Origin of the sequence: Hyphomicrobium sp. CS1BSMeth3, assembly GCF_900117415.1 — a bacterium.
Classification (GTDB): Bacteria; Pseudomonadota; Alphaproteobacteria; order Rhizobiales; family Hyphomicrobiaceae.
The window spans coordinates 282,164-505,951 of record NZ_FPEI01000003.1 but is presented as its reverse complement, the minus strand read 5'-3'; the positions used below and the strand labels follow the sequence as shown (position 1 = coordinate 505,951).

General features: G+C 64.7%; 204 protein-coding genes, 1 tRNA gene and 3 pseudogenes (2 of these 208 only partly in view). 111 read left to right on the top strand and 97 right to left on the bottom strand.

All coding sequences use genetic code 11. The features are described 5' to 3' along the window. Both CS1BSM3_RS03960 and CS1BSM3_RS03955 read left to right on the top strand, forming a co-directional pair. Nucleotides 1-98 carry the end of a hypothetical protein gene (locus CS1BSM3_RS03960; protein WP_072385652.1) on the top strand. The gene continues 145 nt to the left of window position 1, outside the view, so 98 of the gene's 243 nt are visible here — the last part of the coding sequence; its start codon lies off the left edge, out of view; its stop codon occupies nt 96-98. Nucleotides 99-206: 108 nt separating this feature from the next. Next, complete coding sequence (locus CS1BSM3_RS03955) at nt 207-1,811, top strand: acyl-CoA carboxylase subunit beta (RefSeq protein ID WP_072385651.1); 1,605 nt, start codon at nt 207-209, stop codon at nt 1,809-1,811. A 141-nt stretch (nt 1,812-1,952) separates the two neighbouring features. Here the strand turns inward: CS1BSM3_RS03955 and CS1BSM3_RS03950 are convergent, their stop codons facing one another. Next, entirely contained in the window at nt 1,953-4,205 is a 2,253-nt protein-coding gene (locus tag CS1BSM3_RS03950; protein ID WP_072385650.1) for a N,N-dimethylformamidase beta subunit family domain-containing protein, read from the bottom strand. 259 nt (nt 4,206-4,464) lie between these two features. Here CS1BSM3_RS03950 and CS1BSM3_RS03945 point away from each other — a divergent pair, with 259 nt between their 5' ends. Further along, nucleotides 4,465-5,586 (top strand): TRAP transporter substrate-binding protein, encoded by a 1,122-nt coding sequence (locus CS1BSM3_RS03945; protein ID WP_244540413.1) that lies wholly within the window; start codon nt 4,465-4,467, stop codon nt 5,584-5,586. Nucleotides 5,587-5,679: 93 nt separating this feature from the next. Here the strand turns inward: CS1BSM3_RS03945 and CS1BSM3_RS03940 are convergent, their stop codons facing one another. From CS1BSM3_RS03940 to CS1BSM3_RS03920, 5 genes are all read right to left on the bottom strand, one after another. After that, nucleotides 5,680-5,889 (bottom strand): hypothetical protein, encoded by a 210-nt coding sequence (locus CS1BSM3_RS03940; RefSeq protein ID WP_072385648.1) that lies wholly within the window; start codon nt 5,887-5,889, stop codon nt 5,680-5,682. 24 nt (nt 5,890-5,913) lie between these two features. Beyond that, nucleotides 5,914-7,524 carry a TRAP transporter large permease subunit gene (locus CS1BSM3_RS03935; RefSeq protein ID WP_072385647.1) on the bottom strand — a complete coding sequence of 537 codons (1,611 nt, stop codon included), beginning with the start codon at nt 7,522-7,524 and terminating at the stop codon, nt 5,914-5,916. Nucleotides 7,525-7,562: 38 nt separating this feature from the next. Continuing rightward, nucleotides 7,563-8,111, bottom strand: a complete 549-nt coding sequence (locus CS1BSM3_RS03930; protein ID WP_072385646.1) for a TRAP transporter small permease subunit — start codon at nt 8,109-8,111, stop codon at nt 7,563-7,565. Between the two features lie 217 nt (nt 8,112-8,328). Beyond that, the gene (gene gph / locus CS1BSM3_RS03925; RefSeq protein ID WP_072385645.1) at nt 8,329-9,024 is read right to left on the bottom strand and encodes a phosphoglycolate phosphatase; all 696 of its coding nucleotides are present in this window, start codon (nt 9,022-9,024) and stop codon (nt 8,329-8,331) included. Then, nucleotides 9,021-10,220 carry a phosphoglycerate kinase gene (locus CS1BSM3_RS03920; RefSeq protein WP_072385644.1) on the bottom strand — a complete coding sequence of 400 codons (1,200 nt, stop codon included), beginning with the start codon at nt 10,218-10,220 and terminating at the stop codon, nt 9,021-9,023. The genes gph and CS1BSM3_RS03920 overlap by 4 nt, the downstream gene beginning before the upstream one ends. A gap of 240 nt (nt 10,221-10,460) precedes the next feature. On the opposite strand from CS1BSM3_RS03920, the gene map reads away from it, so the two are divergent. Both map and radC read left to right on the top strand, forming a co-directional pair. Next, entirely contained in the window at nt 10,461-11,288 is an 828-nt protein-coding gene (gene map, locus CS1BSM3_RS03915) for a type I methionyl aminopeptidase (RefSeq protein WP_072385643.1), read from the top strand. 32 nt (nt 11,289-11,320) lie between these two features. Then, nucleotides 11,321-12,091 (top strand): RadC family protein, encoded by a 771-nt coding sequence (radC, locus tag CS1BSM3_RS03910; RefSeq protein ID WP_083528212.1) that lies wholly within the window; start codon nt 11,321-11,323, stop codon nt 12,089-12,091. Here the strand turns inward: radC and CS1BSM3_RS03905 are convergent. Next, the gene (locus tag CS1BSM3_RS03905; RefSeq protein WP_072385642.1) at nt 12,084-13,349 is read right to left on the bottom strand and encodes an MFS transporter; all 1,266 of its coding nucleotides are present in this window, start codon (nt 13,347-13,349) and stop codon (nt 12,084-12,086) included. The genes radC and CS1BSM3_RS03905 overlap by 8 nt on opposite strands. A gap of 143 nt (nt 13,350-13,492) precedes the next feature. Between CS1BSM3_RS03905 and CS1BSM3_RS03900 the strand changes: the two genes are divergently transcribed. Next, nucleotides 13,493-14,212: an ArsR/SmtB family transcription factor gene (locus tag CS1BSM3_RS03900; protein WP_072385641.1), complete on the top strand. Its 720-nt coding sequence runs from the start codon at nt 13,493-13,495 to the stop codon at nt 14,210-14,212. Here CS1BSM3_RS03900 and CS1BSM3_RS03895 read toward each other — a convergent pair. The 12 genes from CS1BSM3_RS03895 to CS1BSM3_RS03840 all read right to left on the bottom strand — a co-directional run bounded on the left by CS1BSM3_RS03895 (nt 14,209) and on the right by CS1BSM3_RS03840 (nt 26,836). Further along, on the bottom strand, nt 14,209-16,104 hold the full coding sequence (locus tag CS1BSM3_RS03895) for an SGNH/GDSL hydrolase family protein (RefSeq protein ID WP_072385640.1): 1,896 nt from the start codon (nt 16,102-16,104) through the stop codon (nt 14,209-14,211). The two genes, CS1BSM3_RS03900 and CS1BSM3_RS03895, sit on opposite strands and share 4 nt — an antisense overlap. A gap of 54 nt (nt 16,105-16,158) precedes the next feature. Beyond that, nucleotides 16,159-16,992 carry a squalene/phytoene synthase family protein gene (locus tag CS1BSM3_RS03890; protein WP_072385639.1) on the bottom strand — a complete coding sequence of 278 codons (834 nt, stop codon included), beginning with the start codon at nt 16,990-16,992 and terminating at the stop codon, nt 16,159-16,161. Nucleotides 16,993-16,995: 3 nt separating this feature from the next. Then, nucleotides 16,996-17,598: a hypothetical protein gene (locus tag CS1BSM3_RS03885; RefSeq protein WP_072385638.1), complete on the bottom strand. Its 603-nt coding sequence runs from the start codon at nt 17,596-17,598 to the stop codon at nt 16,996-16,998. A 77-nt stretch (nt 17,599-17,675) separates the two neighbouring features. Then, the gene (locus tag CS1BSM3_RS03880) at nt 17,676-18,053 is read right to left on the bottom strand and encodes an Mth938-like domain-containing protein (RefSeq protein ID WP_072385637.1); all 378 of its coding nucleotides are present in this window, start codon (nt 18,051-18,053) and stop codon (nt 17,676-17,678) included. A gap of 33 nt (nt 18,054-18,086) precedes the next feature. Beyond that, nucleotides 18,087-19,049: a protein translocase subunit SecF gene (gene secF, locus CS1BSM3_RS03875; RefSeq protein ID WP_072385636.1), complete on the bottom strand. Its 963-nt coding sequence runs from the start codon at nt 19,047-19,049 to the stop codon at nt 18,087-18,089. Nucleotides 19,050-19,082: 33 nt separating this feature from the next. Then, the gene (secD, locus tag CS1BSM3_RS03870) at nt 19,083-20,708 is read right to left on the bottom strand and encodes a protein translocase subunit SecD (protein WP_072385635.1); all 1,626 of its coding nucleotides are present in this window, start codon (nt 20,706-20,708) and stop codon (nt 19,083-19,085) included. 52 nt (nt 20,709-20,760) lie between these two features. Further along, the gene (yajC, locus tag CS1BSM3_RS03865) at nt 20,761-21,084 is read right to left on the bottom strand and encodes a preprotein translocase subunit YajC (RefSeq protein ID WP_072385634.1); all 324 of its coding nucleotides are present in this window, start codon (nt 21,082-21,084) and stop codon (nt 20,761-20,763) included. A 169-nt stretch (nt 21,085-21,253) separates the two neighbouring features. Next, the gene (locus CS1BSM3_RS03860) at nt 21,254-22,315 is read right to left on the bottom strand and encodes an SDR family oxidoreductase (protein ID WP_072385633.1); all 1,062 of its coding nucleotides are present in this window, start codon (nt 22,313-22,315) and stop codon (nt 21,254-21,256) included. Between the two features lie 12 nt (nt 22,316-22,327). Next, the gene (purB, locus tag CS1BSM3_RS03855; RefSeq protein WP_072385632.1) at nt 22,328-23,635 is read right to left on the bottom strand and encodes an adenylosuccinate lyase; all 1,308 of its coding nucleotides are present in this window, start codon (nt 23,633-23,635) and stop codon (nt 22,328-22,330) included. A 110-nt stretch (nt 23,636-23,745) separates the two neighbouring features. Then, nucleotides 23,746-24,681 carry a 3,5-dioxohexanoate:acetyl-CoA acetone transferase gene (locus CS1BSM3_RS03850; protein WP_072385631.1) on the bottom strand — a complete coding sequence of 312 codons (936 nt, stop codon included), beginning with the start codon at nt 24,679-24,681 and terminating at the stop codon, nt 23,746-23,748. 39 nt (nt 24,682-24,720) lie between these two features. Further along, nucleotides 24,721-25,902: a M20 aminoacylase family protein gene (locus CS1BSM3_RS03845; protein WP_072385630.1), complete on the bottom strand. Its 1,182-nt coding sequence runs from the start codon at nt 25,900-25,902 to the stop codon at nt 24,721-24,723. 79 nt (nt 25,903-25,981) lie between these two features. Then, entirely contained in the window at nt 25,982-26,836 is an 855-nt protein-coding gene (locus CS1BSM3_RS03840) for an ion transporter (protein WP_072385629.1), read from the bottom strand. A gap of 164 nt (nt 26,837-27,000) precedes the next feature. Here CS1BSM3_RS03840 and CS1BSM3_RS03835 point away from each other — a divergent pair, with 164 nt between their 5' ends. From CS1BSM3_RS03835 to CS1BSM3_RS03810, 6 genes are all read left to right on the top strand, one after another. After that, nucleotides 27,001-27,813, top strand: a complete 813-nt coding sequence (locus tag CS1BSM3_RS03835) for a ComF family protein (protein ID WP_072385628.1) — start codon at nt 27,001-27,003, stop codon at nt 27,811-27,813. Nucleotides 27,814-27,940: 127 nt separating this feature from the next. After that, a complete protein-coding gene (gene grxC / locus CS1BSM3_RS03830) occupies nt 27,941-28,198 on the top strand; it encodes a glutaredoxin 3 (RefSeq protein WP_072385627.1) in 258 nt (85 codons plus the stop codon). A gap of 41 nt (nt 28,199-28,239) precedes the next feature. Beyond that, a complete protein-coding gene (gene pgeF, locus CS1BSM3_RS03825; RefSeq protein ID WP_072385626.1) occupies nt 28,240-29,013 on the top strand; it encodes a peptidoglycan editing factor PgeF in 774 nt (257 codons plus the stop codon). A 251-nt stretch (nt 29,014-29,264) separates the two neighbouring features. Continuing rightward, nucleotides 29,265-30,266, top strand: a complete 1,002-nt coding sequence (locus tag CS1BSM3_RS03820; protein ID WP_072385625.1) for a hypothetical protein — start codon at nt 29,265-29,267, stop codon at nt 30,264-30,266. A gap of 156 nt (nt 30,267-30,422) precedes the next feature. After that, nucleotides 30,423-31,700 carry a histidinol dehydrogenase gene (hisD, locus tag CS1BSM3_RS03815; RefSeq protein WP_072385624.1) on the top strand — a complete coding sequence of 426 codons (1,278 nt, stop codon included), beginning with the start codon at nt 30,423-30,425 and terminating at the stop codon, nt 31,698-31,700. Nucleotides 31,701-31,921: 221 nt separating this feature from the next. Then, nucleotides 31,922-32,308, top strand: a complete 387-nt coding sequence (locus CS1BSM3_RS03810; protein ID WP_072385623.1) for a DUF930 domain-containing protein — start codon at nt 31,922-31,924, stop codon at nt 32,306-32,308. 12 nt (nt 32,309-32,320) lie between these two features. Here the strand turns inward: CS1BSM3_RS03810 and CS1BSM3_RS03805 are convergent, their stop codons facing one another. Beyond that, entirely contained in the window at nt 32,321-33,928 is a 1,608-nt protein-coding gene (locus CS1BSM3_RS03805) for a carboxyl transferase domain-containing protein (RefSeq protein WP_072385622.1), read from the bottom strand. A 295-nt stretch (nt 33,929-34,223) separates the two neighbouring features. On the opposite strand from CS1BSM3_RS03805, the gene CS1BSM3_RS03800 reads away from it, so the two are divergent. From CS1BSM3_RS03800 to CS1BSM3_RS03785, 4 genes are all read left to right on the top strand, one after another. After that, nucleotides 34,224-34,700 carry a helix-turn-helix domain-containing protein gene (locus tag CS1BSM3_RS03800; RefSeq protein ID WP_072385621.1) on the top strand — a complete coding sequence of 159 codons (477 nt, stop codon included), beginning with the start codon at nt 34,224-34,226 and terminating at the stop codon, nt 34,698-34,700. A gap of 76 nt (nt 34,701-34,776) precedes the next feature. Next, nucleotides 34,777-36,540, top strand: coding sequence for an acyl-CoA dehydrogenase family protein (locus CS1BSM3_RS03795; RefSeq protein WP_072385620.1), 1,764 nt, complete (start codon nt 34,777-34,779; stop codon nt 36,538-36,540). Between the two features lie 154 nt (nt 36,541-36,694). Continuing rightward, nucleotides 36,695-37,597 (top strand): DMT family transporter, encoded by a 903-nt coding sequence (locus tag CS1BSM3_RS03790; protein ID WP_072385619.1) that lies wholly within the window; start codon nt 36,695-36,697, stop codon nt 37,595-37,597. Nucleotides 37,598-37,678: 81 nt separating this feature from the next. Then, nucleotides 37,679-37,888 (top strand): hypothetical protein, encoded by a 210-nt coding sequence (locus tag CS1BSM3_RS03785; protein WP_143149060.1) that lies wholly within the window; start codon nt 37,679-37,681, stop codon nt 37,886-37,888. A gap of 90 nt (nt 37,889-37,978) precedes the next feature. Here CS1BSM3_RS03785 and CS1BSM3_RS03780 read toward each other — a convergent pair whose 3' ends face one another. After that, nucleotides 37,979-38,488 carry a superoxide dismutase family protein gene (locus CS1BSM3_RS03780; protein WP_072385617.1) on the bottom strand — a complete coding sequence of 170 codons (510 nt, stop codon included), beginning with the start codon at nt 38,486-38,488 and terminating at the stop codon, nt 37,979-37,981. A gap of 122 nt (nt 38,489-38,610) precedes the next feature. Here CS1BSM3_RS03780 and CS1BSM3_RS03775 point away from each other — a divergent pair, with 122 nt between their 5' ends. Beyond that, on the top strand, nt 38,611-38,811 hold the full coding sequence (locus CS1BSM3_RS03775; protein WP_072385616.1) for a DUF3008 family protein: 201 nt from the start codon (nt 38,611-38,613) through the stop codon (nt 38,809-38,811). Between the two features lie 11 nt (nt 38,812-38,822). On the opposite strand, the gene CS1BSM3_RS03770 is transcribed toward CS1BSM3_RS03775, so the two are convergent. Both CS1BSM3_RS03770 and CS1BSM3_RS27850 read right to left on the bottom strand, forming a co-directional pair. Beyond that, nucleotides 38,823-39,914 (bottom strand): mandelate racemase/muconate lactonizing enzyme family protein, encoded by a 1,092-nt coding sequence (locus CS1BSM3_RS03770; protein WP_072385615.1) that lies wholly within the window; start codon nt 39,912-39,914, stop codon nt 38,823-38,825. 68 nt (nt 39,915-39,982) lie between these two features. Then, nucleotides 39,983-40,129 carry an iron-containing alcohol dehydrogenase gene (locus tag CS1BSM3_RS27850; RefSeq protein ID WP_143149059.1) on the bottom strand — a complete coding sequence of 49 codons (147 nt, stop codon included), beginning with the start codon at nt 40,127-40,129 and terminating at the stop codon, nt 39,983-39,985. Nucleotides 40,130-40,657: 528 nt separating this feature from the next. Between CS1BSM3_RS27850 and exbB the strand changes: the two genes are divergently transcribed. After that, the gene (gene exbB, locus CS1BSM3_RS03765; RefSeq protein ID WP_244540412.1) at nt 40,658-41,653 is read left to right on the top strand and encodes a tonB-system energizer ExbB; all 996 of its coding nucleotides are present in this window, start codon (nt 40,658-40,660) and stop codon (nt 41,651-41,653) included. 5 nt (nt 41,654-41,658) lie between these two features. Beyond that, nucleotides 41,659-42,144: a TonB system transport protein ExbD gene (gene exbD, locus CS1BSM3_RS03760; protein WP_072385614.1), complete on the top strand. Its 486-nt coding sequence runs from the start codon at nt 41,659-41,661 to the stop codon at nt 42,142-42,144. Nucleotides 42,145-42,172: 28 nt separating this feature from the next. Here exbD and thrS read toward each other — a convergent pair whose 3' ends face one another. Both thrS and CS1BSM3_RS03750 read right to left on the bottom strand, forming a co-directional pair. Beyond that, complete coding sequence (gene thrS, locus CS1BSM3_RS03755) at nt 42,173-44,137, bottom strand: threonine--tRNA ligase (protein WP_072385613.1); 1,965 nt, start codon at nt 44,135-44,137, stop codon at nt 42,173-42,175. Between the two features lie 89 nt (nt 44,138-44,226). After that, nucleotides 44,227-44,730 carry an SRPBCC family protein gene (locus CS1BSM3_RS03750; protein ID WP_072385612.1) on the bottom strand — a complete coding sequence of 168 codons (504 nt, stop codon included), beginning with the start codon at nt 44,728-44,730 and terminating at the stop codon, nt 44,227-44,229. Nucleotides 44,731-44,881: 151 nt separating this feature from the next. Between CS1BSM3_RS03750 and CS1BSM3_RS03745 the strand changes: the two genes are divergently transcribed. The 7 genes from CS1BSM3_RS03745 to CS1BSM3_RS03715 all read left to right on the top strand — a co-directional run bounded on the left by CS1BSM3_RS03745 (nt 44,882) and on the right by CS1BSM3_RS03715 (nt 54,798). Beyond that, nucleotides 44,882-45,115 (top strand): DUF2093 domain-containing protein, encoded by a 234-nt coding sequence (locus tag CS1BSM3_RS03745; RefSeq protein WP_072385611.1) that lies wholly within the window; start codon nt 44,882-44,884, stop codon nt 45,113-45,115. A gap of 233 nt (nt 45,116-45,348) precedes the next feature. Next, entirely contained in the window at nt 45,349-47,136 is a 1,788-nt protein-coding gene (locus CS1BSM3_RS03740; RefSeq protein ID WP_072385610.1) for a tetratricopeptide repeat protein, read from the top strand. After that, complete coding sequence (locus CS1BSM3_RS03735) at nt 47,137-48,015, top strand: 4-(cytidine 5'-diphospho)-2-C-methyl-D-erythritol kinase (protein WP_072385609.1); 879 nt, start codon at nt 47,137-47,139, stop codon at nt 48,013-48,015. A gap of 216 nt (nt 48,016-48,231) precedes the next feature. Continuing rightward, on the top strand, nt 48,232-49,791 hold the full coding sequence (locus CS1BSM3_RS03730; RefSeq protein WP_072385608.1) for a vWA domain-containing protein: 1,560 nt from the start codon (nt 48,232-48,234) through the stop codon (nt 49,789-49,791). A gap of 413 nt (nt 49,792-50,204) precedes the next feature. Continuing rightward, a complete protein-coding gene (locus CS1BSM3_RS03725) occupies nt 50,205-51,965 on the top strand; it encodes an ABC transporter ATP-binding protein (protein WP_072385607.1) in 1,761 nt (586 codons plus the stop codon). A gap of 686 nt (nt 51,966-52,651) precedes the next feature. Then, entirely contained in the window at nt 52,652-54,073 is a 1,422-nt protein-coding gene (locus CS1BSM3_RS03720) for a type II and III secretion system protein family protein (RefSeq protein ID WP_174263619.1), read from the top strand. 35 nt (nt 54,074-54,108) lie between these two features. Continuing rightward, nucleotides 54,109-54,798, top strand: coding sequence for a CpaD family pilus assembly protein (locus CS1BSM3_RS03715; protein WP_072385605.1), 690 nt, complete (start codon nt 54,109-54,111; stop codon nt 54,796-54,798). 14 nt (nt 54,799-54,812) lie between these two features. Here the strand turns inward: CS1BSM3_RS03715 and CS1BSM3_RS03710 are convergent, their stop codons facing one another. The 3 genes from CS1BSM3_RS03710 to CS1BSM3_RS03700 all read right to left on the bottom strand — a co-directional run bounded on the left by CS1BSM3_RS03710 (nt 54,813) and on the right by CS1BSM3_RS03700 (nt 56,661). Further along, on the bottom strand, nt 54,813-55,100 hold the full coding sequence (locus CS1BSM3_RS03710; RefSeq protein WP_210188743.1) for a GNAT family N-acetyltransferase: 288 nt from the start codon (nt 55,098-55,100) through the stop codon (nt 54,813-54,815). A 126-nt stretch (nt 55,101-55,226) separates the two neighbouring features. Beyond that, nucleotides 55,227-55,829, bottom strand: a complete 603-nt coding sequence (wrbA, locus tag CS1BSM3_RS03705; RefSeq protein WP_072385603.1) for an NAD(P)H:quinone oxidoreductase — start codon at nt 55,827-55,829, stop codon at nt 55,227-55,229. A 127-nt stretch (nt 55,830-55,956) separates the two neighbouring features. After that, entirely contained in the window at nt 55,957-56,661 is a 705-nt protein-coding gene (locus CS1BSM3_RS03700; protein ID WP_072385602.1) for a pirin family protein, read from the bottom strand. A gap of 127 nt (nt 56,662-56,788) precedes the next feature. Here CS1BSM3_RS03700 and CS1BSM3_RS03695 point away from each other — a divergent pair, with 127 nt between their 5' ends. The 7 genes from CS1BSM3_RS03695 to modC all read left to right on the top strand — a co-directional run bounded on the left by CS1BSM3_RS03695 (nt 56,789) and on the right by modC (nt 62,811). Next, nucleotides 56,789-57,703, top strand: a complete 915-nt coding sequence (locus tag CS1BSM3_RS03695; RefSeq protein WP_072385601.1) for a LysR family transcriptional regulator — start codon at nt 56,789-56,791, stop codon at nt 57,701-57,703. Between the two features lie 79 nt (nt 57,704-57,782). After that, the gene (locus CS1BSM3_RS03690; protein ID WP_072385600.1) at nt 57,783-58,358 is read left to right on the top strand and encodes a nitroreductase family protein; all 576 of its coding nucleotides are present in this window, start codon (nt 57,783-57,785) and stop codon (nt 58,356-58,358) included. Nucleotides 58,359-58,396: 38 nt separating this feature from the next. Next, a complete protein-coding gene (locus CS1BSM3_RS03685) occupies nt 58,397-59,527 on the top strand; it encodes a cysteine desulfurase family protein (protein ID WP_072385599.1) in 1,131 nt (376 codons plus the stop codon). Nucleotides 59,528-59,727: 200 nt separating this feature from the next. After that, a complete protein-coding gene (locus tag CS1BSM3_RS03680; RefSeq protein ID WP_072385598.1) occupies nt 59,728-60,087 on the top strand; it encodes a winged helix-turn-helix domain-containing protein in 360 nt (119 codons plus the stop codon). 147 nt (nt 60,088-60,234) lie between these two features. After that, on the top strand, nt 60,235-61,005 hold the full coding sequence (gene modA, locus CS1BSM3_RS03675) for a molybdate ABC transporter substrate-binding protein (protein WP_072385597.1): 771 nt from the start codon (nt 60,235-60,237) through the stop codon (nt 61,003-61,005). Nucleotides 61,006-61,018: 13 nt separating this feature from the next. Then, a complete protein-coding gene (gene modB, locus CS1BSM3_RS03670) occupies nt 61,019-61,708 on the top strand; it encodes a molybdate ABC transporter permease subunit (protein ID WP_072385596.1) in 690 nt (229 codons plus the stop codon). Further along, the gene (modC, locus tag CS1BSM3_RS03665; protein WP_072385595.1) at nt 61,705-62,811 is read left to right on the top strand and encodes a molybdenum ABC transporter ATP-binding protein; all 1,107 of its coding nucleotides are present in this window, start codon (nt 61,705-61,707) and stop codon (nt 62,809-62,811) included. Before modB ends, modC begins: the two co-directional genes overlap by 4 nt. Before the next feature lie 21 nt (nt 62,812-62,832). On the opposite strand, the gene CS1BSM3_RS03660 is transcribed toward modC, so the two are convergent. Both CS1BSM3_RS03660 and CS1BSM3_RS03655 read right to left on the bottom strand, forming a co-directional pair. Continuing rightward, nucleotides 62,833-63,291: a RidA family protein gene (locus tag CS1BSM3_RS03660; RefSeq protein WP_072385594.1), complete on the bottom strand. Its 459-nt coding sequence runs from the start codon at nt 63,289-63,291 to the stop codon at nt 62,833-62,835. Between the two features lie 12 nt (nt 63,292-63,303). After that, nucleotides 63,304-64,479 carry an amidohydrolase/deacetylase family metallohydrolase gene (locus CS1BSM3_RS03655; RefSeq protein WP_072385593.1) on the bottom strand — a complete coding sequence of 392 codons (1,176 nt, stop codon included), beginning with the start codon at nt 64,477-64,479 and terminating at the stop codon, nt 63,304-63,306. A gap of 390 nt (nt 64,480-64,869) precedes the next feature. Here CS1BSM3_RS03655 and mraY point away from each other — a divergent pair, with 390 nt between their 5' ends. The 17 genes from mraY to rimK all read left to right on the top strand — a co-directional run bounded on the left by mraY (nt 64,870) and on the right by rimK (nt 86,576). Next, entirely contained in the window at nt 64,870-65,952 is a 1,083-nt protein-coding gene (gene mraY, locus CS1BSM3_RS03650; protein WP_072385592.1) for a phospho-N-acetylmuramoyl-pentapeptide-transferase, read from the top strand. A 24-nt stretch (nt 65,953-65,976) separates the two neighbouring features. Then, nucleotides 65,977-66,870, top strand: coding sequence for an NHL repeat-containing protein (locus CS1BSM3_RS03645; protein WP_072385591.1), 894 nt, complete (start codon nt 65,977-65,979; stop codon nt 66,868-66,870). A 45-nt stretch (nt 66,871-66,915) separates the two neighbouring features. Next, nucleotides 66,916-68,322, top strand: a complete 1,407-nt coding sequence (gene murD, locus CS1BSM3_RS03640) for a UDP-N-acetylmuramoyl-L-alanine--D-glutamate ligase (protein WP_072385737.1) — start codon at nt 66,916-66,918, stop codon at nt 68,320-68,322. Beyond that, nucleotides 68,319-69,491: an FtsW/RodA/SpoVE family cell cycle protein gene (locus CS1BSM3_RS03635; RefSeq protein WP_072385590.1), complete on the top strand. Its 1,173-nt coding sequence runs from the start codon at nt 68,319-68,321 to the stop codon at nt 69,489-69,491. Before murD ends, CS1BSM3_RS03635 begins: the two co-directional genes overlap by 4 nt. A 187-nt stretch (nt 69,492-69,678) precedes the next feature. After that, nucleotides 69,679-70,794, top strand: a complete 1,116-nt coding sequence (gene murG, locus CS1BSM3_RS03630) for an undecaprenyldiphospho-muramoylpentapeptide beta-N-acetylglucosaminyltransferase (RefSeq protein ID WP_348532892.1) — start codon at nt 69,679-69,681, stop codon at nt 70,792-70,794. A 48-nt stretch (nt 70,795-70,842) separates the two neighbouring features. Next, on the top strand, nt 70,843-72,279 hold the full coding sequence (gene murC, locus CS1BSM3_RS03625; protein WP_072385589.1) for a UDP-N-acetylmuramate--L-alanine ligase: 1,437 nt from the start codon (nt 70,843-70,845) through the stop codon (nt 72,277-72,279). Then, the gene (gene murB / locus CS1BSM3_RS03620) at nt 72,216-73,241 is read left to right on the top strand and encodes a UDP-N-acetylmuramate dehydrogenase (protein ID WP_083528206.1); all 1,026 of its coding nucleotides are present in this window, start codon (nt 72,216-72,218) and stop codon (nt 73,239-73,241) included. The genes murC and murB overlap by 64 nt, the downstream gene beginning before the upstream one ends. Continuing rightward, a complete protein-coding gene (locus CS1BSM3_RS03615; RefSeq protein WP_072385588.1) occupies nt 73,238-74,179 on the top strand; it encodes a D-alanine--D-alanine ligase in 942 nt (313 codons plus the stop codon). Before murB ends, CS1BSM3_RS03615 begins: the two co-directional genes overlap by 4 nt. A 377-nt stretch (nt 74,180-74,556) precedes the next feature. Further along, nucleotides 74,557-75,531 carry a cell division protein FtsQ/DivIB gene (locus CS1BSM3_RS03610; protein WP_072385587.1) on the top strand — a complete coding sequence of 325 codons (975 nt, stop codon included), beginning with the start codon at nt 74,557-74,559 and terminating at the stop codon, nt 75,529-75,531. A 12-nt stretch (nt 75,532-75,543) separates the two neighbouring features. Further along, a complete protein-coding gene (ftsA, locus tag CS1BSM3_RS03605; protein WP_072385586.1) occupies nt 75,544-76,854 on the top strand; it encodes a cell division protein FtsA in 1,311 nt (436 codons plus the stop codon). A 46-nt stretch (nt 76,855-76,900) separates the two neighbouring features. After that, on the top strand, nt 76,901-78,361 hold the full coding sequence (gene ftsZ, locus CS1BSM3_RS03600) for a cell division protein FtsZ (protein ID WP_072385585.1): 1,461 nt from the start codon (nt 76,901-76,903) through the stop codon (nt 78,359-78,361). Nucleotides 78,362-78,803: 442 nt separating this feature from the next. Then, a complete protein-coding gene (gene lpxC / locus CS1BSM3_RS03595) occupies nt 78,804-79,766 on the top strand; it encodes a UDP-3-O-acyl-N-acetylglucosamine deacetylase (RefSeq protein ID WP_072385584.1) in 963 nt (320 codons plus the stop codon). A gap of 216 nt (nt 79,767-79,982) precedes the next feature. Beyond that, nucleotides 79,983-81,008, top strand: coding sequence for an outer membrane protein assembly factor BamD (locus tag CS1BSM3_RS03590; protein ID WP_072385583.1), 1,026 nt, complete (start codon nt 79,983-79,985; stop codon nt 81,006-81,008). 71 nt (nt 81,009-81,079) lie between these two features. Beyond that, complete coding sequence (gene ligA / locus CS1BSM3_RS03585; protein WP_072385582.1) at nt 81,080-83,455, top strand: NAD-dependent DNA ligase LigA; 2,376 nt, start codon at nt 81,080-81,082, stop codon at nt 83,453-83,455. Between the two features lie 164 nt (nt 83,456-83,619). Next, nucleotides 83,620-85,146: an MFS transporter gene (locus tag CS1BSM3_RS03580; RefSeq protein ID WP_072385581.1), complete on the top strand. Its 1,527-nt coding sequence runs from the start codon at nt 83,620-83,622 to the stop codon at nt 85,144-85,146. A 139-nt stretch (nt 85,147-85,285) separates the two neighbouring features. Then, on the top strand, nt 85,286-85,486 hold the full coding sequence (locus CS1BSM3_RS03575; protein ID WP_143149057.1) for a hypothetical protein: 201 nt from the start codon (nt 85,286-85,288) through the stop codon (nt 85,484-85,486). A 184-nt stretch (nt 85,487-85,670) separates the two neighbouring features. Further along, nucleotides 85,671-86,576, top strand: a complete 906-nt coding sequence (rimK, locus tag CS1BSM3_RS03570; protein ID WP_072385734.1) for a 30S ribosomal protein S6--L-glutamate ligase — start codon at nt 85,671-85,673, stop codon at nt 86,574-86,576. A 13-nt stretch (nt 86,577-86,589) separates the two neighbouring features. Here rimK and CS1BSM3_RS03565 read toward each other — a convergent pair whose 3' ends face one another. From CS1BSM3_RS03565 to CS1BSM3_RS03535, 7 genes are all read right to left on the bottom strand, one after another. Then, the gene (locus tag CS1BSM3_RS03565; protein WP_072385579.1) at nt 86,590-87,399 is read right to left on the bottom strand and encodes an MBL fold metallo-hydrolase; all 810 of its coding nucleotides are present in this window, start codon (nt 87,397-87,399) and stop codon (nt 86,590-86,592) included. Beyond that, nucleotides 87,396-88,193 carry a TatD family hydrolase gene (locus CS1BSM3_RS03560; protein ID WP_072385578.1) on the bottom strand — a complete coding sequence of 266 codons (798 nt, stop codon included), beginning with the start codon at nt 88,191-88,193 and terminating at the stop codon, nt 87,396-87,398. Before CS1BSM3_RS03560 ends, CS1BSM3_RS03565 begins: the two co-directional genes overlap by 4 nt. Nucleotides 88,194-88,364: 171 nt before the next feature. Then, a complete protein-coding gene (metG, locus tag CS1BSM3_RS03555; protein ID WP_072385577.1) occupies nt 88,365-89,957 on the bottom strand; it encodes a methionine--tRNA ligase in 1,593 nt (530 codons plus the stop codon). Between the two features lie 89 nt (nt 89,958-90,046). Then, on the bottom strand, nt 90,047-91,153 hold the full coding sequence (locus CS1BSM3_RS03550; RefSeq protein WP_072385733.1) for a DNA polymerase III subunit delta': 1,107 nt from the start codon (nt 91,151-91,153) through the stop codon (nt 90,047-90,049). 20 nt (nt 91,154-91,173) lie between these two features. Then, nucleotides 91,174-91,833, bottom strand: a complete 660-nt coding sequence (tmk, locus tag CS1BSM3_RS03545; RefSeq protein WP_072385732.1) for a dTMP kinase — start codon at nt 91,831-91,833, stop codon at nt 91,174-91,176. A 52-nt stretch (nt 91,834-91,885) separates the two neighbouring features. Further along, nucleotides 91,886-93,097, bottom strand: a complete 1,212-nt coding sequence (locus CS1BSM3_RS03540) for a D-alanyl-D-alanine carboxypeptidase family protein (protein WP_072385576.1) — start codon at nt 93,095-93,097, stop codon at nt 91,886-91,888. 107 nt (nt 93,098-93,204) lie between these two features. After that, nucleotides 93,205-94,401: a pyridoxal-phosphate-dependent aminotransferase family protein gene (locus CS1BSM3_RS03535; RefSeq protein ID WP_072385575.1), complete on the bottom strand. Its 1,197-nt coding sequence runs from the start codon at nt 94,399-94,401 to the stop codon at nt 93,205-93,207. A 167-nt stretch (nt 94,402-94,568) separates the two neighbouring features. Between CS1BSM3_RS03535 and CS1BSM3_RS03530 the strand changes: the two genes are divergently transcribed. Beyond that, a complete protein-coding gene (locus CS1BSM3_RS03530; protein WP_072385574.1) occupies nt 94,569-97,550 on the top strand; it encodes an FAD-binding and (Fe-S)-binding domain-containing protein in 2,982 nt (993 codons plus the stop codon). After that, entirely contained in the window at nt 97,547-98,878 is a 1,332-nt protein-coding gene (locus tag CS1BSM3_RS03525; protein WP_072385573.1) for an amidase, read from the top strand. Before CS1BSM3_RS03530 ends, CS1BSM3_RS03525 begins: the two co-directional genes overlap by 4 nt. Here the strand turns inward: CS1BSM3_RS03525 and CS1BSM3_RS03520 are convergent. After that, a complete protein-coding gene (locus tag CS1BSM3_RS03520; RefSeq protein WP_072385572.1) occupies nt 98,868-99,647 on the bottom strand; it encodes a methyltransferase domain-containing protein in 780 nt (259 codons plus the stop codon). The genes CS1BSM3_RS03525 and CS1BSM3_RS03520 overlap by 11 nt on opposite strands. 313 nt (nt 99,648-99,960) lie before the next feature. On the opposite strand from CS1BSM3_RS03520, the gene rph reads away from it, so the two are divergent. Together rph and CS1BSM3_RS03510 are read left to right on the top strand one after the other, a co-directional pair. After that, complete coding sequence (gene rph, locus CS1BSM3_RS03515; RefSeq protein WP_072385571.1) at nt 99,961-100,674, top strand: ribonuclease PH; 714 nt, start codon at nt 99,961-99,963, stop codon at nt 100,672-100,674. Nucleotides 100,675-100,715: 41 nt separating this feature from the next. Further along, on the top strand, nt 100,716-101,021 hold the full coding sequence (locus CS1BSM3_RS03510; RefSeq protein ID WP_072385570.1) for a putative quinol monooxygenase: 306 nt from the start codon (nt 100,716-100,718) through the stop codon (nt 101,019-101,021). Between the two features lie 9 nt (nt 101,022-101,030). Here CS1BSM3_RS03510 and CS1BSM3_RS03505 read toward each other — a convergent pair whose 3' ends face one another. Next, on the bottom strand, nt 101,031-101,876 hold the full coding sequence (locus CS1BSM3_RS03505) for a polysaccharide lyase (RefSeq protein WP_072385569.1): 846 nt from the start codon (nt 101,874-101,876) through the stop codon (nt 101,031-101,033). A gap of 353 nt (nt 101,877-102,229) precedes the next feature. Between CS1BSM3_RS03505 and thiS the strand changes: the two genes are divergently transcribed. The 7 genes from thiS to truA all read left to right on the top strand — a co-directional run bounded on the left by thiS (nt 102,230) and on the right by truA (nt 108,128). Continuing rightward, nucleotides 102,230-102,427, top strand: coding sequence for a sulfur carrier protein ThiS (gene thiS / locus CS1BSM3_RS03500; protein WP_210188742.1), 198 nt, complete (start codon nt 102,230-102,232; stop codon nt 102,425-102,427). Between the two features lie 11 nt (nt 102,428-102,438). Further along, nucleotides 102,439-103,266 (top strand): thiazole synthase, encoded by an 828-nt coding sequence (locus CS1BSM3_RS03495; protein WP_072385731.1) that lies wholly within the window; start codon nt 102,439-102,441, stop codon nt 103,264-103,266. An 11-nt stretch (nt 103,267-103,277) separates the two neighbouring features. Next, complete coding sequence (locus tag CS1BSM3_RS03490; RefSeq protein ID WP_072385567.1) at nt 103,278-103,895, top strand: thiamine phosphate synthase; 618 nt, start codon at nt 103,278-103,280, stop codon at nt 103,893-103,895. A gap of 119 nt (nt 103,896-104,014) precedes the next feature. Next, complete coding sequence (locus tag CS1BSM3_RS03485) at nt 104,015-104,974, top strand: CHAD domain-containing protein (protein ID WP_072385566.1); 960 nt, start codon at nt 104,015-104,017, stop codon at nt 104,972-104,974. A gap of 249 nt (nt 104,975-105,223) precedes the next feature. Further along, the gene (locus CS1BSM3_RS03480; RefSeq protein ID WP_072385565.1) at nt 105,224-106,444 is read left to right on the top strand and encodes an MFS transporter; all 1,221 of its coding nucleotides are present in this window, start codon (nt 105,224-105,226) and stop codon (nt 106,442-106,444) included. A gap of 123 nt (nt 106,445-106,567) precedes the next feature. After that, nucleotides 106,568-107,344 carry an SDR family NAD(P)-dependent oxidoreductase gene (locus CS1BSM3_RS03475; RefSeq protein ID WP_072385564.1) on the top strand — a complete coding sequence of 259 codons (777 nt, stop codon included), beginning with the start codon at nt 106,568-106,570 and terminating at the stop codon, nt 107,342-107,344. Between the two features lie 13 nt (nt 107,345-107,357). Beyond that, nucleotides 107,358-108,128 (top strand): tRNA pseudouridine(38-40) synthase TruA, encoded by a 771-nt coding sequence (truA, locus tag CS1BSM3_RS03470; RefSeq protein ID WP_072385563.1) that lies wholly within the window; start codon nt 107,358-107,360, stop codon nt 108,126-108,128. Between the two features lie 130 nt (nt 108,129-108,258). Here the strand turns inward: truA and pcaB are convergent, their stop codons facing one another. Further along, entirely contained in the window at nt 108,259-109,596 is a 1,338-nt protein-coding gene (gene pcaB, locus CS1BSM3_RS03465; protein WP_072385562.1) for a 3-carboxy-cis,cis-muconate cycloisomerase, read from the bottom strand. A 48-nt stretch (nt 109,597-109,644) separates the two neighbouring features. Further along, complete coding sequence (locus tag CS1BSM3_RS03460; protein WP_072385561.1) at nt 109,645-110,532, bottom strand: NAD(P)-dependent oxidoreductase; 888 nt, start codon at nt 110,530-110,532, stop codon at nt 109,645-109,647. A 402-nt stretch (nt 110,533-110,934) separates the two neighbouring features. Here CS1BSM3_RS03460 and CS1BSM3_RS03455 point away from each other — a divergent pair, with 402 nt between their 5' ends. After that, a complete protein-coding gene (locus tag CS1BSM3_RS03455) occupies nt 110,935-112,986 on the top strand; it encodes an elongation factor G (RefSeq protein ID WP_072385560.1) in 2,052 nt (683 codons plus the stop codon). A gap of 295 nt (nt 112,987-113,281) precedes the next feature. Here CS1BSM3_RS03455 and CS1BSM3_RS03450 read toward each other — a convergent pair whose 3' ends face one another. The 3 genes from CS1BSM3_RS03450 to zapE form a co-directional block, all read right to left on the bottom strand. After that, complete coding sequence (locus CS1BSM3_RS03450) at nt 113,282-114,148, bottom strand: hypothetical protein (protein WP_072385559.1); 867 nt, start codon at nt 114,146-114,148, stop codon at nt 113,282-113,284. Then, nucleotides 114,145-116,709 carry a Lon protease family protein gene (locus CS1BSM3_RS03445; protein ID WP_083528202.1) on the bottom strand — a complete coding sequence of 855 codons (2,565 nt, stop codon included), beginning with the start codon at nt 116,707-116,709 and terminating at the stop codon, nt 114,145-114,147. Before CS1BSM3_RS03445 ends, CS1BSM3_RS03450 begins: the two co-directional genes overlap by 4 nt. A 110-nt stretch (nt 116,710-116,819) precedes the next feature. After that, nucleotides 116,820-117,974 (bottom strand): cell division protein ZapE, encoded by a 1,155-nt coding sequence (gene zapE, locus CS1BSM3_RS03440; RefSeq protein ID WP_072385558.1) that lies wholly within the window; start codon nt 117,972-117,974, stop codon nt 116,820-116,822. Nucleotides 117,975-118,363: 389 nt separating this feature from the next. On the opposite strand from zapE, the gene CS1BSM3_RS03435 reads away from it, so the two are divergent. From CS1BSM3_RS03435 to CS1BSM3_RS03415, 5 genes are read left to right on the top strand one after another with little or no spacing between them, the layout of a single operon-like run. Next, nucleotides 118,364-119,188, top strand: coding sequence for an ABC transporter ATP-binding protein (locus tag CS1BSM3_RS03435; protein WP_072385557.1), 825 nt, complete (start codon nt 118,364-118,366; stop codon nt 119,186-119,188). Next, nucleotides 119,185-119,898 (top strand): ABC transporter ATP-binding protein, encoded by a 714-nt coding sequence (locus tag CS1BSM3_RS03430; protein WP_072385556.1) that lies wholly within the window; start codon nt 119,185-119,187, stop codon nt 119,896-119,898. Before CS1BSM3_RS03435 ends, CS1BSM3_RS03430 begins: the two co-directional genes overlap by 4 nt. 27 nt (nt 119,899-119,925) lie before the next feature. Continuing rightward, on the top strand, nt 119,926-120,831 hold the full coding sequence (locus CS1BSM3_RS03425; protein WP_072385555.1) for a branched-chain amino acid ABC transporter permease: 906 nt from the start codon (nt 119,926-119,928) through the stop codon (nt 120,829-120,831). Between the two features lie 2 nt (nt 120,832-120,833). Beyond that, nucleotides 120,834-121,895, top strand: a complete 1,062-nt coding sequence (locus CS1BSM3_RS03420; RefSeq protein ID WP_210188740.1) for a branched-chain amino acid ABC transporter permease — start codon at nt 120,834-120,836, stop codon at nt 121,893-121,895. Between the two features lie 59 nt (nt 121,896-121,954). After that, nucleotides 121,955-123,184, top strand: coding sequence for an ABC transporter substrate-binding protein (locus CS1BSM3_RS03415; RefSeq protein WP_072385554.1), 1,230 nt, complete (start codon nt 121,955-121,957; stop codon nt 123,182-123,184). A gap of 45 nt (nt 123,185-123,229) precedes the next feature. Here CS1BSM3_RS03415 and ppk2 read toward each other — a convergent pair whose 3' ends face one another. From ppk2 to CS1BSM3_RS03385, 6 genes are all read right to left on the bottom strand, one after another. Then, a complete protein-coding gene (gene ppk2, locus CS1BSM3_RS03410; RefSeq protein WP_072385553.1) occupies nt 123,230-124,135 on the bottom strand; it encodes a polyphosphate kinase 2 in 906 nt (301 codons plus the stop codon). 20 nt (nt 124,136-124,155) lie between these two features. Further along, nucleotides 124,156-124,935, bottom strand: coding sequence for an alpha/beta fold hydrolase (locus CS1BSM3_RS03405; protein WP_072385552.1), 780 nt, complete (start codon nt 124,933-124,935; stop codon nt 124,156-124,158). Between the two features lie 169 nt (nt 124,936-125,104). Then, the gene (locus CS1BSM3_RS03400; RefSeq protein ID WP_072385551.1) at nt 125,105-125,824 is read right to left on the bottom strand and encodes an ABC transporter ATP-binding protein; all 720 of its coding nucleotides are present in this window, start codon (nt 125,822-125,824) and stop codon (nt 125,105-125,107) included. Next, a complete protein-coding gene (locus CS1BSM3_RS03395) occupies nt 125,821-126,579 on the bottom strand; it encodes an ABC transporter ATP-binding protein (RefSeq protein WP_072385550.1) in 759 nt (252 codons plus the stop codon). Before CS1BSM3_RS03395 ends, CS1BSM3_RS03400 begins: the two co-directional genes overlap by 4 nt. After that, a complete protein-coding gene (locus tag CS1BSM3_RS03390) occupies nt 126,576-127,646 on the bottom strand; it encodes a branched-chain amino acid ABC transporter permease (protein ID WP_072385549.1) in 1,071 nt (356 codons plus the stop codon). The genes CS1BSM3_RS03395 and CS1BSM3_RS03390 overlap by 4 nt, the downstream gene beginning before the upstream one ends. 15 nt (nt 127,647-127,661) lie before the next feature. After that, nucleotides 127,662-128,531, bottom strand: a complete 870-nt coding sequence (locus CS1BSM3_RS03385; protein WP_072385548.1) for a branched-chain amino acid ABC transporter permease — start codon at nt 128,529-128,531, stop codon at nt 127,662-127,664. A 439-nt stretch (nt 128,532-128,970) separates the two neighbouring features. On the opposite strand from CS1BSM3_RS03385, the gene acs reads away from it, so the two are divergent. Next, nucleotides 128,971-130,923 carry an acetate--CoA ligase gene (acs, locus tag CS1BSM3_RS03380; protein WP_072385547.1) on the top strand — a complete coding sequence of 651 codons (1,953 nt, stop codon included), beginning with the start codon at nt 128,971-128,973 and terminating at the stop codon, nt 130,921-130,923. Nucleotides 130,924-131,007: 84 nt separating this feature from the next. Here the strand turns inward: acs and CS1BSM3_RS03375 are convergent, their stop codons facing one another. Then, nucleotides 131,008-132,234 (bottom strand): ABC transporter substrate-binding protein, encoded by a 1,227-nt coding sequence (locus tag CS1BSM3_RS03375; RefSeq protein ID WP_072385546.1) that lies wholly within the window; start codon nt 132,232-132,234, stop codon nt 131,008-131,010. Nucleotides 132,235-132,688: 454 nt separating this feature from the next. Beyond that, nucleotides 132,689-132,764: transfer RNA gene (locus CS1BSM3_RS03370), tRNA-Ala, on the bottom strand. A 591-nt stretch (nt 132,765-133,355) separates the two neighbouring features. Between CS1BSM3_RS03370 and CS1BSM3_RS03365 the strand changes: the two genes are divergently transcribed. Beyond that, on the top strand, nt 133,356-133,682 hold the full coding sequence (locus CS1BSM3_RS03365) for an HU family DNA-binding protein (protein WP_072385545.1): 327 nt from the start codon (nt 133,356-133,358) through the stop codon (nt 133,680-133,682). 56 nt (nt 133,683-133,738) lie between these two features. Here CS1BSM3_RS03365 and CS1BSM3_RS03360 read toward each other — a convergent pair whose 3' ends face one another. Then, nucleotides 133,739-135,391 carry a DEAD/DEAH box helicase gene (locus tag CS1BSM3_RS03360; RefSeq protein ID WP_072385544.1) on the bottom strand — a complete coding sequence of 551 codons (1,653 nt, stop codon included), beginning with the start codon at nt 135,389-135,391 and terminating at the stop codon, nt 133,739-133,741. A 464-nt stretch (nt 135,392-135,855) separates the two neighbouring features. Here CS1BSM3_RS03360 and CS1BSM3_RS03355 point away from each other — a divergent pair, with 464 nt between their 5' ends. Together CS1BSM3_RS03355 and CS1BSM3_RS03350 are read left to right on the top strand one after the other, a co-directional pair. Next, nucleotides 135,856-136,137 (top strand): DUF6460 domain-containing protein, encoded by a 282-nt coding sequence (locus CS1BSM3_RS03355; RefSeq protein WP_072385543.1) that lies wholly within the window; start codon nt 135,856-135,858, stop codon nt 136,135-136,137. Between the two features lie 69 nt (nt 136,138-136,206). Beyond that, the gene (locus CS1BSM3_RS03350; protein ID WP_072385542.1) at nt 136,207-137,556 is read left to right on the top strand and encodes an MATE family efflux transporter; all 1,350 of its coding nucleotides are present in this window, start codon (nt 136,207-136,209) and stop codon (nt 137,554-137,556) included. Nucleotides 137,557-137,559: 3 nt separating this feature from the next. On the opposite strand, the gene CS1BSM3_RS03345 is transcribed toward CS1BSM3_RS03350, so the two are convergent. Further along, a complete protein-coding gene (locus CS1BSM3_RS03345; protein WP_072385541.1) occupies nt 137,560-138,657 on the bottom strand; it encodes a quinone-dependent dihydroorotate dehydrogenase in 1,098 nt (365 codons plus the stop codon). After that, entirely contained in the window at nt 138,657-139,013 is a 357-nt protein-coding gene (locus tag CS1BSM3_RS03340) for a DUF952 domain-containing protein (protein WP_072385540.1), read from the bottom strand. The genes CS1BSM3_RS03345 and CS1BSM3_RS03340 overlap by 1 nt, the downstream gene beginning before the upstream one ends. Before the next feature lie 167 nt (nt 139,014-139,180). Here CS1BSM3_RS03340 and CS1BSM3_RS03335 point away from each other — a divergent pair, with 167 nt between their 5' ends. Further along, on the top strand, nt 139,181-139,843 hold the full coding sequence (locus CS1BSM3_RS03335) for a S24 family peptidase (protein WP_083528201.1): 663 nt from the start codon (nt 139,181-139,183) through the stop codon (nt 139,841-139,843). Between the two features lie 14 nt (nt 139,844-139,857). On the opposite strand, the gene CS1BSM3_RS03330 is transcribed toward CS1BSM3_RS03335, so the two are convergent. The 3 genes from CS1BSM3_RS03330 to CS1BSM3_RS03320 form a co-directional block, all read right to left on the bottom strand. Next, a complete protein-coding gene (locus tag CS1BSM3_RS03330) occupies nt 139,858-140,208 on the bottom strand; it encodes a Lin0512 family protein (RefSeq protein ID WP_072385539.1) in 351 nt (116 codons plus the stop codon). A gap of 15 nt (nt 140,209-140,223) precedes the next feature. Further along, nucleotides 140,224-140,562 (bottom strand): Lin0512 family protein, encoded by a 339-nt coding sequence (locus CS1BSM3_RS03325; protein WP_072385538.1) that lies wholly within the window; start codon nt 140,560-140,562, stop codon nt 140,224-140,226. A gap of 108 nt (nt 140,563-140,670) precedes the next feature. After that, complete coding sequence (locus CS1BSM3_RS03320) at nt 140,671-141,882, bottom strand: FAD-dependent monooxygenase (RefSeq protein WP_072385537.1); 1,212 nt, start codon at nt 141,880-141,882, stop codon at nt 140,671-140,673. 229 nt (nt 141,883-142,111) lie between these two features. Between CS1BSM3_RS03320 and hemA the strand changes: the two genes are divergently transcribed. From hemA to speD, 7 genes are all read left to right on the top strand, one after another. Further along, entirely contained in the window at nt 142,112-143,338 is a 1,227-nt protein-coding gene (gene hemA, locus CS1BSM3_RS03315) for a 5-aminolevulinate synthase (RefSeq protein ID WP_072385536.1), read from the top strand. Between the two features lie 111 nt (nt 143,339-143,449). Continuing rightward, nucleotides 143,450-144,502: a MaoC family dehydratase gene (locus CS1BSM3_RS03310; protein WP_072385535.1), complete on the top strand. Its 1,053-nt coding sequence runs from the start codon at nt 143,450-143,452 to the stop codon at nt 144,500-144,502. 159 nt (nt 144,503-144,661) lie between these two features. After that, nucleotides 144,662-145,201, top strand: a complete 540-nt coding sequence (locus CS1BSM3_RS03305) for a hypothetical protein (RefSeq protein WP_143149056.1) — start codon at nt 144,662-144,664, stop codon at nt 145,199-145,201. Between the two features lie 40 nt (nt 145,202-145,241). Further along, nucleotides 145,242-145,940 (top strand): glutathione S-transferase family protein, encoded by a 699-nt coding sequence (locus CS1BSM3_RS03300; protein ID WP_072385533.1) that lies wholly within the window; start codon nt 145,242-145,244, stop codon nt 145,938-145,940. A gap of 226 nt (nt 145,941-146,166) precedes the next feature. Further along, nucleotides 146,167-148,176 (top strand): DNA topoisomerase IV subunit B, encoded by a 2,010-nt coding sequence (gene parE, locus CS1BSM3_RS03295; RefSeq protein WP_072385532.1) that lies wholly within the window; start codon nt 146,167-146,169, stop codon nt 148,174-148,176. A 107-nt stretch (nt 148,177-148,283) separates the two neighbouring features. Further along, nucleotides 148,284-150,569 (top strand): AsmA family protein, encoded by a 2,286-nt coding sequence (locus CS1BSM3_RS03290; RefSeq protein WP_174263617.1) that lies wholly within the window; start codon nt 148,284-148,286, stop codon nt 150,567-150,569. A gap of 228 nt (nt 150,570-150,797) precedes the next feature. Then, nucleotides 150,798-151,370: an adenosylmethionine decarboxylase gene (speD, locus tag CS1BSM3_RS03285; RefSeq protein WP_072385530.1), complete on the top strand. Its 573-nt coding sequence runs from the start codon at nt 150,798-150,800 to the stop codon at nt 151,368-151,370. Nucleotides 151,371-151,528: 158 nt separating this feature from the next. On the opposite strand, the gene CS1BSM3_RS03280 is transcribed toward speD, so the two are convergent. The 3 genes from CS1BSM3_RS03280 to CS1BSM3_RS03270 form a co-directional block, all read right to left on the bottom strand. Beyond that, a complete protein-coding gene (locus CS1BSM3_RS03280) occupies nt 151,529-152,104 on the bottom strand; it encodes a DUF1993 domain-containing protein (RefSeq protein ID WP_072385727.1) in 576 nt (191 codons plus the stop codon). 163 nt (nt 152,105-152,267) lie between these two features. Further along, entirely contained in the window at nt 152,268-153,740 is a 1,473-nt protein-coding gene (locus CS1BSM3_RS03275) for a DUF3754 domain-containing protein (RefSeq protein ID WP_072385529.1), read from the bottom strand. A 236-nt stretch (nt 153,741-153,976) separates the two neighbouring features. Continuing rightward, nucleotides 153,977-156,940, bottom strand: a complete 2,964-nt coding sequence (locus tag CS1BSM3_RS03270) for an Rne/Rng family ribonuclease (RefSeq protein ID WP_072385528.1) — start codon at nt 156,938-156,940, stop codon at nt 153,977-153,979. Nucleotides 156,941-157,998: 1,058 nt separating this feature from the next. Between CS1BSM3_RS03270 and CS1BSM3_RS03265 the strand changes: the two genes are divergently transcribed. Further along, on the top strand, nt 157,999-159,165 hold the full coding sequence (locus tag CS1BSM3_RS03265) for an N-acetylmuramoyl-L-alanine amidase (protein ID WP_174263616.1): 1,167 nt from the start codon (nt 157,999-158,001) through the stop codon (nt 159,163-159,165). Between the two features lie 179 nt (nt 159,166-159,344). Here CS1BSM3_RS03265 and CS1BSM3_RS03260 read toward each other — a convergent pair whose 3' ends face one another. The 10 genes from CS1BSM3_RS03260 to CS1BSM3_RS03215 all read right to left on the bottom strand — a co-directional run bounded on the left by CS1BSM3_RS03260 (nt 159,345) and on the right by CS1BSM3_RS03215 (nt 168,690). Next, entirely contained in the window at nt 159,345-160,643 is a 1,299-nt protein-coding gene (locus CS1BSM3_RS03260) for an MFS transporter (RefSeq protein ID WP_143149055.1), read from the bottom strand. A gap of 145 nt (nt 160,644-160,788) precedes the next feature. After that, nucleotides 160,789-162,096 carry a TRAP transporter large permease gene (locus CS1BSM3_RS03255; RefSeq protein ID WP_072385526.1) on the bottom strand — a complete coding sequence of 436 codons (1,308 nt, stop codon included), beginning with the start codon at nt 162,094-162,096 and terminating at the stop codon, nt 160,789-160,791. Continuing rightward, entirely contained in the window at nt 162,083-162,739 is a 657-nt protein-coding gene (locus tag CS1BSM3_RS03250; protein WP_210188739.1) for a TRAP transporter small permease subunit, read from the bottom strand. Before CS1BSM3_RS03250 ends, CS1BSM3_RS03255 begins: the two co-directional genes overlap by 14 nt. Before the next feature lie 119 nt (nt 162,740-162,858). Then, nucleotides 162,859-163,902 carry a TRAP transporter substrate-binding protein DctP gene (gene dctP / locus CS1BSM3_RS03245; RefSeq protein WP_072385525.1) on the bottom strand — a complete coding sequence of 348 codons (1,044 nt, stop codon included), beginning with the start codon at nt 163,900-163,902 and terminating at the stop codon, nt 162,859-162,861. A gap of 114 nt (nt 163,903-164,016) precedes the next feature. Next, entirely contained in the window at nt 164,017-165,027 is a 1,011-nt protein-coding gene (locus tag CS1BSM3_RS03240; protein WP_072385524.1) for an Ldh family oxidoreductase, read from the bottom strand. Between the two features lie 8 nt (nt 165,028-165,035). Next, nucleotides 165,036-165,341, bottom strand: a complete 306-nt coding sequence (locus CS1BSM3_RS03235) for a YciI family protein (protein WP_072385523.1) — start codon at nt 165,339-165,341, stop codon at nt 165,036-165,038. Between the two features lie 17 nt (nt 165,342-165,358). Next, entirely contained in the window at nt 165,359-166,531 is a 1,173-nt protein-coding gene (locus CS1BSM3_RS03230; RefSeq protein ID WP_072385522.1) for an enolase C-terminal domain-like protein, read from the bottom strand. Continuing rightward, the gene (locus CS1BSM3_RS03225; protein ID WP_072385521.1) at nt 166,528-167,094 is read right to left on the bottom strand and encodes a GNAT family N-acetyltransferase; all 567 of its coding nucleotides are present in this window, start codon (nt 167,092-167,094) and stop codon (nt 166,528-166,530) included. Before CS1BSM3_RS03225 ends, CS1BSM3_RS03230 begins: the two co-directional genes overlap by 4 nt. Before the next feature lie 84 nt (nt 167,095-167,178). Then, nucleotides 167,179-168,381, bottom strand: coding sequence for a UxaA family hydrolase (locus CS1BSM3_RS03220; RefSeq protein WP_072385520.1), 1,203 nt, complete (start codon nt 168,379-168,381; stop codon nt 167,179-167,181). Nucleotides 168,382-168,393: 12 nt separating this feature from the next. Further along, nucleotides 168,394-168,690: a UxaA family hydrolase gene (locus tag CS1BSM3_RS03215; RefSeq protein ID WP_244540411.1), complete on the bottom strand. Its 297-nt coding sequence runs from the start codon at nt 168,688-168,690 to the stop codon at nt 168,394-168,396. A gap of 113 nt (nt 168,691-168,803) precedes the next feature. On the opposite strand from CS1BSM3_RS03215, the gene CS1BSM3_RS03210 reads away from it, so the two are divergent. The 7 genes from CS1BSM3_RS03210 to phnA all read left to right on the top strand — a co-directional run bounded on the left by CS1BSM3_RS03210 (nt 168,804) and on the right by phnA (nt 175,194). After that, nucleotides 168,804-169,535 (top strand): GntR family transcriptional regulator, encoded by a 732-nt coding sequence (locus CS1BSM3_RS03210; RefSeq protein WP_072385518.1) that lies wholly within the window; start codon nt 168,804-168,806, stop codon nt 169,533-169,535. A gap of 151 nt (nt 169,536-169,686) precedes the next feature. After that, complete coding sequence (locus tag CS1BSM3_RS03205; RefSeq protein WP_072385517.1) at nt 169,687-170,487, top strand: enoyl-CoA hydratase/isomerase family protein; 801 nt, start codon at nt 169,687-169,689, stop codon at nt 170,485-170,487. A 20-nt stretch (nt 170,488-170,507) separates the two neighbouring features. Continuing rightward, complete coding sequence (locus CS1BSM3_RS03200) at nt 170,508-171,449, top strand: hydroxymethylglutaryl-CoA lyase (protein ID WP_072385516.1); 942 nt, start codon at nt 170,508-170,510, stop codon at nt 171,447-171,449. Nucleotides 171,450-171,466: 17 nt separating this feature from the next. Then, nucleotides 171,467-172,648, top strand: a complete 1,182-nt coding sequence (locus tag CS1BSM3_RS03195; RefSeq protein ID WP_072385515.1) for an acyl-CoA dehydrogenase family protein — start codon at nt 171,467-171,469, stop codon at nt 172,646-172,648. 24 nt (nt 172,649-172,672) lie between these two features. Next, nucleotides 172,673-173,596 (top strand): ketopantoate reductase family protein, encoded by a 924-nt coding sequence (locus CS1BSM3_RS03190; RefSeq protein WP_072385514.1) that lies wholly within the window; start codon nt 172,673-172,675, stop codon nt 173,594-173,596. A 30-nt stretch (nt 173,597-173,626) separates the two neighbouring features. Beyond that, on the top strand, nt 173,627-173,944 hold the full coding sequence (locus CS1BSM3_RS03185; RefSeq protein WP_072385513.1) for a hypothetical protein: 318 nt from the start codon (nt 173,627-173,629) through the stop codon (nt 173,942-173,944). Between the two features lie 17 nt (nt 173,945-173,961). Then, the gene (gene phnA / locus CS1BSM3_RS03180; RefSeq protein WP_244540410.1) at nt 173,962-175,194 is read left to right on the top strand and encodes a phosphonoacetate hydrolase; all 1,233 of its coding nucleotides are present in this window, start codon (nt 173,962-173,964) and stop codon (nt 175,192-175,194) included. A 32-nt stretch (nt 175,195-175,226) separates the two neighbouring features. On the opposite strand, the gene tenA is transcribed toward phnA, so the two are convergent. Continuing rightward, on the bottom strand, nt 175,227-175,889 hold the full coding sequence (tenA, locus tag CS1BSM3_RS03175) for a thiaminase II (protein WP_244540409.1): 663 nt from the start codon (nt 175,887-175,889) through the stop codon (nt 175,227-175,229). A 196-nt stretch (nt 175,890-176,085) separates the two neighbouring features. Between tenA and CS1BSM3_RS03170 the strand changes: the two genes are divergently transcribed. Next, nucleotides 176,086-177,123 (top strand): DUF1236 domain-containing protein, encoded by a 1,038-nt coding sequence (locus CS1BSM3_RS03170; protein WP_072385510.1) that lies wholly within the window; start codon nt 176,086-176,088, stop codon nt 177,121-177,123. A gap of 93 nt (nt 177,124-177,216) precedes the next feature. Here the strand turns inward: CS1BSM3_RS03170 and CS1BSM3_RS03165 are convergent, their stop codons facing one another. The 7 genes from CS1BSM3_RS03165 to CS1BSM3_RS03135 all read right to left on the bottom strand — a co-directional run bounded on the left by CS1BSM3_RS03165 (nt 177,217) and on the right by CS1BSM3_RS03135 (nt 182,158). Further along, entirely contained in the window at nt 177,217-177,975 is a 759-nt protein-coding gene (locus CS1BSM3_RS03165; protein WP_174263615.1) for an outer membrane protein, read from the bottom strand. A gap of 385 nt (nt 177,976-178,360) precedes the next feature. Beyond that, nucleotides 178,361-179,143, bottom strand: coding sequence for a 3-hydroxybutyrate dehydrogenase (locus CS1BSM3_RS03160; RefSeq protein WP_072385508.1), 783 nt, complete (start codon nt 179,141-179,143; stop codon nt 178,361-178,363). Nucleotides 179,144-179,471: 328 nt separating this feature from the next. After that, nucleotides 179,472-180,146, bottom strand: coding sequence for a carbonic anhydrase (locus CS1BSM3_RS03155; RefSeq protein ID WP_244540408.1), 675 nt, complete (start codon nt 180,144-180,146; stop codon nt 179,472-179,474). Between the two features lie 279 nt (nt 180,147-180,425). After that, nucleotides 180,426-180,863, bottom strand: a complete 438-nt coding sequence (locus CS1BSM3_RS03150) for a group III truncated hemoglobin (RefSeq protein ID WP_072385506.1) — start codon at nt 180,861-180,863, stop codon at nt 180,426-180,428. 30 nt (nt 180,864-180,893) lie between these two features. Then, nucleotides 180,894-181,349 (bottom strand): hypothetical protein, encoded by a 456-nt coding sequence (locus CS1BSM3_RS03145; RefSeq protein ID WP_083528195.1) that lies wholly within the window; start codon nt 181,347-181,349, stop codon nt 180,894-180,896. Continuing rightward, nucleotides 181,346-181,693, bottom strand: a complete 348-nt coding sequence (fdxA, locus tag CS1BSM3_RS03140; protein ID WP_072385505.1) for a ferredoxin FdxA — start codon at nt 181,691-181,693, stop codon at nt 181,346-181,348. The genes CS1BSM3_RS03145 and fdxA overlap by 4 nt, the downstream gene beginning before the upstream one ends. Before the next feature lie 9 nt (nt 181,694-181,702). Further along, nucleotides 181,703-182,158 (bottom strand): hypothetical protein, encoded by a 456-nt coding sequence (locus CS1BSM3_RS03135; protein WP_072385504.1) that lies wholly within the window; start codon nt 182,156-182,158, stop codon nt 181,703-181,705. A 103-nt stretch (nt 182,159-182,261) separates the two neighbouring features. Between CS1BSM3_RS03135 and CS1BSM3_RS03130 the strand changes: the two genes are divergently transcribed. Then, the gene (locus CS1BSM3_RS03130; RefSeq protein WP_072385503.1) at nt 182,262-182,708 is read left to right on the top strand and encodes an Rrf2 family transcriptional regulator; all 447 of its coding nucleotides are present in this window, start codon (nt 182,262-182,264) and stop codon (nt 182,706-182,708) included. Nucleotides 182,709-182,733: 25 nt separating this feature from the next. Here CS1BSM3_RS03130 and CS1BSM3_RS03125 read toward each other — a convergent pair whose 3' ends face one another. Beyond that, nucleotides 182,734-183,597, bottom strand: coding sequence for a LysR family transcriptional regulator (locus CS1BSM3_RS03125; protein WP_072385502.1), 864 nt, complete (start codon nt 183,595-183,597; stop codon nt 182,734-182,736). 182 nt (nt 183,598-183,779) lie between these two features. On the opposite strand from CS1BSM3_RS03125, the gene ctaD reads away from it, so the two are divergent. Further along, nucleotides 183,780-185,387 (top strand): cytochrome c oxidase subunit I, encoded by a 1,608-nt coding sequence (gene ctaD / locus CS1BSM3_RS03120; RefSeq protein WP_072385501.1) that lies wholly within the window; start codon nt 183,780-183,782, stop codon nt 185,385-185,387. A 72-nt stretch (nt 185,388-185,459) separates the two neighbouring features. After that, nucleotides 185,460-186,056, top strand: a complete 597-nt coding sequence (locus CS1BSM3_RS03115; protein WP_174263614.1) for a Tim44/TimA family putative adaptor protein — start codon at nt 185,460-185,462, stop codon at nt 186,054-186,056. A 44-nt stretch (nt 186,057-186,100) separates the two neighbouring features. On the opposite strand, the gene CS1BSM3_RS03110 is transcribed toward CS1BSM3_RS03115, so the two are convergent. The 5 genes from CS1BSM3_RS03110 to CS1BSM3_RS03090 all read right to left on the bottom strand — a co-directional run bounded on the left by CS1BSM3_RS03110 (nt 186,101) and on the right by CS1BSM3_RS03090 (nt 190,999). Beyond that, nucleotides 186,101-186,535 carry a PAS domain S-box protein gene (locus CS1BSM3_RS03110; RefSeq protein WP_072385499.1) on the bottom strand — a complete coding sequence of 145 codons (435 nt, stop codon included), beginning with the start codon at nt 186,533-186,535 and terminating at the stop codon, nt 186,101-186,103. A 185-nt stretch (nt 186,536-186,720) separates the two neighbouring features. After that, on the bottom strand, nt 186,721-187,134 hold the full coding sequence (locus CS1BSM3_RS03105; RefSeq protein WP_174263613.1) for a cupin domain-containing protein: 414 nt from the start codon (nt 187,132-187,134) through the stop codon (nt 186,721-186,723). A 135-nt stretch (nt 187,135-187,269) separates the two neighbouring features. After that, nucleotides 187,270-188,268 carry an MBL fold metallo-hydrolase gene (locus tag CS1BSM3_RS03100; protein WP_072385497.1) on the bottom strand — a complete coding sequence of 333 codons (999 nt, stop codon included), beginning with the start codon at nt 188,266-188,268 and terminating at the stop codon, nt 187,270-187,272. 219 nt (nt 188,269-188,487) lie between these two features. Next, entirely contained in the window at nt 188,488-190,038 is a 1,551-nt protein-coding gene (locus CS1BSM3_RS03095; RefSeq protein ID WP_072385496.1) for a winged helix-turn-helix domain-containing tetratricopeptide repeat protein, read from the bottom strand. Nucleotides 190,039-190,255: 217 nt separating this feature from the next. After that, the gene (locus CS1BSM3_RS03090) at nt 190,256-190,999 is read right to left on the bottom strand and encodes an SDR family oxidoreductase (protein WP_174263612.1); all 744 of its coding nucleotides are present in this window, start codon (nt 190,997-190,999) and stop codon (nt 190,256-190,258) included. 100 nt (nt 191,000-191,099) lie between these two features. Here CS1BSM3_RS03090 and CS1BSM3_RS03085 point away from each other — a divergent pair, with 100 nt between their 5' ends. After that, entirely contained in the window at nt 191,100-192,014 is a 915-nt protein-coding gene (locus CS1BSM3_RS03085) for an AraC family transcriptional regulator (RefSeq protein WP_072385494.1), read from the top strand. 61 nt (nt 192,015-192,075) lie between these two features. Here the strand turns inward: CS1BSM3_RS03085 and CS1BSM3_RS03080 are convergent, their stop codons facing one another. From CS1BSM3_RS03080 to CS1BSM3_RS03065, 4 genes and pseudogenes are all read right to left on the bottom strand, one after another. Continuing rightward, nucleotides 192,076-192,309 carry a hypothetical protein gene (locus tag CS1BSM3_RS03080; protein ID WP_072385493.1) on the bottom strand — a complete coding sequence of 78 codons (234 nt, stop codon included), beginning with the start codon at nt 192,307-192,309 and terminating at the stop codon, nt 192,076-192,078. Continuing rightward, nucleotides 192,302-192,586 carry a hypothetical protein gene (locus CS1BSM3_RS03075; RefSeq protein WP_072385492.1) on the bottom strand — a complete coding sequence of 95 codons (285 nt, stop codon included), beginning with the start codon at nt 192,584-192,586 and terminating at the stop codon, nt 192,302-192,304. Before CS1BSM3_RS03075 ends, CS1BSM3_RS03080 begins: the two co-directional genes overlap by 8 nt. A 71-nt stretch (nt 192,587-192,657) precedes the next feature. Beyond that, nucleotides 192,658-193,239 (bottom strand): annotated as a pseudogene (locus tag CS1BSM3_RS03070) (UdgX family uracil-DNA binding protein); the annotation flags it as partial. 235 nt (nt 193,240-193,474) lie between these two features. Next, nucleotides 193,475-193,840 (bottom strand): iron chaperone, encoded by a 366-nt coding sequence (locus tag CS1BSM3_RS03065; RefSeq protein ID WP_072385490.1) that lies wholly within the window; start codon nt 193,838-193,840, stop codon nt 193,475-193,477. Nucleotides 193,841-194,073: 233 nt separating this feature from the next. Here CS1BSM3_RS03065 and CS1BSM3_RS03060 point away from each other — a divergent pair, with 233 nt between their 5' ends. After that, the gene (locus CS1BSM3_RS03060; protein WP_072385489.1) at nt 194,074-194,721 is read left to right on the top strand and encodes a glutathione S-transferase family protein; all 648 of its coding nucleotides are present in this window, start codon (nt 194,074-194,076) and stop codon (nt 194,719-194,721) included. A 114-nt stretch (nt 194,722-194,835) separates the two neighbouring features. On the opposite strand, the gene CS1BSM3_RS03055 is transcribed toward CS1BSM3_RS03060, so the two are convergent. After that, nucleotides 194,836-195,297: an Lrp/AsnC family transcriptional regulator gene (locus CS1BSM3_RS03055; RefSeq protein WP_072385723.1), complete on the bottom strand. Its 462-nt coding sequence runs from the start codon at nt 195,295-195,297 to the stop codon at nt 194,836-194,838. A 178-nt stretch (nt 195,298-195,475) separates the two neighbouring features. Between CS1BSM3_RS03055 and CS1BSM3_RS03050 the strand changes: the two genes are divergently transcribed. Genes CS1BSM3_RS03050 through lpdA form a run of 5 tightly spaced genes read left to right on the top strand, consistent with a single transcriptional unit; the run spans nt 195,476 to nt 200,776 of the window. Continuing rightward, nucleotides 195,476-195,727 (top strand): hypothetical protein, encoded by a 252-nt coding sequence (locus CS1BSM3_RS03050; RefSeq protein WP_072385488.1) that lies wholly within the window; start codon nt 195,476-195,478, stop codon nt 195,725-195,727. A 51-nt stretch (nt 195,728-195,778) separates the two neighbouring features. Continuing rightward, entirely contained in the window at nt 195,779-197,011 is a 1,233-nt protein-coding gene (locus CS1BSM3_RS03045; RefSeq protein ID WP_072385487.1) for a 3-methyl-2-oxobutanoate dehydrogenase (2-methylpropanoyl-transferring) subunit alpha, read from the top strand. A gap of 16 nt (nt 197,012-197,027) precedes the next feature. Next, entirely contained in the window at nt 197,028-198,041 is a 1,014-nt protein-coding gene (locus CS1BSM3_RS03040; protein ID WP_072385486.1) for an alpha-ketoacid dehydrogenase subunit beta, read from the top strand. Between the two features lie 2 nt (nt 198,042-198,043). After that, a complete protein-coding gene (locus CS1BSM3_RS03035; RefSeq protein WP_072385485.1) occupies nt 198,044-199,381 on the top strand; it encodes a dihydrolipoamide acetyltransferase family protein in 1,338 nt (445 codons plus the stop codon). Further along, entirely contained in the window at nt 199,382-200,776 is a 1,395-nt protein-coding gene (gene lpdA / locus CS1BSM3_RS03030; RefSeq protein WP_072385484.1) for a dihydrolipoyl dehydrogenase, read from the top strand. 43 nt (nt 200,777-200,819) lie between these two features. Here the strand turns inward: lpdA and CS1BSM3_RS03025 are convergent, their stop codons facing one another. Next, a complete protein-coding gene (locus tag CS1BSM3_RS03025; protein ID WP_280174721.1) occupies nt 200,820-202,520 on the bottom strand; it encodes a thiamine pyrophosphate-requiring protein in 1,701 nt (566 codons plus the stop codon). A 166-nt stretch (nt 202,521-202,686) separates the two neighbouring features. Between CS1BSM3_RS03025 and CS1BSM3_RS28185 the strand changes: the two genes are divergently transcribed. After that, on the top strand, nt 202,687-202,833 hold the full coding sequence (locus CS1BSM3_RS28185; protein WP_174263611.1) for a hypothetical protein: 147 nt from the start codon (nt 202,687-202,689) through the stop codon (nt 202,831-202,833). Nucleotides 202,834-203,329: 496 nt separating this feature from the next. On the opposite strand, the gene CS1BSM3_RS28180 is transcribed toward CS1BSM3_RS28185, so the two are convergent. The 4 genes and pseudogenes from CS1BSM3_RS28180 to CS1BSM3_RS03010 form a co-directional block, all read right to left on the bottom strand. Beyond that, entirely contained in the window at nt 203,330-203,473 is a 144-nt protein-coding gene (locus CS1BSM3_RS28180) for a hypothetical protein (protein WP_174263610.1), read from the bottom strand. Between the two features lie 483 nt (nt 203,474-203,956). Next, nucleotides 203,957-204,119: pseudogene (locus tag CS1BSM3_RS27845) on the bottom strand (IS3 family transposase); the annotation flags it as partial. Nucleotides 204,120-204,207: 88 nt separating this feature from the next. Then, nucleotides 204,208-204,411: pseudogene (locus CS1BSM3_RS03015) on the bottom strand (IS481 family transposase); the annotation flags it as partial. A gap of 54 nt (nt 204,412-204,465) precedes the next feature. Further along, the gene (locus CS1BSM3_RS03010) at nt 204,466-204,693 is read right to left on the bottom strand and encodes a hypothetical protein (protein WP_072385481.1); all 228 of its coding nucleotides are present in this window, start codon (nt 204,691-204,693) and stop codon (nt 204,466-204,468) included. A 485-nt stretch (nt 204,694-205,178) separates the two neighbouring features. Between CS1BSM3_RS03010 and CS1BSM3_RS03005 the strand changes: the two genes are divergently transcribed. The 9 genes from CS1BSM3_RS03005 to CS1BSM3_RS02950 all read left to right on the top strand — a co-directional run bounded on the left by CS1BSM3_RS03005 (nt 205,179) and on the right by CS1BSM3_RS02950 (nt 215,581). Next, nucleotides 205,179-205,667, top strand: a complete 489-nt coding sequence (locus tag CS1BSM3_RS03005) for a hypothetical protein (protein WP_072385480.1) — start codon at nt 205,179-205,181, stop codon at nt 205,665-205,667. 171 nt (nt 205,668-205,838) lie between these two features. Then, nucleotides 205,839-206,477: a methyltransferase family protein gene (locus CS1BSM3_RS03000; RefSeq protein WP_072385479.1), complete on the top strand. Its 639-nt coding sequence runs from the start codon at nt 205,839-205,841 to the stop codon at nt 206,475-206,477. Between the two features lie 765 nt (nt 206,478-207,242). Next, a complete protein-coding gene (locus CS1BSM3_RS02985) occupies nt 207,243-208,511 on the top strand; it encodes an efflux RND transporter periplasmic adaptor subunit (protein ID WP_072385476.1) in 1,269 nt (422 codons plus the stop codon). Nucleotides 208,512-208,526: 15 nt separating this feature from the next. Further along, nucleotides 208,527-211,760 (top strand): efflux RND transporter permease subunit, encoded by a 3,234-nt coding sequence (locus CS1BSM3_RS02980; protein ID WP_072385475.1) that lies wholly within the window; start codon nt 208,527-208,529, stop codon nt 211,758-211,760. A gap of 138 nt (nt 211,761-211,898) precedes the next feature. Continuing rightward, the gene (locus CS1BSM3_RS02975; RefSeq protein ID WP_072385474.1) at nt 211,899-212,333 is read left to right on the top strand and encodes a hypothetical protein; all 435 of its coding nucleotides are present in this window, start codon (nt 211,899-211,901) and stop codon (nt 212,331-212,333) included. 500 nt (nt 212,334-212,833) lie between these two features. Continuing rightward, a complete protein-coding gene (locus CS1BSM3_RS02965) occupies nt 212,834-213,088 on the top strand; it encodes a hypothetical protein (RefSeq protein WP_072385472.1) in 255 nt (84 codons plus the stop codon). Nucleotides 213,089-213,156: 68 nt separating this feature from the next. Next, the gene (locus CS1BSM3_RS27840; RefSeq protein WP_143149054.1) at nt 213,157-213,531 is read left to right on the top strand and encodes a hypothetical protein; all 375 of its coding nucleotides are present in this window, start codon (nt 213,157-213,159) and stop codon (nt 213,529-213,531) included. 192 nt (nt 213,532-213,723) lie between these two features. After that, nucleotides 213,724-214,605 carry a cation diffusion facilitator family transporter gene (locus CS1BSM3_RS02955; protein WP_072385470.1) on the top strand — a complete coding sequence of 294 codons (882 nt, stop codon included), beginning with the start codon at nt 213,724-213,726 and terminating at the stop codon, nt 214,603-214,605. Between the two features lie 172 nt (nt 214,606-214,777). Beyond that, the gene (locus tag CS1BSM3_RS02950; protein WP_072385721.1) at nt 214,778-215,581 is read left to right on the top strand and encodes a hypothetical protein; all 804 of its coding nucleotides are present in this window, start codon (nt 214,778-214,780) and stop codon (nt 215,579-215,581) included. A gap of 87 nt (nt 215,582-215,668) precedes the next feature. Here the strand turns inward: CS1BSM3_RS02950 and CS1BSM3_RS27675 are convergent, their stop codons facing one another. Together CS1BSM3_RS27675 and CS1BSM3_RS02940 are read right to left on the bottom strand one after the other, a co-directional pair. Then, on the bottom strand, nt 215,669-217,108 hold the full coding sequence (locus CS1BSM3_RS27675) for an ATP-binding protein (protein ID WP_083528191.1): 1,440 nt from the start codon (nt 217,106-217,108) through the stop codon (nt 215,669-215,671). Next, nucleotides 217,105-217,827: a response regulator gene (locus tag CS1BSM3_RS02940; RefSeq protein WP_072385469.1), complete on the bottom strand. Its 723-nt coding sequence runs from the start codon at nt 217,825-217,827 to the stop codon at nt 217,105-217,107. The genes CS1BSM3_RS27675 and CS1BSM3_RS02940 overlap by 4 nt, the downstream gene beginning before the upstream one ends. Before the next feature lie 1,082 nt (nt 217,828-218,909). On the opposite strand from CS1BSM3_RS02940, the gene CS1BSM3_RS02930 reads away from it, so the two are divergent. The 3 genes in view from CS1BSM3_RS02930 to CS1BSM3_RS02920 are tightly spaced (at most 7 nt apart) and all read left to right on the top strand, a layout consistent with a single transcriptional unit that may run on beyond the window. Further along, nucleotides 218,910-220,205 (top strand): TolC family protein, encoded by a 1,296-nt coding sequence (locus CS1BSM3_RS02930; protein WP_083528190.1) that lies wholly within the window; start codon nt 218,910-218,912, stop codon nt 220,203-220,205. Next, nucleotides 220,206-221,207, top strand: a complete 1,002-nt coding sequence (locus tag CS1BSM3_RS02925; RefSeq protein ID WP_072385466.1) for an efflux RND transporter periplasmic adaptor subunit — start codon at nt 220,206-220,208, stop codon at nt 221,205-221,207. It begins immediately after the preceding gene. A gap of 7 nt (nt 221,208-221,214) precedes the next feature. Further along, on the top strand, nt 221,215-223,788 hold the 5' portion of the coding sequence (locus CS1BSM3_RS02920; protein ID WP_072385465.1) for an efflux RND transporter permease subunit. The gene runs 660 nt beyond the window's last position; 2,574 of the gene's 3,234 nt are visible here — the first part of the coding sequence; it begins with the start codon at nt 221,215-221,217; its stop codon lies off the right edge, out of view.

The window sequence follows — 223,788 nt, the reverse complement described above, 5'->3', positions numbered from 1 at the left end:
TTGCCGGGCACTGGACATACGAACCCGCGCGGCATCGGGCGCTGCTCGCCGTCTACCATCATGAGAAGGCGGCTTTTCACCGGGATTTCCAAGCCTGAAGCGGTCGGCACGTAGACCCTGCGTCCCGATTGTCGCTGGCCCCTGGCGGATGGCCTCGCTAATCTCGCTTGCCCGGCCGGAGAAGCTGCGGCAGGGGAGTGAGGCGAATGCCCAATGACGACGCTGGCGGCGCACCACCGCCGCAGGGATGGCAGAGCGAGCTCGATGAGCTCCGTCTGCGTGATCACTATGCCAAGGAGATGGGCGGCACCGAGAAGGTGGACCGCCAGCATCGCGAAGGGCGACTCACGATTCGCGAGCGCGTCGGCCGTCTCGTCGATCCGGGATCATTCAGTGAGGTCGGAACGCTGACCGGGCGTGCCGAGTACGACGCTGCCGGCAATCTTGTCGGCATGACGCCATCGAACCGCGTCACGGGCCGCGCCAAAATCGATGGCCGCCCCGTCATTGTCAGCGGCGACGACTTCACAGTGCGCGGCGGCTCCGCGGACGCCACGATCCCCGAGAAGACCGTGATCGGCGAGCGCATGGCCAATGAGCTTCGCTTGCCCATCATCCGCATCATCGAAGGCTCGGGCGGTGGTGGGTCGGTCAAGACGATCGAGACGACGGGGCGCGCGAACCTGCCGGGCGGCCTCGGCGGCTCGTCCATGCGCTACAAGTATCTCGCCGACAACCTCGGGCTCGTGCCGGTCGTGGCGCTCGGCCTCGGCTCGGTCGCGGGCCTTGGCGCGGCGCAGGTCTCGGCGAGCCACTATTCGCTGATGACGAAGAAAACCTCGGCAATGTTCGTCGCGGGGCCGCCCGTGGTCGCGCGCATCGGCGACAAGCAGGCGCTCTCGAAGCAGGAGCTTGGCGGCTGGGAGATCCAGTGCGCCGCGGGGGCCGTCGACGATGCCGTGGACAGCGAGGAGGAGGCGTTCGAGCGTGCGCGCCGCTTCCTCTCCTATCTGCCGTCGTCCTGCTACGAGGTCGCTCCGCGCGGGCCTCGCGTCGATCCGCCAGGCCGGCGCGAGGACTGGCTCTTCAGGGCCATTCCGCGCGATCGCAACCAGCCCTACAAGATGCGCCCGATCATCGAGGCGCTCGTGGACCGCGGCTCGTTCTTCGAGATGGGGCGGCACTTCGGCCGGCCGGTGATCACGGGGTTCGCGCGGCTCGACGGCCTGCCCGTCGGCATCATGGCCGGCGATCCTTTCCACGTCAGCGGCGCGTGGACGGCGGATGCCTGCAGCAAGGTCATCCGCTTCGTCGATCTTGCCGAGACCTTCCACATGCCGATCGTGCATCTCGTGGACTGCCCCGGCTTCATGATCGGCGTGGAAGCCGAGCGCGCGGCGACCATCCGCCTCGGCGTGCGCGCCATGGCGGCGATCAACCAGACGACCGTGCCCTGGTGCTCGATCATCATCCGCAATGTGTTCGGCGTCGCAGGCGCTGCACACGTGCCGGCCGGGCGCTTCTCCATGCGCTATGCGTGGCTTTCCGCGTGGTGGGGCTCACTGCCGCTCGAAGGCGGCATCGAGGCGGCCTATCGCGCGGAGATCGATGCGGCGGAGGATCCCAAGGCCAAGCTCGCCGAGATCGAGGTGAGGCTCAATGCGCTGCGCTCGCCCTTCCGCACAGCCGAGACCTTCGCCGTCGAGGAGATCATCGATCCGCGCGACACGCGCCGCCTGCTCTGCGACTTCGCCAATCTCGCAGAGCCCTTGCGCACGCCAGGGCCGCGCACCTTCGGCATGCGGCCTTGATCTTTCTTGCTCCAACATGTCCCTCCCCCCTTGTGGGGGAGGTTAGGAGGGGGGAATTGCAGAACGTTAGCGGTGGGATGCCCCCCACCCCTAACCCCTCCCCACCAGGGGGAGGGGAATAGAGCTGCAGGCGGCCCGCCCTCACACATCCGGCATCGGGAATTTCGCGTTCGGGTCGAGGAAGCGATCGAGCACATTGCGGATGAGGCGGGAGACGTTGTTGTTGCCCTTGTTGTGCAGCAACGACCCGCAGAAGGTGATCGACCCCGTCGAGAAAACCGCGCCGTTGTTCGGCGTCTCGAAGAATGTGAGATCGGCGCGGATCAGCTCGGTTGCCGGCTTGCCGGCCCAGGTCGTGATGTGCGTGAGCTGCTCCTCGGGCACCAGTACCCACGGCGCCTCAGGCTCGTGACCTTCCGATGAAGCGAGCACCACCGCGTGCGACGGTGTGCCGAGGCGCTTGTCGGCACGATCGAGCTCGAAGCCCGCCGCGCCGCGCCCCGACAACCCGAAGCCGCCGATCAGCTCGTCTGTCCCGATCCCATCCAGGATCCACGCTGCACGTGAGGTGCGCGCATCTGGAAGCTGGCGATAGTGCGAGCCGACGAAGTTGCCCTGCGCCGTGAAGCCGACACCTGCAAGCCGCTGCGGCGGACGTCCATTGCGGCGCCACAGACCGCCGTACTCGCCGTCGAAGGCGTTGTAGTACTCGCCCGCCTCAGCGGCCCATGCGCGGATGCCGCCTTCACCGCGACGGATCTCGATTGCCGCCGGCGCCTCCGCGTGGCGCGCGACCTTCCAATAGAAGCCGTTTCCGCCGAGGTACATGAAGCGGCCGCCGCCGTCGCGGTACGCTTCGAGCGCGTCGAGCATCGCGCCGGTGTGGTACTCGGGATGGCTCGCGGTCGTGACGGCGCGATAGGGCTTGAGCAACTCGACACCTTCGGCATCGAGCTCCGCGTCCGTGATGATGTCGTAGGCAATGCCCTGCTGCTCGAGCCACGCAATGAGGTGCGTGTCCGCCGGGTAGTGCCTCAGACCTGACGCCCGGATCGCGGGATCGGGATAGGTGATGTAGCCGACGCGCACATTCAGCATCGGCCGCAGCCACGAGGCATGGCAGATGCCGCTGCCGTCCGTGTGGAAGTTATAGGTCGAGAGGCCGTACTCGCGGTGCTCGCCCGGATTGTAGGGATAGGCGCCCCATTCCTTTGCCTGGGCCTTCCACGTGCCGAGCCACGTCGCATTGCCGGCCTCGGGCCGCGCGTGATTGTGATAGACCGTGTAGGTGTAGGTCGAGATCAGCAGCGCGAGATCGGCGCTCTTCTTGCCCTTGGGCGGCACCACGAAGAACGGGACGTTCTCTTCGCCGCCTTCGCGCACCAGCCGCACGGCATAGGCGCCGGAGCGCGTACCGGCCGGCACCGTCCACTTGAAGTCGCTCGCCCAGCCGCAGTCCGAGATGTCGTCCTCATGGAAATGGATGGCGCCGTACTGCTCGGGCGCATGGCGAAAGCACATCTCGCGCCCTGTCCAGTTCGAGCCCGTCATGGCGCGCGCAGGGAGATTGACGAGCTGGCCGTGGTGTCCGCCAGGCCCCGCATCGACGAAGCGGATGGATGACATCTCCTTCGAGAAATCCCAGCTCGCGATCACACCGGTCGCCGCTGGATCCGCTGACAGCTTCTCGACAGTGGCCGCATCGGCGGCCGTTGCCGCGATCACGGGGCGCTCGATCTTGCCATTGAAGTGCCCCTTTACCGGCGTGCCGCCAAGGGCGCCGATGATCCAGGGCATGCCCGCAGCCGGGAGGCCCGCCGCGCCGGCTTCGAGCTTAGTGTTCGCTGTGCGCGCGGCACCGACCGGCCGTCCGCCTTCGAGGCGCACCTGTCCGGCCGTGAGCGTCGACGTCGCCGCGTCGTAGACGGCAAACACACGATACCAGTGGCGCTCCTCGAGCGGGACGCGGGTCTTGATGCGCGTTGCGCCGAGCATGGCCTCGACGCTGCCGTCCTCGCCGATAGCCAGCGCAATGCCGCGCCGGACGGCCGGATCGAAGACCGAGAGCACGCCCTGGCGGCGCCCGATGCCTGGACGGGTCGGCCAGATGGTCGCGACGAGGCTCAGGCTGCCGCGCGTGCCGAGGTCGATGCTTTGCTCGACAATGCCATGGGAGCCGGCATGGACAGGCTGGAAGCGCCCCTTGTAGTTGCCGGCGAAGTCCGCCTCAATTGCCTCCTCGACGAGGCCGGGTCCTGCCGGATTGGCATCGGCCGAGATCACGCGCACGAGCCGCGCCGTGTAGGGCGCATCGTCCATGCTCGAGACCTTGAACTCGATGGTCTCACCCGGCCGGACGGACATCCGGTCGGCATAGGCGGCGAGTGGCAGCATCGTGATCTTCCCCGATTGAAGGCATTCCGAACCCTGAATGGGGAAACCGATAAAGGGCGAAGTCAAGGAGTTCGCGCCGCAGGTCTCTGCGTCGGCATCGCAATCCTCAGGAAGTTGCCGAACTTTTGGGCGCCACCTAAGTCCAGATTGCAAAAAGCCACCTGACTCCCCAATACTTGCCATGGACGCTGCCCATATTGCGTGGGTGGCACGGATTTGATCCGCATACGTCCGCATAAGTCCAGGGAGAAACACATAAATGTCTGACGCACCAAAGACGATGAAAAGGCGCCAGTTCCTCAAAGGGGCTGCCGTCGCTGGCGCTGCCGCGGGGACGTCCACGCTTGCGGCGCCAGCCATCGCCCAGTCTCGTATCGAATGGAAGATGGTCACCACGTGGCCGAAGAACTTCCCCGGCCAGGGCACGGGCGCCGTGCGCTTTGCGAACTCGGTCGAAGCCGCGACAGAGGGCCGGCTCAAGATCAACGTGTTTGCTGCGGGCGAGCTCGTGCCGCCCTTCGAGAGCTTCGACGCTGTCACGCGCGGCGCCGCGGACTTGATGCACGCCACACCCTACTACTGGCCGAACAAGAGCAAGGCGCTCATGTTCTACTCCACCGTGCCGTTCGGTCTGACGACCGGCGAGCAGGAAGCGTGGATGCAGTACGGCGGCGGCCAGGAGCTCTGGGACAAGGTGCTCGACCCGTTCGGCCTCAAGGGTTTTCACGCCGGCTCGACAGGCGTGCAGATGGGCGGCTGGTTCAACAAGGAGATCACCGGCCCCGGCAGCGTCAACGGCATGAAGATGCGTATCCCGGGTCTCGGCGGTGAAGCGCTGAAGAAGCTCGGCATGACGGTCGTCAATCTGCCGGGCGGTGAAATCTTCGCCGCGCTCCAGTCGGGTGCCATTGACGCCACCGAGTGGGTCGGCCCGTGGAACGACCTGACGTTCGGCTTCTACAAGGTCGCGAAGTACTACTACTGGCCCGGCATGCACGAGCCCGGCACGCAGATCGAAGTGACGATCGACAAGAAGAAGCTGACGTCGCTCCCGAAGGACGTTCGCGCCATCCTCGAGGCCTGCATCTACCAGGAGAACCTCAAGTTCACGGCCGAGTTCAACGCCCGCAACGGCGCGTCGCTGCAGACACTCGTGCAGACGCACAACGTCCAGCTCAAGCGCTTCCCGAACGACTTCCTGCAGGCCTATGGCGAGAAGTGCGGTGAGGTCATCCAGGAGCTGCGTGATGGCGGCGACGCGGTGACGAAGGAAGTGATCGAGTCCTTCCTCAAGGCCCGCCGCGAGCAGGCGAGCTGGAACCGCATTGCCGAGCAGGGCTTCATGAACGCCCGCCTGCTCGACTACAAGTTCCCGAGCTGAGCAAGAGCCGGATTCGGCTTAGCCAAAAGACAAGCGGCCCGCGGTTTCGACCGCCGGGCCGCTTTCGTTTTCAGGGGGCGTCCTGCGGCGCCCTCAATCCGTGACGCCTGATCCCCAGATGGTGAACGTGAGGCCGATCAGCAGCGACAGAATGCTGACGAGCATCATGCCTTCGATGACGGCGACGCTGCGGATCCTGCCGGGGCGCGTCTTGCGGTCGATAAGGAGATACATGGCGATCAGACTCAGCACCCAGACCACGAGGAAGGCGCCGCCGAGTTCCAGTTCGAGAATATTGGACATGTCCGCGTATCTGCCTGATGAAACCTACTTGCGCTTCGTGAAGCCCATGGGATCGTCGTCATCGATGGGGATGCCATCCTTGTCGAACTTGGGCTTGGTACCCTGCCGCTTGGTGAAGCCCATGGGGTCGTCGTCTTCGATGGGAATCCCATCCTCGTTGAACTTCGTCTTGCCGCCTTGAATTGGGCCTTTCGTGCTGCCCTGCTGGCCTCCGGCGGGCGCCGTCACGGCGGGCTTGGAGGCCTGGAACAGCGCCTTTGGCAGCCAGGTAGCCGTCGGCGGGAAGGCCCAGACGATACCGAGCACGAAGAGCTGCATCGTGACGTAGGGGATGGCGCCGAGCCAGATCGTCGCCGTCGACATGCTCGGCGGCGCAATCGAGCGCAGATAGAACAGCGTGAAACCGAAGGGCGGCGTCAGGAAGCTCGTCTGCAAGTTGATCGCGATCATGACGCCGAGCCAGACCGGATCGAGGCCGAGGATGATCAGCGGCGGCCCGCAGATCGGCAGCATGATCAGGATGATCTCGAAGGTGTCGAGGAAGAAGCCGAGGACGAACATGACCGCCATGACGGCGAGCATGGCGCCGAACGGCCCGCCGGGCACGTTCTTCAGGGCCTCCTCGACCATGTGCTCGCCGCCGAGGCCGCGGAACACGAGCGAGAACATGGATGCCGCGAGCACGATCGTGAAGATGATCGAGGTCGTCACCATCGTGTTGCGCGCTGCGTAGTAGATCATCTCGAACGACAGCTTGCGGTTCAGGCCCGCGAGGATGATCGCGCCGATTGCGCCCACGGATGCCGATTCCGTCGGTGTCGCGAAGCCGAGCAGGATGCTTCCGAGCACGGCGACGATCAGCAGGAGCGGTGGCACCAGCGCCGAGAAGACCCGCCGAGGAAGTCCCCTCCTCTGCTCGTCGGTCATCTGCAAGGCCGGCACGGTCTCGGGCTGGAAGATCGCCTTGTACGTGATCCACACGAGGTAGATCGCCACCATGATGAACCCCGGCACCAGCGCGCCCGCGAAAAGATCGCCGACGGAGATCGGGTCAGGCGTGAAGTTGCCCTTTTTGAGCTGCGCGGCCTGGTTCACGCCGGCGAGGATGTCGCCGATGAAGATGAGCACGGTCGACGGCGGAATGAGCTGCGCCATGGTGGACGAGGCGCAGATGGTTCCCGCGATAAGCCGCTTGTCGTAGCCCGCGCGCATCATGGCCGGGAGGCTGATGAGGCCCATGGTCACGACGGTTGCGCCGACGACGCCCGTCGAGGCGGCGAGCATGGCGCCCACCAGGATCACCGAGAACGCGAGGCCGCCACGCAGCTTGCCGAAGAGCTGGCCCATGGTGGTCAAAAGGGCTTCGGCGATGCCCGATCGTTCGAGCACCAGCCCCATGAATATGAACAAGGGCACGGCGACGAGCACCTCGTTCAACATGCTGCCCAGGTAGCGCGATGGCAGGCCGGCGAGGAACGAGTAGTCGAAGGTGCCGAACTGGTGGCCGATGAAGGCGAAGATCAGCGAGATGCCGGCCAGCGTGATTGCGATGGGATAGCCGATCAACAGCGTCCCGAGCACCGAGAGGAAGAGGAGAATGGAGAGAACGTCGCCGATATTCAGGTGGCTCAGCATGGGCAGGCTTCAATCCGATATCGTGAACGCAAGAGGGGTTACTCGCCGAGGCCGGAGACGGCGCGCGGCGGCGCCAGGTGACCCTGCCCGTTGAGGACGAGAATGCATCGACCGCAGATGGCGAGCCCTTGCAGGAACATGAGACCGGAAAAGGCCAGGATGATCGTCTTCATGACGTAGAGGCCGGGCATGCCGCCAACCTGGGAGGAGGTCTCGTAGAGCGCCCAGGAGTGCGTCACGTAGGGCCAGGCGAAGTAGGTCAGCAGGATGACCCAGGGAAAGAGAAACACCAGCGTCGAAAAGAGATCGAGCCAAGCCTGTTTCCTTGGGCTGGCCCGAGCGTAGAGGATGTCGACACGGACGTGCTTGTTGGCCATCAGCGTGTAGCCGGCGCCGAGCATGAAGGCTGCGGCGTGCGTCCACACGTAAAGCTCCTGCATCCAGACATAGCCGGTCTGGAGCGCATAGCGAATGAAGACGACGGTAGCGCAGATAATGACCGTCGCGAGCGTGAGCCAGGCGACGGTGCGGCCAACATAGTCATTTACGGCTTCGGCAAACCGCACGAAGCCGGCCAGCGCTCCCATCAGGGCTTCCCTCCCAAGTGTTTCTTGTCTGGATCGCTTTAGCGCTGTCTAGCAGCATATTATTGCGCGGAAAACCGCAAATATTGGGCACAATCGGCCGCAGGCTAGTGTCCCGATTCCGAAGTTCGCCTGACCTCGATGCTGGCGTCCCGTCGCTACCCCGCCGCGAGATCCGGCGAATTTCTCGATCATCACACTAGGCGGCCTGCCCCTCAGATCATGGTGATTTTACTGTAAGTTCGAGGTGCAGCAGCAGGTCAGGCATTCGGTCGATCACGAGATCGGCGCCAAGCTCGCCAACGGGGCCGTGGGGGTAGCCGTAGCTCACCGCGATGACCGGGCAGCCCGCCGCGCGCGCAGATCCGACGTCGGAGCGACTGTCGCCGATCAGCAGAGCCTCTTCAGGGCGTGCATCAAGGCCCGCCAGCACGGCGAGAAGCATGTCGGGGGCCGGCTTGCGGGGGAGGTCGTCGCGGGCGCCGATGACCGCCGAGAAGAAGCGCCTGATACCGAGGGCTTCGAGGGCGATATCGGTGATCGGCGCGGCCTTGTTCGTGCATAGGCCGAGGGGGAGAGCGTGGTCTGTCAGGGCGGTCAGCGTCTCCATGACGCCGGGATAGAGGCCGTTCCCCTTCTTCGAGACCTCGGCATAGACCTCGTAGAACGCGGCGAGCGTCGCCTTGAACGTTGTGTCGTCGATCTCCCTATTGCGGCTCGCCAGAGCACGCTTGAGCGCAACGGCTGCCCCGCCGCCCACAAAACCCTGAACCTCGCTCAGCGGGAACGGCGCGAGGCCGATCCCGTCCACGGCCGCGTTGAGCGCGCTCCTGATTTCGGGCGCGCTGTCGACCAGCGTGCCATCGAGATCGAAGACGATCGCCTTCGGCGCGAACTTCCTTATAGCGGCGCTCATCGGGCGAGGGCCGCCACACCTGGCAGCTCGCGGCCCTCAAGCCATTCGAGGAAAGCGCCGCCGGCTGTCGAGACGTAGGTGAAATCGTCGGTGACGCCGGCCGCATTGAGGGCCGCGACCGTATCGCCACCGCCCGCTACGGATACGAGCTTGCCGGCCTTGGTCATGGCGGCCGCCTGCCGCGCGAGCGCGAAAGTGCCCTCGCCGAACGGGGCAATCTCGAACGCCCCGAGCGGACCGTTCCAGAGCAGCGTGCGACATCCGTCGATAACTTTGGAAAGACGCGCGATGGACTTCGGCCCGACATCGAGGACCATTTGATCCGCCGGGATCGCCGTTACATCGACGACGCGGCTCGCCGCGCCAGCCTTGAATTCGGCCGCGACCACGCCATCGACCGGCAGCACGATCGTGCAGCCCTTGGCGGCCGCAGCGTCCATGATCTCGCGCGCCGTTCCGATCAGATCCGGCTCGGCGAGCGACTTTCCGATGGCGTGTCCCTGCGCCAGCAGGAAGGTATTGGCCATGCCGCCGCCGATGATCAGGTGGTCGACCTTGGCCATGAGGTTGGTGAGAACGGGGATCTTGGTCGAGACTTTGGCGCCGCCGACCACCGCTGCTGTCGGACGCTTGGGATGCTCGAGCGCCGTCCTCAATGCGTTGATCTCCTCCATGAGGAGCGGGCCGGCGTAGGAGGGCAGCAGGCGCGTGATGGCGTCGGTCGAGGCATGGGCGCGGTGGGCGCAGGAGAAGGCATCGCCGACGAAGATGTCACCGAGCTTTGCCAGCTCCGCTGCGAGCTCGGGGTCGTTCTTTTCCTCGCCCTTGTGGAAGCGCAGGTTCTCGAGCACCAGGATGCCGCCATTGGCGAGGCCGGCGACCGCCTTCGCGGCCACCTCGCCGACGCAGTCCTCGGCGAAGGCCACAGGTCGGCCCAGAGCGGCGCCAAGAGCTTCGGCCACCGGCTTCAAGGACATCTCGGGCACCCGCGCGCCCTTGGGGCGCCCGAAATGCGAGAGGACGATCACCTTGGCCCCGCGGTCGGCGAGGTCCGCAAGCCCAGGCACGAGTCGCGTCAGCCGGGTCGCGTCCGTGACACGCCCGTCGGCAACCGGCACGTTGAGGTCCGCCCTGACGAGCACCCGCTTGCCGGCCACATCGAGCCCCGCCGTCGTTTTCAGTTTGTCGAGTTGCATGGTTACTCTGTCCGCGCTCGTCCTGATTTTCCTCCCCTCCCGCTCGGCGGGGAGTGGGTTTGGCGACCGCATGCCATGCCGGGCCGCGTTTACGCAACCGCTACGCACGGCTGATAGCCTCAGCACGCGGATTGCACGACGGCCACGATCGATTACATTGAGTGGCAAATGGTGCGGGTTTCAGTTCTTGCCCGGCCAACGGGCTCGTTTCCGCCGCGAAAGCCAGTTACAGGTCTCAGAATGTCCAATCTCGAATACGCGCGCGCTCAGTCGCGGCGCGACGGCCAGATCCCCCTCCACGGGCCCGAGGCGTTCGCCGGCATGCGCCAGGCGGGGCAGCTCGCGGCCGCAGCCCTCGACATGCTCACGGCCTTCGTGAAGCCGGGCGTGACGACGGAGCGTCTCGACGATCTCGCCTTCGAGTTCGCGATGGATCACAGGGCGATCCCGGCGCCGCTCAATTACCGGGGTTTCACCAAATCCATCTGTACGTCGGTCAATCATGTCGTCTGCCACGGCATTCCGGGGCCGAAGCCGCTGCGCGAAGGCGACATCCTCAATATCGACGTGACGCTGATCGTCGATGGCTGGCACGGCGACACGAGCCGCATGTACGGCGTCGGCGAGATCTCGCGCAAGGCCGAGCGGCTGATCGAGGTGACCTACGAGGCGCTCATGCGAGGCGTCGCCGCGGTAAAGCCCGGCCATACGACCGGCCACATCGGTGCGGCCATTCAGGCTTATGCGGAAGGCGAGCGCTGCAGCGTCGTGCGCGATTTCTGCGGCCATGGCCTCGGCCGCCTCTTCCACGACCGGCCCAACATCCTCCACTACGGCACCAAGGGCGAGGGGCCCGTGCTGAAGCCTGGAATGCTCTTCACCATCGAGCCGATGATCAACCTCGGCAAGTCCACGGTGAAGATCCTCCCCGACGGCTGGACGGCCGTCACGCGCGACCGCGAGCTCTCGGCCCAGTTCGAGCACACGGTCGGCGTTACCGAGGAAGGCTGCGAGGTCTTCACCTACTCGCCTGCGGGCCTCCACTGTCCGCCCTACAAGGTCGACTGACGCGGGCGCGATCGGCGAGAGGGGGCTCACCGATGGCACGCCGCAGCAAGACAACCCCACCTGCTGTTTCGGCTGAGGAAGGCAATGAGGGGCAATCCCAGGGCGTGCTCTGGGAGGCCGCAGTTACAGCGACACCGCATCATGTCGGCCATCGCAAGCGCTTGCGCGACCGCTTCCGTAAGGGCGGGGCCGATGCGCTGCCGGACTATGAGCTGATCGAGATGATCCTCTTTCGCGCGTTGCCGCAGGGGGATACCAAGCCGCTCGCCAAGGCGCTGCTCGCCCGGTTCGGATCATTTCCCGAGGTGATCAACGCGTCCGAGGCGCGCTTGCGTGAGGTAGCCGGCGTCGGCGAGCGCGTGGTCGACGAGCTGAAGCTCGTCCGTGCTGCGGCACTGCGGCTCATGCAAAGCCAGATCACCGGCCGAACGGTCCTCGGCTCGTGGCAGGCCGTGCTCGACTACCTCAGGGCCGCTCAGGGCTTTGACGAGAAAGAGCTGTTCCGCATCCTCTTTCTCGACAAGCGCAACCAGTTGGTCGCCGACGAGGTCCAGCAGACCGGCACGGTCGATCACACGCCCGTCTACATCCGCGAGGTCGTCAAGCGGGCGCTCGAGCTTTCGGCCTCTGCGCTCATTCTTGTGCACAATCACCCCTCGGGCGATCCGACGCCTTCCGCGGCGGACATCGACATGACGCGGCAGATTGTCGATGCGGCGCGTCCGCTCGGCGTGCAGGTGCACGACCACATCATCGTCGGGCGCAGCGGCTACTTCAGCATGAAGGGCAAGCGGATTATCTAGGCTTGCGTCCCGCGAGCATGGCGAGGATCGCGAGGCCCTGGAATACTGCGGCCGCGATGAACACCCATGGCGCCGCCCCCGCGTTCGCTCCCTCGATCGGTGGCGTCAGCTCGCGGATGAGGCCGAACGCTGCCGGCGCGAACGCGTAGGTCGCCTGTCCGATGGCAACCATGAGCGCCACCACGCGAAGGACTTCCTCCTTTACGAACTCGACCTGGGCGATCAGCGGCGGCAGCGACGTCGCATTGCCGAAGCCGATGCCGAACAGGGCGATCCCGGTCAGCAGCAGCGCGACATTCGTGCCGCCCGCCGCGAGAAAGGCGAGCGATCCAGCGAGCTGCATCCCATAGCCGAGACAGGAGATCACGCGACGATCGGCACCGATGGGCATGAGCCAGCCGAGCAGCGTGCGTCCGGCCACCGCCATCACGGTCACGAATGCCATGGCAAAGCCGGCGCGCTGGGCGCCGAAAGCCGGCAGCAGCAGCGAGAAGAGGTGCGTGATCAGGCCGAGCTGCGCGAACAGTCCGAGCGCCATGCCTGCGGTCAGCGTCAGGAACGTTCGGTCCCGCCAGAGCAGCGCACCCGGCAGCGGGCGGGCGTGCTGAGAGGTGACGTTGACCGGGGCTTTGCCCACTGCGTCACCGTCGGGTGCGAGGCCCATTTGGTCCGGCGTGCGCGCAAACAGCGTTGCCGAGATCACGCCTACGGTCACCACTGCCGTCAGCCCGATGGCGGCTGCAGCAAGAGGGAAGCCGAGAAAGCTGATCGCCGCCACCCACAGCGGTGAGAAGAGGATGCCGCCAACACTGCCGCCGTTGTAGGCCATGCCGAGGGCTGCCGGTCGCGCGCGCACGAACCACGGGGCGATGATGGCGTTGATGGCGGCTGCGCTGGAGGCGCTCCAGCCGGCGCCGCTGACAGCGGCCGCAATGAAGAGCTGCCATGGCTCGGCCGCCAGCGCCCAGCCGATCAGCCCGAGCGACAGTGCGAGCACGCCGATCTGCGTGAAGCGCGCGAGACCGAACCTCGCGTGCAGCGACGGGAGCCGAGCCGCGAGCGCCGCGCCAACCAGATAGTGCAGCGTGATCGCCGCGGAGATCAGTCCGAGCGGCCATCCGCGCGTCTCATGCAGGACGCCGAGGAAGACCGGCGGCCCATAGAATCCGAGGCCCCAGCCGAACACGGCGAGCACGAAGGCGCCGGCCGTTACCCACCAGCCGAAAAACGTGCCACGGGAGGCGGAGGAAGAGGACATTGCCGGGTGCCCACGCTCATGATGCTTTTGATGCTTTTCGGCCCGCACTTTGCCCCCGCGCAGGTTCCGTTGCTACGATCGTGATCGAACCATCCGGGATTTGTCCCGCGCGAGAGTATGCGCGGCAACAAGGAGGAGGCACCATGCCCAGTACAGCCAAGCTCGCATCCGTTGCGGCTCTCCTCGGCGATCCGGCGCGTGCCGCCATGCTGCAGGCCATGATGGATGGGCGCGCACTTACGGCCACCGAGCTTGCCGGTGCCGCAGGTATCACGCCGCAGACGGCGAGCAGCCATCTCGCGCGGCTGACCGGCGCCGGCCTGCTCGCCATGGAGAAACAGGGGCGCCATCGCTATCATCGCCTCGCCACCCCCGCGATGGCGCGCCTTCTCGAAAGTCTGATGCACGTCGCGGCGGAGACCGAGCCGCCGCGCCGCGCTGTCGTTACTGGCCCACGCGACGTCGCACTCAGGGCCGCGCGCACCTGCTACGATCATCTCGCCGGACGCCTCGGCGTGGCGATCGCGGACGCGCTTGTTGCGGCAGGGCACATCGAACTGGACAGCGAGGCCGGCATCGTTACCCCATCGGGTCTCGCGTTGTTCGAGCATATCGGCATCGATGTCGCTCATGTTGCGACGATCGGAGACGAGAAGCGGCGTCGCATTCTCTGTCGCCCATGCCTCGACTGGAGCGAGCGCCGGCCGCACATTGCCGGCAAACTCGGCGCGGCCCTTTGCCGGCTCAGCATCGATCGTGGCTGGGTGCGCCGCGTGGAGGGATCAAGAGCCCTCGTGATCACGCCGAAGGGACAGCGCGCCTTTCGCGAGACGCTCGGCGTGCAGCCCGACTACTCGAACTAGTTCGACTGTGCGGCATACTTGGCCAGCACGCGCCGTGCCTCGACCACGACCGCATCGGCCATGGCGGCCTGGCCCTCGGCCGTCGGATGGAAGGCGCCCGAGTAGATGCTGGCCAGCAGGAGCTGGAATGAGGTGAAGCCCTGCAGCTTCAGGACCTTCTGGATGAGCGACTCGCTCACGTGGAAGTTCCCTGTCATGAAGGCGTCATTGGGCGTGCGGAACCAGCGCTGGCGCGGCACATAGGCCTGCCAGTCCGCGGGATTGAATGGCTCCCACCTGCGCCCCGTCCAGCGCGGCAGGCGAAGATCGTCGGCGATGCTGAAGGCGTGCTCCGTGTAGCCGGCGCAGATGCCGCGCCCGCGGAACTGCTCACGGTGGCTCGAGACGTAGGTCCAGCCATTCTGCTTGCTCGTGTCCTCCATGACGGCATCGAGCCGTTCGCCGGCGGCCATGGATTCGCGGGCCCGGTTCTCGCTCAGCACGAAATCCGGCGTGACTGTCATGCCGGCGCGCCCGTCGGGACAGATCTGGCGGCCGTCCGGGAGCAGCGCGAGGCTCGGATAGGCGACCAGCATAACGCGATCGGCTTCGGCCCAGGGCACGTGCAGCAGGCCGTGAACGGCGCGCTTCAAGGACAGCAGGCGCGCCTCGAGACCGTCGAGCAGATCGGAGGCCGCGAGGAAGCCGTGCACTTGTCCGAACCAGCCGCCGAGGCTTCTGAGCGAGGACTGGTCAGAGAGCACGGCGTTGGCGAGCAGGCGCGCGAAACCGATGTCGTTGCCGCCGACGGAGACGAGGACGAGATCGATCTTGCGGGCTTCCTCACTGTCGCAGCGGCGCATGACGAGGCCACCCTTCAGCTCGGGAATGCGCCCGCGCATGTGATACGCCTCGGGAAGCTCGACCTCCTGGGCGCGATTGGGGCCGCACTGGGCCTGCGCAATAGCGGAAAGCTGCGATAGATCGGGCGGGTTCGGCACCCACTCATGGCCTTTGTAGCGGCGGAAGAGCCCATCCACGATCTCCGCGCCCGAGCACGCATAGCCGATGAACGTCACCGCGCGGTGCGGATCCTCGATTGCCAACTGCAGGGCCGCGCGAAGCTGGTGCGAATAGAGCGAGCGGTGGCAGGCCTGGTCGATCCAGCGCGCATTGTTCTTGATGAAGGCGGAATCGCCGATCGAGCGCCACGGGCCGACGCGGGCCGGGTAGCCCGCAAGCGGCTCGCCTCCGAAGCCCACACTGCCGTAGTCGGCGCGCCGTTCGCGCGAGAAGCGCACAGGCACATCCGGGTTGCCTTCGCCCGAGGCGAAGCTGTCACCCATGGCGACAACGAGCAGGTCGTTGACCTTGGCATTCGTCGCGGCGATCTCGCGGCCGCCGATCTCGACGGTGACGCGTGCGCCTGCCGGATAGGGAACGGAGAGCGTGACAGGCTCATCGCAGCGCGCCGTGACCGAGCCGCCGAGGCCGCCGCGCGCGAGCGGCGCCGTCAGCCACGTGCAATCGATGCGATCGGCATCTGGCACGTCGCGCAGCGTCAGGAGCACGCGATGTGCGCGAGGATGCAGGTAGTCGGTGGCATTCCGGCAGCCATAGCGGTTGCGCTCGGTCGACCAGCAGAGATGGTCCATCATCCCCGCAGCCCATCCATCTCCCGGATGGCGCCGCGCCAGGGCCCGCTCGGCGGCGAGCACCGGCGTAGTGCGCTCGGCTTCTCCAAGATCCTGGTAGGTCGCGCGATGGACCTCGGTGTCGGAGGGGCGCGTGAACAGCCGGAAGGGGTTCTCGACGCGCCAGGTGATGCGCGGCTCGGCGATTGCCGCGCCCGTGTGGAGAGTGAGCAGGGCGAGGACTGCGCCGAGCGCGCCGAGCACGACGCGCGGCACCATGCCCCGACCCATCCGCGTGCTCAGGTACCGGCGTGATCCCATGGCCTCACCAGATCAAAGACGTCCGCGCGCGTGCGCCCACGTGATGCGGAGCAGGCGGCCGATCCGCGTTTGCTCGGCCGGCTCCGCGCCGCGATGCTTCGACCATGCTTCTAAGGCCTGCAAGTTGGGCCTAACCATGGCCAGGGGCAGGAAGGGCAGGCGCTGCAACCGTGACATCTTCGCGAGTTGCGGTCTGATATCTGCTAGAGCCGCCCGCGCGAGGTCGCTCAGGGACCCGATTGCTGCCATGAGTTGCGGATTGTCGCGAGCGCCGTGCACGAGGTCTTCGTCGGCCAGCAAAGTCCGGGGTATCGGAAGGCGGGCAGCGCCCTCGGCAGGGAAGTGCAAGAGCGCGCGTGAGAGGCCATAGGCCAGGCCGGCGGCGCGCGTGATATGCCACATGTCCCCGCTTTCAGGGACACCGCTTATGCGTGCTGCCAGCCGGAAGAGCCCGCCTTCGCCGGCTGCCATATGGTTGCGCAGTGCATCCTCGTCCGCGGGCCGGTCGCCATGCAGCGCATCGGCGTGCGAGTTGATCACGGCCTCGATGATCTCGGCCGGCAAGGCGTGACGTGCGATCGCCGCGCGCATGGCCATGGCGACCGGATGGCCCGCTGCGGCATTGCCGTCCGATTTGGCAAGGGCGTCGCGCCACCATTGCAGGCGGATCTCTCCGGCGAGCGCCTCGCGCACCTGCGTTGGGATGTTGTCGAGCTCCGCCGCGAAGGCCGCGAGTGCAATGAGATCGTAGCGCAGGGCCTCGGGGGCCAGTGTCGCGGCGAAGTAGCGGTCCGGCTCGCGTGCGACGGCGCCATCCCTCAGCGCAGCGAGCGGCACCTCGACCATGGCTTAAAAAAGGTGCGCGGCGGCGACCATGAGGACGGTCACCGGGATCGCCAGCAGCAGATTGGCACGCGCATAAAGTGCAACTTTGGCCCGCGCCGCAGCCTTGGCCTCGGCATTGGCGGCCTTCTCGCCGAGCACGATCTGCAGGTTCGGCCAGATGATCATGTGCACGAAGACCCACATGGCGACAGCACCGGCGGCGGCGCCCCACAGCAGCAGAGCTTTGGTCATGGACATGTGGAACTGCGCGCCGAACACCCAAGGGGACAGAAGATAGCCCGTCGGCAACAGCAGCAGCGCGCCGGAGAGCAGCACCAGGTGCGACGTGTGGCGGAAGATCGTCGCGACGTGCGGCACCACGAGGCGAAAGAGCGTGGCGCGCCCGTGGTCGTCGGCTGCGACCACCGCCGGATGCTGCACGAAATTGACGAACCAGATCATGCCGACCCAGATGATCGCCGCGACGACGTGGATCGCGCGGAGCACGAATGAGGTAAAGCCGAGCGCATCGACGCGCTCCACGGCGATCCCCACCGCGATGGCCGCGAGTGCGAGCACGATGCCGGCAAGAAGCGCGTTGCGGGCACTCGAGAGCAGAGCGTTCATGAGCAGCTCCTGGCAGTCAGCAGCCAGATAGAACACGATTCAAGGGCAGTACGGAAGCGTGGGCGGGAGAGGCGGCCTCATTCGACGGCGATCAGAGCGGCCCCGACCGGCCGGCCTTCTGCGAGCAGGACATTATACGTCCGGCAGGCCGCGCCCGTATCCATGGGCTCGATGCGGATGCCGGCCTCGCGCAATCCCGCACGCAGGGCCACTGACGGCATCAGAAATTCGCGCCCCGTGCCGAGCAGCAGCAACTCGATGCCTGCCGGCTCTGCGAGCAGCAGCGCGAAATCGTCGAGCGTGAGACCTTCCGCACTCGTCGGCGTCCAGCCGAGGATTGCTTCGCCGAGACAGAGGAGGGAGCCGCGATGGCTCATGCCGGCAAAGCGAAATCCGCCGTTGCCGTAGGCCTCGATCGGCGCCCGGCCAGGATATCGGGGTGGCGCGGTCTGCATGAGCCGCACTCCTGCCGCTTGGGCCGGCGGAGGCTAGCTGCGCGCGCTTGCAGCAGCTTTCTCCGACCCGGTGACGGTCTCACTCTTGATGCCGAAGATCTCGAGGATCGGCGCGGCGATGTAGATCGACGAGTAGGTGCCGATCAGGACGCCCATGAGCATGGCGAGCGTGAAGTACCGCAGCACCGAGCCGCCGAAAATGAACAGCGACATCAAGACGACGATCGTCGTGAAGCCTGTCAAAATCGTGCGCGAGAGCGTTTCGTTGATGGACAGATTGAGAAGCTCGCGAAGCTCCATGCGCTTGTACCGGCGCAAGTTCTCGCGAATGCGGTCCGAGATCACGACCGTGTCGTTGACCGAGTAGCCGAGAATGGTGAGCAGCGCGGCCACAATGCCCAGATCGAACTCGAGCTGGAACAGCGAGAATATGCCGACGACGACGAGCACGTCGTGCACGAGTGCGATGATGGTCCCCACGGCGAACTGCCATTCGAATCGGAACCACACATACGCGATGATCGCGAGAATGGCGCACACCACGGCGATAAAGCCCGTCCGACGAAGCTCGGCTGAGACAGCGGGGCCCACGACCTCGACGCGGCGCTGCACGTAGTCGTCGCCAAGGGCGCCGAGCACCTTTTTCATGGCGGCCTGCTGCTCTTCCTCGCCGCCCGGCTGCTGCTCCAGGCGGATCAGCACGTCATTCGATGCGCCGAATGCCTGGATCTGGACATCACCGACGCCGAGGCCGCTGAGCTGATTGCGCATGGACTGGATATTCGCCGGGGCGCCGGACTTCGTCTGCACCTCGAGCATGGTGCCGCCCTTGAAGTCCACGCCGTAATTGAGGCCCATCGTGAAGAGGAGGATCACGCAGGCGACCATGGTCGCCACGGAGGTCCAGAAGCAGGCCTGCCAATGGCGCATGAAATCGATCCGCGTATTGTGCGGAAAGAAGTCGAAGCCTTTGAATTTCGGTATCAGGCGCATCATGGCAGAGCCTTTCGAGCGATCGACGGCGCGCGACTAGATCGGGACTTCGATGCGGCCGGACTTGGCGCGCTCGCTGCGCAGCCACAGCGCGGCCAGAAGGCGCGTCACCGTGATCGCCGTGAAGATGGACGTGAAGATGCCGATCGTAAGCGTCACGGCAAACCCTCGGATCGGTCCCGAACCCAGCCAGAACATGATGATCGCCGCAGCGAATGTCGTGAGCTGGCTGTCGAGAATGGTCGTACTCGCCCGGGTGAAGCCCGAATCTATCGCGCTCACCGCGGATTTGCCGGCGCGTATTTCCTCGCGGATGCGCTCGTAGATGATCACGTTGGCGTCGACGGCCATGCCGACGGTGAGCACCAGGCCGGCGATACCCGGCAAGGTCAATGTCGTGCCCACGGCGGACATCAGCGCGACGACCATGATGCCGTTCACGACCAGGGCCAGGGCGGCGAATATGCCGAAGGTGCCGTAGGCGAAGGTCACCAAGAGAATGGTGGTCAGGCCGCCGACGATCGACGCCATTTTGCCGGCAGCGATCGAATCTGCGCCGAGCGATGGGCCGACGGTGCGCTCTTCAGCGATGGTCAGCTTGACGGGCAACGCGCCCGACCTGAGCTGAACGGCCAGCGTATTGGCGCTTTCGACTGTGAAGCTCCCGGAAATCTGGCCGGAGCCGCCGAGAATGGGCTCGCGGATCACGGGTGCCGAAAGCACCTTGTCGTCGAGCACGATCGCGAATGGCCGGCCCACATTGTCCTGCGTGAAGCGGGCGAACCGGCGCGCCCCCGCCTGGTCGAAGCGGAAGGAGATGATCGGCTCGTTCGTGCGCTGGTCGAACGCGGGCTGGGCATCGACGAGGTTCTCACCCGGGACGACCGGGGTCTCGCGCAGGAGGTACGCGGCGCCCTGCTCGTCGCCGCGCTCGCTGCCGGGATAGATGCGGTACCCAGGCGGAATGCGCCCCTGCCGCGCCTCTTCGGCGGTCATTGTCGGGTGCACTTCGTGAAAGGACAGCTTGGCGGTCTGGCCGAGCAGATCCTTCAGAACCTTCGTATCCGTGAGGCCGGGGTACTGAACGAGAATGCGGTCGGCGCCCTGGCGAACCACAGTCGATTCCGACGTGCCCAAGGCATTGATGCGCCGGTTGACAGTCTCGATGGCTGCGCCGGCGGCGTGGACGACGCGCTGCTGCAGGCCCGGCGGGGTTGGCGCCAGAAGAATGGTGCCGCCTTCGCCCTTCGTGATCGCGAGATCCTCGCCGCTGGTGCCGAGCACGGCGCTGCCGAGCGGCTGGATGAGCTTGCGCAGCTCGCGCACGGCCGCGTCCGCTTCCTCGGGCTTGGCGAGGCGTACCTGTACCTGATTGTTCACGATGCCGACGCCGGTCGGGAAGATCTTGGCATCGCGGAGCGTACGGCGGGCATCATCGCGGAGCGTCTGCAGCCACTCGCGCCTCAGCTCCTCGGTATCCATGGCGAGCAGCAGATGTGCGCCGCCCTGCAGGTCGAGGCCAAGCGGCATCTGCTTCGTCGGCAGGAACCGCGGCCAGGATGCGAGCTGCTCCTTGGTGAACAGGTTAGGCAAGGCGAACAGGATGCTCACAAGACAGGTGAGCAGAACCGCGATCATCTTGAGGCGCGAAAAATGCAGCATCTCGTTCCCGGACCTCTAATTGAAGGCGCGGCGGGCCGTCGCGGGGAGCATGTCAGCCCGCTTTGGCGACCTCGCCCTTGACCCGCACCTCGGCGACCGTGCCGCGCATGAGGCGGACGCGGGTGTTCTCGGCGATCTCGACCTCGATCTCGGCCTCGCCCTCTTTCACGCGCGTTACCTTGCCAATGATGCCGCCGCCCGTCACTACCACGTCCCCGCGACGGATGTTCGCGACCATATCCCGGTGCTGCTTCACACGCTGCTGCTGCGGGCGCAGGAGCAGGAAGTAGAAGATGACGAACATCAGCAGGATCGGCAGCAACTGAATCATGAAGTCGCTGCCGCCGGCTTGAGCGTAGACCAGAGAAGTGGACATGCGCGCTATTCCCAGGGGTCGTGATGGCTGAACGGGGGCGAGGATAGGCTTCCGTCGGTCGCGCCCGCTTCCATCGACCGTCCGCCGTGATTTCGGGCCGGACTATAGTGTTCCCGCCCTCGTTTGCAACCAAATCCGCCGCGAAAGTGCCGCAGCAACCGGGGGTAGATCAGGGCAGCAGGCGCGCCTCGCGATAGCGCTGCAGATGGGCCAGGATGCGAGCTTCCGTGTCGATCGTATCGTGGAAGCCGGCGAGCCGGCTCTTCGTCATGCTCGAGACGACATCATGCTCGAGACCCCAGAGAAAATCCCCGAAGTTCCAGGTGACCACCGCCTCCATGGGCTGCGCGACGAGGTTGTGGTGTTTGACGATCGTTTCCCAGAGCGGGCCCTTGTCGGCCATCCACCGACCGAGGTTCAACGGGCGCGGACTGCCGCATTCGAGGCCATAGAGCCGCGCGATTTTCGGCCAGAGCCGCGACCAGCGGAATAGGGCGCCATCCGTCACATTGAAAGGCTCGTTGCGGGCTGCGGACGCGGTTGCCATCCATTTCATGCCGCGGGCGAGCTGTGTCGCGTCCGTCGCCTCCATGAGCGCGTCGTAGCAGGCGGGCTTGCCGGGAAAATCGAGCGGCAGGCCAAGTTCGGCGCAGATGCCCGCCCAGGCGCCAATAAGCGGGACGAGATTGCGCGGCCGCTCGGGGGCGAAGTCATAGAGGAAACCGGGCCGCGACGCAGACCACGTCCAGCGCTTGCCTTCGGCGCGCCCGCTCAGCAGGTCCTGCTGATCGTAGTAGAAGTTCGGCGGCATGTGCCGCGGGTCATCCTCATGGGCGGGCAGGCGCATGGCGCCGAGGTGCATGCCGTACCACTTGGTGCCTTCCACGAGATGCACGTGCTGGAGGCCCGGGCAGGCAGCTTCGGCCCCGTCGAGCAGGTTCTGCAACATGGCGCGATTGCCGGCCACGTCCTCGACGCCGACGCTCGCGTCCGAGAATTGCGCGCGGGCGGTGTAGAAGAGGTGCGTCGCCTGCGGTGTGCGCGCCAGGGCGAGGCGCGTGCTCGCGGCATCGGTGAGATCGCAGGCGATGTAGGTCAGGCGCTCGCGCTTCAGAGCGGGCGGGCGGCGGCAGAGGCCGACGACTTCCCAGGCCGGATCGGCGAGCAGAACTTCGACGAGGCGCTTCGCGGCGGCGCCCGTAGCGCCGGCAATGACAGCCACATGCTGCACTGTGCCCGCTCCCTATGCCGCGCCGAACACGCGCTTGAAGATCGTGTCGACGTGCTTGAGGTGGTAGGCGTCATCGAACATGGCTTCGAGGTCGGCAGCCTTGAGAAGCGCCGTGACGTCCTTGTCGGCCTTGAGGCTCGCGAGGAAATCGGCGCCCGTTTCCCAGGTCTTCATGGCATTGCGCTGGACGAGCGCATAGGCATCCTCGCGCGAGGCACCGGCCTGCGTGAGCGCCAGCAGCACGCGCTGCGAATTGTGCAGGCCGCCGAGCTTGTCGAGGTTCTTGCGCATGTTCTCGGGGTAGACGACGAGCTTCTCGACGACGCCGGCGAGGCGGTTCAGCGCGAAGTCGAGTGTGATGGTCGCATCGGGGCCGATGAAGCGCTCGACGGAGGAGTGCGAGATGTCGCGCTCGTGCCAGAGCGCCACGTTCTCGAGTGCCGGGGTCGCGAACGAGCGCACCATGCGGGCGAGGCCCGTCAGGTTCTCGGTCAGCACAGGATTGCGCTTGTGCGGCATGGCCGAGGAGCCCTTCTGCCCCGGCGAGAAGTATTCCTCGGCCTCGAGCACCTCCGTGCGCTGGAGATGGCGGATCTCGGTCGCCAGCCGCTCGATGGAGGATGCGATCACCGCGAGCGTCGCGAAGTACATGGCGTGGCGGTCGCGCGGGATGACCTGCGTCGAGACGGGCTCGGGCGTCAGGCCCATGGACTTCGCGACGTACGCCTCGATCGAAGGATCGATGTTGGCGAACGTGCCGACGGCGCCCGAGAGCGCGCAGGTCGCGATCTCCTTGCGCGCCGCGACGAGGCGTTCACGCCCGCGCGCGAACTCGGCATAGGCAATGGCGAGTTTCACCCCGAAGGTCGTCGGTTCGGCATGAATGCCGTGGCTGCGGCCGATGGTGATCGTGCTCTTGTGCTCCAGGGCGCGCTTCTTGAGCGCCGCCAGAACGCGGTCCATGTCAGCGAGCAGGATGTCGCTCGCCCGCACGAGCTGCACATTGAGGCAGGTGTCCAGCACGTCCGACGAGGTCATGCCCTGGTGGACGAAGCGCGCATCCGGTCCGACGTGCTCGGCGAGGTGCGTGAGGAAGGCGATAACGTCGTGCTTCGTGACCGCCTCGATCTCGTCGATGCGGGCGACGTCGAACTTGGCCTTGCTGCCCTTGTCCCAGATGACCTTGGCGGCCTCCCTGGGCACGATGCCGAGCTCGGCCATGGCGGTAGCCGCGTGCGCCTCGATCTCGAACCAGATTCGAAAGCGGGTCTCGGGCTCCCAGATCGCCCTCATCTCGGGGCGGGAGTAGCGCGGGATCATCGGCGGCCTCTGGATTTGTCTGTTACGGCGCAGACTTAGCAGAAGCGCCGACCGCCATCAATGCGGCCGGCGCGTCATGTCGTTGAGAACGGTTAGGAGCTTGTCGGGGCTCAGAAATCGACCTTGTCGCCGCCCTTGAGGCTCAGGATCTCGCGGGCTTCGTCGGCCGACGCGATCTCGAGGCCGAGCCCTTCGATGATCTGGCGCACCTTCGTGACCTGCTCGGCATTGGACTTGGCGAGCTTGCCGGGGCCGATCCAGAGGCTGTCCTCCATACCGACGCGCACGTTGCCGCCCATGGCCGCGGCCATGGCGGCAGTGGGGAGCTGATTGCGGCCGGCACCGAGCACACTCCAGCGGTACTGGTCACCGAAAAGGCGGTCGGCCGTCCGCTTCATCATGACCACGTCCTCGTAGTGCGGGCCGATGCCGCCGAGGATGCCGAAGACCGACTGGATGAAGAATGGCGGCTTGATGATGCCGCGGTCGGCGAAGTGGCGCAGCGTGTACAGATGGCCGATGTCGTAGCACTCGACCTCGAAGCGCGAGCCGTTCGCCGCGCAGGTCGTCAGGATGTACTCGATATCGGCGAACGTGTTCTTGAAGAAGCCGGCGCGCGAACCTTCGAGATAGGGCTTCTCCCAGTCGTACTTGAACTCTTTCTGACGCTCGAGCATCGGGTACAGGCCGAAGTTCATCGTCCCCATGTTGAGCGAGGCGACCTCGGGCTTGAAGGTTGCGGCCGGGCGCACGCGCTCCTCGATGGTCATGGTCATGGCGCCGCCGGTGGTGATGTTCACCACGCAGTTCGAGCGCTGCTTGATCACCTTCAGGAACGGCGCGAACGCCTCGGTCGACTGGTCGGGCCGGCCGTCCTTCGGATCGCGCGCGTGCAGATGCACGACGGCGGCGCCGGCCTCTGCCGCGCCGATCGCCGCGTCCGCGATCTCCTCCGCCGTGATGGGTAGGTGCGGCGACATGGAGGGCGTGTGAATGGAGCCGGTGACGGCACAGGTGATGATGACTTTGCGGGATGCCTTGGCCATGGGAGCGTTTCCGATCTCGTTTCTTGAAATATTGACGTCTCAGCCGGCGCCGAGGCGGCCGAGCTTGGCTTCGACGAGGCGCGCATAGAGCGCCGAGCCGAGCGGCAGGATCTCGTCATTGAACTGGTAGGCAGGATTGTGCACGGGCACGCTCGTCGGTGTGCCGAGCCCGCCATTGCCGATATTGATGTAGGCGCCCTTGCACTTCTCGAGCATGAAGGAGAAGTCCTCGGATGCCATGATGAGCCCGCGATTGCGCTCGACGTCGGCGGCACCGACCAGCTCCACCGCGCGATCGGCCACGAAGGCGGTTTCCTTCTCGTCATTGACGAGCGGCGCGAACTTCACGTCGAAGTTCACTTCCGCAGTCGCGCCGAAGGCTGCAGCCGTATTGGCGGCCGTGCGCTTCATGGCCTTCTCGACCTGCGCCATGATCTCGTTGGAGAACGTGCGTACCGTGCCGCGGATGGTCGCGGTCTGCGGAATGACGTTGTAGGCGTCGCCGGAATGGATGGCCGTGCAGCTCACGACGGCGGTCGCGGTCGGCGTGACATTGCGCGAGACGATCGCCTGCAGGGACGTGACGATGTGGCTCGCGACCAGCACCGGATCGACGGACTCCTCAGGCCGCGCGCCGTGCGAGCCGCGCCCGGTGATGTCGATGTCGAAGAAGGCGCCGCCCGCCATCATCGCGCCGGGGCGGATCGCGAACTTGCCGACTTCGAGCCCTGGCGTGTTGTGCATTCCGAAGACACTGTCGCAGGGAAAGCGGTCGAACAGCTTGTCCTCGAGCATGGCGAGCGCGCCGCCGATGCCCTCCTCGGCCGGCTGGAAAATGAAGTAGACCGTGCCGTCGAAGTTTTTCGTCTCGGCGAGGTAGCGCGCGGCGCCGAGCAGCATGGTCGTGTGGCCGTCGTGACCACAGGCGTGCATCACGCCGGGTTTCGTGGATTTGTAGGGAACGTCCGCGATCTCGTCGATCGGCAGCGCATCCATATCGCAGCGAAGGCCGATCGTCGGCCCGTTGCCCGTCTGCAGGACGCCGACAACGCCCGTCTTGCCCACATTCCGATGCACCGTGACGCCGAACTCGCCGAGCTTCTTGGCGACGAAATCGCTCGTGCGGTGCTCGTCGAAGCCGAGCTCGGGATGGGCGTGCAGATCGCGCCGCCAGGCGGTGAGGTCTTTGTGATAGGCCTTGATCTTCTCGGGGATCTGCATTGCTCAGGCTCGCTCCTCGGGATCGCAATGCGCGTACTCTAAGCCCTTGCCGCGCGATGGCAAGGGCGCCCGGCAGGCGCTATCCGCCGGGCTTTACCATGCTCTTCAGTGACGAGATTTCCGCCCTGAGCGAGCGGATCTCCTGCACGAGCATGTCGTGCTGATGCGTTTGCTGCCGGGCGTCGGCATGGAGTGTCACGGCATCCTTGTGCAGCATCTCCGTGTCCTCCTTCGCGGCCTCCTCCATAGCGTTGACAATGATCGCGATGAACAGATTGAGCACCGCGAAGGTCACCATCAGGATGAAGGGAATGAAGAAGAGCCACGCATAGGGGTACACCTTCATGATCGGGCGCACGGCACCATCGGCCCAGTTCTCGAGCGTCATGATCTGGAAGAGCGTGAAGAGTGAGCGCCCGAGGTTCCCGAACAGCTCGTCGAAGTCGCTGCCGAAGAGTTTCGTCGCCATCACGGCGGCGATGTAGAAGAGGATCGCCAGGAGCGCCATGACGGCACCGAGCGAGGGAATGGCGCGCAGCAGTCCCTCCACCACGCGCCGCATGGCCGGCACGACCGAGATGATGCGCATCGCGCGCAGAATGCGCAGCGCGCGCATGACCGAGAGCCCGCCGCCCATGGGCAGCAGGGCGATGCCGACGATCGTGAAATCGAAGACGTTCCAGGGATCCCGGAAGTAGCTGAGCCGGTAGGCGATCAGCTTCGCCGAGATCTCCAGGACGAAGATCACCAGGGCCACATTGTCGATGATCGCGAGGAATGGGCCGATCCGCTCCTGGACCATCGGGATGGTCTCGAGGCCGAGGCCGATCGCGTTGATCACGATGACGAGGATGATGAAGTTCTGGAACCAGCCGGCTTCGACGACACGCTTGAGCCAGGACGACTCGCTGGCGGGATTTTCGATCGACGTCATGGCCACCCCCCTGACGCTGTTGGGAAATTGCGGCGCAACATCTTCTCGAATAGTGCCTTTGGCAAGGCCGCCGCGTGCTGCGATGTGCGAAGGCGTGATCTGCTGCGCAATTTCGGGCTCTTCGGGCTATCATCGCCCGGCCTGGAGAGGGCGGCGGGGCAGTCATGACAGACGTCAACGATATCGGCTCAGCAGATGCCGACCGGCGCGAGGGGGCGCTCGACGCGATCCGGCGTCGCCTCGGTGCGGCGTTCGGGGCTGTCGGCAACACCCTGGCACCTTCGCTCTGCCTCGCCTGTCACAATCGCACGGCGGCACACGATGCGCTCTGCTCGGGCTGCTGGCAGCAAGTGACCTTCATCACGCCGCCGCTGTGCCACCGGCTGGGCTTGCCCCTGTCGTTCGGCGGCGATGGCCCGCAGATTTCGGCAGCAGCGGCAGCCGATCCCCCGCCCTACGACCGGGCTCGTGCCGCTGCCGTCTTCGATGGTGTCATCCGCGAGCTCATTCACGGCTTCAAGTATGCCGACCGGCACGAGGTGCGCCGCCTGCTGGCACGTTGGATGAGTGGCGCCGGCACCGAGCTTCTCGCAGACGCGCACCTCATTGTTCCCGTGCCCATGACGCGCTGGCGCCTCATGCGGCGTCAGTTCAACCAGGCAGCCCTGCTGGCGCGTGAGATCTCGCGGCTGAGCGGTGTCCCGTTCGATCCATTCGCTCTTACCAAGACCAAAAGCACGCCGACGCAGGTCGGCTCGAGCGCGTCCCAGCGGGCGGCAAACGTGGCAGGAGCTTTTGCGGTGAGCCGCGCCGCGCGCGACCGCGTGGCCGGCCGCAATGTCATCGTTATCGACGACGTCATCACCACGGGGGCCACGGTCGGTGCGTGCGCCCGTGCGCTCCGAGCTGCCGGCGCCGCGCGCATCGATGTGCTGGCAGCGGCCATGGTCGCCGACCCGCGCCGGGTCGATCTCTGAGCGACTTCAAGGGGTGAGCTTTGCATCCGGCGTCATGCTGTACAGCGTTGAGCGTCGCTCCCGCTCTATGTGGCGGCGCACTACATTCGTGCTGTTACTCGCCTGATTCTCGGGAGTTCTCCTGCTCATGCCCAAGGTGGTCATCTATACAAGGGACTGGTGCGGATACTGCGATGCCGCCCGCCGGCTGCTCACGTCCAAGAACGTGCCCTTCGAGGAGATCAATCTCACCGGCAAGCCTGCTGAGCGTGAGGAGCTGGTCGAGATGGCCGGCGGGCAGACGACCGTGCCGCAGATCTTCATCGGCGATACACACGTCGGCGGTTGCGACGATCTCTATGCTCTGGATCATGCCGGGAGGCTCGACCCGTTGCTCGCGGACTGATATCCGATTGCGGAGCGGATGATCTGACCATCGGGACGACAATGCTTCAGCCGATCCAATCGGAAGCGCTCGGGGCGCGCGGCCGTATCGCGCATGGCTTCTTCGGCCGGCAGGGCGGCGTGTCGGAGGGCATTTACGCGGCACTGAACTGCGGGCTCGGGTCGAAGGATGCGCGCGATATGGTCGGCGAGAACCGCCGCCGTGTAGCCCAGCATCTCGGTGTCGCTCCTGCTCACCTGCTCACCGCCCATCAGCATCACAGTGCCGATGCCGTCGTGGTTACCGAGCCCTGGACTTTCGACACCATGCCCAAGGCCGATGCCTTGGTTACCGCGACGCCGGGCATAGCCCTGGGCGCGCTCGCGGCCGATTGCGCCCCGGTCCTCTTCGCCGATGCGGAAGCGGGCGTCGTCGCTGCAGCGCACGCGGGCTGGAAGGGCGCGCTCCACGGCGTGCTCGAATCGGCTGTCGCGACCATGGAGAGGCTTGGCGCTCGCCGCGCGCGGATTGCAGCGGTGCTCGGCCCCTGCATTGGCCCGACGGCCTACGAGGTCGGCCCCGAGTTCGAGGCCAATTTCATCGCGCAATCATCGGAGTATAAGCGCTTTTTCGAGAGACCATCAGCGGGCGCACGACCATACTTCGATCTGCCCGCGTTTGTGCTGCATCGCCTTGGGGCCATGGGCCTTGGTGCTGTCGAGAGCCAAACACGTTGCACGTATGGTCATTCCGATGATTTCTTTAGCTACCGCCGCACCACGCATCGCCGCGAGCCTGACTACGGACGCCAAATATCCGCCATCGTACTGCTCTAGTTTTTCCACAGTTTCCCCATCAACTGCCGACTAAGTCGTGAGTCAGAAACAGGAAACCTCGAGCCGCCATCTGGACGGGTCGGGAGCCAGCAGCTACAGGATTCGCAAAAGGGTACCGAGTCGAGGGTGAACCTCGAGGCCGCCAAGTCCGTAAGTCGGTCACCGGGTGTCAGCGGGATCATATTTAAGGGGGCGTCACTGTGACCAAATCCGACGCTGAGAGGACACTGCGGAGCCGAGCGCGCTTCGCGATGCCGGCCGCCATTACCATCTTCGCTCTGGCACTCGCCGGATGCGAGTCGAGCGGATCGTCACTCTTCAGCAGCCTGTCGTCCTCGCCGGAGACGACAGCGCCCGAGCCGGCGAAACCGGTGGCGCAGCAGGCGCCGCTCGCGCGTATCGCCCTGGCGCCGGTCATCGGCGCGCCCGATGCGGTGTCGCGTCAGATTGCCGACCAGGTCGTGCACTCTGCGGAGCGCCAGCGCATTTCGCTGATCAACGATCGCGACGCGAAGGGCGACTTCACGCTGCGCGGCTACATCGTCGCGTCCAAGGATCGTTCGCAGACCAAGGTCTCGTACATCTGGGACCTCACCGATCCGACGGGCAAACGCGTCCATCGCGTCACCGGCGAAGAGATGGCACCAGCGGGCGCGGGCAAGGATCCGTGGGCTGCCGTGACCGGCGCCCTGACGCAGAGCATCGCCGACAAGACGGCGACGCAACTCGCGACATGGGTCGCAGCCAACCGTCCTGCCAGTACCGGCGCGGCGCCGATCGCCAGCCAGCCGGCACCGGCGCCCGTTGCAGCAGTTGCGCCGCCGGCCGCGCCCGCGCCGGAGCAGGCAACGGCTCGCACGACGACCGCCAGCCTTCCTTCATCGGGTGATGTGGCGGCGGTCGTGCCGACCGTCTCCGGTGCGCCCGGCGATGGCAACAGTGCGCTCTCGAGCGCGCTCCAGCGCGAGCTTTCGCGTCAGGGCGTGACGATGGCCAACCGGCCGGGTGCATCTTACCGTATCGAGGGCAAGGTGGCGCTGACCGGCGCGCAGTCCGGTAAGCAGTCGATCCAGATCGATTGGCTGGTGCGCGATCCGCAAGGCCGCTCGCTCGGCACGGTCTCGCAGAAGAATGAGATCCCCGAAGGCTCGCTCGACGGCTCATGGGGAAGCACTGCCGATGCTGCGGCCGGTGCCGCTGCTCAGGGTATCATCAAGCTGTTGCCGCAAGGCTCGGCGCGCGCCGTCAACTGAGCCGCGCCTATCCGACCTGCACAGGTCTGGTTTGGAAAGCATCCCGGCCCTCGCGCCGGGATGTTTCGTTTCGCGTGGCGGTCTGCACATCTTGACCGGTCACGGTGGGCCACCTAGCGTCCCGTTGAAGCATCGCAAAACATCTGGGAGGATGCCGTGGCTCGCCACTATCTGAAACGCGCTGCACTGCAGGCTGGGCCGCGTGCGGCCGAAGTCGAGAGCACTGTGCGCCGCATGATCGCCGACGTCGCCGAGAACCGCGACGAGGCCGTGCGTCGCTACGCGCGCGATCTCGACAAGTGGACCGGCGAGTTCCGCGTGCCGCAATCGCGCATCGACGAGGTGACGCGCGCGCTGCCGACGACCTTCAAGGAGGACTTCGCCTACTGCCACAAGCAGGTGACCGAGTTCGCGAAGCGGCAGAAGGAAAGTCTTCAGGCCTTCGAGGTCGAGCTGCGGCCCGGCGTGCTGCTCGGCCAGAAGCTCATCCCGATATCGACGGCCGGCTGCTACATTCCGGGCGGCAAGTATCCGCTCATCTCGGCGGCGATCATGAGCGTTGGCACGGCGAAGGTCGCCGGCGTCGGCCGCATCGTTGCTGCAGCGCCGCCGCGCGGGCCCGATGGCATCTATCCGCAGACACTTTATGCGCTTCACCACTCCGGCGCCGACGAGATCTATTGCGTCGGCGGCGTGCAGGCCATGGCGTCCATGGCCTATGGCTGCTTGGGCATGCCGCGCGTCGACATGATCACCGGCCCCGGCAATCCTTTTGTCGCTGAAGCCAAGCGTCAGCTCTTCGGCATGGTCGGCATCGACCTCCCCGCTGGCCCGACCGAGATCCTCGTCATTGCCGATGACACGGCAGATCCCGCTCTCGTCGCCACCGACCTGCTCGGGCAGGCCGAGCACGGGCCGGACAGTCCTGCATGGTTCGTCACGCCATCTGAGAAGATGGGCCGCGCCGTGCTTGCGGAGATCGAGCTGCAGCTCAAGACGCTGCCGACCCGCGAGGTGGCCTCGCGCTCGTGGGCGGACTGGGGCGAGATCGTCGTCGTCGACAGCGATGACGAGGCGATCGCCGTCTCGGACGAGTACGCGCCGGAGCACCTCGAGATCCAGACGGGTCGCGACGACTACTATCTCGAGAAGCTGAAGAACTACGGCTCACTCTTCATCGGCGAGGAGTCGACCGTCGCGTACGGCGACAAGGGTATCGGCACGAACCACACGCTGCCGACGGCAGGCGCTGCGCGCTACACGGGCGGCCTCTGGGTCGGCAAGTTCATCAAGACCGTTACGTACCAGCGCCTGACGCGCCGTGCGTCGCTCGAGGCGGCGCCGATCATGGCCCGCGTCTGCCATGAGGAGGGCATGCTCGCGCACGAGATCACCGCAACCGTGCGCGCGAAGAGGTTTGCTGGGGCGAACTAGACCGTTCCCTCTCCCTGCATACGATATGCGGGGGAAGGGCATCGCTCATTCGGGGGCGACGCGGAACGCGCGATCGATCGCTGCGCGCGTGGTCAGGACGCAGATGCTCGATGCTGCGGTGTGCAGCCGGCGTGTCGGAGCAACGCTTGCGCACGCGGCAGCCTGCAGAGCGCTTCGGCAATCCGCGTGCTTGTTGACGATCGGGGATAGGGGGACGAGGCATGAGTAGAAGGTTCATGATAGCCGTTGGCCTCAGCTTTCTCCTCACGCCCGCGGCGTCGGCCGCACCGCTCGAGGACACGCTGGCCAAGATGTCGCCGGAGTTTCGCGCCCATCAAGTCTGCATACTGCGGGGGCTGACGGCCGTGCGGCAGGAGCCCGCGCTGCGGAAGGCCGATCGGATGAAGACCTCCATTTTCCGCCCGGCCGTGGTGGAAGGCACCAAGCTCACAGCCAGCGGAGGCGCCGTGAGGGCGGCCGGACATTGGTATGCGCTGAGCTTTACCTGCGACTTGTCCGGCGATTGGAAGAAGGCAACGTCCTTCTCGTTCGTGCTCGGCCGCGAGATTCCGCAGGGTGATTGGGAGCGGCTCGGGCTTTGGCGCTGATCGCAGCTCCCGCTACATCCTGAAGACGCCGAACTTGGTCTCGGCAATGGGACGCTCGAAGCAGACGGCAAGCGCGAGCCCGAGCACGCGGCGCGTTTCGGAAGGCGTGATGATGCCGTCGTCCCAAAGGCGCGCAGTGCCGTAATACGGATGGCCCTCGCGCTCGTACGCATCGAGCACAGGTTGCTTGAACGCGTCTTCCTCCGCCTTGGACCACGTCTTGCCTTCAGCCTCGATGTTGTCGCGGCGCACGGTCGCAAGCACGCTCGCGGCTTGCTGTCCGCCCATGACCGAGACCCGCGCATTGGGCCACGTGAAGAGGAAGCGCGGTCCGTACGCGCGCCCGCACATGGCGTAGTTGCCGGCGCCGTAGCTGCCGCCGATTATGAGCGTGATCTTGGGCACGTCGGCGTTGGCGACCGCCATGACCATCTTGGCGCCGTGGCGTGCGATACCGCCGGCTTCAGCGTCGCGCCCGACCATGAAGCCGGTGATGTTCTGGAGAAAGAGCAGCGGCGTCTTGCGCTGGCAGGCCAGCTCGATGAAGTGGGCGGCCTTCTGTGCCGTCTCGGAGTAGAGAATGCCGTTGTTGGCGAGGATCGCGACGGGCTGTCCCTCGATATGCGCAAAGCCCGTCACCAGCGTCGTCGCGTAGTTCTTCTTGAACTCATGCAGCTCCGAGCCGTCGACGATGCGCGCGATCACCTCGCGTGTATCGTACTGAGTCATGAGCGAAGAAGGCACGACACCATCGAGCTCGGCGGGGTCATAGGCTGGCGGAACGGGCGTCTGTGTTGGAACGATCGCGCGCTCGCGTGCAGGAAGCGTTTCGATGATGCTGCGCGCGATCTCGAGCGCATGGCGGTCGTTGAGCGCGTAGTGATCCGCAACACCCGAGAGCCGTGTGTGCACATCGGCGCCGCCGAGATCTTCGGCCGAGACGTCCTCGCCGGTTGCGGCCTTTACCAACGGAGGTCCGCCAAGGAAGATCGTGCCCTGGCGGCGCACGATGATGGTTTCGTCGGACATGGCCGGTACATAGGCACCGCCTGCCGTGCACGAGCCCATGACGACGGCGATCTGCGGAATGCCATCCGCCGACATGCGCGCCTGGTTGAAGAAGATGCGGCCGAAGTGATCGCGGTCCGGAAAGACCTCCGTCCAGTGCGGCAGGTTCGCGCCGCCGGAGTCGACGAGATAGATGCAGGGAAGATGGTTCTCCCACGCGATCTCTTGTGCGCGGACGTGTTTCTTCACCGTGAGAGGATAGTAGGTGCCGCCCTTTATGGTGGCGTCGTTGCACACGATCATGCACGGGCGACCGGCAATGCGGCCGATGCCGGTGATCACGCCGGCACCGTGGATGTCACCGCCGTACATGTCGTAGGCGGCGAGCTGGGAGAGCTCGAGAAAGGGCGAGCCGGGATCGATCAGGCCGAGCACGCGGTCGCGCGGCAAGAGTTTTCCGCGCGCGAGATGGCGCTCCCGGAGCCGCTCGGGACCGCCCATGGCCACCTCGCGCCGCTTCTCTGCGAGGTCGGCGACGAGCGCCGACATGGCGGCGCGGTTCGCGGCGAAATCCTCCGATGCGGAATTGATCGTTGTTTTTATTTGCGCCATCTGCCCCTCTGACATCCCTCGGCGAGCGTTATCGGTCGTCGAATTGCCGCAACGCCGTCATAAGTACGGGGCCTGCCCCCACGTCGGCAAGGCTCGCGTCCCACCCGTTTAGGAATTCGGTCCTGAAAGCTCCAGATCATTCACAGGAAGCCACATTTCCTTCATTGTTAGCCATATAACCGCACCGCATCATGTGGTTGACGAAGTGCAAGGCCACACCTAGGAATTGCGCACATCCGTGTCGGTCAGATGCGGTCGCGTGGGGTTGAACAAGAGATTGCATTAGGGGGATGTCATGGTTGACCCGGCGGACGACGGCGAAGCGCTGGAGCGGGGCACGCGCCGGCCAAATCCGATCGATGTCCATGTCGGCAATCGCGTGCGGCTCCAGCGGATGCTGATCGGGATCAGCCAGGAGAAGCTCGGCGAGCGGCTCGGTCTGACCTTCCAGCAGGTGCAGAAGTACGAGAAGGGCATCAACCGCATCGGTGCGAGCCGCTTGTTCGAGCTCTCGCGCGTGCTCGGCGTGCCCGTGCAGTTCTTCTACGAGGATGCGCCGGTCGCCAGCTCGCAGCCGAGCTCGGCGCCAGGCTTCGCCGAGCGCTCGTCCGACAGCCATGTCTTCGAGTTCCTCAGCAGCCGTGAAGGCCTCGAGCTCAATCGGGCGTTTTCGCGCATCACCGATCCGAAGGTGCGCAAGTCCGTGCTCGATCTCGTGCGCTCGCTCGCAGACGAAGCCGCCGGAGGCGGGTACCAGGCGCCGACCGACTGAGGACGATTGGATTGGGATCGGCGGCGGTGCCGGTGCGGAAGCACCGCGCATCGCCTTTTCATTTGTGGAGCGCACCATGGCACTCACGACCTCGCCGACCGTCACCGGAGCGATCGCGCCCGATACGACAGGGCTCAATTTCTTCCGCGCCGATCCCTCGCTCATGGATCTGCTGCGCATTCACTTGCCGCAGGACATGCTCGCGCACATCGAGCCGCATCTCGATCGCCTCGGCGCGCTGGCGGGCGATCATCTCGACAATTGCGCGCGTCTTGCCGACCGCCATCCGCCGATCCTTCATGCGCGCGATCGTTTCGGCAATGACGTGCAGCACATCGAGTATCACCCCGCCTATCGTGAGCTCGAGCGCGTCGGGTTCGGCGAGTTCGGCATTCATGCCATGTCGCACAGGAAGGGCATCCTCGGCTGGGCCGGCACTTATCCGGCGGCGGCCAAACACGCCTTCACCTATCTCTTCAATCAGGCCGAGTTCGGCATGGGCTGTCCGCTCAACGTGACGGACGGCGCGGCCATGCTGCTCTCGCGCTATGGCGACGAGGCACTCAAGGCCAAGTATCTCGACCGTCTCACCGAGACGGACATGAGCCGCCTCACGCAGGGCGCGCAGTTCATGACCGAGAAGGAAGGCGGCTCGGATGTCGGCAGCCTGACGACGATCGCGAAGCCCGAGGGCGATCACTGGCGTCTCTATGGCGACAAGTGGTTCTGCTCGAACGCCGACGCGGAAATTGCCATGCTGCTCGCGCGGCCCGAGGGTGCCGTCGGTGGCACGCGCGGCGTCGGGCTCTTTCTCATGCCGCGCCGTCTCGATGATGGCACGGCCAACAGCTACCGGATCGTGCGGCTCAAGGACAAGCTCGGCACGCGCTCCATGGCCTCGGGCGAAATCAAGCTCGAAGGTGCGGTGGCCTATGCTGTCGGCCGGCTCGACCGCGGCTTCGTGCAGATGGCCGAGATGGTCAACTGGTCGCGGCTCTCGAATGGCGTGAAGTCGACGGCGCTCATGCGGCGCGCCCTTCACGATGCGCTGACCGTCGCGCACGGCCGGCGCGCGTTCGGGCGGCGCATCATCGAGCTGCCGCTCGCGCGCCGTCAGCTCCTGAAGCTGATCCTGCCCCTCGAGCAGGCGCTTTCCATGTGCTTCATCACGGCGGATGCGCTTGATCGTGCCGAGCTCGGCGGCAGCCAGGAAGCGGCAGCGCTCGTGCGGATGCTGACGCCCGTGCTCAAGTACCGCTCGACGCGCGATGCCCGAAAGATGACGGGCGATGCCCTCGAGTTCCGCGGCGGCATTGGCTATGTCGAGGAGTTCGCCTGCGCGCGCCTGCTGCGTGACGCCCATCTCGGCTCGATCTGGGAGGGGACCGGCAACATCGTGGCGCTCGATGCGCTGACGCGCGCTGTCGGCCGTCACAGCGCCGAGGCCGCGCTCGCCGCCGATCTCGCGGCGCGCCTCGATGAGAGCGGTGCCGTGCCCGTCGCCTTCCGCGACCGTCTGCGCCGCAATGTCGATGCGGCGATCGGCTTCGCGCAGCGCGTCGCCCGTGATGCCGGCAATGAAGCGGATGCGCGCCGGGCGACGAGTGCGCTCTATCATGTGGCGAGCGCGGTCTACCTCGCCTGGGAGGCGGACCGCATCCATCAGCACCGCGGCGATGCGCGTCGTCTGCTGCTCGCGCGCCTCGTGCTCGATCATCGCCTCGCGGCGCGCGATCCCTTCGCGCTCGATGCCGGCCGCGGCGAGGATCGGATCGCCGATCTCCTGCTCGGGGAAACACCGGCACCCATGCGCGAGATCGCGGAGCTCGTCGCCGCCTGAGCGGCCGCTGACGGGCCCGGCAGATTCGCAACGCCGGCAAAGTTTGCTGCGGATGCGTTCATGGCGCATCGCTTTGCGGCAGGTGTGCCTGTATAAGCGGCAGACCTCTGCGTCGCTGCTTCTTCACACAGTCTCCGAGACCGTCCTCTCCCCAATGTCTGCCCAGCCCCAACCCGGTCCCGGTGCGGAGGCGCGCGCCGTAGCCGCCGCCGCGTTCGGCTCGTCGCTCGTCGGGACCGTGCCGTACTTCGCCATCGGCCTCTACCAAGCAGGCATGGACGTCGCGGTGGTGCTGTTCTGGCGCTACTGGATTGCGCTCGCCGTGCTGATCCCCCTCGCCTGGTGGACGAGCCCCGGCCTTCGCACCGAATGGATGACGGCCGGGCGCGGCCTGTTCCTCAATGGCATCACGCTCGGCCTCGCGCAGACCTATACGTACTTCCGCGCTGTGCAGACCGTGCCGTCGAGCGTCGTCGTCACCGTTTTCTTCGTCTATCCGATGATCACGCTGGCGTTCGATCGATATCTCTATGCGCTTCAGATTCGCTGGCAGTCGGTGGTCGCCGTCGCACTCATTTTCGTCGGCGCCCTGCTGGCCGGCTGGCCGAGCTTCGGCCTGGGAGACGCCGACCCCATTGGCCTGCTTTGCGTCATCGCAACACCCGTCATATTCAGCATCTACATTGCCATTGCCTACCGCTACACGCGGCAGGCATCGCCATTCGCGGGTGCCAGTGCGATCTATCTCGGACTCGGCTGCGGATACGGTCTTGTTGTCGCGCTCTTCGGGATGAAAGCCATCCCGGCTCTCGGCAATGTACCAAGTCTGCTGGCCATCGGGCTTGTCGGCGGGGCAATCCAGATCGCCTCGTTCGCCTATGCCCTGCCGCGACTCAGTGCCGGCCGCTACTCGATCATCGTCAGTCTGGAACTGGTGACGGTCGTGCTGATCGGTGTTCTGCTGCTCGGTGAGCAATTGACGCCCGTGCAGTTTGCCGGCATCGGCCTTGTCGCAATCGGGATTATTGCCGATCGCCTCGTGCGCGCGAAACGATGAAATTGCCGCTCCCCGGCGGAACCTTCCTCGGGCAACATCGTTGGGTCGGACATGGACGTGCCCGCTCGCGAGGAGGTGCTCATGGCACCGTACACGACGCCAGCTTTGTATGAAGTGCAGTCTGCGGGTGAAGTGGGCCCGGAACTTGCCGACCTGCCGTTCTATATGGACGAGGTGGGGGACGACTGCTTTGGATCGTCCGCGCCGACCTATGCCGAGCTGCCGTGCTACGTCCCGCTCGACGATGAGAGCGATGCTTTCGGCCCGTTCAGCGACGGTGATGGACTGTAAGCCTCACGCTTCCGACGCTGCGACTCCGTAACACCGGACGAGATTGAAGTGTCGAGCGCAGATTGTGTGCGCTCGACACTTCCGTCTTGCCTATTTGATGACGCCGCAGGCCTGACGGTCACCGGCATCGCCGGCCGGCTGGCTCTTGTAGTCGTCGGCCTTGCCGTGGATCATCAGCGCCCTGCCGCGAATGGCATTGTCGCCGCCGTCCAGGCGGACAAAGGTGTTGAAGACCTGCGCTCTCAGCGTGCCATCCGCGCCCACGTACTGGTTGGGCATATCGCCGGCGTGCGGGCCTTTGGGATCATTGAAGCCGTGCGAGGCTTTCGTCGGGTTGAAATGGCCGCCGGCCGACATGTGACCGCCCGCGTGCTCGCACGAACCCGTCTCGTGAACATGGAAGGCGACCCACTGGCTCGGGGGAAGGCCGCTCACGTCGATCTCGATGAGGACGCCTTTGTCGGTGCCTGTCAGCTTGGCCGTGCCGCTTTCCTTGCCGGCCTTGCTGATGAATGTGGCCGTGGCGGTCTTGGATTCCTGGGCAACGGCTGCCGTCGCGACGAGTGCGATTGCGGCAGCGCAGGCGAGAAACGGCTTCATGATGCTGAACCTCCCGAATGCTGATGTTTTGGCGAACCGTCACGCAGCTCAATTGTTCCCCTGAGCGAACGAATCGCTCGGGCCGCGCGTTGCGCGAGCATCAACAGTAGCGGAGAACGGCCATGCCAGCCAAATCGAAGGCGCAGCAGAAGGCCGCCGGTGCGGCGCTGGCGGCAAAGCGCGGCGAGATCAAGAAGAGCTATCTCAGAGGTGCTTCGCGTCAGATGGAGAAGTCCATGAGCGAGGCGGAGCTCAAAAAAATGGCAAAGACCAAGCGCAAGGGAAAGCCCGAGCGCGTGGCGAGGAAGTCGGCCTCGAAGTAGAAAATTGCGCGCTAGCTTGCGGCATGCTTGCCGAGACCGGCCCAGTCGAAGTTGATGCCGTGACCGGGCCGATCGGGGGCAATCGCGTTGCCGTCACGAAGCGGAAGCGGCTCGGCAATGTACCGGTCGAGCCCGAAGCCGTGGATCTCGAGGAAGCTGCGATTGGGGCAGGCCGCGAGCAGGTGCACGGACACATCGTGCGCGCCGTGCGAGGTCACGGGAAGGTTATAGGCCTCGGCGAGGTGCGCGACCTTCATGAAGACGGTGATGCCGCCGCAGTTGGTGACGTCCGGCTCCGGGAAGCTGACGCCGCCGGCCGCTATCAGCGCCTTGAACTCATAGAGTGAGCGCAGGTTCTCGCCGGTCGCGATGGGGACGCCGCCGTGCGCGACGACGCGTGCATGTCCGGCGACGTCATCGGGAATGATCGGCTCCTCGAGCCAGACGAGGCCGTAGGGTTCGAACGCGCGGGCGCGGCGGATGGCTTCGTCGGCCGTCCAGGCCATGTTGGCGTCCGCCATGAGCGGGAAGCCGTCGCCGAGGTAGCCGCGCAGGCCCTTGATGCGCTCGACGTCCTCCGACATGCGCGTGCGCCCCGCCTTCATCTTGATGGCGCGGAAGCCTTTGGCGAGGTTGGCATCGTGCTCCTTGATGAGATCGTCGACCGAGAGATGGAGATCGATGCCGCCGGCATAGCAGGGCACAGCCGGATCATGGCCGCCGAGCAGGCGCCACAGCGGCAGGTTCGCGCGGCGCGCATTGAGGTCCCAGAGCGCCATGTCGAACGCGGACTGGGCCAGAACGCTCGGGCCGCCGCGTCCGCCGTAGTGCAAGCCCCACCACACTTTCTGCCAGAGCCGCTCGATGCGATCGGCATCCTCGCGACCGACGATCTCCGGAATATCGTGCGCGAGCAGGCGTGCGACGGCGCCACCGTTGTGGCCGGTAGTGTACGTGTATCCGATACCCTCCGCGCCATCGGCGTCGCGCACGCGCACCGTCATCAGCTCGAAGGAGGTCATGGTGCCGTGCGTCGAATCCGAGAGCGGCACCGGCAGCGGGACGCGATAGAACCCGGCTTCGATCTTCTCGATGGCGGCCATAGGCGTTTCTCTCCCGTGATTTTTCTTCTCCTTCTCCCCGTTCTTACGGGGAGAAGGGAATTTGATGGCTATTCCCAGCAGTCCTCGAAGAGCTTGGCGTCGTCGGCAGCCGTCGGCGGGCGCAGGTTGGAAGGCGTCGAGTGATCGGCCGCGGGCAATATCTTGCTGGCGCCGAAGTCGAACTCGACGGGCACGATGTCGCTGATGAGGGCCATGCATCTCTCCAGATCGCGGACAGCGCATACTGTCATGATCCGGGAGCGTCGCAAGCGGACGCGCGCCTAGCCCGCGGATGCCCGGCACATGATCGGGGGATCATGTCATGCCCGGGACATCCGCGGGGGCAGCCGGTGATGCCCGGCGGCGCTGGTGCAATCTCCTGCAAGGGAGGCAAGGGACCCTGCGGAGACGGTGCGCCGCGCCAAAGCGGGCACAAGGCCGGCGTTCTTGTAGGAGCCGCCACCCCCCGATGGCGGCCCTATGGCAGATCCGGCTGCGTTTCCACCCCATCGGGCAGCGGATCCGCGTGCTGCCGGGACCCGGCAAGCGCGGATCGAGGGAAACAAATCTATACCACAACAGTCAAGTATAATCGTGGAAGGCGGCTATGCGTCCGCCGATGCTGGAATTGCGTGGCTCTGCGGCAAACTAAAACTAGACTACGAGAGTAATGAATTGTAGCAACGCTCGGGCGCGCGGATGAAGCGCCGCCGCTTGCTGCACGAAGAGGATCTCCGGTGAGAATGGCCGTTTCCAGCCTTCAAGGCATCGTAGCGGATGCGATGCTCGTAGTCCGTCCGCTACGGCGCGCACTTTCAATGTGCCTCGTGCTGGCGATGATGCTCTGGGCCGGAGCGGCCGTATCCCAGGTGGGAGTGCCATCGCCGTCTGCCAGCGACGCTGTGACATCGGTGCCTGCGGCTCCAGCCACACCCGCTGCGCCCACAGCACCCGCCGCAGCCCAAGCTGAGCTGCCTCCGCTCGCGACGAATGAAGGGCGTCCGCCGGCGCCCGCGGCCATCGAGCGGTCCAACTTGCCGCACGACCTCTCGCCATGGGGCATGTTCATGGCGGCCGACATCGTCGTGAAGACGGTGATGATCGGTCTCGCGCTGGCGTCGCTGGCGGTGTGGACCGTCTGGCTCGCCAAGCTTTTGGAATTGATCACGGCGCGCGCCGGTCTGCGTCGCGGCCTCAGGGCGCTGGAAGCCGAGCCGTCGCTCGATGCCGCCGCCATGCATCTCACGCGCCGAACGGCGGTAGCGCGGGGCATGGTCGGGCTTGCGCGGGCGGAGATCGAGCTCTCCGAGGACGTGCTGGGCGGCGCTGGCCTGAAAGAGCGCGTCGCTTCCCGCCTCTCCGGGCTCGATGCGGCGCTCACACGACGTATGCGGCGCGGCATGAGCCTGCTCGCGACGGTCGGCGCGACGGCGCCCTTTGTCGGCCTTTTCGGCACGGTCTGGGGTATCATGAACAGCTTCATCGGTATCTCGAAGTCGCAGACGACGAGCCTCGCCGTGGTCGCGCCGGGCATCGCCGAGGCGTTGCTCGCGACGGGCATCGGCCTCGTTGCCGCGATCCCTGCCGTGATCCTCTACAACCAGTTGAGCCGCTCCATTGCCATCTATCGCGCCCTCGTGCGCGAGACGAGTGATGAGGTGGAGCGGCTGGTCTCGCGTGACATCGACCGCCGGTTGGCGAACTGGCCGCCGGCAGCGGCTCTGGCCAAGCGGGGCTAGGCGCCATGGCCGGTGGCATTCGCGAGCGCGACGACGAAGAAGACACCGAGGTGTACGAGATCAATGTCACGCCGTTCATCGACGTGATCCTCGTGCTGCTCATCGTCTTCATGGTGGCGGCGCCGCTCTCGACGGTCGACATCGCCGTGCAGCTCCCGGCCGCGACGGCGAAGCCGCAGCCGCGCCCGGAAAAGCCCATCTACGTCACGATCAAGTCGAATCTCGAGATCGCCGTCGGCGAGGATACGGTCGCAAAGCCGCTCTTTCTGACGGCCATCACGCGTGTGACCGAGGGCAATCGCGATACGCGCCTGTTCCTCCGCGCGGACAAGACCGTGCCCTATGGCGAGCTGATCGGCGTGCTCGATCAGCTCCGCGCCGCCGGCTATCTCAAGGTCGGGCTCGTGGCACTAGAGGCTGTGCGGCCCGCGGGCTTCGGTGCGCAGGAAACACCGGCGCCCGCTTCTCCTGCTCCGGCCGGCAGCCAATAGACGGCCGGCCGAGCCGATATCGGGAGCGTTACGCGCTCGCAGTACGGGCACGCTTGAGATCCGGCGCTTCGCCTTCATCCACGAGCAGGGCCTTCGCCTCGGCCAGCGTCAGCGTCTTGCTCTCGTTGCTGCCGAGCCGGCGCATGGCGACCTTGCCTTCCTCGGCCTCGCGCTTGCCGACGACGAGGATGACAGGGGCCTTGGCGAGCGAGTGCTCGCGCACCTTGTAGTTGATCTTCTCGTTGCGAAGATCGGTCTCGACACGCAGGCCCGCGCGGCGCAGTTCTGCCGCAACCTTCAGCGCGTACTCGTCCGCATCCGAGACGATCGTCGCGACCACGGCCTGCACGGGGGCGAGCCATAGCGGGAAATGGCCCGCGGTATTCTCCGTGAGAATGCCCATGAAGCGCTCGAGCGAGCCGAACATGGCCCGATGGATCATCACGGGCGTGCGCTTCTCGCTGTTGGCGTCGATGTAGAACGCGCCGAAGCGGGCCGGCAGGTTGAAGTCGACCTGGGTGGTGCCGCACTGCCAGGTGCGGCCGATCGCATCGCGCAGGTGATACTCGAACTTGGGCCCATAGAATGCGCCTTCGCCCTCGGCGATCGAGGTCTTGATGCGCCCGTTCGAGTCGCGCTTGATCTGATCGAGTACACCCTTCATGGCTGTCTCGGCCTTGTCCCACAGCTCGTCGGCGCCGACGCGCTTATCGGGCCGTGTCGCGAGCTTGATGTGGACGTCTTCGAAGTCGAAGTCGCCGTAGATGGACAGCATGAACTGGTTGATGTCGAGGCACTGCTCGGCGATCTGGTCCTCCGAGCAGAAGATGTGCGCATCATCCTGCGTGAAGGCGCGCACGCGCATGAGGCCGTGCAGCGCGCCCGACGGCTCGTAGCGATGCACGCAGCCGAACTCCGCGATCTTGATCGGCAGCTCGCGATAGCTCTTGAGCCCGTGCTTGAAGATCTGCACGTGACCGGGACAGTTCATGGGTTTCAGCGCGAAAACCCGCTCGTCCTCGGTCTCGGTGACGAACATGTTCGCGTGGTAGGTCTCCCAGTGGCCGGAAGTCTCCCACAGTGAGCGCTCGAGAAGCTGCGGCGAGTTCACCTCGACGTAGCCTTCCGCGACCTGCCGGCGGCGCATGTAGGCAATGAGACCCTGGAAGAGCGTCCAGCCCTTAGGATGCCAGAATACGGTGCCGGGCGCGTCGTCCTGGAAATGGAAGAGATCCATCTCGCGGCCGAGCTTGCGGTGGTCGCGTTTCTCCGCTTCCTCGATCTGCTTGAGGTACTCGGCGAGCTCCTTCTCCTCGGCGAAGGCGACACCATAGATGCGCTGGAGCTGCGGCCCCTTGGCATCGCCGCGCCAGTAGCTCCCCGAGAAGCGTGTGAGCTTGAAGGCCTTGCCGACCTGGCCGGTGGAGGTCATGTGCGGGCCGCGGCAAAGATCGAGCCAGTCGCCCTGGCTGTAGATCTTGACGTCCTCGCCCTCGGGGATCGCGTCCACGAGCTCGATCTTGAAGAGCTCGCCCTTGGCGCGGAAGTAGTCCTTGGCCTTGTCGCGGCTCCACACGTCCTTCTTGAAGGCTGAGTTGCGCGCGATGATCTCGTGCATCTTCTTCTCGATGAGCGGGAGATCCTCGGGCTTGAAGGGCTCCTCTTTCGCGAAGTCGTAGAAGAAGCCGTTCTCGATCACCGGGCCGATGGTGACCTGCGTGCCGGGCCAGATGTCCTGCACGGCTTCGGCGAGCACGTGCGCGGCGTCGTGCCGGATCAGCTCCAAGGCTTCCGGGTCGGTGCGCGCAATGAAGCGGATCTCGGCATCGCCGCTGATCGGATCGGCGGCGTCGCTCAAGGCTCCGTTGAGGACCATGGCGACCGTACGCTTCGCCAGCGACGGGGCGATCGACTTCGCCACATCGATGCCGGTGGTGCCGGCGGGGACTTTGCGCTTGGCGCCGTCCGGAAATGTCAGGGTGATCTCGGCCATGGCGTCCTTCTCCTCTCACTCGCTGCCAACCACGCAGGTAAGACGGATGTCTTGCGGAGGGGGCTTGTGGCAGGTTGCACGGGCGGGTGTCAAGGCGGGCTGCCGGCCTCCCGCTGCTCGGTGAAGGCCGCCAGGTTTTCGAGCGTCGATCTCATGCCGATGTCGTGATCTTCCTTGCGGATACCCTCGGGGACGTTCTCGCAAATGATCGTGACCTCGGTGCCTTCGGGGACCGGAGACAGCCGCCACGTCATGGTCATGGGGCCGGCGAATGCGGGATCGTCCGAGGCGAACTCGAAGCGCTGCACTATGCGCTCGTTCTGCGAGAGCTCGAGAAATTGGCCTCTGATGACATCGGCATGAGCAGAAGTCTTGCCCGGCACCGAATGCGCCTCACTCTCGTAGAAGAGTGTCATGTGGTAGGCGCCGCCTGCCCGAGGCTCGAAGGCATGAACCTCGCCTTTCATGCCCTTAGGCGGAAGCCACGACACCAGGGCGTCGGGATCCACGAGCGCCCGATAGATGGTCTGCGGCGACGCCTTGACGATCCTGGCGGCCCGGTCGGTCCTCCCCTTGGCTGTCATATTCATCATGCTAACGGTCCTGCGCAGATTTGAAGCCATGGAGCGCAGCAGCGCGGTACAAGAGCGCTGGCGCCGGCAGGGCCGGCCATGTAACGTACCGGCACCGAAGAGCGGGTGGAACCCGCGCTATCGGCGAGAGAGAAAGGCCGCGATCCACGCGATGAATCGTTTTGAACGTTTGTTCGGTTTCCGGGGCGAGGCCAAGGTGAAATATCTGGATGGTGAATTCCAGGTGATCTCGCCTGGGGACTATGTCCTCTGCGCGGTGACCGGGGAGCCGATCCCGCTTGCCGAGCTGCGCTATTGGAGTGTCGAGCTGCAGGAGCCTTATGCTACGGCCGAGGCTTCCCTCCGCCGCCATCTCGAGACGCACAGGCCGAGCAGCGCGCGGTGAAGTGTAGTTTGGGCCCTGTACGTGCCCTCGTGACTGTGGTGAGCGGTGGGCCCGGTAGCTGCGCCGATCGGTCCCATGAACCTAGAATTGAGTTGATTTCAGCCGCGATCGGCTGGCCAAGATGGTGCCGCAGTTGTTAGGCTAGTTGCCCGAGCCGGGCCCGAGCTGATGGACTGGGCTGTTTCAGGCGTGCGTGTTCGGTACGCAGAATGCGCAGCCTGTGGAGAGACAAGATGCTTTTCGCGCGCGCCGCGCTCATTGCCGCCCTCGTGGCGTGCCCGCTTTGCACAAGTGCCGACGCCCGCGGTGACGAGCGCCAGACCGAGGTCAGGCCGTCATTCGGAGGCTATCTCGCGGGCCGCGTCGCGCGCGGCCAGCACGATACGGAAGCGGCGGCGCACTTCTTCAAGCGGGCGCTGTCGCGGGACCCCACGAACGAGATCCTGCTCGAGCAATCGCTCATCATGGATCTGACCGAGGGGCAGATCGCGGAATCGGTCGATTTGGCGCAGCGCCTGCTCGCGGCTCACCCGACGCACCGGGTTGCCGGCCTTGTGCTCGGCGTCGATGCGGCTAAGCGATCGGACTTCGTGAACGCCAGCGATAAATTCAAGCGGGCGGCAGTGAGCCTCGTCGGCGAGGTCACGAGCACGCTCGCGGGGGCCTGGACACGATACGCCGAGGGTGACGTCGACGGCGCGCTCGCCCAGCTCGATGGCCTCAAGCAGGCCGATTGGGCGCAGTACTATCTGCGCTTTCACAAGGCGCTCATCAGCGATCTCGCCGGGCGTAATCAGGAGGCGGGCCGCCTCTACGAGCGCGCATTCCGCAGCGAGCAGCGGCTCGTACGCCTGACGCTCGCCTATGCGCAGCACGCCGCTGCACGCGGCGATCGCAAGCTCGCCCGCTCGATCATTGCCGAGCATACGCGCCGCACGACCGGAAATGTCCATCCCTACATCACGGCGCTGAGCGAGAGCCTCGACCGGAACGACAAGGTGCCCCTGCTCGTCACGAACCCGAGCGAGGGTTTGGCCGAGGTCTTCTTCGGCCTCGGAGAGGCGCTCTCGAGCGAGGGCGGCATCGGGTTCGGCACCGTCTACCTGCAACTGGCGCTCCACCTCGAGCCGTCGTCGCCGTTCGCGCTTGCCGCGCTGGCGTCGGTCTACGAGACGACGAAGCGCTATGAGAGCGCGATCCGGACGTACGAGCGCATTCCCGAGGGGACGCCGATCCAGAACTCCATCCGGGTCAGGAAGGCGCTTCTTCTCAATCAGCTCGACCGTCTCGATGAGTCCCGGGCACTGCTCGAGCGCATGGCGGACGAGGACGAGACGGATATCCGCGCGCTCGATGCGCTCGGCAACATCATGCGTTCGCGCAAGCGCTACGATGAGGCCATCACCTACTACGATCGCGTCATGGACCGGATCGGCACGCCGCAGAAGCAGCACTGGGCGCTCTTCTTCGCGCGCGGCACGGCCTACGAGCGCTCCAAGAACTGGCCCAAGGCAGAATCTGACCTGCAGCGCGCGTTGAAGCTCTCGCCGGATCAGCCTTCCGTGCTCAACTATCTCGGCTATTCCTGGGTCGACCAGAACAAGAACCTGAAGCAGGGCATGGAGCACATCCGCAAGGCTGTGCGGCTGCGTCCGGATGACGGCCATATCGTCGACAGCCTCGGTTGGGCTCACTATCGGCTCGGCAACTACCGGGATGCCGTGCGCTATCTCGAGCGGGCCGTCGAGCTGATGCCGCAGGATCCGATCCTCAACGATCACCTGGGCGACGCCTACTGGCGCGTGGGCCGGCGGAAAGAGGCCCGCTATCAGTGGGGCCAGGTGCTGACGCTCAACCCCGAGCCCGAGGACGTCGACAAGATCAGGTCGAAGCTGGCCGAGGGGCTGCCGGCACGCGCACAGGCGCGCGCACCCAAGCGCCCCAACCAGGCCGCGCGCAGTGACGTCCAGCGCAAGAAGCGCACCGAAAACCAGGTGTCGCCGTCTCCTCAGCTCCGGTAGATGCCCGCGACGCTGCCCAAGGTCCTGGTCGAGACAGCCCGCGCCAAGGTCAATCTGACGCTCAGCGTCTTGGGACGGCGGCCTGACGGTTATCACGAGCTGGAGAGCTTGGTGGCCTTCGCCGATGTCGGCGACGAGGTGACCTTGCAGGTCGATGCGCCTGTTGGTGTGACGGTCAGCGGGCCTTTCGCTGGTGCCATCGACAGTGAGAACATTGCATCCCGCGCTCTGAGGGCCGTCGCCGAGGCCGCGCCGTCCCTCCGCCTTGGTGGAGTCGCCATCGAGAAGAAGCTACCCGTTGCTGCCGGCATTGGCGGCGGGTCGGCTGATGCTGCGGCGGTGCTGCGTGCCGTCCGCCGCGCAAACGGTGCCCAGGCTTCGGAGGTCGACTGGCCCGCGCTCGCGGCCTCGCTCGGAGCTGACGTTCCGGTCTGCCTTATGAGTACGGCCCAATTCATGTGGGGTATCGGGCGTGAGACCGCGTCTCTTCCGGGTATCCCGGCCCTGCCAGCCGTTCTCGTCAATCCCGGCGTTCCGCTGGCGACCGGCCCCGTCTTTCAGGCCTTGAAGGCTGCCCCGGCCCCCGAGAGGGACGCGTTGCCGGCCCTGCCGGGCCCATTTACGGACATCACCTCGGCGGCCGAATACATCCGTCTACGGGGCAATGATCTGGAGCCGGCGGCGGCAGGCCTCTGCCCCGCGATCGGCACGGTGCTGGCCGCCCTCGGGGCCGAGCCGGGCGTGCTCGCGGCCCGGATGTCGGGCAGCGGTCCGACATGCTTTGCCATTTTTGGGACTGCCCTTCACGCCGAGGCGGCCGCGGAGCGCCTCCGCGCGCACAATCCGGGCTGGTGGGTCGTCGCGACGACACTGACCTGAGGGCCGTTCTTGCTTGATGCCTGGTTGCTTCGGGCCCCCGAAATTTACCCTCTCGCAGGCTAAGTGAAACTGCATAAACTTGTTTGCGTTGGTTTTACGCAGACGCAGCCCTCTGCCGCCTATGGTCCGTCTCGTGTGGGGGCAGGGAGGCGGATGATGAGGGATGTTAACGGGGAAGGGGCCCGCCCGGCGCCGCGCCGGGGCCTGAGCGCCTTCATGCGGCGTTTCTCCACCAACGAGAGCGGCGCCACCATCATCATCTTCGCTATCGGTTTTTCTGTCGTCGCGCTCGCGGCGGCCATCGCCATCGACTATGGACGCGTCGAGATCGAGCACGCGCGCATGCAGCGGGCGATCGATGCCGCGGCGCTGGCAGCGGCGCATCGTCTCGGCCGGCCCGATCAGGACGAGTCGGGTCCCGCAGCGGCGCAGGCATTCTTCAAGGCGAACGTGCCGAAAGGCTCGAAGCTTGCCATCTCCGATCTGAAGATGGATCCAGAGGCCGGCCAGGTCACCATTTCGTCGGGCGGCCGGCATCCCACGACCTTGATGGCCATATTCGGCGTCAAGGACATGGCGCTCGGCGCCGGCACGAAAGTCGTGCGTGGCGACGGCACCGTCGAGGTGGCACTCGTGCTCGACAACTCGGGCTCCATGGCCGGCACGCCGATCGCCGAGCTGAAGGACGCGGCGCGCAATCTCGTCGACGTGGTCTTCTCTGGCGCGACGGGGAACGGCAAGGTCTCGATCGGGGTGGTGCCGTTCGCTGGTTCGGTCAATGTCGGCGCGCACCGGCGCGATGATGCATGGATCGATTCCGAGGGGCTTTCCCCGGTTCACCACGAGAACTTCGCCTCGCAGCTTACGCGCTTTCAGGTGTTCGACCAGCTCGCGACGCCATGGCGCGGCTGCGTCGAGGCGCGCCCTGCGCCCTACGATGTGAACGATACGGTGCCGACGTCGGGGACGCCCGCGACGCTGTTCGTGCCGATGTTCGCGCCCGACGAGCCGGATAGCGTGAATGCGGCCGGCGGCTCCTATCCGAACAACTATCTCAGCGACTTCGGCGGGAGCTGCCCCACCCCCGAGCAGATCTGCGTCAAATACAATAGCAACAAGACCAAGTGCACCGAATACGGCCCGAAGCCTATGACACCGGACGAGGCTCAGGCGCGCATGTGCAAGTATGAGAATGCCGCGCCGCCATCGGGTCTCGGTCCGAACTACGGCTGCACGACCGCGCCGCTGATCGAGCTCACCTCGCACAAGGACGATGTCACGTCGGCGATCGATGCCATGGTCGCAAACGGCTTGACGAATATCGGCGAAGGCCTGATGTGGGGCTGGCGCGTGCTGTCGCCGGAGGCGCCTTTCACAGGCGGGCGCGCCTGGAACGAGAAGAAGAATCAGAAGGTCATCGTCCTCATGACGGATGGCCAGAATACTTATTCGCGCTATTCGACCAACCACAACTGGACCGCCTACGGCGCGTTCGGATTTGGCGCGAAGGGCCGGCTCGGGACGACCAACACGGCGACGGCGCTCACCAACCAGATGAACGCCAAGACGCGTGCCGCGTGCACGAACGCCAAGCAAAAGGGGATCGTCGTCTACACGATCGCCTTCCGGCTCGAGAACGACGCGGCCACGCGCGCGCTGCTGTCGGACTGCGCCTCAGACGGCAGCAAGGCTTTCGCGGCCAAGGACGGGACGGCGCTGTTTCACACCTTCCAGGCCATCGGCCGTGAGATCTCCAATCTCCGCGTCGCGGGCTAGCGTCGCGCGAGGCCGCTGAGGCCGCCCGCCGGAAAGCCCCGACGCTGGTACGAGAACTAGGCCTCTTGGATGGCGGCCTGCTCGGGCTGAGGCCGGTGGCCATATCCGCCGGCCGAACGGCCATTCATGACGCGGATCGCGCACATCATTTCGGCGCCGCCTCACGAATGCCTCATTCCCTGTGATGCAAGTGCCACATGTGGCCATGGGCGTGGGCTACGCAACGGCCCGCGGGGGACCGAGCTTCTCTTCGCCGCATATTGCGAACAGCGCGCGCGTTGAGATGGCGCCATGGTGTGAATATGAGTAGTGGTGAGGGAACACGTACATCGAGAGCCGTGCCCGCATTTCAGTCTCGCTGCCGGCCATGCGCTGGCGCAGGTGCGGGCCTTTGACGTCGGAATGAAGACATCATGACCAGCGATGCCCCCGTCTGGCCTGTTGTTAAGCGCCTCTTCGGCGAGCACGCGCGCGAGTACATCCCGCGCTACGCCGTGGCCTTCTTTTTCATGGCCATCGTTGCCGGATCGACGGCCCTCACCGCGTGGCTGATGCGCGACGTCATCAACGACGTCTTCGTCAAGCAGGACCGGCAGGCGCTCACGTGGCTTCCGCTGGTCATTGCGGGCCTTTTCATGGCCAAGGGCTTTGCAGCCTACATCCAGGAGGTTCTGCTCAGCCGTATCGGCAATCAGATCGTCGCTCACATGCAGAAGCGGCTTTACGATCACATGCTTCGCATGGACGTGAAGTTCTTCCAGGAGCGCAGCTCGGGCGAGCTGATCACGCGCATGTCCACCAACGCCCAGGCGGCTCGCGAGATGATGAATCTTCTCGCCGTCGGCCTCGGCAGGGATCTTCTTACCGTCATCAGCCTCTTCGTTGTCATGGCGCTGCAGGACCCGCTTCTGTCGTGCGTTCTTATTGTTGTCGGGCCGGGGGCTGCCTACGGCATGAGGCAGCTAAGCCGGCGCGTGAAGAAGGTCGCCGGCAGTGAAGTGAATTCGATGATCCAGGTCGTCTCGACAATGCGCGAGACGACACAGGGAATTCGCATCATCAAGTCCTTCCAGCTCGAGGACAAGATGCGGGAGCAGATGGCGGCGTGCATCGAAGCCGTCCAGCGTCTCAACAACAAGATGGTTGCCGTAAAGGCGCGCGTGAACCCGCTTCTCGAGGCTGCGGCCGGTCTCGCGATCGCCGCTGCTGTTGCGTATGCGGGATGGCGCACGATCTCGCATGGCCAGTCTCCGGGCGAGTTCTTTGCCTTCATTGCCGCCCTGCTCATGGCGGGCGAGCCACTCCGCCGGCTCTCACGGCTTCAGCTACAGCTCGTGACGTGCGCCGTGCAGATCAAGATGCTCTACGACGTGCTCGATACGCCCGCCGTCGAGGCCGAGGCCCAGGCGAAGCCCCAACTGGTGGTGAGACGCGGCGAAGTTCGCTTCGACAAGACCTCTTTTGCCTATACTGACAATACGCCTGTCCTGAACGAGCTGAGCTTTACTGCCCCTGCAGGAAAGACCACCGCTCTTGTCGGCCTATCTGGCAGTGGCAAGACGACCGTATTCAATCTCTTGCAGGATCTCTGGCGCCCATCGAGCGGCGCGATCTATATCGACAACCAGTCCATTGCGGATGTCTCCCTCTCATCTCTGCGCAGGCAGATGGCTCTCGTGAGCCAGGATGTGTTCATGTTCGAGGGGACGGTTCGTGAGAACCTCGTCGGCGCGCTGAAGGACGTTTCCGAGGACGCCGTCATCGCCGCCGCGCGAGCGGCCCACGCAGATGAGTTCATCAGGCGCCTTCCTCAAGGTTACGACACGCCAGTCGGAGAGCTCGGTGGGCGCCTGTCCGGTGGGCAGCGTCAGCGTCTTTCGATCGCGCGCGCCTTCCTGAAGGATGCGCCGATCATCCTGCTGGATGAGCCGACCTCGGCACTGGACAGTGAGACGGAGCGCATCATCCAGACTGCGCTGCAGTCACTGACTGGCGGTCGCACGACGATCGTCATTGCCCACCGCCTCGCCACGGTTGCCCAGGCGGATGTTATTCACGTGCTCGATCAGGGGCGGGTCGTGGAGAGCGGCAACCAGGCAGAGCTTCTTCGGCGCGATGGCCGCTACGCGAGGCTGCACCGCCTTCAGTTCGGCGACCTCGCGGCTCAATCCTGAGGCGTTGCGCACGGCGCCGGTTTGCGATGTCGCCGCCCCCCGAGACGCGCGGACCACCGCATAGTCGCGACTTTGGTCCGGCTACAGCAAGCTTATGCACAATTCACTGACAGCCCGGCGCGAGGGCCGGACGAGCCTTCACAAAGCCCAGAGGATACAGCCCTAGGAGGCCATTCCTAGGCGCAGAATCGGGCTTTTTGTTCCGATCTGCGCGTGCGCCGCGCAGCCGCCGGCGTGGCACGAGGCTTGGGACAATCTGTGGATCGCACACGCACAGGTCACACGACGCGCACACTCGAGGCTGGTCGCGCCGCACGATATCGTGATCACTTGCCAGCGTGGGGTGGGTAGAGACCTCGTGTTGATGTCTTGTCTGCGGTGCGTTCATGGCAGTGAACGTCACCCCGTATGGCAGGAAGCGAGGTCGCTGTGCCCGACGGCGTTCGTGCAGTCCCGATCGTGCTCCAGGTGTGGTGGAGTGCGAAAGAATGGGGCGCGAATTCCGCCGGCGCTTGGTGTGCCTGCCTGGCAGGGGGCCAGATGTTTTGCGTCGCGTGGGTCCTCCGTTACAGCGGGGGCATGTGACCGTGTTCGGAAGTGCATTCGGATCTTGGGTCGGCCGGGGCCGGCTCGCAGCACTCCTTTCTGTGGGGGTGATGATCATCGCCTTTGGCGGCGGCGCTGCCATGGCACAGGGGAGGGATGCCGCGAGCTTCGGTGGTGAGCCGGGGCACCGCTCCTATCTCAGGGTTCCAGCGAATACGCCGTTGCCGGCGACGCGACGGATCACGATCGGCGCCGACAAGTCGATGCTGGTCGAACTCCCGGTCGATCTCGACAATGTCCTCATATCGAATCCCGAGGTCGTCAACGCTGTCGTCAAATCGCAGCGCCAAGTCTATCTGCTGGCCAAGGATCAGGGCGAGGCCAACGCCTTCTTCATGGGGCCGAACGGGCAGAAGATCCTGCTGCTCGAGGTCGTCGTCGCGCGCGACCTCAGCGCTCTCAACGAAGCGCTGCACCGCCTCTTGCCGGGATCGAAGATCGCCGTCGAGCCTATGGGCGATCAGGTCGTCCTCACCGGTAGCGTCATGACGCCGGTCGACGCCAATCGCGCTGCCGAGATCGCGACCCGCGCAATGAAGAAGAAGGACAGCGTGATCAACATGCTGACCGTGGCCGAGCCGACCAAGGAGCAGGTCCTGCTCAAGGTGACGGTCGCAGAGATGCAGCGGGACGCGCTGCGCCGCCTCGGCGTCGACTTCCCGAATGCGGTGCTGCAAAGCGGCAACTTCACATTCCAGAAGATCGTGGCCAATGCCTTTCCGGTGACCAGCTCGGTGGCGCCGCTCATTTCGAGTGGCAAACAGATCAACAGCGGGGCCGCCGGCGTGGCTTCGGCGATCGGCTGGAGCACCGGCAACAATTCGGTCTCGGCGGTCATCGAGATGCTCGAGCGCACCGGCCTGATGCGAACGCTTGCCGAGCCCAATTTGACGGCCTTGTCGGGCGAGACCGCGAAGTTCCTCGCTGGCGGCGAATTCCCGATCCCGGTCGCCGGCGAGTTCAACCAGATCAAGGTCGAATTCAAGTCGTTCGGCGTCAGCACGACTTTCAAGCCTCTGGTGCTGAGCGACGGGCGCATCAGCCTCGCGATCGGCGCCGAGGTGAGCGAGCTCTCGACCGAGGGCGCCGTCACCATAAACGGCATCTCGATTCCCGCCCTCAAGGTTCGGCGGGCTGAGACGACGCTCGAGATGCCGAGCGGCGGCACGCTCGCGATGGCGGGAATGCTTTCGGATGATACGCGCCAGAGCGTCGAAGGTGTGCCTGGCCTGAAGAATGTACCTGTGCTCGGTCAGCTCTTCCGCTCGAACGATTATCGCCGCCGCGAAACCGAGCTCGTCATCCTCGTCACGCCCTACATCGCGACGCACATGTCAAAGACCGAGGCCGCGCGGCCCGACAAAGGCTTTGCGCCGACGAGCGACCTGAAGAGCATCTTCTTCGGCCACCTGAACCGTCTCTACGGCCCGATTGCCGGTCCGCCTCCCGAGGGTGAGTTCGGCTTCATCATTGCTTATCCCGATGCGGGCACGAAAGGCTGATCACGATGTCCTCTGCCCAACCGAGGTTTCGCACCATGGCCGGTGTCGCGGCGATGCTGGCGGCTGCAGCCAGCATCGTGCTTGCGGCCTGCGAAGAGCGACCGCCGCGTCTGCCGGATTACGTCGCTGTTGCGTTGAACGATGTGGACGAGCGCCATCCGATCGGCTTCGTGGATCAGGGGCAAGTTCTGCACATCGATGTGCCGCCGCGTGCCCGCGGCCTCAGCCACAATCAGCTCGTCGACATGCAGCGCTTCGTCGTGCGCTACAAGGCGGAGGGCGTCGGGAAGCTGTCGGTCTCGGTCCCGCGGCACGCAGGTGCGGACGCTGAAGCTTCGCACGCGCTCGCCGACCTCGGCCGCATTCTGCGTGATGCGGGCGTTGCGCCTGCGCAGGTCGTGCGGACGCGCCACAGCGACGCCCAGCGTTCGCGCTCGACCTTGCGCCTGAGTTACGCCCGGCCGCAGGCGCTCGCGCCAGCATGCGGCCACTGGCAGCAGGATGTCGGGAGGGATCCCGAGCGCCTGCACTATCCCCAGTTCGGCTGCGCGACGCAGCGCAATCTGGCCGGCATGGTCGCCAATGCCCGCGATCTCCAGCGGCCGCAGGACGAGCAGCCGCGCTCGGCTGAGCGGCGCTCGCAGACCTGGAGCAAGTACATCGCGCCAGATAACGGCGACGCCGCCGAGGCCAAGGCCAAAGCAGTCGACACAACGCGGAAGTAGCGGAGCGCTCGTGCTCAGTTCGATTTGACGTCGGCCCACTCGGGGTGACGGTCGAATTGAGATTTCACGTACGGGCAGAGCGCGAAGATCTTGAAGCCTTCGCTGCGGGCATCGGCGATCAGGCGGTCGACCATGGCCTTCGCGACACCCATGCCGCGCATGGAGTCCGGGGCCAGCGTGTGATCCGCGATCACCAGCGTCGGGCTCGCGCGAGAGAACGTCAATTCGCCCTCGCCTTCGATGCCGTCGATGCGGGCGACATAGCGGCCCTTGGTTGGTGTCAGCTCGCGTTCGATCTTGATGTCGGCCATATCGTTTCTCCGCAGCTTGGGCTTGGCGTTTCATTCAACGCCGAATTATCGCCACTGCAATCGTTCTTTCGCCGTGGGTCTGGCGGGCCGCGAAGCCCGCCGATCCACCGTTGTTGCTCAGGCGGCCTTCAGCTTGGCGGCGAGGCCCGCGACGTGGCGACCCTGGAAGCGTGCGCCGGCAAGCTCGTTCTCCGAGGGCTGGCGCGAGCCGTCGCCATCGGCAATGGTCGAGGCGCCATAGGGCGAACCGCCAGTTATCTCCTTCACGCCCATCTGCCCTTGGAATGAGTACGGCAGTCCGGCGATCACCATGCCCTGATGCAGCAGCACGATGTGCGTGGACAGGATCGTGCTCTCCTGCCCGCCGTGCTGCGTGGCGCTCGATGTAAAGACGCTGCCGACCTTGCCGATCAGTGCGCCCTTCACCCACAAGCCGCCGGTCTGGTCGAGGAAGTTCTTCATCTGCGCGGGCATGTTGCCGAAGCGGGTCGGCACGCCGAAGATGATGGCATCGTAGTTCGGGAGCTCGTCCACGGTCGCGATGGGCGCTGCCTGGTCGAGCTTGAAGCCCGACTTCTTCGCAACTTCCTCAGGAACAAGCTCGGGAACGCGCTTGATGTCCACTTGGGCGCCGGCTTCGCGGGCGCCCTCGGCAACGGACTGCGCCATCTTTTCTATGTGGCCGTAGCTCGAATAGTAGAGAACCAGAACCTTGCTCATGATGATTTCTCCATCGTGTGAAAGAGTGGGGATCGGCTTGTCGGCTTGTCGGGCGGTCTGCCCGCACCTGTCGAACGGGTGCGGGCAATCCGGGTTCCGTCACTTGATCGCCCGAGGGGCGGATGCTTCAGGGGCCCATGTCGAACAGCAGGACTTCGCCGTCGTCGACGCCTTCGAGGGTCAGAGCGCCGCTTTGGCCGACCGCGACGCCATCGCCGGCCTTGAGCTCAGTGCCGTTGAGCTTCGCCGTGCCGCGTGCGACCTGCACCCAGGCGCCGCGCCCTTCGGCGATCGTGTGCGTGAGTGCGTCGCCCGCTTTCAGCACGGTCGCGTAGAGGCTCACATCCTGATGGATCGTGACAGAGCCGTCGCGTCCATCACGTGAGCCGATCAGGCGGAGCCGGCCGCGCTTCTCCTCGGTGCTGAATGACTTCTGCTCGTAGCTGGGCTTGAGGCCCTCCTTCTCCGGGATGATCCAGATCTGGAGGAAATGTACGGGCTCCGTCTTCGAGGCATTGAACTCACTGTGGCGGACACCGGAGCCCGCCGTCATGCGCTGCACGTCGCCGGGCCGGATCACCGAGCCGGTGCCGATGCTGTCCTTGTGCTCGAGCGCGCCTTCCAGCACGTAGGAGATGATCTCCATGTTGCTGTGCGGGTGCGTGGGAAAGCCGCCACCCGGCGCGACCCGGTCCTCGTTGATGACGCGCAGCGGCCCGAAGCCCGTGTGCGCGGGATCGTAGTAGTGGCCGAAGGAAAAGCTGTGCTTGCTGTCGAGCCAGCCGAAGTTGGCCTTGCCCCTTTCCTCGGATTTGCGGAGTGCGAGTGCCATGTTGAGCTCCTTCTACCTGTCGGGCGGGGTTGCCGCCCCGGTGCATGGGCAATAGGTAGGGGCTCGCCGGATTTGCCTCAATCCGGTATGTTTCGGCCAAACTGCATCCAAAATGGATACAATTGGCATGGACAAGCTCGAGGCCATGAATGCCTTTGCCAAGGTGGTCGCCCTTGGCAGCTATGCCGAGGCCGGCCGGGCGTTGGGCCTGACCCGATCCGCGGTCAGCAAGGCCGTGATGGAGTTGGAGCAGCTCCTCGGGGCCCGGCTCCTCGACCGCACAACCCGGCGCGTCAACCCGACGGAGGCCGGGCTTTCCTACTACGAGCGTTGTCTCGATATTCTCTCGCGCATCGAGGAGACGGAGCTCCAAGTCTCGCGGCTCCACGACGAGCCCAAGGGGCTGCTTCGGGTCAATGCGCCCATGTCCTTCGGCACACTCTATCTGGGCGAGGCCATTGCGGCGTTCATGGCCGCCTATCCCGATCTCAATGTGGAGCTGACACTCAACGACCGCTTCATCGATCCCGTCGAGGAAGGCGTCGACGTCACCATTCGCATTGCCGCGCTCGCGGATTCGAGCCTGATCGCGCGCAAGATTGCTCGCACGCGGCGCGTGGTCGTGGCATCACCCGCCTATCTCGCGGCGCACGGAACGCCCGCGACGCCCGAGGATCTCACAAATCACCGCTGGCTGGGCTATGCCCCCGGCATGTCGCTTCAGCGCTGGTCGTATGAAAAGGCTGATGGCACTTCCGGTTCAGTGGCGCTCAAGTGCGCGCTCAGCTCCAACAATGGGCACATCCTGCGCAATGCGGCGCTTGCCGGACAAGGTATCACCGAGCTTCCGACATTTCTTGTCGGGTGCGATATCGCGGCAGGTGCTTTGACCGTCGCGCTGCCCACGCATTCGCGTAGCGAGCTGGGCATCTACGCGCTCTACACGCCGAACCGCTATCTGGCGGCCAAGACGCGCGTGTTCATCGATTTTCTTGTGGCCCGGATCGGCCCGCGTCCGGAGTGGGACCGGTTCGATGCATAGAGCTTTCGAACCGCGGGCGGTGCGCTAGACTGGTGGCCCAAGGAATGCTGCGCGCCAGCGGCAGGGAGGAATTAGGGCCATGACGAACGCAGGCCGCGCAATTGATCTCATTCTCTCACGGCGATCCGTTTCGCCGCGTTTTCTCATGGAGCCGACGCCGACCGCTGATGAGCTCGATCTCATCCTTCGCGCCGCCGCCGCCGCGCCGGACCACAAGAACCTGAAGCCCTATCGCTTCATTCTGATCCCGCCGGAGCGTCGCGGCGACCTCGCGACCGCCTTCCGCGAGGCCAAATCCGAGCGCGATCCGGGTGCGCCCGCCACCGAGATCGAACGCGCCGGCGAGAAGGCTTATCGCGGGGCGATGCTGCTCGCCGTGGTGCTCCGTATTGTCCGCGACCATCCGCGCGTGTCGGTCAGCGATCAGATGCTGGCCGCCGGCGCGGCACTGGAGAACATGCTGCTGGCGGCGACCGCGCTCGGCTATGCCGGGTGCCTGCGCAGTGGTCATTCGGCGACGTCGCGCCGCGTCCGTCTCGCGCTCGGCCTCGCCAACGAGGAGGAGCTGGCAGCCTTCCTCATGCTCGGCACACCGGCGAAGGCGCCGCCACCGCGCGAGAACGTCGGCGTCGGCCTGCTGAGTGTGTGGGAGTAGCGCAGCACCGAATTTGCGATGCAAGAGGATACGGGACCATGCCGCGCATCTATCTCGACTACAATGCCAGCACGCCGATCTGCCAGAGTGCGCGCATGGCCATGGCGCCTTATCTCGAGGAAGCCTACGGCAATCCTTCGAGCCTGCACTGGGCTGGGCAGCCGGCGCGCGCCGGCGTCGAGAAGGCACGCGCGGAGGTGGCCGCGCTGCTCGGTGCATCTGCCGACGAGATCATCTTCACGAGCGGGGGCAGCGAAGCCAACAACCTCGCCCTCAAGGGCGTGGCCTTCGCTCTGCGTGAGAAGGGCCGCCACATCATAACGGCCGCGGCGGAGCATCCGGCGATCCTGGCGCCTTGCGCCTTCCTGGAGAAGATCGGCTTCGAGGTGACCCGCGTTCCTGTCGATGGCCAGTGCCGTGTCGATCCGGACGCGATCGCACGCGCGATGAAGCCGGGGACGGTCCTTGTGAGCATCATGCATGCCAACAACGAGGTCGGCACGATCAATCCGATTGCCGACATCGCGCGTGTCGCGCGCAGACGCGGCGCTCTCATGCATACGGACGCGGCTCAGTCCGTCGGCAAGGTCGAGACGAAGGTCGATGCGCTCGGTGTCGATCTGCTGACCATGGCGGGTCACAAATTCGGAGCGCCAAAGGGCGTCGGCGCGCTGTACGTTCGCCGTGGTACGCCGCTTGAGCCGCTCATCCATGGCGCCGGCCATGAGCAAGGGCGGCGCGCCGGCACGGAAAGCGCGCTCCTCGCCGTGGCACTCGGGGCTGCAGCTCGCGATGCCGCCGACCTCGCACCCCTGCCACAGGTCAAGGCATTGCGTGATCGGCTCTGGGCGTCGCTGCGGGCGCAGTTCGGCAATCGCATTGCGCTCAATGGTCATCCCGAGGAGCGGCTGCCCAATACGGCGAACATCTCGTTCGTCGGCAAGGTGGGTGCTGACATCCTGTCAGCGCTCGACGGCGTCGCGGCTTCGACAGGCTCGGCCTGTCACAGTGGCCACGTCGAGCTCTCGCCCGTGCTTGCGGCCATGCAGGTGCCGCCCGAGGTGGGGATGGGCGCAATCCGTTTCAGCCTGGGGCGCGCGACCACTGAAGCTGAAATCGATGCCGTTGCCGCCGATCTCGTCAGGATCATGCGGGACGAGATGTCCTGAGGTCCAAGACGCTCGATATATTGGCTCGAATATAGTTCGCGCTCTTCGCGCGGCCGGAGATCCCGTCCGTGATGATCTCCTGAGGCTCAGGATCGGTCGAAGCGGACATATCACATGCCCGGCGGCGGCTTCTATGTGCTAAGGATGAGGCGACAGCCAGGCATTGCGCTCGCCAGCAGCACACCCAGCCGGAATGTGACATGACGCGCCTTACGATCCGCATTGATTTCGACGGTGGCCGCCAAGTCGGTCATGGCAAGATCCGCCTGCTCGAGCTGATCGGCGAGCACGGCTCGATCAGCCGTGCGGCGCGCGAGATGAAGATGTCCTATCGGCGCGCGTGGCTCCTTGCCGATGAGGTCAACCGCATGTTCAGCGAGCCTGTTCTCGAGACGCAGCATGGTGGCGTGGGCGGCGGGCACGCGCGTCTCACGTCGTTCGGTCACGCTCTCGTCGGGCACTACCGCGCGATCGAGACCCAGGCCCTCAAGTCTTTCGGCAAGCAGATCGGGGACCTCGAGCGGCGGCTGCGTCCTGCAGAAAAAGTTGCATCGAAATAGCGCTCTGATCGCGCGACGGCGGGCGTCATCCACACCTCCGCACTGTACTTCCCGACATATCCGAACCGAAATATCGCTTGCCACGCGCGCGAGGGGCTTTTAAGAGCGCTATATTGAACAGTATATCTCGAGCAGCGGAGCAGAACCATGCGTGCGCGCCTTTCATGGCTGAAGCTTCCGATGGCCGCCCTGGCCTCGGTCATGATCGCCGCCACAATGTCCACGGCCGCCCGTGCGGCCGAGGTCAAAGTGGCCGTCGCAGCCAACTTCACCGAGGCCGTGAAGGAGATCGGCGCGCTCTTCGAGAAGGCCACGGGGCACAAGCCCGTCTTCAGCTTCGGTCCGACGGGCGGTCTCTACAATCAGGTCACGCAGGCCGCGCCCTTCGAGGTCTTCGTTTCGGCTGATCAGGCAACACCCGCGAAGGCCATCGCGGAAGGCCACGCCGTCGCCGGCACGGCCTTCACGTACGCGACCGGCAAGCTCGTGCTCTTCAGCAAGACGGACGGTCTCAATCTCGGCGAGCAGACGCTCAAGGACGGCAAGTTCACGAAGATCGCGATCGCCAACCCGAAGACAGCGCCCTATGGCACGGCGGCCGTCGAGGTCATGCAGAAGCTCGGCGTGTACGACGCTCTCAAGGGCAAGATCGTCGAGGGCAACAACATCGCGCAGACCTACCAGTTCGTCGATACGGCCAATGCGGAAGTCGGCTTCATCGCCTTCGCGCAGATCGCGCTGAAGCCGGGCGGCTCGCGCTGGGTGGTGCCGGCCAACCTGCACAAGACCATTGCGCAGGATGCCGTGCTGCTGAAGACTGGCGCCAATAACGACGCGGCCAAGGCCTTCATTGCCTTCCTCAAGGGGCCCGAGGCGCGCAAGGTCATCGAGAAGTACGGCTACGGCTTCGTCGACTGAATGCGGGTGACGTGTGGGTGAGCTCAATTTTGCGCAGCTCTGGTCGCCAATCCGGCTGACGATCGAGCTCGCCTTCATCACCACCATTCTGCTGCTGATCTTCGGAACGCCGATCGCGTGGTGGCTGGCGCGCTCCAAGGCGCGCTGGAAGGAGGCGGTGGCGACGGTCGTCGCCATGCCGCTGGTGCTGCCGCCGACCGTGCTCGGCTTCTACCTGCTGCTCCTGCTCGGCCCGAACGGCCCAGGCGGATGGATCGCCGGCCTCTATGGGGCGCGCACGCTCGCCTTCACCTTCACCGGCCTCGTCATCGGCTCGGTGATCTATTCCATGCCGTTCGTGGTGCAGCCCATCCGCAATGCCTTCGAGGCGTTCGGCGATCGCCCGCTCGAGGTTGCCGCGACGCTCCGCGCCTCACCCTGGGATGCGTTCTGGTCGGTCGCGGTGCCGCTCGCGCGGCCGGGCTTTCTGACCGGCGCCATCCTCGGTTTCGCGCACACGATCGGCGAGTTCGGCGTCATCCTCATGATCGGCGGCAACATCCCCGGTCAGACCAAGGTGCTCTCCGTGGCGATCTATGATTTCGTCGAGACGCAGCACTGGACGGAGGCGCACATCCTTGCGGGCGGCATGGTCGTCTTCTCGTTCGCGGTCATCCTCGCGACCATGATGCTCGGCCGGCGCTACGGACAGCAGGGCCGATGAGCGTGCAGGCCTCCGAAATTTCCACGTCCTTCGCGGGGACACTCGGCGGCTTCTCGCTCGATGTCGCTTTCAAGATGCCCATGCGCGGCATTACGGCGCTGTTCGGACCCTCGGGCTGCGGCAAGACGACGACACTGCGCTGCATGGCGGGGCTTCAGCATCTGCCCGGGCATTTCATCGTTGGCGAGGAGGTCTGGCAGGACAGCGCGAAGGGCGTCTTCGTCAAGACGCACGAGCGCCCGCTCGGTTACGTCTTCCAGGAAGCGAGTCTCTTCCAGCATCTGACCGTGCGCCAGAACTTGCTCTATGGCGCGCGGCGCGCCGGGGATGCGCCGACCTCCGACGCCCTCGACTTCGATGCCATCGTCGAGCTGCTCGGCATCGGCCATCTGCTCGAGCGATCACCGGTCGCGCTTTCAGGCGGTGAGCGCCAGCGCGTCGCGGTTGGCCGCGCACTGCTCTCGCGCCCGCGCATCCTGCTCATGGACGAGCCGCTCGCCGCGCTCGACCGCATGACCAAGGAGGAGATCCTCCCCTACTTCGAGCGCCTTCACGAGAGCCTCGCCCTGCCGATCGTCTATGTGAGCCACGATATCGGCGAAGTCGCGCGGCTCGCGGACACCATGGTGCTGCTCGCCAAGGGCCGCGTGATCGCCTCGGGGCCGCTCACGACATTGCAGACGGATCCGAACCTGCCGCTGGTGGCCGCACCCGATGCTGCGGTGATGCTGGAAGGCCATGTCGCGCATGTCGACGAGGACTTCGCCCTCACGCACTTCACCGTTCCGGGCGGGACGCTGATCGTGCCGGGACGGCAAGGCGCACCCGGCAGGGAGCGGCGCCTGCGGATCGCGGCGAGCGACGTGAGCTTCACGCTCACGGCGGCGACCGACACGACGATCCTCAATTGTCTGCCGGCGCGCATCGTCTCGATCGACGGGCTCAACAGCGAGGCGCAGGTCAACATTATTGCCGCACTCGGCGCGGATGGCTCCGGCGCCCGCATTGCCGCGCGGATCACGCGCAAGTCGCAAACGGCCCTGGGCTTGGCGCCCGGCACGTCAGTCTTCGCGCAGATCAAGAGCGTCGCGCTGGTGCGGTAGCGCACACCAGCGCGACCTCACTCAATCCACGATCCGCATGATGGCTTCGATCTCGACCGGCATATTGCCCGGCAGCGAGCCCATGCCGACCGCCGAGCGCGCGTGACGGCCGCGATCGCCGAGCACCTCGACGAAGAGATCGGAGCAGCCGTTGATCACCTTGGGCTGATCGCCGAAGCCCGGCACCGCATTGACCATGCCGAGCACCTTCAGCACCTCGACCTTGCCGAGATCGCCGGCGGCAAGCTTGGCCGCTGCCAGCAGCCCGAGCCCGATGAGGCGCGCGCACTCGTAAGCTTTCTCGATCGAGATCTCCTCGCCGACGCGGCCGCTGATCAGGGAGCCGTCCGGCCGGCGCGGCCCCTGTCCCGAGAGATAGATCGTGCGCCCGTCGACCTTGAAGGGCACATAGTTGGCAACGGGTGTCGGCACTTTCGGCAGCGTGAGGCCAAGGGACTTGAGCTTTTCTTCAGGCGTCATGATGTTCCTCCCTTATGCGGTCTTGAGCTTGGCGAACTTCTGCGTGCGCTTGGGATGAAACCAACGCCCGCCGACGATCGCGCCCTCGGAGAGAATGCGGCGGTCGCCGATCATCTTCTCGCCCATGACGTCCTCGTACTCGAAGCGGCCTTCCTTGACGGTCAGGATCGTGGCGTCGCCCACCGAGCCGGGCTTGAGGCTGCCGAGCTCCGGCCGCTTGAGCGCGTGCGCGGCGTTGATGGTCGATTGCGCGATCACGTCGTTGAGCGGCACGCCGAGGCAGAGGAACTTCGACATGGTCGTCACCTGGTCGTAGGCCGGCCCGTCGATGCAGAGCGCGTGCACGTCCGAGGAGATCGTGTCGGGATGGAAGCCGTTCGCGAGCATGGCGCGCGCCGTCTTGAAGGCGAACGAGCCCTTGCCATGACCGATGTCGAACTTCACGCCGCGCTCGCGGGCGGCCAGCACCGCCGGTTTGACCTTGCCCTGTGAGGTGCAGGGGGAATTCGGGAATGGGCGGAAGGCGTGGGTGAGCACATCGCCCGGCCGCAGCATGTCGAGCACTTCCTCATAGGAGGGCGGCGGGTGGTCGATGTGGCACATGAGCGGTAAGCCCACTTCCTCGGCCACCTGCAGCGCGATGTTGAGCGGGGCCGCGCCCTGCTCGCCCGAAGCGTGGGCGCCGACGCGGACTTTGATGCCGATGATCACGTCGCGGTTGGCATCGGCGACCTCGGCCGCATCGCGCGGGGCCATGAGGCGCAGATCCTGGCTCTCGCCGACCATGATGTTCTTCGAAAAGCCGAAGATGCCGGCAAAGGAAATGTGCAGGTAGGCGAGGATACGCACGGCCGACGGTTCGATCACGTGCTTGCGAAAGCCCGCGAAGTTGCCGGGCCCGGCGCTGCCCGTGTCGATGGCTGTCGTCACGCCCGAGGTGCGGCAGAATTCCTCGGCATCGATGCCGAGCGAGGTGCCGCCCCAGTAGACGTGCGTGTGCATGTCGATGAGGCCCGGCGAGACGATATGGCCTTTGACGTCCCGCACCTCGGTGCCGCCGCCGGCCTTCAGATCCTTGCCGACTGCCGCGACCTTACCGCCCGCGAATGCGACATCCGTGATGCGATCGAGGTTCTGCGAGGGGTCGATGACGCGGCCCCCTTTGAGAATGAGATCGTAGGTGCTCATGTGTCCCCGGCCCGTGCTCCGCTCCCCGGCGAGCGCCGGGCGACGCAGCAACGTCGCGCGTTCAGGCTGCAGGTGCAAGCGCGCCACCGCGGGGACCGCAGCCGCGAAAGGGCGGCCCGGGTGTGGACAATTGCGGGGCCGACATGTGGCGGGGAACCCCGAGCGGGGCGGCGACCATGGCCGCCTTTCAGTCCGTCAAGTATTTGACCGTCATAACAAATTGCGATGCGCAGGTAGCAAGCGCCGATCAACTGTGACGTAACAGTGAATGCACAGAAAGCATCTCAATTTTTGCCCTGGGAAGTGCTAAGGGCACACCGCGGACATGACAAGGCGACGCGCCGCGCGCATCGCTGAGGTGGTCGTGTCCGCAGGGAACAGGGGGCCGGAATGCTCTACGAGCTTGTCACGTTCAGCGACCAGTTCAGTCCGTTGAACGTGTTTCGCTACATTACGTTCCGTACGGGCGGCGCGATCATGACAGCGCTGCTGTTCGTCTTCCTGTTCGGGCCTGCGATCATCGATCTCCTGCGCATCAAGCAGGGCAAGGGGCAACCTATCCGCGAGGATGGCCCCAAGACGCACTTCTCCAAGAAGGGCACGCCGACCATGGGCGGGCTCATGATCCTCGCGGGCGTCATGGTCTCGACGCTGCTCTGGGCGAACTGGTCGAACCCCTATGTGTGGATCGTGCTCGGCGTGACGCTCACGTTCGGCGCGATCGGCTTTTATGACGACTATTTGAAGGTCACCAAGCAGACGACCAGCGGCTTCGGCGGCAAGGGCCGGCTCGGGCTCGAGTTCGCGATTGCGGGGGTCGCGACTTATGCCGTGATGCGGCTCGGTGCGCCGGGCTTCGCCGATGCGCTGACCGTGCCGTTCTTCAAGAACGTCATCATTCCGCTCGGCTTCCTGTTCGTGGTTCTGGGAATGCTCGTCATCGCCGGCGCCGGCAATGCGGTCAATCTGACGGACGGCCTCGACGGCCTTGCGATCGTGCCGGTGATGATCGCGGCGGCGACATTCGGGCTCATCGCCTACCTCGTTGGCAACGTGCGCTTCTCGCAATACCTGCAGATCCACTACGTCGCCGGTGTCGGCGAGCTGGCTGTGATCTGCGGCGCCCTGGTCGGTGCCGGCTTGGGCTTTCTCTGGTTCAATGCGCCGCCCGCCATGATCTTCATGGGCGATACGGGCTCCCTGGCGCTCGGCGGCGCGCTCGGCGCCATTGCGGTCGCGACCAAACACGAGATCGTGTTGGCGATCGTTGGCGGCCTTTTCGTGCTCGAGACGCTCTCCGTGCTCATTCAGGTGGCATCGTTCAAGCTGACGGGGCGACGCGTCTTCCGAATGGCGCCCTTGCACCATCATTTCGAGCAGAAGGGCTGGCACGAGGCGACGGTCGTCGTACGCTTCTGGATCATCGCGGTCGTGCTCGCGCTGATCGGCCTGGCGACCCTGAAGCTACGCTGAGGCGCGGGAAGGCGGAGAGGCACCATGCTTCGCCAGTCGATCTGGGTATTGCTCACGGTCGTGCTCATGACCTCTCCGTCCGTCGCGGAAGGGCCGCTCGGTACGGCGCCGACCTACACCGACAAGAAGATCGGCTTGGCGCCTGCCGGCCCGCTCCCGAACGAGGCGGCCTTCCTGCGCCGCATCTGGATGCCGGGGCTCGATGAAGGCTTCGTGCCGCAGGGACTGACCGTCGTCGACGATGCCGTCTATGTCGCCGCTTATAAGAGCGTCGATGGGGCAGGCCGCGGGCCCTGCCGTCTCTACAAGCTCGACACCGAGAGTGGGCGCACCGCGGGCGTACTCGATCTGCCGGCGCAGTGCGGCCATGCAGGCGGTGCCGCCAAGGGTGCACCCGGCCATCTTTGGGTTGCGGACACGCGCGACATCTTCGAGATTCAGCTCGACAAGCTGGCGAGCAGCGCCATCGGCAAGGTCGTGCGGCACATCAAGCTGACGGGGCAGGTCAAGGGCTCGTTTGCCGCCGGCACGGGCGATGCCCTTTGGCTCGGCACCTACGAGACTTTTGGTGAGCCGCGGCTCTACCGTTTCCCGCTCGCAAAGCTGAAATCCGAGATCAACGAGAGCGATGCCGATGCTTCCCTCGTTGTGCCGCTGCGCGCGCAGGGGGCGGCCTTTGATGCCAAGGGACAGCTCTGGGTGACGCGCAGCGGCGGCAGCTTCGGCGAGCTCGTCCAGCTCGATCCGAAGTCCGGCGCGGTCCTTGCTCGCTTTGCCATGCCGGCCGGCACCGAGGACATCAGCTTTGATTCCAAAGGACATCTTTGGGCCGTAAGCGAGGCGGGCTCGCAGCGCTGGCTTTCCTGGGCGACGTTCTTTCCCGTTGTGTTCCAGGTGGATATGAGCCGCCTGCGCTGAGATGGCCCGCGCCATCCGCGCTCCGATTCAGGTACTATGCAACCCATGATTCCCGTCACCTCATTCGCGGGCCACGAGGTGGCCGTATTCGGGCTCGGGGCCTCCGGCCGCTCGACGTGCCTTGCGCTGCTTGCGGGCGGCGCGCGCGTAGCGGCCTGGGATGACGGCGAGGCCGCGCGTACGGCCGCCGCCGCGGAAGGCATCCACGTTGTCGACCTTGCGAGTGCCGACTGGAGCCGCTTCGCGGTCCTGGTTCTGGCGCCGGGCGTGCCGCTCACGCATCCAGAGCCGCACTGGACGGTGGAATGTGCGCAAGAGGTCGGGATCGAGATCATCGGCGATATCGAGCTGTTCTTCCGTGAGCGGAACCGGCTCGCGCCGAACTCGCAGGTCGTGTGCATCACCGGAACGAACGGCAAGTCTACGACCACGGCACTGATCGCGCACACGCTTGAAGCGGGCGGTGCCGTCGTCGAGATGGGCGGCAACATCGGCGTGCCCGTGCTCGATCTCGCGCTGCCGGATGGGGCCCGCATCCATGTGCTCGAGATGAGCACCTTCCAGATCGACTTGACGCCCTCGCTCGCGCCGACGATTGGCGTGCTGCTCAACCTCTCGCCCGATCATCTCGATCGGCATGGGAGCATGGAGAACTACGCGGCCATCAAGGAGCGCCTGGTCGCCAGCTCGCAGGCGGCGGTGATCAGCATCGATGATCCACTGAGCGCGGCGATTGCAGGGCGCGTGGCGGCGCGTGGCGTATGGGTTTCGGCCATCAGCAGTCGCGGTGTGAAGCCTGGCGTTGCGCCACTCTTCTTCGATCAGAACGACAGGCTAAACGTCCTCGCAAGCGACGGTACAACCACCGATGTCGGCAGCCTCGACGGCATCGGATCGCTGCGCGGTCGCCACAACATGCAGAACGCGCTTGCTGCGCTTGCGACGGCCAGCCTCGCGCTTCCGGGCGCGCCCTTGTCCGACCACGTCGCGGCATTCCGCTCGTTCCCCGGTCTGCCACATCGCATGGAGGAGGTCGGCCGCAAGGGCAAAGTGCTGTTCATCAACGACAGCAAGGCGACGAATGCCGACTCGACGGAGAAGGCGCTGACCTCCTGGCCACGCGACATCTACTGGATCCTCGGCGGTCTACCCAAGGAGGGCGGCATCACGCCGCTCGCCGATTGCTTTCCGCGTGTCGCGAAAGCCTATCTGATCGGCAAGGCGGTCGACGAATTTGCGCGCACGCTCGATGGCCATGTGCCCTATGAGCACACGGGTACGATCGACAAAGCTCTAGCCGCTGCGGCACGCGATGCGGCTGCGAGCGGTGCGCCCGAACCTGTGGTGCTGCTCTCGCCGGCCTGCGCGTCCTATGATCAGTTCAAGAGCTATGGCCATCGGGGCGATGTGTTCCGCGCTCTCGTCGCCGAGCTGATCAAGGAGGGCGGATGAGGCTTGCCCGCGACGATCGCAGCCTCGTCAGCGAGTGGTGGTTCTCGGTCGACCGCGCGCTCCTCATTGCGGTCCTGGCGCTGATCGGTGTCGGCATCGTGCTTTCGCTCGCCGCGAGCCCTGCCGTGGCGACACGCAAGGGCCTGCCGACCTTCTACTTCGTCGAGCGGCACCTCGTTTTCGCCATGGCCGGCATCGTGCTGATGCTGCTCGCCTCCCTGCTCGATCCGCGCGGCGTGCTCACGCTGGCCGTGGTGCTGTTGGGCGTGGGGCTCGTGCTTATGGTTGCGGCCGTGCTCTACGGGCCGGAGGTCAATGGCGCGCGGCGCTGGGTGCGCTTTGGCGGATTTTCGCTGCAGCCCTCGGAGCTGCTGAAGCCGGCATTCGCCGTCGTCGTCGCGTGGCTCTTCGCGGAGGAGCGCGCGCGCCCCGGCATCAGCATGGTTCTGATCGCGGTCGGGCTCTACATCGTCGCGGCGGGCCTGCTGCTGCGCCAGCCCGATGTCGGCCAGTGGATGCTGCTCACGCTGGTGTTCGGTGCGCTGTTTTTCATCTCGGGACAGCCGATCGCGTGGGCGCTTGCATTTGGCGGGATCGGCGTTGGCGGCGTTACTGCAGCCTACTTCGCCTTTCCGCACGTGCGCGGCCGCGTTGCGCGCTTTCTCGATCCGGCTTCCGGCGACACTTTCCAGACGGACCGCGCCATCCAATCCTTCGCCGAAGGTGGCTTCTTCGGCCGCGGACCCGGCGAGGGCACGATCAAGTCCGTTTTGCCGGACGCGCACACGGACTTCATTTTCGCGGTGGTAGCGGAGGAGTATGGGGCGTTTGCCTGCCTGCTGCTGATTGCGCTCTTCGCTTTCGTCGTCGGTCGCGCGCTCATGCGCTATCGCCATCGGCGTGATCCCTTCACGCATCTCGCGGTGAACGGCCTTGCCCTCCTGATCGCGCTCCAGGCGTCGATCAACATGGCGGTCAACGTCGGCCTCGTGCCCGCCAAAGGCATGACGCTCCCGTTCATCTCGGCCGGCGGCTCGTCGATGATCGCGGCCTCGCTGACGGTCGGGATGCTGCTGGCGCTCGTGCGCCGCCGGGCGGACCCGCGGACGATCGGCCGGCCCCGGGTCGGGGGAAGCCCGCTGCCGCCGATTGGCCGCAATGCGCGCTAAGTTCAGGCCCTAAAGCAACGGACTTGAAATTCACCTCAGTTCGAGGCTAGGCGGGGAGTGAATTTCAAGTCCAAAGTTGCTTTAGAAGTCTATGTCTCTAAAGCGTCTTTGGACCTTGAATGCGACTTTGAGGCCGCCCCAAGCGTGGGTCGCATTCAAGGTCCGACGCTTTAGGGAAGGAGTGGACGTGGGGGACAAGTCGGTCATGCTGGCCGCCGGGGGCACGGGTGGGCATCTTTTTCCAGCCTTTGCCTTGGCGCAGGAGCTTGGACGGCGCGGGGTCGCAGTCGACCTCGTGACGGACGAGCGCGGCGATCGCTATGGCACCGGATTTCCCGCGCGTGCCATCCACACGGTCCCCTCCGCAACACTTGCCGGACGCTCGCCGGCTGCCGCTGCCAAGACCATCATGGCGCTCGCGAGCGGCGTGCGCGCCGCCTATAGCCTGATCGGCAGAGTGCGCCCTGGCGCCGTCATCGGTTTCGGCGGTTATCCGACCTTTCCGCCGCTCGTCGCGGCCAAGCTCCGGGGCATCCCGACGGCCATCCACGAGGCGAACGCCGTGCTCGGCCGCGCCAACCGGATGCTGGCGCCGCGCGTCTCGCGGATCGCGACATCATTCGAGCAAACGGCGCTGCTGTCGGAGGACCTCGCCGCGCGCGTGTGTTTCACGGGAAACCCGGTGCGCGACGCGGTGATCGACTGGAGCGCGCGGCCTTATCGCGCGGCTGAGCCTGATGAGCCCTTCAACCTGCTCGTCTTCGGCGGCAGCCAGGGCGCGCGTTACTTCTCCGAGGCGGTACCGCCAGCGATTGCGCAGCTTTCGCTGGACGCCCGCGCCCGCCTGCGCATTGTCCAGCAGTGCCGCGAGGAAGATCTCGCCGACGTGCGCAACGCTTATGCTGCGGCCGGCGTTACTGCCGAGCTTCAGACCTTCTTCAAGGACCTTCCCGAGCGCATGGCCAACGCCCATCTCGTCATCGGCCGCGCCGGTGCCTCGAGCATTGCCGAGCTGACCGTGCTCGGGCGGCCTGCGATCCTCGTGCCGCTGCCGCACGCGGTGGACAACGATCAACTGCGCAATGCCACCCGCCTTGCGGATGCAGGCGCTGGCTGGTGTCTCGAACAGAAGGCGCTGACGCCGGAAAAGTTAGCAGCAACAATTGCTTCTCTGATGGACAAGCCGGCGGTACTGTCGGCGGCTGCCCATGCGGCGAAGCAGCTCGGCCGGCCCGATGCCGTGGTACGGCTCGCCGACCTCGCGGAAGAGTTGATTGGTGCGCGGACGACGAATCGCGCGTGAGTGATTCGTCGGCAGTGCGTACACGGGGCCGAAAGAGGCAGGACGGGAATGCAGATACCGAGCGAACCGGGCACCTTCCATATCATTGGCATCGGCGGCATCGGCATGAGCGCCATCGCGGAGATCCTCCGCGCGAAGGGCCATACCGTCCAGGGCAGCGACCAGAAGGACAGCGCCAACGTCAAGCGCCTACGCGCCAAGGGCATCCGTGTGTTCGTCGGGCATGATCCGATCAATCTCGTCGGCGCCCGCTACGTCGTGATCTCGACCGCCGTAAAGAGCACGAACCCGGAGTTGAAGGCGGCGCGCGAGAAGGGCCTCACCATCATCCGTCGTGCCGAGATGCTGGCCGAGCTGATGCGACTTTATTCGACCGTCTCGATCACCGGCACGCACGGCAAGACGACGACGACCTCGCTCGTCGCGCACATTTTCGTCGAGGCGGGCCTGGAACCTACCGTCATCACCGGCGGCATCATCAATAGCTGGGGCTCGAATGCGCGGCTTGGTGCGGGGCCGTGGATGGTTGTCGAGGCGGACGAGTCCGACGGCACGTTCATCAAGATCCCCTCGCAGATCGGCGTTGTCACGAACATCGACCCCGAGCACCTCGACTACTTCGGCACGGTTGAGGAGATGCACGAGGCCTACCGGGCCTTCTACCGCAACATCCCCTTCTACGGCCTCGCCATGACGTGCATCGACCATCCGGTTGCGCGCGCCATGATCGACGAGCTGCAGCTACGCCACGATGGCCGCCGGCTGCTGACCTACGGCGTCGATCCGACGGCCGATCTGGTGCTGACGAAAGTGCGCGTCGAGGGCGCGGCGACGATCTTCGATGCCAGGCTTGGCGAGAGTGTTGCGGGCGGCGCGCGCGAGATCAAGGACTGGGTCGTGCCGGTGCCTGGCGCGCACAACGCGCTGAATGCTTTGGCTGCGATCGGCGTCGCGGCCGAGGCGGGCATCAAGGACGAGGTTATCCGCGGCGCGATGGCGAGCTTCTCGGGCGTGAAGCGTCGCTTCCAACCGACCGGCTCCTGGAATGGCGCCAACTTCTACGACGACTATGGTCATCACCCCGTTGAGATCGCGGCCGTACTCGGGGCCGCGCGTGCCGGCGCCAAAGGCCGTGTCATCGCGGTCGTCGAGCCGCATCGCTACACGCGCGTGCAGTCCCTGTTCGACGAGTTCGCGACCTGCTTCAAGGATGCGGACCACGTGATCGTTGCGCCGCTCTACTCCGCGGGCGAGACGCCGATCGCAGGGATCGACGCGAAGAGCCTCGCCGCCGGCATTGCGCGCGCGGGGCACGGCAGCGTCGTTGCCGTCGATACGCCACAGGATCTCGTGCCTGCGCTCCGCAATATCGCGGGCCCAGGCGACATGGTGATCTGCCTCGGGGCCGGAAACTCCACCGAATGGGCGCACGCGCTGCCGGACTGGCTCGCGGCGATCCCGCTGCGCGTCGGGAGCGCCGTCTGACCGTGCCGAGCCTCGCCGCAGATCTTCAGGTTTTGCTCCCGAAATTGCGCGGGCGTCTCGTCGCCGACGCGCCGCTCAAGGACATCACGTGGTTCCGCGTCGGCGGGGCGGCCGAAGTCCTCTACACACCGGCCGATGAGGCCGATCTCGCCTACTTCATGGCGCACGTGCCAGCCGAGGTGCCGATATTCACCATCGGGCTCTGCTCGAACCTGCTCGTGCGCGATGGGGGCATCAGGGGCGTCGTCGTGCGGCTCGGGCGCGGGTTCGGCGAGATCGAGGTTCTGGATCGTACGCGCATTCGCGCGGGGACTGCCGTGCCGGATGTGAAGGTCGCCCGCGCATCAGCCGACGCCGGCATTGCGGGCCTCTCGTTCTATCGCGGGATACCGGGCGGCATCGGCGGCGCGCTGCGCATGAATGCCGGCGCTCATGGCAGCGAGACGAAGGACGTGCTGCTTTCTGCGCGCGCCGTGGATCGCACAGGGCGCGTGCACGAGCTCTCGAACGCGGACATGGGCTTCACGTATCGGCGCAGTGCCGTGCCGCAAGACTGGATCTTCACGAGTGCGACCTTCGAGGGCACGCGCGGCGAGCCCGAGGACATCGTGCGCGCCATGGATGAGGTCGCGGCCTATCGCGAGAAGCATCAACCGATCAAGGAGCGCACGGGCGGCTCGACGTTCAAGAATCCGCCTGACAACAGTGCCTGGAAGCTGGTCGACGCCGCCGGCTGCCGCGGCCTGCGGGTCGGCGGCGCCATGGTCTCGGAGATGCACTGCAACTTCCTGATCAACGACCGGCAGGCGAGTGCCGAGGATATCGAGCGGCTCGGCGAGACGGTACGCGCACGCGTGCGCGCCGCGACCGGCATCGAGTTGCAATGGGAAATCGTGCGCGTCGGCGATGCCCTTCCCGGGCACGTGGTCGGCGTCGCCCTTGTCGAGGAGCATGCGCCATGACGGCCGACACCACCGGTCAGGGCAAGCCGCATGTCGCCGTGCTCATGGGCGGCTGGTCTGCCGAGCGCGAGGTGAGCCTCTCCTCGGGTCGCGAGTGCGCCAATGCGCTCGAAGGCGAAGGCTTTCGCGTGACACGCATCGACGTCGGTCATGATCTCGCGGCGCAGCTTGCCGAGATCAGGCCGGACGTCTGCTTCAATGCCCTGCATGGGCGCTGGGGCGAGGACGGCTGCGTGCAGGGTCTGCTCGAGGTGATGGAGATCCCCTACACGCACTCGGGTGTGCTCGCGTCGGCCATTGCCATGGACAAGGAGCGCACCAAGAAGATCGTGAGCGCCTTGGGTGTGCCCGTCGCACATGGCGTGCTCGTGACGCCGGATGCTGCGATCGCCGATCATGCGCTGCCGCCGCCGTACGTGGCGAAGCCCGTCGCGGAAGGGTCGAGCGTCGGCGTCGTCATCGTGAAGCTCGGCGCCAACCGGCCGCCCGAGATCATCCGCAAGGTGCCCGTGAGCCGTGACGGCCAGATCATGGTCGAGAAATTCGTTGCCGGGCGTGAGCTCACGTGCGCCGTCATCGGCGACAAGGCGACCGACATCATCGATATCGTCGCCGCGGATCATCTCGAGTTCTACGACTACGAGGCCAAGTATGCGCCCGGCGGCTCGAAGCACATTCTGCCGGCCCGCATTCCCGACAATATTCGCCGCGCCGTGCAGGTGCATACGCTCGCTGCGCACCGGGCCCTCGGCTGCCGGGGCGTCTCGCGCTCGGACTTCCGCTGGGATGAAGCCACGGGCGAGCTGGTGTTCCTGGAGATCAACACGCAGCCCGGCATGACCCCGACATCGCTGGTGCCGGAGCTCGGCCAGCACATGGGCCTGTCGTTCGGCCAGCTCGTTGCCTGGCTCGTCGAGGATGCCTCGATCGCACGCTAGGAGGGCATCGGTTCGCATTGGAGACGCACAATGGGTCAGCGTTCTGGTGTGCCCGAGACGGAAGTAGCATTGTCAAAGCTGTCCGATAAGGAGCTGGACGCGGAAATTGCGCGATGCAAGCTTCGTTTAAAGATCGCGCCGAATGCGATGCAGAGAAAAGCGTTCGAAAAACGTGTTCTCCGATTAGAGCGAGTTCGCCGGGGGCGGCAATGAGTTGGTTGCCAGTCCGAGTGGTCAGCGCAACCTTTACTGAAAATTAACCAAATCGTCGAAATGGTTAACAGTGGTGCATCAGCTCCCGCGGGGCTGCTCGCACGCGCGCGTCCATGGGCGGCTGCGCGCTGTGGCGGCAGAGACGAGGGCAGCATCGCCAGCGGATGGACAGCGTGCGCGAGCGGCTCGACATACCCCGGTTCTGGTGGCGCGGCGCCGAACGCGAGCGTCCGCGCACGCGCGCGCGTCCTGAAGGGCGTCCGCTCAATCCGACACCGGATCTTGCGAGCTTGCCGCAGGACGTCACGCCCGAGGCACAGCCCGCGCGAAGCCGGAGATCCTGGATGCCGGCAACGGCTTGTGCGGCTCTAATTGCCGGAGCGGCGGCCTTCGTCGTCGTCAGCCGCAGCGGCACGCTCCCAGCTTCGGCTCCGCTCAGCGCGCACATAGACGAGCTGATGATCATGGCTGGCCTCGGCGTGGATGAGATCTACGTCACCGGGCACCGCTATACGATCGACGACGACATTTTCGCCGCGCTCGAGCTTGGCCCTCGGACCTCCCTGCTCCGTTACAGCCCGGAAGCTGCGCGCCGCCGCGTTGAAGCCTTGTCCTGGGTGAAGCGGGCGACCGTGAGCCGTGTCCTGCCCAACTCCGTCGAGGTCAAGATAAGCGAGCGGACGCCGATTGCCGTCTGGCTGCACGACAATGGCGCGAGCCTCGTCGACGGCGAGGGGCGAGAGCTCGCGCGCGTTCCTGCATCTACGCTGCAGGGGCTGCCCCGCATTTCGGGCGTCGGCGCGCCGGATGCCGTGGCCTCGCTCGTGGCCGCCCTCGGCGCGCATCCGGCATTGAAGGCCCGCGTCGTGGTCTCCGAGCGCGTGGGACAGCGCCGCTGGTCGCTCGTTCTCGACAATGGAAGCCGCGTTCATCTTCCCGCCGAGGAAGAGAGCGTGGCGATCGAGCGCCTGATGAAGCTCGCCGACAGCGCAGGCCTGCTCAACGAGCCCGGCCGCATTGTCGATCTCCGAATCGAGGATCGGATCGCGGTGGCCCCGCGCGCGGCCACGCAGACATCATCGGCGGCGCCGTCGCGGCCAGCAATCATCGCGCCGCGCAAATCGGCTTCGGCACTGTGAGGGGGCGTACACATGAACAGCATGGATCGCAGCAGCAGCAGGCCCCCGCCACTCCCACGCGGGGCGCCGGTCATCGCCGCGCTCGACATCGGCACGAGCAAGGTCGTGTGCCTGATCGCAACCGGTGAGCAAGGCGGGCGCACGCGCCTTCTTGGCATCGGCCACCAGCGCAGCGGCGGCATGAAGGCCGGCATGGTCATCGATCCTGACGCCGCGGAGCTGGCCGTTCGCGCGGCTGTCGGGCAGGCGGAGCGCATGGCCGGCGTGACCATGGAGCAGGTGAGCATCGCGGTTGCTTGTGGGCGCCTCAAGTCGCAGCGCTTCGTTGCCCGCGTGCGCGTCGATACGGGCATTGCCCACGACGGCGACGTCGCGCGCGCGCTGGCAGGCGGCGAGGCCTACGCGGCCCGGGGCGGCCGCACGCTCATCCAGTTCCACAACGAGGCCTGGCATCTCGATGGCGCCGAGGGCGTCGCCGATCCGCGCGGCATGGCCGGCAGCGAGCTCAGCGCCGATCTCGTGGCGGTCACGGCCGATGACGGGCCGCTGCAGAACCTGCTCGCCGTCGTCGAGCGCTGCTATCTGGAGCCGCACCAGCTTGCCGCCACACCCTACGCGAGTGCGATGGCGGTGACGACCGAGGAGGAGCGCCAGCTCGGCGTGCTCGTCGTCGACATTGGCGCTGGTGTGACGTCGATAGCGGCCTTTTTTGGCGGCCGGCTGGCCATGGCCGAGGTCCTTCCGGTCGGCGCCCAGCTCGTCACGTTCGACATTGCCCGGCGTCTCGGCACGTCCGTGACGGAAGCCGAGCGAATCAAAACGCTTTATGGCACACTGCTGCCGGCGCGCTCGAATGATCATGAGTCGTTCTCGTTCTCCGTCAGCGACGGCGTGGACGAGACAACGGCTCGGGTCTCTCGGGCAGAGTTGCGTTCGCTGATCGTGCCGCGGATCCACGGCATTGCGGCGCTGGTCAATGAACGGGTCGTTGCCGCGAAGCTCGAAAGGAGCATTTGCGAGCGGGTCGTGTTGACCGGGGGCGGGGCCGGAATCGAGGGGATCGACAGCGTTTGGGGTGGTCTGGGGGATACCTCGGGGAATGTCGGGGCGGCGGCGCGCGGCGCTTCAGTGCGCATTGGCCGGCCGAGCCCGATCGATGGGATGTCCACCGACATGCTGGGTCCGGCGTTCGCGACGGTGAGCGGGCTGATTGGTGATTCGCTGCAGCAGCACTTCGCTGCGAGGACTGGGGGACTGCGCGGTTGGCGTGGAGGCGGCTACGTGAGCTGGATCGGCAACTGGCTGAGCCGCGCCAAGGGTTGAGCCGGTCGCGGCGCGCCCGGGCGGTCACTACGGACACGAGGCATTGATGAGCACAGGTCCGCAAACACCGGCTTTCAGCGAGCTTCGCCCCATCATCAAGGTGGTCGGGGTCGGCGGCGCGGGCGGCAACGCCATCAACAACATGATCGCGTCCGGCCTCCAGGACGTCGAGTACATCGTCGCCAATACCGACGCTCAGGCGCTGGCTGCCTCTGGCGCCGAGCGCCGCATCCAGCTCGGTGTGAACCTCACGCAGGGCCTCGGCGCGGGCTCGCGGCCCGAGATCGGCCTTGCGGCGGCCGAGGAAGCCAAGGAAGAGATCACCAAGGCGCTCAAGGGCGCCCACATGGCCTTCATCGCTGCCGGCATGGGCGGCGGCACGGGCACGGGCGCGGCGGCTGTCATTGCGCGTACGGCCCGCGACATGGGTCTCCTGACGGTCGCGATCGTCACCAAGCCCTTCCATTTCGAGGGCGCGCGCCGGATGCGCGTCGCCGAAGCCGGCATCGCCGAGCTCAAGACCTCGGTCGACACGCTCATCGTCATTCCGAATCAGAACCTGTTCCGCATCGCCAACGAGAAGACCACGTTCGCCGAGGCGTTCGTGCTCGCCGACAAGGTGCTGCACGCCGGTGTTGCCTGCATTGTCGATCTGATCATGAAGGATGGCTTGATCAATCTCGACTTCGCCGACGTGCAGGTCATCATGCGCGGCATGGGCACGGCGATGATGGGTACCGGCGAGGCCATGGGCGAAGGTCGCGCGATGAAGGCCGCGGAGATGGCGCTCGCCAATCCGCTGATCGACGATCTCTCGCTGAGCGGCGCGAAGGGCGTGCTCGTGTCGATCATCGGCGGCCGGGACATGACACTCTTCGAGGTCGACGAGGCTGCAAGCCGCGTGCGCCAGGAGGTCGACGAGGAAGCCAACATCATCGTCGGCGCGTCGTTCGACGACAGCATGACCAACAAGATGCGGATCGCGATCGTTGCCTCCGGCATGTCGATGGCGATCGTGAATCAGCAAGCTGCGCCTGTAGCGAAGCCTTCGGCCGGCGCGCACGCCGCAACAGCAGCTGCGACGCCTGCAGCTAGCGATGCCGCCCGGCGCCGCTTCAATCCCGAGGATCTCAATCCGCACTCGGGCTACCACGAAGCGCCGGCGCGTCCGGCGGCATCTCCGGCTCCGCGCCGCGAGCTTTGGCGCGCGCCCGGCGGCGTTGTGATCGAGGAAAACGTCACGCAGCCGCCCGGTCATCCATCGGAGCCGATCGATCGCGACGAGCCGACGGCGCCGCCCATGCGCCATGCGCCGGATGGTGACTATCGGCGCATGCCCTCCGTCGACGAGTTCCCGCCCGTCGGGCAGCGCGAGTATGCGGCGAAGTCGCCCGTCTACGCGGCCCAGAAGTCGCATGCGCAACCCTTGGAGCCCCCGCCGCCCGAGCCGACGCGCGGCGGCGGCCTGCTGCACCGTCTCGTGGGTGGAAGGGGACGGAGAAGCTGAGGCGCGGAGACCGCGGACAGGCGGCTCCGCCCGGAATCTCGGCATATGCAGAGAACTGCGTTCCGATCAGGCAGTTGGTTGCCGCGGATGCGGCGAATCACAAAAGCGACACACTCAAGCCACCAAGCTGATCCTTACTCAGTGTTTGTGGAAAAGCTCGCGATATTCAGTATGCCTTCCTGGAAAAACGATTATAAAACAAATACTAAGATGGTGAGGCGCCTCGGCAACATTTCGTAAGAAAGCGTGACTTGTGAACGCGGCGCGCATCACGTTATCGTCTTGATTAAGACGGGTTCCGGTAACGCTTGCACGGGGCAGAAATAACAAGCCCCACCCGGGGTGGCGTAGGCAAGCAACTGGATACGATCTTGGGGGGCTCTCTCTTCCTGCAGTCTGACTGCGACGCGAGAGCCGTAAGGGGATCGAGGGACGGCGCTACATGTCGAAGCGATTCATCGGTGCACGCCAGACAACGGTTGCGCGCGAGATCGAGGTGTCCGGCACGGGGGTGCATAGCGGGGCGCCAGTTTCGGTGGTGATACATCCGGCTCCGGCCGATACTGGGATCTGCTTTATCGTCTCCAAACGGGGGCGCATCATTTCCCAGATCGAGGCGGACGTGAGGGCAGTTCGGAACCTCACGCTCTGCACGGTGATCGGCGATGACCGGGGGGTCACAGTCGGCACCGTCGAGCATCTGCTCTCCGCGCTGCGCGGCCTTTGCGTCGACAACTGCTTCATCGAAATCGACAACAAAGAAGTGCCGATCATGGACGGAAGCGCTGCCGCTTTCGTCGATGCCATCGATGAGGTCGGCGTGCGCGAGCTCGCGACGCCGCGCAAGTTCATCAAGGTTCTGAAGCCGATCCGCGTGCAGGAAGGCGATTGCTGGGGCGAGCTGACGCCGCACTCGAGCTTCCATCTCGATGTCGAGATCAATTTCGACAGCCCGGTCATCGGCCGCCAGCGCATGGCGCTGGACCTGAGCCCCGGCGCTTTCCGCCAGGAGCTCTGCCGCGCACGCACCTTCGGCTTCATGCGCGACGTCGAGATGCTCTGGAAATCGGGCCTCGCGCTCGGCGCCTCGCTCGAGAACACCGTCGCGATCGGCGAGGACCGGGTCATGAACCCGGAAGGCCTCCGCTATCCGCAGGAGTTCGTGCGTCACAAGATGCTGGATGCGGTGGGTGACCTTGCGCTGGCTGGCGCGCCGCTGCTGGCTTCGTATCGCTCCGTTCGCGGCGGACATCGGCTCAATGCCACGGTGCTCAAGTCCCTGTTCGCCGACGCCGACGCATGGACCGTGGTGCACGCGCCGATGGTGCGGGAGGCGCCGCACGTTGCCGGCTACGATGCATCGCTCGGCATGGCGGCAGTGCAGTTCGCTGCGAATCGCAACTGAATTCGACGCGTGTCCGGCACATCCCGGACGCGCTGCCGCATCAGCGCCATATCGGTGGACTAGGCTTCGGCGATCATCGGCATCTGTGGTCCGTAAGTGGCCAGCCGTGCTAGATGATTCGAGACGGCGGCGTTCGCAGCGCCGGGGGTGGATGAGTTGAGTGGGACGGGCGGGCCGTCTAAGCGCAGCGCGGACCGACACCGTGAGGACGACGGAATGCAGAAGCCGCAGATTGCCGGGGGGCACGGCCGCAAGATTGGTGCAGTCGCCTTGCTCGTTGGATTCGTGCTTGCAGGTTGTTCGTCGTCGAACACCGAGGCGCTCAAGGCCCTGAACCCCGATCCGCCGGGCGTCATGTATACCGAGGCCGACGCGCTGCTCGCGAATGGTCGCCACGAGGCGGCAGCAAAGAAATTCGAAGATATCGACCGCCACCATCCCTACGCGCAGGAAGCGCGCCGCGCGATGGTGCTCTCGGCTTACGCCTACTACAAGGCGGGCAAGTTCCCCGAGGCGGTCGCGGCGGCGCAGCGCTATGTCGTCATGCACCCCGGAACGAAGGACGCGGCGCTCGCGCACCACATCATTGCGTCGTCGCACTTCGACGAGATCAAGGATCCTCAGCGCGACCAGGCCGCGACCCGCAAGGCGATCTCGGAGCTCAAGACGCTGGTCTCTCGCTATCCCGAAAGTCCTTATGCCCGTCAGGCTGAGAACCGCATCCGCATCGGCGAGGATGCCGTAGCGGCCAACGAGATGACGGTCGGCCGCTACTATCTCCAGCGCGCGAACTACGTCGCTGCGATCAATCGCTTCAAGACGGTCGTCTCCGAGCATCAGACCACGGCTCAGGTCGAGGAGGCGCTCATGCGCCTCACGGAGACGTACATGGCGCTCGGCATCCAGAACGAGGCGCAGGCCGCGGCCGCCGTTCTCGGACACAACTTCCCGCAGTCGCCGTGGTACAGGGACGCGCACGCGCTTCTCCAGAAGCACGGCCTGAAGCCGGAAGCCATCCAGGGCACCTGGGTCAGCCAGCAGTGGAAGCAGGTCACCGTCAAGCCCGTGGGGCAGCCGGCCCGACCGGTGGATGTCGTGCCCCGCAGCGCACCTGCGACGCCGCCCGCAGCACCGCCCGCAACGAAGCCGCCGGCCAAGGATACGCCGATGGTCCGCAGGGCGCCGGCCGACGAGACGCCGACAGGCAGCATTTCCCGTCCCATGGGCGCCGGGCTCCAGTAGCCGGGCTGCAAAGGAGCCTCGCCTGTTCAGAGGCTGGCGAGGGTGCCTCTCATGGGGCTATTTTGGCGGCCATGAGCAAGAAAGCCGCGGCCACGGTTCCGCCCGAGAAACTCACCTCCCGCCAGGCTGCGGCCGAGCACAAGAAGCTCGTGGCCGAAATTGCGCGCCACGACGCCCTCTACTACCAGCAGGACGCGCCGGCGATCTCCGACGCCGAGTACGACGCACTGCGCACGCGCCTCACCGCGATCGAGGCGCAATTTCCGGATCTGGCGGCGGCTGAAAGTCCCACGCAGCGCGTCGGCGCGGCGCCGGTCGAAGCCTTCGGCAAAGTGCGCCACGAAGTGCCGATGCTTTCGCTCGGCAATGCTTTCTCGAGCGAGGAGGTGGCCGAATTCGTCGAGCGCGTGCGTCGCTTTCTGGCGCTCAGGGCGGATGATCCGCTCGTCGTTACGGCAGAGCCCAAGATCGACGGCCTCTCGATCTCCATTCGCTACGAGGAGGGGCAGCTCGTCAGGGCGGCGACCCGCGGTGATGGCATCGAGGGCGAGGACGTCACGACCAACATCCGCACGGTCCGCGAGATCCCGCACGCGCTCAAGGGCGCCGGCGTGCCTGACTTGATCGAGATCCGCGGCGAGATCTACCTCGGTACCGAGGATTTCCGCCGTCTCAATGCGGCGCAGGCCGAGGCCGGCGGCAAGGTTTTCGCCAATCCACGCAATGCCGCTGCCGGCTCGCTGCGCCAGCTCGACGCGAGCATCACGGCCAAGCGTCCGCTGCGCTTCTTCGCCTATACCTGGGGCGCGGCCTCGGCGCTGCCGGCCAAGACCCAGTTCGATGTAGTGCACGCGTTCGCGAAGTGGGGGCTGCCGATCAACCCGCGCACCGTACGCTGCTCGAGCGTGGAAGAGCTGATCGCCTTCTACGACACGATCGCCATCGATCGCGCGAGTCTCGGCTACGACATCGACGGCGTCGTCTACAAGGTCGACCGGCTCGACTACCAGGAGCGCCTTGGCTTCGTCTCGCGGAGCCCGCGCTGGGCGACCGCGCACAAGTTCGCAGCCGAACAGGCAACGACAGTGCTGCAGGACATCGAGATCCAGGTCGGGCGCACGGGAGCACTGACCCCGGTCGCCAAGCTGCAGCCGGTGACGGTCGGCGGGGTCGTCGTCTCGAATGCGACGCTGCACAACGAGGATGAGATCCGCCGCAAGGACATCCGCATCGGCGACACGGTCGTCGTGCAGCGGGCTGGCGACGTCATTCCGCAGGTCGTGAGCGTCATTGCCGAGCGGCGGCCGCACGGCGCGAAGCCCTTCAAGTTCCCGCACACCTGTCCTGTCTGCGGCAGTCATGCGGCGCGTGACGAGGGCGAGGAGGGCGGCGAGGCCGAGGCCGTGCGTCGCTGCACGGGCGGGCTCATTTGTCCGGCGCAGGCCAAGGAGCGGCTCAAGCACTTCGTCTCGCGGCTCGCCTTCGACATCGAAGGGCTCGGCGGCGAGCGCATCGAGCTTTTCTACGACGAGGGCCTGATCCGCGCGCCCGCCGACATCTTCACGCTCGCCCGCCGCGATGCCGCGAGCGACAACCCACTCGCGGAACGCAAGGGCTTCGGCGAGAAGTCCATCCAGAATCTTTTCCGGGCCGTCGACGCGCGCCGCCGCATCGGCCTCGAGCGTTTCCTCTTCGCGCTCGGCGTCCGCCATGTCGGCGAGACCACAGCGCGGGATCTCGCGCGCGCATTCGGCTCCTACGACGTCTTCCGCACGCAGGTGGATCTCGCGTCCAAGGCGCGCCCAGGTGCGAGCTACCGCCGCCTCGTGACGGCCAAAGGCCTCGGGCCCAAGACCGCCGAGACGCTCATGCAGGCGATCGCGGCACGCGGCCGCGGGGATCTCTTCGACGGTGAGCCCGAAACCTTCGAGCTGGCGATCGCCGGCATCAAGGGCGTGCGCACGGGCGTGGCTGAGGCACTTGCGCGCGCGTTTCCCGATGTTGCAACATTCATCGAGACAGCACGATTGGCGGCGCGCGAGATGCCGGGCGATGATTATCGCGCCTTCGCGGGCCTCAGCGGCATCGGCGAGGTGGTCGCCGACTCGCTGATCGACTTCTTCGACGAGCCGCACAACCAGAAGGTCGTCGCGGATCTCTTGAGCGAGATCGAGATCCAGGCCTACGTGCGCCAGGCGACGGTCGCCTCTGCAGTCACGGGCAAGACCGTCGTGTTCACCGGCACGCTCGAGAAGATGTCGCGCAACGAGGCCAAGGCGAAAGCCGAGCGCGCCGGCGCCAAGGTCGCAAGCTCCGTCTCCAACAAGACCGACTACGTGATCGCCGGCGCTGAGGCCGGCTCCAAGCTCGATAAAGCGCGCGAGCTCGGTGTCACCGTTCTCAATGAGGATGAATGGCTGGCGCTCATCGAGGGCGGCGCAAGCTAGTGTGATGATCGAGAAATTCGCCATATCGGGCGGCGCGATACCGAGCGAGTTTCTCGATCTGAATCGCACGAGCAAGATTATGATTCTAGTGTCCCTTTTGCTTCCGAAGTTCGCTCGGGACGCCAGCATCGAGGTGGGGCGAACTTACGGATTGGGACACTAGCATGACGCAGGAGCACGCCCGCCGCGCGGAGACGACTGAGCCGGCGGCAAAGAGCTATGTCCGCGCCCAGCTCGAGGCGGCGCTGCTGACGCCGATCCGCGCCATGCGCTGGCAGTATCTGCCGCTGCTCATGATCTACTTCGCCTATGGCGCGCTCGGCATCATCGCCGTGGCCCAGGACTTCTGGATCAAGTCCGCGCTGACGCTGACGCCGGCCGATCTCGCCGCGCTCGCCGTGTGGCTCGGCCTGCCCTGGGCCGTGAAGATGGTCTTCGGTGAGCTGGTCGACGCCGTGCCGATCTTCGGCTCGCAGCGGCGCATCTACGTGTTCATCGGTGCCGCACTCATCGCCATCGGGCTTTTGCTGCTGGCGGGTGCCGCCGCCGGCTACTTTCCGTCGTTCCATCCAAACACGATCTACGTCGCCTCCCAGCTCATCACCGTTACCGGCGTCGTGCTCCAGGACGTGGTCGCCGACGCCATGAGCACCGAGGTCGTGAGCCGACATCAGGAAGATGGCACGCCGCGCCCCGAAGAAGATGTGACGCGTGATCTCGGCATGGTCCAGGTGCTCGGGCGCCTCGCGCTGTCGTTCGGCATTTTCGCCGTGGCGGGGATTTCCGGCTTTCTCGCGCAGCATCTGAGCTACGCGACGGTGTTCCTCATCGGCCTCGTCATTCCCGTGATCTCGGTCACGGGCGCGCTGCTCGTGCGGCTTGAGACGAGCGAGACACGCCCCATCGACTGGCGCATTCTCGGTGGTGGGTTGGCCTTTGGCGCAACGGTGACGGGGGTTGCGGTGGCCGGTGTGCCAGCCGCGCAGGAGATCGTGTTCCTCGTCTCGATCATCATCATCGTCGCGATGCTCAAGCGCGTGATCGGGCACGTTCCCCTCGATGCGCAGCGCCACATCATCGTTGCCGCCATCATCATCTTCGTCTTTCGCGCGACGCCGAGCGTCGGACAGGGCTACACGTGGTTCAGCATCGACGTGCTCGGCTTCGACCAGGCCTTCTTCGGCGTGCTGCAGCAGATCGGCGCGGCCATCGGGCTCGCGGCGGCGTGGCTCCTCGCCGATGCCGTGACACGCCAGCCGGTGGTGCGCGTGCTGCTCTGGCTGACGATCCTCGGCGGGCTGCTCGCCATTCCCAACCTGATCCTGGTCACAGGCGCCTACGAATGGACGGAGCGCGTTTTCGGCTTGGGCGCGCGTTCGATCGCGCTCATCGATGCGGCGGCCCAGTCGCCGCTCGCCCAGGTCAGCATGATCCCGCTCCTGACGCTGATCGCCGTCAACGCGCCGCCCGGCCACCGTGCGACGTGGTTCGCGCTCATGGCGTCGCTGATGAACCTCGCGCTGGTCGCTGGCTCGCTTCAGACCAAGTATCTGAACCTGATCTTCCCGGTGGACCGCGGCCAATACGGCGAGCTGACGATGCTCGTCGTGGTCGTTTTCGCAATTGGTTTGATCGTGCCGCTGGCCGCAATCCTGGCGCTTGGACACCGGCTGACGCGCCGCCCGCAATAATCCGCTGTGGCTCTCACGCTACGGCGTGCGAGCCAGGTTGATTCGCGGCCCTCAGACGCCTTGATCAAGCCTGATTCGAAGTGCGAATGGAAGCATCTGAGGCGCCATCCTCAACTTTGTGCGCCTGTCGGGAATGCTCATGAACGACACCGTCCTTGACGGCCGGCCCCGGAGTGCGTTTTCGGGGCGGTCCCTGCTGCTGCGCCTGCTCATCTGCGTCGTCACGATCGCCGTCCTGAGTATCGGCGGGGCGCTGCTCATGCACGCGGCGATCGACCCGGCGGCCGACGCGGCCGAAGGGGCGGGCGCCCTCGTCGATACGCCGGCAGACACGCGCTAGCACCTCAGCAACCAGTCTCCTCAAATCCGCGAGGGTGCGGCGACGTTCGCTCATCGAGCGCGCTTTACGCCCAGCCCGCGCGTGGTATGTCTCACCTTGAGCATTGGCACGATCATCGGTGGCGCGCCGCGCGCTGAGTGTCGTTCGCCGACCGCAGGATCCGCCCTCCATCGGAGCGCATTCGATGAAGCTCGTCATGCTGGCGCGCAATCCGGGCCTCTACTCGCACCGGCGCATCGTCGAAGCGGCGCGCACGCGCGGGCACACGATCGACGTGATCAATACGCTTCACGTGCATGTGAACATCACGCCGAACAACCCGCTGCTGCGCTACGGCGGCAAGACGCTGTCGATCTATGACGCGGTGATCCCGCGGATCGGCGCCTCGATCACGCACTACGGGCTCGCGGTCGTGCGTCAGTTCGAGATGCAGGGTGTGTTCTCGCTCAATGAAAGTGTCGCGATCGGGCGTGCGCGGGACAAGCTGCGCGCGCTCCAGCTATTGGCACGGGCCGGCGTCGGCCTGCCGGCGACGGCTTTTGCCCACGGACCGCGCAAGGCGCTCGAAGTGCTGGCCGAAGTCGGCGGCGTGCCCGTCGTCATCAAGCTGCTCGAAGGCACGCAGGGCATGGGGGTGATCCTCGCCGAGACCGAGGCCTCGGCCAAATCGACCATCGAGGCCTTCAGCGCCGCCAACGTCGATATCCTCGTGCAGGAGTTCATCCAGGAGGCCATGGGCACGGATGTGCGCGCGCTCGTCGTGGGCAGGCGCGTGGTTGCGGCCATGCGCCGGACGGGCCGCAAGGGCGAGTTCCGCTCGAATCTGCACCGTGGCGGCAGGGCTGAGGCCGTCGAGCTCACGCCCGAGGAAATCCAGACCGCGCTCAAGTCGACTGAGACCCTGGGCCTCAACGTCGCGGCGGTGGACATGCTGCGCTCGAAGCGTGGGCCGCTGGTGATCGAGGTGAACTCCTCGCCCGGCATCGAGGGCATGGAGCAGGCAACCGGCATCGATGTGGCCGGCGCCATGATCACCTATCTCGAGGAGCACGCGCGCCCTGGCGATACGGGGACGCGCGGCAAGGGCTGAGACGCGTGGCCGCTCAGGGCGACGGCCAGTCGAAATGTACGCTCATGCCGTCATAGGCCGGCTCTACGTGCGACGGCAGCTCACGTTTCAACGTCGCATAGTCGAGATCGACGTGCAGGTGCGTGAGGATGGCGCGCTTGGGCTTCAGGCGCTCGATCCATTCGAGTGCCTGGGCCACGGTGAAGTGGCTCGGATGCGGGATGTAGCGCAGGGCATCGACGATCCAGAGATCGAGATTGCGCAACTGGGCCTGTGCTTCATCCGTGAGCCCGCTGATGTCCGGCGAATAGGCGATGTCGCCAATGCGGAAGCCGAGCGAGAAGGTATCGCCGTGCGCCTGCACGACCGGCGTCGCATCGATCGGCCCCGCGCCGCCGTTGATGCGCACGACATTGGGTGGGTCGATCACGTGCGCATTGAGGATCGGCGCGTACATGCTGCCGGGGGGCATCTCGAAGCAGTAGCGGAAGCGCTCGTAGAGCGAGGTTCGCGTCGCGACGTCGAAATGCACATCGACGCGACGCTTGGCGTTGTAGGCAAGCATGCGCAGATCATCGATGCCGTGCGTATGATCGGCGTGGTCGTGCGTGAAGAGCACGCCATCGATGGTGCCGACCTCGGCATCGAGGAGCTGCTCGCGCAGATCCGGCGGCGCGTCAATGAGGACGCGCGTGCGCGAGCGCCCCGAGATGCGCTCGACGAGTGCCGCGCAGCGACGCCTCCGGTTCTTCGGATTGGTCGGATCGCACGCACCCCAGTTGTTGCCGAGCCTCGGCACGCCGCCGGATGAACCCGTGCCGAGAAGCGTCAGCTTGCCGCTCATGCTGTCGCACTTTCGAGCGCGCGCGGGGCCTTCGAATAGAGACGGTGGAAGTTCTCCGTCGTCAGCTTGGCGATTTCCTCATCCGTCACGCCTTTGACGCGGGCGAGGGCGGCGGCCGTGTGCACGACATAGGCCGGCTCGTTGCGCTTTCCGCGAAAGGGCTCGGGCGCAAGGAATGGCGCGTCCGTCTCGACGAGCACGCGGTCCATGGGCACTTCGGCCGCGATGGCGCGGAGTGCGTCATTCTTCTTGAAGGTGATGACGCCCGAGAATGAGACGTAGAGGCCGATCGCAACCGCGCGCCGCGCGAGTTCGGCGCCACCCGTGAAGCAGTGCAGTACCGCTGTGAAGGCGCCCTTCTGCATTTCTTCTTCGAGAATGGCCGCCGTGTCCTCGTCCGCATCGCGTGAATGGATCACGAGCGGCAGGCCGCTCTCGCGCGCCGCGGCAATGTGCTTGATGAAGCCCTCGCGCTGCGCGTCGCGCGGGGACTTGTCATAGAAGTAGTCGAGGCCCGCTTCGCCAATGCCGATGCACTTTGGATGCTGCGCGAGGCGCACGATCTCCGCGACCGGAATATCCAGCTCCTCGTGCGCGCGATGCGGATGCGTCCCGACAGTAAAAAAGATCTCCGGGTGCGCTTCCGCGATCTCGCGATAAGTGTCGTAGTTGCGGATGATCGTCGAGATGGTGACCATCCGTCCGATGCCGGCTTCCTTGGCGCGCGCGAGCACGTCCTCGCGATTGCGCGCGAGGTCGGGATAGTCGAGGTGGCAGTGGTGATCGACGAGCATCGTGTGGCGCCTTGGGCTCTATTCCCCTCCCCCTTGTGGGGAGGGGTTAGGGGTGGGGGGCATCCCGCCGCTGGCGTTCTGCGATCCCTCCCTCCTAGCCTCCCCCACAAGGGGGGAGGGATGTGTTGGAGCCAGCCGCAGGCGAGTGTTCCCTTTCATAGTCATGCTATCTCAGCTCTTCGCCTTGCCCTTTGGCTTTGCCGCGGCTGTTTCGGCCTCGGTCGGATCGACATAGCGCGGGAAGGCGCCCGTCGGTGCCGGCAGTGACAGCCCGGGCGCCAGACGCGAATGCGCGCCCAATGCCTCGAACAGGCGTCCTTCCGCGGGCTGCGCGAGCAGGTCGAGCAGATGGCTCGCAGCCTTCGGCGTTGTCGGCTGCGCAAGGATCGCGACCTGCCGCACGACTTCCGCCGTGACGTAGAGGATCGTCGCCATGCGCGCGGGATCGGTCTTGCGCTTGGCCCAGGGCTCCTCAGCGGCGAAGTAGCGGTTCGCATCCGCGACCACGGTCCAGACGGCCTCGAGATAGCGGTTCAAGGCCTGCACGCGCATGGCCTCGCGCGCCTTCGCGATCATGTCGTCGGCGGCGGCGAGCAATGCGTTGTCCTCGGGCGTGAGGGCCCCGGGCTTCGGCACCTGCGCGTCGCAGTTCTTCGCGATCATCGAGAGCGAGCGCTGCGCGAGATTGCCGAGGTCGTTGGCGAGATCGGCATTGATGCGGTTGATGATGGATTCCCGCGTATAGTTGCCGTCCTGGCCGAAGGCGACCTCGCGCATGGCGAAATAGCGCATCTGGTCGACGCCGAACTCACGTGCCATCTCGAAGGGATCGATGACATTGCCGACCGACTTCGACATCTTCTCGCCGCGGCTGAGCAGCAGGCCATGCGCGAACACGCGTTTCGGAATCGCGACGCCCGCCGACATCAGGAAGGCCGGCCAGTAGATGGCATGAAAGCGCAGAATGTCCTTGCCGACGACATGAACGTCCGCCGGCCAGAAGGTCGAGAAGCGCGGCGAAGCCTGATCGGGATAGCCCGCGGCCGTGATGTAGTTCGTCAGCGCGTCGATCCACACGTACATGACGTGCGTCGGATCGCCGGGAACCGGAACGCCCCAGTCCAGCGACGCGCGCGAGACCGACAGATCCTCGAGCCCGCTCTTGACGAAGCTGATGACCTCGTTGCGCCGCTCCGGCGGCAGGATAAACTCGGGATTGGCCTCGTAGTGCGCGAGCAGCTTGTCGCCGTAGGCCGAGAGACGGAAGCGATAGGTCTTCTCCTCCGTCCACTCCACGGGCGAGCCGAGCGGTTCGCGGCGCACGCCATCGGGCCCGACGGTCGTCTCGCTCTCCTTGAAGAAGGCCTCCTGGCGCACGGAGTACCAGCCGGCGTAGCTGTCGAGGTAGATGTCGCCGGCATCGGCCATGCGGCTCCACAGCGCCTGGCAGGCGGCGTAGTGGCGCGGCTCGGTCGTGCGGATGAAGTCGTCGTTCGAGATGTTGAGCGCGGCGAACAGCTCCTTGAAGCGCGCCGAGTTGCGGTCGGCCAGCGCCTGCGGGGTGATCCCTTCCTTGATCGCGCTCTGCTTCATCTTGAGGCCGTGCTCGTCCGTGCCGGTCAGGAAGAAGACCTGGCGGCCGTCGAGGCGGGCAAAGCGGGCCATCACATCGCACGCGATCGACGTGTAGGCGTGGCCGAAGTGCGGCTCGCCATTGGGGTAGTAGATCGGCGTCGTGACGTAGAAGGACGTGCGCCCGCTCATGAGGTCAATGCTCCGTGGGCCGCGCCACGGGCGCGCGAGACCCGGCGGCGGGCGGATTTATTGCGTTTCGCGGCGCTGGTCTAAAGGCTTCAGGCGGCCTCGGCGGTCCGCTCGACGCGGGCCAGGGTGTCGAGGATCAGCATCCTGCGGTCGAGGTTGAGCGCCAGCGTCTCGGCCTTGTCGCGGACGATGGTTTCCCACAGCTCGGCCCATGAGGCAAGCCTGCCCGGGCGAATAAGCTTACGGGCCGTCGCCATATCATCCGGGCTGCCCGCGCCGCTCGCGCTGGCCCTGACGAGGCGGGCAATAAGTCCCAGAAGCAGATCGAAGAATAGGGCAAAGCGGGCCTCGGCGGCCGTGCTGCCGAGCTCTTCGCCCAGACTGTGCGCGACCTGCCAGTCGATGCGCGGCAGGCCCTGGAAGAGGCCTTCGATCCGACGGTAGAGGCTGAGGCCGTCCGTAGCTGACAATTCGAGCAGGCGACGGACGCTGCCCTCGGCAAGCGCTTCGAGCGTGCGCCAGTCGGTTTCGGCGGGCGGGGCGGTCTCGGCAGCCGTGAGGGCGGCCGTGGCGGCGCGGCGCAGGTTTTCAGGGCTGAGCTGGGCCATCTCCAGCGTGCGGCAGCGCGAACGGATGGTGCGGAGCAGCCGCTGGGGCTGGGCAACGACCAGCAGGAAGAGCGTGCGCTTGGGTGGCTCCTCCAGCGCCTTCAGCAGGGCATTCGCCGCGTTGAGGTTAAGCTCATCGGCACTGTCGACGATGACGACGCGCCACGTGCCCTCATCCGCCGTGCGCCCGAGGAAGGTCTTGAGGTCGCGCACCGCATCGACGGGAATGGTCGCGGGAAAGCGCTTCGTGCGTTGGTCATAGGCGCGGCGGACGACAGCGAGCCCCGGATGCGAGAGCGCGCGGACCTGTGCAGCCGTGATGCTCTTCCCGGATATGGCGAGTGTGGCGCCGGCGGCGGCGCGCTCCTCGGGAGAGGCCAGGGCAAAGCGCGCGACACGATAGGCGAGCGTCGCCTTGCCGATGCCCGCGGGCCCGCTCAGCAGCCAGGCATGGTGCATCCGCCCGCCCGCGAATGTCGCCGCGAGCTCGCCCTCGGCCGCATCGTGACCGAACAGCTCGACGGTCTCGCGCGGATGCGGAAAGCCCTCGAGCCGGTCGATCTCCGGCAGGGCTTCGATCTCGGCCATTGCTGCGGCTCTGCGCGCCATCAACCCACCTTACTCAAGAGGCGTGCCTCCACGGCTGCCCAGACATGCGCTGCCACTTCGTCGGGCGATCCGCTCGCATCGATCAGGACGCAGCGGGCGGCCTCCGCGGCGGCGATCGCATGAAAACCCTGGCGCAGGGCCTCATGATAAGCAAGCTCGCGGCGCTCGAAGTGGTCTGCGCCACTTGCGGTCTGGCGCCGGGCGCCTGCACGTGCCAAGCCGATCTCGGGCGGCAGATCGAGGGTGATCGTGAGGTCCGGGCGGAAGTCGCCGAGCACCAGCCGGTGCAACTCGGCGAGTGTTGCGCGCGGCACGCCGCCGGCCGCGCCCTGATAGGCGAACGTCGAATCCGCGAAGCGGTCGCTGATCACCCACTGACCGGCCTCGAGCGCCGGTTTGATCGTCTCCGTGACATGATCGACGCGCGCCGCGAGAAAGAGCAGCGTGTCGGCCATGGCGCCGCGCGTCGGCAGATGCCCGCTGAGCAGTAGGGCGCGGATCTCCTCTGCAAAAGGCGAGCCGCCCGGCTCCCGCGTGACGACGCACGCGATGCCCGCCGCCGCGAGGCGATCGGCGAGCTGCCGCGTCTGTGTCGTTTTGCCGGCGCCTTCGCCACCTTCGAAGGTGATGAACGGCGCCCTTTTGGGGAGATCGATCATGCGCCTCGTGCCGCCGGTGCTTCCCGGCATGCGCACGCAAGCGCGCCTCGGGTCACCTCAGAACCCAGCCGAACGCCATGTGCACGAGCGTGTCAAGACCGCGCCGCATGGCGCCGGCCTGCGGAACATCCTCGGCCGCGTGCAGCGGGACCTCGTTGACCGACTGCGAGGCGGTCGTGACGCGCAGCTTGGCGATCACGTCGCCCTTTTTGATCGGGGCTTTCAACGGGCTATTGTAAATGATCTGGGCCTGCAGGCGCTGCGCCGATTGCGCCTTGGGCAGCAGCACGGTGATCTCACCGCCGCCGACGAGCGGCACGAACATGCGATCGCCGCCCCACACGCGCGCGCGCCCGACGACTTCCTCGGCGTCGAAGAGCTTGAAATCGGCAAAGCCTTTGAAGCCCCATTCAATGAGGCGCACGGCCTCATTCCGCCGCGCCTGCGCATCCTCCATGCCGTTGATCACGAGGATCACGCGCCGCCCGTCCTGCTTCGCGGAGGCGACGAGGCCGTAGCCGGCTTCCTTGATGTAGCCGGTCTTGAGGCCGTCCACGCCGAGATCCAGCGCCAACAGCGGATTGCGGTTGAAGAAGCGGTGCTTGCGGTAGCGGAACTCGCGCTCGCCGAAGAGCGTGTAGTGCTCAGGATATTCCTTGATGAGATGACGGGCCAGCACCGCCAGCTCGCGCGCCGTCATCAGATGCTCGGGATCATGCAGGCCCGTCGAATTGCGGAAAGTCGACTTGGAAAGGCCGATGCGCCGCGCTTCGTCGGTCATCATCTTCGCGAATGCCGCCTCGGTCCCCGCCATGCTCTCGGCGACGGCAATGCAGGCGTCGTTGCCCGACTGGATGATGATGCCCTTCAGGACCTCGTCGAGACGCTCCTTCGTGTTCACCGGCACGAACATCGCCGACGTGCCGGATGGCGCGCCGCCCGTGCGCCACGCATTCACGCTGAAGAGGATCTCGTCCTCGGGCTTGAGCCGCCCTTCCTTGAGCGCGCGAAAGATGACGGCGAGCGTCATCAGCTTGCTCATGCTCGCGGGCGGCGCGAGCTCGTCGGCATTGTGCTGGAAGAGCACGGCGCCCGTGTTGGCATCCATCAGGATGGCCTGCTTCGCGCGCGTCGTCATTTCGGCCGGCGCCGCGCCTTGAGCGAGCGCAGATCCGGCCATCACGACCGCACCCAGGATCAGCATCGAGAACGCGGCGACGAATTTCCGAAAGCTGAGCCCGGAGATCCCGAAGATTGCCTTCATGTCTCCATCCCACAGAGGGCCACGCTGTCGATTCGACTATCGCGATTTCTGTGGTGTGAAGTCAACCGGTTAAGGCGATGTTGCGGCATCGGGATGCGGCTGCATGATCACGAAGACGGGAACGGCTTCGCCGTCTCCGCGAGATATTGCATCGCGGCAGTGACGCCACCCGTCTTGTGCGGGACCTTGGCAATGCCGAGCGTCATCTCCACACCGGCGAGCGTGCCGACGAGCGTCAGATCGTTGATGTCACCGAGATGACCAATGCGGAAGACCTTGCCCGCCACCTTCGACAGGCCCGTGCCGAGCGAGATGTCGAAGTGATCGAGCGCGACCTTGCGGAAAGTATCGGCGTTGTGCCCCTCAGGCATCACGACGGCCGTCAGCACCGGCGAGAAGTGCCGCTCGTCGAGAATGAGGTTCTCGAGGCCCCAGGCGGCGACGGCGCGGCGCGTCGCTTCGCCATGTCGCTTGTGGCGCGCGAAGACATTGTCGAGACCTTCCTCGTTCAGCATGTCGATGGCTTCGGCGAGGCCGTAGAGGAGGTTGGTCGCGGGTGTATACGGAAAGTAGCCGTTCTTGTTGTGCGGGAGCATTTCCTCCCAGGACCAGAAAAGCTTCGGCGTCTTCGAGGCCTTCGAGGCCGCGAGCGCCTTGTCCGAGATGGCGTTGAAGGAGATGCCGGGCGGCAGCATCAGGCCCTTCTGTGAGCCCGAGACCGTGACATCGACGCCCCATTCATCGTGGCGATAGTCGGCCGAGGCGAGGCCCGAGATGGTATCGACCAGCAGCAGCGCTGGGTGCCCCGCGGCGTCGATCGCCTTGCGCACTTCGCCGATGAGCGAGGTCGCTCCCGTCGAGGTCTCATTGTGGACGACGCAGACGGCCTTGATCTCGTGCGCTTTGTCCTCTTTGAGGCGCGCCTCGATCTTGTCGGGATCGACGCCCGCGCGCCAGTCCGTCGCGATGAACTCCGGCACGACATTGAGCTTCAGCGCCATGTTCTTCCAGAGCGTGGCGAAGTGGCCGGTCTCGTACATCAGCACCTTGTCGCCCGGCGAGAGCACGTTGACCAGGGCTGCCTCCCAGGCGCCCGTACCCGATGCCGGGTAGATGATCACGTTGCCCTTGGTTTTGAAGATGCCCTTGACGCCCTCGAGGACGCGCCGGCCGAGCTTCTGGAACTCGGGGCCGCGGTGATCGATCACCGGCATGTCCATGGCGCGGAGAATGCGGTCAGGCACCGGCGAGGGCCCGGGAATCTGGAGGAAATGGCGGCCAGCGCGGCGGGGCTCGTTGGACATCGGATGGGTTCTCCCTGTTGGTTGGCCGATGGGCGGCGCGGCGGCACTTGCAGCCTTGTCCACAGTATGCCACGCGATAGAGGCATCACAGAAGGGGCGTCAAGCGAAAGCGGCGGCCCTGCCCGTGCCTGCGGCCGAACGCCTAGCCAGAAGCGCCCCGAGCGACCATGAATCAGCACGTTCCTGCCAACCGCGCCCTCGCGGACCGGCTCGCCCGCGAGATCCAGGGAGAGGTCCTGTTCGACCGCTTTTCCCGCGGACGCTATGCAACCGACGCCTCGATCTACCAGATCGAGCCCATGGGCGTGGTGGTTCCCAGGACCATCCAGGATGTGCGGATCGCGGCCGAGATCGCGCGCGAGGCCGGCGTGCCGCTCCTGCCGCGCGGGGGCGCCACCTCGCAGTCCGGCCAGACGGTCGGCCGGGCCCTGGTCGTGGACTTCGCCAAATATCTGACGCGGGTGCTGGAGGTTGATCGCGAGGCGGGGACCTGCCTCGTCGAGCCCGGCATCGCGCTCGACGAGCTGAACCGCCAGCTCAAGTCGACGGGCCTTTTCTTCCCGGTGGATGTCTCGACGTCGGCCCGCGCCACGATCGGCGGCATGACGGGCAACAACTCCTGCGGCACGCGCTCCATTCGCTACGGCATCATGCGCGACAACGTGCTGGAGATCGACGCGCTCCTCCCTGATGGCACGCCGGCGCGCTTCGGCGAGATCGATGCCGCGACCTTCGACAAGGCGAGCGGCAGCTTCGGCGCTCTGGCCCGCGATCTCGTTTCGCTCGGCGCGCGCGAGCAGGATCACATTCGCGGGGCATTCCCGGGCGTCTCGCGTCGGGTTGGCGGCTATCTCATCGACGCGCTGCTGCCGCGCAATGCCCCGATCAATCTCGCGACGCTGCTCTGCGGCTCGGAAGGGACGCTCGCGCTCAGCGAACGCGTGAAGCTCAAGCTCTGGCCGCAGTCGAAGAATAAGGCCCTCGGTATCTGCCATTTTCCGACCTTCCGTGCGGCCATGGAAGCGCCCCAGCATATCGTGAAGCTCGGTCCGGTGGCCGTCGAGGTCGTCGATCGCACGCTCATCGAGCTCGCACGCGACATCGCCATGTTCCGCCCGGTCATGGAGGCGCACGTCCGCGGCAAGCCCGACGCGCTGCTGCTCGTCGAATTCGCGGAGGATGATCAGGCCGAGAACCTGCGCCGCCTCGATCGGCTCGAGGAGCTGATGGGCGATCTCGGTTTCCCGGGCGCGGTCGTGAAGATCTCCAATCCGGCCGAGCAGGCGGCCGTGTGGAGCGTGCGCGCGGCTGGCCTGAATATCATGATGAGCATGAAGACGGAGGGTAAGCCCGTCTCGTTCATTGAAGACTGCGCGGTGCCGCTGGAGCATCTCGCGGACTATACGGAACGTCTCACCGCTGTCTTCGAGAAGCACGGCACGAAAGGCACGTGGTACGCGCACGCCTCGGTCGGCTGTCTGCACGTGCGGCCCGTGCTCAATCTCAAGCTCGAAAAAGACGCGAGCACCATGCGCGCGATCGCGCAAGAAGCGTTCGCCATGGTCAAGGAGTACAAGGGCGCACACTCGGGCGAGCACGGCGACGGTCTCGTGCGCTCCGAGTTCCACGAGATGATGTACGGCCGCAAGACCGTCGAGCTGTTCGAGGAGGTCAAGGACCGCTTCGATCCGGCGGGCCTCATGAACCCCGGCAAGATCGTGCGTCCGCCGCGCATGAACGACCGCACGCTCTTCCGCTACGGCCCGGACTACGCGGTTGCGGATTTCAAGCCGGCACTCGATTGGTCGGCATGGCCCGGTGCCGGTGGCGGTTTCCAGGGCGCCGTCGAGATGTGCAACAACAACGGCGAATGCCGTAAGCTCGCCGGAGCCGTCATGTGCCCGAGCTATCGCGTGACCATGGAGGAGCAGCACGTCACGCGCGGGCGCGCCAATACGCTGCGTCTCGCCATTTCCGGTCAACTCGGACCGGATGCCTTCACCAGCGACGAGATGATGGAGACGCTGAAGCTCTGCGTTTCCTGCAAGGGCTGTCGGCGGGAGTGCCCGACCGGCGTCGACATGGCGCGCATGAAGATTGAGGTGCTGGCCGCGCGCAACAAGAAGCACGGGCTCTCGCTGCACGATCGGCTTGTCGCGTACTTGCCGCGCTATGCGGGAACGGCGTCGAAGGTCTCATTCTTGCTCAACCTTCGCGAAGTCATTCCCGGCGCGGCGCGTCTTGGTGAGTGGCTCGCCGGGTTTTCTGCAAAGCGACCCCTGCCGCGCTGGCGTCGCGATATCTTCCGGCAGGATGCGCCTGTCGGGCCGGCGGATGGCCGCGAGGTCGCACTGTTCGCCGACACGTTCAACACCACCTTCGAGCCGGACAACCTGCGCGATGCAGCCGAGGTGCTCTCGCGGCTCGGCTATCGCGTGATCGTGCCGCGCGCCGATGATGGTCCGAAGTGGCACTACGCATCGGTTCTCATGATGGGCAGCGCGAAGCCGCGACCGCTCTGCTGTGGTCGCACGTTCCTCGCTGCTGGCCTCGTCGATGAAGCTCGGACAGAAGCGCGGCGACTGATAGCGGCGCTGCTGCCGTTTGCCAATCGCGGCGTGCCCATCGTCGGGCTCGAGCCCTCATGTCTGCTGACGCTCAAGGATGAGATGCAGGGCATGGGGCTCGGCGCGGAGGCTGCGAAGATCGGCGAGCAGGCGCGATTGCTGGAGACGTTTCTCGCGGAAGAGGCGGCGGCGGGCCGGATCAGCGGGCCGATCGCGAAATCGGACAGCACGGTGCTCCTGCACGGCCACTGCCATCAGAAGTCGTTCGGCGTTTTCGATGCCGTCGGCAAGACGCTGAAGCTCGTCGATGGCCTGAAGGTTGAAACCGTCGAGTCGAGCTGTTGCGGCATGGCCGGTGCTTTCGGCTATCGCGCCGACACCTACGATACGTCCATGGCCATGGGCGAGCTGTCGCTGCTGCCCGCCGTGCGCAAGGCCGCGCCCGAGACAGCTATCGTCGCCGATGGCTTTTCCTGCCGCCATCAGATCCACGACGGCACGGGCCGGCCTGCCCGCCACGTCGCCCGCATTCTCGCCGAAGCCATGCGCAATTCAGAAACGTCAACGGAGACGCGCCCATGACCCACCTTGCCGACCTCACGGCCGCCGAAGCTGCTGCCCGCATGAAGGCTGGCGAGCTGACCGCGCTCGCCTATGCCGATGCCTTCATCGCGCGCGTGGCGGAGCGCGAGGCCGATGTGAAGGCCTGGGTGCATCTCGATCCCGAATATGTGCGCACGGCAGCGCGTGCGGCTGACGAGCGCCGCCGCGAAGGCCGCGCCCCTGGTCCGCTCAATGGCATTCCGGTCGGCATCAAGGATGTGATCAATACCGCGGACATGCCCACGCAAAACGGTTGCGCCTACTTCAAGGTCCATCAGCCCGAGCACGATGCCGGCTGCATTGCCCAGCTCCGCGGCGCGGGCGCCATCATCATGGGCAAGACCGTCACGACGGAGCTTGCGACCCACGTCCCCAACAAGACGCACAACCCGCACAATCTGGAGCATACGCCGGGCGGCTCGTCCTCGGGCTCGGCGGCGGCCGTCGCGTGCGGAATGGTGCCGCTGGCGCTCGGCACGCAAACGGGTGGCTCGGTGATCCGCCCGGCGTCCTTCTGCGGCATCTATGGCATCAAGCCGACACTTGGCCTCATCTCGCGCACGGGCGTGACCATGCAGTCGCACACGCTCGACACGGTCGGCGTGTATGGCCGCAGCCTCGATGATCTTGCGCTCGGCGTCGATGCCATAGGCGCGCACGACTCGGCCGATGACGTGAGCTACGCGCGTCCGCGCCCCAATCTCGCGAGCGCGCTTGCCGAGGGGCCGTCCGCAACGCCGAGCCTCGCCTTCTTCCGCTCGCCCGCCTGGGAGAAAGCCGAGCCTGCTGCCAAGGAAGCCATCGAGCGCTTCGCGAAGGCGCTCGGCGAGCGCGTGGTCGATGTCGAGATGCCGGCCTTCGACGGCATCGTGCAGCACCACAACAACATCATGGAAGCCGAGAAGGCTTCCTACTACGGCCCGCTGCTCAAAGCCTCGCCGGACGGCATCTCGCCGAGCCTCGCCGATCGCATCCGCTATGGCGAGACCGTCCTCGCACGCGCCTACATCGATGGCCTGCGGGCCCGCGACCGGGCCTATGCGGCCGTCGAAGATCTGCTCAGCCGGCATTCGGCGATCCTGACGCTCTCATCGCCCGGGCCCGCACCCAAGGGCCTCGGCTCGACCGGCAACGCGATCTTCAATGGCATGTGGACGCTGCTCGGTGTGCCCTGCATCACGCTGCCGCTGATGACAGTCGGTGGAATGCCCTGCGGCGTCCAGCTCATCGGCCTGCGCCGTGACGAAGCGCGCCTCCTGCGCGTCGCTCGCTGGGTCGAGCAGAACGCTCAGCGCATCACGATCTGAGATCGTCTTCGGGCGGCGCGCGTTTGTGATCGAGCAACTCGGTGCGGGAGCGCGTCGCGCCGCGCAAGGGCACGAGCTGGGGCAGGCGTCGCGCTATGGCCCCGGTGCCAACAGGTGAGGAAAGCTCCTTCCTCGCCTCCACGATGATGACGCCCGCGAAGAGCGGCCAGATCCGCGCACCGACGCGCTCGATGGCGAGCCCCGTGCGCCGTACGAACGCGCGGTCGACGGGCGCCACGAAGAGCGCGCCGCTCCAGTCGACAGGAGAGAACAGCGCCTCTTTGAGCACGCGCTCGAGCTGCCGCGGGCTATAGGGCTGGCCGTGCCCGAAGGGCGTCGTGTCCATGCGCGCCCACACGCCGCGGCGATTGGGCACGACGATGATGAGGCGGCCTTCGGGCTTGAGCACGCGCCAGAGCTCGCGCAGCAGCTTGCGAACGTTGCCGCTTCCCTCGAGGCAATGCACGACGAGGAGATTGTCGACGCTCGCATCGGGGAGCGGCAGCATATCCTCCTCGTAGAGAGCGGTGCAGACGCCACCGTTCGACGGCCACATGATTGCGCCCTGCGTCGCGGGCATGAGCGCACCGATGCGCCCGGCCTCGCTGCGGAATGAGCCGAGGAAGGGCACGGCATAGCCGACGCCGATCAGGGTTGCGCCGGGGAGCCGCGACCACCGGGCGCGAATGCGCTGCGCGATGACCCTTCGGGCTAGCGAGCCGAGCGGGCGATCGTAGAAGTCGCGCAGTTCGAGGATGTCGGGCTGCATCGCCTCGCGGTTGTCCCTAGCAATCTCAGGGCTGATGACCGCGGGGGTCTCCGCGCCATCCGGCCAAGCTCGTCGCACCGCACAATGGGCGAACGCGAAATCGCCCCATCATAGCCTCGCGAACCCGTCTGTGGAGGGACAATTCGCGCATCGTCCGTTTATGGCCGTCATTCCTTCGAAGGATTTTCGCGTGCCGGGGCCGAGGAACAGCCGTGATAGAATAGGCTGTTGATCTGTCGTCCCCTGTTGCGTAGCTTGGCGCACTTTTCCGCGCTCATCTCGCGCCGAACATCTTGCCACAGTCAGGAGCCCCATGCGCCCGTCAAAGCGAAAGCCCGATGAATTGAGGCGCGTCTCGATCGAGCGCGCGGTGTCGGTCCACGCGGAGGGCTCGTGCCTGATCAAGTTCGGTAATACTCAGGTGCTGTGCATGGCGAGCCTCGAGGAGCGCGTGCCGCCTTGGCTCAAGGGCCAGGGCCGCGGCTGGGTGACGGCGGAGTACGGTATGCTGCCGCGCGCGACGCGCGAGCGTACGCGACGCGAGGTGACGACCGGCCATCCCTCGGGCCGCACGCAGGAAATCCAGCGCCTGATTGGGCGTTCCCTGCGCGCCGTCATCGATCTGCCGAAGCTCGGCGAGAAGCAGATCTCCGTCGACTGCGATGTCATCCAGGCCGATGGCGGGACGCGCACGGCGGCGATTACGGGGGCATGGGTCGCGCTTCATGACTGCATTGCCTGGATGCGCGCGCGCGACATGGTGAAGGACGGCGTGCTGCGCGATCAGGTGGCGGCCGTCTCGGCTGGCCTCTATGCCGGCGATGCAGTCCTCGATCTCGATTATGCCGAGGACTCCGAGGCGGATGCGGACGCGAACTTCGTCATGACCGGCAGCGGCGGCATCGTCGAGGTGCAAGGCACGGCGGAGACGACGCCGTTCAGCCAGGAAGCCTTCGACCAGCTCATGGGGCTTGCACGCAAGGGCATCGGCGAGCTGCTTGCCCTGCAGAAGCTGACGGTCGCTTGAGCGGCGCATTCAAAGCAACAAGCAAGACCAGGAGAAAGCCCATGCTCGCAATCATCGTCCATTTCGAGGCCAAGGCGGACAAGATCGATGCCTTCAAGGAGGCGATCGTCGGCCATGCCACGCGATGCCTCGAGCGCGAGCCGGGATGCCTGCAGTTCGATGTGGTCCAGGATCCGAAGAACCCGGCCAAGTTCGCGGTCTACGAGATCTACAAGGATCAGGCGGCCGTCGATGCCCACCGTGCCAGCCCGCACATGGCGGAGACGGGCAAGGTCATCCCGGATCTTGTCGCGAAGCGCGAACTGCACCTTCTGAACTTTGTCGCCGGCGGCAAGCCCAAGCGCTGAGCGCGGGCGTTACCAGCGATATTCGAAGGGCGTCACGAGCACGGCGCTTGCGCCGTCGCTCGGGCTTGGCTGGCGCGCGTAGGCGACCTCGGCGAGGACGCCGCGGATGGCCCATGCAGCGTCCGTGCGGAAGGCTGCTTTCTGGCTTTCGAAGCGCAGCCGGCCGTCGACCCAGATACGGACGACACCGTCGTTGCGTCCCGGCGTATTGACCACGACCTCCTGGTCGACCATGACCCAGCGGCCGCGCGGCAGCTCGGTGGCTTCGCGCTCGTTGGAGAGTGCCCGCGATGTGCTGACGCCGGGCAATTGAGTGTGAAGACCAAGCTTGCCGTATTCATCCCAGGCGACGCGCATGGAGAAGGCTTCGGGCGCATTGCGGTCGGCGCCGGCCGGCCCGCCGAAAAGGCCTGGCAGGCGCCCGCCGGAGGCAAAGTCGAACTGGCGGTCGAGCTTGAATGCATACGAGGCGCAGGCTGCGGCGACCGGGCCTGCGGATTGCGGCGCCCATTCGAAGCCGGCACCTGATCGCGAGGGAGAGGCGCCCGTGGCGGTGCCGCTGCCTGAGAGATCGACGGCGAGCGCGTTGCCGGCGCCGTAGTCGGCCTTGACGACACTGACGCGCTCGATGAGGCCCCAATCCGTGGCACCGAGCCGGGCCTGGAGGTCCGAGGCGGTCAGAAGCTGGCCGTCATCGCGCAGGAGGGACCACTGGACGGCATTGGCATAGCGGGCCCGGCAGGTCTCGATCTCGTCGCGGACGAGCAGCGAACGGCCGATCGTCGCGATCGAGGCGACCGCAATGAGAGCCACGGCCCCATTGAGCAGGAGCGTCGTGGTGTTCGGCAGCCGCATCGTTCATATCTCCATTTTCGGCCCCTCGCGCGCTGCAGCGTGCAAACGCGGCGCGCCGGCGGGAGGCCGCCCCGACCGTTGCCCGAGTGTTCCACAAAGAGGTCAAAAACAGGTGCGGCGGTTCGCGCTCTTTTTAGGCAAATGCGGTTGGGCCCGGTGAGGATTGCGCAACCAAGAGGTGGCAGCAGGCTGCGACATGCGCCGTGTGCATCGCAGCCTCAGCGCCGCCGGGCAGGAATTGACCCTATATTTACCGAGAGAGGCCGTTTTCTCCGGGCAGCACGAGCGTATATTCTCGGGCGCCGGGAGCCGGCGGGAGCGGGTCGGAGTTAACTCTGAGGATGGATGCGGTGCTGGAGGTGGTTGTCAACGGCGAGCGAGCGAAGACGCGGGCCCGGACCCTGGCCGAGCTGCTCATCGAGCTCGGCTACGGTGAGGCCAAGGTCGCAACCGCGCGCAACGGTGATTTTATCCCCTTCCGCAAGCGGGATACGGTCGAGCTTTCTGGCGGCGATACGATCGAGATCGTGTCACCGAGACAGGGCGGGTGATGACGGACACGATGATCGATACGAAGGCGAATGTGGCGCGCTCCGGCGCCGGGCGTGATGCCCTGGTCGTCTATGGCGCCGAGCTCACTTCGCGCCTGTTTCTCGGCACGGCCCAGTACCCTTCGCCGTACGTGCTCGAGCGTGCCGTCAAGGCCGCGGGGACCGAGGTCGTGACCGTCTCGGTTCGGCGCGAAGGGGCCCGCGAAAAGGGCGGCCAGCGCTTCTGGGAGATGATCGCTGGCCTCGGCGTGCGCGTGCTGCCGAACACGGCCGGCTGCCGCACGGTGCGCGAGGCCATTGCAACGGCTGAGATGGCGCGCGAGCTTTTCGACACCGACTGGGTCAAGCTCGAGGTCATCGCCAACGACGACACGTTGCAGCCTGATCTCTTCGGTCTCGTCGAGGCGGCCGGCATCCTCGTGCGCGAAGGCTTCAAGGTTTTCCCGTATACGACGGAGGACCTCGGTGCTGCCGAGCGCCTGCTCGCGGCGGGCTGCGAGCTGCTCATGCCGTGGGGCGCGCCGATCGGCACGGGCCGCGGTCTTGCGAACCCTTATGCACTGCGCACGCTGCGCAATTACTTCCCCGGCGTGCCGCTCGTCGTCGATGCCGGCATCGGCGCACCGAGCCACGCGGCGCAGGCCATGGAAATGGGCTTCGACGCGGTGCTGCTCAACACGGCGGTCGCCAAGGCGGGAGATCCGGTGGCCATGGCCGAAGCCTTTGGCGCTGCAATCCGCGCCGGGCGCACGGCTTTCGTCGCCGGCATGATGGAAGTGCGCGACATGGCCGCGCCGTCCACGCCCGTGGCGGGAACGCCGTTCTTCGACCTCAAGTGAGTGAGCGGCACATGCCTCGACTGCTGGACGTTTTCTATCCGATCGTGCCGGATGCTGCGTGGGCGCGCCGACTTGTGCCGCTCGGCGTTCGGACCCTGCAGATCCGCTACAAGGGCGAGGATCCGCGCGAGATCCGGCGCGAGATCGCCGAAAGTCTCGAACTCTGCATTGCCCATGGCTGCCAGCTCATCGTGAACGATCACTGGCAGGCTGCGATCGACGTCGGCGCGGACTTCATCCACCTCGGCCAGGAGGACCTCGCCACAGCAGACGTGGCGACGATCAAGGCCGCTGGGGCTAAGCTCGGCATCTCGACGCACGACGAGGCCGAGCTCGCGATCGCGCTCGCGGCCGAGCCGGACTACGTGGCGCTCGGGCCGATCTGGGAGACCAAGCTCAAGGTCATGAAGTGGGCGCCGCAGGGCCTCGATCGCATCCGCACATGGAAGCAGAAGATCGGTTCTCTGCCTTTGTGTGCGATCGGCGGGATAACGCCGGAGCGGGCTCCCGATGTGCTTTCGGCTGGCGCAGATTGTGTTGCCGTCATTACGGACTTCTTTACGCATACGGATCCAGAACATCGTGTAAGTCAATGGCTTAGCTGGGCCGAGACTGTCCGCGGCAATTAAGCCGGGAAACGAATTTCCGATATCGCCGTTATGCCGAGAGACGCGCTTTCGGTGCGTATATGTCTTGTTTGTGACAAGCCGAACGCCGAAATTGGTAAAGCGTCTAAGTAAGGGCCTTTATGGCGTACCGATTGAAGCTGAAGGAGCCGTTGGCCAAGGGCGTGCGCCGCATTGCGGGCGAGCAGCTCGGGAACGCGGCTGCGCGACTTCAGGCGGACGCCGATCTCGAGACGGGCGTGCACGAGGCGCGCAAGAGCCTCAAGCGGACACGAGCCCTCCTTCGCTTGATCCGCCCAGGTCTCGGCGAGGCAAGCTTCCGCAAAGCCAACGCGCGCCTGCGCGACATTGCCCGCGGCTTGTCTGCGGCCCGCGACCGCGATGTCGTGCGTGGGCTTTTGAAAGTGCTTCTCGAGGCAAAGCCCGCCTTGGCTAAGGCCGCGAACCGCCTGCTTGCGGTGCTCGACGAGGCCGCGCCCGCGGCCACCAACGGATCGGCCGCGCCGGCCCGCCACGTAGATGAGGCATTGCGTGAGATCGATGCCGTGCGGCGCGAGATCGGCGAGATCACCCTCCAACCTGCGAGCTTCGAGACGATCGTCGCCGGCCTCACGAAATGCCACCGCGCCGGCCGCAAGGCGCTCGCGTGGGCCTTGCAGAACACGGATGAAGAGGAGCCCCTGCACGAGCTGCGCAAATCGGCGCAGGCGTATTGGCGTCAGATGGTCCTCATTCAGCAGGCTTGGCCGGAAGCTTTTCTCGCCCGTGCCGCTGCCGCAAAGCTGGTGGCGGACCTGCTCGGGCAGGACCACGACATTGCGCTTCTCGAAGGCGTTCTCGCCGGCCCGGAGGGGCAAGCGCTCACAGCCGCCGAGCGCCGGACACTGGTGCGACACTGCGCGATCCGGCACGGCGAACTGCGCGGTGAGGCACTCCCCAAGGCCCAGATTTTATTTGCCGAACAGTCCGATCAATTCGGCCTGCGCATACGAGAGCTCTGGGAGGCCGCGCAGCGCGCCGTGCGCTCCAAGCCGCAGGCCGATACCGGCGACCAGACCGCCGCAGCGCGGCGATCGTCATGACCGTGTCGAGAATGGCGAAATTTAGCTGTGGGCACGCATGGCGGGCATGAGCACCCGCGGCGAGACAGCCTTCCTGAAATCCCCTAGATTGCGCGCGTTCGCGGGAGCGGCAGTGCCGGCCCGCGAGAATGGCTGATGTTTCATCACGCATAGCCTGCCACTCCGGCCGCAGGGCCGCGATCGCCTCCGATCGAGATCCCTGGCCCGCCGTTCGATTTCGCCACCTGCTCTCCTGGGGCACCTCAAGACGTGACTGCCGAAGCCACTCAAACTGCGCCGGTTGACCGGCGCCGCATTCTGACCGCCGTTGCAGGGCTCGGCGCCACGCAGATCATTGGCTGGGGAACGACCTTTTCGAGCCTCACCATCTTCGGCACCCGGATCGGCGACGATCTCGCGCTTTCCCGCGAGGCCGTATTCGGCGGCATCACGATCATGCTGCTGGCGAGCGCGCTGGTCGCGCCCCGCGTCGGGCGCTTCGCGGACCAGAGGGGCGCGCGGCCCGTCATGATCACAGGCTCGCTGCTGGCGGCGATGGCCATGATCGCGCTCGCGTTCACGCAGGGTGCTACGACGTATCTTCTTGCCTGGGTGCTCGTCGGCCTCGCCATGCCGATGATGCTGGCCAACACTGCGCTGGTCGGCCTCGTGCAGATCGTCGGCAGCAATGCGCGCCAGGCGATCACCGGCCTCATGCTGCTGAGCGGGCTCACGGGCACGGTATTCCTGCCGCTGAATGCGCTGCTCATCGAGAGCATTGGCTGGCGCAATGCCTATCTGGGCTTTGCGCTTCTGCATCTGCTGGTGTGCGTGCCGATCCATGCGCTGATCTTGACGCGGCGCGCTCCGGAGGCCCCGCACGCGCCGCGCTCTTCGAGCGATCGCGCGGTCGATGGGATCTTGCCGCCGGACAAGCGCTTCATGGCCTTCGTCATGCTGACCGTCTGGTCTTGCGCCGAGGGGCTCATCGTCTGGGGCCTCTACATGCAGATCATCGACGTGTTCAAGGGCATGGGTCTCAGCGCCGTCGCTGCGGTCGGCGTGTGGGCGGCCGTCGGACCTGCGCAAGCCTCGGCGCGCTTCGGGGAGCTCATGCTCGGCGGGCGCTACTCGATCCTGACGACGGCGCTGCTTTCGGCGGGCCTGAGCTGCAGCAGCTTCTTCCTCATCTTGCCGTTCGGCGGTTCCATTGTGACCGCGGCCGCATTCGCAATCTGCCTCGGCCTCGGCCACGGCTTCTATGCGATCGCGCGCAATACGCTGCCGTTGACGCTCTTCGGCGTGCGCGAGTACGGCACTTACCTCGGCCGCATGATGCTGCCGCAGAGCATCGTCAATGCCATCGCGCCGATCGTCTTTGCGACCATGATCGCGCGCTTCGATCCGACGAGTGCCCTATGGCTGGCCGGGGCGGCGGCGCTTGCCGGCTTTGCGTCCGTGGTCATGCTCGTGCGCACCTGCCGGACGTGACGGGCGGCCGCGAGTCCCCAAGGCGATGTCCTTTAGGTATGCTGAGCGACTGCGCTTGATTTGCGCGGCAATCCGCGGCCTGACTGAGGGCGCGCGTCTCACATCGAGCCGAGGAGTGTGCTCATGGCAGGTCGAGAAGGCGGCGGAGCGGCCGCGATTGTCACGGGTGCAGGCTCGGGCATTGGACGAGCCACGGCCGAGCTCCTGCTTGCGCGCGGCTGGCACGTCGCGCTCGTCGATCGCGATGCAAAGGCGCTCGATGAGATCGCCTCCCAGCATCCCGGCAATACCCGCATACTCCTGCGCACGCTCGATGTGACGGACGAGCCAGCGGTCGGCGCGTTGGTGAACGAGGTTGCCGAGACGTTCGGCCGTCTCGATGGGGCCGTCAACTCGGCGGGCATTGCTGCCGACAAGCACGTCTTCGACACCTCGGCGGAGCTGTTCCGGCGCATGCTCGACGTCAACGTGGTCGGCACATTTCTGGTCGGGCGCGAGGCCGCGCGCCATATGCTGAAGGCGGGCCGCGGCGCGATCGTCAATGTCGCCTCGATCTCGGGCCTTCGCGGCTCGAAGGGACGCTCGGCCTATGGCGCCTCGAAAGGGGCGGTGATCAACCTCACGCAGGTCATGGCAAACGACCTCGCGCCGCATGGCATCCGCGTCAACGCCGTCGCGCCTGGACCTGTCGAGACGCCGATGGTGAAGAACCTGCACACGGCCGCGGATCGCGCGCTCTACGGGCGACATATTCCGATGAAGCGTTACGCCGAGCCCCGCGAGATCGCGAGCGTCATCCACTTCCTTCTCGACGAGAGCCAGTCGAGCTACGTCACGGGCGAGATCGTGGCAGTCGATGGCGGCTATCGCGGAGCCGGCATCATTACCGATCCGACCTGACTGCTGAGGACGAATGCCCCGCTACCGCATCACGATCGAATACGATGGCACGCCCTTCCTCGGCTGGCAGATCCAGGCGGATGGGAAGTCCGTCCAGGGCAGCCTCGTGGAAGCCATCCACAAGCTCGGCGGCGAGACCGTCGAGGTGCGCGGCGCCGGCCGCACGGACGCGGGCGTGCATGCGCTCGGCCAGGTCGCGCATTTCGATCTCGTCAAGGAGTGGCCGGCGGACACGGTGCGCGATGCGGTGAACTTCCACCTGAAGCCTGCGCCGATCACGATCCTCGACTGCGTGGTCATCGGAGAAGGCTTCGACGCGCGCTTCAGTGCTGTCGCGCGGCACTATCTCTATCGCATTCTCGCCCGTCGCGCGCCGCCGGCCCTCGATCGGGATCGCGTATGGTGGGTGCCGCGCCCACTCGATGCGTCCGCGATGGCGGCGGCAGCGCCGGCGCTTCTCGGCCGCCATGACTTCACGACGTTCCGCGCGGCCAGTTGCCAGGCGCGCTCGGCGGTCAAGACGCTCGATCGACTCGACGTCACGGCTGTCGGCGACGAGATCCGCATCGAGGCTTCCGCGCGCTCGTTCCTGCATCATCAGGTGCGCTCGATCGTCGGCAGCCTGAAGCACGTCGGCGAAGGCAAGTGGCCGGTGAGCGAAATGGCGGCCGCGCTCGCCGCCGCGGATCGCAGCCGCTGTGGTGCGCTCGCGCCGTCAAGCGGGCTCTACCTCGTGCGCGTGGACTATCCGCCGGGGCCGTTCCCGCCGCGTTCGCCGAAATAATGAGTGATGAATATCCCCCTCCCCCTTGTGGGGAGGGGTTAGGGGTGGGGGGAACCCCTACCGCTAGCGCTCTGCAATCCCCCCTCCTAACCTCCCCCACAAGGGGGGAGGAACGAGGTGGTTGTTTGCCCTACCCCCTCAGCATCCGGTCGACCATCTCGCGCGCTGTGCCGAGGTAGTGCGCGGGATCGACGACGCGGGCGAGGGCGGCTTTGTCGAGATGCTGGGTCACGTCGGCGCGCTTCTCCAACTGCGCGAGCAGAGTCGTGCCGTCATTCAGCGCCGCGCGGCAGCAGTCATAGACGATGTCGTGCGCGGCGCCGCGGCCTGTGTAGGGCGCGAGCGCCATCATGGCCGCCTCCGCCACGATCAAACCGCCCGTGATGTCGAGATTGCGCCGCATGCGATCGCCATCGACGATCAGGCCTTCGAGCATGAAGCGCGCCTGATAGAGCGCGCCCGCAGTCGCGATGAAAGCGCGCGGCAAGGCGATCCACTCGAGGTGCCATGGGCCTGTCGCACGCTCGTGGTCGGCAGCCATGGCATCGAGCAGCAGGCTCGCATCCGAGCGCATGGCCTTGGCAATGGCGAGGATCATCTCGCATGAGATCGGATTGCGCTTCTGCGGCATGGTCGATGAGCCGCCGCGCCCCTTCACGAACGGCTCGAAGGCCTCCGCCACCTCGGTTTGCATCATCAGCATGACGTCGGTCGCGATCTTGGCGAGGCCGCCAGCGAGGATCGCGAGCGCACTGCCGACTTCCGCAATCGTGTCGCGTGCCGCGTGCCAGGTGATATCGGGTTGGGCGAGCCCAAGCTCTTCCGCGAGCGCCGCCTGCACCTTGAGGCCATCTCCGCCGAGCGATGCGAGCGTGCCGGCCGCACCGGAGAACTGCACGACGAGCAGGCGCTTGCGCAACTCGGCAAGCCGCGCCTTGTCGCGGCGCACGCTCGAGAGCCACACGGCGGCCTTGTAGCCGAACGTGACGGGGAGCGCGTGCTGCATGTGCGTGCGGCCGGCCATCACCGTGTCGCGGTGCTTTGCGGCGAGGCCTTCCAGCGCGCGCGCGACGGCATGAAGCTCGTCATTGATGATGTCGAGCGCGGCGCGGAGCTGCAGGACCGTCGCGCTGTCCATGATGTCCTGCGTGGTCGCGCCCCAATGCACGTAGCGGCCCGCTTCGCCGCATTGCTTGGCCATCTGATGGACAATGCCGATGATCGGGTAGCCGACGATGTCGGTCTCGGTCTTGAGCTTGGCGAGGTCGAGCTTGCTCGCGTCGGACTTCTCGGCGATTTCCTTTGCTGCCTCCGCAGGGATGAGCCCCACGCGCGCCTCGGCTTTGGCGAGCGCCACCTCCACCTCGACATAGCGGGCAACCAGCGCCTCGTCGCTCCACACGGCGCGCATGGCCGGCGTGCCGAAGAAATCGCGATAGATGGCGGAGTCGAAGACGGTCGAGGGCATGATCGTGCAGTGTCCTTTATGAGCTCACGAAGAGTTGGTGTGGATGGCTCAGGTTTTGGCTTTGCCGCTGAGCGATCGGTAGACCTGGACCACCTGGCTGTCATCCTGGCTGCCAAGGCCCATGCCGGCAGCGGCGAGATACTGTTGGTGTGCCGCGGCGGCAATCGGAAGGCCCATGCGCAGTGCGCGACCGGAATCGAGCACGAGACCGAGATCCTTCACGAAGATCTCGACCGCGCTCGTGACCACGTTGTCGTAGTCGACCATGCGCGGACCACGTGCTTTCAGCATCCAGCTTCCGGCCGCAGAGCCCGTCAGCAGCTCCAGGGCGACTTTGGTATCGACGCCCGCGCGCTCGGCGAAGGCGATGGCCTCCGCAGCCACGGCAAGGTTGGCGCCGGCCATAAGCTGATTGACGATCTTCATGGCCGAGCCCTGCCCAGGCTTCTGTCCGAGATAGAAAAGGTTCGAGCCCATGGCTTCGAGCATTGGCCGTGCAGCGTCGAATGTTGCCTGCGGCGCCGCAGCCATGATCGTGAGCGTGCCACCCTTGGCGCCGGCGACGCCGCCCGAGACCGGTGCATCCACGAACTTGCGGCCGCTCGCTACGACCCGCTCGGCAATGGCCTCTACGCGTCCCGGCGCGCAGGTCGCCATGAGCACGATCGTGCCGCCCGCCGGCAGTGCCTCGAGCGCGCCATCCTTGAAGAGGATGCTCTCGGCCTGGTCGGCATTGACGACCATCAGTACGAGCGCGTCGGCGCCCTTTGCTGCTTCGGCGGCGCTTGCCGCGGCGTGTCCGCCGTTCTTCACGAGCCGGTCGATGGCGTCGCGACGAATGTCGTAGCCGACCACGCGCCACTGCTTGGAGACGAGGGTCTCCGCCATCTCGGCGCCCATGGCGCCGAGGCCGACGAATGCGATGGTGCCTGGCATGGTTCCTCCCGGATATTTTGACCGGACATCTTCGGCCGGTGTGCTCGCTAGTGTGATGATGGAGAAATTCGCCACACCCCGCGGCACGGCATCGAGCGAATTTCTCGATCTGAATCACACTAGCAAGATTAAGATTCTAGTGTCCCTTTTGATTCCGAAGTTCGCTCGGGACACTGGCTTCAAGGTGCGGCGAACTTCGGAACCGGGACACTAGCTTTCTACTGCGCAGTGTCCGTCGGTTAAAGCCTCGCGTTCATGCATGCTGCATTGCGCCGAACAAGCCGTATGCGAACGGCCCTTGCGCTCGCCAAAATAGCGGTCCAACATGATGAAGCCGCGCGGCCTCAACTCAGGCGCGGGGCGCGGCACACGTCCTTGCGCCTGAGCGACAAGGAGGAACCCATGGGGCTTGAACCCAACGGCAGTGCAACGCGCAGCGCCCGCGCCATCGCGATCCTTGGTCCCTACCTTTCCGGCAAAACCACACTCCTCGAAGCCATTCTGGCCCGTACCGGCGCCGTAACGCGCCAGGGCTCGATCGTGGACAAGAACACGGTCGGCGATGCCGTGCCCGAAGCCCGCGACCACGGCATGAGCGTCGAAGTCAATGTCGCCGACGTCGAGTTTCTCGGAGATCGCTTCACTTTCATCGACTGCCCCGGCTCGATCGAGTTCCAGGCCGAGGCGAGCGCCGTGCTTGCCGCTTGTGATGCTGCGATCGTCGTTTGTGAGCCCGATCCCAAGCGCGTGCCGGCGCTGCAGCTCATTCTCAAGCAGCTCGAGGATCTGGGCATTCCCCATTTCCTCTTCCTGAACAAGATCGACAGCTTCCAAACCCCGGTGCGCGAGATCCTGCCGATGCTGCAGCCCTCGAGTGCCAAGCCGCTGGTGTTGCGCCAGATTCCCGTGTGGGAGAACGGCATCGCGACGGGTTTCGTCGATCTCGCGCTCGAGCGCGCGTTCCTCTACCGCGAGCACGCGCCGTCCGAGGTCATTGCGATGCCGGAAGCGCTCGAGTCCCGCAAGCAGGAGGCGCGCTTCCACATGCTCGAGCAGCTCGCCGACTACGACGACGAGCTCATGGAGCAGTTGTTGAGCGACATGCAGCCGCCGCGCGACCGTGTGTTTGAGGATCTCTCCAAGGAAATGCGCGAGGGGCTGATCTGCCCGGTGCTCCTTGGTTCAGCCGAGAACGGCAATGGCATTGTGCGCTTGCTGAAGGCGCTGCGTCATGAGGCGCCATTCGTCTCGTATACGGCGGAGCGTGTCGGCCTCGGCGACACCAAGTCGGCCGTGCAGATCCTCAAGACCGTCTACACCGCCCATGGTGGCAAGCTCTCGATCGCGCGCGTTCTCGCGGGCGATCTTCCCGATGGTGCGACGCTCTACGGTCCGCGCGGAGATGATCGCGTGGCCGGCATGTTCTCCATGCTCGGGCAGGAGGCGCGCAAGATCACGAGCGCCAAGCGCGGCGATACCGTCGCTCTCGGCCGGCTCGAGAGCGCGCGCACGGGAGACACGCTTGCAGCGGAGAAGAATGGGATCAAGCAGCTCGAGCTCCCCGAGCAGGCCGCGCCCGTGTATGGCGTCGCCATCGAGCTCAAGGATCGCAAGGACGAGGTCAAGCTGAGCGCGGCACTCGCGAAGCTCATGGAGGAAGACCCTTCCATCCGTCTCGATCATTCGCCCGAGACGCACCAGATGGTGCTCTGGGGGCAAGGGGAGATGCACCTTCGCGTGGCCATAGAGCGCCTGTCGCGCAAATACGGGATCGAGGCCGGCACGCGGCGGCGGCAGATACCCTACAAGGAGACGATCAAAGGCAGTGTCTCCATACGCGGCCGCCACAAGAAGCAGTCCGGCGGACACGGGCAGTTCGGTGATGTGGTCGTCGAGATCAAACCGCTGAGTCGCGGCGAAGGCTTCCACTTCGACGACACGATCACCGGCGGCGTGGTGCCGAAGCAGTTCATTCCTTCGGTGGAGATCGGCGTGCGCGACTATCTCCAGCACGGGCCGCTTGGTTTCCCCGTGGTCGATGTCGCGGTGACACTGACGGACGGCTCCTATCATAGCGTCGACAGCTCCGACATGGCCTTCCGTCAAGCCGGGCGGCTCGCGATGTCGGAAGGTTTGCCGAAGTGCAGTCCGGTACTGCTCGAGCCGGTCATGTCGGTCGAGATCGTGGTGCCGTCCGAGGCGACGTCACGCATCAATGCGATGATCTCGCAGCGGCGCGGCCAGATCCTCGGCTTCGACGCGCGACCCGATTGGCCGGGCTGGGACGTGGTGCAGGCGCGGGTGCCTGAGACGGAGATCCAGGATCTGATCGTCGAGCTGCGCTCGGCAACGGCCGGCGTCGGCACCTTCGCGGCAAGGTTCGATCATCTCGCCGAGCTGACGGGGCGTCTGGCTGATCAGGTGCTGGCGGCGCAGAAAGAAGCGGCTGCTTGATTGGAGTGCCGCGGGCTGCCGGGAAGGGGTGCTGTGGCTTCCTGGTACGGCCTACCGGCCGGCGCGCAGTCGCGCGCTCATGACTGCTGTGCGCCGGTGCCAATCGCGTCCCCTCGCCCGCGAGCGGACAGCGCTCGCGTGTTGCGCCCTACTTCCCCCTCTCCCCATTGTCTTCAATGGGGAGAGGGTCGGGGTGAGGGGCGGGAACTTGCGCGACGTTTGCGTGTGCCGCCGCCCCTCACCCTAACCCTCTCCTCGCAAGCGGGGAGAGGGGACATGGATGTGCTTGCTGCACTCACCGCATCAAGAACAGCGGGCATTCCAGCGCCGCGACGAGGTCGCGGAGATCGCCGTGGGCCGGCACGAGAATGCCGCCGAAGTGGCCGATCAGGAAGCCGGCCTGCAGGCGCCGGATCACCTCGGCCAGGGCGGCCGGCGCGCCGTGGTCGATCTGATAATGAAGCAGGCGAACCTTGGCATGATCGCCGAGCGCGAGGCGAACCTGCTCGTCGAGCCAGTTGCCATTGCTCGGGCTATCCGAGAGCAGCATGAGCATGACTTCGCCGCTCGTGACGCCCGCCATGCGCTCGGCCGCCCGCAGCATGGGCTGGAGATGGTCCGGGCTCTCGATGACGGCAATGACGGGGCCGCGCGTGCGTCGCGCCTTCGGGCCGACGAGCATCAAGCCCGTATAGCCGCTGACACTCGCAAAGAGCTCACAGAGCCGCGCACCCTGCCCGGGCGCGAGGACATCGGCCAGGGCGACGACGTTCCATGGCCCGTCCTCGGCGCAGGCCTTGGCAAGGGCCTGCAAGGGATCATCGCGGACGATGCGGGCGCCCCTGAGCGGGACGTTAGCAGCAAGGGCAAGAGCCTCGACGCGGCGGCGCAGTGCCTGCGCGGCAAGGCGCAGATCGCGTTCGATGGCGTCGCGCGAGAGCACACGGCTGCGCGCGCCCGTATATGAGATCTCGCGCGCGAACGGATAGCTCGCCATGTCGTAGAGCTGGAGATCCTCGACGAAGAGGCTCTCGATCTCGGAATGAAAAGCCTGTGCGATGCGGATGGCCGCTTCCATCGCGACGTCGCTCGGATGCCCCGATGTAATGTGCAGCACGACACGCCCGCGCTGCTCGCCGGCCTCTGCGACGTGCATGATCATGAGGACGTCTTTCCGTTCTCGCTGCCCGCAGCGCTGTCGCCGTCGCCGCTCTCGGAACGGCGCGCAAAGGCACGACCGCGCTCGGCAAAGGATCTCAGCTTCTCTTCCACGCGCCGGTTGATGCTGCCATCCTCGAACTGTCCATCATCCTCGCGCGTGCCGGCCTTGATCCCCGTCAAGATCTCGATGCCCTGGTCGATCGTGTCGACGGCGTGGATGGCGAACTTGCCGGCCTTCACGGCCTCGACGACATCCTCACGCAGCATGAGGTGCTGCACATTGGCGCGGGGAATGAGCACACCCTGCTCGCCGTTCAGCCCGCGGGCCTTGCAGACGTCGAAGAAGCCCTCGATTTTCTCGTTGACGCCGCCAATGGCCTGCACCTCGCCCCACTGGTTCACCGACCCTGTCACGGCAAAGGACTGCTTGATCGGCACCTCCGAGAGCGCGGAGAGGAGCGCATAGAGCTCGGTCGACGAGGCGCTGTCGCCGTCGACGCCGCCGTAGGACTGCTCGAAGACGAGCGTTGCGGCGAGCGCGAGCGGCACGTCGAGCGCATAGCGTCCGGCGAGGAAGCCCCACAGGATCATCACACCCTTGGTGTGGAGCGCGCCGCCGAGGTTGGCTTCGCGTTCGATGTCGGTGACGCGGCCCGAGCCCATGCGCACGCGGGCCGTAATCCGGCTCGGACGCCCGAACGAGAAATCGCCGAGCTGGAGAACGGCGAGGCCGTTGATCTGCCCCACTTTGGCGCCGGTGGTGTCGACGAGCACGATCTGGCGCTCGATCGTCTCCTGCGAGCGGTCACGCAGGCGGTCCGAGCGCTGGATCTGCTCGTCGATGGCCTGGGCGACATCGGCGCGCGTGGTTGTGGAGCGGCCGGCCTGAGCCGCCCAGTAGTCGGCCTCGCGCACGAGATCGGCAATGCGGCCGATCTCGATGGAAAGCTTCTCGCGGTCGGAGGCGAGGCGCGCGCCTTCCTCGATGACGCGGGCGACGGCCGGCGCGTCGAGCGGCTTCAGCTTGTGCTCCATGACGATCGAGGCGATGAGGCGCGCATAGGCCTGATCATTCTCGGTGGAGCGGTTGATCGAGTCGTCGAAGTCCGCCTGGACCTTGAAGAAGCGCGAAAAGTCCGGGTCCGCCGCGGCAAGAAGGTAGTAGAGCTCGCGGTCGCCGAGCAGGACGACCTTGGTCTCGAAGGGAATGGGCTCCGGATCGAGCGACTGGGTCGCCATCAGGCCCGCCATCTCGGAGGGCTGCTCGATGCGAATTTCCTGCGCCTTGATGGAGCGTTTCAGTGCTTCCCAGGCAAAGGGTGACATCAGCAGCTTGCGCGCGTCTATCATCAGATAGCCGCCGTTCGCCTTGTGCAGCGCGCCGGGCTTGATGAGCAGGAAGTCCGTCACGAGCGCGCCCATCTGCGCGATATGCTCGACGCGGCCGATGAGATTGCCGTAGGTCGGGTTCAGCTCCTCGACGAGTGGGGCAATCGGTGGCTCGTCGCCGTTGTGCGAGACCATCGGGTTGACCATGTAGCGGCGGAAGCGGGCGTCGCGCGCAGTGTCGGCTGGCTGCTTGACGATCTCGTTCTCTTCCCCCGAAGGCGCGAGGAAGAGGCCGACGTTGCGGATGAGATCGCGTCCGACGGCATCGAGATAGGTCAGTACGTCCGGCTGGTCGCTGAAGGCCGATGCCAGGTCGTCGACGGCCTCATGTACGGCGATCGAGGCGATCTCCTCGTTGAGCTCGCTCAGCTTGGAGCGGCGCTGCTTATCCGACTTCGGCATCCGCTCGATGATCTCGGCGAGCTCTTTTTGAAGGGCCTCGATGCGCTGCTCGATCTGCTTGCGCATGGCCTCGGGCAGCGTGTTGAAGACCTCCGGCTTGACGATCTTGCCTTCGTGCATCGGCGCCATGGCGAAGCCGGTCGGCGTGCGCAGGATCGTGATGTTCTGGCTGTTCGCCTTGGTATTCAGGGATTCGAAGGCCTGCTCCTGGCCGGAGCGGAATTCCTCGTCGATGGCGCGGCGGCGCGCCTGGTAGTCCTCGCCCTCGAACATCGCGGGCAGCGTGTTGCGCAGCTCGTCGATGGCGCCGATCATGCCCTTCACGAGCCCGCGAGCACGTCCCGGCGGCAGCTTCAGCGCGCGCGGGCGGTTCGGTGTCTCGAAATTGTTGACGTAGACCCAATCCGGCGGCGTCGGCAGGTCCTTGAGCTTGCGCTCCAGATGCTGATGGACGGCCGTGGTCTTGCCGGATGCCGCAGGGCCGAGCACGAAGATATTGAAGTCGTGGCTCGCCATGTTGGCGCCGAACTGGATGGCCTTGAGCGCACGATCCTGGCCAATGAGGCCGCGTGCGGGCTCGAGCTCGGAGGTCGTCTTGAAGCCGAGCGCGGCAGAATCGACCGCGCGTCTCAGCTCACTGATGGGGAGGGGCGTATGCGTCGCAGCGGCGGCGAGCCCGTTGGCCTCGGCAGTTGCGCCTTTGGTTGGCTCGGCAGAGGCGTTCTGGTCCGATTTGGCGGGCTTGGACGATTGTGACTTCCAGAAGGCCATGCAACTTCACTCCTCGCCAACTCGGCATTTACCTGCCTGTGCCCCGAGGTGCCTCGGAGAAGAACGCACGAGGGCCGCCCGGTCAACCCGGTCGCCGCCGAGGCCGTTCCCTAAGCCCGCTGGGCCGTCGGTGCGGCTGCCGCGGTTGCGGCTTCGGCGGTGGCTGTCCGCTCGGTGCGGCTCTCGAGGTAGGCCTCGCTGCGCATTTCGATCAGCCGGCTCACTGTGCGCTCGAACAGTACGGCGGCATCGCCGGCCGGGTAGAGATCCTGCGGCTCGGCTTCGGCCGAGGCGATGAGCCCGATCCGATTATCATACAGCGTATCTATCAGGTTGATGAAGCGGCGCGCCTCGTTGCGCTTCTCGGGCGGCAGCTTGGGGATGCCTTCGATGATCACCGTATGGAAGGCATGGGCAATGTGGAGGAAGTCGAGCGTGCCGAGGGGCTTCATGCACAGATCGTCGAACGTGAAGTAGGCCACGCCGCGTGCCGCCTCGGGCACGACAAGCGTCCGGCCCTTGACGTCGAGCGTCATGGGCTTGCCCTTCCATACGCCGGTGAGGCGTGTGAATGCGGCACGCAAGGCCCGGCGCGGATCGGAATTCTCGGGGGTGAAATAGAGCGGCTGGCCGGCGAGTTTCTCGAGGCGGAAGTCCTTGGCAGCCCCAAGCTCGACGACGTCCATATGCTGCTCGATGAGATCGATCGAGGGCAGGAAGAGCTGGCGATTGAGGCCGTTCAGATAGAGCCCGCGCGGCGGCTGGTTCGACGTCGCGACCATCACCACCTGACGCTCGAACAGCCCCTTGAAGAGCCGTCCAAGGATCATCGCGTCGGCGATGTCGGTGACGTGCAGCTCGTCGAAGCAGAGGAGCTGAGCCTCGTCCGCGATCTCGTTCGCGACCTGGGGCAGGGGATCGCCCTGGACCTTCTTGCGCGCGGCGCCGATGCGGTCGTGCGTCTCGGCCATGAACTCGTGGAAGTGGATGCGGCGCTTCGGCGCGAATTGAACCGTGTCGAAGAACAGATCCATCAGCATGGTCTTGCCGCGGCCGACCTTGCCGTGAATGTAGAGCCCGCGCGGCGCGGACCGCTTGGCGGTGAAGAGATTGGAGAGTTTCCAGCCGCCGTTCGCGGGCCGCCAGTCCTTCAATTCGGTCGTGAGTGCATCGAGACGGGCGGCGACGGCGGCTTGCGCATCATCGAAGCTCGCTTCGCCGGCCTCGACGCGCGCAGTGTAACGGGCAAGGGGGCTCGCGCTCATGATCTCGGGGTGCGGGCGGGCGGTTGGCTTTTCAGACGACTTCCAGTTCCAGCCTTCGGCGGCAGAATGCCCGCGTCGGTAGGTAAGATTGCGTGTTCAGCTAGCCGCTCCAGGGGGCAGGGTCAAGCATTGCCGCCGAACGCCAGGCACGCGCGCAACGAAGGGTGGCGCCGAGGCCGCGCTACTGTGCCCCGAGCCGGGGTATTCGGACACTGCAGGAGCCTATCCCCTGCTCATCAGCCGGCAGAATAAGGCACTGGACGTTCTGAATGAAACGCGGCAAGCTTACAGTCAAGATTGCGGGGGCCGGCGGAAACGCAGGCGCATAACGCGGTCAAATAAGCGAAAGGCCAGCAATGCATTTGCTGCCTGACATGGGAGGGAACTGAGTGGTTGCCGTTGTCGAGCCCGTCTCGGCGCGGCGCGAGGCTGTTTCGTCTGCGCCGCCATTGCTGAGTGTAAGAAACGTCTCCGTCCGGTTCGGCGGCATTGTCGCCCTCGACGGCATCACCTTCGATATTTGCAGCGGCGAGATCGCCGGCCTCATCGGGCCTAATGGCGCCGGCAAGACCACGCTCTTCAACTGCCTCTCCCGCCTCTATATCCCCAATGACGGCGATATCCTGTTCGAGGGGAGATCGATCCTCAAATCGCCGCGTCACGAGATCCCGAGCATCGGCCTCGGTCGGACCTTCCAGAACGTCGCGCTGTTCGATCGCCTGAGCGTGCTCGACAATGTGAAGGTCGGTTGCCACAGCCAGAGCGCGAGCGGTTTCCTCGCCGTGGCCCTTCGCCTGCCAGGTGTTGCGGCAGAGGAGCGGCGCATAACCGAGCGGGCCTGGGAGCTCATCGAGTTCATGGATCTCAAGCCCTTCGCCGCGCTGCCGGCAGGGCCGCTGCCGTTCCCGATCCGCAAGCGCGTCGAGCTGGCGCGAGCCCTGGCAGCGAGCCCCAAGCTCCTGCTCCTCGACGAGCCGGCGGCCGGTCTCAATCACGACGAGATCGGCGTGCTCGAAGCCCAGATCCGCCGCGTGCGCGATCTCCAGAAAGTGACCGTGCTGCTGGTCGAGCACCACATGAGCCTCGTCATGGCCGTGTCGGACAAGGTCGTGGCGATCGATTTCGGCCGCAAGATTGCTGAAGGCACCCCCGCCGAGGTTCAGCGCAACCCCGAGGTCATCAAGGCCTATCTCGGCACGGGGGCCGACGTATGAGCAACATGCTGGAAGTGAAGGACCTCAAGGCCTACTACGGCCCCTCGCAGGCGCTGCACGGCATCAGCTTCTCGCTCTCCAAGGGCGGCATCACCACGCTGCTCGGCGCCAACGGGGCTGGCAAGACGACGACGCTCCGGGCCATCTGCGGCATGGTGCGCGCCGAGGGCTCGGTGATCATCGACGGCGAGCCGGTGACAGGCAAAGCGACCGAGTCGGTCGTTCGCCTCGGTGTCGGGCACGTTCCTGAGGGGCGCGGCACGTTCACGGAGCTCAGCGTCGAGGAAAACCTGCGCGTTGCGGCCTACACGCGGCGCGACAAGGCGGCTGCCGCGCGCGACCTCGAAATGGTCTTCACCTACTTCCCGCGCCTCAAGGAGCGCATGGCTCAGCAGGCGGGCACGCTTTCCGGCGGCGAGCAGCAGATGCTCGCGATCTCGCGCGCGCTCATGCTCGGGCCGCGGCTCATGCTGCTCGACGAGCCGTCGTTCGGCCTCGCGCCGCTGATCGTGCAGGAAATCTTCCGCATCATGCGGCGCATCAACGAGGAGGCGAAGGTGTCGATGTTGCTCGTCGAGCAGAACGCGGCGCTAGCGCTCGAGCTTGCCGACCACGCCTACGTGCTCGAGACCGGGCGCGTCGTCATGTCGGGGACCTCGGCGGAGGTGAGATCGGACGAGCAGATCCGCAAGTCCTATCTCGGATACTGATTTCGGCAGTCGGGGTATCGGATCACTATGGAGCAACTTCTACAGCAGGTGGCCTCGGGATTGGCGAATGGCGCGATCTACGCGCTGCTCGCCCTCGCGCTTGTCATGATCTTCGTCTCGACGAACCACATCAACTTCGCCCAGGGCGAGATGGCGATGTTCAGCGCCTTCGTCTGCTGGCAGCTCCTCAACTGGGGCTATTCCTTCTGGGTCGCGCTTCCCGCGACCATGCTCTTCTCCTTCACCATCGGTGTCCTGATCGAGCGCATTATCCTGCGGCCTCTGCATACGGCGCCGCTGCTTTCCGTCGTCGTGGTCTTCATTGGCCTTCTGGCAATCTTCCATTCGCTTGCCGGCGCCATCTGGACACACACCGTCAAGCCATTCCCGTCGCCGTTCCCTGACTTCAGCCTTGTACATTCGGGGATCATCGGGCCCCATCAGATCGGCATGGTCGTCGTGGCGGTGGGCATGCTGGGCCTCCTCTTCTGCTTCTTTCGCTTCACGCCGCTGGGGCTCGCCATGCGGGCGGCGGCGCTCAACGCAACCTCGGCGCGGCTCGTCGGCATCAATGTCGACTGGATGCTGGCGCTCGGCTGGGGGCTCGCCGCAACCGTCGGTTCGGTGGCGGGAGTCCTCGTTGCCCCGGTCGTCTATCTTGAGCCCAATATGATGGCCGGCATCCTGCTCTACGGCTTTGCCGGCGCGCTCGTCGGGGGCATCTCGAGCCCTGGCGGCGCGGTCGCCGGTGGTTTCATCGTCGGCGTGCTCGAGAACATGGTCGCTTATCTCGGGAACATGCTCGAGCGTGCGACGGGTTTCTACCTCATCGGCAACGGCGAGAAGCTGACCGTTGCGCTCATCATCGTCATCACGGTGCTCACCCTGAAGCCGTCCGGCCTCTTCGGGCACGTTACGGTCAAGAGGGTCTGAGCATGGCCACGACGATGACGACAGAAACGAGTGCGGCGGGCGACCCGGCGGCGCTGCCGGGACTGCGCCGGCCGATCCCCAAATGGATCTGGCTCGGCATCATCTTCGCGGCGCTGCTGCCGCTGATCGGCGGGCAGACGGGCCTCATCTCGAACTTCTACTTCCTCCAGCTCTCGCTGATGATCGTTTATTCGATCGCCGTGCTGGGCTTGAACCTCCTGACCGGGTTCAACGGTCAGATCTCGCTCGGACACGGCGCGTTCTTCGCGGTCGGCGCCTACGTCACGGCGATCCTCATCGACCGCTACGAGATGCACTATCTCGCGACGCTGCCGCTCGCCATGATCGCCTGCTTCATCGTCGGCTATCTTTTCGGCCGGCCGGCGCTCCGCCTCGAAGGCCACTATCTGGCACTCGCGACCTTCGCGCTCGCCATCGCGGTTCCGCAGTTCCTCAAGTACCGCCACTTCGAGCCTCTCACGCACGGTGTCCAGGGCATCAACATCTTCAACCCCGACCCGCCGTTCGGCCTGCCGCTGAGCCCCGATCAGTGGCTCTATCTCGTGGTCCTCGCCTGCGCGGTCGTGATGTTCATCGTTGCTCGGAACATCGTCCAAAGCCGCATGGGCCGCGCGATGATGGCGATCCGCGACCAGCCGCTCGCCGCGGATACGATGGGCATCAACTCGGCGCGGACGAAGTCGATTACGTTCGGCATCAGCGCACTCTATGTCGGCCTTGCCGGCGCGCTTCATGCCATCATCTTCGAGTTCGTATCGCCGGACAGCTTCCGTTTCGAGCTGTCGATCGCCATGCTCGTCGGCGCCGTGATCGGCGGCATCGCCACGCTCTCCGGGGCGGTCATCGGCGGCTTCTTCGTCCAATTCATCGAGAAGTACGCGGATGCCTTGACGAAATGGATAACGTCGACCGTCCATCTGCCCATTCATCTGGAGCCGTGGACGATCTACGGCATCGTGCTGATCGTTCTGATGTACACTATGCCCATGGGCATTGCCGGAGGGCTTGCCTCACTGTGGCGCAAGATCCGACCACCCGGATAGGCGCCGCGTGGCGCCCTGATAGAGCCTTTCATAACTAGGCCGTTCTAAGGAGGAAGCAGATGACAAAGAGAACCCGCAGAGATGTTCTGGTCGGCGGCTCCGCGATTGCGGCCGCCCAGGTGATTGGCTTTCCGGCCATCGCCCAAGGCAAGAAGTATGACGACGGCGCGACCGATACCACGATCAAGATCGGCCACTCCGGCCCCTACTCCGGCAATGCCTCGGCCTACGGCAACATTGGCCGCACGATCGAGGCCGTGTTCAAGATGGTCAACGACAATGGCGGCATCAACGGCCGCAAGATCGAATTCATCACCTACGACGACGGCTACAGCCCGCCGAAGACCGTCGAGATGGTTCGCAAGCTCGTCGAGCAGGACAAGGTGCTCTTCCTGTTCAACACGCTCGGCACGCCGCCCAATACGGCCATCCACCGCTACATGAACCAGAAGAAGGTGCCGCAGCTCTTCGTTGCGACGGGCGCGTCGAAGTGGGGGCAGCCGAAAGAGTTCCCCTGGACCATGGGCTGGCAGCCCGACTACGTGACCGAGGGCGCGATCTACGCCAAGCACATCCTGGCGACGATCAAGGAGCCCAAGATCGGCATTCTCATGCAGAATGACGACTACGGTAAGGACTACTACAACGGCTTCATCCAAGGCCTCGGCGACAAGAAGAACCTCATCGCGCAGCTTGCGACCTACGAGGTCACCGATCCGACCGTCGACAGCCAGATGATCCAGCTCAAGAACACGGGCGCCAACGTGTTCTTCAACATCACGACGCCGAAGTTCGCCGCACAGGCGATCAAGAAGGCCTTCGAGATCGAGTGGAAGCCGGCGCACTACCTCAACAACGTGTCCTCGTCCTTCGGCTCGGTGTTCCGTCCGGCCGGCATTCCGGCCTCGCAAGGCGTGATGCTGGCGCTCTACCGCAAGGACGTGAATGACGCCCAGTTCGCGAGCGCGCCGGACGTCGTGGCCTTCAAGGCCTTCATGGCGAAGTACATGTCGAGCTTCGACATCAAGGACGACACGCACAACTACGGCTACTCGGTCACGCACACGCTGATCGAGGTGCTCAAGAAGTGCGGCGACACGCTGACCCGCGAGAACGTCATGAAGCAGGCAGCGAGCCTCAAGGGCTTCGAAGCGCCGCTGCTGCTGCCCGGCATCAAGATCAACACGAGCGCAACCGACTTCTATCCGCTGCAGTCGGTGCAAATGGCGCGCGTGAAGGGCGAGAGCTTCGAGATGTTCGGCGACATCCTCTCGAACGAGAGCGCCTGATCGTCAGGGCGACCTGCCGGCGCGGGAACGCGCCGGCCCCATCACCTACCGCGTTGTAAAGAATTTCGGCCCGGCACCAACGATGTTGGCGTCGGGCTTTCCTATGACCTTTGCGTCCTTGCCCTCGTACTCCACTGCATAGAGCACTGACCGGATGGCCTCCAGGCGGGCCCGGCGCTGGTCGTTGGCGAGTATCACCGTCCAGGGTGCCGTTGCCGTGTGCGTGAAACGGAACATCTCTTCCTTGGCGGCGCTGTAGTCTTCGAAGCGGCTCATGGCGGCAATGTCGATGTCGCTGATCTTCCATTGCTTCAGCGGATCGTGGCGGCGCTCGTGGAAGCGTTCGAGCTGCATCTCGCGGCCGATCTCAAGATAGAACTTGAAGAGGCGGATGCCGTCGCGCACGAGCATGCCTTCGAACTCGGGCGCCTCGCGCAGAAATACCGCGTGCTGCTCCTCGGTGCAGAAGCCCATGACGCGCTCGACGCCGGCACGGTTGTACCAGGAGCGGTCGAACAGCGACATGTCGCCGGCTGCCGGCAGATGCGCGACATAGCGCTGGAAGTACCACTGGCCCCTTTCGGTTTCGGTCGGCTTGGTCAGCGCGACCACGCGGGCGCTGCGCGGGTTCAGGTGGCGGACGAAATAGCTTATGCAGGTGCCCTTGCCCGCCGAGTCGCGCCCCTCGAAGAGGCAGACGATACGCTCGCCCGTGCCACGTATCGCGCTCTGCAGCTTGGCGAGCTCGACCTGCAGACCGAGGAGCTGCGCATCGAAGTCGTTGCGCTTGAGCTTGGTGTCATAGGGATAGCCGCCACTGCCGAGCGCGGCGTCCGCGATGGCCTTCGGAAATACGGGATTGTCGATATCGAAGTGGGCCAAGGCGGCCTTGTCCTTGGCCTTGGCGTTGCGGGACGTGCTCCCGGCCTTGCCCTTGCTCTTGTTGGCCATGAGGCGGTTCCTCGTCCTTCCTATGTCGCGCCGCCTGGGAAGTGGCGCGCCGCAAAGTCGGCAATAGCAGCAAGCACCGCGGCCTCCTGGTCGCGATGGGGCGAATGCCCGCACTTGTCGAGCACCAGCCGCTCGACCGGCCCTCGCGCAAGCTCGGCGATGCGGTCGATCTGCGCCAAGGTGCCGTATTCGTCGTCCCGGCCCTGAATGAGAAGTGTCGGTATGCTTAACGCGCGCGCCTCGGGTTCGAGGGACCAGTCGAGAAATTCCGGCATCAGCCAGGTATCCGCCCAGCCGTGAAAGGCGTCATCGACGTGGGCGTGATAGCGCGCAAGGCGCTCGCGGAGCGGGCCCTCGCCGTAGGTCGCGCTGATGCGGGCAATGCTGTCGACGCAGATGGGCTCGACCATGATGTGCGGCGCCATGAGCACGAGGCCGGCGACCGGCCGCCCCGCGGACGCGGCGTGGATGAGGGCAATCGAGGCGCCGTCGGAATGGCCGATGAGCAGCGGCTGTGCGATCCCCGCCCGATCGAGGACCAGGGGCAGCACGTCGAGGGCTTCCTCATGCATGAAGCGGGGCGTGCGCGGGCCTTCGAGGCTGGCCGACTGGCCATAGCCGAAGCGCGAGTAGACGAGCGCCGGTGCGCCGAGCTCACGGGCCACCTTGTCCGGGAAGTCGCGCCAGAGTGCCGCGCAGCCCAGTCCCTCGTGCAGGAAGACGAGCGGTGGTCGGTCGGTGACCGGCCCGGGAATGACGCGGTACTCGATGGCGCGGCCGCCGATGTCCATGAACAGCATCTAGTGCCCCGTTTCCGAGGTTCGCTTAACGTCGATGCGGGTGACCCGAGCGAAACTCGGAAACAACAGGGGCACTAGCATCGTAGATTTCCTGGTGTGATTCAGATCGAGAAATTCGCTCGATACCGTACCGCGAGCACTGGCGAATTTCTCGATCATCACACCAGCCCTAGACTCCCAGGTGGCGATGCATGAGCGCCGCATCGGCGAGCAGCGCTGCCGGCGGCCCCTCATGCACGATCTCACCCTTCACGAGTATCACGACACGGTCGGCGACGCTCGCCAGCTCGTTCACGGACTTGTCGACGATGAGGGCGGCGAGTCCGGTGCTGCGGAGGAGGCGGATCGTCGCCCAGATCTCCTCGCGGATGAGCGGAGCGAGACCCTCGGTGGCCTCGTCGAGGATGATGAGGCGTGGGTTCGTCAGGAGCGCGCGCGCAATCGCGAGCATCTGCTGCTCGCCGCCGGAGAGCTGATCGCCGCGGTTCGTGCGCCGCTCGGCAAGGCGCGGGAAGAGCTCGAAGACGCGGGGCACGGTCCATTCCGTGGCGCCATCAGGGCCGGGGCGCGCGGCAATGTCGAGGTTCTCCGCGACCGAGAGCGTCCCGAAGATGCCGCGCCCTTCGGGAACATACGCGACGCCCAGTTGCGAGCGCGCGAAGGTCGGCAGGCGCGTTGCGTCGATGCCGGCGAGCTCGACGCGGCCCTCGGCCGCCGGCACGAGGCCCATGATGGTGCGGATGAGCGTGCTCTTGCCCATGCCATTGCGACCCATGAGCGCGACCGTCTCGCCGCGGCCGACCGTCAACGTCACGCCGCGCAGGATGTGGCTCGGCCCGTAGAAGGCATGAAGGCCTGTCGCGGAGAGCAGCTCCGCATGACCCGTCATGACGCAGCCCCGAGATAGGCGCGCTGGACGGCGGCATCGGCACGGATGGCATCGGGCGGCCCGCTCGCCAGAAGGCCGCCTTCGACCATCACGGTCATGCGATCGGCGACCGAGAACACGAAGTCCATGTCGTGCTCGATGAGCAATACGGCGTGGTCGCGCGCGAGGCTCTTCAGCAGGCGCGCGAGGCCCAAGGATTCCTCGTTGCCCATGCCGGCGAGCGGCTCGTCGAGCAGAAGGACGCGCGGGTTTCCGGCGAGCGTCATGGCGATCTCGATCAGGCGCTGCTCGCCGTGCGAAAGCGTGCCGGCAATGCGATTGGGTGCCTCGTGGAGACCGATGCGTTCCAGCACGGTGGCGACGCGGGCGTCGATATCACGGGCGGATGTGCGCGGCCGCAAGAGCTCGCGCGCCGGCGTGTGGATGGCCTGCGCGGCGAGGCGGACGTTTTCGAGGATCGAGAGCGGGGGAAAGATGTTCGTGCGCTGGAAGGAGCGGGCGACGCCGGCCTGCGCCATCTGCGGCGCCGAGGAACCAGCGACCGGGCGGCCATCGAGACGGATCTCGCCGGAGGTTGGCTTGAGCTCCCCCGAGAGCAGGTTCACGAGTGTCGACTTGCCCGCGCCATTGGGGCCGATCACGGCGTGCAGCTCCCCGCGCCGGAGTGCAATCGAGACATTGCGCACGGCCGCGAGGCCGCCGAAGGATTTGCTCAGCGCTGTCGTCTCCAGGACCGGGGTGGCCTCTGCGCTCATGGCCGCACCTGCTCGTCGCGCGCGGGGCGTCTGCCATAGGCGGGCCGGATGAAGCGCGGAAAGCGCAGGCTGGCGAGGCCACGTGGCAGAATGAGCACCACGGCGAGGATGACGAGACCTTCGAGCAGCAACTTGCGTTCGGCGAGCGCCTGCACCTTGAGCCCGAAATGCTCGAGCCCGATGGCGGCAAAGAAGCGCGCGAACGGCTTGGCGTCGCCGACGAGCTGCGGCAACTCGCCGAGGCCCGTGAAAGCGAGCGCACCGAGAATGGGCCCGTGCAGCGATTGGAGCCCGCCGAGCAGGATCATGAGGAGCGCCTCGGCCGAGCGGTGCCAGCCGACAATCTCGGGGTTCACGAAGGCGCGATGCATGGCCCACATGTGACCGGCGACACCCGCCAGCGCACCCGCAATCACGAAGGCAGCAAGCTTGTAGCGGTACGTGTCATAGCCGAGCGCGCGCATGCGGTGCTCGTTCACGCGGATGCCTTCGAGCACGCGGCCGAACAGCGAGCGCAGAAGGAAGGCGAGGAACAGGTACATGGCAACCAGCTGCACGAGCGCCACATAGTACAGGAACACCGGGCGCTGGCGGCGCGTGTAGGTCAGCTCGAGACCGAGGAAGGAGAGCGCCGGTCGCGCGAGATAGGCGCCATCCGTGCCGCCCCCGAGCTTGGTGTCGTGGAAAATGAAGAAGATCATCTGCCCGAAAGCGAGCGTGACCATGAGAAAGAAGAAACCGCGCGTTCGGAGCGAGAGCGCGCCGACGATGAGCGCCGCGGCGCCCGCGGCCAGCACGGCGAGCGGGAGCGTGATCATGATCGAGAGGCCCGCATCCTCGGGCGTCACGAGGTAGACAGTATAGGCCGCGAGCCCATAGAAGGCGCCATGGCCGAGGCTGACGAGGCCCGTGCAGCCGACGAGGAGCTGGAGGCTCAGCGCGAGCATGGCTGCGACGAGCGCTGTCGTCGCAAGCTCCACGTAGTAGTACTGGACCATATAAGGCAGCAGCGCCAGCAGCACGGTGCCGGCGGCCAGACCGAAGGCTCCTTTCGGCGTCGGCAGCATTGTGCGCCGTCCTCCTCAGCCGCGTTGACCGAAGAGGCCGGTCGGCCGCCAGAGCAGGACCGCGGCCATGAGCACGTAGATGGCGAGCCCGGCGACGGCGGGCACATAGGCCTTGCCGAGCGTATCGACGAGGCCGATCAGCAGTGCCGACCAGAAAGCGCCCGAGATCGAGCCGAGCCCGCCAATGACGACCACCACGAACGAGATGATGAGAAAGCCGTCGCCCATGCCCGGATAGACAGAGTAGAGCGGAGCCGCGAGCACGCCCGCCGTCAGCGCCAGCGCCGTGCCGACGGCAAAGACGGTCATGTGCACGCGCCGTGCGTCGATGCCGATCACGTCGACCATCTCGGGTTTCTCGGCCGCGGCGCGGATGACGGCGCCCATGCGCGTGCGCTCGATCCACAGGAAGAGCGCGACGGCGAGCGCAAGACACACGCCGATCACGGCGAAGCGATAGGCAGAGTAGGAGAAGCCGGCGGTGATCGGCACCGAGAAGTCGAACGCCGTCGGCACCGGGACCGAGTAGAAGTCATTGCCGACGAGTATCGAGCGCGCTTCCTCAAAGAGCAGGATGAGGGCGAAGGTCAGGAGCACCTGATCGAGGTGATCGCGCTTGTAGAAATGGCGGAAGAGCCCCCGCTCGAGGAGTGCGCCGAATGCTGCACCGCCGAGAAGCGCCAGCGGCAGCGCGAGCCACGCCGAGCCGACACTGCGGGTCACCAGATAGGCGACATAGGCGCCGACCATGAACAGCGAGCCGTGCGCGAGATTGATGATGCCCATCACGCCGAAGATCAGCGTGAGGCCGCTGGCGATCAGGAACAGCAGGAGCCCGTACTGCACGCCATTGAGGAGCTGCGCGAGGAAGCCGGCCAGACTCATGCAAGGCTGCTCATGAATGCCATCTAGTGTCCCGATTCCGAAGTTCGCTTAACCTCGATGCCAGTGTCCCGAGCGAGCTTCGGAATCAAAAGGGACACTAGAATCATAATCTTGCTCGTGTGATTCAGATCGAGAAATTCGCTCGATCCCGTGTCGCGAAAGGTGGCGAATTTCTCGATCATCACACTAGCGACGCGAGCGGAGCGCCGGCGCCTCCCCAGGAAGGATCTGTGAGAGGCTTTTAGTGCATTCGCGGCACAACCGGAACCCTGTTGCCGCGCTCTCGGGGCCCTTGGGCTGGCTCATGCCAGCCCTTCGCGGTGCCGTTAGCATTCGACGAACGAGGCAGTTGCCCCGGCCGCCCTGCCTCCCGATAATGCGGCCTAAGACAAGCCTCTAGATTGGCCCTGGCGTGGGCCTCGCGATGGGAGCGAAACAGATGTCCGAGAAGGTCTATGCCGTGCCGGCCGAGTGGGCGAGCCGGGCCTGGGTCGACGAGCAGAAGTATCAGTCGATGTACAAGCGCTCTGTCGAGGACCCCGAGGGCTTCTGGGGCGACATGGGCAAGCGGGTCGACTGGATCACGCCCTATTCGAAGGTGAAGAACGTCTCGTACGGGCCGGGCGATGTCTCGATCAAGTGGTACGAGGACGGCACACTCAATGTGTGCGCGAACTGTGTCGATCGCCATCTGAAGACGCGCGGCGACCAGGTGGCGATCATCTGGGAGGGCGATGACCCGACCGTCGATCAGCAGATCACCTACCGCCAGCTCTATGAGAGGGTCTGCAAGTTCGCCAACGTGCTCAAGGCGAACGGCGTCAAGAAGGGCGATCGCGTCACCATCTACCTGCCGATGATCCCCGAGGCGGCCTATGCCATGCTGGCCTGCGCGCGCATCGGTGCTGTTCACTCGGTCGTTTTCGGCGGTTTCTCGCCGGACAGCCTCGCTGGCCGCATCGAGGATGCGACCTCGAAGTTCATCATCACGGCCGATGAGGGTGTCCGCGGCGGTCGCCCGATCCCGCTCAAGAAGAACACGGACGAGGCTCTCGCCAAGGTCGGCAAAGGCGACGAGAAGGTGCTGGTCGTCCGCCATACCGGTGGACAAATTGCCTGGAAGCCCGAGCGCGATATCTGGCTGCACGAGGCGCAGGAGAAGGTCGGCGCGGAGTGCCCGCCGGAGACGATGAGCGCCGAGGATCCGCTCTTCATCCTCTATACCTCGGGCTCGACGGGCAAGCCCAAGGGCGTGCTGCACACGAGCGGCGGCTACCTCGTCTATGTCTCGATGACGCATCAGTACGTCTTCGACTATCACGACGGCGACATCTATTGGTGCACGGCGGACGTCGGCTGGGTCACGGGCCACAGCTACATTCTGTACGGGCCGCTCGCCAATGGCGCGACGACGCTCATGTTCGAAGGCGTGCCGAACTATCCGACAGCCTCGCGCTTCTGGCACGTCGTGGACAAGTGGAGCGTGAATACGTTCTACACGGCGCCGACGGCGATCCGCGCGCTCATGGGGGCCGGCGACGACTTCGTGAAGCGCACGAGCCGCGCGTCGCTGCGCCTGCTCGGCTCGGTCGGCGAGCCGATCAACCCGGAAGCCTGGGAATGGTACAACCACGTGGTCGGCGAGAGCCGCTGCCCGATCGTCGATACGTGGTGGCAGACCGAGACGGGCGGCATTCTCATCACGCCGCTCCCCGGCGCGACCAAGACCAAGCCGGGGTCGGCCACGCGGCCTTTCTTCGGCATCCAGCCCGCGCTCGTCGATGAGAGGGGCGCGCGCATCGAAGGTGCGGGATCCGGCAATCTCGTCATTCTCGATAGCTGGCCGGGCCAGATGCGCACGGTCTACGGCGACCACGAGCGTTTCGTGCAGACGTACTTCTCGACCTACCCCGGCACGTACTTCACGGGCGACGGCTGCCGGCGCGACGAGGACGGCTATTACTGGATCACCGGCCGCGTCGATGATGTCATCAACGTGTCCGGCCACCGCCTCGGCACGGCGGAGGTCGAGAGCGCCCTCGTCTCGCATCCCAAAGTCGCGGAGGCGGCCGTGGTCGGCGCGCCGCACGACCTCAAGGGCCAGGGCATTTACTGCTATGTCACGCTCATCCAGGGCAACCAGCCGACGGACGAGCTGAAGAAGGAGCTTGTCGCGACCGTCCGCAAGATCATCGGTCCGACGGCTTCGCCCGATTGGATTCAGTTCTCGCCCGGCCTGCCGAAGACGCGCTCGGGCAAGATCATGCGCCGCATCCTGCGCAAGATCGCCGAGGACGACTTCTCCAATCTCGGCGATACCTCGACGCTCGCCGAGCCGGCCGTGGTCGACGATCTCGTCGCCAACCGGCAGAACAAGCGGGTCGCAGGCTGAGACGCGATCAAAGAGGTTTCAATGCGCCGGCGCCGGTCTCGGAAAGAGGCCGGCGCCTTTATTTGCGATGCCCGGTAGAGTGCTTCAGTTCTTCGCCGCCAGCTTGCAACCGCCTTGATCGAGCGGACGGAAGGCTTGTTCGGCCGGGATCGTGCGGATGAGCTTGTAGTAGTCCCAAGGGTACTTGGACTCAGATGGCGACTTGACCTCGAAGAGGTACATGTCGTGCATCTTGCGCCCGTCGATGCGCACGTATCCCTTGCCGAAGAGCGGATCGTCGGTCGGCAATTCCTTCATCTTGGCGACGACCTTGTCGCCGGGCTCATCCGTCCCGAGCGCCTGCACGGCCTTGAGATAGTGGATGATGCTCGAGTAGAAGCCGGCCTGCGCCATGGTCGGGCGGCGGTTCCTGAAGCGGTCGCCCCAACGCTTCGACCATGCGCGGGATTCTTCCGTGCGATCCCAGTAGAAAGCGCTGGTGAGCTGGAGGCCTTGCGCCGCATCGAGCCCGAGGCTGTGGATGTCCGAGATGAAGACGAGGAGGCCGGCGAGCTTCTGGCCTCCCTTCACGACGCCGAACTCGGCCGCCTGCTTGATCGAGTTGATGGTATCGCCGCCGGCATTGGCGAGGCCGACGATCTTCGACTTCGAGGCCTGGGCCTGGAGAATGAAAGACGAGAAGTCCGACGTATTGAGCGGATGGCGAACGCTGCCGAGAACCTTGCCGCCCGACTTCGTCACCACGGCGCCGACATCGCGCTCGAGCGCATAGCCGAAGGCGTAGTCCGCCGTGAGGAAGAACCAGGTGTCGCCGCCCGACTGGACCACGGCGGAGCCGGTGCCGTTGGCGAGCGCGTACGTGTCGTACACCCAGTGGATCGTATTGGCATTGCAGAGCTTGCCCGTGATGTCGGACGAGGCCGGGTCGGAGGCGAGAAAGACCTTGTTTTTGGAACCGACGAGCGTCTGGATGGCGAGGCTCACGGCTGAGGACGACGCACCGGCGATCATGTCGACGCCGTCGACGTCGAACCAGCGGCCGCCGACCGACATGCCAATGTCGGCCTTGTTCTGCGTGTCGGCGTAGACGACCTCGATCTTCTTGCCGAGCACGGTCCCGCCGAAATCCTCGACGGCCATGCGCGCGGCTTCGACGGCGCCCATACCGTTGATGTCGGCATAGATGCTGTTCATGTCCGTGAGCACGCCGATTCTGACGACGTCTCCAGAGATCTGCGCGTTGGCGGGGCCGGCCGCGATGGCCATCGACAGCGCGGCAGCGCCGGCGAGCAGGTTGCGTGCTAACGACATTATCGGTTCTCTCCCTGGCTTTTTTCGATTGTCCCTTTGTCGGTGCCGGCCTTGGCTCACGGCCACGCGGGCGGCTTGCCGTTGCGCGCAAGTCGATCGCGATGGGGCGGTAAAGCGGAAGTGCCGGTAGGGGGAAAGATCGAGTGCGCGAGACGAGGGGCCGAGCATAGAACTGCCCGTCCGACGAAGGTCTTGTGTCCCTTCGTCAGCTCTTCAGCCCGCGGCATGACCACTGGAGTCATACGCGACCTCGCGCTTCCATCCCCTTGGACGTGCCGTTTTTCCGGCTCGTGGATCGTCGGAGCGCTCGAGGCCTCCGTTATCGATCATTGAATAGTACCGATCCGCGCTTGGCAACCAAGGCGGGGAAAGCTGCGGGCAGTTTTTGCGATCCGGCCGTCGAGGACCCGGAAACCCAGGCAATAAGCGCCTGAAAATTCAAAAGGGGGGAGGGTGGTGGAGCCGAGGGGAATCGAACCCCTGACCTCTGCAGTGCGATTGCAGCGCTCTCCCATCTGAGCTACGGCCCCGAAGGCAATCTATGGGTCGCGGCTGGTTTAGAGACAGCCGCCGAACGTGTCAACAAGCTCGCCATCGCTCGTGCGCTCCAAGGGGTACACTCGGACCCGTCCGGAAGTGCCGGTCGGGAAGCGTCTCAGCACTTGCCCAAGGGGCGATCGCGCGCTTTGCCGGCGGGTCTTCAGGTGCACGGGCTGCGATTGCTGTTGCTGCGCACAGCTCTCCTCAATTTGAGGTCAAACCCTCTACGAGCGCGGCAAATCGACCAAGAAGTGCCGAAAACCCCTATTTTCGTGCTGTTTTTGCTTTCCCATCGTCACTAACATGCGTTATCCGGCTGCCTGCGCGTGAGTCGTGGAGCGCTTTGCGAACCAGCTTCGCGTAGCCGGGCCGAGTGGGCGGGGTAGGAAGTGATCTCACTTCGGCGGGACCCGGCGACGAGCAAAATGCTGGGCGGGAGAACCGCCGGCGCAGCTCGCGAACGCTGCCTGGGCCGACTACGCGGCCGCTCCTGGGGTGGGGCGAGTGAGCGTCTGAAGTCCGGCCAGAAGATGTAGACGGTGCTTTACACACCAAACTTTAGTGGAACCTAGGAGGCACATATGGCGAAAGCGGCGAGCAAGGCAGGAGCGAAGGCGGCACCTGCGAAGGTCGTGACGGTGACGATGCGCGATCTCGGCACGGCACTGGCGGAGGCGCACGAGCTGCCGAAGAAGCAGGGGCTCGAGATGCTGGCCCAGACGGTCGAGATGATCACCAAGCACCTCAAGAAGGGCTCGCGCGTTCGCCTCGCCGGTCTCGGTATTCTCCAGGTGCGCAAGCGCCCCGCCCGCATGGGTCGCAATCCGGCGACGGGCGAAGCCATCAAGATCAAGGCGAGCAAGAAGGTCGCCTTCCGCGCTGCCAAGGAGCTCAAGGAAGCGATCTGAGCTTTCTGGCCCGAGAGCATGAAAAAAGCCGCGGTGACGCGGCTTTTTTTGTTGGCTTATCGCCCGGCGATCCGTACCGGCCGTCGCAGGAATGCCGGTACATTCTCATCGAGGCCGAAGGCCACCGGCTCGCGCTCACGCTCGCGCGGCTCCTGTTTGCGCGGCGCCGCTTCTTCTTTGCGTGATGGAGCTTCGTGGCGCGCGCGGCTCGGCTGCTGCGCTGGCCGCGAGGTATCGCGCTCACCGCGCCCACCCTGTCGGCGGCCCTCACGGCGTTCCTCGCGGTGCCCGTCACGCGGCTCCTCGCTGCGACGGGGATGGGCACGCTCTTCGGCTGGCTGGCGCTGGGGCGCTGATTTGGCTGCGGCGCCAGCGTTTGTGGCAGCAGGGGCGGCTGCATGAGCATCACCGCCGGTCGCTGCTTCGCGCGGCGGCCGCTGCCCGCGCTCGCGGCCACGCTGCTGCGGCCGCTTGTCGCCCGATCCGCGGCGCGCATCACGCCCACCACGATCGGAACTGGCACCACGACGGCCGCGGCCACGGCGCTTCATGCCGTCGGCCATGGTCTCCTCGTCGGGAGCATCGCCGAGCCACTTTGGCTCCTCGTCGGTCAGCTTGGTGATCGCCGACATGGCCTTGATGTCATCGGGCGTTACTATCGTGACCGAATGACCGAGCTTGCCGGCGCGGCCCGTGCGGCCGATGCGATGGACGTAGTCGTCAGCCTGCCAGGGAACATCGTAGTTGAAGACGTGGCTGACGTCGGGAATGTCCAGCCCGCGGGCGGCGACGTCGGAGGCGGCGAGGAGCTGGATGCGCCCCTCGCGGAATGCATCAAGCGTCGCCATACGGGTCGTCTGATCGAGATCGCCGTGGATGGCGCCGGCACTGAAGCCGTGCTTCAGGAGCGACTTCAGCAGGATCGCCACATCGCGCTTGCGATTGCAGAAGATGATGGCGTTCTTGACGTCGAGATCGCGAAGAAGATCGCGCAGGGTGGCGCGCTTTTCGCGGTCATCCATCGTGGCGCAGAACTTGAAGGCCTGGGTGATCGTCTTCGCCGTCGTGGCGGGCCGGGCCACCTCGATGCGCACCGGATCCTTGAGGAACTGATCGACGAGGCGCGTGATCTCGGGCGGCATGGTCGCGGAGAAGAACAGCGTCTGCCGGCGCGGCGGGAGAAGCTTGCAGATCTTCTCGATGTCCGGGATGAAACCCATGTCGAGCATTCGATCGGCTTCGTCGATGACCAGGATCTCGACGCCCATGAGCATGACGCGGCCGCGCGTGAAGTGGTCGAGCAGGCGGCCCGGCGTCGCGATCAGCACGTCGACGCCGCGATCGAGCTTGCGCACCTGGTCGTCCATCGAGACGCCGCCGATCAGCAGGGCGACGGTGAGCTTGTGGTTGATGCCGTACTTCTCGAAGCTCTGCGCGACCTGGGCCGCGAGCTCGCGCGTGGGCGCGAGGATGAGCGAGCGCGGCATTCGCGCCCGGGCGCGCCCGGCCTCTAGGCGCGTGATCATGGGGAGCGTGAACGACGCCGTCTTGCCGGTACCGGTCTGTGCGATCCCGAGCACATCGCGGCCTGTCACGGCAATAGGAATGGCCTGAGCTTGAATAGGCGTCGGCGAGGAATAGCCCGCGGCCTCGATGGCGGCGAGCACTTTGCTGCTGAGCCCGAGCTCAGCAAAGGTCGTGGGCTGCAACAAGAACCTCCGTCACTGCGTTCGGTCACGCCACGGCCTCCCGCGGAGACGGCGGCGTATTCAGATGAGCGCAGGGGGAAGTCGGGCTACTCGTTCAACGAGCTAATCAAACGGTACCGGTGTCGAGAAAAGGGATCAATGAATGCGATCCCCTGCGCCCGACAGGCTGTTCCCTGCCACAAACGCCTGTCCAGAACAAGCAAATTGCTGTCGCAGCAAGCGCTTTTTACTGCTGTTTTTGATCCCTTTGGGTGCGCTGCGAGCCGGCTCGGCCAATATGGCAATTATATTACATATCAGGCGGCTATACGGTGCCGGCCCCTCCGCGCCCGCCTGTTAGCCTAGGTGTGCGGTCGCAGGGGGCGGCGCGGGCATTGCGCTTGCTTTGGAAGTCCAGCAGGTTAGATGTGACCGCCGGTCGTGGACGCCGGTCAGCTTGCCGGCGCAGGTGCGGGAGAGTCCGAATGGATCGCAATCGCCTTTTTGGGGGCAACCCGGTCGCCGTCATCATCCGGCTGGTGGTGATTTCGATCATCGTTGGCGTGGTGCTCTCGGCCCTCAATATCCGACCGGACGAGATCCTCTATCACATTCGCCGTCTCATTCAGCGCATCTCTGACCTCGGCTTCGGGGCCATCGAGACCATATTCGGCTACTTCCTCATCGGCGCCGTGGTCGTCATCCCGATCTGGCTGATCGCCCGCCTGCTCGGCATGTTCCGCAAAGAGGACGACGGCCGCCGTTGAGCGACCCGCCAATGGCTACAGTTATGAGGAGCGCCGTTCGGCAGGCCCGCCTGGGGGAATGCCCAACTCATGCATGAGCACGTGAAGGCCCATGCGGCGGGCGAAACCGTCACGCACGCGAGCCTGCTCAAGATCGCGGTGCCGATCACGCTCTCGAACGCGACGGTGCCGCTCATCGGCTACGTCGATACCGCCGTCATCGGCCAGCTCGGCCAGGCGCACCTGATCGGCGCGGTGGGCATCGGCGGCGTCATCTTCAGCGTCCTCTACTGGACCTTCAGCTTCCTGCGCATGGGGACGACCGGCCTCACCGCACAGGCTTATGGCGCCCGCGATGGGCGCGAGATCGCGGGGCATCTGCTGCGGGCGCTCGGCGTCGCGGTGTTCTTCGGGGTAGTGCTCGTCATCCTGCAGGGGCCGATCGCGAAGACGGCCTTCTGGCTGATCGGCCCTTCACGCGAAGCCGAAGCGGCGGCGCAGACCTATTTCTCGATCCGCATCTGGGCGGCCCCGGCAGGGCTCGTGAATTTCGCCCTGCTCGGCTGGTACATCGGGCTCGGGCGCGCAGGCGTGGCGTTCGTCGTCCAGCTCGTGATCAACGTGCTGAACATGGCGCTGGCGATGCTGTTCGTGCTTTGGCTCGGCGGCGGTGTGGCCGGGGTCGGCTATGCGGCGCTGATCGCGGAGTGCGCCGGCGCGGTTCTGGGGCTTGTGATTGCGCTCCGTATTGCGCGCGAGATGGGAGCGTCCGCGCCGCTCGCCGATGGCCTCGACTGGCTCAAGATGAAGCGCTCGCTCGGCATCAATGCCGATCTTACTGTGCGCGCGGTCGGGCACTACTCCGCGATCATGTTCTTCACGGCGCAGGGAGCAGCTGGTGGCGATGTCATCCTCGCGGCCAACGCGATCCTGATGACGCTGATCAACATCATGGTCTACCTGCTCGATGGCTTCGCCTTTGCGGCGGAGTCGCTCGTCGGGCGCGCGGTCGGCGCGCGGGACAAGCGGTCGTTCTGGCGGGCGGTACTGCTGTCCACCGAGTGGGCGGGTGTGCTCGCGGTGCTGATCGGCGGTGGGCTCTGGTTTGCAGGGCCGGCGATCATCGAGCTCACGGCCAAAAGCGCCGAGGTGCAGCAGGCGGCCGGCACCTATCTCATGTGGGCGGCAATCGCGCCGATGCTCGGTGTGTGGTGCTTTCAGCTCGATGGTATTTTTACGGGCGCGACGCGCACGCGCGACATGCGCAATACCATGGTGTTGAGCCTCATTCCGTTCTTCGCGGTCTGGTGCCTCCTCGCGCCGCACTTCGGCAATCACGGCCTGTGGGCGGCGTTCATGGTGTTCTACGTCGCGCGCGCGTCGTCGTTGCTCGCGTTCATGCCGGCGCTCGTGCGGGCCTCTTTCCCGGAGAAGGTGTGAGCCTCAACCGTCCAGGGGCTTCGCGGCCCATTCGGCGGCGCGCGTGCCCGTGAGCGCCGAAATGTTCGAGAGGCCGCGCGTGCGGCACGTCGCATCGAGGTGCTGCTTGATGCGCCCGATCAAGCTCGGGCCCTCGTAGATGAGGCCGGTATAGAGCTGGAGTAGCGACGCGCCAGCCTCGATCTTCTGAAGTGCGCTCTCGGGACTGTCGATGCCGCCGATCCCGACCAGCGGCACGGTGCCACCCGTCGCCTGATAGACACGCGCCAGCATCGCCGTCGAGCGGTGGAACAGCGGCCGACCGGAGAGGCCGCCGGCTTCCTTCGATGTCGCGTTGTGGGACACGCCCGGGCGCGCCAGCGTGGTATTAGTTGCAGCAATCGCATCGACCTTGTGCGCCATGAGCCGTGTGGCAATCGCCGGCACATCCTCTTCGGCGACGTCTGGCGCGATCTTGACGATGATCGGTCGGCGCGGTTTGCCGGCAGCCATCTGCTGCGCGCGGGCCTCCATCACGCGCCCTAGCAACTCGTCGAGCGCCGCCGGCGCCTGCAGGTCGCGCAGGCCCGGCGTGTTGGGTGAGGAGATGTTCACCGTGAAGTAGCTCGCGACGTCGTAGAACGTGACGATGCCCCTGACGTAGTCGCCCGTGCGGTCGGCCGTATCCTTGTTGGCGCCGATGTTGACGCCGACGATGCCGCCGCGGCGCGATCGCGCCTTGAGACGTGCGAGCGCCGCCTCGTGGCCGCCGTTGTTGAAGCCGAGTCGGTTGATCACGCCGCGCTCGCTGATGAGCCGGAAGACGCGCGGCTTCGGATTGCCGGCCTGTGCGAGCGGCGTCACCGTGCCGATCTCGGCAAAGCCGCAGCCGAGTCCGAGCACCGCGTCCGGCACGCGCGCGTCCTTGTCGAAGCCAGCCGCGACCGCGATCGGGTTGGCGAGCGTCAGGTCGCCGAGGCGGGCGGCGAGCGTCGGCGGATCCTGGCTGCGATCCGCCGGATAGAGCCCCTTCTCGAGCGCTCTGAGCGTCGTCTCGTGCGCGGTCTCGGGATCGAGCGCGAGGAGGGCTGGCCGCGCGAGGTGCATGAGGGCGTTGAGCATCAGGTGAGTTCCGGAGGCAGGATGTGGCGACCGTCAGGTCCAAGCGGCAGGGGCGTTGCTTTCGCAACGGCATCGAGCGTCAGCGGCGCATAGAGGTGCGGGTAGGTGGTGCCACTGGCGGAGATCTCCCACCGCAGTGCGTCTCCCAGCCGATCAGGGTTAATAGCCAGCAGCATTAAGTCCGCCCGGCCTGCAAAGAATTTGGAAGCCGTGCGCGCCACTTGATCCTGCCCGCTGAGATGGACAAATCCGTCCCGCAGATCGTCCGGAGATCCAAAAAACTGCCCAGTTTCATTGAGTTGGCGCCATTCATTCTCAGTACAGATTTTGAAGACGATTATCGGCGCGTCAACCATGGGCTCAAAGATCTCCACCCTTTAACGCCTGCATGGACTACGTGGTGCAGGCTTAGCGGCACAGGTCTTGCTACCTGCGAGACTACCGCAGCCGGTCGAGCTGCGCCGCACTGTCAACGGGCCGAAGTAACGGCAGGCCCTCGTGAAAGTCTACTAGGCGTGCTTGGATGAGCCCCACGTCATCGATCCTGACCCACGCGTGGATCTGGAACGCGATCGACGCGCTTGCGCGCCACAAGGAGCTGTCGCCTTCGGGGCTCGCGCGCCTCGCCGGACTAGACCCCACAGCCTTCAACCCCTCGAAGCGCTTCACGCCCGAAGGTCGCCCGCGCTGGCCGAGCACCGAAAGCATCTCCAAGATCCTGGCCGCGACGAGCTTCACCCTCGATGAGTTCACGGCGCTTGCCGCCGAGGCAGAGCGCGCGCGTCAGGCCCCCATGCCCGCCAATGTGCCGCTCATCGGCCAGATCACCAATGCGACCGTCGGCGGCTGGCACTCCTATGGTACGCCGCTCGCCGAGGGCCTCGACGCGCACGCGAAGCTCGTTGTGGGCGGCGGTGGACCTTTCGCCATCGAGGTCGCGGACGCGAGTCTCGAGCCGGTGTATCGTTGCGGGCTGACGCTCGTCGCGGCCTCGAACGCCGTCGCCAACGCAGGCGACCGCGTTCTCATCAAGCCGCAAGGTGGGCTCGCCGTGCCGCGCCTCCTCGTCGGCAAGACCACGCGCCGCGTCGAGCTTGTCTCTATCCGCGGCGACGGCGAGCCGGTCGAGCTGGACCGCTCGCGCGTCGACTGGATCGCCCGCATTATCTGGTCGAGCGGCGGCTGAGGCCGCGGGCTTACTCACGCGCGCTTCGGCAGCTCCATGCGCACGGCGATGGCCGCGCTCGCCAGCACCGTGATGTCGTTGTTCTCGACATCGGGCACATCGAGGCCGCCCTTCACGACATTGACCGTCACCTGTCCGTGCGGCAGCCGCGCCTTGACCTTGTCCGCGTCCACCAGATCAGGTTTCTGCACGCCGACGGTGACCGTCACCTCCATCTTCTTGGCATCGAGGCCGAGATTGCGGATGAACGAGAGCGAGCTGTGATGGATGGCGTCGTCGACGGCGCGGACCGCGGCCTTCGTGTAGTCGCCACCATGGAGAGAGGCGCCGGCGCCGAGCTCGAGGATGATGCGCTTCGGTTTCATGGGTGATCCTCCCTCTCAGACGTCGAGCGACACGACGACCAGCGCGTGCGCCAGGATCGTGCTGTCGGTGCCGTCGTCATTGGGGATCCTGAGCCCGCCCTCGACGACCTTGACGGTGCCATTGCCATAGGGCGCGACCGCGAGCACGGCGTCCTTGTTCACGCTCTCGGGGTTGGGCACGCCGATGTTGATCTCGAGGTGCATTTCCGAGCGCTCCTTGCCCATGAGCGTCGCGATGCTGAGCGTGTTGCGCCAAAGCGCGTCGCGCACGGCGCGCTCGGCCGCCTTCGTGCTGTCGGCGCCGCGGATGTCGGTGCCCATGCCGATCTCGAGCACCATGCGTTTCAAAGCCATTCGGTGTTTCCTCTCCACTTGTCGTGGGCGCATTTCGTGCTGCAGAAGCGGTGCGCGTCAAGCGGTGTCCGTGCGCGGCGGTCATGCTCGGGGCGCGCGCAGCTTCGGTCAGGTGCGCATGAGCGCGGGCATGCGGCCGGACGGATGCAGGCCCTCGCGCATGACGAGGCGGCGGAGCCAGGGGATCGTGTTGAGTGCATGCAGGCCGGCGCCGCGCACGAGGTGGAGCGGCAGGAAGTCGGAGATGAGTGAGCGATTGAGCGTGTCGACCATGGTCGCGCGGGTCGCGACATCGCCGCGGCGCTCCGTGTCGTAGGCTTTGAGGATGGCATCGCCGCCGATGTCCGCGCCGAGGCTCCGCGCGCGCGTGACGAGCTCGACGAGTGTGGCGATGTCTCTGAGGCCGAGGTTGAGGCCCTGGGCGCCGATCGGCGGGATCACGTGCGCGGCCTCGCCGATGAGCGCGATGCGCCGCGCGCCGAGGCGGTCCGCCGTCATGCGGGTCAGCGGGAAGCTGGCCCTTGGGCCGATGGACGTCACGGCGCCGAGCAGGCCCTGCAGCCGATGATCAAGCGCGTGGATGAAGGCGGGCTCATCCAGCGCCATGAGGCGGCGCGCCTCCTCCGGCGTCTCGACCCAGACGAGGCTCGACTCGAGGCCGGTAAGTGGGACGGTCGTGAGCGGGCCGGCCGGGCGATGGAACTCGCTCGAGATGCCATCGTGCGGGCGCGTATGATGAAAGCGCGTTGCGACGGCGCTTTGCGGATAGGGGCTCGTACTTGCCTCGATGCCGGCTTCGCGCCGGCAGAGCGAGCCGCGTCCGTCCGCGCCGACGATGAGGCGGGCGGAGATCGTGTCGCCGCTGCCGAGTTTGACGGTGACGCCCTTGTCGTCAGATTGAAAATCTGACCCCACCGTGCCCTCCACGAGCTGCAAGCCATCCTGCGCGTGTGCCGCAGCGAGCAGCGCCGTATTGAGCGCGGCATTGTCGATGTTGATGCCGAATTCGGTGAGGCCCAGCTCCCCGGCACGAAAGAGCACTTCGGGCGCCCGCCAGATCCCGCCGGTATCATCAATGAGCCGCAGGCCCGTCATGGGGACCATGGCTGGGCACAGCAGCGCGCCGAGGCCGAGGTTCTTGAGGAGCGCGACGCTGCCGGTAAAGAGCGCCGTCGTGCGCGTGTCGCGGGCCGGATCGATGGCCGGGCCGACCGCGACCGTCGCCATGCCGGCCTGGGCCATGGCGAGGGCGGCGACGAGCCCTGCCGGGCCGGTGCCGACCACCAGGACTTCGCAGTTGTGCTCAAAGTGATGTGTCATTGCGCCATGTTATAGCCGTTTCAGGTCCCAGAATGCGCGCCGAGTGGCCGCGGTCGAACTTGCGCCGTGTCAAAGCGGTCTCGCGACCGACGGTGCGACAGTCCGCGCGGGCCTTTTCGTTTGTCTGGCCCGGGCGGCAGTTTATAACCACTCAAGGATAGCCCCTGCGCGGACGCCTGATAGCCCCTGGGGGGTGGCGGCCGAAGGTGACGAAGGGAAGCGGGATCCCATGGACTACAGCGCACATTTTGCCGAAGCCCTGGCACGGCTGCGGGACGAAGGCCGGTATCGCGTATTTGCCGACATCCGGCGCCGCCGCGGCGCTTTTCCTGCCGCCGAGCGCTTCGGCACCGAGGGGACGCGCGAGATCAAGGTCTGGTGCTCCAATGACTACCTCGGCATGGGCCAGCATCCGGCTGTGCTCGCCGCTATGCATGAGGCGCTCGATACAGCCGGCGCCGGTTCGGGCGGTACACGCAACATTTCCGGGACGACGCACTATCACGTCGAGCTCGAGACGGAGATCGCCGACCTGCACGGCAAGACGGCCGCGCTGCTCTTCACGTCGGCCTTCGTCGCCAATGAGGCCACGCTCTCGACGCTGCAGAAGCTCCTGCCGGGCTGCGTGATCCTCTCGGACGAGAAGAACCACGCCTCCATGATCGCAGGCATCCGCAATGGCGGTGGCCCGAAGCAGATCTGGAAGAATAACGATCTCGCGGATCTGGAGGCCAAGCTCGCAGCGCTCCCGCGCGCGACGCCGAAGATCATCGCTTTCGAGTCCGTCTATTCCATGGACGGCGTGATCGCGCCGATCGGCGCCATCTGCGATCTGGCGGAGAAGTACAACGCGCTTACGTATCTGGATGAAGTCCACGCCGTCGGCATGTACGGCCCGCGCGGCGGCGGCATTGCCGAGCGCGATGGCATCATGCATCGCGTCGACATCATCAACGGCACGCTCGCCAAGGGCTTCGGCGTCATGGGCGGCTACATCGCCGCCTCGGCCGACATCTGCGATGCCATCCGCTCGTATGCGCCGGGCTTCATCTTCACGACCTCGCTGGCGCCGGCCATTGCCGCAGGCGCGTGCGCGAGCATCCGCCATCTCAAGGTGTCCGACGTCGAGCGCACGCGCCATCAGGAGCGCGCCCGCACCGTCAACCGCCGGCTCAAGGCTGCCGGTCTGCCGGTGATGGACAATCCGAGCCACATCGTGCCGGTGCTGGTCGGCGATCCCGTTCACTGCAAGCGGGTCAGCGACACGCTGCTCGATCGCTTTGCCATCTACGTGCAGCCGATCAACTATCCGACCGTGCCGCGCGGCACCGAGCGGCTCCGCATCACGCCGACGCCCGCGCACAGCGATGCCGATATCGACGCGCTCGTCGCTGCGCTCGGTACGCTATGGACGGAGTGCGAGCTTGCCCGCGGCGCCCATGTGGTCGCGGCCTGATTGGCCTGCATCCTGAGCAAATAGCTGCCTTTTCCCCGCCCGCTTGCCCCGGCAGGCGGGTGCGTGCTGTATTGCAGCGCAATGATAGCTGAACGATCGCGAGCACCCATCATGCAAGAAAAGGTTCTGACGCCGCCGGACGGAGTTCACCTCGAGGATATCGAGGTTGGCCGGGTCGTCGAGTTCGGGCGCATCAGCGTCAGCAAGCAGGACATCATCACGTTCGCGCGCGCTTACGATCCTCAGCCCATGCATCTCGACGAGGAAGCGGCCAGGGCGAGCATCGTCGGCGGCCTGTGCGCCTCGGGTTTCCATTCCTGCGCGATCATGATGCGCATGATCGCCGACGGCCTGCTCAAGGACGGCTGGACCTCGCTCGGCTCGCCCGGCATCGATGAATGCAAGTGGCTGAAGCCGCTCTTTCCCGATCAGGTTCTCACCGGGCGCGTCATCTGCACGGAGAAGCGCGCGCTCGCCTCGCGGCCCGAGGTTGGCCTGCTCAAGGTCAAGTTCGAGATGTTGAACCAGGCCGGCGATGTCATCATGATCTGGGACAGCAACCAGCTTCTCAAGGTGCGCAATCCCGGTCCTAAGGTGGAAAGCGGCGGCAAAGGAGAGCGTCCGCCGCCACTCGAGAGCGTGTGGGATGGCCCTCAGGGCGCGGCACCTGATCCGACGCGCAATTTCTTCGAGGACCGCCAGATCGGCGAAATCTACGATCTTGGCTCGCATACCTTCACCAAGGACGAGATCATCGCCTTCGCGAAGCAGTTCGATCCACAGCCCTTCCATCTCGATGAGGAGGCGGGCCGCAAGTCACTGTTCGGTGGGCTATGCGCTTCCGGCTGGCACACTGCGGCAATATGGATCCGCCAGTTCGTGGCCTATAGGCAGAAGATCGAGCGGGAAATTCGCGAGGCGGGCGCCCCCGTCGCCCGCTATGGCCCTTCGCCGGGCTTCAGGAATCTGCGCTGGTTGAAGCCCGTTTATCCGGGCGACACACTGACGTTCCGCGGTCGGACGGCGGCCAAGATTGATCTCAAATCGCGCCCCGACCGTGGTATCCTCCAGACGGACTCGCAGGCCCGCAATCAGCGGGGCGAGATCGTGTTCAACATCCGCGGGCAGATTCTGGCGGAGCGGCGGGAGCCGTTCAAGCCCTGAGCGGAAAGGGTGCGAGGCCCGTTGCGTATGCCACGCTTCGGCCACGGAGGCGATTGAGACTGCCGTCAGGTTGGCGAATCGGCCCGTATGCCCCATATGAACAAGAGCCGTTTTGAGTGGGTATCGATGCCGATGCGCGAGCAAACGAGGGGCGTCACCATGGCAAGCTCGAAACTGATTGCCGGGCGCAGCCGGCTGGCTGCTGCTGCGATTGGATCCGGTTTCGCGATGGTCCTTGGGGCTTGGCTTTGGGGCTTTGCCAGCCCTGACCAGTTGCTCGAGCGCAGCTATGCCCGCGTTACCCCGCAAGGCACGATATTCCTCGACGATGCCGGCAGCACGACACCGCCGCTGCCGGTGACGCAGGTGGCCCTGCCCGTGACGCCGCCAAACCAGCAGCCCGCGCTCGTCGTCGATGGCGAGCCGGTGCCCACAGGCGTCCTCAGCGAACCGCTGGTGGCGGGTGAGCGCGTGGAGTTCCGCGGTGCAGATGCCAAGACCCGCACGGTCGAGGTGCAGAGCGTCGCCGAGATGGGCGCGCCGGTCGCCGGCATGCCCGGCGTGCGACTGCAACTCGTCACCGCGCGCACGCTCGACAAGCCGCGTCCGCAGATGCTGCGGCTGATCTTTGCCGTCCGCGAGGCACCTCCTGCGAAGCCAGTACCGGTCGCGACCCCGGTAGCGGACAAGGTACTCTGAGCGCGGCAAGGGCACGACCCGCTCAGGAGCAGATATCCCAATGCTGCGGTTGAGACACTTCGCGCTGTGCCCTTTCTCGCGCTCAATCAGGCTCGCGCTCCAGGAGCTCAATCTGCCGCACGAGCTCGTCTCGGAAAGTGCCGACGCGGCCGTGCCGGGCGCTCGCGGGCTCGCGCTGCCGGCGGACTTGCCGCTTCTGGAGCTCGAGGAGGGGGGCGTTGTCGCGGGCGCCTATGCCATCAGCGAGTATCTCGACGAGCTGGTCGCACGCGGCGTGCTCGATGCCCGTAGTCCCCGGCTCTTTCCAGGCCCGAGCGAAGATCGCGCCGAGGCCCGCCGCCTCGTCGACTGGTTTCATCGCCGGCTCGACCGCGAGATCACGCAGCCGCTGCTCGCCGCCAAGGCCTGGCCACGGCTTGCTTCGGCGCCGCCGACCGGCGCGCCGAGCTCGAGCGGCCTCAGGGCAGCGCACACGAAGCTGCGCCTGCATCTCGACTATATGGGCTATCTCGCCGATACGCGCCGCTGGCTCGCCGGCGACACCTTGAGCTTTGCGGATCTTGCGGCCGCAGCGCACCTCTCGACCCTCGACTACCTCGCCGAAATTCCCTGGGAGGAGGCCCAAAGTGCCAAGGACTGGTACGCGCGGGTGAAATCGCGGCCGTCATTCCGCCCGCTGCTGGCCGATCGCATGACCGCTCTGCCGCCGCCCGCTCACTACGCGGATCTGGATTTCTGAGCGCTGTTCCAGGGCTCTGGGCTCCATTGGCCACCTTCGTGGCGGGGGCGCCACCCCAATAGGGGGCTGAAGGCGCTTTTCCCGGCCGGGTCTTGCCAACGGGGCATCCCCCATGCGACCACCCTCGCCACGGGCGCGACCCGAGATTCGGCCGGCCTGCGCCGCCGCTCTTCGCATGTGATGCGTCACACCAGTCCCGATACCCGAACGATCGGAGCCATACGCAATGGCATCCTCACGTGACCTGTTTGCTAAGCTCGAGGCCGAGTTGACCGATAAACCTCTGCGCGCCCGCAAGAACGGCGATGCGTCCGACGACTATGGCGCCGATCTCATCGAAGTCCTCGAAGGCCTGGAGCCCGTCCGCCGCCGCCCCGGCATGTACATCGGCGGCACCGACGAGAAGGCATTGCACCATCTCTTCGCCGAGGTGATCGACAACTCCATGGACGAGGCCGTGGCCGGCCACGCCACCTGGATCGAGGTGCGCCTCGATGCGGATGGCTTCTTGACCGTCAACGACAACGGCCGCGGCATCCCGATCGACCCGCATCCGAAGTTCAAGAACAAGTCCGCCCTCGAAGTCGTCATGTGCACGCTGCACGCAGGCGGCAAGTTCGACAGCAAGGCCTACCAGACCTCGGGCGGCCTGCACGGCGTCGGTGTCTCGGTCGTCAATGCGCTCTCGGACCACCTCGAGGTCGAGGTAGCGCGCGGCCAGCAGCTCTATCGCATGATCTTCAGCCGCGGCATTCCGCAAACGAAGCTCGAGAAGCTCGGCCAGACCATGAACCGGCGCGGGACCAAGACCCGCTTCCATCCGGACGAGCAGATCTTCGGCAAGGGCGCGACCTTCAAGCCGGCGCGGCTCCTCAAGATGGCGCGCTCGAAGGCGTACCTCTTCGGCGGCGTCGAGATCCGCTGGTCGTGCGATCCTTCGCTCATCAAGGATGACACGCCGGCCGAGGCGACGTTCCATTTCCCCGGCGGCCTCAAGGACTATCTGACCACCTCGATCGAGGGCCAGACGCGCGTCACCAAGGACATCTTCGCCGGCCGTATCGAGAAGAAGGAAGGGCACGGCTCCGTCGAATGGGCCATGTGCTGGGTCAGCGACGAGGACGGCTTCCTGCACTCCTACTGCAATACTGTTCCGACGCCTGAAGGCGGCACGCACGAGCAGGGCCTGCGCAATGCGTTGACGAAGGGCCTGCGTGCCTACGGCGAGCTCACCGGCAGCAAAAAGGCAGGGCAGATCACGGCCGAGGACGTTCTCGGCACGTCCTCCGGTATGCTCTCCGTCTTCATTCGCGAGCCCGAGTTCCAGGGCCAGACCAAGGACCGCCTCGCGACGCAGGAAGCGGCACGCATCGTCGAGAGCGCCGTCCGCGATGCCTTCGACCACTGGCTCGCCGACAGCCCGCAGCAGGCGACGCGTCTCCTCGAGTGGACCATCGACCAGGCCGAGGATCGCCTCAAGCGCCGCCGCGAGAAGGAGATCGGACGCCAGAACGCGACGCGCAAGCTGCGCCTTCCCGGCAAGCTGATCGATTGCGCCAACACGAGCGGCGACACGGAGATCTTCCTCGTCGAGGGCGATTCGGCCGGCGGCTCGGCCAAGCAGGCGCGCAATCCCAAGACGCAGGCCGTGCTGCCTTTGCGCGGCAAGATCCTCAACGTCGCGAACGCGACGAGCTCCAAGCTCGCGCAGAACCAGCTCCTGACCGATCTGATCACGGCGCTGGGCGTCGGCACAGGCACGAAGTACCGCGACGAGGATCTGCGCTATGACCGCGTGATCGTCATGACGGACGCCGACGTCGACGGCGCGCACATTGCCTCGCTGCTCATCACGTTCTTCTATCAGGAGATGCCGGAGCTGGTTGCGAACGGCCATCTCCATCTCGCGGTGCCGCCGCTCTACCGCCTGACCCAGGGCGGCAAGGTGGTTTACGCTCGCGACGACCGCCACAAGGACCAGCTCATGGAGAGCGAGTTCAAGGGCCGCGGCAAGGTGGATATCACCCGCTTCAAAGGTCTGGGTGAGATGGACTTCAAGGATCTCAAGGTCACGACCATGGATCCGGCGAAGCGCATTCTGCTCCGGGTCGAGGTGGTCGAGGACGAGAAGCCGGCCGTGTCCGACGCCGTGAACGCGCTCATGGGCTCGAAGCCGGAGCTGCGCTTCCGCTTCATCCAGGAGCGGGCGGCTTTCGCCAAGGACCTCGATATTTGAGGCCTGAGGTGTAAAGGGCTTGCGCCCAGCTTTGCCGCAAAGCTGTACGATTGTGCGGCGGAACGCTCGGACAGGCGCCACATTCCCATTGCATGGGATGGAACGTCATGACTGCGCAGGTGACATCCTCCTCAGGCCACGCGCCGCCGCCCCCGGCAGCGCCAGGGCCGCCGCGTCCAGCCCGCCGCCCGCCGCCCCGTAGCTGGTGGTCCTTTTTCGGGGCGGTTGCGACCTATGCCGGCCTCGCCCTGGTGTTCTTCGTCGTTGTCGCGGCCACTTTCTTGTTCCTGGCGCCGCCGGTCGATTTTGCCCGGGAGCGCGCGATCTCCGAATTCCGTGCGCGAACAGGCTATGTGCTCGAGCTCAACGGCATGAGCTCGCTGCGCCTGTTGCCGGCCCCCTCGGTAGAGTTCCGCGACGTCGTGGTCGCGACGGCCGAGGAAGGGGGCGCGCCGGTGCTTCGGGCGGAATCAATCGAGGTCGAATTTGTGATCTGGCCTCTGCTCAGGGGCAAAGTGCAGCCCGAGCGGATCACGGTAAAGCGGCCGCAGCTCGATCTCATCGTCGGACCCGATGGCCGCCGCAGGTGGCTGAAGGCTGACCAAGGTGAGGGCCAGGTGCGGACAAGGCGCCTCGCTCAGGTGATCCGCGACGGCACGGCCGGCCGCTTCTCGACGCCGGCGCTCCACGAGGAGGGCGAAAAGTTGCCGCTCCCCGACGCTCGCGGAGGCAACCGTGCGGAAGCCTTGGGATCCGGCGATCTCACCATCAGCATCAGCGATGGCATCGTGCGCTATCGCGATCTGCGCACTGGCAGCCTCACGCAGGCCGATCAGATTCAGCTCCGGCTGACGCGCCGGGACGGCCGCAAGGAAGAGCCGGTCAGGGTGCGCGGCAGCCTCGCGTTCAACGGCGAGAACGTGAAGGTCGAGCTCGGCGCTGATCCCAATGCACGCAGCGCGCGCAGCCTGGAAAAAGTCTCGCTGCGCCTGTCGGGCCGGCACGGCAGCGCAGGCTACGCGGGAGCCGTCCGCTTCGCGGATCAGGCGAGCTTGAGCGGGATGCTGGATGTCGCGACGCCCTCGGTGAATGAGGCCGGTCGGTGGCTCGGCCTGCGCATGCGTGATGGATCCGGCTGGACGGGCGGCGTCGCACTCAAGGGGCGGATCGATGCCCAGGAGGGCCGCGGCCGTCTGGAGGGAATGCAACTCAAAGCCGAGGGCATCGAGGCCAGCGGGCGCATCGAGGTGAGCCTCGCCGAGCAGCGTCCGCGCTTCGCTGCGGATCTCGCTTTTGCCGAGCTCGATTTGGATCGCTTGCGTGCAGCGGGTGATGACGCGCGGGCGCGACGGGGTGAGGAACGGGAGCGCAGCCGCAGTGTTCGGCGCGTCGAGGCCTCGCCGGCCCCGCCGCCCTCAGCCAAGCCCGGGGAGAATGCTTCCGGTGAGGCAGCCGGTCGCGAGGGGCGGGGCCCGCGTGAATGGCGCACGGATCCGATCGCCTTTGCCAACCTCAGCGGTGCGGATGGCGAGGCGCGTCTGAGCGCGGCCCGTGTCGTGTGGCGCGGTGCGGTCCTCACGCAAGCAGTCGGTGCCCTGTCGCTCTCGGATGGCACGATGAAGATCGACATCCGCGAGGGGGCGCTGCACGGAGGTAAAGCACGAGGGATCATCACGGCCTCGGCGGCGGGGCATATCGGCATCGACCTTGCCCTCGACGGCGCAAACGCGCTCGAAACGCTCGGCAATGCGGGGCGTTTCGAGGTGCTCGACGGCCCGGCCCGGATAGGGCTCGCGGTTGCGGGGCAGGGGGCCACGGAGCAGGAGATCGTCGGCTCGCTCGCCGGCACGGCCTCCCTCGATATCGCCGACGGCGCCATCGTCGGCTGGAGCGTCGAGGACATCTTCGCGAGCGTTCGCCGCCTCGAGCTGCCGAATCTCGATCGCAATCCCGCGGCGCGGACGCCTTTCTCGCGGCTCTCTGCAGCCCTGACGATCAAGGACGGCATCGCGACGGCCAAGGACATGCGGATCGTCGCGACGCCCATCAGCCTCGACAGTGCCGGCACGATCGACCTGCCGGCCCGCACGCTCGATCTCACGCTCAATCCGCGCCTCGCCGAGGGAGCAGCGACGGGCGCTGCGAGCCGTCTCGCCGGGCTCACGGTGCCGCTTCAGCTCCAGGGGCCGTGGCATCGGCCGCGCCTCAGAGGCGACTATCAGCGCATCTTGAGGAGCTCGCAGAAGGTCCTCGATGGCGTGCGCGATACCGCTCGCGGCATCAAGGACGAGGACATCGACAAGGCGGCAAAGCGCTTGCTCGGCGACTCGCCGGAGGCCGAGAAGGGCGCCAAGCGGGCCAAGGAGCTGCTGAAGCGATTCCTCGATCAGTGAGCCGTCAGCCCGGTGCTCGGCCGACCCCGAGCGCACCGATTTTTGTCGCCTGAGCCCCCGGTCGAAACTTTTTTGCCCCGTGGGGACAAAAGGTCTTGCGTGGGGGGGCGATTGGCCTCATATGACCGGTCTCCGTTCGTCCACCTGCCCCAAAGGTCAAGGATCTCCTGAAACCCCTAAGGTAAGGAGCGGACGGGTCACATCTGTCTGCTGGTTGGGGAGGGTCACATGGCCTTTGATGACACCCTCTTCCAATTGGGGATGGACTTGACTCGTTCAAGCCCCGCCCAAAAGGAAGACCTTGTTTTCACTGCACCCGTCGCGAACGACGACCGTAAGGATTTCTTCGTTGAGCGAGACGGTGTGAGGTTTGCGGGTTCGCACCTCATCATAGATCTGTTCGGCGCCAAGCGTCTCGACGACGCGCCGTACATCAAGACGACGCTCGAGCGCTGTGCCCGGGCGGCAGGCGCGACGCTGCTGAATGTGCACCTTCACCCGACGTCGCCGAAGGGCGGGGTCGCTGGGGTGGCGGTGCTGGCAGAGTCCCACATCACCATCCATAGCTGGCCCGAGGCTGGCTATGCTGCGCTCGACGTGTTCATGTGCGGCGATACCAAGCCGCATCTGGTCGTGCCGATGCTCAAGGCGGCGTTCGATGCCGCCGACGTGCAGGTGAAGGAGCATCGCCGCGGCGAGGCCCTCGAGCCGAGGCGGTGGCAGGCGGCAGCCCGTCAGCCGGTGTCGTTCGACAAGGCCAAAGCCGCTCGTCGGCGTTCGCGTCAGCGCCAGGCGGCCTGACGTCAACCGCCGGCCCAACCAGCCAAAGAAACGCGCGCTTTCCGGAGACGGAAGGCGCGCTTTCGTTTTGGAGCGGCGGCGAGCAGCTGGCATAGCCTGAGTTGATCGCGTCCACTTTACGATCGATCCCGGCCGACGCGCGCATCAGGTGCAGAGATCTAGACCGATCTGGTTCGCAGCCGGCCCTCGTAGTCGCCTTTTCCGATCGGCACGCCACGTGTGCGCAGGATGTTGTAGGCCGTGACGGCGTGGAAATAGAAGTTGGGGAGCGAGTACGAGAGGAGAAAGGTATCTGACGTGAAAGCCAGGTTCCGAGGAGCCCAGGCCGAAGTGGAGGCGTTTTGCGCGTCGACTGGTCGGAAGACGTCAATGTTCAAGTTTTTACCGGACCAGCCATTGACCTGTTCGGGGGTGAACGCCTCCAATGCTTTTACGGCTTGGTCGACCATGTCCCGTAGATCGGCGAAAGGCATCGCTCCGACGAGAGGCGGTGGAGCGAACACGCCGGTCTTCACAGCCTCCAGCCCCCACACGGCATGATGCGTCAGGGCTTCGATTTGGAAATGAAAAGGTGCCATGTCGGGGAAGAGGCGGGCCGTGACGAGTTGTTCCAGATCCGCCCCGGTCTCGGCGCAATGTCTGGTCGCGCGGTCGAGAACGCCTCCGACGGCCCGTGCGGTCTGCAGGAAGGTTGGAACGCTAACGTCGTAGAGTGTTGTCGCAGGAATTGCCATGCTGAAGCGTACCATGAAGCGGACGAACAAACACCAGTTGCTGGCACTCGCACTGACGCTCCCTTATGGTCCTGTGCGGACTTGGCATCGGGAAGAAAGTGCCACGCCGACCACGTAGTAGCGACCATTCCATGCACTACCGCGCTACCCTCGAAACAACCGCTCAATCCAGCGGCTCGTCCTCGAACTCGATGCCTTCGCCCCGCGTCGGGTCGGGGAGTTCGTCGAGGTAGTTGTCCCACAGGGAGTCGATGTGACGGGCGGCCTCCGCAGGCGGCAGCGTCCTGATCCAGCCGTCCTGTCCAATGTTGACGACGCCGTCATTGACCAGCCGGTCGAGCGCGTCGTGGAGGTCGAAGTTGAGGTTCAGCCCGAACGTGTTGAGGAGCTGCTGCTCGATGGCCGCATCGACATCGGCGAGCTCGTTGACGTGGACGGTATCCTTGGCGAGCACGCTGTAGAGGAGCATCTCCTCCTTGATGTCCTCCTCGGCCGCACGGTCTGCGAGCACGGTCATGACGCCGCGATTGTCGGCGAGCGCATGGAAGTACAGGTTCTGCGCCATGGTGACCATGTACTCGTTGCGCTTGTGAATGAACTTCATGCCCTGACGGAAGGCGAGGCCGCCGAGCGTGGCGACAGCGCCGGCAAGTGCAATCGGGTTCGCGGCCACCATGAGCTTCGTCGCCGTGCCGACGACGCCCACACCGAAGCCGCCGCCGGCCGTGACCCCGAGCCGCAGCTTGTCGAAGAGACGGAAGCGCACGGTCGTATTGGGGAAGCACATCTCGATGTCGGAGCGCGGGATGTTCTTGAAGAGCTTCAGATAGACCGAGTCCGCGCTGATCTCGGCGCCGAGCGAGCCGCGCAGCTTGCGCACGATGCGCTCCGCCGCCTTGCGATCGCACTGCTGCTGCTTCATGACTTCATCGATGCGCTGCTCGATGGGCTTCAGCTTGAAGAGCAGGAACAGCCGCTGGAAGATCGGCACCTCATACTCTTCCTTGAAGAGGTAGAGCTTGCGCGCATCGCGGCGATGGAGCCGCCGCTTTGTGGCGCCCCGGTAGTAGATCATCAGCTCATCGAACGCGTGCATGTCGACCTGCAGGTCGAGCCCGTAGTGGCTGTCGGACGTCAGGATCAGCTTCACGTCGGCGGGGTCGATGCGGGTATAGTTCGCCTGCTCGAGCAGCATCTGCGTCTGCTCCATGAGGCGCTGCTGGAGCGTGGCCTTCTCGGCGTCCGTGTACTTGCGCGTAACGAGGAGATCGCTGTCGGGATTGAAGGGCTCGTAGGTCTGGCCCATCTCGAGCAGGTGCGCGGAATAGGAGGCCTGGCGCCAGTAGTCGAGATAGCGGAAGAAGCGGCGCGTCTCCTTCGCTTCGCTGCCGCGCCAGGACTGCGGTCGCGTGAGGCGCTCCATCAGAGCCGCGCGCGTCACGGGGATGAACTTCTCGCGGTCATCGGCGTGGGCGAGGATCTCCTCGATGATGTCGTCGCGGGGCTCGTGGGGCGCAGGGGCCTCGGATGCAGGCGCGGTGCCGGCGAGCGGCGTTTCATCCGGCGGAGAGGGTTCGGCAGAGCGCGCCGTTCCATGGTCCCGCGACGCTGGTGTGAGCACTTCAACTGCGGACATGCGGCCCCCCTTGGATCCTCGCGCATCCTTCGCGGCCAATGCGCGAGCCGCGAAAATCGGTCAACACCGTCTTCCAGCGGCCGGACTGGCGTCAAGCTCGCAGGAGACTGGAGAGGATTTATGACCGGCGCTGAGATAAGTGCGCCACGCTATCGCGAAGCGCGCGGGCAGCAGGCCGATGCCCCTCTCTCCATCTGTGGAAAGAGGGGAACATCTGCCGACGTATCAGGGGTTGTTCAGGCGCCGCCGAAACGGCGCTGCCACCAGCCGCGGCGCGGCGGCCCTTCAGGCTCCGACGGCTCCTCCGGCTGCACTTCCTTGGAGGCCGGCTCGGCAAGAGCCACGGTGCCGTTCGCACGCGCCGGTTCGCGCTGGGGGATTTCGGCGGGCGACGGAGGTTCTGCGGCTGCAGCGGGAGCTGCAGGCGCTGGTGCGGCCGGCACGGGTGCTGCGGGTTCCGGCTCGGGCTCGGCCGTCCGCGCTGGCTCTTCGGGCTCCGGCTCCTGCACGGCGCCTACGATTTCCCACGTGATGCCCTGCGAGGTGACGCCATGATCAGGAGTCTCCAGCGCCGCTTCATCGCGCCGCCGCACAGGCAGGTTGCTCCACGAGCCATGCGGCTGGAAGGATGGATCGACGTGCGGCTGCTCCGCTGACGGATCTGCGGGCGAGCCGGCAATGACGCTGCCATCGGGGGCTGTTGCGCCCTCGCGATGACGCGAGCGACCACCGCGCCGGCCGCGACGCCGGCGGCGACCGCGCCCGTTGCCATCGCCTTCTTCAGAGCTGCGGCCGCCCTCGTGCGGCTCCTCGGAGCGCGCTTCCATCTGGTCGTGCTCGGAGACTTCCGCCTCGTCGCTTTCGCCCATTGCTTCGGCGTGCGAAGCCACGTCTTCGACGGCACCGTGAGGCTCCCGCGCTTCGCCGCCGGTTTCCTGCCGGTCGCGGCGTCCGCGTCCGCGACGACGGCGGCGACGCGACCGCTGCTCGCCGCCTTCTTCCTCGCCATTGGCGCTCTCGCGCGCCTCCGTCCGGGGCGCGGGACGTTCCTCGGCCTCGTCTTCTTCGGCTTCGCTGCCATCGAAGCCCCAGTCCATGCTCACGACGCTGCGCTCTGCCCGGCGCGGCGTGCTCGCTGCCGGCTCGCTGGTGCGCTCGATGGCGAAGTTCGCGCCCTGCATGCGCTCGCTGGCCTGGACGCTGACAAAGATGCCGTAGCGCTGCTCGATCTCGGAGATGAAGCCGCGCTTGTGATTGAGGATGTAGAGCGCGACGCTCGCCGTCGTGAGCACCGAGATCGAGGTGACCGGCCCCTTCATGAGGTGGTCCTCGATGCCGCGCAGCACCGCGAGGGCGACGGACTCCGTCGAGCGGATGATGCCCGTGCCCTGGCAATGCGGACACTGCGAGGTCGAACCTTCGAGCACGCCCGTGCGCAGGCGCTGGCGCGACATCTCCAGGAGGCCGAAGTGCGAGATGTGGCCGACCTGGATGCGCGCGCGGTCATGGCGCAGCGCGTCCTTGAGGCGACGCTCGACGGCGCGATTGTTGCGCTTCTCCTCCATGTCGATGAAGTCGACGACGATGAGGCCGGCAAGGTCACGCAGCTTGAGCTGGCGGGCGATCTCGTCCGCAGCCTCGAGGTTCGTGCTGAGCGCCGTCTCCTCGATCGAGAACTCGCGGGTCGACTTCCCCGAGTTGACGTCGACGGCGACGAGCGCCTCGGTCTGGTTGATCACGAGATAGCCGCCCGAGCGCAGCGTCACGTAGGGGCTGAACATCGCGTTGAGCTGGCGCTCGATCTGGAAGCGCGAGAAGAGCGGCTCAGGCTCGCGATAGGGGATCACACTGTCGGCATGGCCGGGCATGAGCATGCTGAGGAAGCCGTGCGCCTCCTCGTGCGCCTCATCGCCGGCGACGAGCACCTGGTCGATGTCCTTCGAGTAGAGATCGCGCAGCGAGCGCTTGATGAGATTGCCTTCCTCATAGACGAGGCAGGGCGCCGTCGAGCGCAAGGTGAGATCGCGCACGCTCTCCCACAGGCGCAGCAGATACTCGAAGTCGCGGCGGATCTCCTGCTTGGTGCGCGCGGCGCCGGCCGTGCGGATGATGAGGCCCATGCCCTCCGGCACCTCGAGCTCCTCGGCAATGGCCTTGAGGCGCTTGCGGTCCTGGGCGTTGGTGATCTTGCGCGAGATGCCGCCGCCACGGCCGGTGTTCGGCATGAGGACGGTGTAGCGGCCGGCGAGCGACAGGTAGGTGGTCAGCGCGGCGCCCTTGTTGCCCCGCTCCTCCTTGACGACCTGCACGAGGATGACCTGGCGGCGCTTGATCACCTCCTGGATCTTGTACTGGCGGGCGCGGCGGCGCTGCGGGCGCTCGGGCACCTCCTCCATGGCGTCCTCGGCGCCGACCTGCTCGATGGATTCGGGCGTGGCACCGTTGCTCTCGACTTCGGTGACGCCGACCTCCTCGACGAGGCCGATCGACTTGGGAGCGTCATCGTCAGCCGAGGGCTCGGACGTGAATTCGTGCGCCTGGGCGTGGCCGACCTCGATCGTCTCGACGGTCTCGATCACGGCCTCTGCCGGGGTGCTCAGGCTCTCCTCGCGCGGGTGGGCGAGCTGGGCGGCCGGCGGCGCGTCGGCGCCGAGATCTTCTACGGCGTCGTCGGAAACGGCAGCCTCGGCTTCCGCCTCATCGTCATGATCATGAGGTTCGGCGGCGTAAGGCGCGTCGTGCGCGTGCTCGTCATCCTCGACGTGGTCGTGGCCGTGCTCGTGCTCAAGGGCTTCGGCATTCTCGCCGGCTTCTGCGTCGGCGGGCCGGCGGTTCTGCCGATTGCGGCCGCGGCCGCGCTTCTCGCGCCGCTCGGCCCGGGCATCGGCTTCACGCTCGGCGCGCGCCTCCTCCTCGACTTCCTCGTCGATGAGCGCCTGACGGTCCGCGAAAGGGATCTGATAGTAGTCGGGGTGGATTTCGCTGAAGGCGAGGAAGCCGTGGCGGTTGCCGCCGTATTCGACGAACGCGGCCTGCAGCGAAGGCTCGACCCGCGTCACCTTTGCCAGGTAGATGTTGCCGCGTAACGGCTTGCGCGAAGCAGACTCGTAGTCGAACTCCTCTACCCGGCCTCCCCTGAGTACCACCACCCGGGTCTCCTCCGGGTGGGTGGCATCGATAAGCATTTTGTTCTTTTCCATGGTCTTTGATCCTGGGCGCGCCGCCCGGGGCTCGTCGTCCTGTCGCGCGTGCGAAGGGGGCTCAGCGAGTGCGCGGGCCTGGGGCGCGGGTTGGCTGATGGCGTGATTGCAGACGGAGCCATCCACCCCCTCGCGCCCGACGCGCGGAATGCGGTCACCTCAGCGGTGGCCGCTCCGGCGTGCGCAGCGCCCCGCCACGCCCGGAATCCGGGTGCGGATAGGGTCGGCTGGGTGAAGCTCCGGTGTCTCATTGATCCTCGAAGGGGCTTTGCACCCCTTTGGTTCTTGATAGTTCCGTTGTTCGGCCTCTTGCGAGGCGCGTCAGCTCGAAACTGCTCACAAACGGCGCCCCGAGGCCGTTCAGGCTGCGAGGGGCCGCAATTTGAGCCGGAAGTCGAAAAACTCCGGCAAGCCATGTGTCGTAGGCGCCAGCGCGCTCGCGCCGTCGGGCTCGCCCCTGGACGGGTCATGTCGCCGAGGCATGAATGGCGGCATAACGAGCTGAAACGACATCGAAACTGCGGCCTGGGGCCCCGCGCTCAGCGGTGAGCTTCTGCGACGCGGCCCGAAACCGGGCCACAGTCCTCCTGAAGCCTCCTCCGCGGTTCAATGCGGGGCGCTCCATGCAGCTCGCGCTCAACGGCTTGGCGGGAAACGAACAGGTCCCAGCAGCAACTCGTCGCGGCAAGAACGACACACTCGAATATCTCTACGACCTTGCCCCTAGCGAGGCAAGCGCCGCGGAGGTCATATGCTGGCACAGACGATCACTTTGCATGTGCCTGGAGACACAAGTGGTGTCGATTCGGCCAAAGAATGGTTAACTTCGGCCGACGAGAGGGGAAAATAGTCCCGAACGAGCAAGGACGATGCGTTCACTGGCGTGGCGGCTGATGGTGGCGTGCGCACTCGCTTTGGCGGGCGGCGTTGCGGTGTCTCGCCCTGTCAGCGCCCAGGAATCAACGCACGTCAAGACCATGCCGTCGCCGCCCCCGGCGCCGCCTCCCGCCGCTGAGGTGAGTTCAGTTTCCCCTGCGGTTCAGCCTCCTGCACCCTCCATGGGACCAGTTGTCGCAGATGGCGTGTCCCTCACGGGCGATCATACGCAGACGCGCCTCGCGCTCGATCTGGCAGGTCCCGTCGAGTACCAGGTCTTTCGTCTCAAGACCCCCGATCGGGTCGTGATCGACATCTCCAATGTCGAATTCACGATGCCGCCGGCTGCAGGCCGCAATGGGCGCGGCCTCGTGCAGGCATTCCGGTTCGGCGCCTTCGCACCGGGCAAGGCGCGTGTCGTGATCGAGACTGCGGGTCTCGTCCGGGTCGAGGCGACGCGGCTCATTCGGGACGGGGCGCGCGGACGCCATCGCCTGGAGCTGGATCTGGTCCCCTCGCGCTCGGCCGATCTCAGCGAAAGCGAGGTGGCGGCGGCACGTGAAAGCGCGGCGCGGCTGCAACTCGGGGATGCGGCCCCGGTGCCCCCGCCGCCAGGACCTCCCCCGTCGCCGCAAGCGCGGCGTGCGCCTGTGATCGTCATTGATCCCGGCCATGGCGGCGTCGATACGGGGGCGCAGGGAACTGCGGGAGTCGAGAAGGATATCGTCCTCGCGGTCGGGCGAGCGCTTGAGCGCGCCCTCAACGCGACCGGCCGCTATCGCGTGGTGATGACGCGCACGGGAGATGCGTTCGTCCCGCTCGAGCGTCGTATTCGCATTTCGCGCGAGAACGAGGCGCAACTCTTCATTTCGCTGCACGCCGACTCGCTCGAAGCCCGCGAGCTGGCCCATATAATACGTGGCGCCACGATCTACACGCTTTCGCAGAGCGCTTCCGACGAGCGGGCCCGCCAGCTAGCCGACAAGGAGAATGCTGCGGACATTCTTGCCGGCGCGCACATCGCAACCGACGCCGTTCAGGACGAGGTCAAGTCCATCCTGTTCGATCTGATGGCGCGCGAGACGGCCGGCCTGTCGCTCAACTTCCGCCACCTCGCCGCCAAGCGGATGCGCGGTAACATCCAGTTCAGCCGCGATCCGCAGCGTTCGGCGAACTTCCTCGTCCTCCGGCAGGCGGAGACCCCGGCTGTGCTCATCGAGCTCGGCTATATCAGTCACACGGAGGACGAGAAGCAGATGCTCTCGCCGGAGTGGCAGCGCAAGGTCGCGGGGGCCATCACCACGGCTATCGACGACTTCTTCGCCGCCAGCGGGAAGATCTTTCGTTAAACTTTAAAAAAAGAGGGCCGCACGTCGAGGCGCGGCCCAAGTCCAGGGAGGAAATGCCCGAAGGGCACCACGACACCCACGGTCTGGCCGTGGGCGGCGTTCCTCCTGAGCTGGTGTGCCAAGTGCCAGATTACAAGGGGGCAATAGTCAGCTCCCGGGGTAGGTGTCACGCCGGCGCATCACCCGCCGTCGCGGGACCGGGCAGGGCTCGGCGCCGACATCAGCCGCTCGAGGCGCAGGCTCGGCACCAGAAGAAAAACCAGCGCTCCGGCCATCGAGCTCAGCACGGCGAGGCCGAAGGAGGCCGTATAGCCGCCGAACAGCTCGTGCAGGAGGCCCGACGCCCAGGATCCCAGGGCCGCCCCTATGCCAAGGCCGAGCGAGAGTGCGCCGAAGATGCTGCCGACGCCGCCGCCCGGATAGAGCACCGAGACGAGCGCGACGAGGATCGGCCCGCGGGCGCCCTGCATGAGACCGAAGCAGACGACGAAGGCGTACATCAGGAACAGCGAGGGCGCGTGCACGGTAGCGATCAGCGCAAGGACGCCGACGATCGTGATGACGTAGGACAGCGTAACCGTGATGAGGCGGCCGAAGCGGTCGGACATCCAGCCGATGGCGAGAATGCCGAGACTGGACAGCAGACCCATCATGCCGAAGGCGCCGGCGGCGAGCAGTGGCGCAAATCCGCTCTCGATGAGCGCCGCGACGGACTGCGGCAGCACGGCATAGGCCGCGAGCGAGGTGAACAGGTAGGCCGCGAAGAGGCCCCAGAAGGCGCCCGTGCGCATGGCAACCGAGACCGGCCAGGGATTGCGGTTTGCGGTTCCCGACTGGGCGCGGCGCCGCTCCTGCCAGGCGGGCGAGCCGGCCGTGATGCGGCCGAGCGGCAGCATGATGACGAAGGGGAAGAGTGCGAGCACGCCCGCGCCGATCAACTGGTGGCTTACGCGCCAGCCGTACCACCCGATGAGGAGCTGGGCGAGCGGCGGGATCGCGATCATGCCTGCGCCGACGGCCGCATAGGGGAGCGACATCACCGAGCCGATGCGGTTGACGAACCAGCGGCTCAGCAGGCTCGAGGCCGCGACCATGCCGAGAGAGGCCGCGCCGATGCCGCCGAGCAGGCCGACACAGATGTAGTAGTGCACGATGTGTGTCGCATAGCCCGCGAGGAAATAGCCCATGCCGAGCGAGAGGATGCCGAGGCCGTACGTTGCGCGCGCGCCGAGGCGGTCGATGAGCTGGCCGGCGAAGGGCGCCGTGCAGCCATTCGCGAGCATGTAGATCGAGTAGGTGAGCGTGATCTCGGAGCGCGAGACGGAGAGGCCCTCCTGCACCGGCAGGAGGAACACGGCGAACGTCTCGGTCACGCCGCGCCCGATCGTGTTCATGACGAACGTGAGGACGAGGATCATCGCCAGGAAGAAGCGCGTCGCATCGCCGTCTCCCGGGCGGCCGTGCATATCGTCGCTCAACGTCGCTATCCTCCGGGCACGGCCGCGCGAGCCGAGCCCTCTGCCGGCCGGCTTGCCGCCATCAGAACGGCGAATGTCGAGCGAAGTAAATGCTCCGCCGCGGTTGACTGGGTTTCGGTCGGCGCGGGCCTGGTGCGTTGGGAAACTAGTTGAGCATGAGGTCCGGCAGGAAGGTGACGATCTCGGGGAAGGCGATGAAGATGCCGATCGCGATGAAGTCGGCGATCACGAAGGGCAGCGCGCCTTGGAACACCGTCGTGAGCGGGATGTCGCGGCGGACGGCGCCGACCACGAAGCAGTTGAGCCCGATCGGCGGTGTCACGAGGCAGACGCCGGCCATCTTCACGACGATGATGCCGAACCAGATGGGGTCGTAGCCGAGCGCGATCACGGCCGGATAGAACACCGGCAGCGTCAGCAGCATCATGCCGATCGCGTCCATGAACATGCCGAGGATGAGATAGACCAAGAGCATGCCGATGATGATGACGACCGGAGGCACAGGCAGGTGCACTACCCATTGCGAGAACGCTTCAGGAAGGCCGGCAAAGCCGAGGAAGCGCACGAAGATGAGAATGCCCCAGATGATCGCGAAGATCATCACGGTCAGCTTGGCCGTCTCGAGAAGCGCCTCGTTGAGCTGGGAGACCTTCATGCGGTTCATGAGCGCGACCACGAACACGACGAAGGCGCCAAGTGCGCCGGCCTCCGTCGGCGTGGCCCATCCGAAGAACATCGCCGAGAAGATGATCACGATCACGCCGATGACCGGCAGCGTGCCGGGCAATGACGTGATGCGCTGGCTCCATGTGTAGCCGTGTATCGGCGCGCCCACCTTGGGATTGATGATGCTCCAGACGACGACGATGCCGGCATAGCAGACGGCCGAGATGAAACCTGGAATGAAGCCTGCGATGAGGAGCTTGCCGATCGAAGCCTCGACGATGATCGCATAGACGACCATGATCGCCGATGGCGGGATGAGCGCGTCGAGCGTGCCGCCCGCAGCGACGACGCCGGCGGCCAGGCGCTTGTCGTAGTTCGCTTTGAGCATCTCGGGAATGGCGACGCGCGCGAAGACCGCAGCGGCGGCCGTCGATGCGCCCGAGACGGCCGAGAACGCGGCAACGGCAAAGATCGTCGCGATGGCAAGTCCACCGGGCATCCAGCCCATCCAGGCCTTTGCCGCCTCGAAGAGCGACTGCGTCATGCCGGCGTAGAAGGCGAGATAGCCGATGAGGATGAACATCGGCAGCACGGAGAGCGTGTAGTTGACCGACTTCGAGTGCGGGATCGTGCCGACGAGGCCCGCGCCCGGTCCCCAGCCGATGATCGCGATGCAGCCGAGAAGGCCGACGAGCGCTGCAGCGAGGTAGACCCTCACGCCGCCCACGACGAGCACGAGGAGTGCGACGCAGCCGAGAAGGCCAAGCGTAAAATTATCGAGGACCATCGACCTTGCCTTCCTCGTTCCCGTTGAGATGGACGCCGGCCGCTTCCACGTCGCGCCGCGCCTGCTCTTCCACGTCGATGATTTCAGGCACGCCGATCGGTTGAGCCGTCGGATCGATGACGAGGCGGAGGTAGCCCCAGAGGCTCACCAGCAGTCGTATGAAGAGAAGCGCTAATGCGGCGGGCACCACCATCTTGGAGGGCCACCAGAGGAGCTGGATGTCGATCGTCGAGTCGCCCGAGGTGTAGGCGCGCATGGCGTGATCCCAGCTATACTTCGTCAGTACAGCGCACACGAAAAGGCCGACGATGACGCCCGTCAGCTCGAAGAGCCAGAGCGTGCGGCCCTTCAGGTAGTTGACCAGGATCTCCATGCGGATGTGGCCGCCGAGACGCTCGGTGTAGGCGAGACCGAGGAAGACGAGGAACGTCATCATGATCTCGACGATGTCGATGTAGCCGAGGATCGGCAGATTGAGCAGCTTGCGCGAGAGGATCTGCGCGACGCCGAGCATCATCATCAGGAAGATGCCGAACCCCGATATCAGTGCGGTGCCCCGCTCGACGAGATGGACGGCGCGATCGATCGCGCCAAGCGCGCCGCCCTCCCCGGGGGCGGTCCCCATGACTTCTGCGCCCTTCATGAATTGCTTCCTGCGGTCAGTGGAATTTGCGAGCAGGTCATGGACGGCGCCCCACATCGGGTCGCCGTGGCGGCGCAAAGGCGCGCCGCCATGGCCCATCATGCGGTGAGATCAGAGAGCTACTTCTTTTCCTTCTTCGCCTTCTCGATCTCGGCGAGAAGCGTATCGAGCACGTTCTGTGCGTCGAACTTGTCCTTGTTGTCGACCACCCACTTGTCCCACACGGGCTTACCGGCAACCTCACGGAAGCGCTTCAGCTCGGCTTCCGAATAGAGGACCTCCTTCAGCTTGGCCTTGAACATCGGGAGGTTCTTCTTGTCGATCTCGACGTAGGCGTTGATCTGGTCCTTGTAGCCCTGCGGCAGCGCTTCCTCGAGCAGCTTCTTGTACTGCGGCGGCAGCGCGGCGTAGGCATCCTTGTTGATCACCGCGGCACACTCGGACGTGCCCGGCGACATGTTGTTCGTGAACCAGTTGGAGATCGTGTGGAGCTGATAGGAAGCGTGCGCGTAGGTGTAGGGCAGCGACACCGCATCGATCGTGCCGCGCTCCATGCCGGTGTAGGTTTCCGTCGCGGGAACGGTCGAAAGCACCGCGCCGAGGATCTTCATGGCATCGCCGAGACCGCCGCCGGCGCGCACACGCTGGCCCTTCCAGCCTTCGAGCGTCTCAGGCGGCTTGCCCTTCCCCATGAACTCGTACTGCGGCAGAAGGCCGGACTTGTAGGGCATGGCATTCCACTGATCCATGTCCTTGATGAAGGCCGGATGCTTCATCATCGCGATACGGACCTTGGTCCCGATCTCCCAGTCGCCGAGATCGAGGAACGGGAGCGTGAAGACCATCCACGCGGGGTTCTTGCCGGGGTGATAAAAGTTGCAGAAGTGCGCCACCTGGAAGGCGCCGAGCTTGATGCCGTCGAGGTTCTCGCGGTCGCGCGAGAGCGCCTCGCCGTAATGCATCTTGATCTGGAACTTGCCGCCCGTGCGGTCGGCGAGCTGCTTGGCGACCGACTCCATGCCGGCGGTAAAGGCGCGCTGCTTGCCCCAGGTCGAGAGGTTCCAGTTGACCGCTGGGCCATCGACAGTTTGCGCAGTGACGCCCGTGCCTAAAAGCGCAGCGAGCGCACCCGCGGCAAGCGGGGCAGCGTACTTAAGGCTCATCTTCTTCCTCCCAAGTGCGGTATCAATTTTTTGTGTTGAGGGTAGCCTAGTTCGAACAGGCAGCACCCTGCAACCGCTTAAATCGTACGGCGTAGGAGGAACTAGAAGGGAGGCCTATTTCGCGCCCGCAAGCGCTACGACTTCAGCGAGCAGCTTCGCGTCTACGTTGATAACGCCGGCGGCCACCTGCTCGCGGAGTGCGAGGCGGCGAGAGCCCGGGAGACGGGCGCCTTCGTCATCCTCGATGAGGCTGGCGAGCACAGCGAAGCGATCAGCGAACGTATCGGCACCGGCAAAGCCTGCAGGATCGATCGCGATGAGCAGTTGCCCCGCGCCCGGAGGCGGGCCCTCGGCATCGAGGAAGGAGCTTGCCTCGAAGGCGAAGTTCGCGCCCGTCAGCGCCACGGCCAGCGTTTCCACCATCAGCGCGAGTGCGGCGCCTTTCGCACCTCCAGCGGGCACGAGCGTGCCGGCGAGTGCGGCTTTGGCATCGGTCGTCGGCTGTCCGTTCGCATCAACGGCCCAGCCGAGCGGGATGGGCTCGCCCTTCTGCGCCGCTGTGACGATCTTGCCGCGCGCGACTTCCGAAAGGGCCATATCGATGACGAGCGGAGGCGCGTCGCGCCGCGGTGCTGCGAAGGCCAGCGGGTTCGTACCGAATACGGGACGTTTGCCGCCCCATGCCGCCATGGCCTGCGGCGTATTCGAGACCGTCAGCGCGATGAGACCCTTCTCCGCGAGACGCTCCACATGCCGGCCGGCCACGCCGAAATGATGCGAGCGCACGAAGCCTGCTGCCGCAATGCCCGTCTCCGCTGCGACTTTCGGCAGCTCGGCAATGGCGAGGTCCATTGCCGGATAGGCAAAGCCGTTCGCCACATCGATCATGAGCGTCGCGGCGCGCGTGCGTTTGACCTTGGGCGTTGCGTGCCCATCCACCTTGCCGGCGCGCGCCTGCGCGGCGTAGCTCGGGACGCGCGAAAGCCCGTGGCCTTTCTGGCCGTCGATCTCGGCTTGTGTGAGCGCGCGCGAAACCGAGGCGGCATTGGCCGCACTCGTATTCGAGGCTTGAAGCGCGCGCGTAATGAGTGCTTCGAGCTCTGCAGCGGTGATGGATTTCGTCATGGGCTCACTTACAGCGTTACGGGGCCATAGTTCGGAGCCTTGCCCCAGATCATGAGGCGATAGCCCTTTCTGAGACCGAGCTTGAAGTAGGGATCGTTCTCGACGAGCGCGACGGCTTCCTCGCGCTTCTCCACTTCGATGACCCACAGGCCGCCGCAATACCACTCATCCGGATCGGGGCGGAGGCCGCCACCGATCAGAATGCGGTCGCTGTGCTCGGCGAGATAGTCGAAGTGGGCTTGGTGATGGTTCTTGCGGATCGGATCGCCGATCTCGCGCGGATGATCTTCGAAAAGTGCGACCCAGCGGGCCATGTCGGGCTTCCTACATCTCAGGTGAATTCCAGCAGGCGGCGCATCTCGGAGAACATCTCGCGTTTGAGCTCCATGCCGATGCCTGGCGTGCTGTGCGGCTTGGTGTGGCCGTCCACGACAGGAATATCGTCGGCAAAGCCGCCATACGGCTTGAAGACGCCGGGATAGCTCTCGGTCCCGCCGAGCTGGAGACCCACGGCCATGTTCAGCCCGAGCTGATGCCCGCCATGCGGGACCGTGCGCCGCCGCGCCCAGCCGGCGCGCTCCGCCATGTCGAGAATGCGCAGCGTCTCCGTCAGGCCGTAGCAGAGCGAGGGATCGGGCTGCAGCCAGTCGATGTGCGTGCGCATGCCGCCGTGGCGCACGAGATTGCGGAAGTCCTGCACGGAGAAGAGATTCTCGCCCGTCGCGATCGGCATGGTCGTCGCATCGCAGAGCACGGCGTGCGCCTGATAGTCGAGCGGATCGACCGGCTCCTCGAACCAGCAGAGATTATATTTCTCCATGGCACGCGCATAGGCGAGCGCGGTGTCGAGATCGAAGCGGCCATTGGCATCGACGGCGAGGTTCTGTCCGTCACCTGCAATTTCCAGTGCCCATTCGATACGCTGCATATCCTCGGCGAGCGGCGCGCCGCCGATCTTCATCTTCATGAGCTTGTAGCCGAGGTCGCGGCACTGGCGCATCTCGTCCTGCAGGCCCTGCTTCTCCTTGCCGGGGTAGTAGTAGCCGCCGCCGGAGTACACGAGCACACTCTCGTCGTGCTTGCCGCCGTTGCAGCGCTCGGAGAGGAGCTGCCACAGCGGCTTGCCGAGGATCTTTGCCGTCGCGTCCCACACGGCCATGTCGATGCCGCCGGCCGCGAAGGCGCGATCGCCATGCCCGCCGGGCTTCTCATTGCTCATCATGGCCGTCCAGATGGCCAGCGGATTGAACGTGCCGGCAGCTTCGTCGCGCAGCTTGGCCGCATCGGCTTCGAGAATGCGCGGCGCCAGACGCTCGCGGATGATCCCGGACTGCGCGTAGCGGCCATTCGAGCAGAAGCCGTAGCCGATGACCGGTTTGCCCTCGCGGATCACGTCCGTCTCGACCGCGACGAGGCTGATCGTCATCTTGTCGAAGGAGATGACGGCATTGCGCATGGGCGAGTGGATCTTCGCGACGGCATCGCGAATGCGGGTGATCTTCATCGGATCTCTTCTCGTGTTACGGGTGTGCTGAGGTCGACAACATAGCGAAGGTGCGGCTCGGGGCCAAAGTGTTCGTTGACGAATGTATCGACGTATTTCCCGCCATTGCGCCCGATGACGCGCTGTGAGGCGAGATTGTCCGGGTCGGTCGTGATTTCCAGCCGCCCGAGGCCCTGGGATCGCGCGTCGATCAGCATCTGCCGGAGCGCCTCGGTCGCGTAGCCGCGTCCCCGCTTCCAGGGCACGACGGCATAGCCGATGTGGCCGAGCACGTGTGAGGGGAGCGCGTCCGTGCCTTCCTGCCAGCGCAGTGAGATGCTGCCGCAGAACTCGCCGTCCCATATCCAGCGCGCAATGAAGGGCAGTTTGGGGACGTTTCTGCCATCCGGCAGCGTGATCGTGCCGCCCTGCATGCTGAGACCCGCGATGAACGCCGCAGGATTTTCCCGGATCGCCGCAAGCTGCTCGCCGGAGACATTGCGGACATTGTTCGGCGACCAGCCCGTCTCCAGCGCCGCAACGTAGGAGGGCAGGTGGTCCATGGATGGGACGACGAGCTGCATGGGAGACTGGACCTCCAAAAAAAGCAAAGCGCTCAACCCGGGGCCGGGTTGAGCGCTCACTGTGCAGAGCAAAATCCGGCGACGTTATGCGCTGCGATAGAGTTTCGTCATGACGAACTCGCGATGGCCGAGGGCCTCCGCCGCCGTCAGGCGCCCGTTCGACGTGCGCACGATCATATCGATCAGCGCATCGCCCGCCGTGTCGAGCGTCATCTCGCGGCGCAGAATGCCGGTCACGTCGACGTCGATGTGCTCGGGCATGGTGCGCAGCGTCTTCGGATTGGCCGAGATCTTGATCACCGGCACGATCGGATTGCCGATGATGTTGCCCTGGCCCGTCGGGAACGTATGCACGACATAGCCACCGGCCGCCATGAGCGTCACGCACTCGGCCGCGGCCGAGGACGTGTCCATGTAGTAGAGGCCGGCACCCTTGGCCGGCGCCTCCGCCGGCTTCAGCACGTCGATGAACGTGCAGTTGCGGCCGATCTTCTCGAGATTGCCGAGCGCCTTCTCCTCGATCGAGGAAAGACCGCCCGCGATGTTGCCCTTCGTCGGCTGGCTCTCGGAAAGATCATCGACCTTGTTGGCCTCGATGACCTCGTCCTGATAGGCCTTGAAGGTCTTCATCCACTTCTCGCCAATCGCCGGTGTCGCCGCGCGCTTGACGCAGATGTGCTCGGCGCCCGTGATCTCGCTCGTCTCGCCGAAGACACCGTAGATGCCCTTGGGGATGAGCTTGTCGTACATGTTGCCGACGGTCGGGCACGAGCCGAGGCCGGTCGTCGTGTCGCTCTCGCCGCACTTGGTCGAGACCCAGAGATCGGAGATATCGCACTCCTCGCGCTTGAGCTCGGAGGCCCACTGCACGAACTCCTTGGCCTTGTAGGAGGCCTTGGCGATGATCGCGATGTCGCCGTGGCCTTCGATGCCGAAGCCGACGACGGGCTTGCCGGTCTTGGCGATGCCCTTCACGACGCGGTCCGTCCAGCCATCCTCGATACCGATCACGACGACGGCGGCGACGTTCGGGTTCGAGCCCGCGCCGATGAGCGTGCGGAAATGCAGCTCGAGGTCCTCGCCGAACTGCAGGCGCCCGTAGTGGTGCGGGAGCGCCATCGTGCCCTTGATGTTGTTGGCGACGGCCTCGCACGCCGCGTTCGACAGGTCGTCGAGCGGCAGGATGATGACGTGATTGCGCACGCCGACGCGGCCGTTCTCGCGGCGCCAGCCCCAGAACGAGAGGTTGGAGCTGCCGGCCGATGACTTACCCTTCTTCGTTGCCATGTGGCCTCACTCCTACCAGCGCTTGGTCTTGTGATTGTGGACGTGCACGTGCTCGCCCTCTTTGGCGTTGCCGATCATGCGGCCGACGTCCTCGCCGTACTTGATGACCGTGTCGCCTTCCTTGAGATCCTTCAGCGCCACCTTGTGGCCGATCGGGATGTCGTGCTTGGCGGTGACGTGGATCGTGGTGTCATTCTCGGTGATGACACCGAGCATCTTGGTCCCGGCCTTGAGGTCCTCGACGACGACGACGCCGACGTTGTCCTCGGGGCTGTGGACCAGGAACTGGGGAATATTGGATTTGGACACGGGCCCTTTCTCCCTGGGTGGCGTGCGGCGGGTTTGCTTTCCGCACATGACGCGTCCGGCAAAGTCTTATATAAGACTTCGCAGGTGACAATGACCTAGCCGGGATCAGGGTCGTGCGCAAGCCTCGTTTGGAGCCGGAAGAGAATGGCGGTCCGCTCTATGCGCGGGTCAAGGCCATCGTCCTGGCTCGGATCATGGGCGGGGACTGGCCCCCCGGGACCGCCATTCCCGCAGAAATGGAGCTCGCGCGGGAGCTGGGCGTCAGCCAGGGGACGGTGCGCAAGGCGCTCGATGCACTTACCGCCGAGCAGGTCGTCGTGCGCCGGCAGGGCAGCGGCACCTACGTGGCCGAGCACACGCCCGCGCACATGCTGTTCCGTTTCTTCAATATTTACGACGAGAGCGGCGCCCAGGTCCTCCCCGACAGCCAGCCGGCGCGGGTTACGACCGGAGAGGCCAGCACGGCCGAGCGGCAGCGTTTGGAGCTCGGCGAGGGCGCAAGGGTGATCCGCATCTCGCGCATAAGGACCCGCGGTGGCCGCGCCTTCATGGATGATCGCATTGTCCTGCCGGAGGCTCTCTTTCCGGGGCTGGCGCAGGAGGCCGAGATGCCGAATACGCTCTACGACCTGTTCCAGAAGCGCTATCGCATTCACGTGGCCCGCACCGAGGAGCAGGTAACCGCCGTCGCCGCCACGGCCCGGCTCGCCGAACGCCTCGACGTGAAGCCAGGGTCTCCTATCCTCGCCATCGACCGGATTACGTATGATCTGAGCGGGCGGCGCATCGAATGGCGGCTCAGCCATGCTCATCTGGACCGCGCCCACTATTTCGCGCGCCTCTGAAGGCTCCGTGCATAGCCCTACGGCACCATCCGGCTGGCCAAAGCGGGCGAGGCGCGATATTCCGGGCGCACATGAATTTCCCCTGCGCGCTCAAGCGCGCCAACAGCGAACGCGCGCTCAGGCGCCAACAGCGGACCGGATAGGACGACGCATGGCAGCACACCCCGCCTACGAGACCATCAAGCTGGAGATCGGCCCGGACAAGGTCGGCATCATCACAATGAACCGCCCCGATGCGCTCAATGCGATGACCACGCAGATGATGCGGGAGCTGCGCGACTGCTTCATGCAGTTCTACATCGACCCCAATCAGGTGGCCTGCCTTGTCATCACCGGTTCCGGTGATCGCGGGTTCTGCACGGGCGCGGACCTCAAAGAGCGCAAGGGCATGACCGACGAGATATGGCGCCAGCAGCACGCCGTTGTCGAGCAGATCGGCCGCGCGATGATGGACTGCCCGGTGCCGATCATCGCGGCGGTCAACGGCCATGCCTATGCCGGCGGCCTCGAGATCGCGCTCGCCTGTGATTTCGTCTACGCCGCCGAGCACGCCCGCTTCGCGCTGACCGAGGTCACGCTCGGCATCATGCCCGGGCTCATGGGCACGCAGAACCTGCCGCGAGCCGTCGGCGTGCGCCGGGCCAAGGAGATCATTCTCACCGGCACGCCCTTCACCGCGATCGACGGCCTTGCCTGGGGCATGGTCAACAAGGTCGTGCCGGGTGCCGAGCTCATGAGCGAGGTGCTGGCCGTCGCGCGCAAGATCGCCAGCAATGCGCCGGTCAGCGTGCGCCAGGCCAAGAAGTCCATGGACCGCGCGAGCGACCTCGGCCGCGCGGACGGCTATGCCTACGAGATCGAGGCCTACAACCGCACGGTCGTCACCGAGGATCGCCAGGAAGGCATCAACGCCTTCAACGAGAAGCGCAAGCCGGTCTACAAAGGCCAGTGAGATCTGAGGAGGCAGACGCCATGACGAAAGTTATCGTACGCGAGGTCGGTCTCAGGGACGGCCTGCAGCTCGTGAAGTCGTTCGTGCCGACCGAGACCAAGATCAAGTGGCTCAAGGCCGTCGCGGCCGCGGGCGTGCCCGAGGTCGAGGTGACGAACTTCGTCCCCGCCAAGGTCATCCCGCAGTTCGCCGATGCGGCCGAGGTTGCGAAGGCTTCCCTCGATGTTCCGGGTCCGCGCATGTGCGCGCTCGCGCCGAACCGCAAGGGTGCTGAGAACATGCTCGCGGCGGGCATCCGCAAGATCAACTTCGTGCTCTCGGTTTCCGAGGGCCACAATCTCGCGAACGTCCGCAAGACGCCCGACCAATCCTTCGCCGAGTTCGAGAGCGTGGTCGCGCTGCGCAAGGAAAAGCCCGAGTACAAGGAGGTCGTCATTCAAGGCTGCCTCGCGACATCCTTCGGCTGCACGATCGAGGGCAGCGTCGATCCGAAGCGCGTGGTGAGCTTCGCGGAACGCTATCTCGCGCTCGGCGCCGACGAGATCACGCTTGCCGATACGGTCGGCTACGCAGGCCCGGGCGCAGTGAAGAGCCTCTTCGATGAGGTCGTGAAGCTCGCCGCGGGCAAGCCCGTGTACTGCCACTTCCATGACACGCGCGGTCTCGGCCTCGCCAATGCCTATGCGGCGCTCGAAGCGGGCGTGACCGGCTTCGATGCCTCGACCGGCGGCCTCGGTGGCTGCCCGTTCGCGCCCGGCGCCTCCGGCAACATCGTCATGGAAGATCTCGTCTTCATGCTCGAGAAGCAGGGGATCAGGACGGGCGTCGATCTCGAGCTCTATCGCGAGGCGCGCCGCATTGCCGAGACGGCGCTTCCCGACGAGAGCTTCTACGGCACGATTTTCCGGGCCGGATTGCCGAAAGGCTTCAATCCGCCGACGCGGCGCATGGCTGCTGAATAACAGGGAAGCACGTATCGATGACGAGTTCCGACGAGCTGATGATGCCGATCGACCCGCAGTGGGCGGAGATCCGCGAGGGTGTCCGCGCCATCTGCGAGCAGTTCCCGAACGAATACTGGATGAAGCTCGATGCCGCGTCGGAGTACCCGACCGAGTTCGTCCAGGCCCTCACGGATGGCGGCTACCTCGGCTGCCTCATTCCAGAGGAGTACGGCGGCTCGGGTCTGCCGCTCTCGGCCGGCTGCGCGGTGCTCGAAACCATCCACGAGATGGGCTGCAATGCCGCCGCCTGCCACGCGCAGATGTACACCATGGGCACCGTGCTCAAGCACGGCTCGGAAGAGCAGAAGCGCAAGTACCTCCCCGAAATCGCCTCGGGCAAGCTGCGTCTCCAGGCCTTCGGCGTGACCGAGCCGACTACGGGCTCCGATACGACCCAGCTCAAGACGCGCGCCGAGAAGCGTGGCAACAAGTACGTCGTGAACGGCCAGAAGGTCTGGACGAGCCGCGTGCTCCACTCCGATCTCATGCTGCTGCTCGCGCGCACGACGCCCGTCGATCAGGTCAAGCGGCGCACGGACGGCCTTTCCGTCTTCCTCGTCGATCTGCGCGAGGCCAAGGGCCGCGGCGTCGAGATCAAGAAGATCGACGCCATGATCAATCACAACACCTGCGAGGTGTTCTTCGACAATCTCGAGGTGCCGCCGGATGCGCTCATCGGCGAGGAGGGCAAGGGCTTCCGCTACATCCTCTCCAGCATGAACGCCGAGCGCCTGCTGATCTCGTCGGAATGCCTGGGTGATGCGAAGTTCTTCATCCGCCGCGCGACGGAGTACGCCAACGAGCGCGTCGTGTTCGGCAATCCGATCGGGAAGAACCAGGGCGTGCAGTTCCCGATCGCGCGTGCCTATTCCGAGCTGATGGCAGCCGAGCTGGTCGTTCGCCGCGGTACGACGCTGTTCGAGGCCGGGCTCGAATGCGGCAAAGAAGCCAACATCGGCAAGATGCTCGCGGCAGACGCGGCGTGGAAGGCGGCTGAAGCCTGCCTGCAGACGTTCGGTGGTTTCGGCTATGCCCGCGAGTACGGCATCGAGCGCAAGTGGCGCGAGGCACGCCTCTATCAGACAGCGCCGATCTCCACGAACATGGTTCTCGCCTTCGTCGGCCAGAACGTCCTCGGCATGCCGCGCAGCTACTGACATCCAGGAAGCGGACAGCAACCCATGAAAATCGCGATCATCGGCGTCGGCGCCATGGGCTCGGTCTATGCCGCGCTGCTCGCTGACCAGGGCAAGCACGACGTCTGGGCCATCGACACGTGGAAAGAGCACGTCGATGCCATCCGCGAGAAAGGCCTGCGCGTCGAAGGCGCGTCGGGCGATCGCACGGTGCGCATGAACGCCACGACCAACCCTGCCGACGTGAAGGATGCCGATCTCGTCATCGTCGCGACGAAGTACGACGGCGTCGGCGCTGCGGCGAAGGCAGCACTGCAGATCGGCAAGCCCGATGCACCGATCCTCGCCATCCAGAATGGTCTCGGCAGTGCGGATATCGTCGCCGACGTGGTCGGCTCGAAGCGCATCATGCTCGGTGTGGTCGGCGGCTTCGGCGCTTCGATGAAAGGTCCCGGCCACGCGCATCACAATGGCATGGAGTTCCTGCGTTTGGGCGAGATGGACGGCGGCATGACGCCCCGCCTCGAGACCGTCGCGGAAGCCTGGCGCAAGGGCGGCTTCAAGGTCCTGACCTTCGACGACATCCACAAGATGGTCTGGGAGAAGCTCATCTGCAACTGCACGTACTCCGGGCCATGCGCACTGACTGGCCTTCGCGTCGGCGAGGTGCAGTCGAACCCAAGCGCCTTGAGTATTGCGGCGGCCTGCGCGCACGAGGCCTATCAGGTGGCGCGCGCCAAGGGCATCACGCTCGACTTCGATGATCCCGTGCGCTACGTGCGCGAGTTCGGCCAGAAGATTCCAGGTGCGCGGCCGTCGATGTTGCTCGATCATCTGGCTGGGCGGCGCGCCGAGGTCGACAACATCAATGGCGCGATCCCGCGCGAGGGCGCCAAGGTCGGCATCGCGACGCCGGTGAATTCGGTCGTCGTGGCGCTGCTCAAGGCCAAGGAATCCGGCTTCAAGTGACCGCTTCGGTGGCAGCGCATTGGGGGCAAGATGGCGGTCAGCCGGCAGATTTCATTCGAGGTCGTGGGCACGCCCGATGATCTGCTCATGCCCATGGTGCAGGCGCTCAGCGACATGCGCTGCTATCGTTTCAGCCGCGACGGCCTGATCGTTACAGCGCGCACGCCGATCAACTGGCGCAGCATCGGCGAAGTCATGACCGTGCGTCTGAGCGATGCCGCTGCCGGGCGGACGCTCGTCGAGGCGTCGAGCCACAGCGCACTCCGCACGGTCATCTTCGACTGGGGCAAGAACAACTACAATCTCAAGCGCTTCGAGACGGCTTTTCGAGCAAGAATGGCGCAGTAAACCAGGGCGGAATGACCATGGCCGAAGTAACCTGCAACGGACGCAGCTACCGCCTTCCCAAGCGGCCGACCGTCGTCATCTGCCTCGACGGCTCCGAGCCCGGTTACATCGAGGCGGCCATCGAAGCGGGCGTTGCGCCGACGTTTGCCCGCTTCATGCGCGAAGGCCTGCACACGCATGCCGAGAGCGTGATCCCGAGCTTCACCAACCCGAACAATCTTTCCATCATCACGGGACGCCCGCCGGCCGTGCACGGTATCTGCGGCAACTTCTTCTATGATCCGGCTGCCGGCGCCGAGGTCATGATGAACGATCCCGTTTTCCTGCGCGCGCCGACCGTCCTCGCCGCCTTCCACAATGCAGGCGCGAAGGTCGCCATGGTGACGGCCAAGGACAAGCTGCGCCTGCTGCTCTCGAACGGGCTCGACTACGCAACGGGCCGCGCCGTCGCCTTTTCCGCGGAGCGCGCCGATCAGGCAACGCGCGCAGCGAACGGCATCGACGGCGTGCTCGAGCTTGTCGGCAAGCCGGTGCCGGAGGTCTACTCGGCGGACCTCTCCGAGTTCGTGTTCGCCTCTGGCGTCAAGCTCGTCGAGCGCTTCCGCCCCGATGTCATGTATCTCTCGACGACGGACTACATCCAGCACAAGGTTGGCCCGGGCACGGCCATTGCGAACAGCTTCTACGGCATGATCGACGACTATCTCGCGACCCTCGATCGCCTCGGCTGCACAGTCCTCGCCACGGCCGACCACGGCATGAACGACAAGCATTTGCCGGACGGTTCGCCGGACGTCATCTATCTCCAGACGCTGTTCGATGAGTGGCTCGGCAAGGACGTTGCGCGCGTGATCCTGCCGATCACCGACCCTTACGTCGCTCACCACGGCGCGCTCGGTGGCTTCGCGACCGTGCATGTTCCGTCCGGCACGCCCGTGCCCGAGCTGCTCAGCCGGCTGTGGGACGTCGATGGTATCGAGATGGCATGCGCCAAGGACATTGCCTGCCAGCAGTTCGCGCTCCCGCCCGACCGCATCGGCGACATCGTGGTGCTTTCGGAGAAGCACAAGGTGCTCGGCACCTCACCTGAGCGGCATGATCTTTCGGGCCTCGACGAGCCACTGCGCTCGCATGGCGGGCTTTCCGAGCAGCGCGTGCCGATGATCGCCAATCGTCGCGCTTCGACACCCTTGCCTGTGCCGCTGCGCAATTTCGACGCCTTCGAAGTCGCGTTGAACCGGCTGGAGTAGGGCTCGGGGCCGCTGCGCGCGTGTTGCGTTCTTCAGAAGCGGCGGTCCAAGCCCATCTGCCAGAAATCGATCTCGAGGCGCGTTGCATCGCGGAACGTGGTGGCGAGCTCGTCGAAGCGCTTCGGTGTTACGGTGGCGAGATGCTCGTCGAGCCACGCTCTCTCACCTGCGGCTGCAGCCTGAAATTCGTCGCTCGCATACATCGCGATCCAGCCGGCATAGGCATTGCCGTCGTGGATGACGAAGGGCTGAGCATTGAGCCACGTCGCGATCTCGGCATAGCCGATCAGACAAGGCGCAAGCGCCACATGAAGATCGAGTAGGTCGCCGCGGTTTCCCGCATCGAGGACGTAGCGCGTGTAGGCCATGGTCGCGCGCGCCTCGGGCAGCACCATGAGATCGCCTTCGCTGATGCCCCAGCCTGCGCAGTACTGAATGTGCAGGCCCATTTCGACATCGACGATCGCCTTGAGGCTCGCGAGCGCGCGCCTCAGATCGGCGATGTCGCGGCTCTTGTAGACGGCAAGACCGTACGCACGCGCGAAGTGGACGAGAAATAGGTAATCCTGCTCGAGATAGTGGCGGAAGGCGTCTTTCGCGAGCGTGCCGGCGCCGAGTTGGCGGATGAATTCATGCTGGCAGTAGGCCTGCCAGTCATCACGGCAGCGCTCTTTCAAATCGTCGAATCTCGGCACGTGCACCTCCATGGATATCGGCAGGTTAGCACGCACGCGCACGCGAGCAATTGCGTGCAGAAGGTCGGTACTGCGTTTGTCCGTCCTCACGTTCGTGAAGGCAGTTTCTCCATGCGTCGCGAACGCGGAACTATCCAGCGCTCATGGCATTCGTCGTCGATACGAAGTCGCGAGTAGACGAGCAAAGGAGATCGTCATGAAGCATCAACTTTTGCGCACGGCGTCTGTGTGCGCTCTCATTGTCGCCATGGGCGGCGGCGCTTTCGCGCAGACCGGCGGGCCTGGCGGTGGTGGCGCGGCTGGCCCCTCGCAGACTGAGCAGAAGAGGCCGGACAGCGGCGGTGGTGGTGACATGGGCCGCCAGGGTGGATCCGGTGAGACCGTGCAGCCGAAAGGCGGCTCGGCGGGGCAACCGACCGAACGTCAGCCGGGTTCACAGGACCGCCAGCGTACGGGCCAGGAGCAGCGCAGCCAGGACAGGGATCGCGCGCGCACCGGTCAGGAGCAGCGTGGCCGGGATAGGGATCGTGCACGTACCGGCCAGGAGCAGCGCGGGCAGGACAAGGATCGCGCGCGCACCGGTCAGGAACAGCGTGGCCAGGACAAGGATCGCGCACGTACTGGTCAGGATCAGCGCGATCGCGGCGACCGGACACGCCAGGGTCAGGCCGATCGTGATCGGGGTGGCGTAACGCAGCTTTCCGAGCAGCAGCGCACGACCGTTCGCGAGCGCTTCACGCGCAGCGGCGTCGAGAGCAATCGCGTAACGAACGTCAACTTCGACATTCGAGTCGGCGCCAGTGTGCCGCGTAGCGTGGTGCTGCATCCGCTGCCCGCTGATATCGTCGAGATCGTGCCTGCGTACCGCGGCTACCGCTACGTCTACGTGCGTGATGAGATCGTCATCGTAAACCCGGCGACTTTCGCTGTCGTTGCTGTCGTCTCCGGCAGCGGCAATCAGACCGCGGGCATGCGGGATCGTCGCCTGACGTTGGCCCAGGCGGACCGCGTCTTCGTACGCGATCATATTGATCGCGGCGCGGCCATCCGGCTCGGTATCGGCGACATCCGCATTGGTATGGCCGTGCCGCAAGGTGTCGAGCTTCTGCCTCTGCCGAGCGTCGTCGTCGAGCGCGTTCCCGATCTCAGGGAGTACCGCTACTTCGTCTATGACGACGACATCGCAATCGTCGACCCTGCAAGCGACGAGATCGCGCTGATCGTCGAGAAATAACCATTCGACGTTGACGTAGACACAGCGAAAGCAAAGCCAGCGGCGCTTCGGGCGCCGCTGGCACATTTGTCGACTACGCCTCGGCGATCGAGATCACTTGTAAGGAATGTGCTGGGGCTCGTCCCCGAGCGAGAAGGTAAGCCGCGCCATGACGGTGTGAATGCCGTCCGGGTCGAGGCGTGCCGTCGGCGGGCAATATTCCTTCGGCGGGACGACCGCCGTCAGTGTCGGCGCAGTGGGAGTGGAGCCGCCGAAGTTGAAGGTCTTTGCGCCGAGGTCGATGTAGTTGTACTCGAGGCCGATGCTCACGTTGTGGGTCAGCTTGCGCTCGAAACCGACGCCGGCCGTCCAGCCGTGCAGCCGCGACCCGCTGGAGTAGCTCCCTCCGATCGTGTCGACCCTGAGGTCGAAATCGGCCGAGGCATAGCCGCCCTTCACATAGAAGAGCCGATCCTGCCAAGCGTAGCCGAGACGGCCCGTGAGCAGGAGGATGTCATTGACGCTGGCCTTGATGTTCGCCAGGCCGATCACGCCGGTGTCGACAGTCGTGCTGCCTTCCATGGTGCCGCCTGTGAACGAGGCTTCGACGCCGATCACCCAGCGGTCGAACTGCCTCTGGAGGCCGACATGGCCACCGGCGAGCCAGCCGTCGACCTTGAGGTCGGAGCCGAGGCCGGTGTCCTGGCGCGTCCACCCGTAGCCGCCGTGGAGGCCGAGATAGAGGCCCGACCAGTCGACAGCAACACCCGGGGACGTCTCGCTCAGGTTGCTTCCGGCGCTGGCAGGGGCCGAAACGGCGACGCCGCCAAGCACGGCGAGCGCAAGGGCAACAGAACGCAAACAACTACGCACGATACTCACTCCCCCCACAATTTATTCACAGATTGTTAACAGCTTGCGGGAATGCCGTAGCAGGCGAAGTGTGCGCTTCTGCAACTTTCAAAGCGGCGCGTTGCTGGACGGCAACGGGAAGGCACCGCCCAACGCGGGTGCGCCTGGACGGCCGTCGGTATGGCTGTTTGGGGAGGAGGCCGGCCGAGCTGCTCGCCGCCGCAATTTTTGGCGACACAGCATCCGGCGCCGAAATTTCACTAATTAATGCAATGCTTTACGGGCTCGCACTTGCAGGCGGACGACATGTGGGATCACGGAGGCTTACGCCGCTGTCGTCCGCTCGGCCGGGCTATTCGCGAGCTGCAGCTCGCCATGAGCCGCCTTCCGTATGGTGCTTGCAGGTCTACTGCATGAACCAGCCGTGGCTGACGACGACCGACTGGCCGGTCATCACGTTCGTGCGGGCTGCAGCGAAGAACAGCACGGCATCGGCCACGTCGTCGGTGGTCGTGAACTCTCCATCGACCGTGTCTTTCAGCATGACCTCCTTGATGACCTGCGCTTCCGAGATGCCGAGCTCTTTTGCCTGCTCGGGAATCTGCTTGTCGACGAGGGGCGTGCGGACGAAGCCCGGACAGACGACATTGGCCGTGACGTTGTGCTCGGCACCTTCTTTGGCGAGGACCTTGGCCAGGCCGATCAGCCCATGTTTGGCGGTGACATAGGGGGCCTTGAGCTTGGAAGCCTCCTTCGAGTGCACGGAGCCCATGTAGACGACCCGGCCGTAATTCGCGGCGTACATGTGCTTGAGGCACGCGCGCGTCGTGAGAAATGCGCCATCCAGGTGGATGGACAGGAGCTTCTTCCAGTCAGCGAAGGGAAAATCGACCAGCGGTTTGACGATCTGAATGCCGGCATTGCTCACGAGGATGTCGATCTTGCCGTACTTGGCAATGATGTCGCTCACGCCCTTCTCGACCTGAGCCTCGTTGGTGACGTCCATGGCGACGGCAAAGGCGTCTCCGCTCTTGGCCTTGATCTCCTCGGCTGTTGCCTTGGCAGAAGCCAGATTGAGGTCGGCGATAACAGGCGTGGCGCCTTCAGCGGCAAAGCGTTCCGCGATTTCCTTGCCGATGCCGCTGGCGGCGCCGGTGACGACTGCAATTCTTCCATCGAAGCGAGACATGGCGATGATCCTCGTTTGAAAGCGAGCGGGAAATCGGATCGGATCCTGGTCGCATCAAGCGAGGCAATCCTGGAGGACCTCGCCGAAGCCCAAGGTCAGGTCGGTGAGCTGTGCATTTCTGCCAGCACCTCACATAGCGCGCGGCACGTGAAAGAGTTGCAGTGCTGCGGCGTGCTCGGCACTCCAATTGTGCCGCACAGTCTTCATATGGGGATGCGCCGGCGTCGATCAGGCGCGGCGTGCGGTCGCTCTCGCGCAGAATTGCTCGATGTTCATCGCCAGCCTGGCCGTTCAACGCGGCCGGGTGCGATGCCGAGATCAGGAAAGACTAGGAGAGGAACTCTACGGAGCCTGCGTCGAGATCATAGCGGGCGGCGACGATCTTCAGCTTCCCGGCTTTGACGAGGCCGGCGAGCATCGGGCTTGCGGCTTCGAGCCGGCCTGCCGTCCGAATGGCGCTTTGCCGGATCGCGTTCTCGATGAAATCACCGGGCTTATCCCGAACCGCGATGGCTGCCGGGATGATGGGCTCGATCATGGGACCGATCGAACCGGGGAATGTCGCGTTCTCAGTCACGACCTTGCACGCGGCTGCGACTGCGCCGCACCGCCCGTGACCCAGCACCACGATGATGGGCGAGCCGAGCACGGCGGCGCCGTATTCGACCGTTCCCAGTGTCGCCGTATCGACGAGATTGCCGGCATTGCGCGCGACGAAGAGCTCGCCCACGCCCAGTCCGCCGAAGATCAGCTCGGGCGGCACGCGGCTGTCGGCGCAACTGATGACCGTTGCCCATGGCTCTTGATGCGCTGAGACCTCCCCGCGGCGCTGCGCGAGGTTCATCGTGCAGACCTGCGGATCGGATACGTACTTCTGGTTTCCTGCTTTCAGGGCTGCGAGCGCCTGATCGGGCGAGAGTGCGGAGGCGGAGGGAGTGGCCGCCTGCACCGGCTTGATGCCGACAACCGCGCTTGCCGATATGGCCGTGGCGGATGCAGCCAAGGCGATGATGTCCCGCCGGCTCAGTTTCGTGCCGTCGCAGCAATTGCACCCTCGTGCCATCGCGATGCCCCGCAAGCCATGTGTGGATCGCTGCGATGACGAACGCTTCGCAGCCTTATTGGCCGAGCCTCCCGATCAACCGAGCAGGTAGTCGAGGAGCTCTGCCGGGCCGCACGATGGCTCCCACGGCTTAAGATCCGATTGAAACATCCGAGCAAAATTTGCCGAGCCGGCAGGATGAAACTGCGAACATCATGCGATTGAAATGGCGATGTAATGTTATTGCGCTTCGCCGAACCGCATGGGCGGAACGATGGCCTCACCGCGATGGAGGGCAATTCCGAGCTGGAGCGAGGCCCCAATGCGATTGGCGCGATCGACAAAAACTTGCGCCGCATCGGACGGGCATCTGCTGACGGCCGTCGCCTGGAATAGCGCGAGCCAGCGCTCGAAATGCGCGGGCGCGATGTCGGGCAGCTCGGCGTGCGCCTTCATGGGCGTGCCTTTGTAGCGGCCGGTCATCAACGTCACCGACGACCAGAATGCGCACAGCTTCTCGAGGTGAGCCGGCCAGTCATCGATACGCGCATTGAAGATCGGACCGATCAGCGGATCGCGGCGGACGCGCGCATAGAATGTGTGCACCAGATCGTGAATCATCTCCTCGGTGATACCGACCTCGGCGCCCGGAGCTCTGGGATGCGGATCACGGGGCATGGGCGCCTATCCTGAATTCATGTGAAAGAGTCATTGCGATCGCACCGTCACTGGCGTCCAGCGCGCGCTGGCGATGGCTGCGGCGAGGATCAATAGAAGCTTCAGCGCCTCCAGGCCGATATAGACTTCGTGCAGGATGTTCGGCGCAACACTGCGCCCGGCTATGATGTCCAGAACGCGCGCATCGAGAATGGGGCGCACAACAACAGTCTCGAGCGCCAATACGGCCGCGACCGCGACAAGGGCAATCATCACCCAGCCCCAGCCCGCGGCCACCCGAGGACGACAGGCCCAGACCAACAGAGCGGCAACCAGCACGAAACCCCATTCGATCAGCGTCAGGACATGAAAGGTCCAGCGTCCGACATCAAGCGCCTGCGGTAGCTGAAGACTCGGCGCCAGAAACTTCGCCGGCGTTGCCACGAACGAGACGCCAAAGAGCAGTCCCGACCAGAAGAACAGGAGCGGCGCCACGAGGGATGTCATGTCACGTCTTCGGTCTGACCGGGATTGGGCGAGAACTCCGCAGCCTTGCCCTCGCGGCCGTTCTCTGCGTCGGCATTGGGCATAGGGGCCCTCTTGGACAGGATGTTCGGCCACTTCTCTGCGTATTTGCGATTGATGTCGAGCCAATGGTCGGAGATCGTCGGATCCGTATCCGGGAAGATCGCCTCGGCGGGGCATTCCGGCACACACACGCCGCAGTCGATGCACTCGTCCGGATGAATGACGAGCATGTTCTCGCCCTCGTAGAAGCAATCGACCGGGCAGACCTCGACGCAGTCCGTATATTTGCACTTGATGCAGTTCTCAGTGACGACAAAGGTCATGGCTGTGCCTCACGGGCGAACCATGGTCCAGATCACGGCGAAGCCTACGAATGCCAAGGCCACTGCCACGGGCACGATGACCATATGCGTCACGGCCGATGTGCGATCCATGAAACCTGTATAGGTGTCGACCTCATCGCTCAGGCGATGCTTTTTCGCCGGCTGCCAGCGCACATCGTGCCGCGCCCGCACGCGCATCATCAGCAGAGGTACGGTGAAGAACATCACGGCGAACCCGATGCTGATTGCGACGGCGATCAGTGCTTCGCCGCTGCTCATGAACGTCAGTACGGCCGTGAAAAAGGCAATGCCGTAGCAGACCATCATGATGGGCCCGGCCGTCCTCAGGAGCCCGTCATCCTCCTCGACCTCGGTTCGGGGCTGGATCTCTTGAGCATTCGAGGGGGCAGGCTTGGAAGGTGCAACGCGCACTTCGCTGCGGGGGCGTTCTAGTGTCTCGAGCATGGCGTCCCTCATAAGATACATTCATGATGCATCTTATGGGATAGTTGCTCAGGCCAATAAGATGTGTCAAGGATGAATCTAATCCATACTGACGCAGGGGCCCATGCAGCTCACCAAGTTCTCAGATTTCGCGCTACGCGTGCTCATGTACGTGCACGCTGCGGGCGACCGGCGCGTCACCATCGAGGAAATGGCCGCGTCCTATCAGATCTCTCGCGCTCACCTGATGAAAGTGGTCAACACGCTGACCCGCACCGGCTATCTCACGGCTGTGCGTGGCCGTTCTGGCGGGCTCAAGCTCGCGCGTCCGGCTGACGAGATCCGGTTGGGCGCCGTTATCCGCGATACGGAGCCGGATTTCGCGCTCGTCGAGTGCTTTGCAACAGGGAGCCAGTGCGTCATTACGGGCTGCTGCCGCCTGCCGCGCGTGTTGAACAAGGCGCTTTCAGCCTTCCTCGATACGCTCGATGAGCACACTCTGGAAAGCATTGCGCTCAAGCCCCGTGATTTCCGCAGGGTTCTGGACCCGGAATCACACGTGCTCTCTTGATGACGCCAGCCTCTGAGCTTGGCGCTCAGGAGCTCCTCTCCGCTTCGCCCCCCGCAGCGATGTCGCGCAGGGCGTCCAGCGCGAGCGAGATCAGCTCGTCGTCGGCATGTGCCGAGCACATGGCATAGACAGGATAGGCAAGGCTCGGCGCGCCGGCCACGAGGTGCAGCTTTCCATCAGCAATGAGCGGCTCTACGACACGCTTGCGGAAGTATCCCGATCCGCCGGCTTCGAGGATGTAGGTCAGCGCAAGTGGCCCAAGCCCGACGAATATCCCGGGGTTTGCTCCGTCGGGAAAGCTCAGCTCGTGGTGATGCGCGAAATCGGGCCCCCAATCGACATAGACGTAGCTTCCCGGCTCGACAGCCTTTCCGTCGGCATCGGTCGTAACCAGCACCAGCTTCTCCTCGAGGAGCTGCTCGACGCGCGTGCCCGGCCGATACTGCGGGGCATAGAGGACCGCAACGTCGAGTGCGCCGGCGGCGACCTGATCGATGAGACTCTCCGGTAGGCCGACCTGCACACGCAGCGCCACATCCGGCGCGGTGCGGCGCATCCAATGCAGCCAGTCCACGAGCCAGGGATGCCAAAGGCTCAGCTCGCCGCCGATGGTCAGAACCGCGCGTCGTCCCTTCGGCACGGCGACCTGGTGACGTGCCCTCTCCCAGAGCTGCACGAACATCGGCGCGTAGCGCAGGAGCTGCTCGCCGGCCGGCGTCAGCGACGCGCCGTTCTTGTTGCGGACGAACAAGGGGCGGCCAAGCCGCTCTTCCAGGGCGCGCACGCGTGCGCTGACCGCTGTCTGGCTGATGTTGAGCCGCTCCGCTGCCCGCACGAAGCTGCGGGTCTTGACGATCTCGATGAAGGTCCGTGCCAGCTCGATGTCCATGGGGCACCTGCCTAATTCCAAGTAGCATTTTTATTGCATTTATGGACCCATTAAATTCGTTTGTCTGCTCTTTCTTGCTGGGCAAAATGGTGAGCGGCTGACCAAAGCCTTGCCCCGCAGTGCGCGTGCCGATGTCCCCCTTGGTGATGAGGCGCCGACTCTGCGTGCGGTGGGAGAGTGACATGACGGCTGCCGCAACACCCCACGCCGATAGACCTTCCTTCTGGGTGCGCTGGTTCTGTTCGACCAACCACAAGGATATCGGCACGCTCTATCTCGTCTTCGCGAGCCTTGCGGGCGTCGTCGGCACAGCGCTCTCGGTCTTGATCCGGATGGAATTGCAGGCGCCCGGGCTCCAATTCTTCGCCGACCCCATGCTGTTCAACATGATGGTCAGCGCGCACGGGCTGGTGATGATCTTCTTCGTGGTCATGCCTGCGCTCATCGGCGGCTTCGGCAATTGGCTGGTGCCGCTCATGATCGGCGCGCCGGACATGGCCTTCCCGCGCCTGAACAACATCTCGTTCTGGCTGCTGGTCATAGCCTTCGTCCTGTTCTGCATGTCCGGCTTCGTCGAGGGAGCTCCCGGTGCCGCGGGGCACGGCGGTGGTTGGACGCTCTATCCGCCGCTGTCGACATCAGGGCAGCCGGGGCCGGCGGTCGATTTCGTAATCCTCTCGATCCATCTCGCCGGCGCCTCATCGATCCTCGGCGCCATCAACTTCATCACGACCATATTCAATATGCGCGCGCCCGGCATGAGCATGCACAGGATGCCGCTCTTCGCCTGGAGCATGCTGGTCACCGCTTTCATGCTGCTGATATCGCTGCCCGTGCTGGCAGGTGCGATCACGATGCTCCTGACCGACCGGAACTTCGGGACGACGTTCTTCGCCGCTGCCGGTGGTGGTGATCCCATCCTGTACCAGCACCTGTTCTGGTTCTTCGGCCATCCCGAGGTCTACATCATGATCCTGCCGGCCTTCGGGATCATCAGCCACGTCGTCTCCTCGTTCGCCCGCAAGCCGATCTTCGGCTATCTCGGCATGGCCTACGCCATGGTCGCCATCGGCTTGATCGGGTTCATTGTCTGGGCCCATCACATGTACACGGTGGGCATGTCGTTCAACGCCTCCCGGTACTTCGCGCTCGCATCGATGGTGATCGCGGTCCCGACCGGCATAAAGGTCTTCTCCTGGATCGCCACCATGTGGGGTGGCTCGATCCGCTTCCGCGTTCCCATGCTGTGGGCGCTCGGCTTCGTCATTCTCTTCACGATCGGCGGCGTGACAGGCGTGGTGCTCGCCAATGTCGGGATCGATACCGTGCTTCACGACACGTACTACGTCGTGGCGCATTTCCACTACGTGCTGTCGCTCGGTGCCGTGTTCGGCATCTTCGCGGGCTTCTACTACTGGTTCCCCAAGATGACCGGCTATCTCTATTCCGAGTGGCTGGGGCGGCTGCATTTCGCGCTCATGTTCGTCGGCGTGAACATGGTGTTCTTCCCGCAGCACTTCCTCGGTCTCGCCGGCATGCCGCGCCGCTACGCCGACTATCCGGATGCGTTCGCACCGTGGAACTACATCTCCTCGATCGGCTCCTACATATCCGCAGCCGGCTTCCTGATCTTCTTTGTTACCGTCGCCGAAGCCTTCTGGCGCAAACGCGCGGCCGGTAACAATCCCTGGGGAGCGGGAGCAACGACACTCGAGTGGACCTTGTCGTCGCCGCCTCCCTTCCACTCGTTCGAGACCCTGCCCCGGTTCGATGGAAAGCCAGCGGCGTGAGCGCGGCAGGGCACAGGATGGAGACAGATCGCAATGCCTGAAGAGAGTGGTGGATCCGTCATCGGATGGCTGATGTACGCATTTGTCGTCTACTGGATTGCAGCGAGCTGGCGCGCACACCTGAGCCGGCTCGAAGTAACCGAGGACGTGCTCAAACGACGCGCGGGGGTGACTGACACCCAATCCAGTGCGTCTCCCGAGGGCCGATCGGTCGCACACGATCACGACGCCCTGCTGTCGGAGATCGTTTGCCGCGAGTCCGTCGCGAGCATCGACGAATTCCTGGCCAACACTCTCAAGCGCTACGAAACGATCATTGCGGCGCTCAACGCTGGCGACCGCGAGGTTCTTCTCGGTCTCGTCTCATCCGAAGTGTACCGGACATTCGAGCAGGTGATTGCCGACCGCGAAGCCGCCGGACTACGGGTCGAAACCCTGTTCGCGCGCATAGAGACACCCGAAATCATCGATGGCACGGTCGACGCGACACACATGGAGGTTTCGGTCCGATTCATCGGCGAAGCCTTCAATGTCTGTCGCAATGCTGCAGGAGAACTGACCGAAGAGAGGCCCGTGGCGCGCCGCAGCGTGGACATCTGGACGTTTGCCCGGAAGTTGACGCCGCGAGGCAGCAAATGGTGCCTGGTGGCAACCCGCTCCGGCATCTAGTTGCCGTCGCGGGGCCGATGGCCTCATCTGCGAGCCCGCCAAGTCTACCGGGCGCGCTCTGCTAGCTGGCGCCGCAGACGCCGCATTTCCTCGAAGCGCCTCGTGACGTCGCGCAGGACTGCGGCCATGCCGACGATCTTCTGGTCGGCGTCCCGCAACAGAATGATCGTGAACTCGACGGAGATCTGCCGTCCATCCTTGGTCATGGCCGGCACGGCCAGGACATCACCGGCACCATAGCGGGTCTCGCCGCTCTGCATGACATGCAGCCAGCCATCCCAATGGCGCTTTCGCAGGCGCTCCGGGATGATCAGATCGAGCGAGGCGCCGATCGCTTCCTTCTTGCTGAAGCCGAACAGACGTTCGGCGCCCGGATTCCAGAAATTGACCGTGCCCTCCCGGTCCGTCGCGAGAATGGCATCGGCGGCGCTGGCAAGGATGGCTTCCCCGATCCGAGCTGTGAGTTCGTCGGTCTGCATTGCGTGCGCTTCCAGCCTGCAACTCGAAGAGAACCATGCGCTTGGGCACGGCCCGTGCCCCTATTGTTTGGAGCGACAATGGAACGCGGGCAAATGAATGTTCCTGTACGGTATGTGCAGAATATCTGCGCTCTTGAACGCGAGCGGCCAGGGCCGTGCTCCCGCGATCCAGACTCGGGTATTCGCTACCGCGGTACGCCGACCATGATCGGCTTGCTCTTGTCCTTGATCCGGACGACCAGAGTTCTGGACGATCCATCATGCGCGTTCTGCGCGCGATGCGGCACATCGGGGCGCACGTAGAGCATCTCGCCGGCCTTCACCGTGCGCGAACCAACGCCATCGATTTCAAACGTCACCGCACCCTGGATAACGTAGACGAACTCATGGCCTTCAGGGTGAGCGTGCCAGGGAAGCTGCTGGTTCGGCCGCCAGTCAGCCATGAAGAACAGGGCTTCCTGCCCGGGAATGTTCACGAGGTCGGTCGCCAGAATCTGGCTCGGCGCCGTCGATGGTGTCTGAGCCTGGATCCACGTCGTTCCCGCGGCCGCGAGAATGGCGCCACATCCAGCCAGCACAACTGCTTTCGATAGTCTCATATTTCCCATTCCTTCTATCTTCTGCGGTTGGCCAATTCGCGACGCGGTAGTGAGAAGGCGATCGGGCTTCGATCTCCCGGCCTGCGATCACGCGCATAGGTTCGCGCGGTCGAGGCCGATTGCCGATGCGGGCTCTCAGAGAGATGAGTTCCAGGTGGCAGGCACAAACCGGTACGCGCTTCCCTGGCGCTCGATTTGACCGAGCGAGGGGAACGGCAGGTGATAGCCCTGCACGAGCAGCTTCTCGCTTGCCGCCATGTCGTAGATGCGCCTGCGACTGCTCTCGGCGGCGGCGCCGTCCATATCGAAGAAGACGTGCCAGCCGGGGTTGGCGACGAACAGCGTCGCCGAGAAGGCTGTCAGATCGGCCTGCAGAAGAACCTTGGCATTGCCCGAGGTGACAAGATGCGCCGTGTGGCCCGGCGTGTGTCCGTAGGCCGGCACTGACAGAATGCCCGGCTGCACTTCCTTGTCGGCATCGTACAGGGTCACCCTGTTCTTCAGGGAAGCGAAGACCTGCTTGTTGTTCCTGAAATTGATCTCGGGAATGCTGCCCGCCGTCATCCTCGTCAGGTTGCCGTCGTCGGACCAGAAGCGCCAGTCGGCGGCAGGAACAAAAATTTCCGCATTTGGAAAAGCCGGATGACCATCCTTGGTGAGCAGGCCGCCGACGTGGTCGCGATGCAGGTGTGAGAGGACGACAGCGTCGACCGCCGCAGCATCGATGCCGGCCGCCCGGAGGTTGGTGTGGAACTGGCCGCCCGCCCCTTTGCTCTGTTCGAAGGCTGCCGGCCCAAGTCCTGTATCGATGACGACCAGCCTCGTGCCTGTATTGATGACCACCGGCGTCAGCGGCGCGAATATTCTGTCCCTTTCGAGGTGCATTGCCCCGAGCGCCGCATTGACCTGGTCGCGGCTCGCATTGACCACGTAGCTGTCCGCGAGCGGCTGCCTGATCGCGCCATCCGTGACAGCGGTGACCTCGAAATCCCCATGCCGATAGCGATAGAACCCCGGCGCCTGCTTTCCAATTTGCGGTGCCGCTGCGCGTGCTGGTGTGAGGTGACAGACTGGCGCAAGGGCCGCGGCGGACAGGCTGCCTGCAATCATCTGACGACGAGAAAATTGCGCCATGGAAGCCTCCAGGAGCGTCTCAAATCATGCCCGGGAGGATAGGTCGCGCCCCATCGACAGGGCTTGGGCCCAGGGCCTGAAAAGTGCTGAGGCCGTGCGCGCTCCTTGCTGGACGCCACCGGGGAGAATTGCTCGAACATCCAAGGATTGCTTCAGTGGAAGCTGGCAATGAGCCGGATCTGAAAAGAACTTCAGGGGCTGAAATGGCCCAGGTGAACATCAGCCCTCAGGAACGCCCGCCGCGCGCCACGCGCCCGCGAAGGCAGCGAAAACCTCTGGCTTGATGTCGACAGTCACGGCAAAGCGACGGACGGAGAAGTTCGGATCGAGCGCGAGCAGCCGCTGAGCCGCCATCCTTGCGTCCTGGTCGCGCCCAAGGCCCATCAACGATGCCACGAGAAACGATTGGGAGACGCTGAAGCGCGGGCTTAGCAGTACCGAGCGGCGCGCGGAATCATAGGCTTCCTGATAGCGGCCCGTTTGAAAGTGTGAGATGGCGAGAGCGTTGTAGGCAAGATAGTTGAGTGGATCAAAGGGGCTCAGCTGCAGGGCCCGCTCGGCACGTTCGATCGAGACTTCGGTTTCGCCCATCCACGACAGGGCGATCGCGCTGCACCAGAGCGTGAAGATATCGCACGGGCTGAGTGCGAGAGCGCGATCGAACAGCTTGCGCGCCGTCGCATGGTCGTGCTCGATCAGGGATATGACGAACCCGGCAATGCCAAGGGCCGTCGCGTCGTCCCCTACATCGACCGATGCGGCGCGCGCGTGAAATACCGCGTTTGCCCGGTCCTCCTCATGCAGGCCCGCGCGGCTGAAACGGGAATGATGGCACAAGGCAAGGGCGGCGTGGGCCCCCGGGTAATCGGGCTCGAGCTCGAGCGCGCGGCGCAGGAGCGGGATCGCGTCCGATGCCTCGGCCGCCAGATGGCTGTGCACGTGAGGCATGGCCCGCAACACCAAGTCATAGGCGTCGAGGTTCTCCGGCCGCTTGCGGCGGACGCGTTCGATCTCCGCCCTCCTGAGAGTCGGCTCGATGGCGCCGACGACACTCATGGTCAGCTCGTCCTGAAGCGCGAAGATATCGCACAGAAGCCGATCGTAGCGCTCGATCCAGAGTGGCGCGCCGGTCTCCGCATCGATCAGCTCGACCGTGACGCGGATGCGGTTGCCCGCCTTGCGCACACTCCCTTCGAGCACGTAGCGCACGCCAAGTTCGCGCGCGACCTGCCTGGCATCGACGGTCCTGCCTTTGTAGATGAAGCTCGAGTTGCGCGCGATGACGGAGAGCCACTTGATGCGTGAGAGGCCGGTGATGATGTCCTCGACGACGCCGTCAACGAAGTACTCCTGCTCCAGGTCGCTGCTCATGTTGCGGAACGGAAGCACGACGACGGATCCCCTCGGAGGAGAGGATGTCGTGCGGGCGGAAGAATGATCGATGTCCTCTGGCGCGTGCGGTCGAAATCCCAGGAACCGGTAGCCTCTGCCGGGAACAGTGAGGATGTAGCTTTGTCCTTCGGTGGTCTCCCCGAGTGCCCTTCTCAAGGCGGAGACCTGGACTTGCAGTGCGTTGTCCTCGACGATCTGGTTCGGCCAGACACGCGCGATCAGTTCGTCTTTCGTGACGGTATCGCCGTGCGCGGAGGCCAGTGCGCAAAGAACATCGAACGCCCGGTTGCCCAAGCGGACGGGCCTGCCTTCACGCTGCAGAGTGCGCCGAATGATACTGAGCTGAAACGGGCCGAATGCGATTTCATCAGCATTCATGACAGCTACCAATGACAGAGCTCAGTTAATTTTTGCCCGCAACCTCGTCAGATTATCCTCTGCGAAAGTACCGGTCCAGGCCACAGAACTGCTTAGGGTTTCCGGAGGAAGTGGGGTATCGGCTCAAGGGCACGCCGAACTCGATCCGATCAATTGCCACATGCGCCGTAAGGCCTGCTCGAATGCGCCGTTCAAGCAGGCCAGGTTTCGTTTGCGGCTATTTGTGCTTTGCCAAGGCCACGGCGTCTGGCCCCGCCGGGTAACGAAGCTGCCCGGATACATCATTTGCAGCGCGCCACACTGTCTCGGCAACATCCCTCTCCGTCGTCACCGCGGCCGGCTTCGCGAACGCCGTGAGGATGGGTGCGGCAAATGCCATATACGGCGCCGGGATGGCGTCCTCGATGCGTGTGTCGGAGTTCTGCGTGAAGCGGGTGGTCGGGCCGTAGCCGGGCTCGACCAGCTTGACGCGCACGTTGAAGGCTTGAAGCTCGTGCGCCAGCGATCCGGTGAAACCCTCGATCGCCGTTTTGCTCGCGGTGTAGACCGAGACCAGTGGCATCGGCGCCAAGGTCACGCTGGACGTCACGTTGACCACCACACCCGATCTTCGCGCGCGGAACTGAGGGATGACCGCCTGCGTCATGGCCATCACTCCGAACGTGTTCGTCTCGAATATCTGGCGGGTCTTGCTCATGGGCGTCGCCTCGAGGACACCGATCAGGCCGACGCCGGCGTTGTTCACGAGCACGTCGATCGGGCCAGCCTCCGCCATGACGGCGGCGATGCTCTCCGGTCGGGTTACATCGAGCGCGAGGATGCGAAGGCGCTCCGACCGCGCCAGGGCATCCTCGCGCGGCGTGCGCATGGTGGCGATGACGTGCCAGCCCTGCGCATGGAAGTAGCGTGCGGTTTCAAGCCCATAGCCGGACGAGCAGCCGGTGATGAGGACGGTCTTCATGTGCATCTCTCCTGGTTGATTGCGGTGAGAGGAGAGATACGCAGGCCGACACGGACTATCTACGATTGAAGATCCATATTTCTTTTGTTATCGTCCAGAAATGCTCGACCCGCTCTCGGAAGTCATCGCGCTGCTTCGGCCGCGCACCGTGCTCTCGAAGGTGATCAGCGGCGCCGGTCGCTGGGGCGTGCGCTATGCTGACTTCGGCCAACCCAGCTTCTGCACGGTCCTGGAGGGGAGCTGCCGTCTGGCGGTGGAAGGCGTGACGCCAATCACGCTCGAGGCGGGCGATTTCGTGCTCCTGCCGACGACGCCCGGCTTCACCCTGTCCTGCTTCGAGCCCGTGACGCCCACGTTCATCGATCCGAACGCCCTGCCATCGCCGACCGAGGACATCCGCCACGGATCGCCCGACGGCGACCCGGATGTGCGGCTCTTGGGCGGCTACTTCAATTGTGAGTCCCCGGACGCGAAGTTGCTGGTGTCCCTGCTTCCGACGCTGGTGCATGTACGCGGCGCCGAGCGACTGGGAACGCTTGTGCGGTTCGTCGGCGATGAGGCGACGTCGCAGCGCGCGGGCCGCGATCTCCTCCTCTCTCGTCTTGTCGAGGTGATGCTCATCGAAGCCTTGCGCACGACGCAGACGCAGGACGCACCGCCCGGTTTGCTGCGCGGTCTTGCCGACGCGCGTCTGGCAACGGCCATACGCGAGATGCACGCCGATCCTGCGCGATCTTGGACCGTTGGTGAGCTCGCAAAGACGGCTGCGCTGTCACGCTCCGCCTTTTTCGAGCGCTTTTCTCGCGCGGTCGGTCTGGCGCCGATGGAATATCTCCTCGCCTGGCGCATGGCTGTCGCGAAGGACATGCTTCGTCACGATGATCTCGCGCTCGATGTGGTGGCCGAGCGCGTCGGCTACAGCTCGGCAAGCACGTTCAGCACCGCGTTTGCACGCCATGTTGGCCAGGCGCCCGGCCGCTTTGCCCGAGAGATGCGGCAAGCTGCGCCGGTCTGAAGCGTCACGCGCGAACGCGCGCGGCTTCGGGAACATCATGTTCCGCTGCTGGATGTCGGGCTCAAACCCGATCCGCCACGCCCTTGACGCCCTCGTGTCGCGCACAATGTGCGCAGCAGTAGAGCTTTCCGTTTGCCTCGATACCGTGGCCCATGATGCGACACTCGCAATGACTGCAGCGGGGCGCCATGGCATGGATGGCACACTCGAAGCTGTCGAATGTCATCTCGTGCTGGCCTTGAACAACCTTGAACGACTTGTCGTAGTCGTTTCCGCAGACATCACACCTAGCCATGAGCTGCTCCTCTCTCTGTATCGACCCGCATCCGACCCGAGCGCGTCTCTATGCTGTAAACGGCCTCGAACGGGTGCCCCTTCAGCTCGCCGGACGTGAGGTGGCCACGCAAACCGAATGTGAAGCCGTCCTCGCCTTCGTCCATGCGCGCGATCTGTGCGTCGTATGCATCGCCCTCCACACGGAAGTGGACGACGCACTCGCCCGGTTTGGTCAGCGACCACTGCAGGGCTGGCTTGTCGGGGCCATCGACAATGTTCAGTTCACGTGGGGTCATGGCGTCCTCCTTTAAGGGCGAACGCAAGCGAGCTCATTTGGTTCGGGACCTCGAGCGCTGAGATCGGTCGCTCAGCGCTTCACATGCTGGCTCAGCGAATGGGCCCTCTTCAGATCCGAAACAAACTCCTGGAAGGCGCGATGGCGTTCTTCCCGATCTGGGAGGCGCAAGAGATAGGCAGGATGAACCGTGATGTATCCTCTGTGTCCGTCCAGCTCGGCGGGGCCGCGGAACTGCCCAATCGGTCGAGGATCACCTGTGATCGCGAGGACTGCCGTCGCGCCGAGCGCCACCACGACACGCGGATGCACCAGCTCCAGCTCTCGCCTGAGCCACCATCGATAGTGGCGCACCTCGCCCGCCGTAGGCTTCTTGTGAATGCGCCGCTTGCCGCGTTCCTCGAACTTGAAGTGCTTGACGGCGTTGGTGAGGTAAGTGCGATCGCGTTCAATGCCCGCCTCTGCGAGTGCGCGATCGAGCAATTGTCCTGCGGGCCCGACGAATGGACGGCCTTGCAGATCTTCCTGGTGCCCCGGCTGCTCGCCAACGAGCGCCAGCTCAGCTCCCACCGGGCCCTCGCCGAGCACCGGATGGGTCGGCGCCGTCAGCATGGGATCGGCTCTCGAGATGAGCGCATTGAGCTCGGACAGCGTACGTACCTCCGACGCGCCTCGTTCGCCGGGACCCTGCCTCAGCTCCTCCGTGATCGGCATGACGGCCTCTCAACCCCACGTAGATAAACCTGCAGGGTGGCAATGAGTTCCGCAGCATGAGGGCTCACGCGACTGAGCGCAGTACAGCAATCTGCCGATGGTCCCGATCGGGGTGTCGCACTCAGCGCTCATACGACGTACGCGTCGGAGAGCTATAGCCGAGCCACGCTCTTCTTCAGCACATGGGGCCGCCGCGCGCATGGATGTCGCGCAACATGGCCCGCACCACGGCGAAGTCGACCTCGTCGGCACGACGATAGCGGACGCAGCCTTTGCCGCAATCGAGGTTGGCGAGCCGATCCTGGAAGCGCTCAATGGCCGTCGGCCCTGCGTAGAAGGCAATATGGCGCTTCTGCCTGTTGAAGCTTACGGCGTTGTCGCGGCCGGGCGGACCATAGCCGGGCATCCCCCACTGCATGCGCTCATCCCAGCCGGCCAGTTCCTCGCGGCAGACGGCGCGCAGTTGCTCGAAGAGCGGCCGATCGGACGCCGCGAGACCATCGAGCCATTCGTCCACGCTCGCTGTTTTCGATTGCACCATGGCGGGAACTTCCCATCGCTCTTGGAGGTCGCATCGCAATCCGCGCGCGGTTCACATCGGATCGTCCCTCCTGCGATGAGAGGTTGGCACGCGGCCTGAGCCGGAAGAAGGCCGATCGCTGGGCTGCGCGGGCGCGAAACCCGATCACAGGAAAAATGTTCGCGCCAGTGTCGGGATGGAGCCGATCGGATCGTCCTCCGGGCAGTTGCAAACGACGAAGCAGGAGTAGCGCCATGATCACCATCTCCGCCTTCCGCTGGGTCCCTCAATTTGCGCGCGGGCAGGTCCGCGATCTGCGTGTCCGCTGGGCGCTTGAGGAGGCCGGGCTACCATACAAGTCGCGCCTTCTCGAGCAGGGCGACCAGGACAAGCCCGAGTATCGGCACATGCAGCCGTTCGGACAGGTGCCGATCTTCGAGGAGAACGGCTTCGTTCTTTTCGAGAGCGGCGCCATCGTGCTTCACATCGGCGAGCGCTGCGAGGCCTTGCTGCCGCGCGATCGCGGTGCCAGAGCGCGAGCCGCACAGTGGGTCATTGCCGCGCTCAACTCCATCGAGCCGCATGTCGTGAACATCGCCCTCATCGACCTCTTCTACGCCGATGAGGAATGGGCAAAGCTGCGCCGTCCGAGTGCCGTGCAGTTTCTCGGGCGTCGTCTCGCTGGCCTGTCCAATGCATTGGGTGACAAGCCCTACCTCGACGGCGCTCAGTTCACGGCGGGTGACTTGATGATGTCGACGGTGCTGCGCATCCTGGACGCCACCGATATCGTGAAGCGCGACGAGCGGCTCGCTGCTTATGTCGAGCGCTGCATTGCCCGGCCGGCATTCGGGCGCGCCCTTCAGGCGCAGCTTGCGGATTTCCGCCAGGATGCAGCTTAGCGTGTCTCTCTCTCGCCCGTCGGAGAGGCGAGCCCTTTCGCGCCAGGACGATCGCCCAGGAGCGTTCAGGGCACACACCTCGGCACCCCGAACGCTCCCTCCGAGTTTGAAAATCTAGGGCGATACAGACAGCCGCCGCTTGAGGCATCGGAGCGCGAAGCACGATCGCGTGTGGCGAATGCCGGGAATGCGATAGAGACGTTCGCGCAGGAAGCGCTCGTAGCCCTCGGTGCCGTCTACGGCGACCTTGATGAAGTAGTCGTACTCGCCGGTCGTGAGATACGCTTCGAGCACCTCGGACAGATCGGCCAGCGCGCGACCGAAGCGCTCCAGAACCTCGTCATCATGCTTTTCAAGCGTGACCTCGATGATGACCGTGTCGGGAAGCCCCAACCGCTTCTGGCCTAGGACCGCCACGTAGCCTTCGATGTAGCCGTTGTCCTCGAGCCGCTTGACCCGCTGCCAGCAGGGACTCGCCGAGAGACCGACGCGCTCGGCGAGGTCAGCGTTCGAGATGCGGGCGTTGGCCTGCAACTCGCGGAGAATGGCGCGATCGAGGTCGTCGAGAGGTTTCATCGGTTCGGCCGCAACTTGGAAGATCACGAGGCCATCCTGCCTCATGCAGAAGACTATACCGCGCATTGTGCCATATGGCCCGATATTCTTTCTCAATGCTGGCATTCTCAAGAATGTTCAGAAGGACATTCTCCATGGCTCTCGCTAGGGTTCGGCAGCCACACAATCAGGCCCGGCCATGCACACTCTTGCGTTCCGCTCACCCGATCCGCTCGATCATGTCTGTCGGGCGCTCGATGCCATTCGCAAGATGGGGTTTCATCTCGCCTCGCTGCGCGTCGACAGTGAGGCCGATGGTGGTTTCCGCATCTCCATCGCTATTGACGTACACGAGCTGTTGACCGTGGGAACGCTCCGCGAGCGTGTGTCCTCATGCATCGGGGTTTACGACCTGACATGCGACATCGAGTGTGAGGCTGTGCGTAGCTGAGGCTTTTCGGCATCCGCCTCACGTCGGCACTCAGGGCAGGAGGTGTGAGAGATGACAAGTGCTCCCAGTCTCAGGCTGCACGTCCCGGAGCCGGAGTTCCGGCCAGGCACGAAGCCTGACTTCAGCGGGGTCACCATCCCGCACGCGGGCAGCGTGCGCCGCCCACCGGTCGACACGGCGCCCGAGGAAATCCGTGACCTCGCCTATTCCATCATCCGCGTGCTCAACCGCGCCGGTGAAGCCGTGGGTCCATGGGCCGGGGAGCTCTCCGACGAGGCGCTGCTCGCGGGCCTCAGGACGATGATGAAGGTGCGTGCTTACGATGCGCGCATGCAGATGGCACAGCGGCAGGGCAAGACGTCGTTCTACATGCAGTGCACCGGTGAAGAGGCGATTGCGTGCGCCTTCCAAATGGCGCTCGAGCCCGGCGACATGAATTTTCCGACCTACCGCCAGCAGGGGCTGCTTATCGCGTCCGGCTATCCGCTGGTCGACATGATGTGCCAGATCTACTCCAATAGCCGCGATCCGCTGAAGGGGCGCCAGCTCCCCGTCATGTACAGCTCCAAGGCGCACGGCTTCTTCTCGATCTCCGGCAACCTCGGCACGCAGTATCCGCAGGCCGTCGGCTGGGCCATGGCGTCGGCAATCAAGGGCGACACGCGCATCGCCGCCGGCTGGATCGGCGATGGCTCGACGGCAGAGTCCGATTTCCATTCCGCGCTCGTCTTCGCCTCGACCTACAAGGCGCCGGTGATCCTCAACATCGTCAACAACCAGTGGGCGATCTCGACCTTCCAGGGTATCGCGCGGGGCGGCTCGGGGACATTCGCTGCGCGCGGTCACGGCTTCGGCATCCCGGCATTGCGCGTCGACGGCAACGACTATCCGGCCGTGTACGCCGTCGCGAAATGGGCGATCGAGCGCGCACGCCGCAACCTTGGGCCGACGCTGATCGAATACGTCACCTATCGCGCCGCGGCACACTCGACCTCGGATGATCCCTCCGCCTATCGGCCCAAGGAGGAGTCCGAAGCCTGGCCGCTCGGAGATCCCGTCGAGCGGCTGAAAAACCACCTCATAGTCAAACAGCTCTGGTCGGACGAGCGCCATGCTCAGGCCGTCGCCGAGGTCGAGGCAGAGGTCATCGCTGCGCAGAAGGAGGCGGAGAGCTTCGGTACGCTGCACACCGGGCCGAAGGCTTCGGGCCGCGACATGTTCGTCGACGTCTTCAAGGAGATGCCGCCGCATCTGCGTCGGCAGCGGCAGGAGGCGGGGTACTGATTGAGGGTATTGGACCATGCCAACCATGAGCATGATCGAGGCCATCCGCGACGCGCACGACGTGATGATGGCGCGGGACGACAACGTTGTCGTGTTCGGCGAGGATGTCGGCTATTTCGGCGGCGTGTTCCGCTGCACGCGCGGTCTTCAGCAGAAATACGGCCGCAACCGCTGCTTCGATACGCCGATCAACGAGAGCGGCATCGTCGGCACGGCGATCGGCATGGCCGCCTATGGTCTCAGACCGTGTGTCGAGATCCAGTTCGCCGACTACATGTATCCTGCCTACGACCAGCTCGTTTCGGAGGCGGCGCGTCTGCGCCATCGCTCGGCCAACGACTTCTCGGCGCCGATCACCGTACGGATGCCGACGGGTGGCGGCATCTTCGGCGCGCAGACGCACTCGCAGAGCCCCGAGGCGCTGTTCACGCACGTTTGCGGCCTGAAAACCGTGGTCCCATCCAACCCTTATGATGCAAAGGGCCTGCTCATTTCTGCAATTGAGACTGACGATCCGGTGATCTTCCTCGAACCGAAGCGGCTCTACAACGGCCCGTTCGACGGTCATCATGAGCGTCCCGTCGTCCCCTGGTCGAAGCATCCGCTGAGCGAGGTGCCGGAGGGATACTATACCGTGCCGCTCGGCGTTGCCTCCGTTCGCCGGCCAGGCGCGGCGCTCACCGTGCTCGCCTACGGCACCATGGTCTACGTCGCCGAAGCAGCGGCCGCCGAAACCGGCATTGACGCCGAGATCATCGATCTGAGAACGCTGCTGCCGCTCGATACCGACACCATCGTTGCTTCGGTCGAGAAGACGCGGCGCTGCGTGATCGTTCATGAGGCGACGCGCACGAGCGGCTTTGGTGCCGAGCTGTCAGCGACCGTGCAGGAGCTGTGCTTCTACCATCTCGAAGCGCCGATCGTGCGCGTCACGGGCTGGGACACGCCGTACCCGCACGCGCAGGAGTGGGCTTACTTTCCCGGTCCGCAACGCGTTGGCGAGGCGTTCCGTCGTGTGATGGAGGCGTGACCATGGTCGAGCGCGTCATCACACTGCCGGATGTTGGCGAAGGCGTCGCCGAGGCCGAGATAGTCGAGGTGCCGGTCAAGGTCGGCGATCCGGTTCGCGAGGGCGAGACGCTTGTTTCCGTCATGACTGATAAGGCGACGGTCGAGATCCCTGCGCCGGTCGAGGGGCGCGTTGCGTGGATCGGGCCGGAGATCGGACAAAAGGTGGCCGTCGGCTCGGAGCTGGTGAAGCTGGAGGTCGCAGGAGATGCCGGGGCGCCAAAGCGCGAGGTATCGGCGCGCGAAAGGCCAGCATCGACGAGTTCCGCCACGCGTGATGCATCGGCTCGTGCAGCCGTCTTGCCGAGCGGCGAGGAAGCGGTCTCGCAAGGCCACGCGCCCATGCGTACTCCCGCACCGCCGTCTGCACCCGCACGTCCGCGCGAAGCCGCTCGCACTGCACCGCCGGCATCTCCCGCAAAGCCCCCTGACCGTCCGCTCGCCGCACCTGCCGTGCGCGCCTACGCCCGCGATGCCGGCGTCGACCTGCGCTTCGTCATCGGCACCGGCCCTGCCGGCCGCATTCTGCGCGAGGATGTCGATGCCTATCTCGCGACCGGAGCGCGCGGTGCAGTATCGGCACGTGGGCTCGCCCGCAATACCGCCGTCGAGGAGATCAAGATCATCGGCCTGCGTCGCCGCATTGCCGAACGCCTGCAGGATACGATGCGTCGCATCCCGCACTTCTCTTATGTCGAGGAGGTGGACGTTACTGACCTCGAGGCCCTGCGCGCCGACGTCAACGAGACTCGTAAGAGCGGCCGGCCGCGCTTGACCATGCTGCCGTTCCTGATGCGCGCGATGGTGGCAGCGCTCCGCGAGCACCCGGGGCTCAACGCCCGCTTTGACGACGCCAACGACACGCTGCACCGCTACGGCGGCGTGCACATCGGTATTGCCGTGCAGACGCCGAACGGTCTCATGGTGCCGGTCGTGCAGCACGCCGAGGCGTTGACGATCTGGGACTGCGCCAGCGAGGTAGCCCGCTTGAGCGAGGCCGCGCGCTCGGGCACCGCCAAACGCGAGGAGCTGACCGGCTCGACCATCACCATCACGAGCCTCGGTGCGCTCGGCGGCATCGTCTCGACGCCGGTGATCAATTCACCGGAAGTGGCGATCGTCGGTGTCAACAAGATCGCCATGCGCCCGGTTTGGCGCGGCGCAGCCTTCGAGCCGCGCAAGATCATGAACCTCTCGTCCTCCTTCGATCACCGTATCGTCGACGGATGGGACGCGGCGCAGTTCATTCAGACCTTGCGCGCGCTGCTCGAGGCGCCGGCCAAGATCTTCATGGAGGCATGAATGGAGCCGATTTCCTGCTCCGTCCTGGTGCTCGGCGGCGGTCCTGGCGGCTATGTGTGCGCGATCCGCGCGGCGCAGCTTGGCCTCGACACCGTGCTCGTCGAGTCCGGTCCTCTTGGCGGCACCTGCCTCAACATCGGCTGCATCCCATCTAAAGCGCTGATCCATGCGGCGGAGGAGTTCCATCTCGCTCGCCGCTTCGCCGCGCATTCACCGCTCGGTATTCGCGCTGGCGAGCCCAGCATCGATCTGAAGACGACGATGGCGTGGAAGGATGGGATCGTGTCGCGGCTGCGCGGCGGCGTGTATGGCCTCCTGCGCCGCGCCAGCGTCAAGGTCGTCAACGGCATCGGCATCCTGCGCGACGGCAAGACGTGCGTGGTCGATACGGACATGGGCCGCCAGGAAATCGCGGCCGAGCACGTCGTCATCGCCACTGGCTCGGAAAGCGTGCCGCTGCTGGGGCTGCCGTTCGGCGGGCCGGTCGTATCATCTACCGAGGCGCTCGCGTTCGGAGATATCCCGGAGCGGCTCGTCGTGGTTGGCGGCGGCTACATCGGGTTGGAGCTCGGCACTGCCTACCGCAAGCTCGGTTCGGAGGTGACGGTGATCGAGGCGGCGGAGCGCATTCTCCCGCAGTACGATGCCGAGCTGACCCGCCGCGTCATGGCGCGACTCGGCAAGCTTGGCGTCGACGTCTTGCTCAACGCCAAGGCAACTGGGCTCGACCGCTCGGGAGCGACGCTCAGGATCGAGCGCAGTGACGGCCACGAGCAACGGCTCCATGCAGACAGGATTCTCGTCACGGTCGGTCGACGGCCGCGGCTCGGCGGTTTCGGCATCGAGGAGCTGGACCTGCGCATGAGCGGCAACGCCATCGAGATCGACGACCAGTGCCGCACGTCCATGCGCAATGTGTGGGCCGTCGGCGACGTGACGGGTGAGCCGATGCTCGAGCATCGCGCCGTGGCACAGGGCGAGATGGTGGCCGAGATCATCGCCGGCGAGAAACGATCCTTCGACAAGGTCGCAATCCCCGCCGTCTGTTTCACGGATCCCGAGATCGCGACGGTGGGTCTTTCACCCGACGCAGCGCGCGCCGCGGGCTACACGATCAAGACCGCCAGCTTCCCCTTCACCGCCAATGGCCGCGCCATGACGCTCGAGGCGGAGGATGGCTTCGTGCGCATCGTCGCGCGGGCGGACAATCATCTCGTGCTCGGCTTGCAGGCCGTCGGCCAGGGCGTATCCGAGCTTTCGGCGGGGTTCGCGCTGGCGTTGGAGATGGGCGCGCGGCTCGAGGACATCGCGGCGACGGTTCACGTCCACCCGACGTTCGGCGAATGTATCCGGGAAGCTGCCCTCCTCGCCCTTGGACATGGGCTGCACGCCTAAGCTGAGGCCAGCTTAGGCGTGGCGGGTGCATCCGTCGTTGCGATCACGATTTGAAGCGTGACCGGCGCTCCTCGACATTGGCGCTCACGTCGATGAGCACTGTCTTGCCCTCGGCGTTCAAGCGCTGGGCCTCCTTGAGGGCAGGCCCGATCTCGGACGCCTTCGTCACTCTGATACCAACGGCGCCCATGCCCTCGGCAATTTTCGCGTAGTCTCCGTGCATCTTCGACACGCCGTACTGCTGGCGAGCTTCCTCTCCGATGGTGCCACGCGTGGGCCCCGAGTAGGTGGCCATGTCGCTGTTGTTGAGCAGCACCGTCGTTATGGCGGCACCGGACCTGACCGCGGTCTCCAGATCCAATCCCGACATGCCGAACGCGCCATCCCCCATGACATTGAGGCAGAACTTCTTCGGCTCGGCCATCTTCGCGCCGATCATGAGCGGGATGCCAAATCCGAGATGTGTGGTCTTCCCCCAGCCGATGTAGCTGTGCGGCGTCGTCGCCTCGTAGAAGGGTAGCATGGTGTCGCGCGGCGCGCCGGCATCATGCGTGACAATGCTGTTCTCGCGGTCGAGGCTTCTGTTCAGCTCGCTGATGACCCGGTAGTAGCTCAGAGGCTCGTTATCGCTCTCGAGAACGGATTGCCATTCTGCCATCCACTCCGATTTGAGCTTGGCGACATGCTCTTGCGACTTCTTGCGATCGCCAATTCCTTTGCCGCCGGTCTGGGACTTGATCTCATCGATCAGCGCTTCGATCGTCAGCTTGGTGTCGCCGATCAGGGCCACTTCCGCAGCTTCATTCTTGTTGATGTCATCCGGGTTGATCGAATTGTGGATGATCGTTTTGCCGCTGCGGATGGGCTGCGCATAGGGCGAACGCGTCAGGCTGCTGCCGAGGGCGAGCAGTACATCGCTCTCCACGAGCCAGCGATGAGCGGCGAGCGTGGTCGTGCCGCTGCCGGCCCCGAGCGCGAGCGGATGGCGCTCGTCGATGGCAGACTTGCCGGGCATGGTGCAGAACACGGGCATCGCCGTCAGCTCTGCAAGCTCCTTTAGGGCGGAAGATGCACCCGAAAACAGCACGCCCGCCCCAGCCCAGATCATGGGCTGCTTCGCGGCCTTGAGCAGACGCACCGCCTCCTGGATGGCATCAGTCTCGGGACGTTGCCGCACCAGCTTGGGGGAGTGATAGGTGCGGGACTGCTCCGGCACTTCCCGCGCGCAGACATCCGCAGTCAGCTCCACGACGACAGGGCCCGGAGGGCCATTGCGCAATGCATGGAAGGCGCGGCGCATGACGTCGCCCACCTGCTCGGGCTGGTAGATGGCCTCGACGCTCTTGGCCCATCCTTGATAGCGCATCACGGCACTGAAGTTTGGCCGCACGGAAATCTGATCGAGGCGATTGCCGCCGAGCAGGATGAGAACAGGAATGTTGTCGGCGAATGCCTGGGCGACGCCCCCGAGGCTGTTCTCGGCGCCGGCCTGAGATTGAACTGCGACGACGCCGAAACGCTGGCGATCGCTGATGCGGCTATAGCCGTCGGCGGCCATCACGGCACCGCGTTCGTGCCGGAAGGCGATCGGCCGGATGCCGACCCGGGCTGCGGCTGAGATGATGGGATTGCTGGGGAAGCAGGAAATCCACTCCACGCCTTCCCGCTTCAAGATTTCTGCAATGAAGTCAATCCCGTTCATCGTTTCCACCCGTTCTTGCTCATCTTGAAGGAGGCCGCTCACGAAAGGCCGACGGCGTCACCTTCTCTTTGCGCGGATGTCTAGTTCACCGCAAGATCATTGATGCCTTCCGGATGATTGAGAGAGGTGCTTGGGGCGGGTGGCTCGCGATGGACTGCCGGTAACACGGCGCGCGCGGCCAGCCATCCGGCCATTGAGGAGGAATGCCGTGGTCATCGGCGATCTCCGCGACAGCAGCGGCGCAGCAAAAGCGCGTTTCATGGGCGGTTTCATGGGCGCCCACGGACTGCTGAAAACCTATCGCGCTGATTTGAGTGGCGAGCTACCCAGGACAAAACTGCGAACACGTATGTGATTGAATTTGCGGTGTAATTTCCCCTTAGTGGAGACCTCGTGGCTCGGTACATGGTGGCGATTGCGTTCGCAGGCGTCGGCTCCATCGGGATGATAATGAGCTTGGCCTCATCCCTTCAAGATGCGTGCCGAGCACCTATCGCCATTTAACCTTCTCGGTCATATTCTGCAGGCAAACAAGTAGTCTAGCAGGAAGGCGATGGCAGACCTACCGATACACCAAGCGCGGCGAGTGAGTCGCGAAGAGCTATACACTATGGTCTGGCAGCGACCGATGAGCCGCCTCGCGGAAGAATTCGGGACCAGTGGCGACGGGCTGGCCAAGATATGTGACAGGCTGGATGTTCCCTATCCGCCCCGGGGCTACTGAGCCAAGAAAGAAGCGGGCAGACCGGTGGTCACATTCAAGCTCCCGCCCGCGCAAGGACGGCGTTCCTTTAGACGCTGACATCTATCCCACACCGCCCAAGCCGGTACCGTCGCCAGAAGCTGAACAATCAGCGACCATTGCAGTCGGTAAGATCGAAGGGCTTGTCGTGTCGGATAGCCTCGATGACCTCCACCCACGCGTGAAGGCGTGGATCGCCGACCATAAGAACCGACAGAAGGAGCGCGAACAGGAAAACAAGCGACGTAGGCATGAACGTTGGTGGTCGCCGCGGTTAGTCCCGGACCTCACCGAACGCGATCAATACCGTTTCCAGATCACAAGCGAGATTTTTAAGGGCGTAGAGAAGGCGGGAGGAAGGATTGAAAAGTCCCCGCTAACGGGCAGGGTGACATTTCAGATTTCCGGTCATGAGGTCGAGTGTTCGATTGTCGAGAAGTTGGTCAAGTCGCTTAAGGATCGAGATGAGATCAGGAAGTGGACAGCCTATCCCGACCACTACCAATCCGGCCTGGAATCACCCGGTTTCCTGCGCGTCTCGATTCCCACCTACTTGGATGGACGCCAGCCACAATGGATCGAAACGCAGAAGACGAAGATTGGCGATCTGTTGCCCAATATCATAGGAACCATCATCGCAGCGGGGCCTGTCCTTGAGCAGAAGAAGCGTGAACGCGAGGAAGCAGCGAAACGATATCGAGAAGAAGAAGCTCGGCGCTGCGAGGCCAAGCAACTCGATACCGTCCTTGCGGCAGAGTTCGGCGATGCTGTCCTCGCCGCGCAGATCTTCAAGGACGATGCGGCTCTTCTCCTCGGCCGAACTGCTGCCTAGTGGCTCTGGGGATGTCCCTGACGATCTCCTCCGCGCTCTGAGGCGCCTGCTTGTCGCGTTGTCTCATCGTGTCCTCCTTGGGATTATGATGAGTCGCAAACTCTCGCTTACGCAATCAGCTCACTCTGTCCGCTAGGCCCTGACGGGGGAAAGGCGAAGGCGAACTTCGAGGCCCGATCGATAGCTGCGAACATGTAGAGCTTGCCTTCAGCGGTACGCACCTCGACCATGTCGATATGGAAATAGCTGATAGGGTAGCTTTTGAATTTCTTCCTGGTCTTCTCTCCGTCGATGCTTGGCAGGCACGAGATGTCGTAGCGCTGGAACAGGCGGTGCAACGACGAGCGCGCCATACGCGGGAAAGCGACCGTTCGGCCTCAAGCTCCAACTGCCGCAGCTGCGACGGCTATCGGCTATCCGGCGGAAGCGCCCCGCGCGGTGACCGGGCGTCTTCGTATATCAATGATGGTGGTGATGATGGTGCCTATGCCCGCCAAAACCAATGAAGGGAATGCCGATACCGCCGTACAAATAGGGTGCGCCATAGTATCTGGAGTGCCGGCGATGGCTGTAATGCCGGCGTCCATGATGATGATGGCGACGGACGGAATGTCGACCGTGTGCACGATGCCGATGGCCATGTCGACGCGAGTGCGCTTTTTCAGCTTGGTTCGCCATCTCCTGCGGTATGGGCGGCGCGGCGATGGGGGCCGCCGACGCACCGACAATGCTGAGGCCGAAAACGGCCGCACCGATCAACGAAAGCTGAACTATCCTGAGCATGGCTTACTCCCAAGGGTTTAGGATCTGAGCGGAACCTAAGAAACGATACTCTGTCCCTCTCAGTTCCGCGAGTGCGGCGAAAGGCGCAAGATTTGGCTTCGCTCAATTTTCAGTATGACAACCAATCTCGGCCACAATATAGCAATTTTGGGTCGCGCAGCCCTGCAACGCGCATGGATGGCGGTTGCGCAAACGCCCGATCCCCTAACCGCCAAAGGGATGAGGACGCACGTTCGCGCAAGCTCGGAGCCTGTTGAGGGCAGTAAGTTCGCCAAATGAGCTACTGGGCGGTCTCATGTCGATCGCTGATTCGTGTTCAGTATTGCCCTTTGAGAGGAGCGCTATGCCGATCACTCCCGCTTCCGACGTCGAGCTTCGTGATGAGCAGCGCAAGATCTACTTGAGCAGTGCTGCAACCTTTCTCCTGTGCCCGGTGGTTCTCGGAGGCGCGCACTTGCTCTTAGGCCGTGTTATCGAGTTTCCCGGCGATGAGCTGGAGGCAAAGTTATCTTTCTTGGTTGGCGCCAACTTGTTTCTGGTCATGTGCGGCATAGGGATGGTCGAGAGGGGCAGGCGTCGTTACGCTAAGGATATTGGAGGATCGGCCTATTCGAGCCCAAGCCCGAAGATCGCGATCCCGATCGCCTTTCTCCAGAGCTCGCTTGAGCAATTTGTCGTTGCATCTGTCACACTCTCTGCACTTGTGCTTTGTTGGGGGCGACTTTCATGCCTTTCATCGCTGTGTCGGTGCTTCTGTTTGGTGTCGGCCACATCAGTTTCTTCCTGGGATATCCCAAAGGTACAGGCGGGCGGGCATTCCGAATGGCGGTGACAGCTCCTTGCAGCTTTTGTGCTCTCGGCGAGGCTGATCATCATCCGCCTCTAATGCAAGGCGAAGGGCTACGCGCTGACGGCGTGCGAAAGATGCGACCTCCACCTGACGCCGCAATCTCGCCTCAATAGCAGATCACAGGCCGCAGCAGAACGCCACGACAGGACTCACATGTATTCCTCTTCTTCGATACCGCCACTCCGCCTCGGAAATGTTCAAGCCCTGCGAAGGCAAGTTCTGGTCCTGTTTATGTCGGTCTTGGCGGTTGCGTTGCTCTTCGTCTGCTCGATTTGGTCCCACACGCATCCGTTGATCTACGCGACGATCGAGCACATCGGTATACTCTTGATCTTTGTGTGCATCTTTGGCCGCAGTTGGTGCGCTCTCTTCATTGGCGGCAACAAGAAGGCCACGCTGATCGAGACCGGTCCCTATTCACTGGTCCGCAATCCGCTGTACGTTTTCACGTTAGTCGGTGCCGCTGGGGTCGGCGCTCAAACGAGCTCTATTGTCGTCATCGCATTTTGCGTTGCTACAACTACCGTTGTGTTCGTGATTGTGATCCGCAGGGAAGAGCAGTTCCTGCTGGACAGATTTGGAGCACCTTACGAAGCGTACCTCAAGCGGGTGCCTCGCTTCATCCCTAGCTTCAAGGCGTACCAGAGCGAGCAGCAACTGACGATTAACTTGAGGCTCGTCCGCCGCACATTCATCGAAGCGTGCTATTTCCTCGTGGCCATCCCTGCTATCGACGCCATCGAGCTGGCGCGTGAATACGGCTGGCTTCCAGAGCTGATACATCTACCCTAGATCGCTTAGTCGCATCGACTTAGGTCCCCTCGACGCTGGGCGTTTGTAGGGCACCGCAATAGCGTCAACTTGACGCGCTAGGTGCCGATTTGTTGGGGCTTCCCTGGAGAACTGCCTACTGTGCCGCTAGTCACCTTCGCGTGCGTCGCCACGTGTTTACTTGACTTCGACTTCGAAGCCGACCACTTCTCGTCGCATGAGCGAAGCGACTACTTTTTGGAGGCGACCGCGGGCGGGGGCATTGGGTATGGCCTCGCGAGGCTCGGCTTCTTGGCTGGCAACACTCGTTTTGGCGCTTCTAGTGTCCCTTAGCGGCCCGTTATCGTTGGCGCACGCGACAATTCATCATGTGGGTATTGCTGCCTCCCAAAATGCCAAGCTTGCCAGCGAGCGATCTGATATCGCCGCAGGCGTAATAAATACCTCCACGGGCGCCGGCCTTCATCAACCTGGTCAACCGCAATCTCCGGAACAGGCGTTGCTGGAGCAGCACTGCGTCGTGTGCCAGTGGCTGCAGGCTCCTCTGGCGCGAACGATCTATCTGTCCGAGCGCGACGTACCGGCAACTGTCGATTATGTCATGCCGTTCGATAGCGAAGCCGCCAAATTCGCTCCACCTCCTCTGCAGCGACCTCCACGGTCTTAAAGCTGGCGCTTGAGCGCTGCTCCGCGCCATGGCGTGCGGAGCAGCGCGCGTTCGCACATCTGTCAGCATAAAGCAGCTTTTAGCTGAGCTTAATGCACCAGCAGCCGTGGATGCCTCTTATGAAACGCTTCCGTCTTGCCATCGGCGTCCTCGTCGCCGCCTTCGCGCTTGGGTTGGGCTACATTTACTCTGCCTCTTTTGCACCTTCGACCGCTTCGCGCGCTCAGGCGACGAGCAATGCAGTCGCGGCTGGCGGTCATGCGGAAGGCGAAAAGGAGGAGAGCGGCCATGAGCACAAGGAAGGGGAGGAGGACAAAGAGGGCAAGATCGGCATGACCGCCGAGCGAATCGCCGCGGCGAAAATCGCTGTCGCGAAAGCCGAGCCGGGCAACCTCCGCAGGCGATTGAGCGTGCCGGGCGCCGTAACCATGGATCGCAATCGCATCGGTCGGGTCGCAGCCAAGGTGATCGGCACCGTCGCCGAACTCAAGAAGAGACTTGGCGACGGGGTTCGCGCGGGTGAGACGATCGCCATCCTGGACAGTCGTGAGGTCGCGGATGCCAAGAGCGAGTACATCGCGGCGGTTGTGAACTTCCAGCTTCAGAACACCTTGTACGAGCGCGGAAAGGCGCTCTGGGAAAAGAAGATCAGCTCCGAACAGCAGTACCTGCGTGCGCGTGCAACGCAGCAGGAAGCCCAAGTGCGGCGGGATCTCGCCAGACAGAAGCTCTCGGCGCTGGGCGTAGGCGACAAGGAGGTTGATGGACTTTCTGCCACCGAGCAGGTTGCAACCGGCCTCGAGCGCTATGAAATCCGGGCCCCGATCAGCGGCCGTGTGACCGAGCAACTCGTCGATCTCGGTGCTCCGGTTGGCGGCGAAGGGCAGGCCAAGGAGCTATATGTCATCGCAGATCTATCCAGCGTATGGGTAGAGTTGACCGTATCGACAAGTGATCTGCCACAGACCAGAGAAGGGCAGCATGTCGAGATATACGCAAGTGGCAACGACCGCAGATCGGCGGGCAGGATCGTCTTCACAAGCCCGGTCCTGAACTCGGAGACCCGTTCGGCGCGCGTGATCGCCAGCGTCCCCAATGCCGACCATTTCTGGAGACCAGGCTCTTTCGTCACGGCAGATGTAGTTTTGGAAGAAACGCCGGCCAAAGTCGTCGTTCCAAAATCGGCGCTCCAGACCATCAAGGGCGAGCCCAGCATCTTTGTTCGTACCGCCGACGGCTTCGAAACCCGTCAGGTCATGGTTGGCAACGATGATTCCCAGTCTGTTGAAGTCACGTTCGGTTTGGAACCTGGGGAGACAATCGCTGTCTCGAACACGTTCCTGCTCAAGGCCGAGGCCGGCAAGTCCGAAGCCGGCCATGCCCACTGATAAGGTCCCGTCGAAATGATCCCGCGCCTGCTCGCCTTCTCCGTCCACCAGCGGTGGCTGGTCGTGTTGCTCACGTTCGCCGCGGCCGCCTTCGGCATCTATTCACTGAACAGACTGCCGATCGATGCCGTACCTGACATCACCAATAATCAGGTGCAGATCAACACGCTCGCGCCATCGTTGTCTCCTGTCGACATCGAGAAGCAGGTTACCTTTCCCATTGAGACGGCGCTGGCGGGCATTTCGGGCCTCGAGTACACACGCTCGCTTTCCCGCAACGGCTTTTCGCAGGTCACTGCCGTCTTTTCCGAAGCTACCGATATCTACTTTGCACGCCAGCAAGTCGGAGAGCGTTTGCGCGATGCAGAGAAGAACCTGCCCGAAGAAGTGAAGCCGAAGCTCGGTCCGATCTCGACCGGCCTCGGCGAGATTTACATGTGGACCGTTCACTTTGCCAATGGAGGTGCGGTCAAGGTCGAGGACGGCAAGCCCGGCCCGCAGAGTGACGGCAGCTACCTCACCCCCGAGAAACAGCGCCTCGTTACCGATGTTGAGCGTGCGGCGTATCTCCGCACGGTGCAGGACTGGATCATTCGTCCGCAAATGATCACGGTCCCGGGCGTAGCCGGCATCGATGTCATCGGCGGGTTCGAGAAGCAGTATCTGGTTCAACCGGATCCCGCGAAGATGACGGCGCTGAATGTCTCTTTCGCCGATATCGCTCAGGCGCTGACACAGAACAATGTGAATCGCGGCGCGGGATATGTGGAGCGCAACGGCGAAGGTTACGCGGTGCTCAGCAGCGGCCGCCTCGCAACCATGGAGCAGATCAGCAATGTCGTGATTGCGACCCGCAGCGGAATACCCGTACGCATCAAGGATGTCGCGGGGGTCGGCATCGGCCGAGAGGTGCGGACCGGTAGCGCGAGCGAAGACGGCAAAGAGGTCGTCGTCGGAACCGCGCTCATGCTGATCGGCGGCAACAGCCGGACGGTATCCGCAGCGGTCGATGCCAAAATGCAGGAGATCCGACGCTCGCTGCCGCCGGGTGTAGAAGCCCAAACGGTGCTCAACCGGACACTTCTCGTTGACGCCACTGTCGCCACGGTCAGCAAGAATCTTGCTGAGGGAGCGCTTCTGGTCATCGCGGTGCTTTTCCTGCTGCTCGGCAATTTCAGGGCCGCGCTCATCACGGCGCTCGTCATTCCGCTCGCAATGCTGCTGACCATGACGGGCATGGTGCAAGGCAAGATCAGCGCCAATCTCATGAGCCTTGGCGCCTTGGACTTTGGTCTGATCGTCGATGGCGCCGTAATTATAGCAGAAAACAGTCTGCGCCGTCTTGCCGAGCGTCAGCATGAATTTGGCCGGCAGCTCTCGCTAGGCGAGCGCTTGAGCACCGTCATCGAGTCCGCCGAAGAGATGATCCGGCCCTCGGTCTACGGCCAGGCGATCATCATTCTTGTCTACGTGCCGCTGCTGACTTTCACCGGCGTCGAAGGCAAGATGTTCGAACCGATGGCTTTGACCGTCATCATCGCGCTCGTCGCCGCTTTCGTGCTCTCGCTGACGTTCGTGCCGGCCGCGATCGCTATCGCCATCACCGGCCGCGTTCAAGAGAAGGAGAACGCGTTCGTCCGCGCTATCAAGCGCGTCTATGAGCCGTTGCTTCGCCGCGCGCTATTGCGGCCGATGATGTTCGTGTTGGCAGCGGTTGGATTTCTGGTTGTCTCCGCGTCACTTTTTACGCGCCTCGGGCAGGAGTTCATTCCTACGTTGGATGAGAAGAACCTCGCCATGCAGGCCATCCGGATCCCGAGCACATCTCTATCTCAGTCGCAGGAGATGCAGATCGAGATCGAGAAGATGGTCAGCACATTCCCGCAGGTTGCCTTTATCTACTCGAAGACAGGCACCGCGGAAGTCGCCTCCGATCCCATGCCGCCGAACGCGTCGGATACGTTCATCATGCTGAAGCCGACAAGTGAGTGGCCCGATCCATCATTGAGCAAGGACGAGCTCGTTCGTCAGATACAAGAAGCGATAGAGAAGCAGCCGGGAAACAATCTGGTGTTCTCTCAGCCCATCCAGATGCGCTTCAACGAGCTACTAGCCGGCGTTCGCGGCGATCTGGCTGTGAAGGTGTTCGGCGAGGATTTCGATCAGATGCTTGGAGCAGCCAACCGGATTGCCGCCATTCTGCAGCAGACACCGGGCGCTACAGACATCAGTGTCGAGCAGGCGGCAGGCCTGCCGTTCCTCGAGATCAAGATCAACCAGGAGGAGATCGCGCGGCTTGGGTTGAGTGTCCTTTCCATTCAGGATGTCATAGGCGCCGCCATAGGTGGCAGGGATGCTGGCGTCGTCTTCGAGGGGGATAGGCGCTTCCCAATCGTCGTGCGGCTCGGCGATGCCATTCGTGGCGATATCGAGAAGTTAAAGCATCTGCCGGTGCCGCTCTCGCCCGATGCCAATGGTCGCTCGAACTCGATACTGCTTGAGCAGGTTGCAAGCTTCACCTTTACCGAGGGGCCGAACCAGATCAGTCGTGAAAACGGCAAGCGGCGTGTCGTAGTAACGGCGAACATTCGAGGTCGCGACATTGCTTCGGTCGTTTCCGAGGCCCGGGATAAGGTTACCCGGCAGATCGAGCTTCCTGCGGGCTACTACATATCGTGGGGTGGCCAGTTCGAGAACTTGGCAGCAGCGCAGCAGCGCCTCATGATTGTCGTGCCAGCATGCTTCTTCGTGATCTTCCTGCTTCTGTATTCCGCGCTCGGCTCTCCTCGCGATGCGTTGGTGGTGTTCAGTGCAGTGCCGTTGGCGCTCACGGGCGGTATCATCGCACTGTGGCTGCGCGGGATGCCGTTCTCGGTATCCGCTGCGGTTGGCTTCATCGCTCTCTCCGGCGTAGCTGTGCTCAACGGACTGGTGATGATGACGAGTATCAATCAACTGATTGACGAGGGTATCTCACGACGGCGAGCCATCTTGGTCGGGGCGCTCACGCGCGTTCGGCCCGTCATCATGACGGCCCTCGTGGCTTCTCTCGGATTCGTTCCGATGGCGCTCGCGACCGGAACGGGGGCAGAGGTGCAGAAGCCGCTCGCAACAGTCGTCATCGGCGGCCTGATCACGGCTACGCTTCTGACATTGCTCATCTTGCCGGCGCTATGCGTCAGGTTTGGTAGCCGGGCAAAGACAGCCGAGCGCGAAGAGCTGCCCACGGAGGCGCTGCATGTGTCTTAAGCCGCGGATGTTGCGATCGCAGCGCAACATGAACAAGCGTTCCGGTTTGCGACAAACAAGAGACATGATGGCGGCCTAGATTCGAAGGGTTGTTGCGCAGTCGACGGAACTAGCCCCGTCGTTCGTTGTTGGAGACCCATGAGCTTCACTCGCCACCTCATCGCCTTTGTTCTTCTTCTCGTGCTGGTACCGTCTTTGGTGCTTGCAGCGATGCCGATAAAGTATTGTGCATCAAGCGCGGGGCATCAGTCACTTGAGCTCGTTATAGGCAGCATCGCGCACGGCGGTCACGACGCGAGCCACGCCGACACTACCGACAAGGCGATCAATGTTGACGACTGCGGCGTCGCTCTGAGCCGTGTCGAGGAAGATAGGTGCAGAGACAGTGAATTAATGAACCTGGCTCCTGCACCGGGTATGTTGCAGTTGGAAGTACCTGAACAGCCTGTTGCCCAGCATCAGGTGCCGCAGCTTTCCGATATTCCTTCATGCCATTCGATGCCTGTGGCCTTCAGTCGGCTTGGCCCGGATCCGCGCATGAGTGCGCACCGCACAACGGTCCTTCGAATTTGATCTGAAGGACTCAGCGCTGCACGCTGCAGTGCATTACTGCGCTCTAATCAGCCGAAACACCTTCAGCCCATGCAGCGCGTCAGTGGCCGTTCCTTCGCCGACCGGCCGCGGAATCCGGCTTGGTATCCTCAATACGCCGTTCAATATGGAGACTGACATGAAAGCCTTCTTAACTGCTGCGCTCATCGCGGTCGGCACCGTCGCCAGCTCGCCAAGCGCCTTCGCTCTGAGCGCATCCGACCTTTCACGCGTCGTAGTGATCAACGAAAGCACGAGCATCAATGAGAAGGTCAGCGATCACCACCGCAAGCGCACACATCGTCCGCGGGCGCATAGAAGTGTCGTCGTTCCCGGTCACCACGTGAGACCGCGGCACGGTATCCGCAACCGTCATGGTGAGCGCAACCGCGATCACCGGCGCCCTCGTCATCAGCCGAGGGCCCACTAACAAGACGCATGATCGAGGATCTCTCGCTCAATCGCAAGGAATGGAGACGCAAATGAAATCGCTAACTCGCCCGCTCGCTGCCGCCCTTATCGGCTTGGGTGTTCTGGTAATGCCGGCAATCGCTGCGGAAGAGCATGGTCACTGCTCGGGCCCCAATGTCTGCAAGGGCGACACCATCTGCGAAAAGCAGGGGCACAAGGAGATGACAAAGGAGGCTTGCGCCAAGATCCCGGGCGCAAAGTTCGAGGTCTCGTCCCATGTCGGCGAAAGCCACAAGGACGGAAAGCACGATCACAAGAAGAAGTAGCTCTTTGATCGGCATCATCCGGCCCAAATGCCGGATGATGCCATTTCGCCAATCGCGAGGTTTGTACCATGTCGGCACGTCATCTCTTCAAGCTCATCGTTTTAGCCGCTGCTATGGGAGCCACCGGAGGGTCTGCAAGCGCCGCGCCCTACCAAGCAATCCGTCCCGACATTGCCGCCGATGCCGCTAGCGTCATCGAGAAAGTCGCCCGGAGGTGCATCTACGACGAGGATGGGCGCCGATATTGCCGTACTGAGCACCATCGTCGTGCGCGCCGTGCGTACCGCCCCTACGCGTCTCCTTATGGCGAGCCGTACTACGGTGCTTATCCCAGCTACTACGGCTATGGCTTTGGTTACGGATATGGCTCCGGCCATGGCTCTCATCACGGCGGTTTCGGGGGGCACCATTCGGGTGGCCATCACTCCGGTGGCCATCACTAGCAACAAGCCCCTGCCCTGCCGTTGAATGCGAGCTACGGCACTTGCTACTTGAGTGGCAGGACGATGCGGCGGGAGGCTGGAGTTGTAGGTTTCTCGCCGCCACGGACAGCTCGCAGATCCTTCTCCGAACGGCTGATCAACACTCCAACAGGGAGAAGCGTAGGTAGCGTACAACGGGGAGAGAAGGATGTGATGGCTACCGCAGGAGGGCGTCATAAAGGGAAGTTGTCAATCGCGTTGGCGTTGACCATCACTTTCATGGCTGTCGAGGTGATCGGTGGATTGTGGACGGGGAGCTTGGCCCTTCTCGCCGACGCGGCGCACATGCTCACTGACGCAGGAGGTTTGGCACTGGCGTTGATCGCCATCCGTTTCGCCGAGCGTCCCAGGACGCCACAGAATACGTACGGATACGTGCGGATGGAAGTTCTGGCGGCACTTACGAATGCCGTCGTCCTGCTTTTGCTGACGGTCTATATTTTCTACGAGGCTTATCAGAGGTTCTTGGATCCGCCTGAAATCATCGGAGGGCCGATGTTGGGCGTGGCGATCATCGGTCTCGTCGTGAACCTGATAAGCATGAGGATGCTGTCAGCAAGTTCCACAGAAAGCCTCAACATCAAGGGGGCCTATTTTGAGGTCCTGGCAGACATGTTGGGCTCCCTCGGCGTCATCATTGCAGCGATCGTGGTTCTCCTCACCGGTTGGAAGATGGTCGATCCGTTGATCGGCGCGGGCATTGGCTTGTTCATTGTGCCGCGCACCTGGGTTCTCCTGAAGCAAGCCATACACATTCTGATGGAGGGAACACCTCCTGAAATCGACATGGCTCTTCTGGAGAAAAAACTTCTGGAGATCCCTGGCGTAGCTGCTGTTCGTGATCTCCATGTCTGGACCATCACATCCGGCGCCGATGCCATGAGCGGACACCTTGTAGTGGGTGACATGACGGCAGTGCGGGAGACACTCACCGCAGCGAGAGAAGTACTGAGCAACGGCTTCGGATTAGTGCACACAACGATTGAGATCGAAGATGCGGCGCTCCAGAAAAAAGAGGCCGAAGCAAGTTTTTGATGACAAAGCATACGAACTCGCCGTCGCACAAAGCGTTGTGGTGGTCCTTGGTTCTCGTTGAGGGAGCGACGACTTGCACCATCGCCACCGATCAATGGGCCAGCGTGCCCCGGATAAGCAGCATTATCCAAGCGGATTAAGTGATAACCTCGGAATCCAAAAGGTTGAGCACATGGACTTCCAGCGGAAATGTCCTCCCAAAATTCCGCGACACAAAGAGCTTCGCAAGAGATTTGGCCTCTTCCTAGCCGTTGTTATCGTAGTGCTCGTTCTCGGCGTCGCCAAAACGGCGATACATTCTCTTGGATTGGAATTTCTTAGTCTGAACCCGCTGTTCACGAGTGCCATTGCCGGAGCGATCTTCATCATCGGCTTCCTTCTCTCGAGCATCCTCTCGGACTACAAGGAGGCGGAACGGATACCGACTGAAATACGCGTTGCTCTTGAAGGCATCCACGACGATGTTTTGGGGTTCGTTGCGGGTAAAGAGAATTTTGATTTCCAGATATTACGCGACACCTTGGCAGGAGTTGTCAAATCCCTGACCGCGGGACTTGGCCACGACGGTAATCACGCAGACATGCAGCCCGCACTTGGTAAGATTGACGAACTCTCAGCTCTGTTCGTGCGGCTCGACCAACTCGGTATGCCAGCCAACTTCATCGTGCGCCTCCGGGGGGCGCAGGACACGCTTAGGCGCGGCGTTCTGCGCATCTACCATATCCAGCGGATGCAGTTTGTCCCGTCTATTCACATCCTGGTCCAGACGCTCGTTGCTGCGATCTTGTTCCTCCTGTTATTCCTCAAAACCGAGGGTTCCCCGGAGTCCGCTCTCATATTTGGCTTCGTGGCGTACATGTTCGTCTATGCGCTCTACCTCATCAGCATGTTGGAACAGCCGTTCAGAAAGGGGCACAATTCGCTTGATGACGTCAGCCTCTTCTTGTTCCGAGAATTCGAGGAGAAGGTTAAGTAGAACGGACCTCAAATATCGGCGAGCGTCTTCCGAAGCCAACGTCAAATAGTTTGTCCTGCTCTATCGAGAGGCCAAACTCTGCAATGATCACGTCCCGACTCGTTGCCGTTCTGCGCCCTGCTGTTGGGCGTGTTGAGGGAAAGATAATGCAACGCGTAGACCTCCGAAGAGACTATCACGAAGCTCCATCTTGCCGCCGAGACGAACCACGAGATGGTGTGCTATCGCGAGCCCAAGGCCAGTGCCTCGGGCGTTGCTGCCGTCTGACGTTGATAGCCGGCGAAAGGGCGCCAAGGCAGTCGCGCGGAATTCCGGTGGGATTCCAGGGCCGTTATCATCGACAAGAATAGTTACTGACGATTTGCTAGATCTGATCTCGACACATACAGCGCCAGCATATCTGACGGCATTGTCGACCAGATTTGCCAGAATGCGCCTGATGCTCACGGGATCTGATACGACGGACAGTCGTGGCGGAGCGGTCAGTGTGACATTGCCTCCAAGATCCATGAACTCGCTGCAGACAGCATCCGCCAGTGAAGCGAGATCGAATATCTCGGAGTGCGAACTGTCCGAGCCCAGCCTCGAATACTCCAGCGTTGAAGTCATCATCCTCTGCATCTGTTCAATATCGTCTAGAACGCGCTCCTTGATTGTGGGGTCCTCAATCTCCTCGGCACGCAATCGCAATCGTGTAACGGGTGTGCCCAAGTCATGGGCGATCGCTGCAGCCATCGCGCTTCTGTCGTCGACCAAACGCAGAATTTGCTCCTGCATTCGGTTGAAGGCTTTTGCAGCCGTGCGGACCTCGTAGAGGCCTTCCACGACAAGTGACGGAGCACGGATGTCGGCGCCCAGTCTATCGGCGGCGGCCGCAAAGTGCACGAGCGGCTGCGTCCATCTGTTGAGCACCCAGATGGCAGCAACTATAGCGAAAAACACGACGGCGGCGATCGCGCTCCCGAGATTCGATAGTGAAAACGACGTAGCCGTCATTGCCGGAACGGCCATCTTCAGGGTCGAGCCATCTGCAAGCGTAACGCTCGCGACAATAGTCCCCTCATGCTTAATCTCTGAGATCGGGGTGTATACACGATGGTGTTCCCCGAGATGAGCTGCGGCATTGATGAAGCCGATTGTGCTGTCCGTCCCTGGAGTGGATTTGTGCCTAAGGAAGGTTACGACTATTCCGCGATCGTTTTCTCTATTCAGGAAGGCTCCCACGAGATGCTGCAGTAGATCGGCACGGTTCGCATCATTCGTAGTATTGCCATCCGAGGTGACCACAACTCCGCTAAGGCCGTCGCGCTTGACTGCCTCGACGACAAAGTCGGATTTCTTACTTCGGGCTTCTGCAGCGCGCGTGAGAAGGGCGATCCGGTCCGCGACAAGGGTATCGTGCAGGAGATCGATCGCGGCCTCACTGCGTACGGAATAGAGCCAGAGGCCGCCCATGTACGATAGCGCGACGAAGACTACAAAGGCAATAACGACCCGGCCCTTTATGGAGTCGACAAAGCGTCTCACTTTGCATCTCCCATAACCTCGGGCGTGAAGATGTAGCCCCTGTTCCGCACTGTCTTGATCATGTCGGGCATGTCGGGCCGCGATTCGATTTTCTTTCGAAGCCGCACGAGCTGCATGTCAATACTTCTGTCGAACGGCATCGGTTCACGGCTGGCCACAAGGTCGGAGAGCTGCTCGCGCGTGAGGACGACTCTGGGCCGTTCTACAAAGGCCAGCAAGAGATCGAACTCACGATCTGTCAACTTCACCATGACGCCGCCGGGGGCTTCGAGGCGACGTCGAGCACGATCTAGACGCCAGCCGTTGAAGCGGAACACTTCGGCGGGCTGCGCTGAGCGGTGAGGAAGATCATTGACCCGCCGTAGGATTGATCGAACCCGCGCCACGAGTTCATGCGGATTGAACGGCTTGCCGAGGTAATCGTCTGCGCCCATTTCGAGGCCGAGGATGCGATCGGTATCGCTGTTGAGCAAAGTCAACATCATCACCGGGATGCGAGAGACGGCGCGCAACTGCCGACAAAGTTGAAGCCCGTCCTCTCCCGGCATCACACGGTCGAGAATCACGAGATCGAATTTGCCGAGCTCGAGCAGGCGCAGCATCTCGCGCCCGCTGTCGGCAACGTCAACCCTGAAGCCATTCTTCTTCAAAAAGCGTGAGACAAGGTCTCGTAGCTCTCGGTCGTCATCGACGACCAAGACATGAGGCACTGTGTTCATTGGTCCACCAATACTGGAGCCGCACGGCCGAGCGTAGTGAGAATTGCAGCCGATCAAATCAACGAGTTTGTAACGGCTCGTAACAACCGCGTGCGCAAGTGACTGGGCGTTACACCAGCGCGCTCGACGAACGTGGCCCGCTCGCACAACTTCCTCGCATCGGTTCCGTGCACAGCAGAGATAGATGCGTGCCGGGACCTGGATAGAGAGGAGAGAATGCATGAGCAGAATAGCAGCCGCGTTCGGCGTGATGATGAGCTTGGCAATGGCAGTGCCCTCCCACGCAGGAACGGTGCCGCCTCCGATTACGGACACCGTCCGGCCGGCTTCCGCCTCGTCGGGGCCACTTATCAATCGTCCGACGTCCACAGATACGTTCTGGGAGGAGCAGCGTAAAAACGGCCCCTGATCGCATCTTCGTCAGGTACGCTCTGAGATGGCCAACTCGTGCTGATGGCGGACTGCCCGACTCACAAGATCGTGATTCGGGCAGTCTGGCGTTTGGCAGCAATGGCGATGATGTTACCGCAGCGCCACATCAATGGGTCGGGCGTCTGCTCATCGGCATGTCGTGCTCGACGATGTTTGACATTGGTCGCCGATTCTAAGTACTTGAACATGTTGGCACTCAGCGTGGAGGCATTCGAGGAGAATATGGCGCAGGCCAAGCCATATCGTTTTGCTAGGCTCTTGGTGAGCCTGCTCCTCGCGTTGGCATTTGTTTCTGCGCCCTATCACGCACACTCGCCTGCCCTTGAGAGTACTACAATCGCCGTAGTCGCGACACACGCTGACGTCGGTGGCGGTGACCATGGTGACGATGGCCGTGCGAGCGTTGATGGTAATTGCTTAGATTGCGTTCTAATGAAACACGTGCAAATGCCGATGCGGCTTACGACGTCCTTTAGCCCACCGTTCGAGCGGGGCGTCTCAATCGGGCGGCCTCCCGATGCTAAGCTCCGGCGCGGCACACTTACGCACGGCGTATTTCGTCCGCCGATAGAGGTGCGGGCATAAGCACGGCCGCGCCCTGACGAAGCTCGCGGCCAAATTCGGCATAGCAAGCACGCAGGCGGCCTTGAATGACATCATCGTCTATACCTTCCCAACGATGGGCAACGGTTCTGTTTCTCGGTGCGCTGTTGCTTTTTGCAGCAGGGAGCCGGCCGTCCTATGCCCTCGATCTTCGAGAAGCCATCCAACGCTCCTTGGCGAGCGATCCACGCCTGACTGCGGGGCGCTTTGAGATCGAAGCCGCGCGAGGCGGCGTCATCCAGGCAGGCAAGCGCCCCAACCCGGAACTTTCGGTGGATCTAGAGGATTTCGGCGGCAGCGGCGAGTATCGGGGAGTCGAGAGCGCCACGCTGACGATCGCTCTTTCCCAAAAATTTGAACTCGGCGGTAAGCGAGACGCCCGCCTTGCCGTGGCTCATGGGAAGGAAGACGTCGCCAACGCAGAGATTGCCGTATTGATGCGCGACATCATCGCGCAAACCAAGCTTGACTATATCCAGGTTCTAGGAGCGCAGCGCCGCGTAGAATTGCTGACCAGCGCAGCGAAGCGCTTCGACGACCTTGTCCCTGCTCTCAGGCGACGGGTCGAGGCTGGTGCTTCTCCGCAAGCCGATGTGACCCGTGGAGAGGTAGCGGCCGCAGTGGCCCGTGTTGCTATCGACAAAGCAGCGTCTGAGCTCACGAATGCGAAGCGGCAACTCGTCTCCAATTGGTCCGGAATCCTGCGTGACGCCTCAGTAGTGGCAGGGCACCTTCGCCACAACGGACATCGGCCGGCTCCAATCCAGGTATTGCTGGCGAACGTTGATGAGCATCCAGCGGTGCGTGCGTGGGCTGCAGTCTATGCTCAGCGGAGAGGCGAACTCGCGCTGCAGGGCGCTACAGCCGTACCGGATCTTACTTTAGGCGGTGGCGTTAGCCGGATGTTCGATACCGACGACACGGCATTTCGACTATCGGGCTCTATCCCCCTGCCGGTTCACGATCGCAACGAAGGCGGCATCTACGAAGCCGAGCAGCGTCTCGCCAAGACCGCGCACTATCGAAATGCAACGCGCGTTCAGCTCAGGCGCAAGATCATCGAGGCCTACACCGAGTTCGAAGCGTCGTGCATCGAGGCGCGCCGTCTCCTCGACGATATCCTGCCGTTGTCGCGGCGTGCGACCGAGAACGTCCAATCCAGTTTTCAGCAGGGCCGCCTAACGGTGAAGGACTTGCTCGATGCCAACCGTGATCAATACGACACGGAGGTGCAGCAGCTCGACGCGGACATTCGCTGCCACATGGGAGCAGCAAAAATTGAGGCGCTCACAGCCCGCAGTCCATTTCAGCACGGCTGGGAAGCCGTCACCAGGAGACAGTAGATGAGTGAACAGCCCAGTAAGCCGTCCTACGCGGGCAAGTTTCTGAGTGGCATAGCGATCATCGCTGTGCTCACCGTCGGTGGTCTAGCCGGTGCGTACATTATGTCCGTCGAGAAGGTCGTGCCGAAATCTGGCCACGGGGGTGGCGGTCATGGAGGCGACGACGGACACGGCCATGAAGAGAAGATACTGGTAAAGCTCAATGCGACGCAGCTCAAGAATGCCAACCTCACGATTGAACGCGCCTCTCAGACTACCATTCGCGAAGTCCTACCGCTGAACGGGATCATTCAGCCGAATGAGGAACGCGTGGTTGCGGTTCTACCGCGCTTTGGCGGCATTGTTCGTTCACTATCGAAGCGGATTGGTGAGACGGTCAAGCAAGGCGAAGTTGTTGCGCGCATCGAAAGCAATGAGAGCCTTACCCAGTACGATGTCGTGGCTCCAATTGGCGGGACAGTCATAGAGCGCAAGAGTACGCTTGGTGAATACGCCGACAAGGATCGTCGCCTGATGGTCATCGCCGACCTCTCAACCTTGTGGGGCGATTTCCGCGTGTACCAGCAGGATTTCCCTAAGCTGCAGCTCGGGCAGAAAATCACCATTCGGCAGTCCCAAAACGGCACCGCTAAGACCAGTGAGATAAGCTACATCTCGCCGATCGGGCAGACGGACACGCAAAGCATGCTGGCGCGCGCAGTTATCGACAATTCTGAAGGTGTGTTTCGCCCCGGCCTCTACGTGACTGGCAGAGTTCAGGTGTCGGAGCAGAGCGTTCCGGTCGCCATCAAGCAAAGCGCGATCCAGTACATTAACAGCAAGCCTGTGGTTTTTGTCGAAGGAAAGGAAGGCTTCGAGGGACGCGAGGTAGAGGTAGGTTTCAAGGATGACGAGATGATGGAAATCCTCTTCGGCGTCGTCGCCGGCGAGAAAGTGGTGACCGGCAACAGCTTCGTCCTGCGTGCCGAGGTCGGCAAGGGCGAAGCCACACACGAGCACTGAGCCGATCATGATCCATCGTATCGTCACGTTCTCGGTCCTGCAGCGTTGGCTGGTCCTCTTCATCTCGCTCGGCATCGGCGCCTTTGGAGTTTACAATTTCCTGCGGCTGCCCATTGATGCCGTTCCGGACATCACGAACGTCCAGGTTCAGATCAACGCTGTCGCTCCAGGCTACTCGCCGCTCGAGGCGGAGCAGCGCATCGCGTTCCCCATAGAGACCGAGCTAGGTGGCCTGCCGCGCCTCTCCTATACGCGGTCATTGTCACGCTATGGCCTTACCCAGGTCACTGTGGTCTTTGAGGACGGCACCGACATCTACTGGGCGCGGACGCTCGTCAACGAGCGGTTGCAGCAAGTGAAGGACGAGCTTCCGCAGGGCATTGAGGTTGCGATGGGCCCGATCGCAACCGGGCTTGGAGAGATCTATCTCTATACCGTCGAAGCCAAGGAAGGAGCGAAGCGACCCGAAGGCGGCGACTACACGCCCGTCGATCTTCGCGTGCTCCACGATTGGGTTGTGAAGCCGCAACTCCGAACTGTTCCCGGCGTGGTGGAGGTCAACTCCATCGGCGGTTTTGATCGCCAATTACATGTAGTGCCGGATCCGGAACGCCTCACTGCTTACAACATCACGCTCCATCACCTTGTCGAGGCGATCGCCAAGAACAACGCCAATGTCGGTGCCGGTTATATCGAACGCAATGGCGAGCAATATCTCGTGCGTACTCCTGGCCAGGTATTGTCCGTCGACGACATCCTGAGTATTCCGGTTGGCTCGCATTCCGGCACTCCGGTCCGCATAGGAGATGTTGCTCGCGTCGAGATTGGCAAGGAGCTTCGGACGGGAGCGGCGACGCACGACGGTAAGGAAGTCGTCTTGGGCACCGCGGTCATGCTGATCGGCGAGAACAGCCGAACAGTGTCCGCGCGCGTGGCTGACAAACTCAAACAGATCGAAAAGAGCCTTCCTGACGGCGCCTACATTCGGACCGTCTACGACCGAACGAACCTCGTGAACGCGACGATCACCACAGTGCGCAATAACCTTATTGAGGGCGCGCTTCTCGTCATCGCCATTCTGTTTCTTCTTCTCGGCAACATCCGTGCGGCGCTGCTGACCGCTCTGGTGATCCCGCTATCCATGCTGATTGCCGTCACGGGCATGGTGGAGGCGCGTATCAGCGCGAATCTAATGAGCTTGGGCGCGATCGACTTCGGCATCATCGTCGATGGCGCGGTCATCATCGTCGAAAATTGCCTGCGGCTACTTGCCGAGCGTCAACATGCGCTAGGACGCCAACTGACGCGGCGCGAGCGCTTCGCCACAGTCATCCAGGCCACGAAAGAGGTTGCTACGCCGAGCGTTTTCGGCAGCTTCATCATCATGGTGGTCTACCTTCCGATTCTGACCCTTACGGGTGTCGAAGGTAAGATGTTCATTCCGATGGCGTTGACGGTGGTTATGGCGCTCCTCGGCGCGATGTTCCTGTCGTTGACTTTTGTGCCTGCGAGTATCGCGATCTTCATCACTGGCAAGGTCTCCGAGAAGGAGAATTTTTTGGTGCGCAGCGCTAAAGCCGTCTACGAGCCATGTCTTCGGTTCGCCGTCGCTCAGCGCGCGTTCATAGTTACGGCAGCGATGGTGCTGGTCGTGTTGTGCGGCCTCTGGGCTACGAAGCTTGGCACCGAATTCATTCCGAGCCTCGACGAGGGCGATATCGCAGTACAGGCGCTTCGAGTTCCAGGGACGAGCTTGACCGAGTCCGTGCGAATGCAGCAACAAATCGAAGAGCGGCTACGCACTGTTCCCGAGGTCAAGGAATCATTTGCACGCATAGGCACGGCTGAGATTGCGACTGACGCGATGCCTCCGAACATTGCCGATGCGTACATCATGCTGAAACCGCGTGATCAGTGGCCCGATCAGCGCAAGTCCAAGGCAAAGCTGGTCGAGGAGATCCAGGAGGTCTTGGAGGAGATCCCCGGCAGTAACTATGAGTTGTCTCAGCCTATTCAGCTGCGCTTCAACGAACTCATAGCGGGTGTGCGTGCGGATATCGGTGTCAAGGTATTCGGCGACGATCTTGACCGCCTGGTTGAAATCGCAAATCGGGTTTCTGTCGTTCTACAGCGTGTCCCGGGTGCTGCAGACGTGAGGGTTGAGCAAGTCACCGGCCTGCCGGTCCTATCAATCCGGCCAGATCGCGCGAAACTGGCGCGGCTTGGGCTCAACCTTCAGTCCGTGCAGGAACTCATTGAAACCGCCATTGGAGGGCGCGTTGCGGGCGCGCTTTATGAAGGCGATCGACGTTTCAAGATCCTCGTTCGCTTGCCAGAAGATCGCCGTGCAGATATCGAAAGCCTGAAGCGCCTGCCGATTGCGATTCCCGAGCAGCAGGCTGAAAAGGTAGTTGAGGCTCGTCCGGCTTACTACATTCCAGAGAGTAAACTTGGTCGCTTCATCGCGCTCGGAGAAATTGCGGAGATCAGCTTCGCGCCTGGACCCAACCAGGTCAGTCGCGAGAACGGCAAGCGGCGTGTCGTGGTTTCGGCGAACGTGCGCGGTCGCGACCTCGGATCC

What these genes read in the sequence shown, in the direction of transcription:
- CS1BSM3_RS03275 (WP_072385529.1), bottom strand. Translation starts at nt 153,740, where the DNA reads ATGTCCGCAGTTGAAGTGCTCACACCAGCGTCGCGGGACCATGGAACG.
- CS1BSM3_RS03395 (WP_072385550.1), bottom strand. Translation starts at nt 126,579, where the DNA reads ATGAGCGCAGAGGCCACCCCGGTCCTGGAGACGACAGCGCTGAGCAAA.
- CS1BSM3_RS03945 (WP_244540413.1), top strand. Translation starts at nt 4,465, where the DNA reads ATGTCTGACGCACCAAAGACGATGAAAAGGCGCCAGTTCCTCAAAGGG.
- CS1BSM3_RS03135 (WP_072385504.1), bottom strand. Translation starts at nt 182,158, where the DNA reads ATGCTCGAGACACTAGAACGCCCCCGCAGCGAAGTGCGCGTTGCACCT.
- CS1BSM3_RS03880 (WP_072385637.1), bottom strand. Translation starts at nt 18,053, where the DNA reads ATGCAGACCGCGCCACCCCGATATCCTGGCCGGGCGCCGATCGAGGCC.
- CS1BSM3_RS03955 (WP_072385651.1), top strand. Translation starts at nt 207, where the DNA reads ATGCCCAATGACGACGCTGGCGGCGCACCACCGCCGCAGGGATGGCAG.
- secD (WP_072385635.1), bottom strand. Translation starts at nt 20,708, where the DNA reads ATGCTGCATTTTTCGCGCCTCAAGATGATCGCGGTTCTGCTCACCTGT.
- CS1BSM3_RS03905 (WP_072385642.1), bottom strand. Translation starts at nt 13,349, where the DNA reads ATGTCCTCTTCCTCCGCCTCCCGTGGCACGTTTTTCGGCTGGTGGGTA.
- CS1BSM3_RS03290 (WP_174263617.1), top strand. Translation starts at nt 148,284, where the DNA reads ATGACTGCGCAGGTGACATCCTCCTCAGGCCACGCGCCGCCGCCCCCG.
- exbB (WP_244540412.1), top strand. Translation starts at nt 40,658, where the DNA reads ATGGCCGTTTCCAGCCTTCAAGGCATCGTAGCGGATGCGATGCTCGTA.
- CS1BSM3_RS03700 (WP_072385602.1), bottom strand. Translation starts at nt 56,661, where the DNA reads ATGGCACTCGCACTCCGCAAATCCGAGGAAAGGGGCAAGGCCAACTTC.
- CS1BSM3_RS27850 (WP_143149059.1), bottom strand. Translation starts at nt 40,129, where the DNA reads ATGGCCCTCATCAGCGACATCGTGCCCGTCGAGTTCGACTTCGGCGCC.
- CS1BSM3_RS03820 (WP_072385625.1), top strand. Translation starts at nt 29,265, where the DNA reads ATGCCGGCCGCCATTACCATCTTCGCTCTGGCACTCGCCGGATGCGAG.
- modC (WP_072385595.1), top strand. Translation starts at nt 61,705, where the DNA reads ATGAGCGTGCAGGCCTCCGAAATTTCCACGTCCTTCGCGGGGACACTC.
- CS1BSM3_RS03205 (WP_072385517.1), top strand. Translation starts at nt 169,687, where the DNA reads ATGGCAGCACACCCCGCCTACGAGACCATCAAGCTGGAGATCGGCCCG.
- CS1BSM3_RS03680 (WP_072385598.1), top strand. Translation starts at nt 59,728, where the DNA reads ATGACGCGCCTTACGATCCGCATTGATTTCGACGGTGGCCGCCAAGTC.
- CS1BSM3_RS03265 (WP_174263616.1), top strand. Translation starts at nt 157,999, where the DNA reads ATGGGACCAGTTGTCGCAGATGGCGTGTCCCTCACGGGCGATCATACG.
- CS1BSM3_RS03900 (WP_072385641.1), top strand. Translation starts at nt 13,493, where the DNA reads ATGCCCAGTACAGCCAAGCTCGCATCCGTTGCGGCTCTCCTCGGCGAT.
- pcaB (WP_072385562.1), bottom strand. Translation starts at nt 109,596, where the DNA reads ATGCCCTCGACCGTCTTCGACTCCGCCATCTATCGCGATTTCTTCGGC.
- murC (WP_072385589.1), top strand. Translation starts at nt 70,843, where the DNA reads ATGCAGATACCGAGCGAACCGGGCACCTTCCATATCATTGGCATCGGC.
- CS1BSM3_RS02975 (WP_072385474.1), top strand. Translation starts at nt 211,899, where the DNA reads ATGAGCTTCACTCGCCACCTCATCGCCTTTGTTCTTCTTCTCGTGCTG.
- CS1BSM3_RS03050 (WP_072385488.1), top strand. Translation starts at nt 195,476, where the DNA reads ATGCACACTCTTGCGTTCCGCTCACCCGATCCGCTCGATCATGTCTGT.
- grxC (WP_072385627.1), top strand. Translation starts at nt 27,941, where the DNA reads ATGCCCAAGGTGGTCATCTATACAAGGGACTGGTGCGGATACTGCGAT.
- CS1BSM3_RS03430 (WP_072385556.1), top strand. Translation starts at nt 119,185, where the DNA reads ATGAGCAACATGCTGGAAGTGAAGGACCTCAAGGCCTACTACGGCCCC.
- murD (WP_072385737.1), top strand. Translation starts at nt 66,916, where the DNA reads ATGATTCCCGTCACCTCATTCGCGGGCCACGAGGTGGCCGTATTCGGG.
- CS1BSM3_RS28180 (WP_174263610.1), bottom strand. Translation starts at nt 203,473, where the DNA reads ATGCCTACGTCGCTTGTTTTCCTGTTCGCGCTCCTTCTGTCGGTTCTT.
- CS1BSM3_RS03895 (WP_072385640.1), bottom strand. Translation starts at nt 16,104, where the DNA reads ATGGTGCCGCGCGTCGTGCTCGGCGCGCTCGGCGCAGTCCTCGCCCTG.
- mraY (WP_072385592.1), top strand. Translation starts at nt 64,870, where the DNA reads ATGCTCTACGAGCTTGTCACGTTCAGCGACCAGTTCAGTCCGTTGAAC.
- CS1BSM3_RS03540 (WP_072385576.1), bottom strand. Translation starts at nt 93,097, where the DNA reads ATGAAGGCAATCTTCGGGATCTCCGGGCTCAGCTTTCGGAAATTCGTC.
- tmk (WP_072385732.1), bottom strand. Translation starts at nt 91,833, where the DNA reads ATGATCGATCTCCCCAAAAGGGCGCCGTTCATCACCTTCGAAGGTGGC.
- CS1BSM3_RS03145 (WP_083528195.1), bottom strand. Translation starts at nt 181,349, where the DNA reads ATGACATCCCTCGTGGCGCCGCTCCTGTTCTTCTGGTCGGGACTGCTC.
- yajC (WP_072385634.1), bottom strand. Translation starts at nt 21,084, where the DNA reads ATGTCCACTTCTCTGGTCTACGCTCAAGCCGGCGGCAGCGACTTCATG.
- CS1BSM3_RS03745 (WP_072385611.1), top strand. Translation starts at nt 44,882, where the DNA reads ATGAATCGTTTTGAACGTTTGTTCGGTTTCCGGGGCGAGGCCAAGGTG.
- truA (WP_072385563.1), top strand. Translation starts at nt 107,358, where the DNA reads ATGCCCCGCTACCGCATCACGATCGAATACGATGGCACGCCCTTCCTC.
- CS1BSM3_RS03800 (WP_072385621.1), top strand. Translation starts at nt 34,224, where the DNA reads ATGGTTGACCCGGCGGACGACGGCGAAGCGCTGGAGCGGGGCACGCGC.
- CS1BSM3_RS03040 (WP_072385486.1), top strand. Translation starts at nt 197,028, where the DNA reads ATGCCAACCATGAGCATGATCGAGGCCATCCGCGACGCGCACGACGTG.
- CS1BSM3_RS03615 (WP_072385588.1), top strand. Translation starts at nt 73,238, where the DNA reads ATGACGGCCGACACCACCGGTCAGGGCAAGCCGCATGTCGCCGTGCTC.
- CS1BSM3_RS03810 (WP_072385623.1), top strand. Translation starts at nt 31,922, where the DNA reads ATGAGTAGAAGGTTCATGATAGCCGTTGGCCTCAGCTTTCTCCTCACG.
- CS1BSM3_RS03445 (WP_083528202.1), bottom strand. Translation starts at nt 116,709, where the DNA reads ATGGCCTTCTGGAAGTCACAATCGTCCAAGCCCGCCAAATCGGACCAG.
- secF (WP_072385636.1), bottom strand. Translation starts at nt 19,049, where the DNA reads ATGATGCGCCTGATACCGAAATTCAAAGGCTTCGACTTCTTTCCGCAC.
- CS1BSM3_RS03190 (WP_072385514.1), top strand. Translation starts at nt 172,673, where the DNA reads ATGAAAATCGCGATCATCGGCGTCGGCGCCATGGGCTCGGTCTATGCC.
- ftsA (WP_072385586.1), top strand. Translation starts at nt 75,544, where the DNA reads ATGAACAGCATGGATCGCAGCAGCAGCAGGCCCCCGCCACTCCCACGC.
- CS1BSM3_RS03095 (WP_072385496.1), bottom strand. Translation starts at nt 190,038, where the DNA reads ATGAATGCTGATGAAATCGCATTCGGCCCGTTTCAGCTCAGTATCATT.
- CS1BSM3_RS03890 (WP_072385639.1), bottom strand. Translation starts at nt 16,992, where the DNA reads ATGGTCGAGGTGCCGCTCGCTGCGCTGAGGGATGGCGCCGTCGCACGC.
- CS1BSM3_RS03085 (WP_072385494.1), top strand. Translation starts at nt 191,100, where the DNA reads ATGCTCGACCCGCTCTCGGAAGTCATCGCGCTGCTTCGGCCGCGCACC.
- CS1BSM3_RS03300 (WP_072385533.1), top strand. Translation starts at nt 145,242, where the DNA reads ATGCTGCGGTTGAGACACTTCGCGCTGTGCCCTTTCTCGCGCTCAATC.
- fdxA (WP_072385505.1), bottom strand. Translation starts at nt 181,693, where the DNA reads ATGACCTTTGTCGTCACTGAGAACTGCATCAAGTGCAAATATACGGAC.
- CS1BSM3_RS03225 (WP_072385521.1), bottom strand. Translation starts at nt 167,094, where the DNA reads ATGCAGCTCGTCGTCCCATCCATGGACCACCTGCCCTCCTACGTTGCG.
- CS1BSM3_RS03325 (WP_072385538.1), bottom strand. Translation starts at nt 140,562, where the DNA reads ATGGCTTTGAAACGCATGGTGCTCGAGATCGGCATGGGCACCGACATC.
- CS1BSM3_RS03455 (WP_072385560.1), top strand. Translation starts at nt 110,935, where the DNA reads ATGGGGCTTGAACCCAACGGCAGTGCAACGCGCAGCGCCCGCGCCATC.
- thrS (WP_072385613.1), bottom strand. Translation starts at nt 44,137, where the DNA reads ATGGCCGAGATCACCCTGACATTTCCGGACGGCGCCAAGCGCAAAGTC.
- purB (WP_072385632.1), bottom strand. Translation starts at nt 23,635, where the DNA reads ATGATCCCGCGCTACTCCCGCCCCGAGATGAGGGCGATCTGGGAGCCC.
- CS1BSM3_RS03655 (WP_072385593.1), bottom strand. Translation starts at nt 64,479, where the DNA reads ATGAGCACCTACGATCTCATTCTCAAAGGGGGCCGCGTCATCGACCCC.
- CS1BSM3_RS03720 (WP_174263619.1), top strand. Translation starts at nt 52,652, where the DNA reads ATGGCACAGGGGAGGGATGCCGCGAGCTTCGGTGGTGAGCCGGGGCAC.
- CS1BSM3_RS03560 (WP_072385578.1), bottom strand. Translation starts at nt 88,193, where the DNA reads ATGCTCGTCGATCACCACTGCCACCTCGACTATCCCGACCTCGCGCGC.
- exbD (WP_072385614.1), top strand. Translation starts at nt 41,659, where the DNA reads ATGGCCGGTGGCATTCGCGAGCGCGACGACGAAGAAGACACCGAGGTG.
- CS1BSM3_RS03005 (WP_072385480.1), top strand. Translation starts at nt 205,179, where the DNA reads ATGCCGATCACTCCCGCTTCCGACGTCGAGCTTCGTGATGAGCAGCGC.
- CS1BSM3_RS03725 (WP_072385607.1), top strand. Translation starts at nt 50,205, where the DNA reads ATGACCAGCGATGCCCCCGTCTGGCCTGTTGTTAAGCGCCTCTTCGGC.
- zapE (WP_072385558.1), bottom strand. Translation starts at nt 117,974, where the DNA reads ATGAGCGCGAGCCCCCTTGCCCGTTACACTGCGCGCGTCGAGGCCGGC.
- CS1BSM3_RS03565 (WP_072385579.1), bottom strand. Translation starts at nt 87,399, where the DNA reads ATGAGCGGCAAGCTGACGCTTCTCGGCACGGGTTCATCCGGCGGCGTG.
- hemA (WP_072385536.1), top strand. Translation starts at nt 142,112, where the DNA reads ATGGACTACAGCGCACATTTTGCCGAAGCCCTGGCACGGCTGCGGGAC.
- CS1BSM3_RS03230 (WP_072385522.1), bottom strand. Translation starts at nt 166,531, where the DNA reads ATGAAGATCACCCGCATTCGCGATGCCGTCGCGAAGATCCACTCGCCC.
- CS1BSM3_RS03365 (WP_072385545.1), top strand. Translation starts at nt 133,356, where the DNA reads ATGGCGAAAGCGGCGAGCAAGGCAGGAGCGAAGGCGGCACCTGCGAAG.
- gph (WP_072385645.1), bottom strand. Translation starts at nt 9,024, where the DNA reads ATGAGCGCCGCTATAAGGAAGTTCGCGCCGAAGGCGATCGTCTTCGAT.
- CS1BSM3_RS03885 (WP_072385638.1), bottom strand. Translation starts at nt 17,598, where the DNA reads ATGAACGCTCTGCTCTCGAGTGCCCGCAACGCGCTTCTTGCCGGCATC.
- CS1BSM3_RS03335 (WP_083528201.1), top strand. Translation starts at nt 139,181, where the DNA reads ATGAGCCCCACGTCATCGATCCTGACCCACGCGTGGATCTGGAACGCG.
- CS1BSM3_RS03255 (WP_072385526.1), bottom strand. Translation starts at nt 162,096, where the DNA reads ATGGTCCTCGATAATTTTACGCTTGGCCTTCTCGGCTGCGTCGCACTC.
- acs (WP_072385547.1), top strand. Translation starts at nt 128,971, where the DNA reads ATGTCCGAGAAGGTCTATGCCGTGCCGGCCGAGTGGGCGAGCCGGGCC.
- CS1BSM3_RS03185 (WP_072385513.1), top strand. Translation starts at nt 173,627, where the DNA reads ATGGCGGTCAGCCGGCAGATTTCATTCGAGGTCGTGGGCACGCCCGAT.
- speD (WP_072385530.1), top strand. Translation starts at nt 150,798, where the DNA reads ATGGCCTTTGATGACACCCTCTTCCAATTGGGGATGGACTTGACTCGT.
- CS1BSM3_RS03240 (WP_072385524.1), bottom strand. Translation starts at nt 165,027, where the DNA reads ATGACGAAATCCATCACCGCTGCAGAGCTCGAAGCACTCATTACGCGC.
- CS1BSM3_RS03270 (WP_072385528.1), bottom strand. Translation starts at nt 156,940, where the DNA reads ATGGAAAAGAACAAAATGCTTATCGATGCCACCCACCCGGAGGAGACC.
- CS1BSM3_RS03920 (WP_072385644.1), bottom strand. Translation starts at nt 10,220, where the DNA reads ATGCAACTCGACAAACTGAAAACGACGGCGGGGCTCGATGTGGCCGGC.
- CS1BSM3_RS03790 (WP_072385619.1), top strand. Translation starts at nt 36,695, where the DNA reads ATGTCTGCCCAGCCCCAACCCGGTCCCGGTGCGGAGGCGCGCGCCGTA.
- CS1BSM3_RS03375 (WP_072385546.1), bottom strand. Translation starts at nt 132,234, where the DNA reads ATGTCGTTAGCACGCAACCTGCTCGCCGGCGCTGCCGCGCTGTCGATG.
- CS1BSM3_RS03610 (WP_072385587.1), top strand. Translation starts at nt 74,557, where the DNA reads ATGGACAGCGTGCGCGAGCGGCTCGACATACCCCGGTTCTGGTGGCGC.
- CS1BSM3_RS02950 (WP_072385721.1), top strand. Translation starts at nt 214,778, where the DNA reads ATGGACTTCCAGCGGAAATGTCCTCCCAAAATTCCGCGACACAAAGAG.
- CS1BSM3_RS03170 (WP_072385510.1), top strand. Translation starts at nt 176,086, where the DNA reads ATGAAGCATCAACTTTTGCGCACGGCGTCTGTGTGCGCTCTCATTGTC.
- ppk2 (WP_072385553.1), bottom strand. Translation starts at nt 124,135, where the DNA reads ATGGCCAACAAGAGCAAGGGCAAGGCCGGGAGCACGTCCCGCAACGCC.
- CS1BSM3_RS03075 (WP_072385492.1), bottom strand. Translation starts at nt 192,586, where the DNA reads ATGACCCCACGTGAACTGAACATTGTCGATGGCCCCGACAAGCCAGCC.
- CS1BSM3_RS03330 (WP_072385539.1), bottom strand. Translation starts at nt 140,208, where the DNA reads ATGAAACCGAAGCGCATCATCCTCGAGCTCGGCGCCGGCGCCTCTCTC.
- CS1BSM3_RS03115 (WP_174263614.1), top strand. Translation starts at nt 185,460, where the DNA reads ATGTACGCATTTGTCGTCTACTGGATTGCAGCGAGCTGGCGCGCACAC.
- CS1BSM3_RS03150 (WP_072385506.1), bottom strand. Translation starts at nt 180,863, where the DNA reads ATGCCCCGTGATCCGCATCCCAGAGCTCCGGGCGCCGAGGTCGGTATC.
- CS1BSM3_RS03940 (WP_072385648.1), bottom strand. Translation starts at nt 5,889, where the DNA reads ATGTCCAATATTCTCGAACTGGAACTCGGCGGCGCCTTCCTCGTGGTC.
- CS1BSM3_RS03055 (WP_072385723.1), bottom strand. Translation starts at nt 195,297, where the DNA reads ATGAAACCTCTCGACGACCTCGATCGCGCCATTCTCCGCGAGTTGCAG.
- CS1BSM3_RS03530 (WP_072385574.1), top strand. Translation starts at nt 94,569, where the DNA reads ATGAATCAGCACGTTCCTGCCAACCGCGCCCTCGCGGACCGGCTCGCC.
- CS1BSM3_RS03495 (WP_072385731.1), top strand. Translation starts at nt 102,439, where the DNA reads ATGATCGATACGAAGGCGAATGTGGCGCGCTCCGGCGCCGGGCGTGAT.
- CS1BSM3_RS03635 (WP_072385590.1), top strand. Translation starts at nt 68,319, where the DNA reads ATGAGGCTTGCCCGCGACGATCGCAGCCTCGTCAGCGAGTGGTGGTTC.
- murB (WP_083528206.1), top strand. Translation starts at nt 72,216, where the DNA reads ATGGGCGCACGCGCTGCCGGACTGGCTCGCGGCGATCCCGCTGCGCGT.
- CS1BSM3_RS03750 (WP_072385612.1), bottom strand. Translation starts at nt 44,730, where the DNA reads ATGATGAATATGACAGCCAAGGGGAGGACCGACCGGGCCGCCAGGATC.
- CS1BSM3_RS03840 (WP_072385629.1), bottom strand. Translation starts at nt 26,836, where the DNA reads ATGACGTCGATCGAAAATCCCGCCAGCGAGTCGTCCTGGCTCAAGCGT.
- CS1BSM3_RS03080 (WP_072385493.1), bottom strand. Translation starts at nt 192,309, where the DNA reads ATGGCTAGGTGTGATGTCTGCGGAAACGACTACGACAAGTCGTTCAAG.
- CS1BSM3_RS27840 (WP_143149054.1), top strand. Translation starts at nt 213,157, where the DNA reads ATGTCGGCACGTCATCTCTTCAAGCTCATCGTTTTAGCCGCTGCTATG.
- CS1BSM3_RS03160 (WP_072385508.1), bottom strand. Translation starts at nt 179,143, where the DNA reads ATGTCTCGCTTCGATGGAAGAATTGCAGTCGTCACCGGCGCCGCCAGC.
- CS1BSM3_RS03575 (WP_143149057.1), top strand. Translation starts at nt 85,286, where the DNA reads ATGAACGACACCGTCCTTGACGGCCGGCCCCGGAGTGCGTTTTCGGGG.
- CS1BSM3_RS03200 (WP_072385516.1), top strand. Translation starts at nt 170,508, where the DNA reads ATGACGAAAGTTATCGTACGCGAGGTCGGTCTCAGGGACGGCCTGCAG.
- phnA (WP_244540410.1), top strand. Translation starts at nt 173,962, where the DNA reads ATGGCCGAAGTAACCTGCAACGGACGCAGCTACCGCCTTCCCAAGCGG.
- metG (WP_072385577.1), bottom strand. Translation starts at nt 89,957, where the DNA reads ATGAGCGGGCGCACGTCCTTCTACGTCACGACGCCGATCTACTACCCC.
- CS1BSM3_RS03845 (WP_072385630.1), bottom strand. Translation starts at nt 25,902, where the DNA reads ATGCAGATCCCCGAGAAGATCAAGGCCTATCACAAAGACCTCACCGCC.
- CS1BSM3_RS03060 (WP_072385489.1), top strand. Translation starts at nt 194,074, where the DNA reads ATGATCACCATCTCCGCCTTCCGCTGGGTCCCTCAATTTGCGCGCGGG.
- CS1BSM3_RS03590 (WP_072385583.1), top strand. Translation starts at nt 79,983, where the DNA reads ATGCAGAAGCCGCAGATTGCCGGGGGGCACGGCCGCAAGATTGGTGCA.
- CS1BSM3_RS03785 (WP_143149060.1), top strand. Translation starts at nt 37,679, where the DNA reads ATGGCACCGTACACGACGCCAGCTTTGTATGAAGTGCAGTCTGCGGGT.
- CS1BSM3_RS03065 (WP_072385490.1), bottom strand. Translation starts at nt 193,840, where the DNA reads ATGGTGCAATCGAAAACAGCGAGCGTGGACGAATGGCTCGATGGTCTC.
- rimK (WP_072385734.1), top strand. Translation starts at nt 85,671, where the DNA reads ATGAAGCTCGTCATGCTGGCGCGCAATCCGGGCCTCTACTCGCACCGG.
- CS1BSM3_RS03935 (WP_072385647.1), bottom strand. Translation starts at nt 7,524, where the DNA reads ATGCTGAGCCACCTGAATATCGGCGACGTTCTCTCCATTCTCCTCTTC.
- CS1BSM3_RS02965 (WP_072385472.1), top strand. Translation starts at nt 212,834, where the DNA reads ATGAAATCGCTAACTCGCCCGCTCGCTGCCGCCCTTATCGGCTTGGGT.
- CS1BSM3_RS03305 (WP_143149056.1), top strand. Translation starts at nt 144,662, where the DNA reads ATGGCAAGCTCGAAACTGATTGCCGGGCGCAGCCGGCTGGCTGCTGCT.
- CS1BSM3_RS03355 (WP_072385543.1), top strand. Translation starts at nt 135,856, where the DNA reads ATGGATCGCAATCGCCTTTTTGGGGGCAACCCGGTCGCCGTCATCATC.
- CS1BSM3_RS03525 (WP_072385573.1), top strand. Translation starts at nt 97,547, where the DNA reads ATGACCCACCTTGCCGACCTCACGGCCGCCGAAGCTGCTGCCCGCATG.
- CS1BSM3_RS03310 (WP_072385535.1), top strand. Translation starts at nt 143,450, where the DNA reads ATGCAAGAAAAGGTTCTGACGCCGCCGGACGGAGTTCACCTCGAGGAT.
- CS1BSM3_RS03045 (WP_072385487.1), top strand. Translation starts at nt 195,779, where the DNA reads ATGACAAGTGCTCCCAGTCTCAGGCTGCACGTCCCGGAGCCGGAGTTC.
- ctaD (WP_072385501.1), top strand. Translation starts at nt 183,780, where the DNA reads ATGACGGCTGCCGCAACACCCCACGCCGATAGACCTTCCTTCTGGGTG.
- CS1BSM3_RS03505 (WP_072385569.1), bottom strand. Translation starts at nt 101,876, where the DNA reads ATGCGGCTGCCGAACACCACGACGCTCCTGCTCAATGGGGCCGTGGCT.
- parE (WP_072385532.1), top strand. Translation starts at nt 146,167, where the DNA reads ATGGCATCCTCACGTGACCTGTTTGCTAAGCTCGAGGCCGAGTTGACC.
- CS1BSM3_RS03735 (WP_072385609.1), top strand. Translation starts at nt 47,137, where the DNA reads ATGCCCGCGACGCTGCCCAAGGTCCTGGTCGAGACAGCCCGCGCCAAG.
- CS1BSM3_RS03340 (WP_072385540.1), bottom strand. Translation starts at nt 139,013, where the DNA reads ATGGTTGACGCGCCGATAATCGTCTTCAAAATCTGTACTGAGAATGAA.
- lpdA (WP_072385484.1), top strand. Translation starts at nt 199,382, where the DNA reads ATGGAGCCGATTTCCTGCTCCGTCCTGGTGCTCGGCGGCGGTCCTGGC.
- CS1BSM3_RS03280 (WP_072385727.1), bottom strand. Translation starts at nt 152,104, where the DNA reads ATGGCAATTCCTGCGACAACACTCTACGACGTTAGCGTTCCAACCTTC.
- CS1BSM3_RS03035 (WP_072385485.1), top strand. Translation starts at nt 198,044, where the DNA reads ATGGTCGAGCGCGTCATCACACTGCCGGATGTTGGCGAAGGCGTCGCC.
- CS1BSM3_RS03130 (WP_072385503.1), top strand. Translation starts at nt 182,262, where the DNA reads ATGCAGCTCACCAAGTTCTCAGATTTCGCGCTACGCGTGCTCATGTAC.
- CS1BSM3_RS03740 (WP_072385610.1), top strand. Translation starts at nt 45,349, where the DNA reads ATGCTTTTCGCGCGCGCCGCGCTCATTGCCGCCCTCGTGGCGTGCCCG.
- CS1BSM3_RS03490 (WP_072385567.1), top strand. Translation starts at nt 103,278, where the DNA reads ATGCCTCGACTGCTGGACGTTTTCTATCCGATCGTGCCGGATGCTGCG.
- CS1BSM3_RS03405 (WP_072385552.1), bottom strand. Translation starts at nt 124,935, where the DNA reads ATGCTGTTCATGGACATCGGCGGCCGCGCCATCGAGTACCGCGTCATT.
- CS1BSM3_RS03930 (WP_072385646.1), bottom strand. Translation starts at nt 8,111, where the DNA reads ATGGGAGCGCTGGCCGGCTTCGTGCGGTTTGCCGAAGCCGTAAATGAC.
- CS1BSM3_RS03695 (WP_072385601.1), top strand. Translation starts at nt 56,789, where the DNA reads ATGGACAAGCTCGAGGCCATGAATGCCTTTGCCAAGGTGGTCGCCCTT.
- map (WP_072385643.1), top strand. Translation starts at nt 10,461, where the DNA reads ATGTCCAATCTCGAATACGCGCGCGCTCAGTCGCGGCGCGACGGCCAG.
- CS1BSM3_RS03105 (WP_174263613.1), bottom strand. Translation starts at nt 187,134, where the DNA reads ATGAGACTATCGAAAGCAGTTGTGCTGGCTGGATGTGGCGCCATTCTC.
- CS1BSM3_RS03485 (WP_072385566.1), top strand. Translation starts at nt 104,015, where the DNA reads ATGGCGTACCGATTGAAGCTGAAGGAGCCGTTGGCCAAGGGCGTGCGC.
- CS1BSM3_RS03400 (WP_072385551.1), bottom strand. Translation starts at nt 125,824, where the DNA reads ATGACGGGTCATGCGGAGCTGCTCTCCGCGACAGGCCTTCATGCCTTC.
- CS1BSM3_RS03520 (WP_072385572.1), bottom strand. Translation starts at nt 99,647, where the DNA reads ATGCAGCCCGACATCCTCGAACTGCGCGACTTCTACGATCGCCCGCTC.
- modA (WP_072385597.1), top strand. Translation starts at nt 60,235, where the DNA reads ATGCGTGCGCGCCTTTCATGGCTGAAGCTTCCGATGGCCGCCCTGGCC.
- CS1BSM3_RS03385 (WP_072385548.1), bottom strand. Translation starts at nt 128,531, where the DNA reads ATGAGTCTGGCCGGCTTCCTCGCGCAGCTCCTCAATGGCGTGCAGTAC.
- CS1BSM3_RS02925 (WP_072385466.1), top strand. Translation starts at nt 220,206, where the DNA reads ATGAGTGAACAGCCCAGTAAGCCGTCCTACGCGGGCAAGTTTCTGAGT.
- CS1BSM3_RS02930 (WP_083528190.1), top strand. Translation starts at nt 218,910, where the DNA reads ATGACATCATCGTCTATACCTTCCCAACGATGGGCAACGGTTCTGTTT.
- CS1BSM3_RS03010 (WP_072385481.1), bottom strand. Translation starts at nt 204,693, where the DNA reads ATGGCCATCGGCATCGTGCACACGGTCGACATTCCGTCCGTCGCCATC.
- CS1BSM3_RS03250 (WP_210188739.1), bottom strand. Translation starts at nt 162,739, where the DNA reads ATGAAGGGCGCAGAAGTCATGGGGACCGCCCCCGGGGAGGGCGGCGCG.
- CS1BSM3_RS03690 (WP_072385600.1), top strand. Translation starts at nt 57,783, where the DNA reads ATGACGAACGCAGGCCGCGCAATTGATCTCATTCTCTCACGGCGATCC.
- pgeF (WP_072385626.1), top strand. Translation starts at nt 28,240, where the DNA reads ATGCTTCAGCCGATCCAATCGGAAGCGCTCGGGGCGCGCGGCCGTATC.
- CS1BSM3_RS03125 (WP_072385502.1), bottom strand. Translation starts at nt 183,597, where the DNA reads ATGGACATCGAGCTGGCACGGACCTTCATCGAGATCGTCAAGACCCGC.
- CS1BSM3_RS03645 (WP_072385591.1), top strand. Translation starts at nt 65,977, where the DNA reads ATGCTTCGCCAGTCGATCTGGGTATTGCTCACGGTCGTGCTCATGACC.
- CS1BSM3_RS03090 (WP_174263612.1), bottom strand. Translation starts at nt 190,999, where the DNA reads ATGAAGACCGTCCTCATCACCGGCTGCTCGTCCGGCTATGGGCTTGAA.
- rph (WP_072385571.1), top strand. Translation starts at nt 99,961, where the DNA reads ATGCGCCCGTCAAAGCGAAAGCCCGATGAATTGAGGCGCGTCTCGATC.
- CS1BSM3_RS03850 (WP_072385631.1), bottom strand. Translation starts at nt 24,681, where the DNA reads ATGGCCAAGGCATCCCGCAAAGTCATCATCACCTGTGCCGTCACCGGC.
- lpxC (WP_072385584.1), top strand. Translation starts at nt 78,804, where the DNA reads ATGTCGAAGCGATTCATCGGTGCACGCCAGACAACGGTTGCGCGCGAG.
- CS1BSM3_RS02980 (WP_072385475.1), top strand. Translation starts at nt 208,527, where the DNA reads ATGATCCCGCGCCTGCTCGCCTTCTCCGTCCACCAGCGGTGGCTGGTC.
- CS1BSM3_RS03415 (WP_072385554.1), top strand. Translation starts at nt 121,955, where the DNA reads ATGACAAAGAGAACCCGCAGAGATGTTCTGGTCGGCGGCTCCGCGATT.
- CS1BSM3_RS03780 (WP_072385617.1), bottom strand. Translation starts at nt 38,488, where the DNA reads ATGAAGCCGTTTCTCGCCTGCGCTGCCGCAATCGCACTCGTCGCGACG.
- CS1BSM3_RS03775 (WP_072385616.1), top strand. Translation starts at nt 38,611, where the DNA reads ATGCCAGCCAAATCGAAGGCGCAGCAGAAGGCCGCCGGTGCGGCGCTG.
- CS1BSM3_RS03320 (WP_072385537.1), bottom strand. Translation starts at nt 141,882, where the DNA reads ATGACACATCACTTTGAGCACAACTGCGAAGTCCTGGTGGTCGGCACC.
- CS1BSM3_RS03535 (WP_072385575.1), bottom strand. Translation starts at nt 94,401, where the DNA reads ATGTCCAACGAGCCCCGCCGCGCTGGCCGCCATTTCCTCCAGATTCCC.
- dctP (WP_072385525.1), bottom strand. Translation starts at nt 163,902, where the DNA reads ATGAGCCTTAAGTACGCTGCCCCGCTTGCCGCGGGTGCGCTCGCTGCG.
- CS1BSM3_RS03220 (WP_072385520.1), bottom strand. Translation starts at nt 168,381, where the DNA reads ATGGCAACGAAGAAGGGTAAGTCATCGGCCGGCAGCTCCAACCTCTCG.
- CS1BSM3_RS02940 (WP_072385469.1), bottom strand. Translation starts at nt 217,827, where the DNA reads ATGAACACAGTGCCTCATGTCTTGGTCGTCGATGACGACCGAGAGCTA.
- CS1BSM3_RS03195 (WP_072385515.1), top strand. Translation starts at nt 171,467, where the DNA reads ATGACGAGTTCCGACGAGCTGATGATGCCGATCGACCCGCAGTGGGCG.
- ftsZ (WP_072385585.1), top strand. Translation starts at nt 76,901, where the DNA reads ATGAGCACAGGTCCGCAAACACCGGCTTTCAGCGAGCTTCGCCCCATC.
- CS1BSM3_RS03420 (WP_210188740.1), top strand. Translation starts at nt 120,834, where the DNA reads ATGGCCACGACGATGACGACAGAAACGAGTGCGGCGGGCGACCCGGCG.
- CS1BSM3_RS03730 (WP_072385608.1), top strand. Translation starts at nt 48,232, where the DNA reads ATGCGGCGTTTCTCCACCAACGAGAGCGGCGCCACCATCATCATCTTC.
- CS1BSM3_RS03345 (WP_072385541.1), bottom strand. Translation starts at nt 138,657, where the DNA reads ATGCTCAACGCCCTCATGCACCTCGCGCGGCCAGCCCTCCTCGCGCTC.
- CS1BSM3_RS03805 (WP_072385622.1), bottom strand. Translation starts at nt 33,928, where the DNA reads ATGGCGCAAATAAAAACAACGATCAATTCCGCATCGGAGGATTTCGCC.
- CS1BSM3_RS03100 (WP_072385497.1), bottom strand. Translation starts at nt 188,268, where the DNA reads ATGGCGCAATTTTCTCGTCGTCAGATGATTGCAGGCAGCCTGTCCGCC.
- CS1BSM3_RS03550 (WP_072385733.1), bottom strand. Translation starts at nt 91,153, where the DNA reads ATGGCCGAGATCGAAGCCCTGCCGGAGATCGACCGGCTCGAGGGCTTT.
- CS1BSM3_RS03660 (WP_072385594.1), bottom strand. Translation starts at nt 63,291, where the DNA reads ATGACGCCTGAAGAAAAGCTCAAGTCCCTTGGCCTCACGCTGCCGAAA.
- wrbA (WP_072385603.1), bottom strand. Translation starts at nt 55,829, where the DNA reads ATGAGCAAGGTTCTGGTTCTCTACTATTCGAGCTACGGCCACATAGAA.
- CS1BSM3_RS02985 (WP_072385476.1), top strand. Translation starts at nt 207,243, where the DNA reads ATGAAACGCTTCCGTCTTGCCATCGGCGTCCTCGTCGCCGCCTTCGCG.
- CS1BSM3_RS03835 (WP_072385628.1), top strand. Translation starts at nt 27,001, where the DNA reads ATGACAGACGTCAACGATATCGGCTCAGCAGATGCCGACCGGCGCGAG.
- CS1BSM3_RS03950 (WP_072385650.1), bottom strand. Translation starts at nt 4,205, where the DNA reads ATGCTGCCACTCGCCGCCTATGCCGACCGGATGTCCGTCCGGCCGGGT.
- CS1BSM3_RS03715 (WP_072385605.1), top strand. Translation starts at nt 54,109, where the DNA reads ATGGCCGGTGTCGCGGCGATGCTGGCGGCTGCAGCCAGCATCGTGCTT.
- CS1BSM3_RS02955 (WP_072385470.1), top strand. Translation starts at nt 213,724, where the DNA reads ATGGCTACCGCAGGAGGGCGTCATAAAGGGAAGTTGTCAATCGCGTTG.
- CS1BSM3_RS03475 (WP_072385564.1), top strand. Translation starts at nt 106,568, where the DNA reads ATGGCAGGTCGAGAAGGCGGCGGAGCGGCCGCGATTGTCACGGGTGCA.
- CS1BSM3_RS03770 (WP_072385615.1), bottom strand. Translation starts at nt 39,914, where the DNA reads ATGGCCGCCATCGAGAAGATCGAAGCCGGGTTCTATCGCGTCCCGCTG.
- CS1BSM3_RS03350 (WP_072385542.1), top strand. Translation starts at nt 136,207, where the DNA reads ATGCATGAGCACGTGAAGGCCCATGCGGCGGGCGAAACCGTCACGCAC.
- CS1BSM3_RS03110 (WP_072385499.1), bottom strand. Translation starts at nt 186,535, where the DNA reads ATGCAGACCGACGAACTCACAGCTCGGATCGGGGAAGCCATCCTTGCC.
- CS1BSM3_RS03685 (WP_072385599.1), top strand. Translation starts at nt 58,397, where the DNA reads ATGCCGCGCATCTATCTCGACTACAATGCCAGCACGCCGATCTGCCAG.
- CS1BSM3_RS03450 (WP_072385559.1), bottom strand. Translation starts at nt 114,148, where the DNA reads ATGATCATGCACGTCGCAGAGGCCGGCGAGCAGCGCGGGCGTGTCGTG.
- CS1BSM3_RS03235 (WP_072385523.1), bottom strand. Translation starts at nt 165,341, where the DNA reads ATGGCCCGCTGGGTCGCACTTTTCGAAGATCATCCGCGCGAGATCGGC.
- CS1BSM3_RS03460 (WP_072385561.1), bottom strand. Translation starts at nt 110,532, where the DNA reads ATGCCAGGCACCATCGCATTCGTCGGCCTCGGCGCCATGGGCGCCGAG.
- radC (WP_083528212.1), top strand. Translation starts at nt 11,321, where the DNA reads ATGGCACGCCGCAGCAAGACAACCCCACCTGCTGTTTCGGCTGAGGAA.
- CS1BSM3_RS03510 (WP_072385570.1), top strand. Translation starts at nt 100,716, where the DNA reads ATGCTCGCAATCATCGTCCATTTCGAGGCCAAGGCGGACAAGATCGAT.
- ligA (WP_072385582.1), top strand. Translation starts at nt 81,080, where the DNA reads ATGAGCAAGAAAGCCGCGGCCACGGTTCCGCCCGAGAAACTCACCTCC.
- CS1BSM3_RS03580 (WP_072385581.1), top strand. Translation starts at nt 83,620, where the DNA reads ATGACGCAGGAGCACGCCCGCCGCGCGGAGACGACTGAGCCGGCGGCA.
- CS1BSM3_RS03000 (WP_072385479.1), top strand. Translation starts at nt 205,839, where the DNA reads ATGTATTCCTCTTCTTCGATACCGCCACTCCGCCTCGGAAATGTTCAA.
- CS1BSM3_RS03390 (WP_072385549.1), bottom strand. Translation starts at nt 127,646, where the DNA reads ATGCTGCCGACGCCGAAAGGAGCCTTCGGTCTGGCCGCCGGCACCGTG.
- CS1BSM3_RS03795 (WP_072385620.1), top strand. Translation starts at nt 34,777, where the DNA reads ATGGCACTCACGACCTCGCCGACCGTCACCGGAGCGATCGCGCCCGAT.
- CS1BSM3_RS03425 (WP_072385555.1), top strand. Translation starts at nt 119,926, where the DNA reads ATGGAGCAACTTCTACAGCAGGTGGCCTCGGGATTGGCGAATGGCGCG.